The sequence below is a fragment of the Thalassobacillus devorans genome, assembly GCF_900176565.1.
GTDB classification, from domain to species: Bacteria; Bacillota; Bacilli; order Bacillales; family Halobacillaceae; genus Thalassobacillus; species Thalassobacillus devorans_A.
This window is the reverse complement of sequence record NZ_FXEH01000006.1, coordinates 1,206,731-1,437,416: the sequence shown is the minus strand read 5'-3', so window position 1 is coordinate 1,437,416 and position 230,686 is coordinate 1,206,731. Positions and strand designations below refer to the sequence as shown.

General features: G+C 41.8%; 246 protein-coding genes, 1 other RNA gene, 1 pseudogene and 3 riboswitches (2 of these 251 cut by a window edge). Of the genes and pseudogenes, 207 read left to right on the top strand and 41 right to left on the bottom strand.

Annotated features, from left to right (window positions below; translation table 11 throughout):
* Positions 1-324, top strand: the 3' portion of a protein-coding gene (locus tag B9Y67_RS18205) for an alpha-ketoacid dehydrogenase subunit beta (protein WP_085508789.1). 660 nt of this gene lie to the left of the window's left edge; 324 of the gene's 984 nt are visible here — the last part of the coding sequence; its start codon lies off the left edge, out of view; its stop codon occupies positions 322-324.
* An 18-nt stretch (positions 325-342) separates the two neighbouring features.
* Positions 343-1,659 (top strand): dihydrolipoamide acetyltransferase family protein, encoded by a 1,317-nt coding sequence (locus B9Y67_RS18200; RefSeq protein WP_085508788.1) that lies wholly within the window; start codon positions 343-345, stop codon positions 1,657-1,659.
* Between the two features lie 77 nt (positions 1,660-1,736).
* On the opposite strand, the gene B9Y67_RS18195 is transcribed toward B9Y67_RS18200, so the two are convergent.
* The gene (locus tag B9Y67_RS18195) at positions 1,737-2,789 is read right to left on the bottom strand and encodes a homocysteine S-methyltransferase family protein (protein ID WP_085508787.1); all 1,053 of its coding nucleotides are present in this window, start codon (positions 2,787-2,789) and stop codon (positions 1,737-1,739) included.
* An 85-nt stretch (positions 2,790-2,874) separates the two neighbouring features.
* Positions 2,875-2,985, bottom strand: a riboswitch (SAM riboswitch).
* Positions 2,986-3,148: 163 nt separating this feature from the next.
* On the opposite strand from B9Y67_RS18195, the gene B9Y67_RS18190 reads away from it, so the two are divergent.
* From B9Y67_RS18190 to B9Y67_RS18165, 6 genes are all read left to right on the top strand, one after another.
* Positions 3,149-3,586, top strand: a complete 438-nt coding sequence (locus B9Y67_RS18190; protein WP_166761427.1) for a BrxA/BrxB family bacilliredoxin — start codon at positions 3,149-3,151, stop codon at positions 3,584-3,586.
* A gap of 253 nt (positions 3,587-3,839) precedes the next feature.
* Complete coding sequence (locus B9Y67_RS18185) at positions 3,840-4,763, top strand: proline dehydrogenase family protein (RefSeq protein WP_139823870.1); 924 nt, start codon at positions 3,840-3,842, stop codon at positions 4,761-4,763.
* A gap of 34 nt (positions 4,764-4,797) precedes the next feature.
* Positions 4,798-6,345: an L-glutamate gamma-semialdehyde dehydrogenase gene (pruA, locus tag B9Y67_RS18180; protein ID WP_085508785.1), complete on the top strand. Its 1,548-nt coding sequence runs from the start codon at positions 4,798-4,800 to the stop codon at positions 6,343-6,345.
* Between the two features lie 195 nt (positions 6,346-6,540).
* The gene (locus B9Y67_RS18175; RefSeq protein WP_254901838.1) at positions 6,541-7,845 is read left to right on the top strand and encodes a PucR family transcriptional regulator; all 1,305 of its coding nucleotides are present in this window, start codon (positions 6,541-6,543) and stop codon (positions 7,843-7,845) included.
* A gap of 94 nt (positions 7,846-7,939) precedes the next feature.
* Positions 7,940-8,893 carry an aromatic acid exporter family protein gene (locus B9Y67_RS18170; RefSeq protein ID WP_085508783.1) on the top strand — a complete coding sequence of 318 codons (954 nt, stop codon included), beginning with the start codon at positions 7,940-7,942 and terminating at the stop codon, positions 8,891-8,893.
* Between the two features lie 45 nt (positions 8,894-8,938).
* Positions 8,939-9,451, top strand: a complete 513-nt coding sequence (locus B9Y67_RS18165) for a L,D-transpeptidase (protein WP_085508782.1) — start codon at positions 8,939-8,941, stop codon at positions 9,449-9,451.
* Positions 9,452-9,506: 55 nt separating this feature from the next.
* Here the strand turns inward: B9Y67_RS18165 and prli42 are convergent, their stop codons facing one another.
* Positions 9,507-9,617 (bottom strand): stressosome-associated protein Prli42, encoded by a 111-nt coding sequence (prli42, locus tag B9Y67_RS20790; RefSeq protein ID WP_254901837.1) that lies wholly within the window; start codon positions 9,615-9,617, stop codon positions 9,507-9,509.
* Between the two features lie 239 nt (positions 9,618-9,856).
* On the opposite strand from prli42, the gene B9Y67_RS18160 reads away from it, so the two are divergent.
* The 7 genes from B9Y67_RS18160 (at position 9,857) to B9Y67_RS18130 (ending at position 17,580) form a co-directional block, all read left to right on the top strand.
* Entirely contained in the window at positions 9,857-11,521 is a 1,665-nt protein-coding gene (locus B9Y67_RS18160) for an acyl-CoA mutase large subunit family protein (protein ID WP_085508781.1), read from the top strand.
* Positions 11,522-11,536: 15 nt separating this feature from the next.
* Positions 11,537-12,358, top strand: a complete 822-nt coding sequence (gene mce, locus B9Y67_RS18155) for a methylmalonyl-CoA epimerase (RefSeq protein WP_085508780.1) — start codon at positions 11,537-11,539, stop codon at positions 12,356-12,358.
* A gap of 6 nt (positions 12,359-12,364) precedes the next feature.
* Positions 12,365-13,912, top strand: coding sequence for an acyl-CoA carboxylase subunit beta (locus B9Y67_RS18150; protein ID WP_085508779.1), 1,548 nt, complete (start codon positions 12,365-12,367; stop codon positions 13,910-13,912).
* Positions 13,913-14,009: 97 nt separating this feature from the next.
* The gene (locus B9Y67_RS18145) at positions 14,010-15,137 is read left to right on the top strand and encodes a M20/M25/M40 family metallo-hydrolase (RefSeq protein ID WP_085508778.1); all 1,128 of its coding nucleotides are present in this window, start codon (positions 14,010-14,012) and stop codon (positions 15,135-15,137) included.
* 160 nt (positions 15,138-15,297) lie between these two features.
* On the top strand, positions 15,298-16,551 hold the full coding sequence (locus tag B9Y67_RS18140; RefSeq protein WP_085508777.1) for a DNA polymerase IV: 1,254 nt from the start codon (positions 15,298-15,300) through the stop codon (positions 16,549-16,551).
* 159 nt (positions 16,552-16,710) lie between these two features.
* Positions 16,711-17,037: a CHY zinc finger protein gene (locus tag B9Y67_RS18135; protein ID WP_085508776.1), complete on the top strand. Its 327-nt coding sequence runs from the start codon at positions 16,711-16,713 to the stop codon at positions 17,035-17,037.
* 195 nt (positions 17,038-17,232) lie between these two features.
* Positions 17,233-17,580, top strand: coding sequence for a DUF4260 domain-containing protein (locus tag B9Y67_RS18130; RefSeq protein ID WP_085508775.1), 348 nt, complete (start codon positions 17,233-17,235; stop codon positions 17,578-17,580).
* A 101-nt stretch (positions 17,581-17,681) separates the two neighbouring features.
* On the opposite strand, the gene ppc is transcribed toward B9Y67_RS18130, so the two are convergent.
* Positions 17,682-20,441, bottom strand: coding sequence for a phosphoenolpyruvate carboxylase (gene ppc, locus B9Y67_RS18125; protein ID WP_085508774.1), 2,760 nt, complete (start codon positions 20,439-20,441; stop codon positions 17,682-17,684).
* A gap of 307 nt (positions 20,442-20,748) precedes the next feature.
* Here ppc and B9Y67_RS18120 point away from each other — a divergent pair, with 307 nt between their 5' ends.
* The 3 genes from B9Y67_RS18120 to B9Y67_RS18110 are packed head-to-tail and all read left to right on the top strand — an operon-like array spanning position 20,749 to position 23,942.
* A complete protein-coding gene (locus B9Y67_RS18120; protein ID WP_085508773.1) occupies positions 20,749-21,138 on the top strand; it encodes a GntR family transcriptional regulator in 390 nt (129 codons plus the stop codon).
* A complete protein-coding gene (locus B9Y67_RS18115; RefSeq protein ID WP_085508772.1) occupies positions 21,131-22,030 on the top strand; it encodes an ABC transporter ATP-binding protein in 900 nt (299 codons plus the stop codon). Before B9Y67_RS18120 ends, B9Y67_RS18115 begins: the two co-directional genes overlap by 8 nt.
* Entirely contained in the window at positions 22,008-23,942 is a 1,935-nt protein-coding gene (locus B9Y67_RS18110) for a DUF6449 domain-containing protein (protein ID WP_085508771.1), read from the top strand. Before B9Y67_RS18115 ends, B9Y67_RS18110 begins: the two co-directional genes overlap by 23 nt.
* Before the next feature lie 243 nt (positions 23,943-24,185).
* Here the strand turns inward: B9Y67_RS18110 and B9Y67_RS18105 are convergent, their stop codons facing one another.
* From B9Y67_RS18105 to B9Y67_RS18090, 4 genes are all read right to left on the bottom strand, one after another.
* Complete coding sequence (locus tag B9Y67_RS18105) at positions 24,186-25,556, bottom strand: aldehyde dehydrogenase (RefSeq protein WP_085508770.1); 1,371 nt, start codon at positions 25,554-25,556, stop codon at positions 24,186-24,188.
* A gap of 13 nt (positions 25,557-25,569) precedes the next feature.
* On the bottom strand, positions 25,570-26,499 hold the full coding sequence (gene rnz / locus B9Y67_RS18100) for a ribonuclease Z (protein WP_085508769.1): 930 nt from the start codon (positions 26,497-26,499) through the stop codon (positions 25,570-25,572).
* Positions 26,500-26,600: 101 nt separating this feature from the next.
* Positions 26,601-27,620, bottom strand: a complete 1,020-nt coding sequence (gene namA / locus B9Y67_RS18095; RefSeq protein WP_085508768.1) for an NADPH dehydrogenase NamA — start codon at positions 27,618-27,620, stop codon at positions 26,601-26,603.
* A 25-nt stretch (positions 27,621-27,645) separates the two neighbouring features.
* A complete protein-coding gene (locus tag B9Y67_RS18090; protein ID WP_085508767.1) occupies positions 27,646-28,377 on the bottom strand; it encodes a glycerophosphodiester phosphodiesterase in 732 nt (243 codons plus the stop codon).
* A 79-nt stretch (positions 28,378-28,456) separates the two neighbouring features.
* Between B9Y67_RS18090 and B9Y67_RS18085 the strand changes: the two genes are divergently transcribed.
* From B9Y67_RS18085 to B9Y67_RS18060, 6 genes are all read left to right on the top strand, one after another.
* Positions 28,457-30,076, top strand: a complete 1,620-nt coding sequence (locus tag B9Y67_RS18085; protein WP_085508766.1) for a M20/M25/M40 family metallo-hydrolase — start codon at positions 28,457-28,459, stop codon at positions 30,074-30,076.
* Between the two features lie 175 nt (positions 30,077-30,251).
* Entirely contained in the window at positions 30,252-31,229 is a 978-nt protein-coding gene (locus B9Y67_RS18080) for an MBL fold metallo-hydrolase (RefSeq protein ID WP_176224046.1), read from the top strand.
* Positions 31,226-32,020 carry an SDR family NAD(P)-dependent oxidoreductase gene (locus B9Y67_RS18075; protein WP_085508765.1) on the top strand — a complete coding sequence of 265 codons (795 nt, stop codon included), beginning with the start codon at positions 31,226-31,228 and terminating at the stop codon, positions 32,018-32,020. The genes B9Y67_RS18080 and B9Y67_RS18075 overlap by 4 nt, the downstream gene beginning before the upstream one ends.
* A gap of 135 nt (positions 32,021-32,155) precedes the next feature.
* On the top strand, positions 32,156-33,430 hold the full coding sequence (locus tag B9Y67_RS18070; protein ID WP_085508764.1) for a Y-family DNA polymerase: 1,275 nt from the start codon (positions 32,156-32,158) through the stop codon (positions 33,428-33,430).
* Positions 33,431-33,496: 66 nt separating this feature from the next.
* The gene (locus tag B9Y67_RS18065) at positions 33,497-33,829 is read left to right on the top strand and encodes an iron-sulfur cluster biosynthesis family protein (protein WP_085508763.1); all 333 of its coding nucleotides are present in this window, start codon (positions 33,497-33,499) and stop codon (positions 33,827-33,829) included.
* Positions 33,826-34,050: a YqkE family protein gene (locus B9Y67_RS18060; protein ID WP_085508762.1), complete on the top strand. Its 225-nt coding sequence runs from the start codon at positions 33,826-33,828 to the stop codon at positions 34,048-34,050. Before B9Y67_RS18065 ends, B9Y67_RS18060 begins: the two co-directional genes overlap by 4 nt.
* Before the next feature lie 80 nt (positions 34,051-34,130).
* On the opposite strand, the gene B9Y67_RS18055 is transcribed toward B9Y67_RS18060, so the two are convergent.
* A complete protein-coding gene (locus B9Y67_RS18055; protein WP_085509237.1) occupies positions 34,131-35,051 on the bottom strand; it encodes an aldo/keto reductase in 921 nt (306 codons plus the stop codon).
* Positions 35,052-35,144: 93 nt separating this feature from the next.
* Between B9Y67_RS18055 and B9Y67_RS18050 the strand changes: the two genes are divergently transcribed.
* The 23 genes from B9Y67_RS18050 (at position 35,145) to B9Y67_RS17940 (ending at position 53,741) form a co-directional block, all read left to right on the top strand.
* Positions 35,145-35,687 (top strand): NUDIX hydrolase, encoded by a 543-nt coding sequence (locus B9Y67_RS18050; protein ID WP_085508761.1) that lies wholly within the window; start codon positions 35,145-35,147, stop codon positions 35,685-35,687.
* A gap of 2 nt (positions 35,688-35,689) precedes the next feature.
* Positions 35,690-36,865, top strand: coding sequence for an endonuclease Q family protein (locus B9Y67_RS18045; RefSeq protein WP_139823845.1), 1,176 nt, complete (start codon positions 35,690-35,692; stop codon positions 36,863-36,865).
* 71 nt (positions 36,866-36,936) lie between these two features.
* Positions 36,937-37,575, top strand: coding sequence for a stage II sporulation protein M (gene spoIIM / locus B9Y67_RS18040; RefSeq protein ID WP_139823844.1), 639 nt, complete (start codon positions 36,937-36,939; stop codon positions 37,573-37,575).
* 117 nt (positions 37,576-37,692) lie between these two features.
* The gene (gene fur / locus B9Y67_RS18035; protein ID WP_062446520.1) at positions 37,693-38,145 is read left to right on the top strand and encodes a ferric iron uptake transcriptional regulator; all 453 of its coding nucleotides are present in this window, start codon (positions 37,693-37,695) and stop codon (positions 38,143-38,145) included.
* A gap of 282 nt (positions 38,146-38,427) precedes the next feature.
* Positions 38,428-38,646 carry a YqzK family protein gene (locus B9Y67_RS18030; protein WP_085508759.1) on the top strand — a complete coding sequence of 73 codons (219 nt, stop codon included), beginning with the start codon at positions 38,428-38,430 and terminating at the stop codon, positions 38,644-38,646.
* 6 nt (positions 38,647-38,652) lie between these two features.
* Positions 38,653-39,543: a site-specific tyrosine recombinase XerD gene (gene xerD / locus B9Y67_RS18025; RefSeq protein ID WP_085508758.1), complete on the top strand. Its 891-nt coding sequence runs from the start codon at positions 38,653-38,655 to the stop codon at positions 39,541-39,543.
* A 97-nt stretch (positions 39,544-39,640) separates the two neighbouring features.
* Positions 39,641-40,819 (top strand): phosphopentomutase, encoded by a 1,179-nt coding sequence (gene deoB / locus B9Y67_RS18020; RefSeq protein WP_085508757.1) that lies wholly within the window; start codon positions 39,641-39,643, stop codon positions 40,817-40,819.
* 13 nt (positions 40,820-40,832) lie between these two features.
* The gene (locus tag B9Y67_RS18015; RefSeq protein WP_085508756.1) at positions 40,833-41,657 is read left to right on the top strand and encodes a purine-nucleoside phosphorylase; all 825 of its coding nucleotides are present in this window, start codon (positions 40,833-40,835) and stop codon (positions 41,655-41,657) included.
* A gap of 18 nt (positions 41,658-41,675) precedes the next feature.
* Complete coding sequence (locus B9Y67_RS18010) at positions 41,676-42,977, top strand: pyrimidine-nucleoside phosphorylase (RefSeq protein WP_085508755.1); 1,302 nt, start codon at positions 41,676-41,678, stop codon at positions 42,975-42,977.
* A 223-nt stretch (positions 42,978-43,200) separates the two neighbouring features.
* Positions 43,201-44,364 (top strand): D-alanyl-D-alanine carboxypeptidase family protein, encoded by a 1,164-nt coding sequence (locus B9Y67_RS18005; RefSeq protein ID WP_085508754.1) that lies wholly within the window; start codon positions 43,201-43,203, stop codon positions 44,362-44,364.
* Between the two features lie 119 nt (positions 44,365-44,483).
* Positions 44,484-44,837, top strand: coding sequence for an anti-sigma F factor antagonist (gene spoIIAA / locus B9Y67_RS18000; protein ID WP_062446508.1), 354 nt, complete (start codon positions 44,484-44,486; stop codon positions 44,835-44,837).
* Positions 44,834-45,274 carry an anti-sigma F factor gene (spoIIAB, locus tag B9Y67_RS17995; RefSeq protein WP_062446506.1) on the top strand — a complete coding sequence of 147 codons (441 nt, stop codon included), beginning with the start codon at positions 44,834-44,836 and terminating at the stop codon, positions 45,272-45,274. Before spoIIAA ends, spoIIAB begins: the two co-directional genes overlap by 4 nt.
* A gap of 9 nt (positions 45,275-45,283) precedes the next feature.
* A complete protein-coding gene (gene sigF / locus B9Y67_RS17990) occupies positions 45,284-46,036 on the top strand; it encodes an RNA polymerase sporulation sigma factor SigF (RefSeq protein ID WP_085508753.1) in 753 nt (250 codons plus the stop codon).
* 119 nt (positions 46,037-46,155) lie between these two features.
* Positions 46,156-46,779, top strand: coding sequence for a stage V sporulation protein AA (locus B9Y67_RS17985; protein WP_085508752.1), 624 nt, complete (start codon positions 46,156-46,158; stop codon positions 46,777-46,779).
* Positions 46,760-47,176, top strand: coding sequence for a stage V sporulation protein AB (locus tag B9Y67_RS17980; RefSeq protein WP_062446499.1), 417 nt, complete (start codon positions 46,760-46,762; stop codon positions 47,174-47,176). Before B9Y67_RS17985 ends, B9Y67_RS17980 begins: the two co-directional genes overlap by 20 nt.
* Before the next feature lie 17 nt (positions 47,177-47,193).
* Positions 47,194-47,649 (top strand): stage V sporulation protein AC, encoded by a 456-nt coding sequence (spoVAC, locus tag B9Y67_RS17975; RefSeq protein WP_062446497.1) that lies wholly within the window; start codon positions 47,194-47,196, stop codon positions 47,647-47,649.
* An 11-nt stretch (positions 47,650-47,660) separates the two neighbouring features.
* Positions 47,661-48,674: a stage V sporulation protein AD gene (gene spoVAD / locus B9Y67_RS17970; protein WP_085508751.1), complete on the top strand. Its 1,014-nt coding sequence runs from the start codon at positions 47,661-47,663 to the stop codon at positions 48,672-48,674.
* Complete coding sequence (gene spoVAE, locus B9Y67_RS17965; protein WP_085508750.1) at positions 48,674-49,024, top strand: stage V sporulation protein AE; 351 nt, start codon at positions 48,674-48,676, stop codon at positions 49,022-49,024. The genes spoVAD and spoVAE overlap by 1 nt, the downstream gene beginning before the upstream one ends.
* A gap of 47 nt (positions 49,025-49,071) precedes the next feature.
* Entirely contained in the window at positions 49,072-50,538 is a 1,467-nt protein-coding gene (locus tag B9Y67_RS17960; protein ID WP_085508749.1) for a spore germination protein, read from the top strand.
* Between the two features lie 231 nt (positions 50,539-50,769).
* On the top strand, positions 50,770-52,083 hold the full coding sequence (gene lysA / locus B9Y67_RS17955) for a diaminopimelate decarboxylase (RefSeq protein WP_085508748.1): 1,314 nt from the start codon (positions 50,770-50,772) through the stop codon (positions 52,081-52,083).
* Complete coding sequence (locus B9Y67_RS17950; protein ID WP_085508747.1) at positions 52,080-52,517, top strand: peptidylprolyl isomerase; 438 nt, start codon at positions 52,080-52,082, stop codon at positions 52,515-52,517. The genes lysA and B9Y67_RS17950 overlap by 4 nt, the downstream gene beginning before the upstream one ends.
* Before the next feature lie 77 nt (positions 52,518-52,594).
* Positions 52,595-53,041, top strand: a complete 447-nt coding sequence (locus B9Y67_RS17945; protein WP_176224045.1) for a site-2 protease family protein — start codon at positions 52,595-52,597, stop codon at positions 53,039-53,041.
* A gap of 322 nt (positions 53,042-53,363) precedes the next feature.
* A complete protein-coding gene (locus tag B9Y67_RS17940; RefSeq protein ID WP_085508745.1) occupies positions 53,364-53,741 on the top strand; it encodes a GNAT family N-acetyltransferase in 378 nt (125 codons plus the stop codon).
* Between the two features lie 52 nt (positions 53,742-53,793).
* On the opposite strand, the gene B9Y67_RS17935 is transcribed toward B9Y67_RS17940, so the two are convergent.
* Complete coding sequence (locus tag B9Y67_RS17935) at positions 53,794-54,306, bottom strand: DUF309 domain-containing protein (protein ID WP_176224044.1); 513 nt, start codon at positions 54,304-54,306, stop codon at positions 53,794-53,796.
* 308 nt (positions 54,307-54,614) lie between these two features.
* Between B9Y67_RS17935 and B9Y67_RS17930 the strand changes: the two genes are divergently transcribed.
* The 17 genes from B9Y67_RS17930 (at position 54,615) to B9Y67_RS17850 (ending at position 69,811) form a co-directional block, all read left to right on the top strand.
* The gene (locus B9Y67_RS17930; protein WP_085508743.1) at positions 54,615-55,361 is read left to right on the top strand and encodes a segregation/condensation protein A; all 747 of its coding nucleotides are present in this window, start codon (positions 54,615-54,617) and stop codon (positions 55,359-55,361) included.
* A 3-nt stretch (positions 55,362-55,364) separates the two neighbouring features.
* Positions 55,365-55,964, top strand: a complete 600-nt coding sequence (scpB, locus tag B9Y67_RS17925; RefSeq protein ID WP_085508742.1) for an SMC-Scp complex subunit ScpB — start codon at positions 55,365-55,367, stop codon at positions 55,962-55,964.
* 66 nt (positions 55,965-56,030) lie between these two features.
* Complete coding sequence (locus tag B9Y67_RS17920; RefSeq protein ID WP_085508741.1) at positions 56,031-56,444, top strand: hypothetical protein; 414 nt, start codon at positions 56,031-56,033, stop codon at positions 56,442-56,444.
* Between the two features lie 41 nt (positions 56,445-56,485).
* Positions 56,486-57,001 (top strand): DUF3907 family protein, encoded by a 516-nt coding sequence (locus B9Y67_RS17915; RefSeq protein WP_085508740.1) that lies wholly within the window; start codon positions 56,486-56,488, stop codon positions 56,999-57,001.
* Positions 57,002-57,279: 278 nt separating this feature from the next.
* Positions 57,280-58,368: a D-alanyl-D-alanine carboxypeptidase family protein gene (locus tag B9Y67_RS17910; protein WP_085508739.1), complete on the top strand. Its 1,089-nt coding sequence runs from the start codon at positions 57,280-57,282 to the stop codon at positions 58,366-58,368.
* Positions 58,362-58,952, top strand: coding sequence for a nucleoside recognition domain-containing protein (locus B9Y67_RS17905; protein WP_085508738.1), 591 nt, complete (start codon positions 58,362-58,364; stop codon positions 58,950-58,952). Before B9Y67_RS17910 ends, B9Y67_RS17905 begins: the two co-directional genes overlap by 7 nt.
* Positions 58,949-59,467: a spore maturation protein gene (locus B9Y67_RS17900; protein WP_062446466.1), complete on the top strand. Its 519-nt coding sequence runs from the start codon at positions 58,949-58,951 to the stop codon at positions 59,465-59,467. Before B9Y67_RS17905 ends, B9Y67_RS17900 begins: the two co-directional genes overlap by 4 nt.
* A 264-nt stretch (positions 59,468-59,731) precedes the next feature.
* Positions 59,732-60,475: a pseudouridine synthase gene (locus tag B9Y67_RS17895; RefSeq protein ID WP_085508737.1), complete on the top strand. Its 744-nt coding sequence runs from the start codon at positions 59,732-59,734 to the stop codon at positions 60,473-60,475.
* A gap of 54 nt (positions 60,476-60,529) precedes the next feature.
* Positions 60,530-61,078 (top strand): thiol-disulfide oxidoreductase ResA, encoded by a 549-nt coding sequence (gene resA, locus B9Y67_RS17890; protein WP_085508736.1) that lies wholly within the window; start codon positions 60,530-60,532, stop codon positions 61,076-61,078.
* A gap of 25 nt (positions 61,079-61,103) precedes the next feature.
* Positions 61,104-62,729, top strand: a complete 1,626-nt coding sequence (gene resB / locus B9Y67_RS17885) for a cytochrome c biogenesis protein ResB (protein ID WP_085508735.1) — start codon at positions 61,104-61,106, stop codon at positions 62,727-62,729.
* Between the two features lie 36 nt (positions 62,730-62,765).
* Positions 62,766-63,953, top strand: a complete 1,188-nt coding sequence (gene ccsB / locus B9Y67_RS17880; protein ID WP_085508734.1) for a c-type cytochrome biogenesis protein CcsB — start codon at positions 62,766-62,768, stop codon at positions 63,951-63,953.
* A gap of 180 nt (positions 63,954-64,133) precedes the next feature.
* Positions 64,134-64,850 (top strand): response regulator transcription factor, encoded by a 717-nt coding sequence (locus tag B9Y67_RS17875; protein WP_085508733.1) that lies wholly within the window; start codon positions 64,134-64,136, stop codon positions 64,848-64,850.
* Positions 64,850-66,637, top strand: coding sequence for an ATP-binding protein (locus tag B9Y67_RS17870; protein ID WP_085508732.1), 1,788 nt, complete (start codon positions 64,850-64,852; stop codon positions 66,635-66,637). Before B9Y67_RS17875 ends, B9Y67_RS17870 begins: the two co-directional genes overlap by 1 nt.
* A 65-nt stretch (positions 66,638-66,702) precedes the next feature.
* A riboswitch (cobalamin riboswitch) is annotated at positions 66,703-66,882 on the top strand.
* Positions 66,883-67,083: 201 nt separating this feature from the next.
* The gene (locus B9Y67_RS17865) at positions 67,084-67,476 is read left to right on the top strand and encodes a DUF4430 domain-containing protein (protein WP_176224043.1); all 393 of its coding nucleotides are present in this window, start codon (positions 67,084-67,086) and stop codon (positions 67,474-67,476) included.
* A gap of 5 nt (positions 67,477-67,481) precedes the next feature.
* On the top strand, positions 67,482-67,985 hold the full coding sequence (locus B9Y67_RS17860; protein WP_085508730.1) for an ECF transporter S component: 504 nt from the start codon (positions 67,482-67,484) through the stop codon (positions 67,983-67,985).
* 112 nt (positions 67,986-68,097) lie between these two features.
* Positions 68,098-68,640 (top strand): RNA polymerase sigma factor SigX, encoded by a 543-nt coding sequence (sigX, locus tag B9Y67_RS17855; protein ID WP_085508729.1) that lies wholly within the window; start codon positions 68,098-68,100, stop codon positions 68,638-68,640.
* Positions 68,627-69,811: a hypothetical protein gene (locus tag B9Y67_RS17850; RefSeq protein WP_085508728.1), complete on the top strand. Its 1,185-nt coding sequence runs from the start codon at positions 68,627-68,629 to the stop codon at positions 69,809-69,811. Before sigX ends, B9Y67_RS17850 begins: the two co-directional genes overlap by 14 nt.
* Before the next feature lie 181 nt (positions 69,812-69,992).
* Here B9Y67_RS17850 and B9Y67_RS17845 read toward each other — a convergent pair whose 3' ends face one another.
* Positions 69,993-70,241, bottom strand: coding sequence for a ferredoxin (locus tag B9Y67_RS17845; protein WP_028783072.1), 249 nt, complete (start codon positions 70,239-70,241; stop codon positions 69,993-69,995).
* 234 nt (positions 70,242-70,475) lie between these two features.
* Between B9Y67_RS17845 and B9Y67_RS17840 the strand changes: the two genes are divergently transcribed.
* The 3 genes from B9Y67_RS17840 to B9Y67_RS17830 are packed head-to-tail and all read left to right on the top strand — an operon-like array spanning position 70,476 to position 73,644.
* Positions 70,476-71,537 carry a YpbB family protein gene (locus B9Y67_RS17840; RefSeq protein ID WP_085508727.1) on the top strand — a complete coding sequence of 354 codons (1,062 nt, stop codon included), beginning with the start codon at positions 70,476-70,478 and terminating at the stop codon, positions 71,535-71,537.
* Positions 71,534-73,066 carry a RecQ family ATP-dependent DNA helicase gene (locus tag B9Y67_RS17835; RefSeq protein ID WP_085508726.1) on the top strand — a complete coding sequence of 511 codons (1,533 nt, stop codon included), beginning with the start codon at positions 71,534-71,536 and terminating at the stop codon, positions 73,064-73,066. Before B9Y67_RS17840 ends, B9Y67_RS17835 begins: the two co-directional genes overlap by 4 nt.
* Positions 73,063-73,644, top strand: coding sequence for a CPBP family intramembrane glutamic endopeptidase (locus B9Y67_RS17830; RefSeq protein ID WP_085508725.1), 582 nt, complete (start codon positions 73,063-73,065; stop codon positions 73,642-73,644). Before B9Y67_RS17835 ends, B9Y67_RS17830 begins: the two co-directional genes overlap by 4 nt.
* A 53-nt stretch (positions 73,645-73,697) precedes the next feature.
* Here the strand turns inward: B9Y67_RS17830 and B9Y67_RS17825 are convergent, their stop codons facing one another.
* From B9Y67_RS17825 to B9Y67_RS17815, 3 genes are read right to left on the bottom strand one after another with little or no spacing between them, the layout of a single operon-like run.
* On the bottom strand, positions 73,698-74,267 hold the full coding sequence (locus tag B9Y67_RS17825) for a manganese catalase family protein (protein ID WP_062446438.1): 570 nt from the start codon (positions 74,265-74,267) through the stop codon (positions 73,698-73,700).
* A gap of 32 nt (positions 74,268-74,299) precedes the next feature.
* Positions 74,300-74,560: a spore coat protein CotJB gene (locus B9Y67_RS17820; protein ID WP_062446436.1), complete on the bottom strand. Its 261-nt coding sequence runs from the start codon at positions 74,558-74,560 to the stop codon at positions 74,300-74,302.
* A complete protein-coding gene (locus tag B9Y67_RS17815) occupies positions 74,560-74,784 on the bottom strand; it encodes a spore coat associated protein CotJA (RefSeq protein WP_085509235.1) in 225 nt (74 codons plus the stop codon). The genes B9Y67_RS17820 and B9Y67_RS17815 overlap by 1 nt, the downstream gene beginning before the upstream one ends.
* Before the next feature lie 141 nt (positions 74,785-74,925).
* Between B9Y67_RS17815 and B9Y67_RS17810 the strand changes: the two genes are divergently transcribed.
* From B9Y67_RS17810 to B9Y67_RS17780, 7 genes are all read left to right on the top strand, one after another.
* Positions 74,926-75,558, top strand: coding sequence for a CBS domain-containing protein (locus tag B9Y67_RS17810; protein WP_085508724.1), 633 nt, complete (start codon positions 74,926-74,928; stop codon positions 75,556-75,558).
* 159 nt (positions 75,559-75,717) lie between these two features.
* The gene (locus B9Y67_RS17805) at positions 75,718-76,491 is read left to right on the top strand and encodes a metallophosphoesterase (RefSeq protein WP_085508723.1); all 774 of its coding nucleotides are present in this window, start codon (positions 75,718-75,720) and stop codon (positions 76,489-76,491) included.
* A 94-nt stretch (positions 76,492-76,585) separates the two neighbouring features.
* On the top strand, positions 76,586-77,488 hold the full coding sequence (locus B9Y67_RS17800; protein ID WP_085508722.1) for a MerR family transcriptional regulator: 903 nt from the start codon (positions 76,586-76,588) through the stop codon (positions 77,486-77,488).
* Positions 77,489-77,570: 82 nt separating this feature from the next.
* On the top strand, positions 77,571-78,173 hold the full coding sequence (locus tag B9Y67_RS17795; protein ID WP_085508721.1) for a genetic competence negative regulator: 603 nt from the start codon (positions 77,571-77,573) through the stop codon (positions 78,171-78,173).
* Between the two features lie 809 nt (positions 78,174-78,982).
* Positions 78,983-79,909 carry a D-alanine--D-alanine ligase gene (locus B9Y67_RS17790; RefSeq protein ID WP_085508720.1) on the top strand — a complete coding sequence of 309 codons (927 nt, stop codon included), beginning with the start codon at positions 78,983-78,985 and terminating at the stop codon, positions 79,907-79,909.
* A gap of 147 nt (positions 79,910-80,056) precedes the next feature.
* Complete coding sequence (locus B9Y67_RS17785; RefSeq protein WP_085508719.1) at positions 80,057-81,328, top strand: Glu/Leu/Phe/Val family dehydrogenase; 1,272 nt, start codon at positions 80,057-80,059, stop codon at positions 81,326-81,328.
* A 165-nt stretch (positions 81,329-81,493) separates the two neighbouring features.
* The gene (locus B9Y67_RS17780; RefSeq protein WP_085508718.1) at positions 81,494-82,471 is read left to right on the top strand and encodes a YpdA family putative bacillithiol disulfide reductase; all 978 of its coding nucleotides are present in this window, start codon (positions 81,494-81,496) and stop codon (positions 82,469-82,471) included.
* Between the two features lie 75 nt (positions 82,472-82,546).
* Here B9Y67_RS17780 and B9Y67_RS17775 read toward each other — a convergent pair whose 3' ends face one another.
* Positions 82,547-83,518 (bottom strand): asparaginase, encoded by a 972-nt coding sequence (locus tag B9Y67_RS17775; protein WP_085508717.1) that lies wholly within the window; start codon positions 83,516-83,518, stop codon positions 82,547-82,549.
* A gap of 87 nt (positions 83,519-83,605) precedes the next feature.
* Here B9Y67_RS17775 and prsW point away from each other — a divergent pair, with 87 nt between their 5' ends.
* On the top strand, positions 83,606-84,274 hold the full coding sequence (gene prsW, locus B9Y67_RS17770; RefSeq protein WP_085508716.1) for a glutamic-type intramembrane protease PrsW: 669 nt from the start codon (positions 83,606-83,608) through the stop codon (positions 84,272-84,274).
* Positions 84,275-84,292: 18 nt separating this feature from the next.
* Here prsW and B9Y67_RS17765 read toward each other — a convergent pair whose 3' ends face one another.
* Positions 84,293-84,610: a hypothetical protein gene (locus B9Y67_RS17765; protein ID WP_139823841.1), complete on the bottom strand. Its 318-nt coding sequence runs from the start codon at positions 84,608-84,610 to the stop codon at positions 84,293-84,295.
* A gap of 86 nt (positions 84,611-84,696) precedes the next feature.
* Here B9Y67_RS17765 and sleB point away from each other — a divergent pair, with 86 nt between their 5' ends.
* The 7 genes from sleB to fni all read left to right on the top strand — a co-directional run bounded on the left by sleB (position 84,697) and on the right by fni (position 91,468).
* Positions 84,697-85,497 (top strand): spore cortex-lytic enzyme, encoded by an 801-nt coding sequence (sleB, locus tag B9Y67_RS17760; protein WP_254901866.1) that lies wholly within the window; start codon positions 84,697-84,699, stop codon positions 85,495-85,497.
* Positions 85,498-85,509: 12 nt separating this feature from the next.
* Positions 85,510-86,853 (top strand): germination protein YpeB, encoded by a 1,344-nt coding sequence (gene ypeB, locus B9Y67_RS17755; protein WP_085508713.1) that lies wholly within the window; start codon positions 85,510-85,512, stop codon positions 86,851-86,853.
* 93 nt (positions 86,854-86,946) lie between these two features.
* A complete protein-coding gene (locus tag B9Y67_RS17750; protein WP_085508712.1) occupies positions 86,947-87,603 on the top strand; it encodes a flagellar brake protein in 657 nt (218 codons plus the stop codon).
* A 318-nt stretch (positions 87,604-87,921) separates the two neighbouring features.
* Complete coding sequence (gene cmk / locus B9Y67_RS17745) at positions 87,922-88,593, top strand: (d)CMP kinase (RefSeq protein ID WP_085508711.1); 672 nt, start codon at positions 87,922-87,924, stop codon at positions 88,591-88,593.
* A gap of 12 nt (positions 88,594-88,605) precedes the next feature.
* Positions 88,606-89,196, top strand: coding sequence for a lysophospholipid acyltransferase family protein (locus B9Y67_RS17740; RefSeq protein ID WP_085508710.1), 591 nt, complete (start codon positions 88,606-88,608; stop codon positions 89,194-89,196).
* 90 nt (positions 89,197-89,286) lie between these two features.
* Positions 89,287-90,429: a 30S ribosomal protein S1 gene (rpsA, locus tag B9Y67_RS17735; protein WP_085508709.1), complete on the top strand. Its 1,143-nt coding sequence runs from the start codon at positions 89,287-89,289 to the stop codon at positions 90,427-90,429.
* A gap of 13 nt (positions 90,430-90,442) precedes the next feature.
* The gene (gene fni, locus B9Y67_RS17730; protein WP_085508708.1) at positions 90,443-91,468 is read left to right on the top strand and encodes a type 2 isopentenyl-diphosphate Delta-isomerase; all 1,026 of its coding nucleotides are present in this window, start codon (positions 90,443-90,445) and stop codon (positions 91,466-91,468) included.
* Positions 91,469-91,507: 39 nt separating this feature from the next.
* Here the strand turns inward: fni and B9Y67_RS17725 are convergent, their stop codons facing one another.
* Entirely contained in the window at positions 91,508-91,615 is a 108-nt protein-coding gene (locus B9Y67_RS17725) for a YpzI family protein (RefSeq protein ID WP_085508707.1), read from the bottom strand.
* A gap of 104 nt (positions 91,616-91,719) precedes the next feature.
* Between B9Y67_RS17725 and B9Y67_RS17720 the strand changes: the two genes are divergently transcribed.
* From B9Y67_RS17720 to B9Y67_RS17570, 31 genes are all read left to right on the top strand, one after another.
* Entirely contained in the window at positions 91,720-92,322 is a 603-nt protein-coding gene (locus B9Y67_RS17720) for a YphA family membrane protein (RefSeq protein ID WP_139823840.1), read from the top strand.
* Entirely contained in the window at positions 92,319-93,209 is an 891-nt protein-coding gene (locus tag B9Y67_RS17715; protein ID WP_085508705.1) for a YIEGIA family protein, read from the top strand. The genes B9Y67_RS17720 and B9Y67_RS17715 overlap by 4 nt, the downstream gene beginning before the upstream one ends.
* The gene (locus B9Y67_RS17710) at positions 93,209-93,400 is read left to right on the top strand and encodes a capping complex subunit for YIEGIA (RefSeq protein ID WP_085508704.1); all 192 of its coding nucleotides are present in this window, start codon (positions 93,209-93,211) and stop codon (positions 93,398-93,400) included. The genes B9Y67_RS17715 and B9Y67_RS17710 overlap by 1 nt, the downstream gene beginning before the upstream one ends.
* Before the next feature lie 271 nt (positions 93,401-93,671).
* Positions 93,672-94,982, top strand: a complete 1,311-nt coding sequence (der, locus tag B9Y67_RS17705) for a ribosome biogenesis GTPase Der (RefSeq protein ID WP_085508703.1) — start codon at positions 93,672-93,674, stop codon at positions 94,980-94,982.
* A gap of 19 nt (positions 94,983-95,001) precedes the next feature.
* The gene (locus B9Y67_RS17700) at positions 95,002-96,036 is read left to right on the top strand and encodes an NAD(P)H-dependent glycerol-3-phosphate dehydrogenase (RefSeq protein ID WP_085508702.1); all 1,035 of its coding nucleotides are present in this window, start codon (positions 95,002-95,004) and stop codon (positions 96,034-96,036) included.
* Between the two features lie 77 nt (positions 96,037-96,113).
* Positions 96,114-96,374, top strand: coding sequence for a stage VI sporulation protein F (locus B9Y67_RS17695; protein ID WP_062446391.1), 261 nt, complete (start codon positions 96,114-96,116; stop codon positions 96,372-96,374).
* 283 nt (positions 96,375-96,657) lie between these two features.
* Positions 96,658-96,855: a DUF2768 domain-containing protein gene (locus B9Y67_RS17690; RefSeq protein WP_085508701.1), complete on the top strand. Its 198-nt coding sequence runs from the start codon at positions 96,658-96,660 to the stop codon at positions 96,853-96,855.
* A 23-nt stretch (positions 96,856-96,878) separates the two neighbouring features.
* A complete protein-coding gene (locus B9Y67_RS17685) occupies positions 96,879-97,598 on the top strand; it encodes a hypothetical protein (protein WP_085508700.1) in 720 nt (239 codons plus the stop codon).
* A 181-nt stretch (positions 97,599-97,779) separates the two neighbouring features.
* Positions 97,780-99,258: a stage IV sporulation protein A gene (spoIVA, locus tag B9Y67_RS17680; RefSeq protein ID WP_085508699.1), complete on the top strand. Its 1,479-nt coding sequence runs from the start codon at positions 97,780-97,782 to the stop codon at positions 99,256-99,258.
* 737 nt (positions 99,259-99,995) lie between these two features.
* Complete coding sequence (locus tag B9Y67_RS17675; protein WP_037985717.1) at positions 99,996-100,268, top strand: HU family DNA-binding protein; 273 nt, start codon at positions 99,996-99,998, stop codon at positions 100,266-100,268.
* A 167-nt stretch (positions 100,269-100,435) separates the two neighbouring features.
* A complete protein-coding gene (gene mtrB / locus B9Y67_RS17670; RefSeq protein ID WP_371872035.1) occupies positions 100,436-100,660 on the top strand; it encodes a trp RNA-binding attenuation protein MtrB in 225 nt (74 codons plus the stop codon).
* A gap of 108 nt (positions 100,661-100,768) precedes the next feature.
* Positions 100,769-101,563, top strand: a complete 795-nt coding sequence (locus B9Y67_RS17665; RefSeq protein WP_254901834.1) for a heptaprenyl diphosphate synthase component 1 — start codon at positions 100,769-100,771, stop codon at positions 101,561-101,563.
* Positions 101,564-101,566: 3 nt separating this feature from the next.
* Positions 101,567-102,274, top strand: a complete 708-nt coding sequence (locus B9Y67_RS17660) for a demethylmenaquinone methyltransferase (RefSeq protein ID WP_085508697.1) — start codon at positions 101,567-101,569, stop codon at positions 102,272-102,274.
* A gap of 16 nt (positions 102,275-102,290) precedes the next feature.
* Positions 102,291-103,265, top strand: coding sequence for a heptaprenyl diphosphate synthase component II (gene hepT, locus B9Y67_RS17655; RefSeq protein ID WP_085508696.1), 975 nt, complete (start codon positions 102,291-102,293; stop codon positions 103,263-103,265).
* A gap of 90 nt (positions 103,266-103,355) precedes the next feature.
* Positions 103,356-103,802, top strand: coding sequence for a nucleoside-diphosphate kinase (gene ndk, locus B9Y67_RS17650; RefSeq protein WP_085508695.1), 447 nt, complete (start codon positions 103,356-103,358; stop codon positions 103,800-103,802).
* 277 nt (positions 103,803-104,079) lie between these two features.
* Positions 104,080-105,246: a chorismate synthase gene (gene aroC, locus B9Y67_RS17645; RefSeq protein ID WP_085508694.1), complete on the top strand. Its 1,167-nt coding sequence runs from the start codon at positions 104,080-104,082 to the stop codon at positions 105,244-105,246.
* Position 105,247: 1 nt separating this feature from the next.
* Positions 105,248-106,327: a 3-dehydroquinate synthase gene (aroB, locus tag B9Y67_RS17640; RefSeq protein WP_085508693.1), complete on the top strand. Its 1,080-nt coding sequence runs from the start codon at positions 105,248-105,250 to the stop codon at positions 106,325-106,327.
* Entirely contained in the window at positions 106,324-106,704 is a 381-nt protein-coding gene (aroH, locus tag B9Y67_RS17635) for a chorismate mutase (protein WP_085508692.1), read from the top strand. The genes aroB and aroH overlap by 4 nt, the downstream gene beginning before the upstream one ends.
* Positions 106,701-107,807 (top strand): histidinol-phosphate transaminase, encoded by a 1,107-nt coding sequence (hisC, locus tag B9Y67_RS17630; protein WP_085508691.1) that lies wholly within the window; start codon positions 106,701-106,703, stop codon positions 107,805-107,807. Before aroH ends, hisC begins: the two co-directional genes overlap by 4 nt.
* Positions 107,804-108,904: a prephenate dehydrogenase gene (locus B9Y67_RS17625; RefSeq protein WP_176224042.1), complete on the top strand. Its 1,101-nt coding sequence runs from the start codon at positions 107,804-107,806 to the stop codon at positions 108,902-108,904. The genes hisC and B9Y67_RS17625 overlap by 4 nt, the downstream gene beginning before the upstream one ends.
* A gap of 11 nt (positions 108,905-108,915) precedes the next feature.
* The gene (gene aroA / locus B9Y67_RS17620; protein ID WP_085508690.1) at positions 108,916-110,205 is read left to right on the top strand and encodes a 3-phosphoshikimate 1-carboxyvinyltransferase; all 1,290 of its coding nucleotides are present in this window, start codon (positions 108,916-108,918) and stop codon (positions 110,203-110,205) included.
* A 66-nt stretch (positions 110,206-110,271) separates the two neighbouring features.
* On the top strand, positions 110,272-111,147 hold the full coding sequence (locus B9Y67_RS17615; RefSeq protein WP_085508689.1) for a hypothetical protein: 876 nt from the start codon (positions 110,272-110,274) through the stop codon (positions 111,145-111,147).
* Complete coding sequence (locus B9Y67_RS17610) at positions 111,148-112,434, top strand: tetratricopeptide repeat protein (RefSeq protein WP_369668772.1); 1,287 nt, start codon at positions 111,148-111,150, stop codon at positions 112,432-112,434.
* A gap of 21 nt (positions 112,435-112,455) precedes the next feature.
* Entirely contained in the window at positions 112,456-113,022 is a 567-nt protein-coding gene (locus tag B9Y67_RS17605) for a ReoY family proteolytic degradation factor (RefSeq protein ID WP_085508688.1), read from the top strand.
* Between the two features lie 85 nt (positions 113,023-113,107).
* The gene (locus tag B9Y67_RS17600) at positions 113,108-113,563 is read left to right on the top strand and encodes a YpiF family protein (protein ID WP_085508687.1); all 456 of its coding nucleotides are present in this window, start codon (positions 113,108-113,110) and stop codon (positions 113,561-113,563) included.
* 131 nt (positions 113,564-113,694) lie between these two features.
* Complete coding sequence (locus B9Y67_RS17595) at positions 113,695-114,204, top strand: QcrA and Rieske domain-containing protein (protein ID WP_085508686.1); 510 nt, start codon at positions 113,695-113,697, stop codon at positions 114,202-114,204.
* A 2-nt stretch (positions 114,205-114,206) separates the two neighbouring features.
* Entirely contained in the window at positions 114,207-114,881 is a 675-nt protein-coding gene (gene qcrB, locus B9Y67_RS17590; protein ID WP_085508685.1) for a menaquinol-cytochrome c reductase cytochrome b subunit, read from the top strand.
* 32 nt (positions 114,882-114,913) lie between these two features.
* Positions 114,914-115,720: a menaquinol-cytochrome c reductase cytochrome b/c subunit gene (locus B9Y67_RS17585; RefSeq protein WP_085508684.1), complete on the top strand. Its 807-nt coding sequence runs from the start codon at positions 114,914-114,916 to the stop codon at positions 115,718-115,720.
* Positions 115,721-115,805: 85 nt separating this feature from the next.
* Entirely contained in the window at positions 115,806-116,390 is a 585-nt protein-coding gene (locus B9Y67_RS17580) for a lipoprotein heptaprenylglyceryl N-acetyltransferase LhaT (RefSeq protein WP_085508683.1), read from the top strand.
* 67 nt (positions 116,391-116,457) lie between these two features.
* Positions 116,458-117,201 (top strand): sporulation protein YpjB, encoded by a 744-nt coding sequence (locus tag B9Y67_RS17575; RefSeq protein WP_085508682.1) that lies wholly within the window; start codon positions 116,458-116,460, stop codon positions 117,199-117,201.
* Positions 117,202-117,265: 64 nt separating this feature from the next.
* The gene (locus B9Y67_RS17570) at positions 117,266-117,949 is read left to right on the top strand and encodes a zinc metallopeptidase (RefSeq protein ID WP_085508681.1); all 684 of its coding nucleotides are present in this window, start codon (positions 117,266-117,268) and stop codon (positions 117,947-117,949) included.
* Positions 117,950-118,578: 629 nt separating this feature from the next.
* Here the strand turns inward: B9Y67_RS17570 and B9Y67_RS17560 are convergent.
* The gene (locus tag B9Y67_RS17560) at positions 118,579-119,448 is read right to left on the bottom strand and encodes a YitT family protein (RefSeq protein WP_394460402.1); all 870 of its coding nucleotides are present in this window, start codon (positions 119,446-119,448) and stop codon (positions 118,579-118,581) included.
* A 160-nt stretch (positions 119,449-119,608) separates the two neighbouring features.
* Between B9Y67_RS17560 and B9Y67_RS17555 the strand changes: the two genes are divergently transcribed.
* The 17 genes from B9Y67_RS17555 to nth all read left to right on the top strand — a co-directional run bounded on the left by B9Y67_RS17555 (position 119,609) and on the right by nth (position 135,296).
* Entirely contained in the window at positions 119,609-119,959 is a 351-nt protein-coding gene (locus B9Y67_RS17555; RefSeq protein WP_085508678.1) for a nucleotide pyrophosphohydrolase, read from the top strand.
* Positions 119,952-120,752 (top strand): 4-hydroxy-tetrahydrodipicolinate reductase, encoded by an 801-nt coding sequence (dapB, locus tag B9Y67_RS17550; RefSeq protein ID WP_085508677.1) that lies wholly within the window; start codon positions 119,952-119,954, stop codon positions 120,750-120,752. Before B9Y67_RS17555 ends, dapB begins: the two co-directional genes overlap by 8 nt.
* A gap of 11 nt (positions 120,753-120,763) precedes the next feature.
* On the top strand, positions 120,764-121,177 hold the full coding sequence (gene mgsA / locus B9Y67_RS17545; RefSeq protein ID WP_085508676.1) for a methylglyoxal synthase: 414 nt from the start codon (positions 120,764-120,766) through the stop codon (positions 121,175-121,177).
* 4 nt (positions 121,178-121,181) lie between these two features.
* Positions 121,182-122,312 (top strand): N-acetyl-alpha-D-glucosaminyl L-malate synthase BshA, encoded by a 1,131-nt coding sequence (gene bshA / locus B9Y67_RS17540; RefSeq protein WP_085508675.1) that lies wholly within the window; start codon positions 121,182-121,184, stop codon positions 122,310-122,312.
* A complete protein-coding gene (locus tag B9Y67_RS17535; protein WP_085508674.1) occupies positions 122,302-123,525 on the top strand; it encodes a CCA tRNA nucleotidyltransferase in 1,224 nt (407 codons plus the stop codon). Before bshA ends, B9Y67_RS17535 begins: the two co-directional genes overlap by 11 nt.
* A complete protein-coding gene (locus B9Y67_RS17530) occupies positions 123,501-124,502 on the top strand; it encodes a biotin--[acetyl-CoA-carboxylase] ligase (RefSeq protein ID WP_085508673.1) in 1,002 nt (333 codons plus the stop codon). The genes B9Y67_RS17535 and B9Y67_RS17530 overlap by 25 nt, the downstream gene beginning before the upstream one ends.
* A complete protein-coding gene (panB, locus tag B9Y67_RS17525) occupies positions 124,489-125,325 on the top strand; it encodes a 3-methyl-2-oxobutanoate hydroxymethyltransferase (RefSeq protein ID WP_085508672.1) in 837 nt (278 codons plus the stop codon). Before B9Y67_RS17530 ends, panB begins: the two co-directional genes overlap by 14 nt.
* The gene (gene panC, locus B9Y67_RS17520) at positions 125,322-126,188 is read left to right on the top strand and encodes a pantoate--beta-alanine ligase (RefSeq protein ID WP_085508671.1); all 867 of its coding nucleotides are present in this window, start codon (positions 125,322-125,324) and stop codon (positions 126,186-126,188) included. The genes panB and panC overlap by 4 nt, the downstream gene beginning before the upstream one ends.
* A gap of 20 nt (positions 126,189-126,208) precedes the next feature.
* A complete protein-coding gene (gene panD / locus B9Y67_RS17515) occupies positions 126,209-126,598 on the top strand; it encodes an aspartate 1-decarboxylase (RefSeq protein WP_085508670.1) in 390 nt (129 codons plus the stop codon).
* A 103-nt stretch (positions 126,599-126,701) separates the two neighbouring features.
* Positions 126,702-129,488, top strand: a complete 2,787-nt coding sequence (dinG, locus tag B9Y67_RS17510) for an ATP-dependent DNA helicase DinG (RefSeq protein ID WP_085508669.1) — start codon at positions 126,702-126,704, stop codon at positions 129,486-129,488.
* Positions 129,489-129,545: 57 nt separating this feature from the next.
* Entirely contained in the window at positions 129,546-130,334 is a 789-nt protein-coding gene (locus B9Y67_RS17505; protein ID WP_085508668.1) for a ComEC/Rec2 family competence protein, read from the top strand.
* Positions 130,335-130,620: 286 nt separating this feature from the next.
* The gene (locus B9Y67_RS17500) at positions 130,621-130,791 is read left to right on the top strand and encodes a YpmA family protein (protein WP_085508667.1); all 171 of its coding nucleotides are present in this window, start codon (positions 130,621-130,623) and stop codon (positions 130,789-130,791) included.
* Positions 130,745-131,278: a cell wall elongation regulator TseB-like domain-containing protein gene (locus B9Y67_RS17495; RefSeq protein WP_139823839.1), complete on the top strand. Its 534-nt coding sequence runs from the start codon at positions 130,745-130,747 to the stop codon at positions 131,276-131,278. The genes B9Y67_RS17500 and B9Y67_RS17495 overlap by 47 nt, the downstream gene beginning before the upstream one ends.
* Before the next feature lie 14 nt (positions 131,279-131,292).
* On the top strand, positions 131,293-132,471 hold the full coding sequence (locus B9Y67_RS17490; RefSeq protein ID WP_085508665.1) for a pyridoxal phosphate-dependent aminotransferase: 1,179 nt from the start codon (positions 131,293-131,295) through the stop codon (positions 132,469-132,471).
* A 23-nt stretch (positions 132,472-132,494) separates the two neighbouring features.
* Complete coding sequence (gene asnS, locus B9Y67_RS17485) at positions 132,495-133,787, top strand: asparagine--tRNA ligase (protein WP_085508664.1); 1,293 nt, start codon at positions 132,495-132,497, stop codon at positions 133,785-133,787.
* Positions 133,788-133,939: 152 nt separating this feature from the next.
* Entirely contained in the window at positions 133,940-134,632 is a 693-nt protein-coding gene (locus tag B9Y67_RS17480) for a DnaD domain-containing protein (protein ID WP_085508663.1), read from the top strand.
* A gap of 16 nt (positions 134,633-134,648) precedes the next feature.
* Complete coding sequence (nth, locus tag B9Y67_RS17475; RefSeq protein WP_085508662.1) at positions 134,649-135,296, top strand: endonuclease III; 648 nt, start codon at positions 134,649-134,651, stop codon at positions 135,294-135,296.
* Positions 135,297-135,364: 68 nt separating this feature from the next.
* On the opposite strand, the gene B9Y67_RS17470 is transcribed toward nth, so the two are convergent.
* Together B9Y67_RS17470 and recU are read right to left on the bottom strand one after the other, a co-directional pair.
* Entirely contained in the window at positions 135,365-138,073 is a 2,709-nt protein-coding gene (locus B9Y67_RS17470; protein WP_085508661.1) for a transglycosylase domain-containing protein, read from the bottom strand.
* Between the two features lie 18 nt (positions 138,074-138,091).
* A complete protein-coding gene (gene recU, locus B9Y67_RS17465) occupies positions 138,092-138,682 on the bottom strand; it encodes a Holliday junction resolvase RecU (RefSeq protein WP_085508660.1) in 591 nt (196 codons plus the stop codon).
* Between the two features lie 124 nt (positions 138,683-138,806).
* Between recU and B9Y67_RS17460 the strand changes: the two genes are divergently transcribed.
* The 3 genes from B9Y67_RS17460 to B9Y67_RS17450 all read left to right on the top strand — a co-directional run bounded on the left by B9Y67_RS17460 (position 138,807) and on the right by B9Y67_RS17450 (position 140,778).
* Entirely contained in the window at positions 138,807-139,763 is a 957-nt protein-coding gene (locus B9Y67_RS17460; RefSeq protein WP_085508659.1) for a DUF2515 family protein, read from the top strand.
* A 297-nt stretch (positions 139,764-140,060) separates the two neighbouring features.
* A complete protein-coding gene (locus tag B9Y67_RS17455; protein WP_085508658.1) occupies positions 140,061-140,345 on the top strand; it encodes a hypothetical protein in 285 nt (94 codons plus the stop codon).
* A gap of 61 nt (positions 140,346-140,406) precedes the next feature.
* Positions 140,407-140,778: a DUF1798 family protein gene (locus tag B9Y67_RS17450; RefSeq protein ID WP_085508657.1), complete on the top strand. Its 372-nt coding sequence runs from the start codon at positions 140,407-140,409 to the stop codon at positions 140,776-140,778.
* 13 nt (positions 140,779-140,791) lie between these two features.
* On the opposite strand, the gene B9Y67_RS21070 is transcribed toward B9Y67_RS17450, so the two are convergent.
* Positions 140,792-140,923, bottom strand: coding sequence for a hypothetical protein (locus B9Y67_RS21070; protein WP_254901832.1), 132 nt, complete (start codon positions 140,921-140,923; stop codon positions 140,792-140,794).
* A 99-nt stretch (positions 140,924-141,022) separates the two neighbouring features.
* Positions 141,023-144,097, bottom strand: a complete 3,075-nt coding sequence (locus B9Y67_RS17445) for an efflux RND transporter permease subunit (RefSeq protein WP_085508656.1) — start codon at positions 144,095-144,097, stop codon at positions 141,023-141,025.
* 178 nt (positions 144,098-144,275) lie between these two features.
* On the opposite strand from B9Y67_RS17445, the gene cdd reads away from it, so the two are divergent.
* The 7 genes from cdd to B9Y67_RS17410 all read left to right on the top strand — a co-directional run bounded on the left by cdd (position 144,276) and on the right by B9Y67_RS17410 (position 149,755).
* Positions 144,276-144,680: a cytidine deaminase gene (gene cdd / locus B9Y67_RS17440; RefSeq protein WP_085508655.1), complete on the top strand. Its 405-nt coding sequence runs from the start codon at positions 144,276-144,278 to the stop codon at positions 144,678-144,680.
* 133 nt (positions 144,681-144,813) lie between these two features.
* On the top strand, positions 144,814-145,269 hold the full coding sequence (locus tag B9Y67_RS17435; protein WP_085508654.1) for a CotD family spore coat protein: 456 nt from the start codon (positions 144,814-144,816) through the stop codon (positions 145,267-145,269).
* Positions 145,270-145,547: 278 nt separating this feature from the next.
* Positions 145,548-146,108, top strand: coding sequence for an SLOG family protein (locus tag B9Y67_RS17430; protein WP_085508653.1), 561 nt, complete (start codon positions 145,548-145,550; stop codon positions 146,106-146,108).
* Positions 146,109-146,182: 74 nt separating this feature from the next.
* Entirely contained in the window at positions 146,183-146,503 is a 321-nt protein-coding gene (gene gpsB / locus B9Y67_RS17425; protein WP_085508652.1) for a cell division regulator GpsB, read from the top strand.
* Between the two features lie 102 nt (positions 146,504-146,605).
* Positions 146,606-146,985, top strand: an RNA gene (gene rnpB / locus B9Y67_RS17420) — RNase P RNA component class B.
* 127 nt (positions 146,986-147,112) lie between these two features.
* Positions 147,113-148,249 carry a THUMP domain-containing class I SAM-dependent RNA methyltransferase gene (locus B9Y67_RS17415; RefSeq protein WP_085508651.1) on the top strand — a complete coding sequence of 379 codons (1,137 nt, stop codon included), beginning with the start codon at positions 147,113-147,115 and terminating at the stop codon, positions 148,247-148,249.
* Between the two features lie 12 nt (positions 148,250-148,261).
* On the top strand, positions 148,262-149,755 hold the full coding sequence (locus B9Y67_RS17410) for a carboxypeptidase M32 (RefSeq protein ID WP_085508650.1): 1,494 nt from the start codon (positions 148,262-148,264) through the stop codon (positions 149,753-149,755).
* Between the two features lie 83 nt (positions 149,756-149,838).
* Here the strand turns inward: B9Y67_RS17410 and B9Y67_RS17405 are convergent, their stop codons facing one another.
* Genes B9Y67_RS17405 through B9Y67_RS20495 form a run of 3 tightly spaced genes read right to left on the bottom strand, consistent with a single transcriptional unit; the run spans position 149,839 to position 152,179 of the window.
* Positions 149,839-151,497, bottom strand: coding sequence for a b(o/a)3-type cytochrome-c oxidase subunit 1 (locus tag B9Y67_RS17405; RefSeq protein ID WP_139823838.1), 1,659 nt, complete (start codon positions 151,495-151,497; stop codon positions 149,839-149,841).
* Positions 151,494-152,000 carry a cytochrome c oxidase subunit II gene (locus B9Y67_RS17400; RefSeq protein WP_085508649.1) on the bottom strand — a complete coding sequence of 169 codons (507 nt, stop codon included), beginning with the start codon at positions 151,998-152,000 and terminating at the stop codon, positions 151,494-151,496. The genes B9Y67_RS17405 and B9Y67_RS17400 overlap by 4 nt, the downstream gene beginning before the upstream one ends.
* Positions 152,001-152,029: 29 nt before the next feature.
* Positions 152,030-152,179: a cytochrome c oxidase subunit 2A gene (locus B9Y67_RS20495; protein ID WP_139823837.1), complete on the bottom strand. Its 150-nt coding sequence runs from the start codon at positions 152,177-152,179 to the stop codon at positions 152,030-152,032.
* Positions 152,180-152,536: 357 nt separating this feature from the next.
* On the opposite strand from B9Y67_RS20495, the gene B9Y67_RS17395 reads away from it, so the two are divergent.
* From B9Y67_RS17395 to B9Y67_RS17375, 5 genes are all read left to right on the top strand, one after another.
* The gene (locus B9Y67_RS17395; RefSeq protein WP_085508648.1) at positions 152,537-153,304 is read left to right on the top strand and encodes an SDR family NAD(P)-dependent oxidoreductase; all 768 of its coding nucleotides are present in this window, start codon (positions 152,537-152,539) and stop codon (positions 153,302-153,304) included.
* 147 nt (positions 153,305-153,451) lie between these two features.
* Complete coding sequence (locus tag B9Y67_RS17390) at positions 153,452-154,537, top strand: type III polyketide synthase (RefSeq protein WP_085508647.1); 1,086 nt, start codon at positions 153,452-153,454, stop codon at positions 154,535-154,537.
* The gene (locus B9Y67_RS17385; protein WP_085508646.1) at positions 154,537-155,064 is read left to right on the top strand and encodes an isoprenylcysteine carboxyl methyltransferase family protein; all 528 of its coding nucleotides are present in this window, start codon (positions 154,537-154,539) and stop codon (positions 155,062-155,064) included. The genes B9Y67_RS17390 and B9Y67_RS17385 overlap by 1 nt, the downstream gene beginning before the upstream one ends.
* A gap of 330 nt (positions 155,065-155,394) precedes the next feature.
* Positions 155,395-156,234, top strand: coding sequence for a sulfurtransferase (locus tag B9Y67_RS17380; protein WP_085508645.1), 840 nt, complete (start codon positions 155,395-155,397; stop codon positions 156,232-156,234).
* Between the two features lie 40 nt (positions 156,235-156,274).
* On the top strand, positions 156,275-156,592 hold the full coding sequence (locus B9Y67_RS17375) for a DUF6123 family protein (RefSeq protein ID WP_085508644.1): 318 nt from the start codon (positions 156,275-156,277) through the stop codon (positions 156,590-156,592).
* 9 nt (positions 156,593-156,601) lie between these two features.
* Here the strand turns inward: B9Y67_RS17375 and B9Y67_RS17370 are convergent, their stop codons facing one another.
* Together B9Y67_RS17370 and B9Y67_RS17365 are read right to left on the bottom strand one after the other, a co-directional pair.
* The gene (locus B9Y67_RS17370) at positions 156,602-156,988 is read right to left on the bottom strand and encodes a ribonuclease HI family protein (RefSeq protein WP_085508643.1); all 387 of its coding nucleotides are present in this window, start codon (positions 156,986-156,988) and stop codon (positions 156,602-156,604) included.
* A 207-nt stretch (positions 156,989-157,195) separates the two neighbouring features.
* A complete protein-coding gene (locus B9Y67_RS17365; protein WP_062446268.1) occupies positions 157,196-157,396 on the bottom strand; it encodes a cold-shock protein in 201 nt (66 codons plus the stop codon).
* Between the two features lie 273 nt (positions 157,397-157,669).
* On the opposite strand from B9Y67_RS17365, the gene B9Y67_RS17360 reads away from it, so the two are divergent.
* The 18 genes from B9Y67_RS17360 (at position 157,670) to B9Y67_RS17275 (ending at position 175,220) form a co-directional block, all read left to right on the top strand.
* Positions 157,670-159,340 carry a formate--tetrahydrofolate ligase gene (locus B9Y67_RS17360; RefSeq protein ID WP_085508642.1) on the top strand — a complete coding sequence of 557 codons (1,671 nt, stop codon included), beginning with the start codon at positions 157,670-157,672 and terminating at the stop codon, positions 159,338-159,340.
* A 685-nt stretch (positions 159,341-160,025) separates the two neighbouring features.
* Entirely contained in the window at positions 160,026-160,886 is an 861-nt protein-coding gene (locus B9Y67_RS17355) for a DUF72 domain-containing protein (protein WP_085508641.1), read from the top strand.
* Between the two features lie 12 nt (positions 160,887-160,898).
* Positions 160,899-161,495, top strand: a complete 597-nt coding sequence (locus tag B9Y67_RS17350) for an HD domain-containing protein (protein ID WP_085508640.1) — start codon at positions 160,899-160,901, stop codon at positions 161,493-161,495.
* Between the two features lie 35 nt (positions 161,496-161,530).
* A complete protein-coding gene (locus B9Y67_RS17345; RefSeq protein WP_085508639.1) occupies positions 161,531-162,490 on the top strand; it encodes a thymidylate synthase in 960 nt (319 codons plus the stop codon).
* A 14-nt stretch (positions 162,491-162,504) separates the two neighbouring features.
* The gene (locus B9Y67_RS17340; protein ID WP_085508638.1) at positions 162,505-162,999 is read left to right on the top strand and encodes a dihydrofolate reductase; all 495 of its coding nucleotides are present in this window, start codon (positions 162,505-162,507) and stop codon (positions 162,997-162,999) included.
* Positions 162,996-163,595 (top strand): molybdenum cofactor guanylyltransferase, encoded by a 600-nt coding sequence (gene mobA, locus B9Y67_RS17335; RefSeq protein WP_085508637.1) that lies wholly within the window; start codon positions 162,996-162,998, stop codon positions 163,593-163,595. Before B9Y67_RS17340 ends, mobA begins: the two co-directional genes overlap by 4 nt.
* Before the next feature lie 180 nt (positions 163,596-163,775).
* Positions 163,776-163,991 carry a twin-arginine translocase TatA/TatE family subunit gene (locus B9Y67_RS17330; protein ID WP_085508636.1) on the top strand — a complete coding sequence of 72 codons (216 nt, stop codon included), beginning with the start codon at positions 163,776-163,778 and terminating at the stop codon, positions 163,989-163,991.
* Between the two features lie 21 nt (positions 163,992-164,012).
* Positions 164,013-164,201, top strand: coding sequence for a twin-arginine translocase TatA/TatE family subunit (locus tag B9Y67_RS17325; protein ID WP_085508635.1), 189 nt, complete (start codon positions 164,013-164,015; stop codon positions 164,199-164,201).
* Between the two features lie 160 nt (positions 164,202-164,361).
* The gene (gene tatC / locus B9Y67_RS17320) at positions 164,362-165,162 is read left to right on the top strand and encodes a twin-arginine translocase subunit TatC (RefSeq protein WP_085508634.1); all 801 of its coding nucleotides are present in this window, start codon (positions 164,362-164,364) and stop codon (positions 165,160-165,162) included.
* A gap of 275 nt (positions 165,163-165,437) precedes the next feature.
* On the top strand, positions 165,438-165,659 hold the full coding sequence (locus tag B9Y67_RS17315) for a YozE family protein (protein ID WP_085508633.1): 222 nt from the start codon (positions 165,438-165,440) through the stop codon (positions 165,657-165,659).
* Positions 165,660-165,809: 150 nt separating this feature from the next.
* Positions 165,810-166,961 carry an exonuclease SbcCD subunit D gene (locus tag B9Y67_RS17310; protein WP_085508632.1) on the top strand — a complete coding sequence of 384 codons (1,152 nt, stop codon included), beginning with the start codon at positions 165,810-165,812 and terminating at the stop codon, positions 166,959-166,961.
* A 1-nt stretch (position 166,962) separates the two neighbouring features.
* On the top strand, positions 166,963-170,079 hold the full coding sequence (locus tag B9Y67_RS17305) for an AAA family ATPase (protein WP_085508631.1): 3,117 nt from the start codon (positions 166,963-166,965) through the stop codon (positions 170,077-170,079).
* A 74-nt stretch (positions 170,080-170,153) separates the two neighbouring features.
* Positions 170,154-170,510, top strand: a complete 357-nt coding sequence (locus B9Y67_RS17300) for a DUF5365 family protein (protein WP_085508630.1) — start codon at positions 170,154-170,156, stop codon at positions 170,508-170,510.
* A gap of 62 nt (positions 170,511-170,572) precedes the next feature.
* The gene (locus B9Y67_RS17295; protein ID WP_085508629.1) at positions 170,573-170,821 is read left to right on the top strand and encodes a DUF2584 family protein; all 249 of its coding nucleotides are present in this window, start codon (positions 170,573-170,575) and stop codon (positions 170,819-170,821) included.
* A gap of 382 nt (positions 170,822-171,203) precedes the next feature.
* Positions 171,204-171,890 (top strand): uracil-DNA glycosylase, encoded by a 687-nt coding sequence (locus B9Y67_RS17290; protein WP_085508628.1) that lies wholly within the window; start codon positions 171,204-171,206, stop codon positions 171,888-171,890.
* Positions 171,891-171,958: 68 nt separating this feature from the next.
* A complete protein-coding gene (gene vrrA / locus B9Y67_RS17285; protein ID WP_085508627.1) occupies positions 171,959-172,489 on the top strand; it encodes a VrrA/YqfQ family protein in 531 nt (176 codons plus the stop codon).
* Positions 172,490-172,580: 91 nt separating this feature from the next.
* Entirely contained in the window at positions 172,581-173,543 is a 963-nt protein-coding gene (msrB, locus tag B9Y67_RS17280) for a peptide-methionine (R)-S-oxide reductase MsrB (protein ID WP_085508626.1), read from the top strand.
* A 636-nt stretch (positions 173,544-174,179) separates the two neighbouring features.
* Positions 174,180-175,220 carry an oxidoreductase gene (locus B9Y67_RS17275; protein ID WP_085508625.1) on the top strand — a complete coding sequence of 347 codons (1,041 nt, stop codon included), beginning with the start codon at positions 174,180-174,182 and terminating at the stop codon, positions 175,218-175,220.
* 96 nt (positions 175,221-175,316) lie between these two features.
* Here the strand turns inward: B9Y67_RS17275 and B9Y67_RS17270 are convergent, their stop codons facing one another.
* Complete coding sequence (locus B9Y67_RS17270; RefSeq protein WP_085509231.1) at positions 175,317-176,006, bottom strand: general stress protein; 690 nt, start codon at positions 176,004-176,006, stop codon at positions 175,317-175,319.
* A 237-nt stretch (positions 176,007-176,243) separates the two neighbouring features.
* On the opposite strand from B9Y67_RS17270, the gene B9Y67_RS17265 reads away from it, so the two are divergent.
* The 5 genes from B9Y67_RS17265 to B9Y67_RS17245 all read left to right on the top strand — a co-directional run bounded on the left by B9Y67_RS17265 (position 176,244) and on the right by B9Y67_RS17245 (position 180,328).
* Positions 176,244-177,311, top strand: a complete 1,068-nt coding sequence (locus B9Y67_RS17265) for an AI-2E family transporter (protein ID WP_085508624.1) — start codon at positions 176,244-176,246, stop codon at positions 177,309-177,311.
* A 169-nt stretch (positions 177,312-177,480) separates the two neighbouring features.
* The gene (locus tag B9Y67_RS17260; protein ID WP_085508623.1) at positions 177,481-178,551 is read left to right on the top strand and encodes an AbrB family transcriptional regulator; all 1,071 of its coding nucleotides are present in this window, start codon (positions 177,481-177,483) and stop codon (positions 178,549-178,551) included.
* A 102-nt stretch (positions 178,552-178,653) separates the two neighbouring features.
* Positions 178,654-179,262 (top strand): alpha/beta hydrolase, encoded by a 609-nt coding sequence (locus B9Y67_RS17255; RefSeq protein WP_085509230.1) that lies wholly within the window; start codon positions 178,654-178,656, stop codon positions 179,260-179,262.
* Between the two features lie 64 nt (positions 179,263-179,326).
* Entirely contained in the window at positions 179,327-180,064 is a 738-nt protein-coding gene (gene sfsA, locus B9Y67_RS17250) for a DNA/RNA nuclease SfsA (protein ID WP_176224041.1), read from the top strand.
* A 57-nt stretch (positions 180,065-180,121) separates the two neighbouring features.
* A complete protein-coding gene (locus B9Y67_RS17245; RefSeq protein WP_085508621.1) occupies positions 180,122-180,328 on the top strand; it encodes a DUF6501 family protein in 207 nt (68 codons plus the stop codon).
* A 60-nt stretch (positions 180,329-180,388) separates the two neighbouring features.
* Here the strand turns inward: B9Y67_RS17245 and B9Y67_RS17240 are convergent, their stop codons facing one another.
* On the bottom strand, positions 180,389-180,763 hold the full coding sequence (locus tag B9Y67_RS17240; protein ID WP_085508620.1) for a cbb3-type cytochrome c oxidase subunit I: 375 nt from the start codon (positions 180,761-180,763) through the stop codon (positions 180,389-180,391).
* A 189-nt stretch (positions 180,764-180,952) separates the two neighbouring features.
* On the opposite strand from B9Y67_RS17240, the gene B9Y67_RS17235 reads away from it, so the two are divergent.
* From B9Y67_RS17235 to B9Y67_RS17225, 3 genes are all read left to right on the top strand, one after another.
* The gene (locus tag B9Y67_RS17235; protein WP_085508619.1) at positions 180,953-181,531 is read left to right on the top strand and encodes a histidine phosphatase family protein; all 579 of its coding nucleotides are present in this window, start codon (positions 180,953-180,955) and stop codon (positions 181,529-181,531) included.
* A gap of 128 nt (positions 181,532-181,659) precedes the next feature.
* Entirely contained in the window at positions 181,660-181,896 is a 237-nt protein-coding gene (locus B9Y67_RS17230) for an indolepyruvate ferredoxin oxidoreductase subunit alpha (RefSeq protein ID WP_085508618.1), read from the top strand.
* A gap of 192 nt (positions 181,897-182,088) precedes the next feature.
* The gene (locus B9Y67_RS17225) at positions 182,089-182,832 is read left to right on the top strand and encodes an SDR family oxidoreductase (RefSeq protein ID WP_085508617.1); all 744 of its coding nucleotides are present in this window, start codon (positions 182,089-182,091) and stop codon (positions 182,830-182,832) included.
* A gap of 76 nt (positions 182,833-182,908) precedes the next feature.
* Here the strand turns inward: B9Y67_RS17225 and B9Y67_RS17220 are convergent, their stop codons facing one another.
* The gene (locus B9Y67_RS17220) at positions 182,909-183,184 is read right to left on the bottom strand and encodes an acylphosphatase (RefSeq protein ID WP_085508616.1); all 276 of its coding nucleotides are present in this window, start codon (positions 183,182-183,184) and stop codon (positions 182,909-182,911) included.
* A 72-nt stretch (positions 183,185-183,256) separates the two neighbouring features.
* The gene (locus B9Y67_RS17215; protein ID WP_085508615.1) at positions 183,257-183,496 is read right to left on the bottom strand and encodes a transcriptional regulator SplA domain-containing protein; all 240 of its coding nucleotides are present in this window, start codon (positions 183,494-183,496) and stop codon (positions 183,257-183,259) included.
* 94 nt (positions 183,497-183,590) lie between these two features.
* On the opposite strand from B9Y67_RS17215, the gene B9Y67_RS17210 reads away from it, so the two are divergent.
* From B9Y67_RS17210 to B9Y67_RS17200, 3 genes are all read left to right on the top strand, one after another.
* On the top strand, positions 183,591-184,583 hold the full coding sequence (locus B9Y67_RS17210; protein ID WP_085508614.1) for a P1 family peptidase: 993 nt from the start codon (positions 183,591-183,593) through the stop codon (positions 184,581-184,583).
* The gene (locus B9Y67_RS17205; RefSeq protein ID WP_085508613.1) at positions 184,576-185,463 is read left to right on the top strand and encodes a gamma-glutamylcyclotransferase; all 888 of its coding nucleotides are present in this window, start codon (positions 184,576-184,578) and stop codon (positions 185,461-185,463) included. Before B9Y67_RS17210 ends, B9Y67_RS17205 begins: the two co-directional genes overlap by 8 nt.
* Positions 185,464-185,576: 113 nt before the next feature.
* Positions 185,577-189,215 carry a dynamin family protein gene (locus B9Y67_RS17200; protein ID WP_085508612.1) on the top strand — a complete coding sequence of 1,213 codons (3,639 nt, stop codon included), beginning with the start codon at positions 185,577-185,579 and terminating at the stop codon, positions 189,213-189,215.
* Positions 189,216-189,250: 35 nt separating this feature from the next.
* Here B9Y67_RS17200 and B9Y67_RS17195 read toward each other — a convergent pair whose 3' ends face one another.
* Positions 189,251-190,006 (bottom strand): SurA N-terminal domain-containing protein, encoded by a 756-nt coding sequence (locus B9Y67_RS17195; RefSeq protein WP_085508611.1) that lies wholly within the window; start codon positions 190,004-190,006, stop codon positions 189,251-189,253.
* 150 nt (positions 190,007-190,156) lie between these two features.
* On the opposite strand from B9Y67_RS17195, the gene B9Y67_RS17190 reads away from it, so the two are divergent.
* The 19 genes and pseudogenes from B9Y67_RS17190 to B9Y67_RS17100 all read left to right on the top strand — a co-directional run bounded on the left by B9Y67_RS17190 (position 190,157) and on the right by B9Y67_RS17100 (position 209,807).
* A complete protein-coding gene (locus tag B9Y67_RS17190; protein WP_085509229.1) occupies positions 190,157-190,678 on the top strand; it encodes a superoxide dismutase family protein in 522 nt (173 codons plus the stop codon).
* Positions 190,679-190,928: 250 nt separating this feature from the next.
* Positions 190,929-191,129 carry a cold-shock protein gene (locus B9Y67_RS17185; protein ID WP_062446130.1) on the top strand — a complete coding sequence of 67 codons (201 nt, stop codon included), beginning with the start codon at positions 190,929-190,931 and terminating at the stop codon, positions 191,127-191,129.
* Between the two features lie 95 nt (positions 191,130-191,224).
* A complete protein-coding gene (locus B9Y67_RS17180; protein ID WP_062446128.1) occupies positions 191,225-191,428 on the top strand; it encodes a cold-shock protein in 204 nt (67 codons plus the stop codon).
* 140 nt (positions 191,429-191,568) lie between these two features.
* Entirely contained in the window at positions 191,569-193,185 is a 1,617-nt protein-coding gene (locus B9Y67_RS17175) for an ABC-F family ATP-binding cassette domain-containing protein (RefSeq protein WP_085508610.1), read from the top strand.
* Positions 193,186-193,411: 226 nt separating this feature from the next.
* On the top strand, positions 193,412-194,209 hold the full coding sequence (locus B9Y67_RS17170; protein ID WP_085508609.1) for a LysM peptidoglycan-binding and 3D domain-containing protein: 798 nt from the start codon (positions 193,412-193,414) through the stop codon (positions 194,207-194,209).
* 202 nt (positions 194,210-194,411) lie between these two features.
* Positions 194,412-196,150 (top strand): annotated as a pseudogene (locus B9Y67_RS17165) (carbon starvation CstA family protein).
* 145 nt (positions 196,151-196,295) lie between these two features.
* Positions 196,296-196,589 carry a hypothetical protein gene (locus tag B9Y67_RS17160; RefSeq protein ID WP_139823836.1) on the top strand — a complete coding sequence of 98 codons (294 nt, stop codon included), beginning with the start codon at positions 196,296-196,298 and terminating at the stop codon, positions 196,587-196,589.
* Positions 196,590-196,602: 13 nt separating this feature from the next.
* Entirely contained in the window at positions 196,603-196,869 is a 267-nt protein-coding gene (locus B9Y67_RS17155) for a cory-CC-star protein (protein ID WP_085508607.1), read from the top strand.
* A gap of 24 nt (positions 196,870-196,893) precedes the next feature.
* Positions 196,894-197,847 carry an ArsA family ATPase gene (locus tag B9Y67_RS17150; RefSeq protein ID WP_085508606.1) on the top strand — a complete coding sequence of 318 codons (954 nt, stop codon included), beginning with the start codon at positions 196,894-196,896 and terminating at the stop codon, positions 197,845-197,847.
* Positions 197,847-198,842 (top strand): zinc-binding dehydrogenase, encoded by a 996-nt coding sequence (locus B9Y67_RS17145; RefSeq protein WP_085508605.1) that lies wholly within the window; start codon positions 197,847-197,849, stop codon positions 198,840-198,842. Before B9Y67_RS17150 ends, B9Y67_RS17145 begins: the two co-directional genes overlap by 1 nt.
* Before the next feature lie 167 nt (positions 198,843-199,009).
* A complete protein-coding gene (locus tag B9Y67_RS17140; RefSeq protein WP_085508604.1) occupies positions 199,010-200,992 on the top strand; it encodes a S9 family peptidase in 1,983 nt (660 codons plus the stop codon).
* Between the two features lie 334 nt (positions 200,993-201,326).
* Positions 201,327-201,707, top strand: coding sequence for a PadR family transcriptional regulator (locus tag B9Y67_RS17135; RefSeq protein ID WP_085508603.1), 381 nt, complete (start codon positions 201,327-201,329; stop codon positions 201,705-201,707).
* 32 nt (positions 201,708-201,739) lie between these two features.
* Entirely contained in the window at positions 201,740-202,735 is a 996-nt protein-coding gene (locus B9Y67_RS17130; protein ID WP_085508602.1) for an LLM class flavin-dependent oxidoreductase, read from the top strand.
* A 62-nt stretch (positions 202,736-202,797) separates the two neighbouring features.
* On the top strand, positions 202,798-204,336 hold the full coding sequence (locus B9Y67_RS17125; protein WP_085508601.1) for an FAD-dependent oxidoreductase: 1,539 nt from the start codon (positions 202,798-202,800) through the stop codon (positions 204,334-204,336).
* Positions 204,337-204,350: 14 nt separating this feature from the next.
* The gene (locus B9Y67_RS17120) at positions 204,351-205,130 is read left to right on the top strand and encodes an SDR family oxidoreductase (protein ID WP_085508600.1); all 780 of its coding nucleotides are present in this window, start codon (positions 204,351-204,353) and stop codon (positions 205,128-205,130) included.
* A 111-nt stretch (positions 205,131-205,241) separates the two neighbouring features.
* Entirely contained in the window at positions 205,242-207,275 is a 2,034-nt protein-coding gene (locus tag B9Y67_RS17115; protein ID WP_085508599.1) for a catalase, read from the top strand.
* A gap of 112 nt (positions 207,276-207,387) precedes the next feature.
* The gene (gene uvsE, locus B9Y67_RS17110) at positions 207,388-208,359 is read left to right on the top strand and encodes a UV DNA damage repair endonuclease UvsE (protein ID WP_085508597.1); all 972 of its coding nucleotides are present in this window, start codon (positions 207,388-207,390) and stop codon (positions 208,357-208,359) included.
* Positions 208,360-208,434: 75 nt separating this feature from the next.
* Complete coding sequence (locus B9Y67_RS17105; RefSeq protein WP_085508595.1) at positions 208,435-209,304, top strand: CvfB family protein; 870 nt, start codon at positions 208,435-208,437, stop codon at positions 209,302-209,304.
* 143 nt (positions 209,305-209,447) lie between these two features.
* Positions 209,448-209,807, top strand: coding sequence for a hypothetical protein (locus tag B9Y67_RS17100; protein WP_085508593.1), 360 nt, complete (start codon positions 209,448-209,450; stop codon positions 209,805-209,807).
* 37 nt (positions 209,808-209,844) lie between these two features.
* On the opposite strand, the gene B9Y67_RS17095 is transcribed toward B9Y67_RS17100, so the two are convergent.
* Both B9Y67_RS17095 and B9Y67_RS17090 read right to left on the bottom strand, forming a co-directional pair.
* Entirely contained in the window at positions 209,845-210,102 is a 258-nt protein-coding gene (locus B9Y67_RS17095) for a DNA alkylation repair protein (protein WP_085508591.1), read from the bottom strand.
* Positions 210,103-210,143: 41 nt separating this feature from the next.
* Positions 210,144-210,449 carry a hypothetical protein gene (locus B9Y67_RS17090; protein ID WP_085508589.1) on the bottom strand — a complete coding sequence of 102 codons (306 nt, stop codon included), beginning with the start codon at positions 210,447-210,449 and terminating at the stop codon, positions 210,144-210,146.
* A 146-nt stretch (positions 210,450-210,595) separates the two neighbouring features.
* On the opposite strand from B9Y67_RS17090, the gene B9Y67_RS17085 reads away from it, so the two are divergent.
* From B9Y67_RS17085 to rlmN, 3 genes are all read left to right on the top strand, one after another.
* Complete coding sequence (locus tag B9Y67_RS17085) at positions 210,596-211,351, top strand: SGNH/GDSL hydrolase family protein (RefSeq protein ID WP_085508587.1); 756 nt, start codon at positions 210,596-210,598, stop codon at positions 211,349-211,351.
* A 127-nt stretch (positions 211,352-211,478) separates the two neighbouring features.
* Positions 211,479-212,135: a DUF3889 domain-containing protein gene (locus B9Y67_RS17080; RefSeq protein ID WP_085508584.1), complete on the top strand. Its 657-nt coding sequence runs from the start codon at positions 211,479-211,481 to the stop codon at positions 212,133-212,135.
* 180 nt (positions 212,136-212,315) lie between these two features.
* Positions 212,316-213,395: a dual-specificity RNA methyltransferase RlmN gene (gene rlmN / locus B9Y67_RS17075; RefSeq protein ID WP_085508582.1), complete on the top strand. Its 1,080-nt coding sequence runs from the start codon at positions 212,316-212,318 to the stop codon at positions 213,393-213,395.
* A gap of 37 nt (positions 213,396-213,432) precedes the next feature.
* On the opposite strand, the gene B9Y67_RS17070 is transcribed toward rlmN, so the two are convergent.
* Positions 213,433-213,915: a DUF421 domain-containing protein gene (locus tag B9Y67_RS17070; protein ID WP_369668781.1), complete on the bottom strand. Its 483-nt coding sequence runs from the start codon at positions 213,913-213,915 to the stop codon at positions 213,433-213,435.
* Positions 213,916-214,100: 185 nt separating this feature from the next.
* Between B9Y67_RS17070 and B9Y67_RS17065 the strand changes: the two genes are divergently transcribed.
* Positions 214,101-214,373, top strand: coding sequence for a CBS domain-containing protein (locus tag B9Y67_RS17065; RefSeq protein ID WP_176224040.1), 273 nt, complete (start codon positions 214,101-214,103; stop codon positions 214,371-214,373).
* 12 nt (positions 214,374-214,385) lie between these two features.
* The gene (locus B9Y67_RS17060) at positions 214,386-214,784 is read left to right on the top strand and encodes an ACT domain-containing protein (RefSeq protein WP_085508575.1); all 399 of its coding nucleotides are present in this window, start codon (positions 214,386-214,388) and stop codon (positions 214,782-214,784) included.
* A gap of 77 nt (positions 214,785-214,861) precedes the next feature.
* Here the strand turns inward: B9Y67_RS17060 and B9Y67_RS17055 are convergent, their stop codons facing one another.
* Together B9Y67_RS17055 and B9Y67_RS17050 are read right to left on the bottom strand one after the other, a co-directional pair.
* Positions 214,862-215,866 carry an NAD-dependent epimerase gene (locus B9Y67_RS17055; RefSeq protein WP_085508573.1) on the bottom strand — a complete coding sequence of 335 codons (1,005 nt, stop codon included), beginning with the start codon at positions 215,864-215,866 and terminating at the stop codon, positions 214,862-214,864.
* 71 nt (positions 215,867-215,937) lie between these two features.
* Complete coding sequence (locus B9Y67_RS17050; RefSeq protein ID WP_254901865.1) at positions 215,938-216,963, bottom strand: sugar phosphate nucleotidyltransferase; 1,026 nt, start codon at positions 216,961-216,963, stop codon at positions 215,938-215,940.
* 13 nt (positions 216,964-216,976) lie between these two features.
* Here B9Y67_RS17050 and B9Y67_RS17045 point away from each other — a divergent pair, with 13 nt between their 5' ends.
* Together B9Y67_RS17045 and B9Y67_RS17040 are read left to right on the top strand one after the other, a co-directional pair.
* A complete protein-coding gene (locus B9Y67_RS17045; RefSeq protein ID WP_085508570.1) occupies positions 216,977-217,336 on the top strand; it encodes a protein kinase family protein in 360 nt (119 codons plus the stop codon).
* On the top strand, positions 217,333-219,066 hold the full coding sequence (locus B9Y67_RS17040) for a glycosyltransferase family 4 protein (protein ID WP_085508568.1): 1,734 nt from the start codon (positions 217,333-217,335) through the stop codon (positions 219,064-219,066). The genes B9Y67_RS17045 and B9Y67_RS17040 overlap by 4 nt, the downstream gene beginning before the upstream one ends.
* A gap of 888 nt (positions 219,067-219,954) precedes the next feature.
* Here B9Y67_RS17040 and B9Y67_RS17035 read toward each other — a convergent pair.
* Entirely contained in the window at positions 219,955-221,118 is a 1,164-nt protein-coding gene (locus B9Y67_RS17035) for a glycosyltransferase family 4 protein (protein WP_085508566.1), read from the bottom strand.
* 12 nt (positions 221,119-221,130) lie between these two features.
* Positions 221,131-222,279, bottom strand: a complete 1,149-nt coding sequence (locus tag B9Y67_RS17030; RefSeq protein WP_085508564.1) for an NAD-dependent epimerase/dehydratase family protein — start codon at positions 222,277-222,279, stop codon at positions 221,131-221,133.
* 283 nt (positions 222,280-222,562) lie between these two features.
* Here B9Y67_RS17030 and B9Y67_RS17025 point away from each other — a divergent pair, with 283 nt between their 5' ends.
* A complete protein-coding gene (locus B9Y67_RS17025; protein WP_254901829.1) occupies positions 222,563-224,521 on the top strand; it encodes an AMP-binding protein in 1,959 nt (652 codons plus the stop codon).
* A 47-nt stretch (positions 224,522-224,568) separates the two neighbouring features.
* Here the strand turns inward: B9Y67_RS17025 and B9Y67_RS17020 are convergent, their stop codons facing one another.
* Entirely contained in the window at positions 224,569-225,132 is a 564-nt protein-coding gene (locus tag B9Y67_RS17020; protein WP_085508561.1) for a hypothetical protein, read from the bottom strand.
* 174 nt (positions 225,133-225,306) lie between these two features.
* A riboswitch (PreQ1 riboswitch) is annotated at positions 225,307-225,351 on the top strand.
* Between the two features lie 95 nt (positions 225,352-225,446).
* On the opposite strand from B9Y67_RS17020, the gene queC reads away from it, so the two are divergent.
* The 3 genes from queC to queE are packed head-to-tail and all read left to right on the top strand — an operon-like array spanning position 225,447 to position 227,312.
* Positions 225,447-226,112, top strand: coding sequence for a 7-cyano-7-deazaguanine synthase QueC (queC, locus tag B9Y67_RS17015; protein ID WP_085508559.1), 666 nt, complete (start codon positions 225,447-225,449; stop codon positions 226,110-226,112).
* Positions 226,112-226,591, top strand: coding sequence for a 6-carboxytetrahydropterin synthase QueD (gene queD / locus B9Y67_RS17010; protein ID WP_085508557.1), 480 nt, complete (start codon positions 226,112-226,114; stop codon positions 226,589-226,591). The genes queC and queD overlap by 1 nt, the downstream gene beginning before the upstream one ends.
* The gene (queE, locus tag B9Y67_RS17005; protein ID WP_085508555.1) at positions 226,584-227,312 is read left to right on the top strand and encodes a 7-carboxy-7-deazaguanine synthase QueE; all 729 of its coding nucleotides are present in this window, start codon (positions 226,584-226,586) and stop codon (positions 227,310-227,312) included. The genes queD and queE overlap by 8 nt, the downstream gene beginning before the upstream one ends.
* A 48-nt stretch (positions 227,313-227,360) precedes the next feature.
* Here queE and B9Y67_RS17000 read toward each other — a convergent pair whose 3' ends face one another.
* Positions 227,361-228,203, bottom strand: a complete 843-nt coding sequence (locus tag B9Y67_RS17000; RefSeq protein WP_085508553.1) for a YihY/virulence factor BrkB family protein — start codon at positions 228,201-228,203, stop codon at positions 227,361-227,363.
* 163 nt (positions 228,204-228,366) lie between these two features.
* On the opposite strand from B9Y67_RS17000, the gene B9Y67_RS16995 reads away from it, so the two are divergent.
* The 3 genes from B9Y67_RS16995 to B9Y67_RS16985 are packed head-to-tail and all read left to right on the top strand — an operon-like array spanning position 228,367 to position 229,570.
* Positions 228,367-228,801 (top strand): DUF948 domain-containing protein, encoded by a 435-nt coding sequence (locus B9Y67_RS16995; protein WP_085508551.1) that lies wholly within the window; start codon positions 228,367-228,369, stop codon positions 228,799-228,801.
* A 17-nt stretch (positions 228,802-228,818) separates the two neighbouring features.
* A complete protein-coding gene (locus tag B9Y67_RS16990) occupies positions 228,819-229,268 on the top strand; it encodes a DUF948 domain-containing protein (RefSeq protein ID WP_085508549.1) in 450 nt (149 codons plus the stop codon).
* On the top strand, positions 229,265-229,570 hold the full coding sequence (locus B9Y67_RS16985; RefSeq protein WP_085508547.1) for a hypothetical protein: 306 nt from the start codon (positions 229,265-229,267) through the stop codon (positions 229,568-229,570). The genes B9Y67_RS16990 and B9Y67_RS16985 overlap by 4 nt, the downstream gene beginning before the upstream one ends.
* 55 nt (positions 229,571-229,625) lie before the next feature.
* Here the strand turns inward: B9Y67_RS16985 and B9Y67_RS16980 are convergent, their stop codons facing one another.
* On the bottom strand, positions 229,626-230,686 hold the 3' portion of the coding sequence (locus B9Y67_RS16980; RefSeq protein WP_085508546.1) for an acyl-CoA carboxylase subunit beta. Its footprint extends 469 nt past the window's final position; only the last 1,061 of its 1,530 coding nucleotides appear in the window; its start codon lies beyond the right edge, outside the window — the gene reads right to left on this strand; it ends in the stop codon at positions 229,626-229,628.

Here is a 230,686-nt window from a genome sequence, read left to right as displayed (position 1 = left end):
GCTGAGAAGCTGGCGGAAGATGGGATCGATGCCCATATCCTCGACCTGCGTACCGTTTATCCATTAGATAAAGATGCGATTATTGAAGCGGCATCGAAAACAGGGAAGGTCCTGCTCGTTTCAGAAGATAACAAAGAAGGCGGCATCATCAGCGAGGTGTCAGCTGTCATTAGTGAAAATTGTTTATTCGACCTGGATGCACCTGTTCAGCGACTGGCTGGACCGGATGTCCCAGCCATGCCTTATTCACCGACAATGGAGAAATATTTCATGATCAATCCAGATAAAGTTGAAAAAGCCATGAGAGAGCTTGCTGAATTTTAAATTAAAGGAGGAGTCTCTGTGGGCGTTGAAAAAATAAAAATGCCACAATTGGGCGAAAGTGTCACCGAAGGCACAATCAGCACATGGCTGGTCCAAGTGGGAGATAATGTTAATAAGTACGATCCGATTGCAGAAGTAATGACAGATAAAGTAAACGCGGAAGTACCATCATCCTATACAGGTGTAATCAAAGAATTAGTCGCACAGGAAGGTGATACCATTGCTGTTGGTGAATTGATGTGCTATATGGAAGTAGAAGGCAGCGGTTCTACAGAGGATACAGACGAACCGGTGAAAGAGGAACCGGCCAAGGCAGATCCTGTAGCTGAGGAGAAATCAGCTCCTGTAACGAAGAGTGAGAATCAGAGTGAATCAGCTGACAGCGAGAAGCCGATGAAGAAGCGTTTTTCACCAGCAGTCATGCGTTTGGCTCAGGAGAACGATATAGATCTTGAGCAGGTAGAAGGTACAGGCAAAGGTGGCCGTATCACTCGTAAGGATGTCGAGAAAGTAATTGCTGGAGGCGGCACAAAAGATAAACAGCCGCAGGAATCAGTACAGGAAGCAGCACCACAAACATCTCAGCCATCTCCATCCCACTCTGCGCCAGCTCCAATAAATGTGAAAACAGAAGTTGGGGATAAAGAGATTCCAGTTACTGGTGTAAGAAAAGCAATTGCTCAGAATATGGTCAAATCGAAGACGGAAATACCTCATGCCTGGATGATGGTCGAAGTGGACGTTACCGGTTTAGTAGAGTACCGGAATTCGATGAAAGATAAGTTCAAAGCAGAAGAAGGGTACAGTCTGACGTTCTTTGCTTTTTTTGTCAAAGCAGTAGCCCAGGCATTAAAAGAATACCCGCAATTGAACAGCACGTGGGCTGGTGATAAAATTATCCAGCGTAAAGCCATTAATTTAAATATTGCAGTTGCAAAAGAAGATCAATTGTTCGTACCAGTCATTAAGGATGCTGATGACAAGAGCATCAAGGGGATTGCGAAAGACATTACTGACCTTGCTATGAAAGCAAGAAATGGTAAGTTGACTTCTGCAGATATGGAAGGAGGCACCTTTACGGTCAATAATACCGGATCTTTTGGCTCTGTGCAGTCCATGGGTGTCATCAACCACCCACAGGCAGCAATCTTACAGGTGGAATCCATTGTGAAAAAGCCTGTTATCAAAGATGGGATGTTCGCTGCAAGAGATATGGTGAATCTATGTTTATCATTAGATCATCGTGTGCTTGATGGCTTGGTTGCCGGTAATTTCCTTGCGCGTGTTAAAGATATACTGGAAAAGGTAACGAAAGATAATACACCAATTTATTAATAAGAAAAACTCCCGTGTACCTAAGATGGTTACGGGAGTTTTTTATTATATCTAACCAATTTTGAAAAGGTCTCTCTCTATGCTTTTGTCTTATAGGAAGTGATATGAGATTGCAGGGTTTTATCTGTTCCAAACATAAAATGCTTTTCCATATTTGGGGAATAAGTGGAATTGACGGCCACTCTCCCTACAGTTTCTGCGACTTCACGCAGCATACTTGGAGATGCCCCGCAGCATAACCCTAAGTAATTGACTCCAATATCATGGGCTTCCTTTGCCCAGGCAGCAAGTTCATACCGGTTGCAATAAAGCGGGTCCAGCGATGTTGGAAAGGTAGTCTCGGTCGGCAGGGTACAAGAGCATCCCCCATCGGGTAAATTGAAAAAGGTAGGGTGTTCTTCCGTTGTTCTATATGGTATGGGTAGTGCACCTACATAACCCTCAACATTTGCACGAATTTTTTCCATAAAAGGCTGCATCGTAGCTGGTCCACGGAAACAATTCATTCCTACTACCAAAGCTCCATGTTTCTTCAATAACTGACAGCCTTCCTCTACGGTATATCCATCCCGTAATACATTCTCCCCCATTAATCCAAACGTAATGACAGCAGGGAGGCCTTGTCTTTTTATTTCTTCTAAAGCAATCTTTGCTTCCTCGTAATAATAGAAGGTTTCACCATTGACAAAGTCTACCCCTTCTTCTTTGCACCAGCGAACCATTTCAGCAAAAATAGCACGCACGTCTTCTTTTGAAGAAGGGTCGTCGGGATTGAAAAGATTAGTATTTGAAATGTTACCAGCCACTAATGCTTCTTCTTCCGGATGTTCTTTTGCTACTTCTTTGGCCAGCCTAATAGCCTGGCGGTTCAATGGCTCTAATAAATCTTCCTTGCCGATAATCCGCATTTTTTCCCGGTGGGCATTGTAAGTGAATGCTAAAACGACGTCCGAACCTGCCAGCATATAATCGCGATAAGTCTGTTTAAGGGCTTGTGGATTATCCAAGGCGACTTCCGGAACGAATGAACCAGCTTGAAGGTATCCGCGACGCTCTAATTCAAATAGGTATCCTTCCCCGCAAATAACCGGCCCTTCCTGCAATCGTTGTTCTAAACTTCTTTTTGTCATCCAATCATCCTCTCAGGTGTATTTTCTTCTTTTACAAAAAACTTCCCTCTTTTGATAAGAAGAGGGAAGTTATGTATCCAGTCCTCTCTTATCTTTCAGAAAATGGTTTCTGTAGGAATTAGCACCTTTTCAAGCAGCTGCCTGAATGGTTGCCGGGCATCATCGGGCCTAGTCCCTCCGCCACTCTTGATAAGAGTTGCTATGCAATTGTCCTGTATTATAAGTGGGTGTAATCAGAAATGTCAACTGTATTTTCAGAGAATTTTGTATAGAAAGCAATTAGCAATTACTGATTGATTGAAAGCAACTGGAAATATTGATACTATTATCTAAGAAGATAATCTTGTTATAAAGGGGATATACGCATGGATTTCAATATTTATATGAACGATGTCGTCAACCAGGCTCGTAACGAAATCACCCAGGCTGGCTATAAAGAACTTACTACACCAGACGAAGTGGATGAAGCATTGAATCAAAAAGGAACTACATTGGTGATGATTAACTCTGTATGCGGGTGTGCAGGTGGTGTAGCACGTCCTGCAGCAGCACATTCTATCCATTATGATAAACGGCCAGACCACCTGGTCACCGTATTTGCAGGGCAGGACAAAGAAGCGACGGAACGTGCTCGCCAGCACTTCGTCGGCTACCCGCCTTCTTCACCTTCTTTTGCTTTTTTGAAGGACGGAGAAATCGTTACAATGGTCGAGCGTCATGATATCGAAGGATTTGAACCAATGGAAGTCATTGGAAAGCTCCAAAACATATTTGAAGAGCATTGTGAAGAAATATAAGATTTAAAGTGAAAAAATCCGGTTCAAGGTTAGTGCCTTGTAACCGGATTTTTTTGCGTTGAGAAGGACATTTCCATATATCTCAGTTGTGATTGTGTTTAAACCACAAAACCGAAGGGAGATGTTTGTGAGTGGCACACCTTGTCTAAAAGCCGTCATAATCGTTACAATTTTCTTAACAGATAAATAATTAGGTTAGGGTTACAAGGAATAGGGAAACATCTTCTTTACGTAAGTGAAGCGAAGGGATGTGATGGTAGTGGAAGCCATTAGTAAGAACTTTTTCTTGTTTTTATCGAATAACCGGCTGCTGGATAAATTAGCGAAAAAGTGGGGGCCAAAATTCGGAGCTGATAAAATAGTCGGCGGAGAAACCTTTGACCAGGCCGTACCCTTGATTAAGCAATTGAATCAGCAAGGTCTTCAAGTGACCGTTGACCATTTAGGAGAATTTATAAATTCCGAAGCAGAATCGAGAAAGCGTTCACAAGAATGTATAGAAACCATTCGTACGATCGCTGAACATCAGTTAGGTTCTGAAGTTTCGTTAAAACTTACCTCCCTTGGACTCGACATCAATGAAGAACTTGTTATCGAAAACATGGAGCAAATCCTTGATACAGCCGAGAAGCACGGGGTAGTTGTCACCATAGATATGGAAGACTCATCGCGATGCGAACGTACCCTGGATATTTATAAACGATTAAAAACAACCTATCACAACCTTGGTACAGTCATTCAATCTTATTTGTACCGCTCTGATTGTGATATAGATGATCTCGATGAATATGATCCTTATTTGAGATTAGTAAAAGGGGCATATAAAGAATCTGGAAAAGTTGCTTTTCCGGATAAAGAAAAGGTAGATGCCAATTTGAAGCATCTGATTAAGAAAAATTTATTGAATGGCAATTATACAGCTATCGCCAGCCATGATGATCAAATCATCAATTACACGAAAGAGCTGGCAGCAGAACATCAGATACCAACCGATCAATTTGAATTCCAAATGTTATATGGGATGAGGAATCAGACACAACTTGACCTTGCTAAGGAGGGCTATACCGTACGAGTATACTTGCCTTATGGAGATGATTGGTATGGTTATTTTATGAGAAGGATGGCTGAACGACCAGCGAATATCGCCTTTGCTATTAAAGGTGTTTTCAGTAAATAAATGATAAATAAATTTCTTGAAAGGGGTTTTATAAATGGTAACAGCTTATCGTCATGAACCATTCACAGATTTTACGATTGAGGAGAATAAGCAGGCATTTGAAGCTGCATTGAAACAAGTGAAAGAAGAACTAGGGAAAGACTATGACCTTGTGGTGAATGGAGAGCGTATTCACACGGAAGAAAAAATTGTTTCTACGAACCCTGCTGATACAAAGCAGGTGGTAGGAAATGTTTCAAAAGCCAATCAGGAGACTGCTGAGAAAGCAATTCAATCAGCAGCAGAAGCCTTCAAGAGCTGGAAAAAGTGGGATGCTGCATCCAGGGCTGAGATTCTATTCCGTGCTGCTAACATCGTGCGCAAGCGTAAGCATGAATTTTCTGCTTACCTTGTCTATGAAGTAGGTAAACCATGGAAGGAAGCCGATGCGGATACGGCAGAAGCGATTGATTTCCTCGAATATTACGGTCGTCAAATGCTCGAACTAAAAGATGGAAAGCCTGTCAATAGTCGTGATGGGGAGCATAACCGTTATGTTTATACGCCGATTGGTGTAAGTGTAGTTATTCCGCCATGGAACTTAGCTTTTGCAATTATGGCTGGTACTACAATCGCCCCTATTGTTACAGGTAATACGGTGGTAATGAAGCCTGCCAGTAACAGTCCTGTTATTGCTGCGAAATTTGTAGAGGTGCTGGAAGAAGCGGGACTTCCTAAAGGGGTATTGAACTTTGTTCCTGGAAGTGGCGGGGAAGTCGGTGATTACCTTGTCGATCATCCTAAAACAGCATTAATATCCTTCACAGGTTCCCGGGAAGTTGGTACTCGTATTTTTAAACGCGCAGCTGAAATACAGCCTGGCCAGCAGCATTTAAAGCAAGTGATTGCTGAAATGGGCGGTAAAGATACAGTGGTCGTCGATAACGAAGCAAACCTTGATATAGCAGTAGAAGCTATTATCGTTTCAGCATTCGGGTTTTCTGGTCAAAAATGTTCTTCCGGCTCGCGCGCCGTCGTCCATGAGGATGTCTATGATGAAGTATTAGAACGCGTGAAAAAGCGGACAGAAGAACTAACCGTCGGTAATGCTTCAGAAGAAAATGTGTATATGGGACCAGTTGTCGACCAGGGAGCATATGACAAAATCATGGGATATATCGAAGTTGGAAAAGAAGAAGGCCGATTGGTAACTGGCGGTAAAGGAGATGATTCCACCGGTTATTTCATCGAACCAACCGTATTCGCAGACCTTGATCCAAACTCCCGTATGCAACAGGAAGAGATCTTCGGACCAGTCGTCTGCTTCACGAAAGCGAAAGACTTCGATGAAGCGATTGATATTGCTAATAATACAGAATACGGCTTGACCGGTGCTGTGATATCAAATAATCGCGCTCATCTTGATCAGGCTGCAACAGATTTCCATGTCGGTAACCTGTATTTCAATCGTAATTGCACTGGAGCTATCGTCGGGTATCAGCCATTCGGAGGTTTCAATATGTCCGGTACCGACTCCAAAGCAGGAGGGCCAGATTACTTGGCCCTGCATATGAATCCAAAAACTATTTCAGAAAAATATTAAGTATCAAGAAAAGCAGCACTCCCAGGGAGGGGGTGCTGCTTTTTTCTTGGAAAAATCGAATCAGAATTTGAAAAGTCGTCTAAAGATCATGATTTTCAAATGGTTCTTCTTTCGGTTTTCGCTTGAAGTTCGATATAATTAGCAGTAACTAAATTTTACGTACCCCGCAGCCCTCCAAAAAATGGAGGATCCTGGGTGGCATGGAGGAGGGTAGAGCAGGCTATGGATATAACAGATATGATTTATCGTACAGATGATATTCATAGAGTGACCGAACTGATCAGCTCAAAATTGAATAAGCCAGTCATTGTTGAGAATAAAAACTTTGAGCTGGTATCTTATAGTGCGTCCATGGATGAGTTTGATCAGACACAGCAAAAGACAATCCTCTCCAAAAAATGTCCGATTTTTATCATCGACCGGCTGAAAAAGGAAGGGATCGTCCAGCGTCTGGAGAAACAGCCGACGCCCATCAGAGTACAACCAATCGAAGAGCTTGGTTTCTATCAAAGAATTGTCATCGCAGCTAAACACCTGGGGCAAACGATGGGATATATATGGGTACAGGAATCGGAAACACTGCTTAAGGACGAGGAGCTTGATTTTTTACAAGAAATCAATGCTCATTTAGGTAAGCTTGTTTATGACACCTATGCGAAAGTGAATGCCAAAGAAGGAAGACGTGAGGAATTATTGTGGAACTTGCTGCAGCATGAGTATGGCAGTGAAAATCAATTGCGTAATGAAGCGACTTTAGCAAAACTGCAATTGCCGGAACGTTTTTCCGTATTGGTCTTCGCCATTTCCGATCCCGGTGAAAATTATCGGTTAGATTATTTAGAAAAAGTAGTGGAAAGTTTCTACCTCAGGAGAAAAATATATTTGCTGAAATCTGACTATCAAATAGTATTGATTGTCCAAGGAGAAGCAAACAAAGAGTTTTCTTCAAGAAATCTCGCACGTGAATTCATCCATGAAGTAAGAGATATTGCTGGCAGTAAGGTTTTTTATCGTTTTTTGATTGGTCTGGGGAAGGAATATACGTCACTTATTCAGATGAGAAAGAGTTTTCTTGAAGCTTTGGAAGTTATTGAAACGGCTAACTTTATCACTCCACGACCGGAAACGATGCCTCGGGAATTTTCTAAATTAGGGGTCTATCGTTATCTGGCAGCTTTGTATGAAAAGAATAGCTCAGAAGATTATTTTAGTGAGGACTTGCTGCGATTGATGAAAAAGGATAGGGAAAGCCAGACCGACCTGCTGAAGACTCTGGAAGTTTACCTTGCTAACAACGGGAAGGGCAAACAGACGGCAAATGATTTGTATATACATCCCAATACACTTAATTATCGGATTAAACAAATACTGGAATTGACGAATATCGATTTTAATGACTTCAATATGAAAAGTTACCTATATACAGAATTGTTACTTTTGAATAACGTCCCGGCCTACTATCAAAGATATAAGGAAGCAGCAGAAAGAGGAGGCAGCTGAAACTCTTATTAAAGGGACGGCTGCCTTTTCAGAGTATAGGAAGTCATGTTATGATTTTAAAATATTTTAGTACAACTAGGAAGAGGAGCCGTCTATTGTGAAAATCGGTTATCGCACGATAAAAACAGCTATCGGTACACCGGTTGCTATTTGGATTGCCCAATTGATGAGCCTGGAAAACTTTGCATCTGCCGGTATTCTGACCATTTTATGTATACAAGTAACTAGAAAACGTTCGATATTATCGGCATGGCACAGGTTTGCTGCCTGTATGATTGCCATGGTTTACTCTTATGTGTTTTTTGAGACGTTAGGATATAATCCTATTGCCATTGGTCTCATGCTTTTTTTGTTTATTCCTACTACTGTGAAATTAAAGGTTTCTCCTGGGATAGTGACCAGTTCTGTTATTATTTTACACCTTTATGGCTCGAAAAATATTGATTTCTCGGTAATCACAAATGAATTTATGTTGATCGTCGTCGGGATCGGAACCGCTTTGATTTTGAACCTGTATATGCCAAGTTTAGATAATAAGCTTTATGAATATCAGGAAAAGATTGAGCGAAACTTTTCCATTATCCTAAAACAATTAGCCACGTACCTTCGTGAAGGGGACAATGACTGGTCTGGCAAAGAATTGACCGAAACAGCGGAACTCCTGGAAGCGTCTAAATCGATGGCATTCCGGGATGTGGAAAATCATTTGCTTCGTTCTCATAATCAGCATTATCATTATTTTAATATGCGATTGAAACAATTTGAGTTGTTGGAGAGAATGCTGCCGCTCGTAAGCAGTGTGTCAGGGTCTTATAAGCACTCGATTAAAATAGCTGCTTTCTTTGAGGAGCTTTCAGAAGCCGTTCATCCTGGAAATACCGCAGTCATTTACTTGAAACAGATCCAGGAGTTAAGGAAAGAGTTCCGGGAAGATCAATTACCGGAATCCAGGCAGGAATTTGAAGTGAGGGCTAGCCTGTTTAATTTACTTAATGAAATCGAACAATATTTGATTATTAAACGTTCTTTCAAAAAGAGTGACGTATAGAAGCCGGAGCAGAGAGGGGATGCTAAGCAAAAAGGAGAAAAGACCATGCAAATGCTGCTTATTTTTCTTATGCTAGCTTTCTCTCTTCCTTATCATCCGGAAGTTACCGACCCATTCGTTATTGTCAGTAAAGAAACGAACCAGCTTGCTTTTTTTAACAACGGCAAGCTGGAAAAGGTTTATCCGGTCGCTACCGGGGCAACACAAGATCTTACACCTGCGGGATTATTTACGGTTACTGTAAAAGCTAAAGATCCCTATTACCGTAAAAAGGATATACCAGGGGGGGACCCGGAAAACCCGTTAGGCTCAAGGTGGATCGGCTTTGATGCTAAGGGAACCGATGGCCGGATTTACGGTATTCATGGTACGAATCAGCCTTCCTCGATTGGGGAAAATGTCTCCCAGGGCTGTATCCGTTCGAATAATAACCAGGTAGAAGAACTGTATGAGCAGGTTCCAATTGGGACGAAAATTTTGATAGTAGAAAATGATCGGGACTTTTTACGTCTATACGAGGATTATATAAAGCAGGAAATGAAGAAAAGACTGCAATAAAAAAGCGGAGGTTGCTAAGGCAAGCTCCGCTTTTTTCAGTTTAGACTTCGTTTTATTAAAGAAACATTCCTGCTCCTGCTAATAGAGATGACAGTACCATAGATAAAATCATGATATAAATAACGATTTTCATTCGGCGTTCACGTTTTGACTGTTTTTTAGCCAAGGTTGTTACCTCCTTTATACATCCTCGGGATGTCCGAAAATACTTTGGACACACGTTATCTGTATTTTACATGTTATTGCGAGATTGGACAAGACCGGAAAAGTATTTCAAAATAGAATTATGAAATCTTTCAAAAATTTGAAAAATCATGGGATTGTTTCAGGTTTTTTGGTGAAAAGATGTCTGATTTTTTGGTAAGCTAGTAAGGAAGATATTCAGGGAGAGGGAGGGTCAATCGAATGAGTGATCAATCAAAGTATCAACAACAAAAGCAACAGTGGGAAACGGACGTGGATAAAACCACCCAACGATTCCCTGAGCGCAAAGAAGACTTTGTTACAAGCTCTGACATTCCAGTAGAAAGAATTTATACACCGGAGGATGCTTCTTCCGTGTATTCGTATGAGGAAAATTTAGGCTTTCCGGGGCAATACCCTTACACACGTGGTATCCAGCCGACCATGTATCGAAGCAGATACTGGACAATGCGACAATATGCAGGGTTTGGGTCTGCGGAAGAGACAAATAAACGGTTTCGATATTTATTAGAACAAGGGCAGACGGGATTGTCTGTAGCCTTCGACCTGCCAACCCAAATCGGTTATGATTCCGATGACCCGATGGCGGAAGGAGAAGTTGGTAAGGTAGGTGTAGCCATTGATTCTTTAAAGGACATGGAGCAGCTTTTTGATCAAATTCCTCTTGATAAAGTCAGCACATCCATGACGATCAATGCTCCGGCCTCCATTTTACTCTGCATGTACATAGCGGTAGGAGAAAAGCAGGGAGTACCGATGGAGAAGCTGACCGGCACCATCCAGAACGATATTCTTAAGGAATATATTGCGCGTGGGACATATATTTTTCCGCCAAAACCTTCCATGCGTCTGATTACAAATATATTCGGCTATTGCCAGACTAACGTGCCAAAGTTCAACACCATCAGTATTTCCGGTTATCATATCCGTGAAGCGGGGTCTACGGCTGTGCAGGAAGTCGCTTTTACAATTGCGAATGGCATGGCTTATGTAGATGCTGCTATTGAATCTGGCCTGGAAGTAGACCAGTTTGCACCAAGACTTGCGTTTTTCTTCAATGCTCACAATCAATTCTTTGAGGAAGTAGCGAAATATAGAGCGGCACGACGTATTTGGGCGAAAATCATGAAAGAGCATTACAAAGCAGAAAATCCGAAAAGCTGGAAGCTTCGTTTCCATACACAAACTGGTGGATCTACACTGACAGCACAACAGCCGGATAACAATATCGTTCGGGTTACATTGCAAGCGCTTGCAGCTGTCATGGGAGGAACACAAAGCCTCCATACAAATTCCAGGGATGAAGCATTAGCTTTACCTACGGAAGATTCTGCCCGGATCGCGCTCCGTACCCAGCAGATCATCGCCAATGAAAGTGGGGTAGCTGATACGATTGATCCGTTAGGCGGTTCCTATTATGTTGAATCCTTGACGGACAAAATCGAAGAAGAAGTCAACGATTACCTGGAGCGAATCAAGAAACTCGGCGGGGCCGTCCAGGCGGTAGAAGACGGATATATGCAGCGGGAAATCCATCAATCAGCATACGAGGCACAAAAACGAATTGAATCTAAAGAAGATATCATCGTAGGGATGAATGATTTCCGTATTGATGAAGAAATCAACCCTGATTTGCTTCGAGTGGACGAAGCGTTAGAAGCAAGACAAATCGAACAGACAAAAAATATAAGAGAAACAAGAGATCAGCAGCTGGTCGAAGATTGCCTGCTGAATTTGAAGCAGGCAGCACAGAATGCGAATGAAAACTTAATGCCATATATCCTGGAAGCGGTTAAAGCTTATGCTACCGTTGGAGAAATCGCCAATGTGTTACGAGAAGAATTTGGCGAATATACGGGGATGTAAAAGGGGGAAACGGACATGAAAAAACAAATACGCGCATTGATAGCTAAACCAGGATTAGACGGCCATGATCGTGGCGCCTTAATTATTGCCCAGGCATTAAGAGATCATGGGATGGAAGTAATTTACACAGGGTTGAGACAGTCACCAATTCAAATCGCACAAGCTGCCATCCAGGAAGATGTCGACGTGGTAGGTTTGTCATCTTTATCAGGGGCACATAAATCTCTGTTTCCCAAAGTAGTACAGGCTTTGAAAGATAAAGGAGCAGAAGATATCCCGGTCATAGGAGGAGGAGTGATTCCTGCTGAAGACATTGCTTACTTAGAGGAACAGGGAGTGGCAAAAATTTTCACCAGCGGTACGCCGACGGAAGCTATCGCTAATTATATAGAAAAACTGGTCGATCCCGACGCCGGACTGATTACTTCTCCTGAGAAAATCGCCCACATCGGGATAGCAGTCAAGCAATTGGAAGCAACGCTTCCTTTTTATCAGGATGTGCTTGGTCTGAAGCTTGAAAATGTGGAGGAAATAGCTTCGGAGCAGGTACGCGTTGCTTTTCTTAAAATAGGAGAGACCAGGCTGGAATTGCTGGAGCCGATAAGTGAAGAATCACCTATCCAGAAACACATAGATAAGCGTGGGGAAGGCATCCATCACATTGCACTGGAAGTGGATGATATCCACGAACGACTGGCACAATATAGGGAAAGCGGTGTTGCATTGATTCATGAAACGCCAAAAACAGGAGCGCATAACAGTCAAATCGCCTTTCTTCATCCGAAAGCTGGAAACGGCGTCTTATATGAATTGTGTCAGCATAGTGAGAAGGAGTGATACACCATGGATATTTACGATAAAATAAATGAACTTTATGATAAACGCCGTCAGACAGAACTTGGCGGTGGAGACGAGCGAATTGAAAAGCAGCATGCCAAAGGAAAAATGACAGCAAGAGAGCGAATCGATTACATGCTGGATGAGGGAACATTCATTGAACTGAACCCATTTATGGAACATCGCGGAGACAGCTTCGGCATGAATGGGCAGTCGGCACCGGGAGAGGGTGTTGTTACAGGGTTTGGTAAAATTGATGGGAGAGAAGTTTATCTATTCGCACAGGACTTTACTGTATTCGGCGGCGCTTTAGGCGAAATGCATGCGAAAAAGATTGCTGCCGTCATGGACTTAGCAGTTAAAAATGGTACGCCATTTATCGGATTAAACGATTCTGGGGGTGCTCGCATCCAGGAAGGAGTTTCTTCTCTTGATGGCTATGGCCATGTTTTTTATCGAAATTCTATATACTCTGGAGTTATACCTCAAATTTCAGTAATTATGGGCCCGTGTGCCGGGGGAGCGGTATATTCTCCGGCTATCACAGATTTTGTCATCATGGTGGAAGAAACGTCCCAGATGTTCATTACTGGACCAAAGGTCATTGAAACAGTCACAGGTGAGAAAATTTCATCGGAAGACCTTGGTGGTGCTTATGTTCATAATTCGAAGAGCGGAAACGCCCATTTGAAAACAAAGGATGAAGAATCAGCACTTGATGCTGTCCGTCAGCTGGTGAGCTACCTCCCAGCTAACAATGAAGAGAAACCTCCAGTACGAGAGCTGGAGGAGAAAGATGACTACCTTCCTGATTTGACAGACAAGATACCATTCGATCCGATCCGGCCATATGATGTACGGGTTGTCATCGATGAAGTAGTCGACCCTGATTCGTTTTTCGAAATTCATAAAGACTTTGCTAAGAACATCGTCGTGGGGTTCGCGAGACTCAAAGGTGAGACGGTCGGCCTTGTATGTAACCAGCCGAAGTATATGGCCGGTGGTCTCGATATTGACTCCAGTGATAAAGCGGCAAGGTTTATCCGATTCTGCGATTCCTTCAATATACCTATCATCACCTTTGAAGATGTCACCGGTTTCTTCCCGGGAATCAAGCAGGAGCATGGAGGCATCATACGTCACGGAGCAAAAATTTTGTATGCCTATTCCGAAGCGACTGTACCAAAGCTTACGGTTATTACAAGAAAAGCTTATGGTGGGGCATATGTAGCATTGAATAGTAAATCTATCGGTGCAGACCTGGTCTATGCGTGGCCGAATGCTGAAATTGCCGTAATGGGGCCTGAAGGTGCTGCCAATATCATTTTCGCGAAAGAAATAAAAGAAAGTGATAACCCGGAAGAAACACGCCAGAAGAAAATCAGCGAGTACCGAGAACGTTTTGCTAACCCGTATGTTGCAGCTTCCCTGGGTATGGTTGATGATGTCATCGATCCTCGGGAAACCCGGAGCACTTTGATCAAAGCACTGGATATGCTGAAAAACAAAAAGGAAGAGCGACCGAAAAAGAAACACGGCAATATTCCACTTTAACGTTGCCAGCAGCCTGTAAACTGCTATCGTTGACAGTTTCAGGCTGTTCCGCTAACGTACTAGTTGGACTGTATGATACATAAAGGAGGGCATACGAATGGCAGCAGTAAATAAAGAGCGTCTGATTGAGGAGTTCCTGGAGCTGGTTCAGGTTGATTCCGAGACAAAAGACGAAGCTAAAATTGCGGAAGTACTGAAAAAGAAATTTACCGATCTTGGCTTGGAAGTGCTGGAAGATGATGCGCGCAGCCAGACAGATCACGATGCCAACAATTTGATATGTAACCTGAAAGGGACAAAGGAAGGCGTCGATACGATTTATTTCACATCACATATGGATACCGTCGTTCCTGGAAATGGCGTCAAACCTTCGATCGAAGATGGCTACATCGTAACCGACGGAACTACCATTTTGGGTGCGGATGATAAAGCAGGTCTTGCAGCTATGCTGGAAGCCATCCGAGTACTGAAGGAACATGATATCGAACATGGGGACATCCAGTTCGTCATTACTGTTGGGGAGGAAAGCGGCTTAGTCGGTGCCAAGGCACTTGACGCTTCCCTATTAAAAGCTAAATATGGCTATGCCATCGACAGTGACGGAAAGGTCGGCAACATTATCGTTGCTGCTCCGACACAAGCAAAAATTAATGCCATCGTCAAAGGCAAGACAGCCCATGCCGGAGTTGCTCCAGAAAAGGGTGTTTCTGCGATCACGCTTGCTGCTAAAGCAATTGCAAAAATGCCGCTTGGCCGGATTGATGATGAAACCACGGCAAATATCGGCCGTTTTGAAGGCGGGAAACAGACAAATATTGTTTGCGATCATGTGGAAATTTTAGCAGAAGCCCGTTCACTCGTTCCGGAAAAAATGGAAGCTCAAGTGGAAAAAATGAAAGAAGCATTCCATAACACAGCCAAGGAAATGGGCGGTGAAGTAGATGTCGAGGTCACCGTCATGTACCCTGGTTTTAAACATCAGGCTGGTGACAAGGTCGTTGAAGTGGCACGTAGTGCTGCTAAGAACATAGGCCGTGACAGTGAACTGCTGCAAAGTGGCGGCGGAAGTGATGCCAATATCATTGCCGGCCACGGCATTCCGACAGTAAACCTCGCAGTAGGGTATGAAGAAATTCATACAACTAACGAACGCATGCCAGTTGCTGAATTGGAAAAAGTTGCTGAGTTTGTCACCGCTATTATCCAGGAAGCAGCCAATGTATAAATGAACCAATCGATCATGCTCAAAAAAGCATGATCGATTTTTTAGTTTCTGTTCACCCCGGGACATCCAGATTCTGGAGGACTTGGGGTGCTTCTCGAAATAGGTTGTATCTGCGTGCTATAATAGAAGAACAAAAGTTCGTAAAGAAGGAAGGATCATCATGTCTTCTAGATGGTACCCGAAAAATGGCAGGGTCATTTTTCATGTTGATATGAATAGTTTCTATGCTTCAGTTGAGATGGCGTTCGATCCCACCTTAAAGGGTAAACCTCTGGCTATCGCAGGAAACCCGGAAGAGCGAAAGGGGATTGTCGTAACCAGCAGCTACGAGGCAAGGAAGCACGGGGTAAAAACGACGATGCCGTTATGGGAAGCCAAACGGCATTGTCCTGATTTGATCGTGATGCGCCCGAACTTCGACCGGTATCGTACAGCTTCTAAAGAAATGTTTAAAATACTTGCAGATGTCACAGAGATTATCCAGCCGGTATCCATCGATGAAGGGTATATGGATATCACAGCCTGCGAACATCTTGGTTCTCCATTGGAAATAGCTGATCGAATCCAACAGCGGATTTCTGATGAACTCGATCTCCCATGCAGTATCGGTATCGCACCAAATAAGTTCCTGGCTAAGATGGCTTCGGATATGAAAAAGCCAATGGGCATCACTGTTTTGCGAAAGCGTGACCTGTCGAAGAAATTGTGGCCGCTTCCGATTGAAGAAATGTATGGCGTCGGCGATAAAACAGCTGCAAAACTTCGCAATTATAACATGGAAACTATTGGCGACCTTGCCAATTATGATGTATTTAAACTGAAACAATTATTGGGTATTAATGGCGAGCGGTTGAGGAACCGTGCTAATGGACAAGACAACCGTCCTGTGGATCCAGAAGCTGTACATGAATTCAAAAGTATCGGGTCTTCAACCACTCTGTCCCAGGATACTACCGATGACATGGAGATCCGCCAAGTGTTGAGAAGGCTTGCTAATAAAGTGGCTGCCCGTATGAGTGGCAAAAAAGTACTGGCGAGAAATGTTCAGTTGATGATCCGTTATCACGACTGGAAAAACATCACAAGAAGCAGACAATTGAATGATTATATCCATACCTCGGATGACCTGTTTCATATTGCTTCCAGGTTATTTGATGAACATTGGAACCAGGAACCTGTCCGGCTGTTAGGAATAACTGCAGGAGATTTGGCCGAACAGAAAGAAGTGACCCAACAACTGGACATTTTCAGCTTCGAGCAATACGCTGAAAAAGAAAAGCTCTATAAAACCATCGATGATTTGACCGAGCGTTATGGAAAAAACCCTTTTCAGGACCTGACGTCTACAAACGATCGCTCACATAAAGTCAGTACCAGCTTTCAAAAAGACTTCTTAGATGACTATAAAAAATAACGGCATCCAGGACCTTTCAGGTACTGGATGTTATTATTTAGCCGGAAATTTATCTTCGTTGAAGGAAATCATTAGATAGGAAACGAATAATCAGTTGTTAGTGGAATTATAGACCAGATTACAATAAATATAGGAGAGTAAAAAGGAGGGAAAGGCATCATGGTGTCCAGCAATAAGATAGTTAAAGGGGTACAGGTAGATCCTTACACGCGTTGCCGACACTATCATAGTGACATAGATATCATTGCCATCAAATTCTATTGCTGCAAAGAATATTACGCCTGCTATTATTGCCATAAGGAAAAGGCGGATCACCGGGAGGAAAAATGGCCGCAGAAACTTTGGAATGAACGAGCCATTCTATGTGGAAATTGTGATAAGGAATTGACCATTCATGAATATTTGGAACTCTCTCAATGTCCGCAGTGCCTCCATCGTTTTAATGAAAAATGCAGTATCCACTACCCATTATATTTTGATATCTAAGATGATGTAAAAATTAGAAAAGGTAGTTACTATTGAAAGCCACTGGAGTTACACAAGTGAGGATAAACCTATGAAAAAGAGACCCCCGAAGGAATACTACGTTGGTTAGACGAGTATACATAATATCCCGATAGTTTAAACCAGAAGATAGGAGAAGGGTGCAAGTTGTAGACTATATAAGAGAGGAAACTGAAGATGAATAGGGCGCTCCTTCAATTGGAAGGATTCATAATTTTTTTATCCTCCGTTTATTTCTATGGTAGTAATGAATTCAGTTGGGTATTATTTATTTTCGTATTGTTTACCCCTGATATCTCGATGTTAGGTTATCTTATAAACAAAACGGTAGGGGCGTACAGCTATAATGCATTCCATAGTTATCTGTTCCCGATATGTTTATGTCTGTCAGGGCTGACTTTCAATGTTGACACCATGTTAATGGTGGGATTAATCTGGATAGCGCACATCGGGATGGACCGAGGTCTTGGCTTTGGGTTGAAGTATCCGAGCGGATTTAAAGATACCCATATACAAAAAATATAAAAGAGCAGCCGGCTTAAATGCCGACTGCTCTTTTTACTTATCTTCTTAATGTTATACCCATTTAGGTGGGGAAAACATCGGTAACATAATGATTCATTTAATCAACCTGTATTACGAAGTCCGGCAGCTACCCCACTGATAGTAAGGAGGACTTCGGTAAGCAGACTTTCTTCGCGGCTTTCCGTTTCTCTTAATTCTTTGATCAATTCGACTTGAAGGAAATTCAATGGATCCACGTAAGGATTACGTAATCTTACCGAATCCTGGATTGTGACTTGTTTATCCAATAATTCCTGGTCCCCGCTGATCTTTAATAGGATATCTTTCGTTCGATTATATTCATCTACAATGTCACTATAGATCCGTTCACCAAGGTCTTTATCTTTTACAAGCGACTTGTAGTGATTTGCTGTCTGAAGATCCGCTTTCATCAAAGCCATTTGCAGATTATCGATGGTGGAGCGGAAGAATGGCCAGTGTTCATACATTTGCTGCAATGTCTCCAGGTGATTGCTGCTTTGTTCTGCATAAGAAGTCAGGCCGGAACCTGCAGCATACCATGCCGGGAGCAGCTGGCGGTTTTGTGTCCAGGAAAATACCCATGGAATCGCGCGTAAATTCTCAAATTTAGAGCTGTCTTTCCGTTTCATCGGTCTGGATCCGATGTTTAGTTCACTGATTTCTTTCAATGGTGTTGCTTCATTGAAATAAGTGAGGAAGTCTTTGTCGCCAAATACTAGAGATTGATATTTCTTAAGGGAAACCTCTGATATTTCTTCCATGGCTTTTTCCCATGTAGCTTCCCGGTGATGCCCTTGTTCTGATTCTTTCGATACATGTGCAGCTCCTTCAACGAGGGTAGATGCTGCCTGTTCCAGGCTTCGATAAGCGATATCGCGGATAAGGTAGCGGGAAGACAATACTTCACCTTGTTCTGTAATTTTTACGCCGTCTCCCAGGGTTTCCGCTGGCTGGGAGAGGATACTTCTATTCAATGGCCCGCCACCTCGGCCTAGTGATCCGCCACGGCCATGGAAAAACTTAAGTCCAATGTTATATTCTTTGGCCATATCATGAATCTCCTGCTGTGCATTGTAAAGCTTCCAATTGGCAGTCAGGGTACCGCCATCTTTACTTCCATCGGAATAGCCTAACATGACTTCCTGGTGGTTGTTTCGCTCGCCTAGGTGTTTGCGGTAGGCATCCATTTCAAATAAGGTTTTCAAAATTTCAGGTCCTGCTATCAAATCGTCCACTGTTTCCAGAAGAGGTGCGACATTCAGATTGCTTTCCACTCTTCCATCGGGATGCAGACGGTAAATTCCGGCTTCTTTGGCAAGCACTAATACTTCCAGCAGGTCACTGGCTGCTTCTGTCATGCTTACAAGGTATACCTCGATGGCACGATCCCCGAATTCACGATGGGCTTCACGAATTAAATTGAAAACCCGCAACATTTGTTGTGTTTCCTCTGAATAATCTTCATCCAACAAAGTGATCGGACGAGGATCTTCGAGGATACCTTCCAGCATTTTAATTTTTTCTTGTTCGCTTAATGAAGCATAATCTTCGCAGATATTTACTTTCTGGAGAATCTCTGTAATGGCGGCTTCATGTTCACCACTATGGTTCCTAATGTCGAGAGTTGCTAAATGAAAGCCGAACAGCTGCACCTGGCGTACCAGTTTACGAAGCATCTTTAATTCCCGCTGGTTTGGCTGATGACTTTTTACACTTCGTTGAATCATATACAGGTCGTCCAATAGCTGATCAGCAGAATCGTAACCTAATTCTGATTTTCCAACATTGCGAAGTCGTTCTAATATGATGGCGAATTTCCGTCGGTAAATTTCTTTTTCTACACGCCATTTTTTATTTGCACCTATAAGGGCTTCCTCTTTTTCTACCGAGGTAAGCAGCTCATCAGTGACTGTAACAATTTTGGTCGAATGACTGAATCGCTTCATCAGTTCTACCAGGACTTCTTCATATTTATCGAGTACCAGCTCTCGATGTTTTTTTAATGTACTCCAGGTAATATCAGGAGTAACATTCGGGTTCCCATCACGGTCTCCCCCAATCCAGGAGCCGAAACGAAGGAAGTTAGGGATCTGCCATTCCTCGCCTGGATAGCTTTCCTCCAGCCTGTCTTCCAGTTCCTGATGGATGTCAGGAAGCACATCAAAAAGTGTTTCATCAAAGTAATAAAGCCCATTTCTCACTTCATCCATGACTGTCGGTTTCCGTTCCCGGAGCTCATCTGTCTGCCAGAGGACAGTGACCTCATTCATTAAACTGTCCTGCAACTGTTCCCTTTCATGGGAAGTGAGTTGAGGGTTGTCCAATTGTTGCAAAATGGTAGCGATTCGTTTTTGGATTTCCAATACCGTTCGTTTTGTCGCTTCTGTAGGATGGGCCGTGATAATCAGCTCTAAGGATAATTGGTCGAGGACATCCTGGATTACGGAACTGGAAATATCATTCTTGCGAAGTGACTCGACGGCACTCTCCAAGGAGAATGGTTGTATTCCATGATCTTCACGAAGCCGGTATTCGCGGCGCCGGCGAACACGATGGTTCTGCTCAGCTATATTAACAAGATGGAAATAAATTGAGAATGCGCGGATGACTTGGGAGCGCATCGGAGGATGGAGGTTTTCGATTTCTTGTTTCAGCTTTTGATAGGTTGCTTCATCCGGGTTGCTTCTTAGCTCTTTCGACATTTGGCGGATTGTTTCTACTTTATCGAACAATTCCTGACCGCCATGATGAATTAAAATGTCACCGAGCATATTACCCAGTTCACTTACGTCACGTCGTAAGGGGATAGTACTGTCATTGGATTGTCTTGTTGTTGTCATGATTTCACCTTCCTGTTTTTCTTTAAAAATTACTGGCCAAATTATGGCCGATGTATGTTTTCTTATGTTATCAGAATTTTTAGGATAGTCAAATCTATTAACTATAAAAATTTAACCAGACTAGTTTTTGTTGAAGTATTAAACTATCAAAATTTTTTAAGTTTCTCCACTGTTCTGCTTGCTCATGGTAAATAATTTCATAAAAAGTAAAAAACTGCTTCTCAAATTCCATATTATCCTATATACTTAAACTGTACTAAGGATACTAATACAGTTAACACGGTTCATGGATCGGAGGGAGAAGGCCATGTTTGATTTGGATTTACGAAGCAGAAAGCCTATCTACGAACAGCTTGTCGAGAAATTCAAGGAATTAATTATCAAAGAGATTCTGCAGGCAGACGAGAAGCTTCCTTCGGTGAGAACATTGGCGAAACAGATGACGATCAATCCAAATACCATTCAAAAAGCCTACCGCGAGCTGGAAACCCAAGGCTACATCTATTCCGTAAAAGGAAAAGGGAGCTTCGTACAGGTTTCTGATGATGCCGTTAATCAGGAGGAACTTATGAAGATTAAAGAAAAACTGACAGCGGATATTTCTGAAGCGTTGTACCTTGGCGTGACACGGAAGGAAATCGAACAGCTTATTAAAAAAGCAGAGGAATCGATAGGGGGGCAAAAGACAAATGATTGAATTACGGGGTGTAGAGAAATCCTTTCAAAACCAAAGGGTGCTTAATGATATTACATTACAGATTAAGACCGGTTCCATCTATGGTCTTCTCGGATCTAATGGGGCAGGAAAAACCACACTGCTGAAAATCATGGCTGGAATATTAAAGCAGGAGGAAGGCAGTGTGCAGATGAAGGAGGCTCCTGTTTATGAAAATAATGAGGTGAAAAATAAAATGGTCTTCATCCCTGATCGGCTTTACTTTTTCTCTCATTACACGATTGAACAAATGGCAAAGTTCTATCAAAATATTTATTCTGGCTGGGACCAGTCAAGGTTCGAGGAATTAAAAGATATATTCGGTCTTGATATCAAAAAGAAAGTCAGTCAATTTTCAAAAGGCATGCAAAGGCAGGTAGCATTCTGGCTTGCTTTATCAGCAATGCCGGATATTATGATTCTCGATGAACCGTTTGACGGCTTGGATCCAGTAGTACGGAAAAAGGTGAAAAATCTATTGATCCGGGATGTTGCAGAACGGCAAATGACCATTGTTATATCCTCGCATAACTTAAGAGAAGTAGAAGACATCTGCGATTATGTTGGGATTTTACATAATGGAGACATTCTTTTAGAAAAAGACCTCGATGATTTGAAAGCGGACATCCATAAAGTCCAGGCGGCTTTCAGAAATCACGTACCAGCCAAATTGAAACAGGAATTAACACTCCTGCACGAAGAAAAGCGGGGAAGTGTCCGGTTATGGATCGTACGGGGGAGTGAAGAAGTCATCACGGAGAAGGTTGAAGCTTATAGTCCGGTAGTTTTTGATTTGCTGCCGCTTACATTAGAAGAAATCTTCATTTATGAAATGGGAGGTGTCGGCTACAATGTTGAAAACATCCTCGTTTAAAAAAGAAGTTACAAAACAGAACTTCCGCAGTGTCGGCTGGATCGGTATCGTATATTTGGCAGGTCTGCTATTCGCCCTTCCTCTCAAGTTAATGATGGAAGTATCCAGTGACAGACCTTTAGGTGAGTATTTCTATCAGAGAGGCCTATTCCAGGTTAACTTTGAGATTCAGCAGCTGCTGATGATTGTTCTGCCCGTATTATTAGCAGTGTTTTTATTTCGTTATCTTCATATGAAAGAGTCCTCCGACTTTATACATAGCCTGCCATTAAAGCGGAAGGAGCTTTACCATATTAATATTTGGAATGGCCTTGTTATCTTAGTTTCACCCATTCTCATCACAACCTTAATTATTGCCATCATTACTGTTAGTTATGATTTAAGTGGTATTTATGAGTGGAGTGACCTTTGGTATTGGGCAGGAGGAACGCTGTCCTATACATTGCTGCTGTTTTTTTCCACCGTGTTTGTCGGTATGTTGACCGGCATGTCGGCAGTCCAGGGAGTCCTGACCTATATCATGCTGCTTTTCCCGGCTGGGATCACAGTGCTTTTCTATTTTGTTCTAGACCAGTTTTTATATGGTTTTTCTACAAATTATTATATGGACAGCAGTATAGAAATGCTTTCACCACTCAGCGATTCATTAAACCTGTTTAATGGGTCCTTACCAGCAATCCGGTTTATCATTTATACAAGCATCGCCGTATTTTTCTATGGCTTAGCATGGGTTATTTACAAACATAGAAAATTAGAAATGGCCGGGCAGGCAATCGTTTATAACGGCTTGAGACCATTGTTCAAATACGGATTGACATTCTGTATGATGCTTGTGGGAGGATTGTACTTCCAAAGCCAGCCTGCGGGGTGGGTGATTTTCGGATATGTCGTCGGTTCATTGGTTGGGTATACGGTTGCTGAGATGGTATTGCAAAAAACATGGCGGGTCTTCGGAAAATGGAAAGGCTATCTTGGCTTTTCCGTTGTCACATTCCTTGTTTTCTTCATGCTGGAAATAGATGTCACCGGTTATGAAAAAGCAATACCGGAAGCTGGGAATGTGGAACGTGTATTTATAGGGGAAGGTTCCTATACGTATAAAAACAAAAACGAGATGATGATGTCAGAAGCAGGATACCTGACCAGCGCGGAAAATATCGAGGCGATTCGGAACCTTCATCAGCAGATTGTGGAAACCGGCCCGCCTGATGATCATGCCAACAGAAAGCGAAATATATTCCTTGCCTATGAGGAAAAAGATCAGGGAAGTGTCATTAGAGAATATATAATTTCTGAAGACCAGCTTCAGTCTGCACTGAAACCAATCTATGAATCAGAAGAATATAAACAGTTAAAATACCCTGTCTTACATGTGGACAGTGAAGATATCGAGAATATCCGGTTTTATGTACCCGGAAAAGAGGACGAGAACATTGTAATAACAAATGCTGAAAAGATTGCCTCATTGGTGAAACAATTGAAGCAGGATTTGGATGAAGAAACCTTTGATAAGAGGTATCCCTTGATTGGAGACCAGGGTGAAATCAGTTTTTCATTAAGTGATGGAACAGAATTTCACGTACCAATAAAGCGCTCGTATGACCGATTTAATGACTGGCTTCAGGAACAGCAAATGTACGAAGACATCATCCTTACAGCCGATGACATTTCAAAAGCCGTGATCATGTATGGGGAAGGGGATGAGGGTACGATTTATAATCGATTCGAAAAAGCGGCTGCATCGAGCGACCACGTATGGACGATAACGGACCCGGAAAAAGTCGAGATGCTGCTGAATAGAAGCGGGAATGACAATCAAGGAAGTTATTTTGTTGCCCTTTACTACAAGGGAGGCTATCCGGAAATGATCTATAGTGTCCCGGAAGACTTTGTTTCCCGAATCATCAAATAAAGAAAAAATGAGTGCTTAGCAGAACAAATGCGCAAGCGCCTTGCTCACCCCCGACAAGCTTAAGACAAGCCTCGGCGTGACGTTCTTTGTCACAGAGAGGATTGACTTAAGACCTCGAGGGGGTAGGCGCTGGAGCTGGATGCAGCCAGTTCCAAAGGGGTTAACCACCAACACTGAATTTTATAATTTCCTAGACCAAGAGAAAACCGCCTGATCATATCGTAATCAGGCGGTTTATTTACACTATTTCAATAATTTCTTAATGATTTTCAATCCCATTTTTGAGCCTGGGTAGCGAAAGCTATAGTCGAATTTGGTTGTTTGCTTTGTCATGCTCTTTTGATGGGAGAATGTCTCAAAACTTGCTTTTCCATGGTAGGCCCCCATGCCGCTGCTCCCTACCCCGCCGAAGGGAAGGTGAGGGTTGGCAATATGATAAAGGGTGTCATTGATACAACCGCCGCCAAAGGATAGCGTTTCCGTCACAAATTTCTGCTGTTTTTCTTTTTGGCCGAAGTAGTAGAGAGCTAAGGGTTTCTCTTTATCTTGGAGGTTATCCACTGCTTCAGATAGATTTTCAAAAGTCAGTACAGGCAGAATCGGACCGAATATTTCTTCTTCCATGACTGGGTCCTTCCAATCGATATTATCTAAGATGGTCGGTTGGATCATTAATCGTTCCCGGTCCACGCGGCCACCAGTGAAAACTTGACCATTATCCAAAAAGCCAGTTAATCGGTCAAAGTGTCCACTGGATACAATACTGGTGAAATCCGGGTTCTTCAATGGATCTTTCCCATACATGGTTTCTATATGCTTGTTAATCTTAGCTAATAGTTTATCTTTCACATCCTGGTGAACATAAAGGAAATCAGGTGCGATACAGGTCTGTCCTGCGTTAGTAAATTTTCCCCAGACAATCCGTTTGGCAGCCAGGTCAAGTTTGGCATCTTTATGGACGATTGCGGGGCTTTTTCCGCCAAGTTCCAGTGTGACAGGTGTCAGATGCTTGCTCGCTTTTTCCATTACAATTTTTCCGACTGGAATGCTTCCGGTGAAAAAGATGTAATCAAAGCGTTGGTCGAGTAAAGCCTGACTGGTTTCTTTCCCACCTTCGATTACGGTGAAGAAACCGGGTTCAAAGGTTTCAGCAACCATCTCCTCCAGCAGCGAAGAAACCGTCGGTGTAAGCTCGGATGGCTTAAGAATCACAGTGTTGCCAGCAGCTATGGCTCCAATGACCGGAGCGAAAGCCAGGTTGATCGGATAGTTCCATGGAGCAATAACGAGCACATTTCCATAGGGCTCTTTTAGGATATAGTTTTTCGAGCCTTTATGAGTAAGAGGAGTTTTTACATCAATTGGTTCCATCCATTCTTCCAAGTGTTTCATATGGTCATCAATTTCACTATAGAGGAAGCCGACTTCGGTAGTGTAAGCCTCGTACTCTGATTTATTCAAGTCGGCATTTACTGCTTCAAGAATAGCAGACTCCCATTTTTTCAGCATCTTTTTCAACTTTTTTAACTGAGCGAGACGAAACTCGTATGGCTTCGTGTGACCCTGGCGAAAAAAATCTTTTTGGTCTGCTGTCGCTTTCGAGATGACGGACATCGAACATTCCTCCTTACTTATTAGCCGGAACAGGGTGGTGGTAAAAGTCATAGGCGATTGCTGTATCAGGGAAGATTTCCTGTGCTTCCCGCAATAAATCCTTAACTTTATCTCCTTGATACCTGGAAGATATGTGGCTGATTATCAATTGCTTCACCTCAGCAAGTTTGGCAAGGTGAGCCGCCTGACGGGTGGTGGAATGAAAGTACGCATGGGCCAATTCCTCATCTGCTCCTGCAAAAGTGGCTTCGTGGACAAGAATATCGGCATGTTTTAAAATATCCGCCAATCCTTCCAGGTACCGGGTGTCCCCAAGAATGGCGATTTTTCTTCCTGCCTTAACAGGACCGAGATAATCTTCCCTGCGAATTACAGTGCCATCAGCCAGCTCCGTCGTTTCGTTCTGTTTTATTTTTTGGTAAATAGGTCCAGGCGAAATCCCTGCATCCTTCAGTTTTTCAGGCAGAAGCTCCCCGGGCTGATCTTTTTCCTGGATAATATAACCGAAGCTTTCAAGCCCGTGTTCAAGCGGCACACTCTTTACTGTAATGCCTTCATCCTCAAAAATCGTCTCTTCCTCAATCACTTCGACAATTTCAAGGGGATACGTAAGCCTTGTGCCACTGACACGGAGACTTATCGTGATGTATTCCTTCAACCCTTTTGGTCCATATATCGTACAGGGGGTTTCTCCACCCTGAAAAGAACGGCTGCTTAAAAAACCTGGCAGGCCGTAAATATGATCGCCATGGAGGTGGGTAATAAATATTTTTTCAACCCGGCGCGGCCGGATATTGGTACGCAGAATTTGGTGCTGGGTGGATTCCCCGCAGTCGAACAGCCAGGTGCTCTGCCGTTCTTGAAGCATCTGCAAGGCTAATGCGGAAACGTTCCGTTCTTTTGAAGGGACTCCGGAACCAGTCCCGAGAAAAAATAATTCCATATTCTTTCCTCCTATACCGCTATCTTATCACTGGCTAAGCCACGTGACACGTAAAAAGAAAGGTCCGAGCCAATGAAATGGACGGACCTTTTGAGAATTTTTTATTTCCACGCCCTTGCATATTGGCGGGGTCCTTCAAGGGCGAATCCTAACTCTTCAGCTGCCTGCATCGGCCAGTATGGATTACGCAATAAAGAGCGGCCGATGAATACCAAATCAGCGCGTTCGTTTTGAACAATTTCTTCTGCTTGAATTCCATGTGTTATTAGCCCCACAGCTCCTGTGGGAATCCCGGTCCTGCGTTTGATTTCCTCCGCGTAGGATATTTGGTAGCCGGGAAATGGATTAATGGAAGCCGGGACGACACCGCCTGAACTGACATCGATCAAGTCGATACCCTGCTTTTTCATTTCCCTTGCAAAGTAGAGAAAATCATTCATCGTATTGCCTTCTTCATGATATTCATTCCCTGAAATTCTAACAAACAAAGGGCCATTCCATACTTCCTTGACAGCTGTAATCACTTCTTTCAGAAAACGGTAGCGGTTTTCTGTAGAACCTCCATAATCATCGCTTCGTTTATTAGTAAGAGGAGATAGGAATTCATTGATCAAGTAACCATGGGCACCATGGAGTTCGATGATATCAAACCCACTTTCTTCAGCTCTTTTGGCAGCATCTTTAAAAGCGGTGATTACATGTTGGATATCTTTCATGGACATCTCATTCGGAGTTTGTAACTGCTCATTAAAAGGGAGCGGACTGGGTCCATAAATAGGATCTTTCAGGTCAGCTTTTCTTCCGGCGTGGGCAAGCTGGATGGCAGAAGCAGCACCATGGCGGTGTATCCCTTCATTGATCTGCTTCAATCCCAATATATGTTCATCGCTCCAAATACCAAGATCTTCATAGGAAATTCTCCCTTCCGGTACCACAGCAGTAGCTTCCGTCATGACAAGACCGACTTGTCCGGCAGCACGGCTTTCATAGTGCGTAAAGTGGAAGGGAGCAGCTTTCCCGTCCTGAGTATCAGAAGAATACATACACATCGGGGACATAACGATTCTATTCTTTAGTGTGACATCTTTTATCCTATAAGGGGAAAATAATTTTGATTCCATGCTATTTCTCCTTTATGGTTTTATATTATTGATATAACTCACGGTATTCTTTAGCCAAGTGGGGCACATCTGTGAAAATTCCTTCACATTTTAGCTTAAAACACTTTTTCATTTGGGCAGGTCGGTTTACCGTGTAGCTGCGCAAGGCCAGGTTTTGCTGCATACAATTCTCTGCCAGTTTTTTGTTCAGCAGCCGATACTTTGCATGTAAACCATCCACCTGTAACCTTCTCAAATATCCCAAAAGGTCAGGGAGCTTCTGAGAAGTTAAAAAGGCCGTCGCCACCTTTGGATCGATTTCCTTCATCCGTTTCATACTGTCGGGGTTGAATGAGGAAACCACCGTTTGATCAAGCAACTGGTGGGCCTGTAGAAGGTCATAAACGATTCGTTCCATATTTTTATAATCAATTACATTGTTTTTGAGCTCGATATTTAACACCATAGATTTGTCCTGTACCCAACCTAAAAATTCTTCTAATGTTACAATAGGTGTATCTGAAAATTTCGAGGAAAACCAGCTGCCTGCATCCAGCTTTTTTATTTCTCCATATGTATAATCCTGAACGAAACCGGTACCATTTGTGGTGCGACGCACATTCTCATCATGAATCAAAACCGGAACGCTGTCTTTAGTCAGCTGGACATCCGTTTCAATACCATCTGCACCTGCCTGGTAGGCTAGATCAAACGCCGGCATGGTATTTTCGGGGGCAAGTTTACTGGCGCCTCTATGGGCATAAATCAAAGTTACCAATTATGTCACCTCTCGCTATCTACTCTTTTTGATTGTGTGACATTTACTAGTAAAAGTCAATTTAAAGGAGTGGATCAAGATGGAACCACAATGGAAGACAAAAGAGCAGTTGACGGACCTATTATGTTCCCTTGTCAACTATCCGAGTATTACAAGTAGTAATGATGAAATTGCAATCATCGAATATCTGCAGCACCTATTAGCGACAAAACCCTATTTCAAGGAAAATCCTGATTTTTTGCAAACCTATCCGTTAAAGGATGGGCGTCAGCTCCTGACTGCTCTAGTAAAAAAACCGGAAGCAAAAGATACAATCGTACTGCTTTCCCATGTAGATGTGGTGGGGATTGAAGATTATGGTTCCTTTCAAAATCTGGCCTTCCATCCAAAAGAACTGACCAGAGAGTTACAACATCGTGTAAAAGAGCTGCCGGAAGAAGCTGCAGACGATTTGAAAACAGGTGACTGGTTGTTTGGGCGTGGAACTATGGACATGAAAGCAGGCCTGACTGTCCATTTGTCTATGCTGGAAAAGGCGATGAATGGAGAGTTTGATGGGAATCTTTTGTTACTCGCGGTCCCTGATGAGGAAGTGAATTCGCTTGGAATGCTTACGGCTTTGCCGGCATTAGACGAATTACAGAAACGGCATGACCTGAATTTTAAAGCAACGATGAACGGGGAACCAATGTTTCGGAAATTCCCGGGTGATACTGCTTACTACTTATATACGGGTTCTATCGGAAAGGTGCTTCCTGGTTTTCTTTGCTATGGAAAAGAAACACATGTAGGAGAGCCCTTTGCCGGGTTGAATGCTAATCTGATGATCAGTTATCTTGCGCAAGAATTGGAATTAAGTGAGGATTTTATCGAGACGGTGGGTGAGGAAACGACACCACCGCCAATCAGCCTGATGCAGCGTGATCTTAAAGAGGAATATTCCGTACAGACTCCTCAATCTGCTGTAGCTATGTATAACGTCCTTTATATGGAGCAGACGATTGCAGATATAAATGAAAAGCTGCTTACGGCAGCAGAAAGAGCAAGGGGAAAAATTCTCCAGCACTATGATAACAAGGCAGCGCATTATATTTCAGAAAATGAACGTGATCACCTTGACATGACGGTAACGGTCCTTACTTATGAACAATTATACCGCGAGGCTGAAAAAAGGTATGGAAAAGGAGAGGTAGAAAGGCGTCAGAACCTGCTGACTTCCCAAAGAGATCAAGGGGATCGTGATTTTTCTACCCTGCTCGTTCAGGATCTTGCTTCGTTATGTAAAGATATCGGGCCAATGATCGTTCTGTTTTACAGCCCGCCGTTCTATCCATCCGTTTCATCAAAAAAAGATCCGCTCATTGAAGCGACGGTGAAGGATTGTCAAGCATATGCCAGCCAAACTTATGGAGTTGCTCTTAAAAATGTCGAATATTTTGCCGGGCTGTCTGACTTGAGTTTCCTAGGTCCGGTATCTTCGGATTCCCCACTTGAAGATCTTTTGAAGTTGATGCCGATCCAGGGGCGGGGGTTTGAACTGCCCGAGAATGTGATGAAAACCTTAAATATGCCGGTCATTAATGTTGGCCCGTTAGGGAAGGATCCGCATCAATGGACAGAACGGCTTGAGCTTACTTATTCGTTTGAGTATCTGCCCGAACTGCTGCAATATACATTAAAGCAGCTGTTCAATAACTGACCCCACTGCTGGTCCGAAAATCCATCGGATCAGCTTTTATCGTTGTAAGTGAAGGAGGAAAGCGAGGTATTTCCCTGCCAAACCTACGACGATGAAATAAAGTGAGGGAATGGAAATTTTATGCTACAATGGTATAATTAAATGAATGACTATTCAGTAAGAGAGAGGAAATCAGATGACTATCGTGAAACAAAAAATCAGCCAAATAACCGTACCTACTCCCTATGCAGTAGGAGATGTCCATATTTATGTACTGAACGGAGAACGTCTCTCGATCATCGACGCAGGTGTGAAGAGCGATGAGGCCTGGGAGGCATTTGTTTATCAATTGAAGCAGATTGGTTATGAACCAAAAGATATTGAACAGGTGATTTTGACTCACCATCACCCTGACCATATCGGTCTTATGGAATACTTTCCGCGTCTTGAAGAAGTGATTGCTCATCCTCAGGTAGATCAATGGCTTAAGAGAGATCCGGAATTCCTGCAAAATTATCAAAGCTTTTTTCAAACTTTGTATCACCAGGCGGGGGTCTCTGCGCACTACCTCAGCTTTTTGAAACAACTGCGCAACCCTCTTGGTGACGTAGCAAAAGGGAATCTTACCAGCACGATACTTGAAGGCGACGCACTGCCAGGACATGGAGATTGGAAAGTAATTGCTACACCCGGCCACGCACAGAGCCACTTGTCTTTTTATCGTGAAAAGGACGGAGCTCTCCTGGGAGGCGATCATTTGCTTGAACATATCTCTCCTAATCCATTGCTCGAACCACCTTTTCAACCTGATAAAGAGAGACCCAGGCCGATGCTCCAGTATCGCAGTTCCTTAAAAAAATTGCTTTCGTACGATATTGAACATGTTTACCCTGGTCATGGAAAGACATTCACTAATGCGGCTGAATTGATTCACCGACGTCTAGAGAGTCAGGAAAAACGGGCGGCTAAAGTGCGGGAAATCATTGGTGAGGCTGAAATGAACATGTTCCAGATCTGCACTCGTTTATTTCCGAACCAATACGAGAAACAATTTGGACTTACCATGTCTGAAACCATCGGACAACTTGATTACCTGGAGGACATAAAGGCTGTAAAAACCAAAGTGGACAATGGCGTGCTTATTTATGAAAATGTGGAGGGTTCTTTATTATGAACCCTTTTGTAAAAGATAAAAAAGTGTTGATTACCGGAGCATCAGGGGGTATTGGCCAATACATTGCGATTCATGTGGCCAGGAACGGCGGCAGCCCTATCCTGGTAGCACGATCTGCAAATAAGCTGGAGACAATAGCAAATATACTGGAAGAAAAATTCAATGTCTCCTGCCACTGGTATCAGGCTGACCTTAACAGAGACACAGAATCGAAAGAGATTAGTGAACAAATTTTAGCAGAACATGAATCGATTGATGCTCTAATCAACAACGCCGGGATGGGCATCTTTGACTATTTTGCTGAGTCTGAATGGCAGGATATCAACCGGATGATCCAGTTGAACATTACATCTTTGCTAAGAGTGACACACCAGGTGCTCCCCCGGATGATCGAGCAGGGCTCCGGGCACATCGTCAACATAGCTTCCCAGTCAGGAAAGATGGCAACGCCTAAGTCTGCCGTTTATGCCGCAACGAAGCATGCCGTACTGGGTTTCACCAATGCTTTGCGCCTGGAAACGGAGCATCAGGGCATATTGGTCACAGGAGTAAATCTTGGCCCTGTCCGCACTGGTTTCTTCGACCAGGCTGATCCTACAGGTGCTTACCGCAAGGCTGTCGATCCATGGATGCTTGACGCCAACAGAGTTGCCAACCGGATCGTTAAGCAATTATTCAGACCGGGCAGGGAAATCAATCTTCCAGTCTGGATGGAAGCGGGTAGTAAGCTGCACTACCAATTCCCTGGCTTGACTGAAAAACTCCTCAACAAACAATTCAATAAAAAATAGCCTGGCAACGTAATTTGCCGGGCTTTTTCTATTGAGTTCAGCCTGCAGTCTCTTTTTTTACAATGATTCCCTCTTGCATATACGAACGTATATTCGCATAATATAAGGTGAGATCAAAAGAGAGGTATGACGGAAATGAGTAATCCGGTAATTGATTACAATTTATTTCCGGAACGTCGAGTCCTGTGTGTCGATATGAAGAGTTTTTATGCCAGCTGTGCCGCCATTTTACGCGGCCTTGACCCGATGACCTGCCATTTGGCAGTGGTGGCGGATACGAACCGCAGGGGGAGTGTAGTATTAGCCGCATCCCCGGCGATGAAGAAGGACTACGGCATCCGCACAGGGAGCCGGCTGTTTGAAATACCGGATGACCCGGATATTGTTATTGTATCCGCGCAGATGAGTACCTATTTAGAGATTTCCACTGAGGTTACGAGGCTGTTTCATAAATACGTTCCGAAAGAAGCCATCCACACCTATAGCGTTGATGAAAGTTTCCTGGAGGTCGATGGAAGCGAGCGGATGTTCGGAGAAGCAGAGGAAATAGCAACGATGATTTTGAAGGAACTGGAAGACACCTTCCATCTCAAAGCGGCAATTGGAATTGGTCCGAATATGCTGATGGCCAAGCTATGTCTTGATTTGGAAGCGAAGAAAAAAGGCGTCGCCGAGTGGACCTATAAGGACGTCCCGGAAAAACTGTGGCCGGTTGCCCCGCTCAGAGAAATGTGGGGAATCGGTCCGCGCCTGGAAAGAAGACTGAATCGGATGGGGATTACGACTGTCGGCCAACTTGCGCATTACCCGCTGGAGCGGCTCGAAAAAGTATTCGGCGTCATGGGCAACCAATTGTTCTACCATGCGCACGGGGTCGATTTATCGGAGCTTGGTGCTCCTATCATCCAGGGGCAGATCAGTTATGGGAAAAGCCAGATTCTGCTGCGTGACTACCATGACCCGTCCCAAGTGAAACACGTCATGCTGGAAATGTGTGAAGAGGTGGCGAGGCGTGCGCGGAGCAACGATAAAGCGGGACGGACAATCAGTCTGGGGATCGGCTATAGTAAAACGGAAGGAGGCGGCGGCTTTCATCGTTCGCGCAGCCTCGACCAGCCGACCAATATTACCATGGATATTTATTATACGTGCCTGCAGCTGTTTAAGGAATTCTATGAAGAAAAGACGGTTCGGAGCATATCGATATCTTTGTCTAATATCAGTGAAGACACGAGCATCCAATTGGATTTATTCGATACGGGAAGGGATCGTAAACGGGAGCTCGGTTACGTCATGGATGCTATCCGGGACAAATATGGCAGTGATGCACTGCTCCGGGGTGTTTCTTATACGGAAGCAGGTACCGCGCTTCATCGAAGCAAGCTTGTCGGAGGGCACTTTGCAGAATAAGTCAGAACGTCTTTTTTGCCAGGAAATAAAAAATTTCTTATGATTATACTCATAGGGGGGATAGAAATGGAATTGAGGATAACCAATGAAGCGAAAGAACAATTGCGAGCGTTGAACCCTGATAACCGCAGGTATTTACGGTTGTATTATGACACGGAAGGCTGTGGGTGCGGGGTGAATGGCGTTCCCACCCTCCGTTGGACGGACACAAGAACCGATTGGGATCAAGGTGTAGATAATGAGGATTTTGAAGTGATCCTTCACAAACAGCAGGCCGTCTTTTTTGAGAAGCGTCTCCGGCTGGAAAATGTGAATGGGAAGCTCCGCTTAAGCAGCCCGAACGGGGTTCTCAATCCTGTAATCCCAGGTTCAGAAGTGATGAAAGGAGACAGCGCATGAGCAAGAAACGTACCAATGAGCAAGGTTCGTTAAGTGACCGGTTGAATGCCGATATCGTAACCCAATTGAAGTCAAAAAAAACCCAGCTGAAACAAAAGGAAGAGCAGGACAAGGAACGAGAGAGACAGCGTAAAATAGAGGAACGAAAGAAGAAAGAAGCAAATAAGAGCTTTGAAGAACTGCTGGAAGAAAGTGAAATGGACTGGAAAAAGTTCAAGTGAAAGGCTGCCTGTGGAGCATACTCCATCAGGCAGCCTGATTTTATTTAAGGCTCTATTAAACCTCAGTGTTGATGTTAAAGTTATCGGTGCTTTTGGTAGGTGATCGGGCGGGTTAACGCCTGGATTTCACCAAAAATCTGCTCGGTCAATGGAGCGGCTTCTAAGAAGCTCACGTTGTCATCTACCTGTTCCACAGAGCTTGCTCCAAATACGGCTGTCGCTACAGCTGGGTGGTGCAGGACATATTGTAGAGCCAGAGCGTTGAGTGTACGTTCTTCATTACCATAATCCTCAAGTTTTTCAGTCAGTGCCAGCATCTCTTCATAACTATAATCCAGAAACCCGTCTTTTGCCTTCGCCTCTGCAACTTTTGCTCCTTTATTGCTGAGCATCCCTTTGGCAAGCGGTCCGCGAGCGAGAACGCTGATGTTATTGTTGTGAAGCAGGTCGAGAATTTCTTCTTCCGGCCGGCGATCTAACATATTATACTGCATCATCACACTTACCATGTTAGAACGCTCGACATGTTCACGGATGACATTTGGCCGGATGGATGAAATTCCATACTCTCTGATGAGACCTTCCTGCTTCAAATCTTCAAAAGCTTCTATTGTTTCCCCGATGTTATCATCTATCGTACCCCCGTGGAGCTGATAGAGGTCGATGTAATCGGTCTGAAGCCGCTGGAGGCTGTCTTTTACGCCGTTTTTGATATGTTCCTTCGATGGGTCCCAATGCCAATCTTCTTTCTCTTTATCAAAATGGTTTCCAACTTTGGTGCCGAGAATGATATCTTCACGGCGGTGTTTGATCGCTTTTCCTACTATTTTTTCATTCTCGCCGAAATCATATAAATCAGCGGTGTCTAAATAGTTGATTCCGGCATCCAGCGCTCGGTCGATGATATCTTTTGCTTTATTCTCCTCTGTTCCGAGGTTCATGCAGCCCAGGCTGATTTCCGATAGATAAAGGTCTGATTTTCCCAGTTGTCGTTTATTCATCATACCATCCCTTTCCTAGAAAATAGTTATAACCGCCATTCTCAATATGTTAGAATGGCGGTAGTGTGCGCGATAGCAGAGAGGGGTTTTTTTGTGAAAAAATTTGAAGAAAAAACAATAGATACAAAGAAGATATTTGACGGGAAAGTAATAAAACTTCAGGTAGACAGTGTTACTTTACCCGATGGCAACACATCTAAACGAGAATTAATCAAACACCCTGGTGCTGTAGCGATTATAGCATTGACGGAGGAAAATAACATCGTTTTCGTTGAACAATACCGCAAAGCTTTGGAGAAAACCATCCTGGAAATACCAGCTGGAAAGCTGGAAGATGGAGAAGCACCTGAGGTTACTGCTAAACGCGAACTGGAAGAAGAGACAGGATATACGACGGACCACCTGGAACTTGTCACTTCGTTTTATACTTCGCCGGGGTTCGCAGATGAGCTTGTGTATGTATATTTTACAAACCGGCTGAAACGCCTGCAGGAGGACATTGCAGGAGACGATGATGAATTTGTTGAAAAGTATGAACTTCCTCTTGAGGAAGCGGAACGTCTAATGGAAGAAAAGCGTATTCATGATGCCAAAACTGCCTATGCGCTGCTTTATTTGAAATCCAGGGGAGAATGAAGATGTCTTTTTCAATCTATAACGTCGACCTTCATATTCATGTTGGAAGAGACTGGAATGGACGCCCGGTCAAAATCAGTGGGGGCAAATCGCTCACGCTGACAAATATTTTGAGGGAAGCCAGCAGACGTAAAGGAATGGATATCATTGGAGTGATTGACAGCCACGCACCCAGCGTACAGGCGGAGCTTGAAGATTTTCTTTCGAGCGGACGGGCTCAGGAAATGGCGGGAGGGGGGATCCGCTATGAGAATACCACATTGATTTTAGGTTCAGAAATAGAAGTCTATGATGATTCCTGCCAGGGACCGATTCACGTGTTGTGCTATTTCCCTTATTTTTCATTGATGAGAAAGTTCACCATCTGGCTGTCTGAACGAATGAAAAATATTAACTTGAGCTCCCAGCGTTATTACGGAACAGCACATGAACTGCAGGATTATGTGAAAAGCCTTGGTGGCTGGTTTATTCCCGCCCATGTGTTCACTCCGTTCAAAAGCCTTTACGGCAAAGGTGTTCATAAATCATTAGCTGAAGTACTGAACCCGGAAAAGATTGATGCGATAGAATTAGGGTTAAGCTCTGACACAGACATGGCGGATAGTATTGAGGAATTATCCCGTTATCCATTCGTTTCTAACTCAGATGCTCATTCTTTAGGGAAAATCGGACGGGAATATCAGAGGGTAGAACTTCTTGAACCTACGTTTCAGGAATTAGAATTAGCCCTCAAAGGCCGGAAAGACAGGAAAGTATTGGCCAATTATGGTATGAATCCTTTATTAGGTAAGTATCATCAAACCGTCTGCAACGACTGTGGTGCTACGTTAGCCGAGTACGAAGTTCCTTGCCCGGTCTGTCATTCCAAAAAGGTAATTAAAGGTGTGGCGGAAAGGATAGAAGAACTTGCTTCTCCGAACGCCACTATTATGAATCGCCCCCCATACATCTACCAGGTCCCACTTGAATATTTGCCTTCTCTTGGCCCGAAGACTTATGAAAAGCTTCTTGATGTGTTCGGTACGGAAATGGCTGTGATTCATCATGCGAAGAGTACGGAATTAAGAGAGGTCGTTCCGGATAAACTTGCGACAGGGATTATCGCATTGAGGAATGGGGAACTAGCCATTGATGCCGGCGGAGGAGGCAAGTATGGGAAGGTCAGGAGAAATTCATAGAAACATTGGTCTACTTTCTTCCATCACTTCATAGAGTTGTAATAGATAGCTTGGAAGGGGTGGAGGAACGGATGTACGCACAGCAGCGGGTTTTGAAGAATCATTTTACCAGTTATATGAATATTTATATTTTCATTTCCGTGCTATTTTTAATTGGAATCATTTTTGGAGCCATTATCGTTAATAGTATGAATTTTATTCAAAAACAGGACTTGTACTTTTATTTGAATCAATTTTTTCAGCAGATGATGAATACAGATATCGTTTCAAAGCCGACTCTGTTTTGGGATAGCCTTGCTTATCACTTGAAATATATGTTGCTGATATTTATATTAGGAATTTCTGTCATCGGTATGCCGATCATCACCGTATTGCTATTCATTAAAGGGCTGGTCGTGGGGTTCTCTGTAGGGTTTCTCGTCAATCAGATGGGATGGTATGGGCTTTTGATTTCTTCCGTTTCGATTGCACCACAGAATCTATTGATTATTCCGATTTATTTAATAGCTGGAGCATTAGCTATGATTTTTTCCATCACTTTATTCCGGCAGCTTTTTTCGAAGCGGGTACATCAACCGATCATGACAATTTTTCTTCAATATGGGATTCTTTTTTCTATCTTAATCGCATGTCTTGTCATTGCTGCTTTTATAGAAGCTTTTCTATCTAACCAAACGCTGGAGTGGGTTGTGAAATGGCTTTACAACTAATTATAATAAATATCATTTAATAACAATTATAAATAATAAATTATAATGATTGTAATTTGACACTGGTTCCTTCTGTGCTTATAATTAAAATGGAATTGCGCGGGAGGGGGACGCTACATGGAACATCGGATCGAACGGATAAAAAAGCAGCTGCATTCTCAAAGCTACAAACTGACACCTCAACGAGAAGCGACGGTACGAGTATTGCTGGAAAATGAAGAGGATCATTTAAGTGCTGAAGATGTTTACCTCCTTGTAAAAGAGAAGGCGCCCGAAATTGGACTGGCTACAGTCTACCGGACATTGGAGCTATTATCTGAATTGAAAATTGTTGATAAAATAAATTTCGGGGACGGTGTTTCCCGGTATGATTTACGAAAAGAAGGTGCGGAACATTTCCATCATCACCTCGTTTGCATCGAGTGTGGATCAGTGGAAGAAATTGAAGAAGACCTTCTTGGGGATGTAGAAAAAATAGTGGAAAACCAGTGGGGATTCCAGGTGAAGGATCATCGTTTGACTTTTCACGGGATATGCAGAGTCTGTCAAAAAGAAACAGTTAAATCCTGATGGACTGGTCAATAGTATAAAACGTACAATGGTGAATGCGGTAATCGTGTTCACTTTTTTGTTGTTTTTTGCTGCTGGGCAAGGGTACATAGTATGATAAAATATATAGGTGTAAAGGCTGGCAGGACACTGATATCAAGGTGTTTTCCAGGGTGAACCGGAATTTCTTTACATTCTATTAGAATTATTGTACGTTTAAAGTAGATTGGAATCTTCTTTTTATGTATATTTTCCGATAGGAATGGCATACCTTGTTAAGGAGATAGACAAGGGGGCGTGCTGATGAAACACGTTTGGTTGTTCCTCAAGGATACATTAAAGGTTCTTATTATATTTGTCCTTTGTACTTCCTTTTTTTATATGGCTTTACGAATGGTACATCAGGAATATGAGCGCTATCATCGTTATGATGAACCGAAAGGGGCTGCTGTGAAAGTATTCAATCAGGAAGATATCAGCTGGCCGGAACGGTTATCGATTTTTTTTCAATTGGGAGAGTAGAGACGTATGCTGAAGCATGCATTGGAGGATTTTTTCCACTATTTAACGGTGGAAAGAGGGTTATCGGAGAATACAATTAAATCCTATCAACGTGACTTAAGACAATATGGTGAGTTTTTGGATGATAGTTTTTCGATTAATGATTGGGATGAAGTGTCAAGGTCGCATATCATGCAGTACATGTATCATTTGACGGATGAAGGCCGCTCTTCTGCTACGATAGCTCGGCTTTTATCATCCCTTCGGCTTTTCCATCAATTTTTAGTCAGGGAAAAGCTGAGCAGCCATGATCCGAGCCTGCATATCGAGACTCCCAAAAAAGAGCGCAAGCTGCCAAAAGTACTTTCCATGGCAGAGGTGGACAAGTTGTTGAACTTGCAAGGGAATGATCCACTTACCATTCGTAACCGGGCGATGCTGGAGATGTTATATGCTACTGGTTTGCGTGTGTCTGAGCTGGTTTCTTTGAAAGTGACAGACCTTCATCTTACCATGGGATTTGTCAGATGTTTCGGAAAAGGGGCGAAGGAGCGTATTATTCCGCTGGGAGATATGGCTAAGGAAGCTGTCGAAGCCTATTTAAACCTTTCCCGTCCAAGCCTGCTTAAGAAAAAGCAGACGGAAGAACTTTTTGTCAACCACCATGGTAATTCATTATCAAGGCAGGGTTTTTGGAAGATATTGAAAGCGGTTGCCCGTAACGTCGGGATTGAAAAGCCAATAACCCCTCATACATTAAGGCACTCATTTGCTACACATCTGTTAGAAAATGGGGCTGACTTGCGAGCTGTCCAGGAAATGCTTGGGCATGCTGATATTTCAACTACACAGGTATACACACATGTCAGCAAAACACGATTAAAAGACGTTTATCGCTCGTACCATCCACGGGCATAAACTCTTTTTTACAAAAGTAGTTGTCTGACATCCTACATCTCGATGTTTTGTGTGAAAATGGTAAGGATAAGGAATGTAATCAATAGGAGGTTTTATCATGAATGAATTCAAGCGAGTATTTTTAATTGTAATGGATTCAGTAGGAATCGGTGAGGCACCTGATGCTGCCAAATTCAATGATGAAGGAGCGAATACGCTTGGTCATATCGCTGAACATATGGACGGATTGAATATGCCGAATATGGGTGAGTTAGGCCTGAGCAACATTCGCAATATTAAAGGTATTGAAGAGGCTGATAAGCCAAAAGCTCATTATACTACAATGCAGGAAGCTTCTAATGGGAAAGATACCATGACTGGCCATTGGGAGATCATGGGGTTGTACATTGATAAGCCTTTCCGTACCTTCCCTGACGGTTTTCCAGATGAGCTGCTCCAGGAGCTGGTTCAACGTACTGGACGGAAAATCATCGGTAATAAGCCTGCTTCCGGTACAGAGATTTTAAAGGAGTTAGGCGAAGAACACATGAAGACTGGGGCGTTGATCGTCTATACATCTGCTGATTCGGTATTGCAGGTCGCAGCTCATGAAGATGTTGTGCCCCTTGAAGAATTATATGAAATCTGTGAAACAGCCAGAGAATTAACTCGCGACGAAAAATATATGGTCGGTCGTGTCATCGCACGTCCGTTTGTAGGGGAGCCAGGTGCATTTGAACGGACACCTAATCGACATGACTATGCATTAAAGCCTTTTGGCCGTACTGTTATGAATGAAATGAAAGACGAAGGATTAGATGTCATCGCTCTAGGGAAAATTTCGGATATTTATGATGGAGAAGGTGTCACGGAATCCATTCGTACGAGTGATAATATGGACGGGATGGATCAATTAGTGACCTCTATGGATAAAGACTTCCGTGGTTTGAATTTCCTTAACCTTGTCGATTTTGATGCGAAATTCGGTCATCGCCGTGATCCTCAAGGGTATGGGGAAGCATTGGAAGCTTTTGATGCAAGACTTCCACAAGTGTTCGAGAAACTAAAGGAAGATGATTTGTTGTTGATAACAGCAGACCATGGCAACGATCCAATCCATCATGGTACAGATCATACCCGTGAATTGGTGCCATTGCTTGCGTATCATAAAGGAATCAAGGAAGGGAAACGTTTGGAACAGCGTAAAACATTTGCTGATATCGGAGCTACGGTATCCGATAATTTCAATATTAAAATGCCAGAGTACGGTCAAAGCTTTTTGAATGATATTAAGTAATGGAGGGTTAACCATGAATATGGAAGAAATTAAACAATCGGCTTCATTTATAATGGACAAGGTGTCAGAAACACCAAGCGTAGGTTTGATACTCGGGTCAGGTCTTGGGGTGTTGGCAGAGGAGATCAAAAACCCGGTCGTCATACCATACGGCGACATCCCTCATTTTCCTGAATCCACAGTATCTGGCCATAAAGGTCAATTAGTTATCGGGGAACTGGAAGGGCATCAAGTTATCGCAATGCAAGGTCGTTTTCACTATTATGAAGGCTACACCATGCAACAAGTGACTTTCCCGGTTCGTGTCATGAAACAATTGGGCATTGAAACCATGTTTGTAACCAATGCTGCAGGTGGTGTGAACAAGGACTTCAATCCAGGTGATCTTATGATCATCAACGATCATATTAACAATATGGGAGATAGTCCACTGATTGGTAAAAACGACGAGGAAATGGGTCCCCGTTTTCCTGACATGTCACAAGCCTATAATAAGGAATTAATCGAAACTGCTCAGAAGTGTGCGGATAATTTAGGCCTTAAGGTGAGAAATGGAGTGTATGTAGGGAATACTGGCCCAGCGTATGAAACAGCAGCCGAAGTCAAAATGCTGCGGACTGTGGGGGGAGATGCGGTAGGAATGTCTACGGTACCAGAGGTTATTGTAGCAAGCCATTCTGGCATTAAAGTTCTGGGCATATCCTGTATTTCAAATATGGCAGCTGGTATTTTGGATCAGCCGCTTACTCATGACGAGGTTATTGAGACGACAGCACAGGTCCGGGAAGATTTTCTTGGTTTTGTAAAAGAAATCTTAAAGTCAATACCCGCATCTTAATTGGGAAGGATGAGCACAATGAGAATGGTAGATGTAATTCAGAAGAAACGGAACGGGCTTGAGCTTAATGAGGAAGAAATCAAGTTTTTTGTAGAAGGATATACGAAAGGTGATATCCCTGATTATCAAGCTTCCGCATTAACTATGGCTATTTATTTCAAAGGAATGACTGAAAAAGAGACGGCAACATTGACACAGGCGATGGTAGATTCTGGGGAAACAATCGACCTCTCTGGTATCGAAGGCCATATTGTTGATAAACATTCTACCGGCGGGGTAGGTGATAAAGTAACTTTCATCGTAGGTCCATTGGTTGCATCTGTTGGCGTCCCGGTTGCGAAGATGTCGGGAAGAGGCCTTGGACATACCGGCGGAACGCTGGATAAATTAGAAGCAATTAAAAATTTCCATATTGAAATGACGAAAGAAGAGTTCATCAACAACGTCAACACCCACAAGCTGGCAGTAGCGGGACAGACGGGTAACCTGGCTCCTGCAGATAAAAAGCTTTATGCGTTACGTGATGTTACTGCAACAGTGGATTCCATTCCTTTGATTGCCGGTTCCATTATGAGTAAGAAGCTTGCTTCTGGAGCAGACAGTATCGTCCTGGATGTTAAAACGGGTACTGGAGCATTTATGAAAACATTGGAAGATTCTGAAGCGTTAGCGCGTGAAATGGTGAATATCGGTAAAAACCTCGGCAGAAACACGGTTGCTGTCATAAGTGATATGAACCAGCCGCTTGGTTACGAAGTCGGTAATGCCAATGAAATTAAAGAAGCGGCAGAGATTTTGCAAGGTAAGAATGTGGCAGACCTCCGAAACTTATCTCTCGAAATCGCATCTCATATGACCGTCTTAGCAGAAGTATTTTCTGATTACGAAGAGGCCTATGCAGCGCTCGAGAAGAACCTGGAAAACGGGAAAGCATTCGAAGCATTCCGTAACTTTATTGGTGCTCAGGGCGGTGATACTGCGATGATTGATGATTTGGACAAACTTCCACAATCCAAGTATGAGGTCGAAGTTCCTGCTGAAGCGGATGGCTATGTCTCAGCTATCGACGCCGAATCTATCGGTGTAGCAGCCATGTATCTGGGAGCCGGAAGAGCGACAAAAGATGATACCATCAACCATGCAGTAGGCATTACACTTAAAAAGAAAATCGGCGATCAAGTTAAAGCGGGCGAACCTCTCGTGGTTTTAAACAGTGATGAAGAAAATCCAACAGACTCTATCACTAAAGTGAAAGAGGCATATACCATCACAAAAGAAACAGTTCCAGCACCTACTTTGATTCATAAAGTAATTAATTAAACCGTCTCTCCAACAGGCGCCTCTATCCATTTGAAGGATAGAGGCGCTTTTATTCTGAATTAGAGGGATTAAAAATGCTCCCCGCTGTTTTTTTCGAATTGATTACCCCAATACTGTTTACATAATGAATATATCGTTAATTAAATAATTTTCTCCATGTTTCGTAATAAAACGATAGATGGTTGGAAAATATAACTATAACTATGAATGGAGGGAAAAGTGAATGAAGAAGATAGCCATTTATTTTACAGTATTCTTGCTGGTAAATACGTTACTCATCCCCGTAACCTATGGACAGGAGTCCAATCAAATAGAACTTACGGAAGGAACTAAGTCGGCAGTACTGATGGAGAACAGTAGCGGGACCATCCTTTATGATAAGAATGCCCATGAAAAACTGCCCCCGGCAAGCATGACAAAAATAATGACATTGCTTTTGATTATGGAAGCCTTAGAGGATAAAACCATAGCGCTTGAAGAAAGTGTCAGAATCAGTGAGCGTGCTGCATCAATGGGAGGGTCTCAAATATTTCTTGAAGCCGGAGAAGAAATGACTGTAGCAGATCTTCTCAAAGGAGTAGCTGTGGCCTCTGGTAACGATGCCAGTGTTGCGTTAGCGGAGAGAATAGCGGGAAGTGAAGAAGCCTTTGTCCAAAAAATGAATGATAAGGCTAAGGAACTAGGCCTGAAAAATACCAAATTTCAAAATACGACAGGGCTTCCAGAAGAAAACCATTACAGTACAGCTTATGACATGGCAGTAATGGCTCAAAATTTATTAAAGTATGAAGATATAACAAACTACACGAGCATCTATGAAGATTACTTGAGAAAAGGGCAGGAAAATGAGTTTTGGCTGGTAAATACAAATAAGCTGGTCAAGCACTATAAAGGTGTCGATGGGCTGAAGACCGGCTATACGAATGAAGCTAAATATTGTCTGACTGCGACTGCTGAGAAGAATGGCATGCGTATGATAGCGGTAGTCATGGGGGCGAAGACACCAAAAGAGAGAAATGCGAATATTGCCAGGATGCTTGATTACTCATATAACCAGTTTGAAACAGAGCAACTCTATGATAAAGGATATGCGATGACCACTTTACAGTTAGATCGAGCAGATACCCCTCAATTGGATCTTGTCACCAAAACACCTGTCACTTTATTGAAGCGTAAGGGTGAAAATTTGGAAAATATCACGACCTCTTTAGAGTACGAAAGTGAGGTTAAGCTTCCGATTGAAAAGGGAAGTCAATTAGCTACCTTGAAGGTGATGCAGGGGGAAATAGTACTTACTGAAGTTCCTTTGGTAGCGGAAACGAATATTAAACAAGGTAACGTGTGGCAGCTCTTCAAAAGGACGCTGGGTAAGATGGCCCACCGGTGACAAAATGTCAATTAAGCTAAACATTTAGCGTATCTTCACTAGTTTTGTCACCATGCAGGAAATCAGGAAGTCAGTAAAGAAAAAGACTCACTAACGCAAAGAAAGAGGAGGTAAGCATAGTGAGTCTTAGTGTCGATTTTGCCCGCAAAGAAGACGTCCTTCTTGTTCGGTTGGTTGGTGAATTGGATCACCATGAAGCGGAGGGTCTTAAGAAAGAATGGAAAGCGATTCTTAATCAGCACCAGGTACGAAATGTTATCTTGAATTTGGAGGGACTGGATTTCATGGATAGCTCTGGTCTTGGTGTGATTTTAGGAAGATACAAGGAAATCAATGCAATGGGAGGAGAAATGGTTATTTGCTCTATATCTCCTGAAGTCAAACGACTCTTTGATTTATCGGGCATGTTCAAAATCATGAAGCTTGTTGATAATGAAGAGTTCGCATTAGAAATGCTGGGGGTGGCTTCATGAAAAATAGTATGAACCTGGAGTTTTCCAGTATCAGTCAAAATGAGTCATTCGCTCGTGTGACAGTTGCCGCATTCGTAAGCCAGCTTGACCCTACGATGGAAGAACTCACAGAAATTAAGACGGTTGTATCCGAAGCAGTTACTAATGCGATTATCCACGGCTATCATGAACGTCCGGATGGGAAAATATATATTTCCTGCTCGCTCGATGATGGCGAGATGGAGCTGATGATTCAAGACCACGGAGAAGGGATCGCGGATATTGAAGAGGCGAGAGAGCCATTATACACATCGAAACCGGAATTAGAACGCTCAGGAATGGGATTCACGATCATGGAGAACTTCATGGACAAAGTCGATGTCATTTCTAGCCCTGAAGAAGGCACGACGGTCCGCTTGATCAAGCATTTAAGTACAAATAAAGCGTATTGTAATTAGGGGTCTGCGATGAATGTGGATGTGAGTCAAAAAAATAAGCGGTTGACTGATGAAGATGTCAGGGCATTGATCGCCCGGAGTCAAGAGGGTGATCAGGAAGCAAGAGATTTGTTAGTCGAAAGAAATGTCCGATTGGTATGGTCGGTAGTGCAGCGATACATCCACCGTGGTTACGATCAGGAAGACCTGTTCCAAATCGGCTGTATCGGGTTGTTGAAGTCCGTAGATAAATTCGACTTGAACTATGAAGTGAAGTTCTCTACTTATGCAGTGCCGATGATTATTGGTGAGATACAACGCTTCATCCGTGATGACGGCAGTGTAAAAGTTAGCAGGTCATTGAAAGAGACAAACAATAAGATTCGGCGGAAAAAAGAAGAATTGACCAAAGAGTTTGGCAGATCGCCGACCATCGAGGAGATGGCTAAGGCGCTGGAAATGACTACAGAAGAAGTGGTACTTGCTGAAGAAGCAGGCAGGGCGCCTCAATCTATACATGAAACCGTATATGAAAATGATGGTGATCCTATTACCTTACTGGATCAGATGGCTGAAGATGATACCAAGTGGTTTGATAAAATGATGCTCCAGGATGTCATCCGCAAACTGGATAAAAGAGAACGACTGATTATTTATCTTCGCTATTTCAAGGATCAGACACAGACGGAAGTGGCAGAACGGCTTGGCATATCCCAAGTACAGGTATCCAGGTTAGAAAAGAAAATATTGAAAGAGATTAAAGAGCAAATGGAGCCTGATTAATCTCTACGATGGACGCATTGCCTACGATGCGTCTTTTTGTATGTCTTCCTACAAGTGCATGTTTTTCCGGTTACTATCCATACTAAGAAATAAAGGCTCAGGTCGAAAGGGTAGTTTTTATGGGAAATATTGTATATGTTCGGCTGCGGAAAAAGGTGGATATGACAAGTTATCGCCCTGTTCTCCTTAAAGACATCGCCTATCTCGCTTGTTCAATAACTTTAAAAGAAAAGATGGAAACACTGCCACTTCACTATATAACGAAAAAAGACAAAAACCTCATTGTTATTGATGGTTTTGTAGTAATAGAAAAAATTGCTGAGTCATTTCCAGAAGTTGAAGTTCAGCTCATAGGGCCTCCGCAGACGATCATTACTATTGCTACCAAGAAGCGAAAACCTCCTTTATGGATGGTGGCGGGCATATGGGTGTTGTTATTTGTAGGTGCAGCTATGGCAATCATGAACTTTCACTATGATGTGAGTATGGAAGCGGTGCATCAAAAACTTCATTTTATGCTTACAGGAGAACAGAAAAAACATCCTGTTTGGATTCAAATCCCTTATTCGATAGGGCTTGGACTTGGTATGATCCTATTTTTTAATCATGTTTTTAATAAAAAAATCAATGAAGAACCGTCCCCGTTAGAAGTAGAAGTTTTTAAGTATCAACAGAGTATGGATTCCTATGTAGCCGTTAATGAAAATAAGGTGGAAAACGACGATGATAACCATTCTTCTTGAAATCCTGATAGGACTGGCTGCAGGAATAGCAGTAGGGACTGGTTTTGTTGCTTTCCTGACTGTCTTGGGAATCATCCCGCGATTGATGCAATTAAGCGGTGCCACTAATAAAGTACGAAGCTACGAATCAGCTGTAATCATAGGAACCTTTGCTGGAATATATCTCTCTTTCGGTGATCAGGCTATATTTCTGCCTGATGTTGTCATTGGCATTTGGGGCTTACTGCACGGGATATTTATCGGTATGCTGGCCGCAGCGCTTACAGAAGTATTGAATGTATTCCCCCTCCTTACGAAACGAATCGGGATGGAGGGGCAATTGTTGTTATTAATGATGGCTCTAGTGCTGGGTAAAATAACCGGCTCATTATTCCATTGGCTTCTATTCGTGAAATGAAACTTGGAGGTAATAACATGAGCGATAAATTTGTGCAGGCTCAATATAATAAAACCATTAAAAATTACCAGCCAAAACCAAATTACTTTTGGAACTGTCTGAAGGCTTTTATCGTTGGAGGGTTGATATGTGTCATCGGCCAGGCGGTGACAGACTTTTACGTGAATGTACTAAACTTTTCTGAAAAAGAAGCGGTCAATCCTACAGTAACGACATTAATCTTTACAGCTGCTTTGTTAACCGGCTTCGGTGTATACGATAAACTCGGCCAGTTTGCTGGTGCGGGATCGGCAGTGCCGGTCACTGGATTTGCTAACTCGATAACATCTGCCGCTCTTGAACATAAGAGTGAGGGTTTAGTTCTTGGCGTAGCAACCAACTTGTTCAAGCTTGCCGGGTCAGTCATCGTATTTGGAGTAGTAGCAGCATATGTTCTTGGCATGCTGAGATATACTTGGCAACATTTCTTCTAGGAGGAACAATCATGGGTAAAATGGGACAGCAGTCTTGGTTATATAACAGTGCCATCTATATTAACGCTGCAGGCACAGCTGTAGGTCCGCTGGAAGCAGCTGGTCCTTTAGGAGAGAGTTTTGATCGAACGTACCAGGAATTACATTGCAATCAAGACAATTGGGAGCTGGCTGAACGCCAATTGATGAAGGATGCAGTCCATGCCTGTTTACAAAAATCTGGCAAAGATCGCTCAGAGATGGATTTGTTCCTTGCCGGTGACTTACTTAATCAAAATGTTACTGCGAATTATGTTGCTAAGGAGTTGGGTATACCTTTTCTATGTATGTTTGGTGCCTGCTCGACATCCATGGAAACGTTGGCTACCGGTGCTTCATTAATAGATGGAGGTTTTGCAGATCAAGTAATTGCGGCTGTAAGTTCACATAACGCCACAGCAGAGAGGCAGTTCCGTTATCCAACGGAATATGGTGGGCAAAAACCAAAGACAGCCACATTTACTGTCACAGGAAGTGGTGCCGTAATGATCTCTAAACAGAAATCAAACATACGAGTGGAGGCTGCCACAATCGGCCGGGTCATGGATTATGGCACAAAGGATCCATTCGATATGGGTTCGGCGATGGCACCAGCTGCTTACGATACGATCAAGAATCATTTTCAGGACATGGGCCGCTCCCCGAAAGATTATGATTTGATTGCCACTGGGGATCTATCTTCTGTCGGAACTCCTATCGTACGGGATATGCTGAAGGAAGATGGATTTGATGTAGAAGAGGTGCATAATGATTGTGGCTTGATGATCTATCATAGTGACCAGCCTGTCTTCAGTGGAGGTAGTGGATGTGCCTGCTCAGCTGTTGTGACCTATGGGAAGTTGCTGGATGACCTGGCATCAGGAAAATACAACAAAATTCTTGTAGTAGCTACTGGGGCGTTGATGAGTCCGACCATGGTTCAGCAGAAGGAGTCCATTCCTGCGATTGCTCATGGTGTGGTACTCATGCGAGAGGAGGGAGCATGATGGTTTATCTTTGGGCATTCCTGGTTGGAGGAGGCATTTGTGTCATCGGGCAGCTGCTGCTGGATATTGCAAAGCTGACGCCGGCTCATGTCATGTCATCCTTTGTCGTAGCGGGAGCCGTCCTGGATGCTTTTGATTTATACGATAACTTGATTGAATTTGCTGGAGCGGGAGCGACCGTCCCTATTACAAGCTTCGGCCATTCCTTGCTTCATGGTGCCATGGAGCAAACGAAAGAGCACGGTTTTATCGGAATAGCAACTGGAATATTCCAGCTTACATCAGCCGGTATCGCCTCAGCAATATTGTTCGGATTTCTGGTCGCTGTCATTTTCAAACCAAAAGGGTAAAGAATCCGGACCTTAACTTAGACGGGCGGTAGAGAAAGGAGAACGTCATGGAGAAGCAAAAAGAAACCAGTGTGATGTCACGTTTACATGATATTGAAAAATTCATGGATGAACAAGTAGGCATCGAAGAATCCTTTGATGTAGGTTTCCGGCAGTTTCCGATTTTGGGACGAAAGCTGAATATGTATTATGTCACAGGTCTTGTTGATACTGCCTATGTCATTGAGTTGATGAAAGAATTGATGGAGTGGGAAGCGGAACAACCAAGAACACGTAAAGTGTTTGAAGGAATATATGAACACCTTGTCCATCAACAAGTCGAAATTGCTGAATCGATGGAAGAATGTATTACTCAATTATTATCAGGGTTGGCTGTCATCTTTGTTGAGGGTGAGAAAAAAGCGTTCATCATTGACGTGAGATCCTATCCGGGCAGGTCACCTGAGGAGCCCGATACCGAAAAAGTCGTCCGTGGATCACGGGATGGTTATACAGAGAATATTATTGAAAACACAGCTTTGACACGAAGAAGAATCAGGGACGGAAGGCTGCGTCATGAAATTGTCAAATCAGGTACAAGGTCAAAAACAGATATATGTATATCTTACCTGAAAGACGTGGCTGATCCAGGATTAGTGAAACTTGTAAAAGAAGAGGTAAAGAATATTGAAATTGATGGTCTTTCAATGGCTGATAAAACGGTAGAGGAATATATTGTGAAACAAGGGTTTAATCCTTTTCCACTGGTCCGCTATACAGAGCGACCTGATGTTGCTGCCAGCCACCTCTTTGAAGGGCATGTTTTAATTATGGTAGACACAACCCCAAGTATGATCATTACTCCTACTACTTTTTTTCATCATGTCCAGCATGCGGAGGAATATCGGCAATCGCCGGTGGTTGGGACGTTCATCAGGTGGATTCGGTTCATCGGTATGTTTGCTTCCGTGTTTTTACTGCCATTCTGGCTGCTGATGGTTATGGAGCCTTCTCTGCTTCCTGAACCACTTGCTTTCATTGGTCCAAATGAAGAAAGCAGTATACCTGTCGTCATTCAGATATTAATAGCAGATATCGGAATTGAATTTTTAAGGATAGCAGCCATCCACACCCCCACCCCCCTATCAACTGCGATGGGTTTGATAGCTGCTGTACTAATCGGACAAATTGCCATTGATGTTGGCATGTTTGTGCCTGAAGTAATATTGTATGTGGCGGTAGCGGCTATCGGTACTTTTGCTACGCCTAGTTATGAGTTGAGTGTAGCAAATAAAATCAGCAGAATCCTTCTATTGTTGTTTACTGCATTCTTTGGAGTGAAAGGATTTACTATTGGTTTTACGATATATATCCTTGCCTTGGCACGAACAAAATCATTAAACACGCCTTATTTTTGGCCGTTTTTGCCATTCAATATGAAGGCAATGATGCAAATATTATTCCGTCTTTCTGTTCCATTAGCCAAAGTCCGGCCAAGTATCGTCCATCCACAAAATAATAACCGGCAGCCGTAATTTGGTATTTGCCGGTTTTAGCACCATATGATAAATTTAATATAATTTACAAATAAGAATGTCTTTCCCTCACTGGGGGCATTCTTTTTTGATTGTGGCTCTCCTGAAACAATTATTGTACGTTTCGAAAAAAGGAAATGAAGCCGTTTCCCTGAACTGGTCCAATCCGTATGATAAAGGAGAAAGTAATCAAAATATTTTGGATGGTTGATAGAGGAAGGAAGGAACTACATGAGTTTACCATATAATGAGCAAGGCCATTTACTTATTGGAGGAATTGATGCAGTGTCATTAGCAGAAACGTATGGCACTCCATTATTTGTATATGATGTCGAGCGTATCCGTAAAAATGCCCGTGCATTCGTAAAAACATTTGAAGATAGAGGAATGAAGGCTCAGGTTGCCTATGCCAGCAAAGCCTTTTCTTCTGTGGCGATGCTGCAAGTAGCTAAACAGGAAAACCTGAGTCTTGATGTCGTCTCTCAAGGTGAATTATATACGGCGCTTAAGGCAGACTTTCCGGTAGAAAAGATCCATCTCCACGGCAATAATAAAAGTGTAGATGAATTAGAGATGGCTGTAGAACAAGGAATCGGCTGTATCGTGGTCGATAACTTCTATGAAATTGATTTGCTAACCGCTATCCTTGAAGAGAAGCAGAAAGAAATGGATGTGCTGTTAAGAGTGACACCGGGTATTGAAGCACACACCCATGACTATATTCTGACCGGCCAGGAGGATTCTAAGTTCGGTTTTGACTTATCCAGTGGTCAGGCTGACGCAGCGTTTGAACGTATCCATGCAACTGAACGCATACATCTAATCGGTCTCCATTGCCATATCGGTTCACAGATCTTTGAAACAAGCGGGTTTTTAATGGCGACTAAAAAGCTGTTCACTTCCATGGGAGAATGGCGGGAGAAATACGGGTTTATAGCTGATGTACTTAACCTGGGAGGAGGTTTCGGCATCCGTTATACGAAAGATGATGATCCCCTGGAATTAGATGCCTATGCCCACGCGCTTATCAATGAAGTTAATGAACAGGCTGCTGTGCGTAATTATCCAATACCGGAAATCTGGATAGAACCGGGCCGTGCGATTGTCGGTGATGCCGCGGTTACTTTATATTCTATCGGCTCTATAAAAGAAATTCCCGGGGTCCGAAAGTATATTTCTGTGGATGGCGGTATGACTGATAACTTAAGGCCGGCATTGTATCATGCGAAATATGAAGCTGTTGTTGCCAATCAAATGGACGCTCCATTGCATGAAAAAGTTTCCGTAGCAGGGAAGTGCTGTGAATCCGGAGATATGCTAATATGGGATGTGGAGCTACCGGAAGTATCTCATCATGACATTCTTGCTGTAATGAGTACTGGCGCTTATGGCTATTCGATGTCTAATAATTACAACCGTTTTCCAAGAGCTGCTGTAGTTTTCGTGGAAAATGGCGAACATCAACTGGTCATTGAGCGGGAAAGCTATGAAGATTTGCTAAGGTTAGATTGCTCTTATAAAAAAGGAGAGGAGAGTCTTACATGAAAAAAGGCAGCATTACGTTTGAAACAGGAGAAAAAATTTTATTGGAATTTTACCCGGAAGATGCACCGGGAACAGTAGCCAACTTTGAAGAATTAGCCAACAGTGGTTTCTATGATGGAGTCATTTTCCACCGTGTAATCCCTGGTTTTGTAGCACAAGGAGGAGACCCGACCGGAACTGGCCGTGGTGGCTCCGGTAAAACAATTAAATGTGAAACGGAAGGGAATCCGCACAAACACGTTGCCGGGTCACTCTCAATGGCCCATGCCGGGAAAGATACAGGAAGCAGTCAGTTCTTTCTGGTCCATGAACCTCAGCCGCATTTAGACGGCGTCCATACTGTATTCGGACAAGTTACTGAAGGAATGGATACAGTCTTGAATATCAAACCGGGAGATACAATGAAAGAAGTCCGCGTGTGGGATGAAGAGTAAGTAGGAGAATAGTGGGCCTGTTTCGGCTCACTATTTTTCTATCTATGATATCCTTACGGGAGGGGAGAGATTACCGTTTGTTGGAATTTTTGACAGCTATGATCTGGGTAGTTCCTTTGGGTATCTTAATCCATGAATTAGGGCATGCCATTCCGACAGTGCTAATCAACCAGGGGGAAGCCAAGGTGCGGATCGGCTTTGGACCGAAATTGATTCAAATCAAAATGGGGAAGCTTCATTTATATATACACGCTATATTCTTCCTTGGCGGTCATACAGAGAGCAGGCATAACTGTGGAATTTCTCTTTGGAGAGAGGCGATGATTACCTTAAGCGGACCGCTGATGAACCTGTTCTTTTTTTTCTTGCTCTATCTATGGTTAGAAGAAGGTAATACCTTTCTATGGTTCAATTTATATTTATCAGTTGTCAATCTGATCCCCTTTTATTGGAAGGGAAAATATTCGGATGGCTATCGTTTTTTCCATATATTATTAAATAAACAATTACATAAGACAACTTGAATAATTTTTTAGTTTAGCTTATGCTATTCGTTGAAGCTTAAAAAGGTTATTAACACGGGGGAAGCTGAATGAGAAAGAAAAATGTGATTTTGTTTATCGTTTTATTAACCTTTAGCATACTATGGGGATTATACTACTGGTTTTTCATAGCACTATAAAAATATGCATATATTTCAGCCATAAATGATTGATTGCTTCACCTGTCCATGATCGGTTGAAGCGGTAAATAGTAATAAGATGATCTTGGCTGGTTATTAAGGAAACAGCCTTTATCCTGCCCATCATGGGAGTAGGAAAGTTATTTTCATAATGAGGGGTTACTATGTTAATTCGTTATAAGAAAACATTTGAAAAAATTGCAATGGGGCTGTTGTCATTCATGCCAGAAGAGAAGGATGTCAAGAAGCTCCAGCAAACCATAAAAGAATATGAAACCAATGAGGATTGGCAGTTATTCCTTTGGAAGGACGAAGATATCCTCGGGGCAGTCGGTGTCCGATTAGAAGAAGGCGAACGAGCGGTGATTCAACATGTCACTGTCAACCCTTCTCATCGAAATATGGGCATTGGTAAAAAGATGGTGCAAGGCGTGAAGGGCTTTTATAAGGACCAATATCACGTATGTGCTGACGAAGCCACAAGTGGTTTTTTAGAAAAGTGCTGCACAACTGGTTCAGATGCTAAATCTGCTGAAGCCTGATAAAAATAAGCGCATGTCGTTGACATGCGCTTATTTCATTTAGGTAAGGGATTTACTTTTGGCTTAGCTGGTCTACTTGTACTGTCTCGCTTGAATGACGGTCTCTTAACTTATGTTTATGAGTAAGGAAGTAGTCGCCAGGGTCTGTTTCCCTGTTATAAGGAACATTCCAGTACAGACATTTTCTATGAACGATAGCCTGCAGGTCAGAATCCAGTATTGATATATTAACATTATAATAAGGTTTTTTTTGTCGCAGTGATTCGTGAACTTCGGTTAATGTAATCTTTATATCATGCGCATGTAATCCCAGGCTTTCTAAATTGTCTGCCTGGACATTCCAGGTGCGTTCCAGACGTTTTAACAGCTTGATGGCGCCATTTTCGTTACCCCGTCTGTAATGGTATAGGCTTACAGCGAACTGAATTAACCATACCCAGACAGACTCACGGTGGCATGGGGTAGTTTCTTTCCAATATTCTTCTAATACTTCATGACATTCAAAAAAGTCCTTCGTTCCATTGAAATGGGCTAGAAAATCTGTATAGGCTTGGGGATAAATCATTACATTGCTCCTTCTTAGAAGATACCATGAGTGTAACATATATGAGGGCGAAGAAAGAATCACCAAATTTTTATGACAAGTGTTTGTTATCTGTCTATTTCTGGACTAAATGGCTTTATAAGTATAAACGAAATGAACAATACGAGGTTTAATGTAAAAACGCCACTTTATTCACCGCTCCTTGTATCTTGCAGTTAACGAAGCTTTGATTTTTTGGTAAGATACATCTTACGATACTAAAGGAGTATACCGCTCTTTGTTTAGGCGGTATTGATATCATTCCAATGGAATGTGGAGGAAATACATATATGAAACAAAGTTATCAAGTAAAGATAGACGCATTTGAGGGACCGTTGGATCTTCTTTTACATTTGATCAACCAGTATGAAATCGATATTTACGATATTCCTGTCGCTGATATAACAGAACAGTATATGACTTTCATCCATACGATGCAAGAACTGGAGCTGGATATAGCAAGTGAATATTTAGTCATGGCAGCAAGCCTGTTAGCAATGAAAAGCCAGATGCTCTTACCCAATCAATCTTTTGATTTGGATGATGAAGAAGATCTGGAAGAAGACCCCAGGGAAGAGTTAATGAGGCGTTTGATTGAATACCGCAGATATAAGGATGCCGCGTTGCACCTTAAACACAAGGAAGAAAATGCTGACCGAACGTATACAAAACCCCCTTCGAACCTCGAAGATTTTCAAGACGGTAAGCCTGTGGTGCGTGAAGGCGAGGGGTCGATCTATGACATCCTGGGAGCTATGGCTAAAATACTGAAAGGCCGTAAAAAACAGGAGAGGAGTCGTACCGACACCAAAATTCAACGTGATGAAATCCCGATACAAACGAGAATGACTGAAATTAAGGAGTATATTAATAGCTCAGGAAACGCTGTTAGTTTTTTTGAACTTTTTCCGGAGCCATCCCGCCAACATATTGTCGTAACTTTTATGGCCCTGTTGGAATTGATGAAAGGAAAAGAAATCTATTGTGTGCAAGAAAAGCACTTTGACGAATTGCTGGTATATAAAATGGAGGATTAATTAATGGACATTCATGAGTATAAAGGGATAGTAGAAGGGCTTCTTTTTGCTGCCGGGGAAGAGGGAATAAACACAAATAAACTCAGAAATGTACTCGAAGTAGAACAAGAAGCGCTAGGTGAAATACTTGATAGCCTGAAAATTGACTACAGAGATAATAAACGCGGTCTTGCCCTTATGGCCGTGGACAATATGGTCTATATGACTACTAAAGCTGAACATGCTCCCTATTTGAAGCGATTATTAGATACGCCGTATGCATCCCGGTTGTCACAAGCCGCCCTGGAAACGCTTGCTATCATTGCCTACCAACAACCAATTACCAGGTCGGAAATTGAAGAACTGCGAGGAGTGAAGAGTGAACGCGCAATTCAGACCCTCACTACCCGCTCCCTGATTAAAGAAGTCGGGAGGAAAGAGGGGATAGGGCGTCCCATTTTGTATGGTACTACGAAAGATTTTTTAACTTACTTTGGAATAAGCTCCTTAGAAGACTTGCCCCCTTTACCAGAAGGGAATGAAGAAGATGTGGAGACAGAAGCCGACCTTTTCTTTGAAGAATTCAAAGCACCAGCTTCAGAGAAGCAACCCGATGAAGAATAATATACAACTTTTTCAATAGGGTTATGGTAAAATATACTTATATCATATGTTGATAAGGGGGAGCCTATGGAAATCATATCTGCGAAAGGCGTAGAGTTGGTAAAAGAAAAGTCCAATTCACCTGAAGAATTTTTCAATCGCTCCGAAGTAATTTATGAAGATAAGGGCAAAGAACACAGTTTTTCTTTACTATATTTACGGTATTTTGATGAAAAGCCTGAAGAGTTTACACCTTTTTCGGAAAACCCGGTAATGGTGTTCGGTGAGGAAGAAATCATGCTTAAGGACATGGCAGCTTTTATTGCACTTGTGAAAAATCCTGGCTATAAACATCGCAAAAAAGTGTATCTTAATGATTATGACAAATATAAGGAACTGTATACGAATGTGAATTGGGAAGCTGCCAAACAGGCCTTCTTAAAGCTTAGCGATGGCAAGCGATTCGATCTCGAATCCACCCTGGAATTTCTTCATGCTTGAGATTGACCTTCATGAGATATTCACCACTTAGGAGGCTGGCTATGCGCAAACAGATGATACGGGCACAACTGAATGTGGCAGGAAGTTATTTAACATTAATAGTTGAGCAGTTAGATGCCTATCTTGATTATCATCAACTGGATAGTTTAATGGAAGAACAAGGAAGTAAAGAAAAAAGATACTACCGTTCTTTATTGAAGTCGCTTCGCAGGTTAGAAGTGTTTTGTGATGAAGCTAAAGACGCCATTGCTGTCCTGCTTCAATCGGAAGGGTTTAAAACGGCAGCAGCAGAGCGGACGTTGTACGGTATATACCATCAATGTATCGCAGAGTTTTTTGCTCCTAAAAGTGATACTTGGTATGAGGACAGCCGTGCCGCGTATACTGGGGAAAGTGCAATCCTTTATCATTACGAGCCACCGCTTTCCTTTAAAAAATTGATGTTGAAACTGGAGTCATCTTTTCAAAAAGTCCGGCAAGAATTGGAATGTTATGAGACAACTAACCAATCGAGAACTGCCCTGGATGGAAATAAGAAAGAGGGCCCGGCATCCTGAGAGATAGGCAACCAATCACAAGCCAATAAGGAACTGCCCCAGAAGTCTGTCATAGGCTTCTGGGGCAGTTTTTTTGGTGTGATTCATACTTTTTATATTTTAGAGGTTAGATTAAAAAATTATCCAGGAGATATGGCTTGCTCGCAAATGTTGCTGCTCGTTTCGTTCAAAACGATTTATTTTCGGCTGTTCCTATTTAAAAGAGGCCCATCTATATCATACGCTCGTCTCCTTCGCATAGATTAAATAGTAAGTTATGAATTGAAGGAGGAGCGGCTTTGAAGAAGCGCACAATTATATGGTTGATTTATAGTTTCCTCATCGTTAGTCTTATTCATCCATTTCAAGCGGAAGCAGCGATCTCTGTCTCTGCCAGGAATGCTGTGCTTATGGACATGCAGTCAGGGAGAGTTTTATATGAGAAGGCCGCTGACGAAGAAGAGTTGATTGCAAGTACGACAAAAATAATGACAGCACTAATAGCCGTTGAATCTGGAAAATTAGAAGAAAAAGTGAAAGCGAGTCATAATGCTGTTTATACCGAAGGGTCATCCATCTATTTAAAAGAAGGAGAAAAGATGGCCCTCAAGGATCTCGTTTACGGCTTGATGCTCCGGTCCGGTAACGATGCGGCTATGGCAATTGCAGAGCATGTGGGCGGGTCTCAGGAAGGGTTCGCATTTTTGATGAACGAAAAGGCGGCCTGGCTTGGAATGAACCATTCCAACTTTGATAACCCGCATGGTCTCGATTCGGACAATCATTATTCTACTGCGTATGATTTGGCAGTATTAATGCGAAGTGCCATGCAGAATGATACATTCCGTGAAATAACAGGAGCGGACCGGTACTTATCTGAAAACAGAGATTATTACTGGTTCAATAAAAATAAACTCCTCACAAAATATTATGATTATTGTACCGGAGGGAAAACAGGATATACCAAAGCAGCAGGCAGGACATTAGTATCGACAGCAAAAAAAGGGGATATGGAACTGGTCGCTGTGACATTGAATGCAGGAGATGACTGGAATGATCATCAACGGATGTACGAGTGGGGCTTTGAAAATTTTGATCACGTCCTCCTTCAGGAAAAAGGTAAAGTTCCAGTAAACGTCCCCGATAAGAAATCTTTATATTATACAAGAGATGTTATTTGGCCGGTAACCGCTTCTGAGAAGCAGTCACTTCATTCAAAGTTGAATTTGCTGTCGAATACTGACAGCTCACTTGTCGCAAGGCATGTAATCTATCTCGAGGACAGTCCAATCATGGCCACAGCTGTTGTGGATAGTCCTTCTGAGCGAACATTACTTTCTTACTGGCGGGAAAGAGCCAATCGGTTTATGGGGTTGGCGTCATGGTAAATATTATCTGGTCGTTGCTCGCAGTAGTAGGAATTGTATTTGCTGCTTTTAATGGCACGATGGAAGAAGTTAATAAAGCCATTTTCAGTACCATTGATGATGCGATTATGATAACGCTGACCATGATGGGGGTGCTGATATTCTGGTTAGGGTTAACACGTATTGCCGAGGAGGCTGGATTGCTGAGAGGTCTTGCCGCTTTGTTCCGTCCCGTCGTTCAGCGGATATTCCCTGACATCCCCAAAGACCACCCGGCCATGGGTTATATTTTATCGAATATGACCGCCAATTTGTTCGGGTTAGGCAATGCTGCTACGCCAATGGGTTTGAAGGCGATGAAAGAATTAAAGCAGCTCCATGGTAAGGATACAGCAAGCCGATCGATGATTACATTTCTGGCAATCAATACTTCCTCCGTTACATTGATACCGACGACGGTAATAGCAATTCGGATGAAATATGGCTCTGTTGATCCGACGGCGGTTGTCGGAGCGGCTATTATAGCTACCACTATTTCCACAACAGGAGCTCTATTGATTGATCGTTATTTTTACTGGCGAAGATACAGGAGGGGAGCAGAATGAGTATCAGCATTTGGATAATCCCCGCTATTATATTGCTGATTCTCTTAACAGCGACCTACAAAAGGGTCCCAACGTATGAAAAGTTTGTGGAAGGAGGCAAGGAAGGGATAGATATAGCTATCTCCCTGCTGCCTTTTTTGATTGGGATGATGGTCTCCATTGCTATCTTCCGTGCTTCCGGAGCAATGGAAGCATTCATCACTTTAGTAAAACCACTTACAGTGTTGCTGGGCATGCCTGAAGAAATATTGCCATTAGCACTTGTACGTCCGTTATCCGGAACCGCTGCATTAGGGATGACAAGTGAATTAATAAAAACTTATGGACCTGATTCGTTTATCGGGTATTTGGCATCTGTTATGCAAGGGAGTACCGATACGACCTTTTATATACTGACCGTTTATTTTGGTGCAGTCGGAATAAAAAAGATGGGGGACGCGCTTAAAGTTGGACTAGCCGCTGACATGATTGGTATAATAGCTTCAATAATAGTTGTCACCATCCTTTTCAGTTGAGCAGGATAGGGAGACCAGATAGTAAGCCACGCTGAAAATCTCAGCGTGGCTTACTGTCGGGTATTGGATGCTTCTTGCCTGGTCAGTTAATTTCCTCTCATGTGTTCATAAGGCGTTAACATTTTTCCCGTACTATAAATTGTATATGGCTTTCATTAAGTTTGTATAGAAATAGTTAATGGAGTTAATCACTTAATGAAGGGGGAAATGACGTCTATTATTTATCCATTATATTATATAACAATAACTAAGTAGGTGATTAGTATGACAGGTTCATTAGAACGTTTACAGAAAGTAATTGCTAAAAGTGGTGTTACATCAAGAAGAAAAGCGGAAAAGCTGATTGTGGAAGGAAAGGTATCCGTCAACGGAAAGGTCGTTACGGAACTGGGGACGAAAGTGACAGCCGATGATAAAGTAGAAGTGGAAGGTGTGCCATTGACCAAAGAAGAACCGGTTTATTTTCTTCTATATAAGCCACGCGGTGTAATTTCCAGTGTCAAAGACGATAAAAACCGTAAAGTAGTAACAGATTTTCTTCCTGAAGAAATAGAGGAACGTGTATTTCCAGTCGGCCGTCTGGATTATGACACCTCCGGGATTTTATTATTAACAAATGATGGGGAATTCGCCAATCAATTGATGCATCCTAAACATGAAATTGAAAAAGTATATATCGCGAAGACAAAAGGAATCCCTTTAAGAGAAGATTTAGCTAAGCTGACAAAAGGAATACGGTCTGATGGTGAAGTATTAAAAGCTGCACATGTCAAAACAAAGTCGGTGGATAAAAAGAAGAACACAGCTATTATTCAATTGATCCTGCACGAAGGGAAAAACAGACAAGTGCGTCGAATGTTTGATTCCATCGGGTTTCCTGTCGATAAATTGAAACGGGAACGTTATGGTTTCCTTGATCTTCATGGTTTAAATGCAGGGGAGCTTCGTGAGTTGACCCCCCATGAAGTGAAACAGCTAAGGCATTTAGCGGAGAAAAATGTTAAATAACTTTCACATTTACCAATAGTGTTAAATGTTATAATCGCAAAAGGAGTGGTGAAAATGGATAAAAAGAAGAAAAAACAACGTCGGATGATATTTCGCACCCTGACATTAGCTGTGTTGGTCGGTCTTGTCATTTTTGCGATTATTGGAAATTTGTCTCAAGATGATGCGGTTGTTGCGGAAGGTGAACAGGCTCCGAACTTTGAACTGGAACAATTCGGTACAGAGGGTGAAAGAAAATCTCTGGATGATTTCAAAGGAAAAGGAGTAATGCTCAACTTCTGGGCTACATATTGCAAGCCTTGTGAAGAAGAAATGCCTTACATGCAAGAGCTGTACCCAAAGTATAAGGAAAAAGGTGTAGAGATAGTGGGCGTCAACCTTGATTCCACGAAACTGGTAGTCAATCGTTTTATTGATAAATATGAGCTCACTTTTACTAATCTTCATGATAAAAACGGGCAGGTAATGGATCAATATGGAATCAGCCCGATTCCTTCCACTTTTTTCATTGATGAAAATGGCGAAATTGTAGATAAAGTCATCGGACCTCTGACACTTGAAAAACTGGAAGAACATTTGAAAGAGATTCAACCGGAAGCATAAGTCTTAGGTATAGAGAGGTTTTACTATGAAAAAGATCAAATGCGAATGCGGGCACGTCAACCCGGAAGGTACAGTATTATGCGAAGCCTGCGGGAAGCCGATTGAAGGCAACCAGCATATTGATGGAAATAAGAAAGACTCGTTATTGAATATGCGTTATGAAGGAAGTGCTCGTCGTTCCCAGACTTATAATCGTAATATAGTAGATAAAGTATGGAACTTTTTCTCTTCTGTTAAAGTCGGGGTCTGGCTGATCATTATTACCCTGGTTGCGTCATCCCTTGGTACGATTTTTCCCCAGGAGATGTATATCCCTCCGGGCTCTGACCCGGCGACATTTTATGAAGACCAATATGGACTGGCAGGCAAAATCTATTATCAATTAGGATTCCACAATTTATACAGCACGGTATGGTTTATGTTGATGATTGCACTCATTGGTGTTTCCTTGGTCATTTGCAGCATTGACCGGGTGGTTCCATTACATAGGGCACTAAAAAAACAAAAACCTAAACGCCATCATACTTTTTTGAAACGCCAGCGTGTTTTTGGGGAAACTAACGGACAAGCTGATGTTGAAGCTTTTAAAACAAAACTGAGAAAGCAGCGGTATAAAGTTTGGGATGAAGATGGACATATCCTCGCAGAGAAAGGTAGATTTTCCAGGTGGGGTCCTTATGTCAATCATATCGGGCTTATTATCTTTCTTTTAGGGGCATTGTTACGCTTTTTACCTTCTATGTATATCGATGACTTCGTATGGGTTCGGGAAGGTGAGACTGCTGTAGTGCCGTCCACAGACGGTCAATATTATGTTAAAAATGAAGACTTCATTCTTGAAAACTATGATCCTGATAAAGACGAACGATTCCAGGAAGCGTTGATGAACCAAAATGCTCCCGTTGCCAGCAACTATCAAACCAATGCTGTGATATACGAGCGTACCAACAATGACGTGGTAGGAGCTGAGCCGGAACTCGAAGAAATTCAAAAAAAAGAAATTGTTGTCAATAAACCGGCTAAGTTTGATGGTTTTGCCCTATATCAATCCAGCTATCAGTTAGATGAATTTTCTGCTATGTCTTTTACCCTCCATGAAACGGACGATGAATCAGCAGTACTGGGTGAATTTACTGTCGATTTGACGGATCCGGAGATGGAATACGAGCTGGATAGCGGTGCCAGGGTAGTAATCGATGAATATTTTCCAGAATATTACATGGACGAGAATCAGCCACGCTCTAAATCTAAATTCCCTAAAAATCCGGCATTTGTATTTTACGTTTATCCTCCAGATGGAGGCGATCCAGAGGTCAGTTTTGCCGGTATCGGAATGAATATCGATCCGACTAATGAAAATCAATATAAGCTGAGCCTGGCAGGTTACGATACAAGGGATGTTACTGGACTGGCTGTGAAAAAAGATTATACGCTGCCGTTTATGGCTGTAGGGGGATTAATCTTTATGATTGGGGTCGTCCAGGGAATGTACTGGAACCACCGAAGGATATGGCTGCAGCCTAGGGAGGACGGCGTCTGGATTGCCGGCCATACGAATAAGAATTGGTATGGACTGAAGAAAGACATCGAAAAGTCTATTGATCAGACAGGAATCGACATACCGGAGGATCAGCAGCAATTAAAAGGTTGACCCTTTTCAAGAAAAAGGGGATAGGAGGATAATTAAATGGGAAATCTGGTATCAATCAGCAGTAATCTATTATATGCTTCATTTTTCTTTTACATGATCGCTACCTTCTTTTTTGGCGGGACGATTCGTGATAAAAAAAATAGTGGCAGAGGAAAAGCAAGTACTATTGGGATTTCCTTGACTATTGCCGGGTTTATCACCCAGCTCGGTTATTTCTTCACTCGTTGGGCAGCCAGCAAACATGCCCCGGTGAGTAACTTGTTTGAATTTACGACATTTTTCGGCATGATGCTTGTCATGGCGTTTATCATCATTTACTTTATCTATCGGTTGGATGTTATTGGTTTATTTGCACTGCCAGTTGCATTACTTATCATTGCCTATGCAAGCATGTTTCCGAGGGAGATATCGCCCTTGGTTCCTTCCTTGAAATCCCACTGGCTGTATATTCATGTAACCACAGCCGCAATTGGAGAGGCTATCTTAGCTATCAGTTTTGTGGCAGGCTTGATATTTTTAATCCGGCAAATCGATCAGACAAAAAAGTCTAAGCATACATTCTGGCTTGAATTTGTAATTTACTCCATTTTCTCTACTTTGGGTTTTATCATTGTCACTACTACTTTCGGTGCCATGGATTACCAGGCCCAGTTTCAGGCACCTATAGAAGGTCAGATTACAGCGGTAGAATATCACTTACCTGCAATTGCTGGCCCAAATGCCGGAGAGTTACAAACGGCGGGAGCCATGCAGCCACTATTTGATGCCCCGGAATGGATGAGGGGAGAAAGCGCAGCAAGAAAATTTAACACATTGATTTGGTCTCTTTTGAGCGGACTAGTTCTTTATGGGGCTGCACGTTTGATTTTGAGGAAGCGAGTAGCTGCAGTCATCCAGCCGAAGCTGAAAAAATTCAACCCGGATTTAATTGATGAAGTCTCTTATCGTGCAGTTTCGATCGGATTTCCAATATTCACATTAGGTGCTTTAATATTTGCCATGATTTGGGCACAAGAAGCCTGGAATCGATTCTGGGGATGGGATCCGAAAGAGGTATGGGCACTGATTACCTGGTTGTTCTATGCATTTTTCCTTCATCTGCGCTTATCAAGAGGCTGGCACGGTACTAAATCAGCCTGGCTTGCCGTAGGAGGATTTGCTATCATCATGTTCAACTTGATTGCTGTCAACCTTATTATCGCTGGATTACACTCCTACGCTTAAATATTTAGGGATTGATTTGTAAGATACTTGCAGAAGAAAAGACCAATGATAGACCATTAGAGGCCAGCAGTTCTCTGATGGTCTATCGTTTACATAATCATTTTTTGTTATGCTAAGAGGAAAAGAAACAAAGGTAATAGAATTGAATGATATATAGGGACTTTTAGAGGGGGCATCGCTATGGAAAAAGAAGCAAGGGTATTAGTAGTAGATGATGAAGAAAGAATCAGACGGCTGATTCGTATGTATCTAGAAAGAGAAAACTTTGAGGTTGAAGAAGCAGAAGATGGAGATGAAGCACTTACTAAGTCACTGAATAACGATTACGACGTGATATTATTGGATATTATGATGCCTGGAAAAGATGGAATTGAAGTTTGTAAGGATTTACGTGAGAAAAAAGCTACGCCCGTGCTGATGCTTACAGCAAAAGGAGAAGAAAGCAATCGTGTTCAAGGGTTTGAAGTAGGAGCAGACGACTATATTGTAAAACCATTCAGCCCGAGAGAAGTAGTGCTTCGGGTTAAAGCGATCCTGCGTCGGTCTTCGTCTACGAAGTTTCTTCAAACGGAGACTTCGGCAAATAATGTATTGGTGTTTCCTCATCTGACAATTGATAATGACGCACACCGGGTGACCGCTGATGGAAAAGAGGTAACATTGACCCCGAAAGAATATGAATTATTACATTTCCTTGCCAAAGCTCCTGATAAGGTCTTTGAACGGGAGCATTTATTGAAGGAAGTCTGGCAGTATGAATTTTTCGGTGATCTAAGAACAGTGGATACACATGTAAAACGACTGAGGGAAAAGTTAAGCAAGGTTTCCAAAGATGCCGCAAAAATGATTGTAACTGTCTGGGGTGTGGGATATAAATTCGAGGTAAGTGGTGACTGATGTTTTGGCGCAGTGTCGTAGGTAAACTATGGTTCACTATATTATTATTAGTTTCTTTTGTATTATTTCTTTTGACCGTATTACTCCTGGAGTTTTTTGAGAACTTTCACATTTTAGAAGCTGAAAGAGAGTTATTACAGACGGCAGAAAAGGTTTCCGAAATTGTTGATGAATATGGCGAAAGGGATTTAATTTTAGACACCTCTACCAGAGTGAAAGACCCTTCAAGCCGTGTCGTGATCTTTTTTAATGAGGACGACATGTGGAGTTCCTCGGCAGAAGGGACTCTGCCTCAAATCGACCGCCAATGGATTGAATCGGATGAGGAGCTTTCTTCCGTATTGACAGGGTCAGATCAAGTGAAAAAAATAGCGGATATTGATAACTTTCAAAATGGGGTCATGGTAGTAGGTACATCGTTAAATGCAGAAGGTTCAGGTGTCTTTGTCTACCAGTCTCTCGACTCAGTAGAAGAGACGACAATGCAGACGACTAAAATCATTTTTCTGGGTGCCGGAATAGCAATCATTTTGACTACGATATTCGCTTTCTTCTTATCGACACGGATCACAGCACCGCTAATCAAGATGCGAGAAGGTGCATTAGAACTTGCTAAAGGGGAATTCAACACGAAAGTACCCATTCTTACCCATGATGAAATTGGGGAGCTCGCAATGGCATTTAATCGGATGGGGCGCCAGTTAAAATTTCATATTAATGCATTGAATCAGGAAAAAGAGCAGTTGTCAGGGATTCTAAGCTCTATGGCTGATGGGGTTATCACTATAAATCGCCAAGGGGAGATCCTGATTACCAATCCTCCCGCTGAACAATACCTGCAAGCCTGGGCTTATGAAGAAGGTGGGACTGATATTGCTTATAAAGATGAGCCTATGCATTTGCCGGAAAGGTTGAAAGAGATATTCAACCAAGTGATTGAGACGGAGACGGAAGTAATGACAGAAACAGATGCCCAAGGGAGAAACTGGGTTATTATCATGACGCCATTATATGATAAATCTTCTGTCCGCGGAGCTGTTGCGGTATTAAGGGATATGACTGAAGAACGACGCCTGGATAAACTGAGACAGGATTTCATTGCAAATGTTTCCCATGAGTTACGCACCCCAATCTCGATGATGCAAGGGTATAGCGAAGCAATTGTAGATGATATAGCTGAAAGCAAGGAGGAGAAAAACGAACTTGCCCAAATCATCTATGAAGAATCCCAGCGGATGAGCAGACTGGTTAACGAACTGCTGGATCTGGCAAGAATGGAAGCCGGCCATATCACTTTGAATAAGGAAGAGGTAGAAATACGTCCGTTCGCAGAAAAGATTGTACGTAAATTCCAAGGGCTTGCCCAGGAGAAAGATGTCAACTTAAGACTCCATGCTCCAGAAGCGATGGGCACCAAATATTTTGACCCGGATCGTATCGAGCAAGTGTATACGAATTTAATCGATAATGCGATTCGCCATACCAATACAGGTGGAAATGTTGATATTCATCTGGAAATGACGAATGAAGGAATCCATTCGGCTGTACAGGATTCTGGCACTGGGATTCCTGAAGAAGATTTGCCATTTGTATTCGAGCGTTTCTATAAGGCAGACAAATCGAGGAAAAGGAAAAAGGGAAAGACAGGTACAGGCCTTGGGCTCTCTATCGCTAAACATATTATTGAAGCACACCAGGGAACTATTGCTGTGCACAGTAAAGAAGGTTCGGGTACGACATTTTCTTTTCACTTGCCTGATCTTAGCGAAGATCTACAAGATTTGTAATAAAATCTTGTTACCTGTGAAACAACTATTTACTTTCCCCTAGCTTATGGTAATATAAAAATAGAATTGAATAAGTGAATCAAGGTACTTTTGAGTAGTTGAAAAGGGAATTTGGTGAAAGTCCAAAGCTGTCCTCGCAACTGTAAGTGCCACGAACCGGACAGACCACTGTACCGTAATGTATGGGAAGGGTCCGTAGTAGGGAAAGCACAAGCCAGTAGACCTGCCTTGATTCGTCGTTTCAAAGCTTCGGGGATTGAGCTGTTTGAGACAACCGGTGGAATAAACCCATTAAGTCGGGACCTATTTGAATACTGGTAGTCCAAGCCCATTCTGTTGAAGAATGGGCTTTTAATGTGGGGAAAAGGCGGTTGTCTATCTGAATTTCACACCCAAAAGCAATGAAACAAACAAACTGCGTGAAAGGATGATAGATCATGCTAAACATGAAGCAATTTATTGTTGCTGTATTAATGGCAGCGGCAGTATTGACAGGATGTCAATCCGGATCAGAGGAGTCAAGTCAGGCTCAACAAGAACAGCAGGAACAGGTACCTGTGAAGGTCACTATTTCCCAAGGGGAAGGTGAAGAAATGGTGGCAGAAAAAGAGTTGGAAGTTGAGGAAGGTACAAGTTTAATGGAAGTTTTAAAAGATAATTTCGAAGAAGTAGAGGAAAAAGATGGCTTCGTAACCAAGATTGAAGGGATAGAGGCAAAAGAAGGGGAACAGAAAGCCTGGTTCTTTACGATCAATGGAGAGGATGCGTCTGTGGGAGCAAAAGAATACAAAGTAGAAGAAAATGACTCTTTCACTTTTGATTTCCATGCATGGGACTGATAAGGATGAACACCTATAAAATAACATTAATAGCATTGCTGGCGTCCCTCGCGGTAGTTGGCAGGTATGTATTCGCTTTTTTACCAAACGTTCAGCCGGTTACTGCTATCATCATTATTGCGGGATTTTGGCTGGGGCCACTAGCAGCAGTTGTGCTGGCAGTTTTGGTCACCTTCCTGTCCAATGTCATGTTAGGGATGGGGATCTGGACGATATGGCAAGTAGCTGCCTGGGCTGTCATTGGTTTGGTTAGCGGATTGATCGGCAGATATTGGTCAGCTATTCCGCTGCTATTATTGGCTGCTTTCGGAGCGTTGAGTGGCATATTTTATGGTCTGGTATTGTCTGTAACCATGTATAGCTTTGCAGGATCATTTTGGGGATATTATCTGGCCGGCCTGCCATTTGATCTTTACCATGCTGCAGGCAATGCAGTGTTCATCACCACGCTTTATCCTGTATTCAGTCGTCTGTTTCAACGTTATTATAACCAATGGATACCAGCTTGAAATACCAGCCAATAAAGGTTGGTATTTTTTCTATATTATGACTATTATTAAGGGGGATGTAACTTTTTAATACATAATGCGACTAATTTAGTGAACAGGAGGTCTCTCCACTGTGAGATCGATATTTGAATCTCTTTATGAAAAATATCATCAGGATATATTTCAGTTTATTTTTTATATGGTGAAGAATCGGGAGCAAACGGAAGACCTCGTTCAAGAGGTTTATATAAAAGTCTTAAAATCTTACGATAAGTTTAAAGGGGACAGCAGTGAAAAAACTTGGTTGTTTTCTATTGCCAGACATGTCACGATCGATTTCTTTCGTAAGCAGGAAAGAAAGAGAAAACGCCTGCTGGAATTTTTCGACTGGGAGAAAAAAGGCGAACAAATAAAAGATCAACAGCCTTTACCAGAGGAGATAGCTGAAAAAAATGAGCAAATACAAATTCTTTATGAACACTTGGATAAGCTGACAGTGGATCAGAGAAGTGTCATTATTTTGAGATTCATACAATTAATGTCAATCCAGGAAACCGCTGATATTTTAGGGTGGTCCATCAGTAAAGTGAAAACAACCCAGCATCGGGGCATGAAAGTATTGCAGGATTTGATGGCAGATCAACGAAAGGAGGGAGATAATTATGAAGCAAAATAAAAACGACAGGCGTAAGGAACTGGAAAAGGATTTAGAAAAATTCCCTTTTATCCAGGACCACCAGGATAAAGATGAGCTTTATAACAAAATTTCCCTTCAAATGATGGAAGAAGAGCCCAAAAAAAGAAAACTGGTTATCATGCCAATCTTTGCTCTGGTTGCGGTGCTCTTTCTAACAGCCCTCATCCTCCCGCCCATTTTAATAGACCAGTCTGGCGAAGACTCGATGGATATAGCGACAGAATCCAATGAGGGCGGTGAAGATAACTCAGAAACCCTGCATGATGAGCAGTCAGCGGAGCTCTCCCAGATCCCATCTGAAATGGAAGTAACAGAGCGAGACATGGATGGCAGCGAACTGCAAAGTTATTTGGTGTTTGAAAAATTTAAGGAAAACCCATTTATAATTGCGGTTGCCGCAGGAATGAATGGGGAGCAGATCATCCCATTTGCCATTACAACAAAGGATGGACAATTGAATTATACCACTACTACCACTTTAGTGGCTGAACAAGCAGAAGAACTTGGCGTGGCCGGTTTTCCATTACAAGGAACAGAAATAAACAGGAAGGGAACGGAAGCAGATATAATTTTTCCGGAGGATTTTCAAATGGCTGGAGGTTCAAGCTCTGATGTTATGCTTCATAATAGTATCGAGCAGACCTTTCAAAATAGCCAAGTATCGCAAGTGAACCTTAAATATAAGGATGGACGTCCTTTTGAAATGGGTAACTTTGGAACGGTTGAGTCCTTGACAATCGCCTCCTCTGTGAAAGTGAGTTATAAACTTTATAACTATCCGGCAACGGAATCAAAGTTTTTAGTTCCTATAAAGATAGATGAAAACGCCACAATCGAAGAGGCATTTCAAACGATGATCGATAATGAGGGAGGAGAGTACATCGATTCCGCAATACCGGCAGGTGTTTCGTTAAAAGGGGAAGAAGCCAGTGAGGAACTGCTTTCCGTTACTATAACCACCTCAAATAAATTGGAACCGGACCAACAATCCATAACGATGATTGAAGCTGTGTTGGCTACGGCTGCCTCATTTGGTTATGAACATGTACAATTGCAAGGTCTCCCATTCAGGAGTATTGATAGGTATGATCTCTCCAACCCTTTGGAAACCCCTGTAGCAGTGAACCCTCTTCTTATGGATACAAACTAAAAAGCAGACAAAATATACAGTTTAAGCTGCCTGCTGGATTAGGGGAGCCAGCGAGGCAGGGGAATACATTATGGTGAAGTGCTGCAATGCGAGAGTTCCGTGTTAAAATAAAATGGGGGATAGGAGTAAAGACAGGGGAGTAAATAAAAAAAGCCCCCTCGGCCAGGGGCTTTGGTGCTAATTATTCAAATTTAACAGGGTCGCCTTCAAATGGTTCATCCGCTACTTTAATGGAGTCGGTTGGGCAGCCTTCAAAAGCATCTTCCATGTCTTCTTCCAGCACTTCTGGAATTTCAACGATACCTTCGTTATCATCCAGTACTACATACGCGATTCCTTCATCATCATAATCGTAAATATCTGGAGCTGCAGCACCACAAGCACCGCACGCAATACAGGTTTCTTTGTCAACAATTGTGTATTTAGCCATAACACATTCCCTCCTAATAATACAGATCCCTAAAAATAAATTATACAAGTGAAGATTATTTTCTCTCTGAGAACATTCGCCTTAAATTTATTGTACTGCTATCCCATACTTTTTTCAACCATAAAAAATGCCCGAAACCCTTGCAGCTATGCGGTTTGGTGTGACTTTTATCACTATTCATACTCAAGCATATGTAGTAAGTTGAAAAAGGAGCAAACATAAAGGAGAATCTACGTGTTTGAATACATTTTACTTCGCTGTATTAATAACTTGAAGGGCGAGAGGTCACTGGCGGGGATTTATAACCTGCTTGCGGGCAAGCGGTCCTCTCAGACACTGCAAGATGCTCATGCTTATCAACTGACTGGATTTTTTGCTATCTATAAAACGTTAGATCGAACTGAATTAATTTCCTTCGTTGAAGGTTTGAGACAATCCCATAAAATAACTATCAAAAATGACCGGCCGGAAATTACTAGTTATGGTCATGAAGAACTGAAACGGTTGGAACAAAAGTGGGAACCGCTTTATTTTGCTGGTATACATATACAAGAGCATATTTCTGTTTTTGAAGAGCGTCTATTTTTATATATCCAGACTATCACGAATATGAAAGCTGGACATCAATCCTTCCTGCCAGTTTCTGAGCGTCCAGATATCTTGAATTGGGTGAAGAGTAACTATAAACGTAACAAGACGAATCTTGAAAGCCACACGATTGATATGTATAAGGAACTCCATACTTTGTTGAATGCCGCTCCTCAGGAGGAGGCAGAGGTGTTCAGTTACCGTATCACAGGTGCAGGCCGTATCGGTTTAAGTAAACAACAACTGGCAGATAAATTTGATTTGTCTGTCCATGATGTACATCTTCTCCTGCAGCATAGCTTGCATCGTTTCTACCAAATGGCAGAAGCGAAACCGGAACAATGGCCTACACTGGCTTTATTTGTAAAAACTGTAGATGACACAGGTGGCTTGATTACAAACTCAGCACAAAAAACCTATAAACTTATCAAACAAGGGCTGGATTTGGAATCAATTGTTCGCATCCGTGGCTTGAAAATGAGTACGATACATGATCATGTTGTAGAGATGGCATTGGTAATGCCGGATTTTCCTATGTATTATTTTATCAGCGATAAAGAGGTAACTGAAATTAATAATACTCTACAAACGCTTAATACAAATAAGCTCAGGGAAATTTATGATGCACTTCAAGGGAATTTTGATTATTTCCAAATAAGATTAGTGCAAGCAAATAGACAGCACAGCCAAAGCGGGGAAACATTATGAACGACAGATTATTGGAAAATAAGTTGAAAATGTATTTTGGCTTCGATACTTTCAAGCAAGGACAAAAAGAAATTATAAGAGACGTAATGGCAGGTGAAGATACGCTCGGTATTCTGCCGACTGGTTCAGGGAAATCTGTCTGTTACCAACTTCCTGCGATGATTACAGAAGGGATTACTATTGTAGTCTCGCCATTAGTCTCATTGATGATTGATCAAGTAAAAGAACTAAAGGCCAACGGCTATAAACAAGTGACAGCCATTAACAGTTTTTTATCAGTCAGTCAGAAGCAGCAGGTGTTCGATCAGCTTAGTCGATACAAACTTATCTATTTATCACCTGAAATGCTTCAAAATGAAACGGTAATTCGTCGTTTGAAGATGTTGAAAGTTTCATTTTTCGTCGTAGATGAAGCACACTGCATTTCCCAATGGGGTCACGAGTTTCGAACGGATTATTTAAAATTATCAACAGTGATTGCTGAGTTAAACCATCCCCCCGTTTTGGCTTTAAGCGGTACAGCAACCCCGGAAGTCCAGGGGGATATCATTAAGCAATTAGGGCTAAAAAGAATGAAGCAGCACATTTACCCGATGGACAAAGAAAATATAAGTTTTGTTGTGGAACATGTAGAAAATCCTGATGAAAAATTAAGGAAGATCTCCAAAGCACTACATCATCAAGATGCGCCTGCTATGATTTATTTTTCAAGTAGAAATTGGGCAGAACGGGCATCCATAGAACTTTCTTCAAAAATGCCTGAAAAAAGGATCGCATATTATCACGGAGGTATGGAACAAGCGGATCGTTTGTTAATTCAACAGCAGTTCATGAATGATCAGCTGGATATCATTTGTTGTACAAACGCGTTTGGAATGGGGATTAATAAGAAAAATATTAGATATGTCATCCATTTCCATCTCCCCACCCAAACAGAGTCATTTATCCAGGAGGTAGGGAGAGCAGGACGCGATGGTAATCACAGTATCAGTATCGTGTACTATTCTCCGTCTGATGATTACCTGCCAAAAAAGCTGATACAAAGCGAGCTTCCAGAACCTGCACACTTGAAGGCTGTCCTGGATTATTTGCTCTGCCTCTACCAGGCCAATGCTTTGCTTCCGTCAGATGAAATGGTCCAAGATCAATTGGAGTTGTCCGAGAACCAATGGCGTTTTTTTAAGTATCATTTTTATCGAAATGGACTGCTTGATAATAAGAAAGTAGTATTCAATGAAAAGAAATGGAAAGAATTCTATGAGTTGTTGAAAGAGCGGATTGAAAATAGGTACCACTATAAAATGGCCAGATTCTCTGAATTGTTGACATGGGTTCATCACCGAAATTGCAGAAGAGAAAAGTTATACCAGGCTTTTCAAGATACAGTAAAGCCGCCTGTTGTTCCATGTTGTGATCAATGTGGGTTTCAACTGCATGACTTTTCATTTGGTGAGAGTGAAAGGAATACGGAACAGGAGAGTTGGGAAGAGAGGCTGTACAAGATATTTCTCGCAGGGGGACAAGCATGAAGAGACCAAGCCAGTCAGACCTTATAAAAACGATGTCAAACAGGGAAATCACATTACACCTTGTGTTGACACAAGCAATCATTCTTGCCTTAAGTGTGATAGGCAGCTGGCTCCTTTTTTCCAGCTTCTGGGAGGGATGGAGAAATCAACTTACTTTTTCCCCGTTCGAAGTTTTTGTCTATGGAATAGTACCAGGAGTCATTGTAGTTTCCATTGATTTAATTTTAATGAAATTTGTTCCTGAAAAGTATTATGATGATGGCGGTATTAATGTCAAGGTGTTTAAAGGCCGCTCACTAAGAGGTATTATTGGCATCACATTATTGGTTGCCATCAGTGAAGAGTTGTTGTTCCGCGGGGTGCTTCATGCACAATTCGGCTATATAATTGCGAGTACATTATTTGCTGTGATGCACATCCGTTATTTAAAAAAGTTTGTACTGCTTATTTCCGTATTATTCGTCAGTTTCTTTATCGGCTATATGTATGAAATCACAGGAAACCTATTAACGACAATCACCGCTCATTTCGTTATCGATTTATTATTGGCGCTATATATCCGCTACCGAATGAGTTAACTTTTATAGGAATAAAAACATAAAAGCCTACCTTTTTTGGGTAGGCTTTTTGCTTAGAAGAATTGTTTTTTATCCCGTTCTTCTTTAAGAATCTCTACGGCTTCCCGGAAACGCAGGGAGTGGACAATTTCCCGTTCTCTTAAAAATGCGAGACCATCATTCAAATCAGGATCATCTGACATATTGATGATCCACTGGTAAGTAGCGCGGGCTTTTTCTTCTGCCGCGATGTCTTCATATAGATCTGCTATCGGGTCGCCTTTTGCCTGAATATAAGTTGCTGTCCATGGATCACCAGCAGCATTCTGATAGAATAAAGCATTATCATGATTGGCGTAATGAGCTCCTAATCCAGCTTCTTTCATCTGTTCAGGTGTTGCGTCTTTCGTTAATTTATAGACCATTGTTGCAATCATTTCTAAATGAGCGAACTCTTCTGTCCCTATATCTGTCAATAACCCAATAACCTTGTCAGGGATGGAATAACGCTGGTTCAGGTAACGTAAAGCAGCGGCCAATTCCCCATCGGCACCCCCATACTGCTCGATCAAATACTTGGCTAGACGAGGATTACAGTTGCTGACCTTGACTGGGTATTGTAGCTTTTTCTCGTAATACCACATGACAAAGAATCACCTCCGCTTAAAATTCTTTTTTATACTTGCCATGGCCAGGGGCTATCTTTCCATTGCCATGGTACACCGGAATAGCTTTTTCCATACTGCATCAATGGACCGAACTGCTGTTCAAAATTCTTTTTCAGCCTGCGACTTTCCCGGGCGCAGGCATTGAATTGTTCGATCGCATCCTGATCATTTGGATGGGTATCTAAATATAAGGTTAATTCCACTAATACAAAGTCCACGGCCTGAATTGCCTCCATCTGGTGGTAATATTCAGGAGGGATGGTCGCCATTATTTCCCCTCCTCTCTGTAGGGCTTCTTTTTCGGATAAGGATCAAATAGGGCTGGCCATAATGTCCCTTTTCTTAATGCAACCCGGGGGTCGAACTGTTGTAATCCCGGTGGCTGGTAGGGCATGTATAAATGTGGCGGGGTAGAATAACATTTGATTTCCCTTGGAGGGCAGGGATCCATCGGACTATGGAAAGGTCGGTAGCATTTCTGCTGGGTGTACATCATCATCACCTTCCTTAACGGAGACTATTGCAATTGTATGTACACGAAAGGTCGTCCTATACCCTAATTAAAGAAGGAAATTTGTCCTCCTTAGTCGAATTATAATTAAAGTAGTCATTATTAAATGTTGGAGTGATGAGAATGTTTGTCAAAAGTATCATGAAGCCCCCCCATGAATGTAAGTGTGCACAAAAACATGACAGCTTGAAGTCTGTCATAGCCCTACTGGAAAAACATGATATACAGGCCGTTCCGGTTCTTGATGAAACCACTTTTGTGGGAATGTTATCTAAGGAAACGATTTATAAAGGATTCTTTGAAAGCGATCAAACAAGAGATAGTTACCTGGAGAAAACGTTAGCTGGCGACTTAGTTGAAATGAGAAATTTATATATTAAAGAAGACGAAGTGTTTGAAAGGACATTGCCTGTTTTTGCTGGCTTTCCTGTAATTGCAGTTGTCGATTCAAGTAAGAAGTTCTTAGGACTGGTGACTCGGGCTGATGTACTGGAGCAGTTCGAGAGTGCTTTTGGTGTGAAAAGAAAAGGAATTAGGATTGCATTCACATCTGAAGAATCAGCCGGCAGAATTGAGCGGCTGGGAGATATATTGAAACAATATCATGAAAATGTTATTTCTTTAGCTACATTTGATGAAACGGACAAACTGGCCCGTCGAATTGTTTTAAAAGTGGATCCCAATGACAATATTGACAAATTTACTGAAAAGCTTGAAAAAACAGGGTTTCGGGTGCTTGATATAAAAGAAGTTTAACCCTTCTTTTTCTCCTCTTTCTGACATATGTTGGTCGGGAAGGGGTTTTTTCATGAAAAAAAAGGTGATAATGGAAGAAAAATTCCTTGGCTGGTATGATGGTAACATCCATTTAGCCAATAATTTACTAGTCGATTTAGCAGGAGCGTGGAAGTAAGCATGACATTTGTATATATCCTAATACTGTTAATTACAGTAGCTGCATTACTCGTTTTTCATATGTATCGCAAAGCTAACACAGATTTCATTGACGAACGGGTACTCCCTATACGAAATTTCCCTTCTTCTTTTGATGGAGTTCGTATCTTTTTCATCTCCGATATTCACCGCCGGATCATCGATAACCAAACCATCCACGCTATTTCTTCTATAGATATGGTTATAATTGGAGGAGATTTGATGGAACGCGGTGTCCCACTGGAAAATGTTCGGGAAAACATCACCCGGCTGAAGCAATTGAATGCCCCGCTTTATTTTATTTGGGGTAACAATGACTATGAAGGGGATTATCATGACCTGGATGCGATGCTACTGGATGAAAGCGTTCATATACTCGGTAATAGTGCTGTACAATTTGAATCAGAAGCTGGAGATACCTTCAACATACTTGGTATTGATCCTTACTTGCATCATGAGGGAAAAAGCGGATTTGCATTTGAAGGTGCAACTGGCAGATGCAAAATAATGGTAATTCATGATCCGTCGATGTTTGAAGAATTACCCCAGGAGCAACAAGAGCAAGTCGACCTCGTCCTAAGTGGCCATACTCATGGTGGTCAGATACGTTTTATGGGCTTAGGATTAAGTGAACGCGGCGGCATGAAATCTGTAAATGGTATTCCTGTTTTTATCAGTGAAGGGTACGGAACACGATTGATTCCTTTTCGGTTAGGAACAAGAGCAGAATGTCATATCTTAACGATCTCAGATTGATTTTATGCAAAACTTATATAGTTGATATACATTCTTTGCACAGCCCACTACTGTTGGATATAATTAATACAAACAAAACAGTGGGGGTAGGCACATGGCAACGGAAAAGGGAAAATACAACATTAAAGCTGTTTCAAATATGTTAGGGATCCAGCCTGGTACATTACGAGCATGGGAACGGCGGTATCAAATCATCCGGCCTGTACGAAATAATGCCGGTCATCGACTCTATACAGACCATCATGTACGGATACTGAAATGGTTGATTGCTAAAGTCAATCATGGTTTTACTATATCGCAGGCGGTTTCACTTTATGAAAATAATCAAGGGGAAACTTTAAACGAGCCAGAAACTGGTCAGGATAATGAACCCGAAAAAAAATCTGCAGAATTATTGGAAGCTTTACTGTCTTTTGATGAAAAGGCAGCTCAGCAACACCTTGATTACGCATTTAGTTTATATACTCCTGAAAAGGTAGCTATTGAAATCATATCGCCCCTTTTAATCAAGGTAGGAGCGCTTTGGGAAGAGAACAAAATAACGAGTGCTCATGAACACTTTGCCAGCAGTTTTCTTAGATCAAGAATTGGTATGTTATTATTATCGATACCAGCAGCACCTTATCTGCCAAAGGCCGTATTAGTATGCGGACCGAACGAAAAGCATGAACTTGGACTTTTGATATTCGCTCTGTTTTTGAAACGAAAGGGTTATGAGGTCATTTACCTTGGCCAAAGCATAGCAGAAGGAGATATACATCCAATATTAAAGGAAGTGGATGCTGCATATGTCTTTTTATCAACCACGTTAAAGAAAAATGTACCAGCTACTATTATGTTGGCGGAAACTATCCAAAAAAATTATCCTAAAATGCGGATTGGCCTTGGGGGTTATGCTTTTGATCAATTGGAACCTGATGAAAAAGCCAAAGCAGACCGATTCTTAGTCGGTACCACCAGGGAAGAGTGGCTAAAATGGTTGGATGACCAAAGATGAGTAATACCGGGATAAAAGAGCACCAAAAGTTGAATAATAGCATAAGATAAAGATAAACCGATAGCTTTCAGGGGGCGATGGAATGCGTTTGGAACGAATGTCAAACGACAAGTTTAAAATATTCCTTACCTTCGATGATTTGATTGAGAGAGGGTTGACTAAGGAAGATTTATGGCATGATTTACCCCGCGTGCATCAATTATTCAGTGATATGATGTATGAAGCAAGTGATGAACTTGGTTTTGAACTGGATGGTACTTTGCTTGTACAGGTCTATCTTCTTCAAGCGCAAGGGATGTTCATCGTAGTTACCCAGACAGAACGTGACTACCAGGATGAGGATGAAGACTATATCGAAATGAAAGTAACTTTGGATGAGAGTAAGGAATTAATCTTTTCATTCATAGAATTTGAAGATATCATACAAGTCTCCCGCCGATTATACAATCTTGGTGTTGAAGGGGGAAGTATTATCCATTACGGTGATTATTATTATATGAAATTAGAAGAAGAAGACATAGAAGACTTAAACAGGGAACAGGTTATAGCTTTAATGTCAGAATTCGGAACACCAAGCATTGTGACTTCCCATAGGCTTAAAGAATATGGAAAAATCGTGATGGAAAATGATGCAGCGAAGCAGGTCTTTGATTATTTCATAAAGCCACATTCCTACAATAAATGAACGGATAACAGTACCGTTCATTTTTTGTGTTTATAGAAGGTTAGTTCTCTCATTCCATAAATAAGTCCTTAAGATATAAGTTTTTTTAATTTATTGGCTTTGCTGAATCTCAATGTGGATGTTCCAGATAAGCTCCCTTTAATTGAAGACTCAGTTTCGAGATAAATTGTTTCCGTTACGGTAGTAACGGTGTGGAGGTCCGGGAAATTACTCGCTTTCCGTGGGCATGTGGTGAGCTTCCTCAGGCTTCGCCTTGCGGGATCTCACCACTCATGTCCATCCCACTGGAGTCTCGCAATTTCCCGGACCTCCTTGCGTTTATGAGAGATACGGAAACATCGGTATATCGTTCTTCAAACCAAGAGTGAGCTATGCATGAAATGTGAGCTTAAAACCGCGTCTTTATTCAATTATCCATTAAAAGTAGAAGACATCTGCAATATAACAGGGGTTCTTTTCTCCCATCCTTCGGATGGGGTGGCAGGGAAACTGCGAGACTCCCGCGGGAGAAGGGACTAGGCAAGACCCCACAGGGAGTGAAAACGACCGAGGAGGCTTGCCGGTTCCCCCCACGGGAAAGCGAGTAGTTTCCCAGCCGCCCCTGACACTTTTATGGTAAAGAACCGTAGATATCTCGAAATCAAGTCTTCGACTTTTCGTCCCTTTAATTGAATATGCCCATAAAGAAAAATCAACTACAATCTTTTACAGAGACAATTTATTAAGATTAGATAGAAGGTTTTTAGTGAACATGTTACTATTGTAGGGAATAAGTATGTAAGAAGGTATAAGTTGAGGGAGTGTATGCATTGAAGATAGCTGTTTTATATGGTGGTACTTCCGGAGAAAGAGAAGTATCCTTATCGACTGGAAAAGGAATCATAAATGCATTGAAAAAAAATGGACATGAGGTAGTGGATATCGATTTCCACCCTGATAGATTGAATGAAATCCTTGAATTGGATGTAGACCTTGTCTTCATCGGTCTGCACGGCCGCTTTGGTGAAGATGGAAAGATACAAGGGTTACTTGATATGCTTGGCATCCCGTATGTGGGCTCAGGTGTACTTGCCTCAGCACTTGCCATGGATAAAGCAAAATCGAAGCAAATATTCAGTCAATATGGCATAGCGACTGCAAGAAGCAAAACATATCGGGTAGAAAACGATAATCTACGGGCCATAGAAGAAGCGATTAAGCAAGATTTCAAGCCTCCTTTCGTTATTAAACCGAACCAGGAAGGGTCCACATTAGGGCTGACGATCGTTAAAGATATTACCGAGATTGAAGAAGGTGTCAAAAAAGCGGGCGAATCAGATGATACGATCCTTGTGGAAGACTATATAGCGGGCAGAGAAGTTACAGTACCTGTGGTAGGAAAACAAGGGGAAGAAAAAGCGTTACCTGTCATTGAAATCATTCCTAAAAGCGATTATTATGATTTTGATTCCAAATATAAACCAGGTGGAAGTGAACATATAGTGCCTGCGCAATTGCCAGAAGAGATGACTGAAAAACTACAAAAGCACTCGGTACTGGCTCATCAATTATTGGGATGTGACGTTTACTCCCGGGTAGACTTCATTGTAACGAATGAACATGAAGCTATAATTCTGGAAGTTAATACGCTGCCTGGAATGACACCGACAAGTCTCTTTCCGGATTCTGCCAATAAAATCGGCTGGAGTTATGAAGAGATGGTCGAGCGATTTGTTGAGCTTTCCACATCAAAATGATAGCATGAGTCGAAAACGTTTTCATTACTATAATAAAGCTGTTTTTTAATACGATTTTGTTGCTTGCATATTCGTTTTGAAAGTGTATACTAATCACTGAAAGCATAGTTGATAATGATAGTGAATGGACATATAGGAGGTAAACTGATGGTAGCCGATAAGCCAGCAGATTCTGTAAACGATAAGTTGGATGTTTTAAAGTCGACACAGTCTGTAGTCAAGAAAGCACTGGATAAACTGGGTTATCCAGGGGAAGTGTATGAGCTGATGAAAGAACCTGTGCGAATGATGACCGTTAGAATTCCTGTGAGGATGGACGATGGGTCCATCAAGATTTTTACGGGATACCGAGCGCAGCACAATGATGCCGTAGGACCGACAAAAGGTGGAGTCCGCTTCCACCCGAATGTCAGTGAAAAGGAAGTAAAAGCACTTTCTATCTGGATGAGTCTGAAAGCTGGTATTGTTGATCTCCCATATGGCGGAGGGAAAGGCGGTATCGTCTGTGATCCACGTGAAATGTCGTTCCGTGAGTTGGAAGGGGTAAGTAGAGGATATGTACGTTCCATCAGTCAAATAGTAGGACCGACAAAGGATATTCCGGCTCCTGATGTTTTCACAAACTCACAAATCATGGCATGGATGATGGACGAATATAGCCGAATTGATGAATTCAATAATCCTGGTTTCATAACAGGTAAACCGATTGTGCTGGGAGGTTCCCACGGCAGGGAATCCGCTACGGCTAAAGGTGTAACCATTTGTATTGAAGAAGCTTGTAAGAAGAAAGGCATCCAATTGAAAGGGGCCCGTGTAATTGTTCAAGGGTTCGGTAATGCTGGAAGTTTTCTGGCGAAATTCATGCATGATAAAGGAGCAAAAGTGATCGGTATATCCGATGCTTATGGCGCTCTTCATGATCCGGATGGGCTGGATATTGACTACTTATTGGATCGCCGTGACAGTTTTGGAACGGTAACCAATTTATTTAAAAATACGATTACGAACCAGGAGCTGTTGGAACTGGAAGGTGATATTCTTGTACCGGCAGCAATTGAAAACCAGATTACAGAAGACAATGCTTATAACATCAAAACACCGATTGTTGTAGAAGCTGCTAACGGCCCGACAACTTTGGAAGCAACTAAGATTCTGTCAGACCGGGGTATTCTGTTAGTGCCTGATGTGCTGGCTTCAGCCGGTGGTGTCACGGTTTCTTATTTTGAATGGGTACAGAATAATCAAGGTTATTATTGGACAGAAGAAGAAGTAGAAGAGAAACTCTATAAAGTGATGATCAAAGGTTTTAATAACGTTTATAACACTGCCCAGACTAGAAGGGTGGATATGCGTCTCGCCGCCTATATGGTAGGCGTGCGTAAAATGGCAGAAGCCTCTCGTTTCCGTGGATGGGTTTAAGTTGATTATAAGCTTGATATCTCCTATCATGTAGTATGGTAGGAGATATTTTATTTTGATAAAGCGTGTTTAATATACTATATAACGAGTGAAAGCTTGAAGATGAAAGGACTGGAGAGTTTGGATAGACTCTTCGGGTTTCTTTTTGTTAAGGAGTGAGCATGAGTGCAACAGGAAGATGTAATTATTGTCGGGGCAGGACCATGTGGAATGAGTGCTGCCATAGAGCTGCAGGAACGAGGGATTGAACCACTTTTGATAGAAAAAGGGAATGTTGTCAATTCCATCTATAATTATCCCACCCACCAGACTTTTTTCAGTTCCAGTGAAAAACTGGAGATTGGAGGAGTGCCTTTCATAACTGAACGACAGAAGCCTGTCAGGAATCAGGCTTTAGCTTACTATAGAGCAGTAGCTGAGCGTAAGGAATTACGGGTGAACGCCTATGAGCGGGTGACCCAAGTGGTAAAAGAAGAAACAACTTTCACAGTTCATACGAAGAAAAACAGTGGGGAAACTGATATTTATCAGGCTAAGGATATCATCATAGCCACAGGCTATTATGATCAACCTAATATGATGAATATCGAAGGTGAAGAACTGGATAAGGTGAAGCATTATTTCAAAGAAGCTCATCCTTATTTTAAAAAGAATGTAGTAGTTATTGGCGGGAAAAATTCCGCTGTAGATGCTGCACTGGAATTAGTGAAGGCAGGGGCACACGTGACAGTACTCTATCGTGGGGAAGATTACTCAAAAAGTATTAAGCCTTGGATACTTCCGGAATTTGAAGCATTGGTCAACAAAGGTATCGTTGATATGAGGTTTTGCGCAGAAGTAAAAAAGATTAGCGAAAACTACGTTGTCTTCACATGTAATGATAAGGAAGAGCAAATTCCTAACGATTTTGTCTTTGCGATGACTGGCTATCGTCCGGACCATAGTTTTCTTACCAAAATGGGCGTGGATATGGATGAAAAAACAGGCAGGCCGTCATTCGATGAAGCAACCATGGAAACCAATGTACCGGGGATTTATATCGCAGGTGTGATTGCTGCCGGCTATAATAATAATGAAATCTTTATCGAAAACGGTCGCCATCATGGTGCACACATTGCAAATGCAATAGCTGCAAAAAAATAATTATCTATATGAATTGTTACAAGCTCAGAGTGTAAACTCTGAGCTCGTTTATTAAGGGTTAGACTATTATCTTTTCTAATAATCGAACATCGGTGCCAGCTCTGTCGGATTGTTAGTCATTTCCAACGCCACCATCAGTTTAATTCTTGCTTTAGGTCCCGTCAGTCCATTTGCAAAAATGATTCCAGCTTCTCGTAATTTTCGTCCACCGCCTTCATAACCGTAGGTATCCTGGACTATTCCCTGATAGCAACGGGAAACAAGTACAATCGGAATATTCAATTCCAACAATTTTTTTATAGAAGCTACCGTTGCTGGTGGCAAGTTTCCTTGTCCAAGTGCCTCGATGACAAGTCCGTCAACCTCTGTGTTCCTAAGCGCATCGAAGATAGAACCGTCCATGCCGGCATAGGCCTTTACCAACGCCACGTTTTTATCAATTTTTTGAATTGGATAGGAATCATGCCTGGTTAATTTATGATGAAAAAACACATCTTTTTTTGTAGTAATTCCTATTGGCCCATACTGGGGGCTTTGGAATGTAGCTACATTGCTTGTCGAGGTTTTTGTTACGTTTTTTGCTGTATGAATTTCATCATTCATCACCACCAGTACACCTTTATCCTGGGCCTCGTCACACGTCGCTACACGAATAGCACTCAGCAGGTTATATAACCCATCAGATCCAATTTCGTTACTGGATCGCATAGCGCCAGTCATAACTATAGGTTTTCTCGTTTGTAAGAAAAGGTCTAAAAAATAGGCAGTCTCTTCAAGTGTGTCTGTACCATGAGTGATGACAACCCCATCAAATTTCCCTGACGCAAGTACTTCATGGATTCTTCTCCCTAATTGGAGCATATGAGAAGGTGTCATATGAGGGGATGGTATATAGAAAAGCACCTCATCTTCAATTTCTGCCTCGTCTTTGAGCATGTCATTAATTTCCTGTAAAGGGTGTCTGCCCTCAGTATTAACTTCGCCTGTAACCTTGTTTTCTTTCATAGATATAGTTCCGCCAGTATGGAGGATCATTATACGTTTCATTACTTATCACCTTCTTTTTCTATTGTTCCGTTTCCTTCCTTTCCATGATACGATTAAATTACCTGGATGGAAAGTGAGGAGCAGACAATGGTATCTCTTTTAACGTTAGCGCTCGCCCCGGTTGCAGCTATCATGACGTTCATCTATTTTAATAAACGAATAGAATTAGAGCCGCTCCCTTTGATCATCCGCACTTTCATACTTGGAGCACTGCTTGTATTTCCAACCATGTTTATACAATATGCTATTAATATCGAAGGATTATTACAATCGCCCTACGTCCACTCATTTTTATTAGCGGGGTTGCTTGAAGAGTTTGTTAAATGGTTTATATTTTTATTCGCTGTTTATCAACATAGAGAATTTGATCACCATTATGACGGCATCATTTATGGTGTCGCGATAAGTCTGGGTTTCGCAACAGTTGAGAACATCATTTATCTTCTTGCAAATGGTACCCAGTATGCATGGGGGAGAGCGATCTTTCCAGTATCCTCTCATGCCTTGTTTGGAATTCTGATGGGCTATTATATTGGAAAAGCTAAGTTCAATACGACTCGAACAAAAATGTGTTTAACTTTAGCTTTATTTATTCCCGTTGCTTTACACGGTTTATATGATATGATTCTTACCACCACTTCTAACGCCTGGCTTTATCTTATGATCCCTTTTATGGCTGGTCTATGGGTTATCGGAATACGTAAAATCCGATTGGCCAATCACCACTCTGCTAACCTTCACTCGAAAGCTGAATAAGTTCAATATCCACCATGTCTATAATGACATGGTTTTATTTTTGTCTCCATTAAATCTCAACGTTGTTCTTGCATTTAAGCTCCCAATTGCTGAAGACTCAGTTTCGAGAGTTGTTGTTCCCATTACGGTTGAGAGTGTCTGGAGGTCAGGGAAATTACTCGCTTTCCATGGGCGTTCGGTGAGCTTCCTCGGGCTAAAGCCCTGCGGGATCTCACCATGCACTATTATTCCATTGGACTTTGAATAAGCTTCTTTTTGTTTTATGACAAATTTGTAAGAAGATAGTATCGTCGTCAATTTTATGTATAAAACTTCTGGAGTTTCAAAAGCTATCATTAGCATTAGTGACTATAGTATCCAGGAGGCGAGAACGAGAAATGAGCATAAAGCGTTCGATTTTTTATACAGCTTTATCGGTATTGATGGCAGGCGTCATCGTAGTTTCCTACCCAACTGAACAGGCGGATGCTTTTTCGAATCAAGTGATCCAGCAAGGAGCGGTTGGTGATGATGTTATCGAATTGCAAGCCAGACTGCAATACTTAGGTTTTTACAATGGGAAAATCGATGGTGTCTTTGGCTGGGGGACCTACTGGGCGTTAAGAAACTTTCAATATGAGTTCGGTATGGAAATCGATGGGCTGGCCGGCCAGTCAACCAAGCAGAAATTGGTGAATGCCAGTCAATACGATGAAGGTTTTGTTAAGGAACAAATTAGACAAGGTAAGGATTTCTCTTATTATGGCGGCGTCCCAAAAGAGCAACAAGTAAAAGACTCTAAAAAGCAGAAGCAGGGAGGACAGCAACAAGGTGGTCAACAACAAGCGGAAGAACCGAGTAATACTGCTGTAAACATCCCGAATGGTTATTCTCAAAATGATATCCAGTTAATGGCTAATGCGGTATATGGAGAGGCCAGGGGCGAGCCTTATGTGGGGCAAGTAGCAGTGGCCGCAGTTATTTTAAATCGTGTAAACAGTACTACCTTCCCTAATACAGTCGCGGGTGTAATCTTTGAACCGAGGGCTTTTACTGCAGTGGCAGATGGACAAATTTGGCTGACTCCGAATGAAACAGCAAAAAGAGCCGTTATGGATGCCATTAATGGCTGGGATCCTTCTGGCGAAGCCATTTATTATTTTAACCCTGACACGGCAACTTCAGGCTGGATTTGGAGCAGACCACAAATTAAAAAGATAGGAAAACACATTTTTGCGAAATAGGTGGTGAGACGTATGAAAAGATGGATATTGATTTCTTTACTGGCTATTGTTGTAGTTGGAACAGGGGTGTGGGGTTACAAGGAACATCAGGATAAAAATGCAATCCTGATACAGGCAGAAAATACGTATCAGCGAGCTTTTCATGATTTGACCTATCATACCGATCTATTACATGACAAGATCGGTAATGTACTCGCCATGAATTCCCAAAAAAGACTTTCTCCAGAACTTGCTCAAATATGGCGATTGACTTCAGAAGCCCAGGCGGATGTCGGACAGCTTCCATTGACCTTGCTTCCGTTCAATAAAACAGAAGAGTTTCTTCATGATATCGGTGATTTCAGTTATAAAACTGCTATCCGAAATTTGAGTGATGAACCGTTATCTGATGAAGAAGTAACCATGCTGGAAGACCTTTATAAGCAAAGCGGTACCATTAAGGATGAACTAAGAAAGGTCCAGCATACGGTACTGGAGGAGAACCTGCGCTGGATGGACGTGCAGCTTGCTTTAGCAACCAATGATGCTCAGGGGGATAATACCATCATCGATGGTTTTGAAACCGTAGAAAAAAGTGTTGCTGGTTTTGGGGAAGAGAACAATGGCAGCAATATAATCGGGATAGCCGATGAAAATCATGAGTTCAAAGGTTTAGATGGCAAGGAAATCAGTGAACAAGAAGCAAAGGAAACAGCCAAGAAAATATTTAATATTAAAGACAAACAAAAAATTAATATGACCAAAACAGGCGATGGGGCGGATGTACAGACTTGGATGGCTTCTTATCAAGATGGAGATAAAAACGGTTATATTGATATGTCAGTAAAAGGAGGACATCCTTTGACGGTAATGGTAGAGCGCCCGGTGAAGGATACAAAAATCAGTCTTCATGAAGGGGCATTGAAGGCTAATGATTATCTTCAATCCTTTGATTTCCCGGATAGGGAGCTGGTTCAAAGTAGTCAATATGAAAAAGAAGGAGTATATTCTTTTGTAGCAAGTCAGGATGGTGTAAGAATCTATCCTGATGCTATCCAGGTGAAAGTCGCATTGGATAGTGGAGACATGTTAGGGATGTCTGCAAAGGATTATTTTATGAATCATCGCCAACGCGACATACCTGAAACAGGTATCTCTGAAGAAGAAGCCAGGTCAAGTGTTAATCCCGACGTAAAAATTCAGGAACAGCATATGGCCATTATAGAGAATGATTTGGCAGAAGAAGTATTGACCTACGAATTTCTCGGCACACTGGGTGATAATACCTACCGAATCTTCATTAATGCAGAGGATGGTACCGAAGAAAAAGTGGAACGTCTAAAAGCTACTGAAATTAAGTTCTCCAGGGCTGTATAAAGAGAAAGATGGGCTTACCATCTTTCTCTTTTTTTATTTTTTTGAGATAATAGAACCAGTCAAAATTCCTAGTCGGAAAGAAGTGGTGGTATAGTGGATATAGGGACGCCTGTTACACTTGAATTGTTACATACAGATCATACTTCTCATGAATTATATAAAAGCAAAGTGGTTGATATAAAAGGAAGTTATTTATTTTTATCTTTGCCAAGTGGTGAAAAATCAGGAAAGACAGTTTTTATTCACGAAGGTACACCATTCAATCTTCGTTTTGTAGGAAAAGACCAAAGCGTTTATATGTTTGAGACATCCATGATTGCAAAGAAAAAATTCAAAATACCAGTATTAATTTTTCATCTGCCGGATGAAAACAAATTCAAACGGATACAAAGAAGGAAGTATGTCCGCATCGAAACCGCTGTAGACGTTGCTATTAAAAGCCGGGGTAAAGATTCTTTTACATCTATTACCACCGATATCAGTGGCGGAGGGGCGGCAATAGTATTACCGGAAAGACATGAATGCGCACCAGGAAACTTGGTGGAAATATTGTTTGTTTTCCATATGAAAGCAGGGGATGTACACTATATAGATGCGAAAGCTGAAGTTGTACGGGTTTTCAAAGGTAAAGGCATGGAACGTGAGTCAGCTTCCGTGGAGTTCCATAATATTACTGAAGGCAGCAGGCAGACAATCATACAATACTGTTTTGAACGACAGCTATATATGAAAGGGAAGAGGGTACGTTGACAAATTTATGGACATATACCTGAACTCTTGACCGGGCAAAAAATGTTCCCATAGAAGCGGGTATAGGTAATGGATTTATAAGCAGACGTTATGTTATGATTTTGAAGTACGAATTGAATAATAGGTAAAAGACGCGTAGGGATACAAACCTAATAACACATGTGAAAGAATTTGAAAAAAGCGCGCTTTCTTATTTTGGGAAAGGCGTTTTTTCTTGTATTTCAGGAAAGGTTAGCGTTGCGTCAGAAAGCAAAAAATCAAACAAAACAGATGTACTATTAAACAGAAAGCATTATGGCAGGAAAGTGGTGAAAGGTTTTGGAGAAACAACTGGCAATAGCGATCGATGGACCAGCTGCCGCTGGAAAAAGTACGGTAGCCAAAAGAGTTGCTCATCAACTGGGTTATGTTTATATTGATACCGGAGCGATGTACCGAGCTCTGACATGGTACGCACTAAAAAAAGGTTTGAACCTGGAAGAACAAGAAGACATTCACAAATTGCTTCAGGAGTGTGAGATACTGTTGCAAATGGAGAATGATGGGCAACACGTTTATGTAAATGGAGAAGATGTTACCCAGTCGATTCGTACACAAGAAGTCACGAATCAAGTTTCGATTGTTGCTAAACATAGAAAGGTACGGGAAGAAATGGTCGAGAGGCAGCAGCAGCTGGCAGCAAAGCGCGGTGTGGTAATGGACGGCAGGGACATTGGCACCCATGTAATTCCGGATGCTGAAGTGAAGATTTTTATGATAGCTTCTGTAGAAGAACGGGCAGAGAGAAGACATAAAGAAAATATTGAAAAAGGTTTTTCTTCTGATTTAGAAGAATTAAAAGAAGAAATAAGACGACGCGATGAGATTGACTCGCAACGTGAGGTGGCACCATTAGTAAAAGCGGATGATGCAGTTGAAATCAACACCACTTCATTGAACATAGATGAAGTGGTGGGGCGAATCATCGAAGTTGTCAAAAATAAAGAGTGAGGAGTATAGGTTATGAATCTCTATAAGGTGGGGAAACTTTTATTTACGGTCCTTTTATATCCGCTTTATCGTATTAAGGTAGTGGGCAAAAAAAATATTCCTAAAGAAGGTCCGGTTATCATTTGCTCTAATCATATTTCTAACCTAGATCCACCTGTTGTGGGAATTACCAGTGGACGTAATATTCATTTTATGGCTAAAGAAGAACTTTTCAAAAATAAATTTTTTGGGAAGATTCTTAGAAAAGTACATGCTTTTCCGGTTAAAAGAGGAATGAAAGATCGCAACGCCTTAAGAGGCGGTCTTAAGATTTTGGAGCAGAATGAAACATTAGGTCTTTTTCCAGAAGGGACAAGAAGTAAAAACGGAGAGATCGGTCAAGGGTTGGCAGGCGCAGGCTTTTTTGCACTCCGTTCAGAAGCGTGGATTGTGCCTTGTGCGATTATCGGTCCTTATAAGCCATTCAAACGTCTGTGGGTCGTATATGGAAAGCCGATAGACATGTCAAGCTATCGGGAAAATAAAGCTTCAGCCAGAGAGACGACAGATATGATTATGAAAGAAATCGAAAAATTAGCAAAAAACCCAAAAATACATGGTTAATTACTTGACAAATTCTTATAAATATTAGAAGTTAGACAAAAGGACATTCTGAAGTGAAGTAGTGTCGGATTTTGAAGGAGGTAGCTTGGTATGGATGAAATGAATCAAGAAGTAACAGGAATGCAGGAATTTTCTACTGGTGACATCGTGACAGGAAAAGTAGTTAAAGTTGAAGAAAAACAGGTTCTTGTCGATGTTGGCTATAAAGTGGAAGGGATTGTTCCAATCAGTGAACTATCCAGCCTTCATGTAGAAAAGGCTTCTGATGTCGTCAGTGAAGGCGATGAAATCAAGCTTCAAGTCAAAAAAGTAGAAGACGACGAAATCGTTCTTTCCAAACGTGCAGTAGATGCTGATAAGGCGTGGGAAGAATTGGAAGCGAAATATGAAAGCGGAGAAATCTTTGAAGCAGAGGTCAAAGATATCGTTAAAGGTGGACTTGTAGTAGATGTCGGCCTGCGCGGATTTATTCCCGCTTCCTTAGTTGAAACATACTATGTAGAAAACTTTGATGAATATAAAGGAAAACCTTTGACACTAAAAGTGGTAGAACTTGATCGCGAACAAAACCGCGTGATCCTGTCCCATCGTGCTGTCGTTGAGGAAGAAGAATCCAGCAAGAAGCAGGAAGTGCTGAATTCTTTAGAAGAAGGACAAGTGGTAGACGGTACCGTGCAACGAATCACGGATTTTGGTGCATTCGTGAACCTTGGCGGAATTGATGGGCTGGTTCATATTTCCCAGCTTTCCCATGAACATGTGGAAAAGGCTTCTGATGTCGTAGAAGAAGGCCAGCAAATCAAAGTGAAGGTTCTTTCTGTGGATAGAGACAATGAACGTATCTCCTTATCTTACAAAGAAACACAGCCTGGACCTTGGCACGACTTGGAACAGCGTGTAGAACGTGGAGCAGTGCTTGAAGGAACAGTTAAGCGCCTGGTGAACTTCGGTGCCTTTGTTGAAGTATTCCCAGGGGTGGAAGGCCTTGTTCATATTTCTCAAATCGCAACCCGTCATATTGGTACACCTGATGAAGAACTGGAAGTCGGTCAGCAGGTGAAGGTCAAGGTCCTTGATGTTGATGAGAATGCCAAGCGCCTGTCGTTGAGTATCAAGGAATTGGAACGTGAGGAAGATCGTCAGGAACTGAAGCAGTACGAAAAAGAAGACGACCACTCTGGTTTTCAATTGGGTGACATGATTGGAGATAAACTAGACAAATATAAAAACTGATTGGTGAAAAGATATGTCGAGAGAAAAACGTAAAATCGACCATATACGTCATGCACTAAGTCATTCCAGAGAACCACAGAACCACTTTGATGATATTGAAATCGTTCATCAGAGCATTTCCGGTTTATCGTGGGATGACCTGAGATTAGATATAGAAGTAGGCGAACTTTCATTAAGTTCGCCTCTTTTTGTCAATGCTATGACGGGTGGCGGTGGAAAGAAAACCGAAGATATCAATCGGCAGTTAGCTGAGGTTGCTGCCGAAACAGGAATTGCGATGGCTGTTGGTTCCCAAATGTCCGCCTTGAAAAACCCGGAAGAAAAAAGAAGTTACGAAGTTGTTCGTAAATCTAATCCAAAGGGCAATATCTTCGCTAATTTAGGCAGTGAAGCTAGCCTTGAGCACGCAAATCAGGCGGTCGATATGTTAGAAGCAAATGCCTTACAGATCCATCTAAACACACTGCAGGAGCTGATTATGCCGGAAGGGGACAGAAATTTTTCGGCACGGTTGAATAACATAGAGAAGATTGCTGCTCGACTGCCAGTACCCGTTATTGTCAAAGAGGTTGGCTATGGTATGTCTATGGAATCTGCTGCTTTATTGAAAGAAGCAGGTGTCCGGTATATTGATGTGGCAGGGCGAGGCGGCACTAACTTTTCTAAAGTGGAAAACCAGAGAAGAGAGAACCCCTTACATGTCTTTGAAAACTGGGGGATACCTACCCCGGTCTCTCTCCTGGAAGTTCAGTGTACTTATCCTGGGTCTCACATTTTTGCTTCCGGAGGAATCAGGCATGGGCTTGATGGGGCAAAGGCACTTATCTTAGGAGCTGAAATGTTCGGAATGGCCGGAGGGTTGTTGAAGGTATTAGTCACTTCGGGGCAGGAAGCACTGATAGAACGCATTGAATCTATCCATCATGAACTGAAAGTGACGATGATGCTGCTTAATGCGGATAAACCGCATGGGCTAGCTGGAAAAGCTTATATTCTGACAGGTAAAACAAAAGAATGGATGGCCCAACGCAGCCATTAAAAAGCTGCCTCTAAAGTAGTAACTTTAGAGGCAGCTTTTTCATTTCGATTCAACAGAAGTAGTACCTTTTTTTGCTTTTTTGACATCACGGTCTGATTCTACTCTTCTTTCTTTTTTTAGCTTTGATTCTTGACGATCTTTTCCCATAGCTATCCCTCCTCGCTTCTTATTATTCCCGGGCAAATTTAATCTATGAGGTTTAAATATTTATGCTTCCATCCATAATGTTAAAAAGAAAGGGAGTAGGACAAGTGGAAACAGCATTATTTTATTGGTTCAGCTGGATGGTATGGATAGCTGTGGTCTTTTTTTATGAAGATGATTATTGGCGTACAAAGTTTTCCACTGGACTGCTGATTTTTCTCCTGCTTTCTGAACGTTATCTGTCCCTGGCAGAAACAAACCTCTCCTTGGCTTTAATGTTTATATGGGCGAGCGCACTATTGTTTCTCTTTAAAATTAAGGTCACGTTATGGCAGATGAGTTATCTGGTGACATTCGGTATCATGCTTGCTGGTATCCATTTATTTCTTTTTATAAATCCTGTATGGTTGATATTCCCTGCCCAGACAATTGTAATGATTCTTTTCCTGCTGCTGCTAACGGTAATGACCAAACATCCGTGGCAGCGTATGATGATGTACGTTTTTGTTGCATCCACCGGCAATTTATTGAGTGGCTATATCCTGACTTCTTATGGGCTGATGCATTCCATAGGCCATATTAGTGATCTGCTGTTTCTGATAAAAGGGGTATTTCTCTCGCTTGTGCTGCTTGCCTTGCAACATCTTAAACACAAGGTTATGAAAGCGGCATATAAAATAAAATGGAGAACGGAGCGTTTTGGGCAATGAATGAATATACTTATCCTATTTTATTCGGAATCATTGTTGGTACAAGTATGAGACTACTCATGTTACGGACGGATTATCGCCAATATCCCACCTACCTGCATGGTAAGGTGATTCATATTTCCTTAGGGTTCATTGCGGCTTCCCTGGGCACATTTGCTGTGCCTTCGATTATGGAAAAGGAATTTACGGCGGTTACTTTTCTCACACTGGCTGCCTCTCAATTTCGTGAAGTGCGTAACATGGAAAGAAATACGATGAATGGATTGGATGAATTTGAACTGGTACCTCGAGGCAAGACGTATATCGAAGGCATAGCCGTAGCTTTTGAAGGTCGAAATTATCTGGTTATTATTACTTCATTACTGACCACTTTGGTTTATTTAGCTGTGAATATTTGGGCTGCAGCCGCTACAGCGGTGGTATTATACTTAATTTCGAAAAAATTAATGACTGGTTCTACTTTAAAGGACATTGTAAATATCAAATATGTAAAGCCGCATTTTGATGGAGCAGGCTTATATGTAGATAATATTTATATCATGAATATCGGACTTCCGGACAGACAGGAAGAGGTTTTAAAATATGGCATGGGCTTTGTATTGGAACCAAAGAATTTCAATGTTCGTTCAACCATCGCCAATCTTGGCCAGAGACAAGCTATTCTTCATGATGTATCAGTTACCTTAGGAGTGTTCAGGGACTCCGGTACGCCTGCACTTGTCCCATTGATCAAAAGGGATTTAGACGATGGAAGAATCGGTGTCTTCATATTACCGCAGGATCAGGATATTGACCGTGCCATCAAAGCGATTGGAGCTGTGCCAGTCTTAGAGAATGCCATCCGTATGCCATCAGAAACCCGACCGGAAATGGAGGGTAAAAACTAATGAATATCGAAAAGTCTATTTTAGCTGCTGTCACGACGGACCATTCAAGAGATAGGGTTGGGGGCGGCATGCCGATATTTTACTGTGAGACCCAGGAAGAATTAGAAATGGTAGCTGCTAATCTGGAAGCCATTATCGATGGCATTGCCCATGCATTAAGTAAAGATTTGTATGTCATCGTAAAACATTGAAAAAGATTGTCTCTTGACAACTTGTTTGCTAGAATAGTTACGTACAAAGTATGGAAAAGGAGACTTTTCCTGCAAAATAAAGTGGATAGTCAGTCAGGGGGGTTGACTCTAAGAGAAGGGTGACACCGGCAGGATGATCATGCGCCGGCAATCATCTCTTGAAGTTCCCTCCTTTTTTTAATGTCGTATATTGCATATCACGCATGCTGATAAACTGCTTTGAGTTCAAAAAATAAAGATATAATGTCAGGCAGAAAGGATGTTACCTTTCATGAGAAAATCAGTCGTAGCCATCGTAGGCAGACCGAATGTAGGTAAATCAACGATATTCAACCGCCTTGTTGGTGAAAGAATATCCATCGTAGAAGATATTCCAGGAGTTACAAGAGATCGTATTTACGCTCAAGGAGAATGGCTGAACACTACTTTCAACATCATTGATACCGGTGGGATAGAAATTGGTGATGAGCCATTGCTGGTACAAATGAGGGAGCAGGCTCAGGTGGCCATTGATGAGGCAGATGTCATCATTTTTATGGTCAATGGCCGGGATGGTATTACGGGAGCGGACGAGGAAGTCGCAAAAATACTTTACAAGTCCAACAAACCGGTAGTACTTGCGGTAAACAAAATTGACAACCCGGAGATGAGAGAAAATATTTATGAGTTCTATTCTCTTGGTTTTGGTGAACCTTATCCAATATCAGGTACTCACGGACTTGGTTTGGGAGATATGCTGGATGCAGTTGTAGACCATTTCCCTGAAAAAGTTGTAGAGTCAGAAGATGATGATACGATTCGTTTCAGCTTGATAGGAAGGCCGAATGTAGGTAAGTCTTCCTTAGTCAATGCTTTGCTTGGTCAGGAACGAGTGATTGTCAGCGATATAGCTGGAACTACCAGGGATGCTATTGATACTCCTTTTGAAAAAGAAGGAAGAGACTTTGTAATCATTGATACAGCAGGAATGCGGAAAAAAGGAAAAATTTACGAAACCACAGAAAAGTACAGCATCCTCCGCGCACTGAAAGCAATAGAACGTTCTGATGTTGTTTTGACATTGATCGATGCTGAAGAGGGGATTATCGAACAGGATAAAAAGATTGCCGGCTATGCGCATGAAGCAGGGAAAGCAGTCGTCATTGTCGTGAACAAGTGGGATACTGTCGAAACAAACGAAAAAGCCATGAAAGAGTTTGAACAAAAAGTGCGGGCACACTTTCAGTACCTTGATTATGCCCCTATCGTGTTTTTATCTGCAAAAACGAAAAAACGCATGCATACACTGCTGCCTCAAGTGCTGAAGGCTAGTGAAAATCATGCCAAACGAGTTCAGACCAATATTTTAAATGAAGTGATTATGGATGCATTGGCTATGAACCCTGCCCCAACCGTAAAGGGCCAAAGATTGAAAGTGTTTTATGCGGCCCAGGTTTCTGTAAAGCCGCCAAGCTTTGTCGTTTTTGTCAATGATCCGGAATTGATGCATTTTTCCTATGAACGTTTTTTAGAAAACCGCATCAGGGAAGCCTTTGGATTCGAAGGTACGCCTATTAAAATATTTGCCAGAAGACGTAATTAAAGAAAGGGGCGGAAGGACGATGGAAAAAGTAGCAGTAATTGGTGCCGGAAGCTGGGGCACAGCTTTAGCTCTTGTACTTGCAGATAATAAGCATGATGTCAGTTTGTGGACACATCGAAAAGAGCAGGCAGAAGAGATGAACCGCACACATTCTAACCCGAAATATCTAGAAGGGGTTACCATCCCTTCGTCTATTAAAGCTCATCATGACTTGGCTGAAGCGGTCTATGGTGCATCTCATATCGTACTGGTAGTACCCACCAAAGCAATGCGGGAAGTGTGCCAGCAATTAGCAGAGGTAATCGATCACCCAGTGACGATTACGCATGCATCAAAAGGCATTGAGCCTTCTACTTATAAGCGGGTTTCGGAAGTGATAGCAGAGGAAATGCCTGATAAGCTGTACGAGGCAATTGTTGTCCTTTCCGGGCCGAGTCATGCGGAAGAGGTTAGCCGGCGTCAGCCGACAACGGTGACCGTCTCTTCAGAAAATCTGGAAAAAGCCGAAGCCGTCCAGGATCTATTCATCAACGAAAGGTTCCGTGTCTATACCTCTCCTGATTTGGTAGGCGTGGAGCTGGGCGGGGCTCTGAAAAACATCATAGCCCTTGGTGCCGGGATATCGGATGGTCTAGGGTATGGCGATAATGCCAAGGCAGCTCTGATTACCAGGGGTCTTGCGGAAATCACGAGGCTCGGAGTGGCAATGGGCGCCAATCCATTGACGTTTGCTGGTTTATCAGGAGTTGGTGATTTGATTGTCACCTGTACCAGCCCTCACAGCAGGAACTGGCGAGCGGGCAACTTATTGGGCAAGGGGAATGATTTAGAAGAGGTGCTTGATAAGATGGGAATGGTCGTTGAAGGAGTACGAACGACCAAAGCCGCCTACCAATTTGCTGAAGAGCAGCAGGTAGAGATGCCGATTACGAATGGCCTTTATCGTATACTTTTTGAAGACGCAAAACCAAAAGATGTCGTCGACCAACTGATGACCAGGGGCAGACGACATGAAATGGAAGACTTGAGTAATTTATTAGGCGAACAGCCATAAACATCTTGTTAATCCCTCACAATACACCCTCTGATGCATATGATATGTTGAATGTTATGCACGAGGAGGGACATTGAGTGAGTGATTTTCAAAGGAATCTTTTTGATCAAATTCAAAAGAAATCAAATGTATCGCCTGATGAAATATTCAAAGTAGCCGATTCAGTAAAAAACGCTGATTTTTCAGATGAAAAGACAATCCGTCAATTAGTGAGACAATTATCAAGGATGGCTAATAAACCAGTTTCTAAAGAAAAGGAAGACAAAATCGTTAAGGCGATCATTAACCAAAATATGCCGCTTGATATGAACAGTTTGAACCAACTGTTTAAAAAATAAACGGTGGTTGGGCATGTGATTATACGGGCATCCCATCAACTGCATAAGATAACTCGCAGCAACCATTCTATTTGAGCTGCCGTGGGGATTATTTAGTCAAGGGGCTGCAACAGGCTCATTGTTGGAAAATAGGCGGGTGGAAAAATACCTGTCTAAACAGATAGAAATTTTCCAATAAGATCTTGCTGCAGTCTCATTTCTTATGCATTCATTGGGGAATCGGACAACCACTATGGTATAATACCTGAGGTGAATACAGAGTTAGACGATTGGGGGAATATAAATGTCTACTTCCATGTTGAATATGTATATATCTCTTGCTGGCATCATTTTTATGTTTCTGGCCATTGGGCTCATTATGCTGAGCCGGTACAAATTAAAAGGGATTCTGGCGGGGGTTGTGGCGGTTCTAGCCTACATATTTATGATTTTATCCGGGTTTATTATCTTTTACATCGTTTTCAGCGGACCAACCGGTTAGTAGCTGGCAAGGGAGGCTAATTTATGAAAATCAAAGGTATCGTTGTAGCTTTATTGACATTATTCCTTTTGACAGGTTGTTTATATCCCAATGACCGTCTTTCCAAAAATAACGTTCCTAATGAGGTACAGCTTGAGAATGTTCAAAGAGCGATCGATTCCTATAAAGAACAAGAACAAGGGCTATTACCGATTAAAACGAAAGAACAAGACACACCGATCTTCCAGAAGTATGTTATCGATTTTAATAAATTAAAAGAAAAGAGTCTTATTTCTGAGACACCAGGTAATGCCTTTGAAAATGGGGGTGTCTACCAGTATGTTTTAGTGGACCCGGAGAACAATCCTACCGTCAAATTGATAGATTTGCGTATTACCGAGGAGCTTCGTTCGATCAGGTCACAGCTCAATCGTTATGAGCAAAACAACCAATATCCTCCTTATAAATCTCAAGTTTCCAAGGGGATATTTGATTTGGATTATGAAAAGCTCGGTCTGGATGCGCCGTTGACGGTCACCAGTCCCTACTCTCAGGAGCCATTACCCGTCTATATTACAGGAGGCGGAGAGTTAGTGGTGGACTACCGAAAAGATTTATATAATTATATTCAAAATAAAGATCATGATTATCAGCCAGGAGATGATATCAGATTTTTATTGGTGGATCATTCACCATTTGTGCCGGTATATTCTCACCCGTATACGATAGAAGATGGTGAGCCGGTTTTTATGTCGGAGGCATAGAGGAAATAAATATATCATAAGCATAAGAGACTGGACAGATCAACTGGCCGGTTCCTTATGCTTTTTTTGTTGTAGAAAAAGGTGAAAAAAACAGTCATATTCTATTAGGACAACAACATAGAATCATAATGTCATAGCTCGTATAAGTTTTATGAGTCGAGGCAGATCAGGAGGGGATCTTTTGGAAAAAGTCGATATTTTCAAAGATATTTCCAAACGGACGAATGGAGATATTTATCTGGGTGTTGTCGGGGCGGTCCGTACAGGTAAATCCACATTCATCAAGAAATTCATGGAACTGGTGGTTCTGCCGCAAATGGCAGATGAATCTGATCGTGAACGGGCAATGGATGAGCTGCCACAAAGTGCTGCCGGGAAAACGATCATGACTACCGAACCTAAGTTTGTCCCGAACCAGGCTGTTTCTGTTGCTGTGGATGAAGGTCTGGACGTCAATATCAGGCTGGTAGATTGTGTAGGTTATGCAGTTAAAGGGGCGGTAGGATATGAAGATGAAAACGGGCCCCGAATGATTAACACCCCTTGGTATGAAGAGGCTATTCCGTTCCACGAGGCTGCAGAAATTGGTACAAGAAAAGTCATTCAGGATCATTCGACGATCGGAGTAGTAGTAACGACCGATGGCACCATCGGGGAAATTGAACGCAGTGAATATGTCGAAGCGGAAGAAAGAATTGTGGAGGAAATGAAAGAGGTTGGTAAGCCTTTCATCATGGTAGTCAACTCTGTGCAGCCTTATCACAAGGATACAGAATTACTACGGGAGGAACTGAGTGAGAAATATGATATCCCTGTCATTGCTTTATCCGTGGAAGCCATGCGGGAAGACGATGTAAACAATGTGTTGAGAGAGGCGTTATATGAATTCCCTGTCCTGGAAGTAAACGTCAACCTGCCGAGCTGGGTAATGGTATTGGAAGAGGGGCATTGGCTAAGGAACAACTTCCAATCTGCCATTGAAGAAACAGTACAGGATATCAAACGTCTGCGGGATGTCAGTCGGGTAGTTGGTCATTTCGATGATTATGAATATATTTCAAGAGCAAACCTTTCTGGTATGGAATTAGGGGAAGGTGTAGCTGAAATCGACCTCCAGGCCCCGGATCATTTATACGATGTAGTACTTAAAGAGATTGTCGGGGAAGAAATCCGGGGGAAAGATCATCTGTTACAAATTATGCAGGACTTCTCACATGCAAAGAGAGAGTATGATCAAGTGGCAGAAGCACTTAACATGGTAAAGCAAACTGGGTATGGAATTGCTGCTCCAACGCTCCATGACATGGCATTGGAAGAACCAGAAATAATCAGACAGGGTTCCAGGTTCGGCGTACGTTTGAAGGCGGTCGCTCCTTCCATCCATATGGTTAAAGTTGATGTCCATTCGGAATTTTCACCGATAATCGGAACAGAGAAGCAAAGTGAGGAACTTGTCCGCTATTTAATGCAGGACTTTGAAGAGGATCCATTATCAATATGGAATTCTGACATCTTCGGTCGTTCACTCAGTTCAATCGTACGAGAAGGAATTCAGGCTAAATTATCACTCATGCCGGAGAATGCCCGCTATAAATTAAAAGAAACGCTTGAAAGAATCATTAACGAAGGTCAAGGCGGAATGATTGCAATTATACTATAATGGCTCTTGAGAGGGCCGTTTTTTTATTGGATGCTCTTAATTAATATCAGTGGAGGTTTACATCTAAGCTGATTTTTGTTGAAGAATAAATTTCAAGATATGTTGTTTCCGTTACGGATGAGTGCCTCTGGAGGGCCGGGAAATCACTCGCTTTCCATGGGCGTACGGTGAGCTTCCTCGGAAAGCGAGTAGTTTCCCAGCCAGCCCTGACTCTATTATGATAAAGAACCTTTGATTTCTCGAAATTAAGTCTTCGTCTTTTTGGCCCTGTTTTTGAATGAATCTCTTATGAAAAATCAATAACCACGTTTAAAAGACTATATGTTTGACGATAATATCCTAAGGTTTTCGCCGTATGTACTCGGCGGCAAGCCTTAGTTTTTCAGTGTTTTTGAAAAATATTTTTCGAATTAGCAGGAGATTGAAAGCAGGGTGTCGTAATATCGTAGAGAGCCTTTATTGAAAATCGCACAAACGCTGTCATACCAAGGCCTGCACGTTTCTTGCATCCTGAAAATGAATATGGTACGCTTCATGTACCGCAAGGGTGCTTAACCGGTATAAATTGCGGTATTAAGCGGTTTTGGTGCAACTCTCTATTGAATTTCACTGAAATCTCGTTTAATATAAGGCATGTCATCAAATCAATGATGACAGCTTGTTCAAATTAAATGTTCCAGTGCATCCATTATGGAGAGCCCTGAGAATGGATTATCGCCCGAGAGGAGGTGAATATCATGAACAAGACAGATCTAATCAACACTGTTTCTGAAAAAGCTGATCTTTCTAAAAAGGATGCTACAAAAGCAGTTGATTCCGTATTTGAATCAATCATGGATTCACTTAAAGATGGTGACAAAGTACAATTGATTGGTTTCGGGAACTTTGAAGTACGTGAGCGTGCTGCCCGTAAAGGCCGCAATCCTCAAACTGGTGAAGAAATTGAAATTTCTGCCAGCAAAGTCCCTGCGTTTAAACCAGGTAAAGCCCTTAAGGATGCTGTTAAGTAATTTCCTACATAGGGCAAGTGGAAAAAAGGGTGCCATTTGCGCACCCTTTTTTTCATGGTATCAATTGTGATTTCCTAGCCAGAATAAAGACTGTAGGAAACGGAAAAATTGACATTCTATCCAATGTAAGCGATATTAAATTTACAGAATAAGGGGAGTGGTTTGAAGTGGATTTGAAAGGAAACGATTTCTTTGTAATCAAAGCTTTAGAGGACGGGGTCAATGTAATAGGTTTGACCAGGGGCACCGACACCAGATTTCATCACTCGGAGAAACTCGATAAAAATGAAGTGATGATTGCTCAATTCACCGAGCATACTTCAGCTGTTAAAATTAGAGGAAAAGCATTAATCCAGACCAGTCATGGAGAAGTGACGAACGAAGCGGATTAATGGTTATGTTTACTTAGTTGTTTCATACATAACGGAGGCATTCTACAACGAATTATGCTATAATACTTGTGTTGTAAACGCCTTTCAGAAAGGACTCAGGTGATCCAGGTGAGCAATGTTGAACATGAAATCCAAACGCTAAAACAAAAAATAATTGCTAAAGTTCGCCATCCTTTTTTATCGAAATTCATTCCTGAACCGGTAATTGATGAGGACAAGCTTATGCTTTTATCTTCCATTATGGATGATACGACATTACCTGAAGTTAAAAAAGAGCAATACATCATAACAACCATGCTCGTTCAAGTAGCGTTGGATACCCATGACCTTGTCACTTTAACGGATGAAGACGAAGAACAGGAGACGGTCCGCAGCCGTCAGCTGACAGTGTTGGCCGGAGATTATTATAGTGGGATGTATTATTATTTACTATCTCAGTTAGACGATATTCCAATGATCCATACGCTGGCTTCTGCCATTAAAGATATCAATGAGCAAAAAATGGAACTGTACTACAAAGATGTAGGATCGTTCCAGGAATTCATGAACGGTTTGAGAGATATTGAATCCTTGTTGATTCAGCGTGTCGCATCCTATGTTCAACGGACCACCATTAATGATGTAGCTGGTGAATGGCTCCTTACTAAAAAGCTGTTGAATGAGAAGAAAAATATTCAAAAGAACGGATTCTCTCCGCTATTTGATCTATTGTTGAAAAGTCCAAGGACAAATACTAGCTATAATCAAATGATGAACACGGTAGAAAATATCATTCAAAAGAATATTTCACGGCTGGAAATGACTATTTCACAGCTTCCTTTACATTTTAACCAGTTAAAATCATACGTTCATTCAACCTTGGACGACCATAATTACACGAAACAATTCGCAGAAGAGGGATAAAGCATGCCACAGACCAAAGAAGAACGCGTGCATCATGTATTTGAAAAAATCTATCAACGCTACGATGTGATGAACTCAGTCATATCCTTTCAGCGGCATAAGGCCTGGCGTAAAGATGTCATGAATAAAATGGACGTCAAGAAAGGGGAAAAAGCCCTGGATGTCTGTTGTGGCACAGGGGATTGGACAGTGGCCCTGGCTGATAAAGTAGGTAAAGATGGGAAAGTGATCGGACTTGATTTCAGTCATAATATGTTATCAGTCGGAATTAAAAAGAAATTGGAGTATGGTATGAGTCAAATCGAATTTGAACACGGTAATGCGATGGATCTACCATTTGAAGATAATAGTTTTGACTATGTGACAATCGGCTTCGGGCTGCGTAATGTGCCGGATTATCTTCAAGTTTTAAAGGAGATGGCAAGGGTCGTCAAACCAGGGGGTAAAGTGATTTGTCTGGAAACATCCCAGCCGACAATGCCTGGTTTCAGGCAAGCTTATTATTTTTATTTCAAGTACATCATGCCTGTATTCGGTAAATTGTTTGCTCGAAGCTATCGGGAATATAGCTGGCTTCACGAATCTGCAAGAGATTTTCCTGGGAAAGAGGAATTGAAACAGATGTTTGAGGAAGCCGGGTTAAGTAATATAAAAGTTAAATCTTTTACCGGTGGAGTTGCAGCAATGCATATGGGAGAAAAATTATCATAACACAAGGGTGGGCACCATGAAGTTAGCTATGATCTATTCTTTTTTAAAACAAGATTTAGCGAAAATCGAAGAGTCTATCAATAACACGATACAAGCCCAGCACCCTGTATTACGTGAAGCTTCTACCCAGTTATTAGCCGCAGGAGGGAAACGGATCCGTCCTGTTTTTGTTTTATTGGGAGGAAAGTTCGGAAATTATCGCTTAGATCGTATGGAGGCAGTGGCCGTATCTTTGGAACTTATTCACATGGCCTCGCTTGTCCATGATGACGTTGTTGACAATGCCCAGTTGAGAAGAGGGGAGCCGACGATCAAAGCGAAATGGGATAACAGAATAGCCATGTATACGGGAGATTACATATTTGCACGTTCATTAGAGTCCTTATCCGCTCTGGAAGACCCACATGCCCATCGAGTACTCGCAAAGACAATGGTAGAGTTGTGTCTTGGGGAGATTGAACAGGTGAAAGATAAATACCGACTGGATCAGAATATAAGAGACTATCTGCTTCGCATCAAACGGAAGACCGCCCTCTTAATCGCGGCCAGTTGCCAGCTTGGAGCCATCGCTTCGGAGGCCTCGCGCCAATATGAGCGGGCTCTCTATCGTTATGGCTACTTTGTGGGTATGTCTTATCAAATCATCGATGATGTATTGGACTTCACTGCTTCGGAAGAAGAATTGGGCAAACCTGCCGGAAGTGACTTATTACAAGGAAATATTACCCTGCCAGTACTCTATGCAATGGAAGATGAAGGGATAGCCTCAGAGCTGCACCTGCTATTCCAGGAAGATACGGAAAAACTGACTCCTGAAGACATCGCTCCTATCATAACTAAGATTAAGGCAGGGGACGCCCTGGATCGTTCGCTGGAGCTCAGTGACCGTTATTTGCAAAAAGCTTATCAAGCACTTGATGTGCTGCCGGCAGGTCGAGCGAAACAAACATTACGCGGGATCGCAAAATATATTGGTAAAAGAAAGTCTTAACAGATTGCCACCACCGTTGGAATCTGTTAAAATTTTCTTCGGTGACGTTTTTAAGCGCTTACACAAATACATAATGATGAGGTGTTGAGGATGGAAAAAACTTTTCTAATGGTTAAACCTGATGGTGTACAACGTAATTTAATTGGAGAAATTGTTTCCCGATTCGAAAACAAAGGTTTCAAGCTTGCTGGAGCAAAGTTGATGAACATTCCTTCCGAACTTGCGGAAGAGCATTACGGGGAGCACAAGGAAAAGCCTTTCTTTGGTGAATTGGTTGGCTTTATTACTTCAGGTCCTGTATTTGCAATGGTATGGGAAGGGGAAAATGTAATCGCTGCAGCTCGTCAGATGATGGGTAAAACAAATCCTCAAGATGCTATACCTGGAACTATTCGCGGAGACTTTGGCGTAACTGTAGGGAAAAACGTCATTCATGGATCTGATTCACCGGAAAGTGCTGAACGTGAAATTTCCCTTTTCTTTGATGAAGAACAAGTCCTGACTTATGATAAAAATGATAATAACTGGGTTTACTAAACCAATTTAAAAACGTTCTTTGGGAAGTACGAGCCGCTTGCAGAGAAATCGATTTCTCTGCAAGCTTTTTTTATTTCTGACGGATGGGAAAAGGATTTTTTAAATACTTGGGATTTTCCTACAGAGAGCCTGGTATAAAACCCGATTAATTATGTCTTGGCCAATACCTGCTCGCTTTATCGCTTTTATGTTTTAACCTATTAAAAAATTTATTGCACACAAGTTTGCTAAGATATGATATAGTAGAACATAAAATTTATACTATGGAGGGACGTCCATGCGCTATTTGACTGCTGGAGAATCACACGGAAAACAACTAACTACCATTATTGAAGGAATACCATCCCATTTACCACTTTTAAATGACCAAATAAATGAATCCTTGTTGCGGCGCCAGGGAGGCTACGGTCGTGGACGTCGTATGCAAATAGAAAAAGATTTAGTAGAAATTACAGCGGGGGTACGCCATGGCTACACCTTGGGTTCCCCGATTTCACTCGTCATCAATAATGATGATTTCAAACATTGGAGAAATATCATGGGTGAAAATCCCATCCCTGATGATGAAGAAGTTCGCCGGACAATTTCACGCCCGCGCCCGGGGCACGCCGACCTTAATGGTGGCATGAAATACGGGCATAGAGACTTACGCAACGTTCTGGAACGTTCTTCAGCCAGGGAAACAGCTGCCCGGGTGGCTGCAGGAGCTGTGGCTAAAGTTTTGCTAAATGAACTTGGCATTAAGGTTGGAGCCTATGTCAGAGAAATAGCAGGAATAGTGAGCAGCTTTGATGAATCTATGACATTGGAAGAGCGGGTTGATATCGCAGAAGCTTCTCCTGTAAGAACCCTGGATAAGAAAGCGGAAAAAGAGATGATGGATGCGATCGATCAGGCGAAAAAAGAAGGAGACTCGATTGGTGGAGTTGTAGAGGTGTATGTGGAAGGTATGCCTCCTGGAGTCGGTTCCTATGTTCAGTATGACCGCAAACTGGATAGCCGTATTGCTGGAAGTGTCGTAAGTATCAATGCCTTCAAAGGTGTAGAGTTCGGAATCGGTTTTGAGGCAGCCAGGAGAAATGGCAGTAAGGTACATGATGAAATTGCGTGGGAAGAGTCACGTGGTTATTACCGTAAGACAAACCGTCTAGGCGGTTTCGAAGGTGGAATGACAACGGGCATGCCACTGGTAATAAAGGGTGTGATGAAGCCAATTCCTACTCTATATAAACCCCTGCAAAGTGTCGATATCGATACGAAAGAGCCTTTTGCTGCCAGCATTGAAAGGTCCGACTCCTGTGCCGTACCAGCAGCAGGGGTGGTTATGGAACATGTAGTGGCCTTTGAATTGGCTCGCGCGATGATGGAACAGTTCCCTGGGGATTATTTTCCTAGAATGAAACAGGCGGTTGACGCATACCGGGAAGAGGTAAGGAGATTTTAGCATGAAGGAATTATCCATACACGCGAGTAACCACTCCTATAAGGTACAGATTGGTAAAGGGCTTCGCCATACAGTCGGCAGTCTTATCGAAGAAAACTATTCTCACGTTATGATTATTACTGACAGTCAGGTAGCGCCACTATACTTGGAAGATGTGAAGCATTCTTTGTCGGGAATGCCTGTAGATACAGTCATTTTTCCTGCAGGTGAACAAGCCAAGTCGATGAGCCACTATGAAGAATTATTGACTGCATGTATAGAAAACGGTCTTGATCGAAAATCATTAATCATAGCTCTGGGAGGTGGAGTTGTTGGCGACTTAGCTGGGTTTGTTGCTGCTACTTATATGCGAGGTATTGACTATATTCAAATGCCCACCACAGTACTTGCCCATGACAGCAGTGTCGGCGGCAAGGTTGCTATCAATCACCCACTTGGAAAGAACTTGATTGGATGTTTCCATAGCCCGGTTCAGGTTTTATATGATGTCGAGACATTGCAGACCTTACCTTATCATGAATTACGTTCAGGCTATGCAGAAATTATTAAACACGGGTGTCTGGATGATCCGGATTTATTTCAAGATGTAACTTCTAGATCACTAGGCAGTGAGGCAATAGCAGAGGTACTTGAAGAGCACCTATTAAAAGGAATAGCGATCAAAGCTTCCGTTGTCGAACAAGATGAAAAAGAGACTGGAATCCGAAAATATCTGAACCTGGGTCATACACTCGGGCATGCAATAGAATCGGAAGCGGGTTATGGACATGTGACACATGGGGAAGCAGTAGCGATCGGTTTATTGTTTGCCATGTATGTCAGCCAGGAAAAGTTGGAGGCAGCCATGCCTATAGCAAACTTATATGGATGGCTTGGTAAACAAGGATATCCGTTAGATGTTTTAACTCACTTAGATACCAGTTCATTAGTAGACCGTATGAAAAAAGATAAAAAATCAACATCGGGTAAGGTGAATATGGTGTTATTAGAGGAACTGGGAAAGCCAGTCATGAGGGAAATAAAAGAAACAGAACTGACTGAATTATTAAATCGTTTTAAAGAAGAGGTGATGAGCTGTTGATCAGGGGGATCAGAGGAGCAACCACAGTACAGACTAATGATCGAGAAGAAATCGTTGAACGAGCGTATGAAATGATGATGGACCTGATAGATAAAAATAAAGTGGAAGCTAAAAATGTCGTTTCGGTTTTATTTTCAGCGACAGCTGATTTGAACGCGGCATTTCCGGCAAAATCACTTCGGAAGATAGAGGGATGGACTTATGTGCCTGTTATGTGTATGCAGGAAATAAAAGTCCCTGATGCACTTCCCAAATGTGTTCGAGTGATGGTCACGGCAGAAACCGAGCTGCAGCAGGATCAGGTAGAACATATTTATCATTATAATGCCCGTAAGTTACGACCTGATTTGCAAAAGCCGAAAGGAGAATTGTCATGAAAGCAAAAGAAATTTTAAAAACCATGAAACCTTATAAACCTGGGAAACAAATTGAAGAAGTGAAAAAAGAATATGGTCTAAAGGAAATTGTCAAATTAGCATCGAATGAAAATCCCTTTGGCTTTTCTCCACAGGTTAAAAAAGAGCTTCCTGATCTGGTTGCCGGTTTAGAAAAATATCCAGATGGTTATGCTGCTGAATTGCGGAAAAAGCTGGGTGAGAAGTTGAATGTAGATCCTGCTCAACTGATATTTGGAAATGGATCGGATGAAATTGTCCAAATTATTTGCAGAACTTATCTGGAGCAAGGGACTAATACAGTTATGGCCACCCCAACCTTTCCGCAATATAAGCATAACGCATTAATTGAAGGTGCTGAAATACGGGAAGTGCCAGTTGTCGATGGCTATCATGATTTAGATCGGATGATTAACGAAATAGATGAGCATACGCGAGTGGTATGGCTGTGCACGCCGAACAATCCAACAGGTTCTCATATTTCACAACCGGATATGGAAAGCTTTTTAGAACGGTGTCCTGACGATGTATTGGTGGTAGTGGATGAAGCTTATTACGAATACATGGACGCTTCTGACTATTACGATGCTATCTCCGGTGTAGCGAATCACCCTAATCTAATTGTATTGCGGACTTTTTCAAAAGCATACGGGTTGGCAGGGTTAAGGATCGGGTATGGTGTCGCCCAAACAGCTGTCATTCATCAGCTGGATCCAGCTCGCGAACCTTTCAATACTTCCACTATTGCACAAGCTGCTGCCATGATAGCCTTGGATGATCATAAATTCTTAAACGAATCGGTTGCACGCAATAAGAGCAATCGTGAAATGATGATGAAGTTTTGTGATGAGCATGAACTAGGTTATTTTGATTCCCAGGCCAATTTCCTTCTTATCAATCTGCCTGTAAGTGGGGATGCCATATTTGAGCATTTATTAAGTAAAGGATTTATTGTCCGTTCTGGTGAAGCACTTGGCATACCTAATAGCATCCGTCTGACTATTGGAAGCAAGGAAATCATGGAACAAATCCAGGATGAAATCGGTCATTTTCTTTCTTCTAAGAAGACAGGTGCGCAAAAGTGAAAGAAACGGTAATGATTGCGGGACTTGGGTTAATTGGCGGTTCACTTGCCATGAGTATCCGGTCCCGCCGGCATTTTCATGTGCTTGGCATGGATGCCCATGATGAAACGTGCCGATTAGCACTTGAAAAAGGTGCCGTTGATGAAATATGTGATGATTTCATCTCAGGCGTTCAAAAGGCGGATATACTAATTATTGCTACCCCCATTCCCATGACACTAGGATATATGGCTCAATTAAATGAAATACAATTGGAAAAGAATTTATTGGTCACCGATGTTTCATCGGTAAAAGGCAAAATAATGAATCAGGCTGAAAAAATAACAAATTCTGCTGTGACCTTTATCGGTGGACACCCGATGGCGGGGTCACATAAACAAGGGCTGCAGGCAGCAAAAGGGCACCTGTTTGAAAATGCTATCTATGTACTTACTCCTTCATCGAAGGCAGATGAACAAGATGTCGCCAGGATTAAGGAAGTGCTGTCGCCTGCTAAAGCAAGGTTCTTAGTTTTTACAACGGAAGAACACGACGAGATGACGGCGGTCATTTCTCACTTTCCTCATTTGATCGCTTCTTCTCTCGTCCATCAGGCACGTAACTGGCAAAAGACTCATCCTTTTTTAGAAGATTTGGCAGCCGGCGGGTTTCGTGATATTACAAGAATCGCCTCCAGTAACCCCGTGTTATGGAGAGATATTTTCCTTCAGAACAAAGCGGTCTTGATTTCCATGCTTGATGACTGGATCACAGAAATGGAGCAAGTGAGAACTCTTTTATCAACCAGTGATGGGACAGCTACAGAAAATTATCTCCTGGAAGCTAAACATTATCGTGATGGTTTGCCTGCAAAGAAAAAGGGAGCAATTCCATCTTTTTATGATATCTATGTTGATATCCATGATCAGCCAGGGGCGTTGCTTCATGTCATTGAACACTTGGCAGATAATGATATTTCCATCAAAAACATAGAAATTTTAGAAGTCAGAGAAGGAATAACAGGTGTGCTTCGGATTAGTTTCCAAAGCAGTGAAGAACAGAAAGAAAGCAAAAGGTTACTTGAATCTCATGATTACGAGGTTACTATAGAGCAGTAGGAGGGCAAGCCATGAGTGAAATTACATTAAAACCAATGGAACATGCTATTGACGGTAAACTATCAGTGCCCGGTGATAAATCCATTTCCCACCGTGCTGTCATATTTTCTTCATTGGCAGAAGGAACCTCCCACATTTCGAATTTTTTATCAGGTGAGGACTGTATGCGAACTATTCAGGTCTTTAGAGAATTAGGAGTGGATATTGACCAGTCTGGGTCAAACCTGACAATCAGGAGTAATGGACTGGAATCGTTGAAAGAAGCGGAACGACCAGTATACTTTGGGAACTCCGGTACCACTGCAAGGTTAGTTACAGGTTTGCTGGCGGGCCTTCCTTTATTCACTACCTGTTATGGTGATCCTTCCTTATCAAAAAGGCCAATGGATCGAGTGGTAGGTCCATTGAAGGAAATGGGGGCTAACATTGAGGGAAGAAGTAAGGGTCGCTTACTGCCCCTCGCGATTACAGGTAATAACCTGCAAGGTATTACCTATGAAATGCCGGTGAAAAGTGCTCAGGTTAAATCTGCGTTACTGTTAGCTGGGATGGTTGCTGAAGGAGAGACAACCATTATAGAACAAGTAAAAACCAGGGACCATACAGAGCAAATGCTCCCACAATTCGGGGGAGAGATTTCCATCCAGGACAAAGAAATCACCATTCAGGGTGGCCAGCAATTACAACCTGCGGACTTGGCTGTTCCAGGGGATATATCCTCTGCAGCTTTTTTCCTGGTGGCAGCTGCCATCATACCAGGAAGTTCTATTCTGGTAGAAGATGTAGGAATCAATCCTACAAGAACTGGACTAATAAAAGCTCTGGAGATGATGGGAGCCGATATCACTGTAAAAGAAACACGTCAAATAGGAGGAGAAGCGGTCGGTAATGTGGAAATTAAATACCAGGAGCTGACAGGAGCAGTGATTGAAGGGGAGATGATTCCTTCTTTAATAGACGAACTTCCAATCCTGGCGCTGGCGGCTACTCAGGCAAGTGGGGTTACAAAAATTAAAGATGCTGGTGAACTGCGTGTGAAAGAAACTGATAGAATTGCGGCAGTAGCACAGGTTCTTAGCAGTTTTGGTGCAGAGGTAGAAGAAGAAGAGGATGGTTTAACTATTTACGGTAAAGCTTCTTTGACAGGGGCTGAGGTTGATTCCTTTATGGATCATCGCATCGGCATGATGATTGCAGTAGCGTCACTGATAGCGAAAGGAGAAACTGTGTTGTCAAATGGCCAATGCATCGACATTTCTTATCCTGGATTTTTCAAAGATTTAGATTCTTTGAAAAAATAACGAAGCTAATCATACAATAGCCCAAGCTCTCATACCTTATAGAAAGCCTGTCGGAGGTGGACAAGTATGGGAGCTTACTATTTTTATCAGCGGACCTGGCACAAAGAAAATTGGGTTAATAAAGAAGTGCTTGTTGAGGATGATTGCTTCGTCAGGAAGTTCCTTTCTTCATCCCATCCGATTGAGTTAAATGTGGATGCCTACCACGTTACCCCAGGGTATGTCATGGTCGATCACTCTGCACCATTATATTCATCTGTTGACAAGAAGAAACTCAGTTTGGACTATCTTATCCGTGGATGTACCTTATTACTTGTGCAGCTGCCAATCACGACTACTCATCTATTCAAACAAAAATATCATTCGTTTCTTCACATGCTTGCAGGATTACCCATGGATTATATGATATCCCCTGTCGTTGCCCCTAGACTACTGACTCCAGCTATGGTTCGATTCTTCGGAATGCAAAAAGCGCCCTTTATCTTAGTTGAGTTACACACAGAAAAAGACATGGAAAATGTCGCTTGGGAATGGTTGGCACAAGCGCAGAGTTATACAAGAATCCCTATTGCTCCTTTTATTAAGGTGAAGGGGGAAGATTCACAAAAATTATATGATGCATGGAAAAAAACAGTTGAACATTGTGATATGATTACGTTGAAAGATCCTATAACGGAACATCCCTTGACAAGCAATAACCTTAGAAGGGCAGGAATATATCCATATAAGGGTGATTTAATGCCAGGTGGACAGGCTGATTACAATTTGCATTTACATGACGGATGCACTGTAATTGATGATCCAACCGAAATCAGGTACCATGGGTCTGTTCCTGACGTTACCATTATGAATGGAGAAGTAGTTCAAGTGAATCAGGAGATCATGAATGATAACATGATTGGGAAACACAGGAAGGTTTCGATACCGATGCATTTTGCATAGATGAGAAAGGATGTCCATATGGAGGAAATACAACAAGCCGTCCGGCTTATGGAAGCAAACCGGACAGATGAAGCATTAAAGACATTACAATCCTATTTGCCTGAAGCGGATGAAGAGGAACGTTTTACAATCGCAGAGTTGTATATCCAGTGGGGGATGTTAGAAGAAGCGAAAATGATTCTTAAAGAGTTGAGTCAGCGATACCCCAAAGAAAATGAATTGAAGATTATGTTGTCAGAAATTCATATCGACTTGGAAGAAGATGAGGAAGCGATAGAACTTTTGAATCAGTTTGGCCCGGAAGACGAAGATTATTTGCCGTCTTTGATGCAGCTTGCCGATCTCTATCAATCCCAAGGGCTTTTTGAAGTAGCGGAACAAAAATTGCTGGCGGCCAAGCAGGCGGCACCTAATGAAGCTGTCATTGATTTCGCATTAGGAGAACTCTCCTTTTCTAATGGGGAATACAATAAGAGCATACCGTTTTATGAGAATGCATACAGCCGTGAGCCGATCATTGGAGACATTGAGGTGGCGGCAAGACTTGCCGAGGCTTATGCAGCCACAGGGGACTTTGAACAATCCCTGGCCCACTTCCAAAAAGTAGAAGAAGAAAATGCTGATATTAAATTCCGTTATGGCTTTGTAGCATTCCAGGCCAACCGTACCGATATTGCCATAAAGGTGTGGGAAGATCTTGTGGAAAGAGACCCTTATTACCAATCCGTATACCCTTTACTGGCACAGGCGTACGAGAGCGAGGGTATGATGGAAGAAGCTTATCAAATGGCACACAGCGGCCATGCGAAAGACGAATTCAATAAAGAGCTCTATCACCTTGCAGGTACGCTTGCCCACCGACAAGGTAAGAAAGAAGAAGCCTATCAATCCATGAAAGAAGCAGTCAGCTTAGATCCGGGATATAAAGAAGCCATCCTGTTTTTAATAGAAAATTACAAAAAAGATGAAGACTATGAAGCGATCATTGATTTATTGGAGCATCTGCTTGATCTTGGTGAAGCTGACCCGAACTACCACTGGGAGCTGGCCAAAGCTTATGAGATAGAAGAACAATATTCCGAGGCTATAAATCATTATGAAGTTGCATATAATTCCTTTAAAGAAGATAGTGTCTTTTTGAAAGAATATGGCTATTTCTTAGTCGAAGAAGGGAGGATGGGAGAAGCCGTCCGTATTTTCCGAGAGTATATGAAAATTGAACCTACTGACAGTGACATAGAGGATTTCGTTCATCGTTTGGAGAATCGTGAAGAGGATATCACGTAATACGATGTGGGAGGGGTGTAAATGGAAACACCTATATCCGTTCAAGATAAAAAAGATTTTGTCCGGTGGTTTTTAAATCATTATCAATTGAAGAAAAGAGAAAGCGTATGGATCTTGAATTACTTGATCAATCATGAAGCGATTCTGCAGCATGCCCACTTTGTCGATGAAGTCGAGTTTTGTCCCAGAGGAATTCTTATTAGTGCCCAGGGAGTAAAAGCACCACCGTTCCGATTCTACAAAGATAAAGTCATGACGACTGATGCCGAAAAGTCTTTCCATGATATCCGCTTGAACCAGGAGGAACCTCTGTATATACAATTGAATTTCGATCAAGCAAACCAATCAGCACGGTATGCAGCGGTATTAGAAGAAAATCCATACGTACCACTCAATCATTATTTAACTGCAAAAGATAAGAAGCTGGCAGGCAGGCTGTTGGACATCAGTCTTTTGGAGCACCAAAAGCAGCAGCTGGAGCGTGAAATAGATGAAGCCCTTGATAATGGGGATAGAGATGCATTCCACAGCGTCTCGGCCCTTTTGAAAAAGGTCAAGCAGGAATTAGCGGAAATTGCTGAGAAATAAAAAACTGGATCGTACCCGATTCAGTTTTTTATTTTTGCAGATTTTTAGTAAAATGTAGGAAGATTGGAAAGGATAGTGATGATTGATGAAATGGACCCATCATGATATTTCGCAATATGTAGAGGCGAAAGAATACATCGACACCCTGATTATACCCTTAATACCATTCGGGGCTCAAAAAGACGAGCAGATGAAAAAACAGGCTTTTCAAAAGGAACTATTGAATATGTTTGTCAACGAGATTGAAAAAGAATATAAAGGCAGGATAGTATTACTTCCGGAGTATTATTACTTATCTGGCGAAGTTAATAGGGAGACAGCCAGGCTTAACCGTTGGGTTGAGGCATTTACAGAACTTCCATTCGAGCATGTATTTCTTTTTACATTTGATGTCAACTGGCGTAAAGCGAGCAAGGATATCGATGGAGAGGTCATCTGGCTGCCCGGGTTACAATCTGGTAACCTGCAAAGCTCAGAAGCACAGTCTTTCATTAAAGAGCAAGTAAGTCAAATTGCCGAAATGATAAGATCTTATTGGTGATGACAAATTTTTCTCGTTTCACCGATAATTTATTGACCGGCACATAAGTTTGCGCTATCATGGTAATGTCCTAGTAAACTGTGTGTAAAATATCCATGAATAATGGATTACAGCATAGAGGGGGGAAAAATATGAGCGATAAAAAACAAGTATCCAGACGTCAGTTCCTGAACTACACGTTAACCGGTGTAGGCGGTTTCATGGCGGCAGGAATGCTTGCTCCAATGGTTCGTTTTGCTATTGATCCAGTATTGAAGCCGTCAGCTGCAGGTGACTTTGCTGCTGTTGTGGAGGAGAGCGAAATAACCAATGAACCACAGCGATTTAACTGGAAAGTAGACCAGAAAGATGGCTGGTATGAATCAGAGGTTGAAAAAAATGCCTGGGTATACAAAGATGAGAACGGCGAAATCGTAGCCCTTTCTCCCATTTGTACGCACTTGGGCTGCACCGTGGACTGGAACTCGCAAGAGCAGTTTCCAAATGAATTCTATTGTCCATGCCATGGCGGCCGTTACACCAAAGATGGGGTAAACGTACCGAATACTCCACCAACTGCTCCGCTACCAGTATATGAGCATAAAGTGGAAGAAGGCATGCTTTACCTTGGACAAGCCATATCAAGAGGGAGTGGGATTTAATCATGTTGCAGAAGATTTATGACTGGGTCGACGAGCGAATGGACATCACCCCGTTGTGGCGTGATATTGCCGACCATGAAGTTCCTGAACATGTCAATCCTGCCCATCATTTTTCAGCATTTGTATATTGCTTTGGCGGTTTGACATTTTTTGTGACAGTCATCCAGGTTTTATCCGGAATGTTTTTGACGATGTACTATGTCCCAGACATTGAAAATGCATGGGAGTCTGTTTATTACTTGCAAAAAGAAGTCGCACATGGACAAATCGTCCGTGGGATGCACCACTGGGGTGCGAGTTTGGTTATCGTAATGTTGTTCCTACATACTTTACGGGTGTTTTTCCAGGGTGCCTATAAGAAGCCTCGTGAATTGAACTGGATTGTCGGAGTATTGTTATTCTTCGTAATGCTTGGTCTTGGTTTCACAGGTTACCTGCTGCCGTGGGACAACAAAGCTTATTTTGCGACTCAGGTTGGTTTGGAAATCGCTGCGGCAACACCTTTCATTGGTGATGATTTGCGTACATTACTTGCGGGTGACCCACAAATCGTAGGCGCCCAGACATTGACACGTTTCTTCGCTATTCACGTGTTCTTCCTGCCTGCAGCACTATTTGGTTTAATGGCAGCGCACTTCATTATGATACGTAAACAAGGTATTTCCGGACCACTATAAGATGACAGTTTTTGTGAAAAGGAGGGAACGCTGTGCATAGGGGTAAAGGCATGAAGTTCGTCGGTGACTCACGTATTCCGGCGGAACGCAAACCGAACATACCTAAAGATTATTCTGAATATCCGGGTCGTACGGAAGCTTTCTGGCCCAATTTCTTATTAAAAGAGTGGCTGGTTGGAGCGGTTTTCTTAATCGGATTTTTAATTGTAACTGCTGCACATCCATCACCTTTGGAACAGCAGGCTGATCCGACTAATGCATCATATATTCCGTTACCAGACTGGTATTTCTTATTCTTATATCAATTCCTGAAATATGAATTCGCCGGTGGTAATTACATCGTACTAGGTGCGATTGTTATGCCTGGCTTGGCGTTCGGTGCATTGTTGCTGGCTCCGTTTTTGGATAACGGCCCGGATCGCCATCCGACAAAGCGACCGATTGCTACAGGGCTGATGCTGCTGGGTTTCATTGCAACATTCTGGCTTACTTACGAATCTGTATCAGAAGTTGACTATGAACAACGCTCTGAACAGTACGGTGTTCAAGAAGAGGGAGAAGGTCCTGAAATTGATACCGAAGACCCTGGCTACGCAATATATGAGCAAAACTGCTTGAGCTGTCACGGGGACCAGTTACAAGGACAAGGCAGTAACCCATCTTTAATTGAAACTGAGAAATCAGTAGATGAAATCAAAGATATTGCTGTCAATGGTATCGGCAATATGCCTGCAGATATGTTCAATGGTTCTGATGAGGAATTACAGCAGCTTGCTGAATTCATTGCTAACGCTGGTGAAGGCGAAGGCGGAGAAGACAGCGGGGGAGAAGGTCATTAATTAAAAAAGATGAAAGCCGCGCTATTCATTAGCGCGGCTTCTCTTATATTTGTTAATTTGATTACATAAGGCGGAGGTGGCTTGCTTGTTTTATAACATATTAGCCAATCGGACATTTATCTTTATCCTGTTTTTAATTAATTTAGCTGGCTCCGTATATGGCTACATTTGGTATGGTTATCAACTGGAGCAGACAGAACCGATATTTTTATTATTTGTTCCTGACAGCCCAACAGCCAGTCTGTTCTTCACGATTTTCCTGCTGATAATGTATTTTGGAAAACAAGCACCTTATATCGGTGCACTTGCGATGGTGACCTTGTTTAAATATGGAATTTGGGCAGTGGTCATGAACTTTTTAACCTTAATGGTAGAAGGATCATTACACTGGACGGGATATATGTTGATTATTTCACATGGGGCAATGGCTATCCAAGGTCTGTTATATGCTCCGTATTACCAAATGAAAATCAGACATTTAGCTGTCGCTGCTGTGTGGACCGTTCATAATGACATTATTGATTATGTTTTTGAACAAATGCCAATCTATGGGCCGTTGATGGAATTTATCAATCCTATTGGTTATTTTACATTTTGGTTAAGTATGGCAAGTATCGGTATAGCCTATGTATTAGCTGTGCGGCCAAGGCTGAAGAAAACCTATTTGTAAAGCAGGTCTAATCTTGTCCCTCTTCTCATAAAATGGTTAGAGAACCCTAGAAGAAGAGGTGGGCACAATGCTGCGTAAATCATCGACTGTTGGGCTGTTACTACTATTGATAGGGATTTTGTCTATACACGTTCAAGCTGCTGCCCCTAATACGATTCCACACTTTTTGGACGAGTATTATGAAGCTGTCAAAGAAGGCGATTTATCGCTTTCCCATAATTTACTGCGCTACAATGAAGAAAGATTGGAAAACTATATGCAAGAAAATCACCCCGATCATCTTATTGAGTTTAAGGAGATAAAGAAACATGCTTTGGGAGCTCAAAGAGATATCGATTCCCTGCTTTATGAACACTTAGGCCTGGTATTATGGCTGGATGCATTAGTTAATAAGGAACCACGTTTAATTGTGAAAGAAAAAGAAAAGCTACTCGAAAACATCGAACAATATCATAATCAAATAGGTATAGATAATACCACTTCATTAGAAGATATTAAATCGTTTTGGGGAAGTGTTCTCCCTGCAGCTGCTCTCACATTTGATGAAGCTTTCTTTCAACAATTCAATCATCATTACAACCTATTATCCCAGGCTGATGAAGCTGAAGAAATTGACCGCATACTCAGCTTATCTATAGAAATGATGCAGAAAGAACCAGGAGGAGGAATGAGTCTTGATGCCCTGGTATGGACAATTATTATTGTCGGCGGATGTATCATACTGACACTATTGTACGTGGGTTATCGGAAGTATCAGGCCGAGAAAAAAGCGGTTAAAGAAAGGCTTTATAAACGCAATTCAAATAGTTGACCTTTTTCTGTCAATTGACTAATATTAACCTATAGAGATATACAACTTTGATGGAGGAATGAACATGGGCTTAGGATCATATTTGATTTATGTGGCCATTTTGATGATTATACCGTTGTGGGCACAGTCACGAGTGAAGAGTACGTATAAAAAATATTCAAAGGTTGCGACGTCATCTTCCATGACAGGAGCACAGGTGGCAAGGAAGATTTTAGATGATAATGGATTATATAATGTTTCAATAGAGGAAACAAGAGGGATGCTCTCTGACCATTATGACCCTAGAAAAAAAGTAGTCCGTTTGTCTACTGATAATTTTCACGGTCATTCGATGGCTGCTTCTGCCGTAGCAGCACACGAAGTCGGTCACGCTATACAGGATTCACAGGATTATGCTTTTCTCCGCTTAAGATCTGCTTTAGTCCCTGTTGCAAGTTTTGGTTCTAACATTTCTATTTTCCTCATCATTGGGGGAGCATTATTGGGGATGAGTGGTCTGTTGCTATTGGGTATCATTTTCTTCGCTGCAGCTGTTTTGTTTCAGCTGATTACGTTGCCGGTCGAATTCGATGCTTCCAACAGAGCAATGGAGCAAATGGTTTCAACTGGAGTCATCACCAACAACGAAGAGCGTCCAACGAAGAAGGTTTTGAATGCTGCTGCATTGACATATGTCGCGGCTGCACTGGTAGCTCTAGCAGAATTGATCCGTTTCCTTTTAATGTTTTTCGCGATGAACGAAGATTAAGTAAAAAATCAGGGTGCCAAGAAATCCCGGCATCCTGATTTTTTTATCTTGATTATTCTTATGTTGGATTTCACACTAACTTTTACAGAAAAGCTCCCTTTTCTTGAAGACTCAGTTTCGAGATAGTTTGTTTCCGTTACGCCAGTAACGGTTAGGAGGTCCGGGAAATTACTCGCTTTCCATGGGCGTACGGTGAGCTTCCTCGGGCTAAAGCCCTGCGGGATCTCACCATGTACTATCTTCCCATTGGAGTCTCGCAATTTCTCGGCCCTCCTTTCGTTTATGGGAAAAACGGAAACATCGTTATGCAGTCCTTCTACCTAAGATAAGAGAGAACTACTTGTAAAACATGCTTGTAACAGTGATTGTAGAAACAGTCTCCTCTATAACAAGGGTTCTTTTCTCTCACCTTTCAGATTGGGTGGATGGGAAACTGCGAGACTCCCGTGGGAGAAGGACCTAGGCGAGATCCCACAGGGCGACAGCCCGAGGAAGCTCGCCAGTTCCCCCACAGGAAAGCGAGTAGTTTCCCAGCCGCCCCAGATACTTTTATGGTAAAGAACCCTAGATATCTCGAAATCAAGTCTTCGACTTTTCGGCCCTTTAATTGAATAAGCTTTATATTGCGCTTAATATTCAATTGGCTTCTTATTTTCATCCAATGTAAACCCTTCGCCTAACACATCATGTACGGATGTAACTGCTACAAAAGCATGAGGATCAATAGCGTCAATGACATTCTTCAGGCGAACAATTTCATTTTTACCGACAACGCAATATAACACGTCTCGACGTTCTCCGGTAAATGATCCACGACCTTCCAGTACAGTGACTCCCCGGTCCATTTCTTTCAATATTTTTGCAGCTATCGCTTCACTCTTCGAGGAAATGATGGTAGCGCCTCTTGCTGCATAGGCTCCTTCCTGAATCAAATCAATAACCCTGGCTGCTATATAGACAGCCACTAACGTATACATCCCCTGGATCATATTCAAATAGGTGATAATAGATGTGAAAATGACGGCGGTATCAAAAACAAACATCGCACGCCCCATCGACCAGCCCCAATATTTATGTATCAGCCTGGCGATGATATCGACTCCCCCTGTTGTTCCTCCGAATTTGAAAATGATTCCCAGACCGACCCCGACGAATGCACCTGCAAAAAGTGCGGCCAGTGTCATATCTGATTGAAGATTAATATCAATGGTATATATTTGAAAGAGCCAGATAAAGACGGAAACAGCAAAGATTCCAATCAAGGAATAAAAGAAAGTATTCCTTCCAAGAATTCTCCAACCAACAATTAATACCGGGACATTCAGTACGATATTCATTATTCCAGGGTCCCAATTAAATAAGAATAACAAGAGGAGGGTGATACCTGTAAAGCCGCCCTCTCCTAAGTTGTTCTGAATATTGAAGTGTACAAGTCCGAATGAGAAGATAGCAGATCCAAGTAAAATGAAGAAAATGTTTTTATACTTTAACCCTAAAATCAATTTTATATCCTCCTTTCCACAGTCGCGTGCATGTCTACCATTATAATCAAATATCGTCAAAGCGACAATAAAGGAGGTAATTCGATTAAATAATTTGTCAAAGCCTTCAGTTTTGGCTAACATTTAAAGATAGACATTAATGTGGGGAGGTATCATCATGAATGATTCGTTTACAACCGGGCAAATGCAGGAAAGGGTAGATTGCTACATATCCCAATTTAAAGAAGGTTATTTTTCTCCATTAAGTATGATGGCTAGAATGTCAGAAGAGGTGGGAGAACTGGCCAGAGAGGTCAATCATCATTATGGGGAAAAACCTAAGAAGAGTTCCGAAGATGAAAAGTCCTTAGAAGAGGAATTAGGAGATGTCCTTTTCGTATTAAGCAGCTTTGCTAATTCGTTGGATATTGACCTTTCCGAAGCGTTTGATCGTTCGATGACGAAAATAGAAACACGTGATAAAAATAGATGGACAAGGAAATCTGAAAGGGGTAAGGAAAATGAATAATATTAAAGTGATTGTGGCCGGACCAAGAGGAAAAATGGGCTCTGCAGCTTTAAGAATGATAGATCGCTCGGATAATCTTCAACTGGCTGCTTGTGTGGATCGTAAGTATGGTGGCTCACAGATCAAAGATATTGAAGGGCTCCCTGCCTTTGAAGCTAAAATTTATGAGGATCCGGAAGTATGCTTGAATGAAGTGGAGGCGGATGTCTTTATTGATTTGACCACACCTGAGTACGGTTATAAACATACTAAGTTATCTTTAGAACACGGGGTACGTCCAGTAGTAGGTACGACAGGTTTTACAAAAGATCAGCTGGAAGAACTTACAGAAATGGCTGAGCGAAAACAGCTTGGTGCTGTTATTGCGCCTAATTTTGCGATTGGTGCTGTATTAATGATGCAATTTTCCAAATGGGCGGCCAAACATTTCCCGGATGTCGAAATCATTGAACGCCATCATGATCAGAAACTTGATGCTCCTTCCGGTACAGCAGTCAAGACGGCCGAATTGATCCAGGAAGAGCGAGAAGCCAAACAGCAGGGACACCCGGATGAAAAAGAAACGATGGAAGGTGCCCGTGGCGCTGATAGTGAAGGACTGAAAATCCATAGTGTGCGACTCCCGGGCCTAGTAGCCCATCAGGAGGTTATGTTTGGCGGTTTGGGAGAAACTTTGACAATTAAGCATGACTCTATCAATCGTGATTCATTCATGACAGGAGTAAAGCTTTCTGTTGAACGTGTCATGGAAATGGATGTGTTAGCTTACGGTCTGGAAAATTTATTAGATTAGGGGAGAGACTAATGAATATAGCCTTAATAGCGCACGATGAGAAAAAACCAGAAATCCTTCAATTTGTATTCGCTTATAAACATATTTTAAAGGATCATAACCTATTTGCTACCGGAACCACAGGAAAACGGATAGCTGAAGCTACATCGCTGAATGTTTTTCGTTTTCAGTCAGGACCACTGGGAGGCGATCAGCAAATCGGTGCTAAAATTGCTGAAAATGACATGGATATGGTTATTTTCTTTCGGGATCCATTAACCGCCCAGCCTCATGAACCTGATGTAAGTGCGCTGTTGCGTTTATGTGATGTACACAGAATTCCCCTTGCGACAAATTTGGCCGGTGCCGAAATTTTAATTAGAGCGCTGGAACGGGGAGATTTGAATTGGCGGGAAATCATTAAAGACAGAGAAAAGCAAGGGTGATAGTGTGAAAAAGATAGGAATTACCTGTTACCCCACAGTGGGGGGCTCTGGGGTAATAGCGACAGAATTAGGAAAATTACTAGCAGAGGAAGGACACGAGATCCATTTCATCACCTCTCAAGTCCCGTTTCGGTTAAACCGGATTTACTCCAATATTTTTTACCATGAAGTAGAAGTGACCAATTACCCGGTATTCAGTCATCCTCCATATGACCTGGCACTTGCAAACAAAATGGCTGAAGTCATCAACCGGGAAAAGCTTGATATCCTCCATGTTCATTATGCGATGCCTCATGCTATTTGTGCAATTCTTGCTAAACAAATGGCAAATCATGAGGTTAAAATAATAACAACCTTGCACGGTACGGATATTACCGTTCTCGGAATAGATTCTAGTATGAAAAATATTATTAAATTTGGGATTGAGCAGTCAGACCGGGTGACTACTGTTTCAAAAAGTCTGGCGGAACAGACCAAAGAGATGTTGTCGATAACGAGGGAAATGGACGTCCTATATAACTTTGTGGATGAACGGGAATATTTTCGCCACTCCGATCGAAACCTCAAAGAACAGTATCATATTGACCAGGAAGAAAAGGTTATCATTCATATTTCAAATTTCAGGAAAGTAAAAAGGGTGGCAGATGTCGTTCATGCCTTTCATCAAATAGCAGCGGAAATACCTTCAAAGCTGTTGCTTGTCGGAGATGGTCCCGAGTTCTCTAATACGTATCAATTAGTTCAGGATCTCGGTCTGCAGGACCATGTACTATTTTTAGGAAAACAAGAGAACGTGTCGGAGCTCCTTTCCATTTCCGACCTTAAACTGCTGCTTTCAGAAAAAGAAAGCTTTGGCCTTGTCCTGCTGGAAGCAATGGCTTGCGGAGTACCTTGTATTGGAACGAATACAGGTGGAATACCAGAAGTTATTTTACATGGAGAAACTGGTTATATTACTGATATCGGAGACATCGAAGATATCAGTAAAAAAAGTATAGAAATCCTGGCAAATAAAGACATCTGGGAGAAATTCTCTAAACAAAGCGAACAGCGTGTTAAAGAAGAGTTCCATTCACAAGAGATATTGAAACAATACGAGGCTCTTTATGATAAGGTGTTGAATAATGAACGTTAAAATCAATCAAATTCCAGCATTCCAACAAGCACTTCCCGTCCTGGAGCGAATCGAGAAACATGGCTTTCAAGCTTTCTTTGTTGGCGGTTCTGTACGTGACGCCTTAATCGGCAAGGGTATTGGTGATGTTGATATAGCTAGTTCTGCTACTCCCCAGGAAATTCAGGCACTATTTAAAAAAGTGATCCCTGTGGGGATTGAGCATGGAACTGTAATTATCAGATACGAAGGGGAATCCTATGAAGTAACTACTTTTCGTTCTGAATCAGGATATGAAGACCATCGCCACCCGGATAAGGTTGAATTTGTTACCGATATCGAGCAAGACCTGGCCCGCAGAGACTTTACGATCAATGCCTTGGCATTGGACAGAGATGGGAAGGTTATCGATCCTTTTGAGGGTGTGAAAGCAATCGAAGACAAACAGATAAAGGCGGTTGGCGACCCTTTGGAACGATTCCAAGAGGATCCGCTTCGTATTATGCGTGCTATCCGGTTTAGCAGCCAACTAGGCTTTCGTATAGAGAAAGGCACTTCTGCAGCTATCCATAAGCAGGGAATTTGGTTAAAGGAGATAGCTGTTGAGCGAATTGCTGTGGAATTTGAAAAGTTATTTCGAGGCGAACATCTGATTCAGGCTGTAGAAGCATGTATACAATCGGGCATCCATCGTTTTTTCCCTGTGTTCCAGCAACACCCGTTTCTATTTGAATACGCAAAAGAAATCACCTATCCTCTCGATGATTTTGCGGAACTTATCAGCTTCTTTGTTTTCCATCACCCGGAACTCACCGTGGATGAATGGGTGAAACAATGGAAGCTTTCCAGGCGGGTTAAATATGAGGCAAAAGCTTATGTAGAGGCTCTGGAGCAATATAAACTTCATGGTCTGGATGAATGGCTGGTCTATAACATGCCTCCTCATTTGGATAAGGGCTTTATCCGGCTTGTCGGCCTCCTTTTCCCGGCTATATCCAGCGGAGTTGCAAATAAATTAACATACATCAGAAAGAATTTAGTGATTACGGATCGTAGTGATATTGAATTTAAGGCCGTTCACCTAATGGAACTGTTTCCGCACGTTCCAAAGGGGCCTTGGATAGGTGAACTGCTTGCTTCCCTGGAGAAGAAGGTAGTTTCCAGGGAACTTGCGAACGATTATAATGAAATAAAGGAGTGGGTACAGGCATGGAATCCACCCGGCAAAGATTGATTAAAATTCTGGAAAGCAATAAAAACGCTTACCTTTCAGGGCAGGAGCTTTCCAAGCGATTGAATGTTTCCAGAACTGCTGTCTGGAAACATATGAAGGAACTGGAGAAGGATGGTTACAAGATTGAAGCTGCCCCGCGTAAAGGGTATCGAATTGTCGCTTTTCCCGATAAAGTGACCAAGAATACGTTAAGATGGGGATTAAATACAATACGGATAGGCAAGGAAATCTTTCATTATGAGCAAGTAGGTTCAACACAGGAAATCATTCACCAGTTAGTCAAGGAAGGATACGGCCATGGAACAGTAGTAGTCGCGGACGAGCAAGTAAAAGGGAAAGGGCGAATGTCAAGACCATGGCATTCCGGCAAAAACCAGGGAATCTGGATGAGTTTATTATTGAAACCGGAATTGCCGCCAGTTCAGGCTCCCCAAATAACCTTGCTCACGGCCGTGGTGCTGGCAGAGGTGTTCGCTTCTGTAACCAAGCTCACCCCTCAAATTAAATGGCCGAATGATATATTGATTAATCATAAAAAAATAGCCGGAATATTAACAGAAATGCAAGCGGAACAGGATCAGATTCAATATATCGTGCTCGGCATCGGGATAAATGTTAATCATGATCAGCAGAGTATCCCGGAAGATATCAGACACAAAGCCACCTCATTGAAGATAGAGTCCCAAAAATCGTGGGAAATCAATTGGCTGATCCAGCTCATCCTCGAGACCTTTGAAAATACATACGAGCAGTTTCTCGATAAAGGTTTCCAAGCCGTTAAGGAAAAATGGGGAAAATATGGATATAAAATCGGAGAGGAAGTTACTATATCCACGATGCGAAAAACATGGCCGGCTACATTGGTCGGCATTGAAAGTGATGGTGCATTATTGACTCGGACAAACGATGGCAAGCAGGAGAAACTTTACTCTGCCGAAATACATTGGGGAGATGATGGCTACAATGCTAACCCGTAAACAAATGCTTGATATGAAGAATAGTAACGAAAAAATTGCGATGGTAACTGCTTATGATTATCCCTCTGCCAAACTTGCAGAAAATGCAGGCGTGGACATGATTTTAGTAGGGGATTCTTTAGGGATGGTCGTACTCGGTTATGATTCAACCATTCCTGTGACGGTGGATGATATGATTCATCATGGCAAAGCCGTAAGGCGTGGGGCTGGCAACACGTATGTCGTAGTTGATATGCCGTTTATGTCTTATCATATTTCCTTAGAAGATTCGTTAAAGAATGCGATGAAGATCTACCAGGATACCCAGGCCCAGGCATTGAAGGTGGAAGGTGCCGGAAACGTGTTACCTACAATCGAACGACTTACAGAAGGCGGGATCCCTGTAGTTGGTCACCTGGGGTTGACCCCTCAATCCGTCAATGTGCTGGGTGGTTATAAAGTACAAGGAAAACAAAAAGAAGCAGCAGCACAATTGGTGGAGGATTCCCTCGCTGTAGAAAGAAGCGGTGCCATTGCACTTGTACTGGAATGTGTACCAAAGGAACTGGCGGCATTGATAAGTGAACAGCTCTCCATTCCTACCATCGGTATAGGAGCTGGCGCTGGCTGTGACGGTCAAGTGCTGGTTTATCATGACATCCTGAACTACGGAGTGGACAGGCTGCCTAAATTTGTCCAAACGTATGGTGATGCAAACCAACACTTTGCAGAGGCGCTTGGAAATTATGTTAAAGAGGTTAAGGCTCATGATTTCCCGGCCGAAGCGCATACGTTCACCATGGATCCATCCTATTTGCCGTCTGTTAATGGTGAGGAAAAATGAAAATTATCGACTCACCAGATATAATACAGAAGAAAGCTAGTGAATTTAAAGCCCAAGGGAAGAAAATAGGCTTTGTGCCAACGATGGGTTATTTGCATGAAGGGCATGAACAGCTAATAAAAAAGGCGAAGGAAGAAAATGATATAGTAATTCTGAGCATTTTTATCAACCCGCTTCAATTCGGTGAAGGAGAGGATTTGGATCGCTATCCAAGGGATGAAGTCCATGACCAGACGGTTGCACAAAAACTCGGAGTGGATTTGCTTTTTTTTCCTACAGAACAAAGTATGTACCCTACTGAATCCGCAATGCAATTAAGCGTCAATAAAAGAACGGATGTATTATGTGGAAAAAGCCGTCCAGGTCATTTTGACGGTGTTGTTACGGTAGTGGCCAAGCTTTTTCATTTATGCCAGCCCACGAAGGCTTATTTCGGTATGAAAGATGCCCAGCAGGTGGCAGTCGTAAAAGCACTGGTCGATGATTTGAATTTCCCGGTAGAAATTGTACCTGTAGCCACAGTGAGAGAGCAGGATGGATTGGCGAAAAGCAGCCGGAATGTTAATTTAAATGCCCAGGAACGCAAGGAAGCGCCGATAATTTTTACGGCCTTGCAAAAAGGGCGCGAAATGATTCGGAGTGGCGAGCAGGATTTGGAAAATGTTAAGACTGCTGTAAATACATTTATTGAAACACATACTCATGGTAAAATAGACTATGTTGAATTACTATCCTACCCGGAGCTGGAAAATATCGATCGTCCCAAAGGACAAATGATAATAGCCGCAGCTGTACAATTTGAAAAAGCAAGGCTAATCGACAACCTGGTATTCGACAGCAGCGGGGCGGTAATTACAGGATGACTCTTTAGGAGGAGAACATAATGTTTCAGACCATGATGAAAGCTAAAATACACCGGGCCCGTGTCACGGAAGCAAATTTGAATTATGTCGGCAGTATTACAATAGATCAGGATATTATGGACCAAGTAGGTATCCTTCCACACGAAAAGGTGCAAATTGTAAATAACAATAATGGCGCCCGACTGGAAACCTATGTGATTGCAGGTGCTAGAGGGAGTGGGGTCGTCTGTCTGAATGGGGCCGCTGCCCGACTGGTCCAGCCGGATGATATCATCATCATTGTTGCTTATGCTATGTTATCGGAAGAAGAGTTAGTTGATTTTAAGCCGAAGATAGCTTTAATGGATGAGGATAATCAAGTATTGCGAGTCATTGAGGAAGAGCCTCCTTTAACAGCAGTTACCAACTGACGAAGGCCAGGCTGTTCATATATGCTTAACATGGGGATTCTCGCTTCATCACAAAGCGGAATCCTTTATTATTGTTTGAAACAAGCGAAAGGAGGGGTGGCTTATGGCTAAATTCGTGGTGGTCGATTTAGAGACAACCGGAAATACACCAGCCAAAAACGACCGGATCATCGAAGTAGGTGTGGTTATATGGGAAGATGGAGAGCTAATGGAGGAATTTTCTTCCCTGGTATACCCTGAACAGGACATACCGCCTTTCATAACGAACCTGACTGGTATAACGAATGAACAGGTGGCACATGCCCCTCTTTTTTCTGAAATAGCAGAGGAGATGTATGAAAAGTTCTCAGATGCCTATATTGTGGCTCATAATATCCAGTTCGATCTTGGTTTTTTGAATAAAGAATTTGCTGATTGTGGGCTGAAAGCATTAGATAACCCAGTGATAGATACTGTAGAGCTAGCCCGGATATTACTGCCTCAGTCTCCAGGGTTCAAGCTTGGGCAGCTGGCAGAACAACTGAACATACAACATGAAGATCCTCACCGTGCTTTATCTGACACAAAGGTTACAGTGGACTTATTAGCTCAGTTATTTCAAAAGTTTTCAGAGCTTCCACTACTCACTTTAGAGCAGCTTTTAAAAATGGAAAGTGGATTTAAAAGTGATTTACGCCAATTATTGAACGATGAAATTTCCAGAAAGCTGTACTCCGAGGAAGAAAGCGATGAAATAGATATTATTCATGGATTGGCTGTGAAAAGGGTCGACAATAAAACAGCCGATGAATTTGAAGCAGCTTCTTCTTTTGGTGACTATTTGGATCATCTTTTTCATTCGAAAGATGGCCTGTCATCCATTGTCTCTGGTTATGAGTATCGAGAAGGTCAGAAAACGATGGCTGAAACCGTTTATGATGCATTTACATCGGAAGAACATGCCTTGATTGAAGCGGAAACGGGAACGGGGAAATCTTTGGCCTATTTGATTCCTGCCATATATTATGCCTTATCTCAAAAAAAGAAAGTAGTGATCAGCACCTACACAACTCAATTACAGCGCCAATTATTGGAAAAAGAAATACCTCAGGTTCAATTGTTATTTGGAAAGACCTTCGAGATAGCCCTTTTAAAAGGGAAAGAACATTATATCAGTACTCTCAGGTTCAGTAAGGAGTTGAGGGAAGGAAGCCGGGACAATTACGATATTGTATTATCCAAAGCAATGCTGCTTGTCTGGCTTACAGAGACGACCACAGGAGATATCGATGAAATCCAACTGCCTTCTAGTGGAAGATACTTATGGAATCGTATTTCGACCGACCAGGAGGAAGCGGAGGAGACTTGGTCAAAGACCAATAAATACTCCTTTTATCGTAAAGCAAGAAGGCGGGCGGAAGAAGCAGACATTATCATTTCGAACCATTCCTTGTTATGTACGGATTTAACTCTGGAACACGCTTTTATGCCTGAATTCGATCACCTGATAATCGACGAGGCCCATCACTTGGAAACAACGGCAAGTAAATATTTTGGACTTCATATGGATTATGGATTATGGCAAAGTTACTTTAATCAATTAGAAGCCTTGTATACGACTAAGAATTCTACCTGGTCCGAAAAAATGCAAGAAATAATAACAGAAGAGATTCCTTTTTATAAAAACTTAAAGGAAGAAGTAGATGCTCTGTTTCGTTTTTTATTCCATCTGGTCAGGTCAAATAATAAAAAAAACAAAGACCATAGTGACGTTGGCAGAATGCAATTCACCTATCAACAAAAGAAAGTGAAGGCAAAGCAATTATCAGCCATCAAAGAGATGATGGCAAGGCTGGCGGCTGATGTTAATCATTTGGGGCGAGGAATGGACACATTGACGGATCATCTGGCAGCTGAAAATGTATTGACTGATTCCAGTAATTCAGACTTTGTAGAAATGGCTGCTTTTATTCAGAAACTGATACAGATGAAGGATGAGCTGAACCATTATTTATTAAACGAGGATGAAGAGGAAGTAAAATGGCTCGAAATTGACGCCATGGGGGCTCACAATGCTGTTTATTTATACAGCGAACCTGTAAATATCGCTTCCCGACTAAAACAATCCTTGTTCGACGTAAAAGCGAGTGTCATCCTGACTAGCGCCACCCTTACGATGAAGCATTCTTTCCGGTATATTACCGACAGGCTTGGCATAACGGAACTTAATCCTGTACAAAAGAAAATACCTTCACCTTATCCTTTCCATGAGCAGGTACGGTTGATGGTGCCGAATGATTTTCCAGATATTAAAAGCGATCAGGATGACTTTATTACGGCTACATGTGAAGCCATTTACTCCATGGCTCAAATAACGGAAGGCCGGATGCTGGTGTTATTCACTTCCTATGATATGTTAAAAAAAACGTACGAATTATTACGAGAAATCATTATGCCGGAAGAATTCATGTTATTCGCCCAAGGTGTAACAAGTGGGAGCAGGGAACGTTTAAAAAAGAACTTCCAGGCATTTGATCAATCCATTCTGTTAGGAACCAGTTCTTTCTGGGAGGGTGTCGATATCCCTGGAGATGATTTATCCTGCCTTATGATTGTTCGGCTTCCATTCCAGCCACCGAATCATCCGGTGTATCAAGCAAGGGCTGAACGAATGAAAAAAGACGGTAAAAATGCTTTTATGGAACAGTCTTTACCACATGCGGTCATTCGATTCAAGCAAGGTTTTGGCAGGTTGATCCGCTCCAGTACAGACAGAGGTATCGTTTTTGTTTGTGATCAGCGTTTGATCAATGCCAGATATGGCAAATATTTTATCGAATCGATACCAGAAGTACCACTGGAAGTTGACAGTACTTCCAGACTGATGCAAAAAGCGACAGAATGGTTATGATTTTTTCCTCTGCATATGCTAAAGGTGTTAAACTTTTGAAAGATAGCAGGGATGCAGATGAAGAGATTTTTGTTTCTTTTACTGATGGTATGGTTCATTCTTGCTGGTGCAAGTGGGCCGGAACAGTCACAGTATAAACCGAAAGAGCAAAGCCAGGCGGAGATTACATTTTTCAATATCCCTGATGGGGAAGCTACACTGCTCCAATCCGACCGCAGACGAAATTACCTTTTTAATACCGGTGAAACTGCCAGTTTTAAATTACTTAAAGAAGAATTGGAAAAACTGGAAGTGAAAAAAATCAAAGGGATTGTTCTCACAGGGCAGACCAGTGATTATTGTGGTAATTTGAAGGAAGTAGTCACTGATTATGATGTGGAGGAAATTTTTTATACAGGTTCACTAACAGATAATTGCAATGTACCGGATGGTGTATCGACGGTCAGTTGGAAAGAAGGCGATCGAACCCGATTAGACGGTGTGTCCTTACAGGTCATATATACAGAGAATGAACAGATGGCCTTACACCTTTCCTTTCATGAAACTGGAATCATCTTTTTTACGAAAGGAGATCTGGAAGAAGAAGTTCACATTTCCAATAAAGGTTTACCACCTTTTCAAATATTGAAAATTGGAAACTACGGTACAGGAACCTCTCCTACAGAACAATTTCTGGAAAAGACAGATCCTCACCTTGCTGTTTTATTTACAAGAAAAGGGACATCAGTAAATGATGGGCTGATTGAACGGATGCACGGTTTTTGGATGGACGTTTACCGATTGCAGCAGACTGGAACGACCACCATTGAAATAGGTAAAGATCAATACCATGTACCCTCTGACTAGAAAAACCTGGCTTCATCGCCAATCTGTTGGCGAGAGCCTTTGTTTTTCTGTTACTCTTCTCCTTAAAGACATAAAGGTTACATTAAAAAAACTGTGCCCGAAGTCGGGCACAGGATGGTTGTGGGTTAGGTTTTTTATTTTATCTTGAATTCACCATCAATTTCTGATCGGCAAACTGTTATAATGATTAGGTGATGACTTGACGTTACAATATTATTATCTGTTAGAAACATGGTATTATGAGTAGTAAATATTGAGATGAACTGATTTTTTTGGAGGAATTAAAATGGGGAACAAAATTGAAACGTTGTCAACTGTAAAAATAAAACATAGTGATGATCTATACAAAATAGTGGATACATTGAACCGTACGTTGAAAGAAGAAAATTTAATGTTTGGATTGGCGTTAGATGAAGATGATCAAGACACAGCAGTCTTCACGATCTACCGTACCTGATTGGCTGAAATGGACGCTGCTGGCCACCTTTATCCTTGGAATAGTATTGGCCATTTCGGCTTATACATTTTATTCCTCTATTTTGGACCAAAAGCGAGAGGGGTTCGAAAGTTCCAGACAAATAGCTCTGAATGAAACAGAGTTAATTGACATCACTGGTGTTGAAAGGTATAACGGTAACGAGGTCTTTCACATCGTATCCGGTAAAGAGGAAACTGGTGAAAAAGGCTACGCTTTTATTAGTACAGACAAAAAGCAATTGGAAACTTATTTGCAATCAGAAGTGCTTGTTGATTCAGCGAAGCTGAAACAAAGTTGGCAGGAGTCTTGCCGTTCATGTGAATGGCTGGATATCAAATTAGGTCTGGAAGAAAAAAGACCAATATGGGAAATGACCTACATAGATGAGCAGGGCCGTTATGTGCTTGCTCATTATGACGCGAAGTCAGGGGAACGTTATCAGCAATTTGCATTCAAACGATCTTAAGAGGAGTGGAGAAAATGAAATTAGCAAACCGAGTACAAGCATTGACACCATCCAGCACGTTAGCAATTACCGCAAAAGCGAAGGCATTGAAAGCAGATGGGCATGATGTCATCGGCTTAGGAGCAGGAGAGCCTGATTTCAACACCCCGGAGTATATATTGGATGCAGCATCCTATGCCATGAAACAAGGGTTGACTAAATATACGCCTTCTGGCGGGATACCAGATCTTAAACAGGCGATTATTGAGAAATTCTCAAAAGACCAGAACTTAAGCTATAAAGATACACAAATAGTTGTCACCACCGGTGCAAAGCATGCGTTGTTTACGTTGTTCCAGGTCGTCCTTAACCCGGGTGATGAAGTGATTGTGCCTACTCCTTATTGGGTGAGCTATCCTGAACAAGTGAAATTAGCAGAGGGTAAGCCTGTATTTGCCGAAGCAAAGGAAGAGAATGGCTTTAAAATTACTCCAGACCAGCTGGAAGCTGCTATTACTCCTAAGACAAAGGCTGTCATCATCAATTCACCAAGTAATCCAACTGGCATGATGTACTCTAAAGAGGAATTGCAGGAACTAGGAGACATTTGCTTAAAACACGATCTTTTGATTGTATCGGATGAGATTTATGAAAAGCTGATCTATTCAGATGAAGAGCACGTCTCTATCGCTTCCTTATCAGATGACTTGTACAAACAAACGATTGTCATTAACGGTGTTTCAAAATCACATTCCATGACAGGCTGGAGAATCGGTTATGCAGCAGGTGATCCGGAAATCATAAAAGCGATGACCAGCATGGCCTCACATTCCACTTCCAACCCTACTTCAATTGCACAGTACGCTGCTTTAGCTGCTTATACGACAGACGAACATGAAGTAAACAAAATGAAAGAAGCGTTCCGTGAGCGTTTGGAGAAGTTGTATGAATGGCTGGTGGAAATTCCAGGAATAGAATGTGTGAAACCGAAAGGGGCATTCTACCTATTTCCGAATGTGAAAAAAGCAAGCGAGAAGAACGGGTTTGAATCGGTGGATGCATGGGTGGAAGCACTCTTAGAAGAAGAGAAGGTAGCAGTAGTACCTGGCTCAGGCTTTGGTTCTCCGGATAATATTCGCCTTTCTTATGCTACTTCATTAGATCAGTTGGAAGAAGCGGCTAAACGAATCAAACGATTCGTAGAAAATCATTAATCACGTTAGTTGGAGGGAACATTGTGAAAACGACGATAGCTGAAGTGTACAAACATGTAGGGGAAGAAGTGACGATTGGAGCGTGGCTTGCAAATAAGCGCTCCAGTGGCAAAATTGCATTCCTGCAGTTGAGAGATGGAACAGGATTTATGCAGGGAGTGGTTGTGAAAGCAGAAATAGGGGAGGAAAAGTTTCAGGAAGCAAAAAGTCTTACCCAGGAATCTTCTCTCTATGTGACCGGAAAAATTGTAGAAGATACTCGTTCGCCACTTGGGTTCGAAATGCAGGTGACGGACTTTGAACTGATTCATGAAGCGGTGGATTATCCAATTACCCCCAAAGAGCATGGAACAGAATTCTTAATGGATCACCGTCATTTGTGGCTGCGTTCGAAAAAACAACATGCAGTTATGAAGGTTCGTAATGAAATCATTCGGGCGACTTATGAATTTTTTAATGAACAGGGATATGTCAAAGTGGATCCTCCGATTCTTACAGGTGCTTCTGCAGAAGGTACTACGGAACTATTCCATACGAAATACTTTGATGAAGATGCCTATCTGTCTCAATCAGGACAATTGTATATGGAAGCGGCAGCAATGGCACTCGGTAAAGTATTCAGTTTCGGTCCCACCTTTCGTGCAGAAAAATCTAAAACAAGGCGCCATCTGATTGAATTTTGGATGATTGAACCGGAAATGGCGTTCATGGATCATGAGGATAGTCTACAAGTACAAGAGCAGTATGTTTCTCATGTCGTTCAATCTGTTTTGAAAAACTGTAAGATTGAGTTGTCGATACTTGATAGAGACACATCAAAACTTGAAAACATCCAAGCACCATTCCCGCGTATTACCTATGATGAGGCAATTCAGTTAGTGAAAGAAAAAGGGTTTGATGATGTGGAATGGGGAGATGATTTTGGTGCCCCTCATGAAACTGCAATTGCTGAGAGCTTCGACAAGCCTGTCTTCATTACAAACTGGCCGGCCGAAATCAAAGCCTTTTATATGAAACCAGATCCAAAACGTCCAGATGTCGTGTTATGCGCGGACTTGATTGCTCCAGAAGGATATGGAGAGATTATAGGAGGATCTCAGCGCATCGATGATATGGAGCTGATGAAACAACGTTATGAAGAACACGGGCTGACCGGACCAGCATATGAATGGTATCTTCAGCTGCGTCAGTATGGCAGTGTACCGCATTCTGGATTCGGGTTAGGATTAGAGCGTACCGTCGCCTGGATTGCAGGTGTCGAGCATGTACGTGAAACCATACCATTCCCGCGTCTGCTCAATCGTCTATACCCATAATGTAAGTCGCAAATATCTTATTCATAGACCATGCTAACGGACTCCGTGCATGGTCTATATTGTGACCAGCTTAGTTATTGTTTCATGGAGCTCAAGTTAGCTCTATTACTAGAAAAGACATCCAGTATCTATACATTTAAGGTGTGAAAAATATGAGTAATTATCAGCAATATCAGGATATATTGAATGATCAAATGACGCTCTCCAAAAAATTATTGATGAATTATCAATCGATAGGTCTTACGGATGCAGAATTGATAACCGTACTCCAAATCCAGAGGTTTTATTATGATGGCAATCCTTTTCCGACTCCTGCGGAAATTTCAAAATATCTCACTGGCACAGACCAGGATTGCTCTCGTCTGCTTCGCAGTTTGATCAAAAAAAATATTCTGGTAATTGAACAAAAAAGGAACGAAGATGGTATCCTGAATGAATATTACTCTTTTGAACCATTATGGGAAAAACTATATACTGCAGGTGAAGAAGTCCCATCCACGACAGATGCTGCTTCACAGGAGAATTTATTTGTATTGTTCGAACAGGAATTTGGCCGTTTATTATCTCCTTTTGAAATAGAAACGATTAATATATGGCTCGATCAGGATGAACAGCCGCCTTCCTTAATAAAGGCAGCATTGCGTGAAGCTGTTTTGATGGGGAAACTAAACTTCAAATATATAGATCGTATCCTTAGGGAATGGAAGAAGAAGGGGATCCGCAGTGTGGATCAAGCCCGACAGGCCGGTAAACAATTCAGGGGTCAACAGAAGTCGGGAGAAACCGTAAGCCAAAGTTCAAACAAAGATATTTCTTTATATTATAATTGGCTGGAGGAAGAATAGAGGGAGAGATGGACAGTTGCTCAATAAAAAACAAATCGAGTATTGCCTGGATGTTTTCGAAGAAATGTTCCCACATGCTGAATGCGAGTTGAATCATTCTAATCCATTTGATTTATTGATTGCCGTCGTACTTTCTGCCCAATGTACGGATGCGCTAGTAAATAAAGTAACAAAAGACTTATTCAAAAAATATCGCACCCCTGAGGACTACCTGGCAGTACCTTTGGAAGAATTGGAACAAGATATTCGTTCCATCGGTCTATATAGGAATAAAGCGAAAAACATCCGGAAGCTTTCACAGACGCTGCTTGATAAATTTGATGGAGAGGTACCACGGACCAAGGAACAATTAGAAAGTCTTGCGGGTGTGGGAAGAAAAACAGCCAATGTGGTAGCTTCTGTTGCCTTTGAAGAACCAGCTATTGCTGTAGATACCCACGTAGAAAGAGTATCAAAACGGTTGGGTATTTGCAGGTGGAAAGACTCTGTATTAGAGGTAGAGAAGACGTTGATGCGAAAAATACCTAAGGAAAGATGGAGTGAAACACACCATCGTATGATTTTCTTTGGCAGGTATCACTGTAAAGCACAACGGCCTAATTGCGAGGAATGTAAATTACTTGAGATATGTCGAGAAGGAAAAAAACGTATGCGAAAAAGATAAATTCAAAAAGCCAGTAGCTTAACAAACAAGCTACTGGCTTTTCTATAGGGTAAATTATTTAAGAAATTCTATGGCAACAGACTACTGTTACTATCTTCATTAGAGTCGCCGTCACCGGAGTCGCCGTCACCGGAGTCCCCGTTACCGGAGTCCCCGTCACCGGAGTCACCGCCACCGGAGTCACCGTCACCGGAGTCACCGTCACCGGAGTCACCGTCACCGGAGTCACCGTCACCGGAGTCGCCGTCACCAGTGTCACTGTCACCAGAGTCACTGTCACCAGAATCTCCGTCACCAGTGTCACCATCCTCATTACCATTTCCTCTTCCATTGCCATTATTATTACCGTTACCTTGACCGTTGCCATTATTACCGTTGTTTCCTTGGCCTTGATCTTGATCTTCATTTTCGTTTTCTTCTTCATCCTGGTTTTCTGCGTCTGTATCTTCTTCTTGTTCTGCATCACCGCCAGGGACAGTGACTTCCACAGATTTTCCTTCACTCTTACTGTCATCACCGACAGCTCTTATTGTGAATTTATAAGTTGAACCTTCATTGATTTGAGTTACTTCCAATGACTTCTTATCGGTAGTCGTGATAGTACGTTCATCGGACCCATCTACGGATACGGAAACTTCAAATGAGACATCATCGTCGTGGTCCCAAGCCATATCTATCACATGCTTATCTTCGTTATACTTGGCTTTGAGATCTTTAACCGGATCGAGGCGGTCATACTCCTCAGATGTTTCAGACGGCATGTTGTCGACATGGAATAACTCCGTTACGATTTCTGAATCCGGAGTATAATCACTTGGGAGTTTTGCTGGATTAGAACCTTTCTCCACTTCCACTCTCTTAACTGTATCAGGCATTGTGAAATCTTTCGTGTCTTTTCCTTCAGAAAGAGTTGTCATTAGTGACTTAAATAACTGTTTCGGAATATCTTTACCGGTTCCAATATCACGGGCATTACCTTCTCCATAACCGGTCCAGGTAGAAATTGAGTAGTTAGTAGTATAACCATTGAACCAGGCATCTGGAGTGACATCGCCCCCGTCTTCTGCATAGGAATTTGTCGTTCCAGTTTTACCTGCTACTGGCAGGCCAGAGATATTTGCAGTTCGCCCTGTACCACTATCATTGGTCATGACGCTTTTCAGCATATCTGTGATCATATAGGCTGTGTATTTACTCATTGCAGCTTTAGGTTCCGGCTTCAAGTCTAGTTCCTCATCGTCAGGCAGGACAACTTTTTCTACTGCATAAGGTTCATTGAAGACACCTTCATTTCCAAATGCTGCATAAGCGCCAGCGAGTTCTTTTGGAGTAGCAGTAGTCTTAGCGCCCCCAATAGCGTCCGCATGGTAAATATCATCATCCTTGAACTCGATTCCCAGCCCTTCTGCAAAGGACTTAGCATTATCTAACCCAACTTCTTCAATAGTTTGTATTGCAGGGTTATTTAACGAGCGATAGAGTGCTTCACGCATGGAAACCCAGCCGTAATATTTATCGTTGTAGTTATTTATCACATCACCATTCGGGAATTCGACCGGACCATCGTCATCATATTGGTGATACGTTGACCATTTTTTATTTTCTATCACAGGACCATAAGCCATGATAGGTTTGAATGTAGAACCAGCTTGACGGCCCCCCTGGATGGCGTAATTATACCCGCCGGCTTCTTCCGATCTGCTGCCACCAATAGCTCGTATTGCGCCTGTCTGGGTATCAACGACAGTAGTCGCTGTTTGCAGCTCATCATCCGGGAATGGAAGCGGGCTGTCTTTACTTAACAATTCTTCGACTTTCTCCTGCGCCTTCGGCTCCACAGTGGTATAAATACGAAGGCCATCTTCGTAAATATCAGCCCCGTCGAGTTTTGCTTCTACTTCTCTTTGGACCTGATCTAAGAATGCTTGATACTTGTTCGTGCGTTTTTCCGCAGGGTTAAGCATTTCTTCAATTTCTACACTCTTTGCTTCTTCGGCCTCTTGTTCTGTAATTTTTTCATGATGAACCATGAGGTCTAATACTCTGTCACGGCGTTCTTTTGCATATTCTGGGTTCTTAATAGGGTTATAAGCAGCCGGTCGTTGAGGAAGACCGGCAAGCAATGCAGCCTGTGGCAGGGTCAACTCTTGAAGGTCGGTGATTCCGTAGTAAGTCTCTGCCGCTTCGGCTACCCCATAGGCACCGCTGTCATAATAAATTTTATTCATATACATTTCGAAGATTTCTTCTTTGGAATATTGCTGTTCCAATTTAATTGCCAGCCATTGTTCCTGGACTTTACGCTCTAACGTTTTATCAGGGCTAAGGAAAGAGCGTTTCACTACCTGCTGCGTTATCGTACTCGCACCCTGGGATCCAAAGCCGGATGTAATGTTGCTAAACACGGCTCCACCGATTCTGCGGATATCGATCCCGGAGTGTTCAAAAAAGCGGGCATCTTCTGTAGCCAGAACCGCATCTCTCATAACGTCCGGCAGTTCACTATAACTGATCTTAGTTCTGTTTTCACTTCCTAATTCTGCAAATAGCTCACCATTCATATCATATACGCGAGAAGGAATAGGATCAGATAATTGCGCTTTATTCAATTCTGGTGCACTGGAAACATAGTAAGCGAATAGACTTCCGGTTACTATCATGAGAACAATACCGGTGATAAGAAGGGCAAGAAGCACTTTTTTAAATACCGGTTTTTTGTTACCTTTTTTACTTTGCTGATTTCGTCTTGCTGTACGAGATTGGCTGTCATTTGCCATAACTCATTTCCTCCATTTCTAGAAAAAAAGCTTGTCAAGAACTTTGATGTAATCTACTCGTGCCTGGTAGTGAAAAGGAATCAGCTTTCCATTCCTTTGTATATAAGAATAAGGGATGGACTTTCTTCCTCCTTGCTTCTGTTCGTCCCACCAGTAAAAAAGCTTCACAGCAGATAAGAAGTAGGTTTCATCATGTGGTGTGAATCGGATGATCATAAAGCAAATGCCCCCGTGCTCATGCACTGATTTCATATGATCGATTTGATGTTGATGTATATTGCTCAAGGGAAAAGAAGTCTTATTTCTAGTTTCCTTGGCTTCAAAATCTATATAGCTGCCTCGATAAATGCCATTATAGTCTGTAGTAGATGCTTGCTTGAAATAGCCCTCTTTAATGACTGCCGCGCTTCTCTTTGGGTAATCGACGCGAACAATCTGGACGGGGGTCGGCTTTTTATGGATCACCGCAGTATTAGACGATAAATAATACTCATTGGTTACATTGATGTCCTCCTCAAGTGTCATACCCCTGTTACTGAAATCGGGTTTCTTTTTTAGGGGATTGGCTGCTTTTGCACCAGAGCCCCGTTTCCCATTCGGATAATTCATCATGATACCTCCCACCATGAGAGTATCATACCAAATTTTACGTAAAAATGAGAACAAAAATTATCTTTTTACTCTAAATATCCCGGAGATAGAGACACATAATATACAAAAAAGGATGTTGTTTATGTGTTCGGATATAAAGGGCGATATCATACAGCAAGTTACAAACAAAACAGCACGTTATAACTCGGATAATATTACCCGAACCAAAGCTTATCAAAACTTTTATTTAAAAAATAGAGAGATCCGATGGGCATTCCTTGCTAGTATGGTATCGAGAAATGCCGGATGGAATATGACGGATCTTGCTATATCCCCATTAAAAACCCTATTGACTGATAAACAACGGGGGATGTTATTTTCTACTTATGAGCGGGCGAACTGGCTGATCTTTTCAGATGCTTATCCTCAGCTTCTTCTTTACCAACTATCAAAGGAGAGGAAGACACCTTTATTCCATCACCTTGATAAGTTTCACGTATCCCAATTCATGATTAACGAATGGATTCGTTTTTGGGAAACAAAAGATAAATCAAGGCTTGTAAAAGCACTCATTATAAATGAACAAAATGTGATTGAAAATCCAGTCATCCAGCAACCTTGGTATCAACATAAAGTGTTCCACCAATGGCCGTACATGCTCGAATCTATATTTCGTTTGAATGTCGTATTACTGCCGGTAAGAAGTGGACGATTATACGGCCTTCCTGTTTATCGTTTCACTCACCTGGATCAAAGGATCGCTATAGGCAACACGTTGACAGAGATGCTGTTTCATCCTGATTATTATCCGGATTTCCATGATTTTGCGTTAAATGTTGAACCGACAGGAAGCAGAAAAGATTATGAACAATTCTTTTATGATTCGATGGCGTCAGCCCCACCCTTACAGCAGATTTACTCTATCGTCCAGCATCAAGACAATATTCGTGAAGATTGGTTCCGCTTAAGGGGGTTGAAGCAAAAGTGGTGGCAGATCCGTTTACCTTTACCTGATGACGCCCCCAGACGATATTATGTAAAAAAGCAGGCATTGATGCAGCTGAGCAAATGGATGAGTTCAACAGGGGGGAGGGGCTGAATAATCTCAGCCTCTCATCTTTATGTTGCTGGGTGGTTTTCTCCATCTAATTTCGGATTGCCTGTGTGTTTTCTGGCTTCATTACTGTTCTTTTTATTTTGTTGCTCGGTACGTTTCTGTTCTTTTTTACTCATGGAAACATCCCTCCTTAGTCATATTCTTTGTCGAATCACGAATTTTATAATTTTATCTTTTGCTATTTTTGTAAGATAGCTTCTAGTTTTGTCATCTGTAGAGGAAGGGGGAGAATTAGCTAGAATGTTTATAGTACAAGAAAGCATAAAGGAGGTTTTATGCATGAGAGTTTCATCAAAGTTAGAACAAAAAGGGGTATCCAGAAGACAATTCGAACATTCATTGCTAGACATGATGGATGATATGCAGCGACTGGAGCAGAAGATATCTTTAAAAGCTGATGAAGTTGTATTTACAATGGCAGTAGCTCACAGGAAGGAAATTGATCGCTTACAGGAAGAGATATTGACGATGAGAGAAGAAATAAAAGAGCTGAAAAAGAATCAAAAAGAATTACACATGGATCAGTCATTTTCACTTGCGGGCAGAAAGACCAGACTGATTTAATCGTCTCCATGTACCGTTTCTCCTGAGCATGGTAGGCTAGAGGGGAAGGGGTGAATCATTTATGAAAGATTTAGTTGAACTTACGGAGCAAGTGAAAGACATGATAGAAGAATTGCGGATAAAGTATGAGAAAGAAACCGAACCCGTAGATAAGAATGATCATGATTTTTTTCAAAAAGTCAAAACAGAAACGAAGTCAATGTTTCAGTTAAATGATAAATGGCTGGCAGCCGCTGAAGATTTTGTTAAGGATAAACATGTCAATGTACATCCCAACCAGGTGAAATCGACCCATGAAAATGTAGAGCTATTAATTTTACATAGCTACTACATTGATGTGAAAAAGAAACGGTATAAGGAGCTTAATCGCTCTGTCCATTATGTTATGGACATGCTGCTTGAAGATTGGAATGAAGGGAAAGGGGACCAATGACTGGTCCCTGTTTCTATTCTTTATAAGAGGTGCCTTCGGGTATTTTTCTTACTTGATCTCCAGACTCAGCAAAGCGTTTAGCTGTTTTAGGCTTTTCATGTTCATGGTTCTGACGTTTTGTTTTGAATCCTTTTCCGCGTCCCATACAATCAACCTCCTTTTTAATTATTATCACCTCTGATCTGATAATTAATTAAGGAAGAAAATGAAAAATGTCCTTGCACCAAAGTACAAGGACATTTTTTTATCGCTTTCTGACCCGATAAAGCATAAGGTAAAAAGCCGGTAACAGCAAGAGTGTAAGCAGGGTAGAAAAAAGCAATCCAGAAACAATTGAAATTGCTAACGGACGGAACAAGACGTCACCTGAAAAAATGATTGGCGTCAAAGCGGCGATAGAAGTCAAAGATGTCAAAATGATCGGTCGTAATCTTGCTTTGCCTGCCTGTGTGACTGCCTCGACAGTTGACTCGTATTTCTTCTTATTCTGCTCAATAAATTCCACCAGTATGACGGAGTTTCTCACAACGATCCCTGATAAAGAGACAATACCTAACACGGCTAAGAAGCTTAACGGCTGCCCGGTGACAAATAAACCGATTATTGCTCCAGTCCCAGCTAAAAATACGGAGCTGGTTATCAGGAAAGGCATACTTAATGAATTGAATTGAATGGCAAGCGTCAGGTAAATCAGGAAAAGTACAATAACAAATAATTTTGCCACTTCCACGAAGAATTCACTTCGCGCATTCGATTCGCCCGTTTGGAATACCTGATAATCTCCAGATGTCTCTTGCTGATATTCCTCAATAAGTTCGTTTGCTTCCTGTTCAAAGTTCGACTCTTCTCCTTTTTTCGGATAGGCTTCCAAAGTAAAAGTCCTTTTTCCATCCAGATGTGGTATCGCACCTACCTGCGTGTATTCTTCCTGGCTGATAATTTCATCTAATGAAAATGTAGCAGGCTGTTGAGGAGCATCACGATTATCCATAGAGCCGGTACGAGACTGGCTGGCAATTTGCAGTTCTTCCAAATTGACCCCATTTTCTTCTCCGTCATCCACATTTACCTGGATAGGTAAACGATCATTTCCATTATCGAATACACCAAGCGGTATCCCGGTATTGGCAATCTGCAAAAGGGAGGTTACCTGATCGGTTCCAATACCATTTTCAGCCAGTAAATCATGGTCCAGCTGATAACGGAGGAACGGTTGCTCACTGGCAGCATCCAGTGTTGTCAACTCAGTGCTTTCCAATTGGTCAAAGCGGTTTTGTATATCCTTGGATAACTCCAGGAGCTGATCTAATTCCGGTCCCTGTACTTTCAACTCAATCGGCGGTGAGGCAGGAGGACCTGATTCTATTGTATCCATGAATATTTCTGCTTCGTTAAATTGATTGCGCAGGTCATTTTCCCATTTATTAATAAAGGCCGTGGCACTGGTTTTATCACGATCAACACGGACAAGTATTTGTCCGGTATTTTCTCCCGACCTGTTTAAAGCTGAACTAAACAGGTTAGGCAGGCCGCTTCCTGCATAAACTGCTGTCTCTGTAATGACAGTATCATCACTGGAAAGGTAAGATTCCATTTCTTCAAGTGAAGCCTGTGTTTCTTCTAAGGGGGTCCCTTGTGGGTAGGTGACGGATACCGTCACTTCCGGGCGGTCTGCGCTAGGGAAAAATTCAAACGGAATTTTTATAACCAGCATAGCTAATAGCACACATGCTAAGAGTCCAATCGCTCCTGTCAACCAAGGCCGTTTTGTGACCTTTGGCAGTACTCTGTCCCCGTATAAGGCCTCTAAACGATTGAATAAACCGCCAAGCAGGCCAATCTTCTTATTTGATTTAATTTTTTTGCTTTTATGACGAGCGTATTGGACAGTCGGAATTAATGTGAATGCCATCACCGTAGAGGACAGGATGGTTAATATTAACACCATTGGCAGGGCACGGATAAAATCTCCATTGCTTCCAGACAAAAATGTTAATGGAAGAAAGCTGAATATGATCATTAAAGTAGACGTCAATATCGATATGCCTACTTCTTTGACGCCGTTGATTGTACCTTCTAAAGGCCCATCGCCCAGCTGATACCTCCGTTGGATATTATCATTCACTACAATCGCATCATCTACAAGTATTCCTATGGCTATAATCATCCCGATAATTGAAATTTGATTTAAATCAACCCCAGTATAAGGGAGTGGGATTAATCCGATAATGATCGATAAAGGTACGGCTAAACCTACCAGTATAGCGGAGGAGATTGGCAAACCGATAATCATTATGAAAAAAACAGAGAATAGCGAAATTCCAAATGACACAAGCAGGTTAGTAAAAACTTCTTCGATAATCGTATTTTGCGTGTAGAACTGTTCTGTCTCCACTCCTTCAGGTAGACTCGAAGATAATTGTTCAACTTTTTCATTGATTTGTTCTTGAAGTGCCGACATGTTCACTCCTTCCTCTGCAAGAAGGGTGACTGAAAGAGCCGGCTTTTCATTGAAGGTGATAAGATCTTGTGGATTAATGGTCGTCATCCCAACTTCTCCTACATCCCGTAAATATAAGGGTCCTTCACTATTTTGACCAATTGATATCTCTTCGAGCATTTCAATCTCAGAGATATTATCCACTACTAACTGATAAATTTTCCCATCGTTCATGGTGGTGCCAATTGCATTCGGTGCTAACTCTGAATTTACAGCTTCTATTACCTGAAAAGGGGATAGCTGATTTTCTTGGAGCGCTCCATTATCAAGAGAAAGTTCAATCTCTCTGTCTGGGAGTCCTTTGATTTCTACTGCTTCAATACCAGGGATATCTTTAAGTTCTTCTTGCCAGATGCTTAATTCTTCGTGCAACGAGTAGAAATCCTCATGATTTTCAGCTAATAAATGATAGGAGGCGGCTGCAGACATCATGAGATCAGTTTCTATTTCAGGAGAATCTGCTTCCTCAGGAAAATTCCTTGAAACATTTGTTACAGCCTGTTGAATTTTGGAATTGACTATATCTGCATTAGCATTATCTGACAAAGAAGCGGTCACAGATGAGAAGCCGGTTGTTGATGCGGAGGTGATTTCGTCAATTCCTGTAATGGTTGATATTTCTTCCTCCAGAGGAGTTGTAATCGTACGTTCCACTTCCTCCGGTGTCGCCCCTGGATAAACTGTAGACAGGGAAGTAAGGTTGACATTAATTTCAGGAATCTCTCTTTTGGGGAGTTGGAAATATGTAAAAATCCCGGTAAAGAGGAGAAGCAAGATAAAAATCCAGACAATTTTGCGGTAATGTAAAATTTTCCCCATAGTCATCCACCCTTTTAAATTATTTTAACAAAACTTATACAAATAGTTATACCACATTTTATTGCTTCTGTAACTTTTTAGAAGTAATTTATTTTAGGCTGGATGATTGTAAACGCTTTACAATTATATTCATATATTTTATAATTATCTTCCCACTATAAGGGGGAGGGATAAACAGATGATAAACCAACAGCTACTTGAAAAAGCAAAAGAAATTCGTGAGCGTGCTTACACCCCGTATTCGAAGTTCAAGGTCGGAGCAGCGCTGGTAACTAAGTCAGGAAAAACATACGAAGGATGCAACATAGAAAATGCAGCTTATCCTGTAACCTGTTGTGCAGAAAGAGTTGCCATCTTCAAGGCGATCGCTGACGGGGAGACTGAATTCCAGGAAATGGCTGTAGTTGCTGACACGGCCCGCCCGGTCCCGCCATGCGGTTCGTGCCGTCAGGTAATGAGTGAATTCTTTCCGAGCGACATGAGAATCCATACCAGTAATCTTTCAGGGAATGTGAAAACCATGACGATGGAAGAATTATTGCCGTTTTCCTTTGCGCAAAGTGATTTAGCTGCAGAAGAATAATCGATACATAAAAGCACCCAGTCCAGCTGGGTGTTTTTTATTGCCTAAAATAGTCGTTTGCCTCAGTACATGTTATGAGCCCGGCACATACCCTAATAATGAAAGATGAATCTTACAGAAAGGGGAATAAAAGATGCATCACAAAAAATGCATGGGTCCTGGCCAAACAGGACCGAGGCAGCAAGTAGTCTGCCCCACTAGACATTGTGTACAGAACAATCATTTCCTGAATGAAGTCGACGTTATCCATCCGACTCACACCACTGTCATGAATCATCATTTGACGAAAAACTACCACCACTTCCCACAAACACAATCTGTAATGAATACCTTCGATTCAGAAGATATATTCATGCCGCAACAACGCCCGGAGATGATAGGACCGATGGGAATGGGGCCGCAGGTGATGGGAGCACAAACGGGACCAATGCCGCCAATGGGCATGCCGCAACAAGGAATGGGACCTCAAGTAGCAGGAGCAGAAGATGACGGAATGATGCCACAGGGAATGCCATATGGGCCAATGGGACCTGGACCTGGCAGTTGTCACATGGGCAAAGGATGCCATCATCCATGGTGGCGTGATTAATAGTTAAAACGAGTATCTTCTCTAGGATACTCGTTTTTTTGTGCTGAAAGGATGCTATATTTAACGTTGATATTTTCTAATGAAAGTTCAATACTTGATTTTTAGAGCTTTTTGAAACAGAACATGATGGAGCTTATATGTTACTGATTGATTATAAAGCAAAAATGGATAAATCTTGGAGTTTTCTTGTCAGGAACTTGGGGAAGCGACATATGGAAGAGGAGGCAGGTTTGAGATATACTGAGTGAAGAAAGAAATCGCTCAAGGAGCCGTATGTGATGAAAACAATAGTTGTTACAGGATACAAGCCGATGGAATTGGGAATATATAAGAATGACGATCAAAGAATTTTCTATATTAAAGAAAGCCTGAAAAATAAGCTGGCAGGACTCGTGGAAGAAGGACTCGAATGGGTGTTGATTTCAGGCCAGATGGGAGTAGAGTTATGGGCCGGAGAAGTAGTGATGGACTTAAAAGAAACCTATGACATTCAGCTTGGCTTACTTCCACCATTTATTAATCAAGAATCACGATGGCCGGACGATATGAAGCACCAATATGAAGAACTAACGATGGTTGCTGATTTTTATCAGCCTATCTACGAAAAAGAATACCAGGGGCCATATCAATTTAAAGCGAAGGACCAGTTTCTGATCGATCATTCGGATGGTGTCCTGATGCTTTACGACGAGGATACACCAGGAAGTCCTGACTTTTTACGGAAAAGGGCTATAGCTGCAGAGGAAAAGGGGTATAAAATATTATATATCACTCCTTTTGATCTCCAGGAAACGGTCGAGCAGATACAAATGGCAGACCCTGATTATTGGAATCAATAAGTCATAATAAAAATTGACATTCCTTCGAAGTTTTGGAAAAATAAGAGTAAGGTGCGTAAACAGAGGTGATACTGATGTTCAATGACAAATTGAATTTAGATGGTAAACAGATTTTAGAAAAAGACTTTAAGACATCCATGAGGGGTTATAATCAGGAAGAAGTAGACGAGTTTTTAGATCTGATCATTCAGGATTATGATGTATTTAACCAGGAGATAGAACGGCTAAGACAGGAAAATGAACGTCTGAAACGGACACCTTCCAGAGAGACTACCAGAAGTCGTCCAGTCCAAAGTGAAAATCAGACGCCCAATCATCAGGTTAATTATGATGTACTAAAGCGCCTCTCCAATTTAGAAAAAGCTGTTTTTGGGAAGAAATACGCTGACTCCTAATTTGCCAAAAAATGGAGTGTGCAGGCTGTCTTCTTGTATGCTATAATAGTTATTCCATTGACAGTAATCAGTCAACTAGTTACAATTATAAAGCAGTTTTGAATACTTGGGTAATCGCTGTATGTTTAACATGCAGAGGAAAGTCCATGCTCGCACAGGCTGAGATGCCTGTAGTGTTCATGCCTGACGAAACCATAAGTCAGGGTAGCCTTTTGGCTAACGGCAGGGAAAATGCCTAAGTCCTGATGGATATGGCATTCCAACCTTGAAAGTGCCACAGTGACGTAGTCAAAGCAGAAATGCTTTGAGTGGAACGCGGTAAACCCCATGAGCGAGCAACCCAAATGAAGGTAGGGGCACTCTTGGAAGGGAAATGAACCTGATAAGAGGCAAGCATTTATGCTTGCAGATAGATGATTACCACCGGAGTACGAGGTTGACCACCGCTGGCAGTACGATGGTACAGAACATGGCTTACAAAGTATTCAAAGGTCTGACTTTGAAATGATCCCTTTCTAAATGCAGTTATTGCGTTAGAAAGGGTTTTTTATACTTTTAGAAGAAAAGTTTGTTTAGATATCATTATCCATGAAAAGGAATGAATGTTTTATGCCGCAAAAAGTAACCTTGATCGCTACCGCAGCAATGGGATTGGAATCCATCGTTGCGCAGGAAGTAAAAAATCTTGGATATGAAGATGTAGAAGTGGAGAATGGCAGAGTTACCTTTGAAGCGGATATATCAGCAATCCCCAGGGCCAACCTTTGGCTTAGGACAGCTGATCGCGTCAAGCTTCAGGTTGGAAAGTTCAAAGCTTTCACCTTTGATGAATTGTTTGAAAAGACCAAAGCCCTTCCATGGGAATCTTACATACCAGAAGATGGCGAGTTCCCCGTTATTGGTAAGTCAGTGAAATCAAAATTATATAGCGTTCCTGATTGCCAATCGATTGTAAAGAAGGCGATCGTTGAACGGATGAAGCAGCGTCATGGGATCGCTTCATGGCTGAAAGAAGACGGGGCATTCTACCGTGTGGAAATTGCCTTGCATAAAGATACTGCATTACTCACAATTGATACCTCTGGTACCGGGTTGCACAAAAGAGGTTATCGAACCGGACAGGGAGAAGCGCCCTTAAAAGAGACTTTAGCTGCCGCTCTCGTGCAATTAACCAACTGGACGCCTGATAAGCCATTCGTCGATCCTTTCTGCGGCTCGGGTACCATTGCGATTGAAGCCGCGTTGATCGGTCAAAATATTGCTCCTGGCTTTAATAGAGAATTTGCATCAGAAGATTGGAATTGGATTCCTCAAAAAGTATGGGATGATGCTTTTCAGGAAGCAGAGGATCATGCAAACTACGACCAGCCTTTGGATATAACTGGTTACGATATTGACCATCGCATGATTGAAGTCTCAAAAGCAAACGCCATGGAAGCCGGGCTGGGTGATCTGATCCAGTGGAAACAGATGCAGGTAAAAGATTTGCGCCCCAAGCAGGAAAATGGGTACCTGGTGTCTAATCCTCCTTATGGAGAGCGAATCGGGGAGCGGGAAGAAGTGGAGACCATGTACAGAGATCTTGGCTCGATTATGAGAGACCATCCGACCTGGAGTGTCTACATCCTTACTTCCCATTCAGGATTTGAACAAATTTATGGGCGGCAGGCTTCTAAAAAGCGGAAATTATTCAATGGATACATCAAAACCGATTATTATCAGTTTTTTGGAAAGCGGCCGAAATAGGGGGAGACATTTGTGAGTAAAGAGTTGGAGCAGGACTTTTTGAACTTATTGAAAGAAAAAGCTTCCTATGAAGAAGCACTTGGGCTGATGTTTTGGGACTTAAGGACAAATGCACCAAAAAAAGCAGTCGGTAATCGATCAGAAGTAATTGGCATGGTGTCCCAGAAAGTTCACCAGATCACTACCTCCGATCAAATGAAGGGCTACATTGATGAGTTAAAGAACAACACCGAGAATGAGATTATCAAAAAAGCAGTGGAAAAATCAGAAGAGAGTTACAATCGGAGTGCAAAAATTCCAGCAGAAGAATATAAAGAGTATGTCATGCTGCAATCCAAAGCAGAATCCGTGTGGGAGGAAGCGAAAGAAAAAGATGACTTCGAAAGTTTCGAACCTTATCTCGAAAAACTTGTTGATTACAATCAGAAGTTTGCTGGTTATTGGGGTTATGACAATCATATCTATGATGCTCTGTTGGATAACTATGAACCTGGTGTAACAGTAGCTGTTTTAGATGATGTATTTCCTAAGGTAAGGAAGTCGTTGTCAGGTTTACTGGACACAATACAGCAGTCTCCAATTCAACCGGATCCTTCTGTGCTTCATGGGCATTTTCCAAAAGCTGATCAGGAGAAATTCAGTCTCGAGATACTTGCGCGCATGGGGTATGATTTTGAAGCGGGCAGGCTGGACGAAACAGTTCATCCATTTGCAATCGGCTTGAATATCAATGATGTCCGTGTCACCACAAAATACGATGAGAAAGATTTCCGTACCGCCGTATTTGGAACGATTCACGAAGGTGGTCACGCACTATATGAACAGAATATCAACCCTGAACTGGCATTTACCCCCCTAGCTGATGGGACCTCAATGGGAATTCATGAGTCCCAATCGCTTTTCTGGGAAAATTTCATAGCCAGAAGTGAAGCGTTCTGGGAAAATCATTATAAGCTATTCAAAACTTATGCACCGGACAGTTTCAGTGACCTTCCGTTGGATCCTTTTTATAAAGCTATCAATGAAGTGAAACCTTCCTATATACGGATTGAAGCAGATGAACTTACGTATCCTTTACACATTATGGTCCGTTATGAACTGGAAAAAGCATTGATTGCGGGGGACATAAAGGTAAAGGACCTTCCAGAACTTTGGAATGATAAAATGGAGGAATACGTAGGAATAAGGCCACGCAATGATGCGGAAGGTGTGCTGCAGGACGTACATTGGGCAGGTGGAAGTTTCGGCTACTTCCCCTCTTATGCATTAGGTTATATGTATGCCGCCCAATTCTACAATCGTATGGAACAGGAGATTGATTTTGATAAGGTAATTCGAGCAGGAGACTTTACTGGGATTAAAGAGTGGCTTACGAAAAATATACATCAATATGGGAGTATGAAAAAGCCCCTTGAAATTTTGAATGAAGTAACAGGAGAGAAGCTTAATCCTGATTATTTAGTACAATACTTGACTAAGAAATACAGTAAGATATATCAGTTTTAATATTTCTGCTAATATTGGAAAGTTGGAAAGGAAAATAGTAAAAGAGCATGGAATCCTCAATTCCATGCTCTTTTTTTCGATCATCACCCGTTTCCAATCGGCCATTCAAAAGGTGGCGATCCTGGAGGTGAATTCTGAATGATATCCACGAAAGGAATAGTATAAGCAAATGCAATCAATACGACAGTAATCCCTATCCATAACTTCCAATTCTCCAATACCAAAGGGGTCGGCTCTGAACCATCAGGCGCTTCTGCAATTGGGAATTCTTCGACGCCTTTTGGGGCCTTGAATGTCATATAGAAGAAGTTATAAAGCATGATCAGAATGCCAATGAATAGGATAGAACCACCAATCGCCTGACCGTATTGATATCCGATCCATTCTGCAGCCTGTGCGCTGCCCTGGTAGTCGGAAAATGCAGAACGTCTCGGAGCTCCAAGCAGACCTGCCAAATGCATTGAGCCTGACATGAAGAACATGCCGACAAGCCAAACAATCGTTTGCGTCATACCAAGGGTGTTGATTTTTTTGTCAATTTTCCTGCCCGTAAGTACAGGTACAAGCCAGTACGTAATTCCGAAGAAAGTAAGAATGACGGTGGTCGCAAGTGTGAGGTGGAAATGTCCAGTCACCCAGATGGTATTATGAACTACCTGGTTCATCTGATTGGAAGCGTTGATAATGCCCCCTGCACCTGCTGGAATAAATGCAACCATCCCCATGAATGGTGCGAAGAATCGAACATCTTTCCAAGGAAGATGCCGGAACCAGCCGAATAATCCTGTATACCCTTTTTGTCTGCCCGTGATTTCAAATGTAGCGAACATTGAAAATGCAGTCAACAAGGACGGTATGATAACAGCGAATGTAAGTACAACTTGAATGTATTTCCACATAGGATCAATTCCCGGCTCCAAAAGCTGATGGTGAAAACCTACTGGAATCGAGAAAATCAAAAATAGAATAAACGCAAGGCGGGCCAGCGAATCGCTGAATATCTTGCCGCCGATAATTTTTGGCAGGATGGCATACCATGCCATATAGGCAGGAAGCAGCCAGAAATAAACTAGTGGATGACCGAAATACCAGAATAAGGTTCGACTAACCAGGATATTTATTTCCCCAACTAACCCTAAGGACCAAGGAATAAATTGGATTAATACAGTAGCTGCCACACCGAGTGTGCATATAAACCACATTAGCATATTGATGACAACCATGAATGCTAACAAAGGGGAATGTTCACCCTGATGTTTCTTTTTCCATTGATACAATTGGTGGAAATTTACAAAACAGGCAATCCACGATCCTACTACGACAAACGTAAGGCCGAAGTAAAAAATCGGGTGTGCTTTCAAAGGAGCGTAGAAAGTGTATAGTACACTTGCTTTACCTAATAGAATCATGATAGCACTTGCTATTGTGCCTATGAGCATAACCCAGAAGGATGCCCATGCCCACTTTCGTTGTTTATTGGTCATCCCAACAGTCTTAGCCATTAAAGCGAACTGAAATCCAATGATGAAAAATGTAGTAAGGACCAGTCCTAATATGACACCGTGGACAGTCAAAATTTGATAATAACCGATACCGAACGGCAAATTGAAGTTACCAGTTCTCACCAATGTTTGCAGCAGTCCCATCAGACCGCCGATCAGCAAAGAAATGAAAGTGACCCACATAAATGACATAACTAATCTAGAATCAGCTTTGCTCAGCCCTGTTTTTTCTGCAATCATTCTTCATACACCTCCACGGTCGCAGTCATAAGATGGTGGCCGGTACCACAATATTCATTACAAATAAGAGTATAAGTTCCCGGGTTATCTAATGTGGTTTCCAGAGTAGAAATATATCCTGGTTCCAGCATCATATTGACGTTGGTTCCGGCAAGCTGAAAACCGTGAATGACATCTTCAGTAGTAGCCTGGAACATTACTTTAGATCCTGCTGGTATTCGAATGGTCTTGACATTATTTCCATCTTCATCTTTACCTAAATTATAGTTGAAAGCAGAAGCAAGGACATTCAATGTATATTCTTTTTCTCCCAGTTGTTGAAGTCCTAGATTTTCTTCTTTGAACGCTTCATGTGCCTGGACATTCTGCGGATCTAATGTAACCATACAGCTTGGCGGCTGTGTTCCCTGATAGAAAGCCCCGATACCGAGAACAATTAAAAAGACAAGCAATGTTCCCACTCCGGATGCCATCCATATTTTTTCGTATTTATGCAGGTGCATCATAATCCCCCTTTTCCTAAGTTAAAGTACTATCGTGCTAAAAATAGACCGAAAACGGCAAGCCAGGATAAAACTAGAAATCCTCCTACTACTGAAACGGAAATCAGTGTTCCTTTTAAATTAGGTTCGCTCGAGCTGTGCTCTTGCTCAACTTGATGTTTCAGATTTGTGCTAGGCATTTATACCCACCCCTTTCGTTTTTTTTTGCTTTTGTTATTAACTATCTTACAGCAAATTAATGTAAATTCGACTTGAAATTCACATGTTTCACAAATTGTTCAATAACAAATGAAAACACTGTAGTAAAAGGGTTTACCTGTGATTTTTATCATTGTAAGTAATGAAAATGTGTATAGTTTGTGAAAAGTGTTAAGTGTGCTATCACAAAACGAAAAGGCAAGCAATCACATAATATTGGAATAATGTGAAGAAAATTAGAACTTTTTACTTATAAGATCACTAGAGAATTAGCGGATGAGGGGGTTCTTTACCAAATAATGATATAATAATGAAAAATAACCATCAGGAGGAAAAAGATGTTTCTACCAAGTTTTAAATTAACGAATAAGTTAGCGGTTATAACAGGGGCAACCAAAGGAATTGGTAAAGCAATCGCAGTTTCTTATGCTGAAGCTGGAGCGGATGTTGTCCTCATAGCGCGATCAAAAGAACAATTGGAAGAAGTAAAGGCCGTCATTGAAGAGCTTGGAAGAAAGGCTTTTACTATACAAGCTGATGTAAACGAATATGAATTAATCAAAAAACAGATGGATGGTATTATTGCCGAACGGCCATTAGATATTTGGGTGAATAATGCAGGAATGAATATTCGCAGCGAAGCTATGGAAGTGACTGAGGCAGAGTGGGATCAGATTGTTTCAACTAATATGAAGAGTGCATTTTTCTTATCTCAATATGCTGCTGAAAATATGAAAGATAATCAGCAAGGGAAAATTATCAATATATCTTCCGTCGGAGGTCATACCGCACTTAGAACGGGTGTTGTCTATGCGATGACCAAGAGCGCTCTGATACAAATGACTAAGAACCTGGCGATGGAATGGGGAAAATATAACATTAATGTTAATGCAATTGGTCCCTGGTATTTCCCTACTGCATTGACTGAAAAGCTATTACAGGATGAAAACTATGTCCAGGATATATTGTCACGTACCCCGCTTAAACGAATAGGTAAACTGTCGGAACTGGCAGGGACTGCCGTATTCCTGGCTGCCGAAGCCAGTGATTACATGACCGGACAAACTTTGTTTGTAGATGGCGGCATGACGATCTATGGGTTTTAATAGCTGAAAAATTCGCTACATTAATAAGAAGACTGCCAAAATTAACGGCAGTCTTCTTTATTTTTCTTCTAAACTCTTTAATGAAAGCAGCTCCCTAATACATAGAACAAGCGGAACTGTACAATATAAGCCTAAAAAGGAGAACTTATGGCATACATTCTCTCTGTTGGAAAAAGTAAACCACAATATGAGATGGAACAAGAGAAAGTCAAAGCCTTAGTTGAAAATCTGTTTCCGTTGTCTGAGCGTGAAAAGCAAAGACTACTGCCTGTATTTGACCACTCTTTAATAGAGAAAAGGCAATTTGTGGTAGAAGAAGAATGGTTTAAGCAAACACATGGTTTACGGGCAAGAAATGAAATATATATCAAAGAGGCCTATCGCCATGCACTCTCGGCAATAGACGATTGTCTATCCAATCCTTTGTTTCTTAATGATAAGGTTAATGCCGATTTAATTGATATGATTATATTTGTCTCTACTACAGGGCTGGCTACTCCTTCGATGGAAGCAAGGTTGATGAATGCCAGGAATTTCCGGGAAGACGTTAAGCGGGTGCCTTTGTTCGGGCTGGGTTGTGCAGGTGGGGTAAGTGGTCTTGCAAGGGCCTATGAGTTTCTGAAAGCGTATCCCGCCAAGAATGTCCTTGTCATTAACTTGGAATTTTGTAGTTTAACTTTCCAAAAGACCGACTCCAGAAAAAGTAACTTTGTGGGCACAGCACTATTTGGTGATGGCGTTAGTGCCACGTTGGTGACTGGTTCTGATTCTGTTCTTATGGAAAAACAGAAGGGTACTGTCCCATTAATCAAGGGTACAAGCTCTAGAACGAAAAAAGATTCAATTGATGTGATGGGATGGGAAATCACTGACACAGGGTTTGAAGTGATTTTTAATAAGAGTATTCCTCATCTAGTAAAAGACTTCTGGAAAAGTCATGTTAATAATTTCATGCAGTCATACAATATGGAGACTGATGAGCTTCCATTTATAGTTGCCCACCCTGGAGGTAAAAAAGTGTTGGAATCCTATCAAGAAGTCTTGCAGATGAATAAAGAGGTTTTTCAGGCATCTTATCAAGTGTTGAGAGACCATGGGAATATGTCATCTGTTACTGTCTGTTATGTGTTGTATGAATACATGAAAGATTTTCCTTCTACAGGAACGAAGTCACTAATGGCAGCACTTGGGCCGGGGTTCAGTTCCGAGTTGATGAGTTTGGAGTGGGTATGATGCCAATTGTTTTTATGGTCTTGTTAGGAGCGGTAATTTTACAACGACTCGTAGAGCTGCTGGTTGCAAATGCTAACCGAAAGTGGGCGCTCGAACGGGGTGGAAAAGAATATGGTGAAACTCATTATAAGTGGTTTATCCTAGTCCATGCGTGCTTTTTCATAAGCTTGGCTGTTGAATCATCTTTATACTTTAATGGATGGAAACCTATTCCCTTCATTTTATTATTTTCTATCTTTACTGCTTTGCAGTTATTCCGGGTATGGTGCATTTTATCCTTAGGGAAATACTGGAATACCAGGGTGATCGTCATCCCGGGCCATGACATTATCGCAAAAGGACCTTACAGATTTTTTAAGCACCCGAATTACTGGGTGGTATTCATGGAGTTCATCATTATCCCGTTACTTTTTCAGGCTTATGCGACGGCGATCATTTTTCCGGTCCTGCATTTGTTACTGTTACGAATTCGAATTCCAATAGAAGAAAAAGCCCTGCATCAATATAGCGCAGCTGATCAATTGTGACAATAATTCATATAATTATGAATCTCGATTGCCAAGAGCAGAATCGTTTGCTATAATCCTAATTAGAAATGAAAATCATTATCAATTGTAGAAAGAAGGTTCTGCATATGATAGTTATGATCGGACTAACTGTTTCTGTTTACAGTGGATTAGCCGTATATATTCTGAATAAGATTAACTCCTCTCCTGCTCGTAAATTAAAGGGGAGAAACAAGACAACGGCAAGTATGGAACAGAGACAAAAACAATATGAACACATACTATCAGCCAGGTGACCGACACCTGGTTTTATTTTTGTTATAATAGAAAAAAGTCGAAAGGTGAGGGACTATGTCGAATATTATGTCTGTGGAAAAAGCGAAGGAATGGTCAGAGGAGAAAAATGTAGTGTTTGCGGACTGCCGGTTTGAGTTAAGTGATCCAGAACAGGGGTATAAAAAATATAAGCGGGAACACATACCGGGAGCTGCTTATTTTGATTTAGAAAAAGATTTGAGTGGAGAGATAAAAAAACATGGTGGCAGACATCCACTTCCCGACATAAATTCACTCCAAAAGAATCTTGCGGCTACAGGAATTGATAAAGACACAATCGTAATAGCTTATGACCAAAATAAAAGTGTCATGTCTGCCAGGATGTTATGGTTATTGAAATTTTGTGGATATGAACGGGTATTTATATTGAATGGTGGGCTTGATGCGTGGAAAAAGGCCGGTTTTCCAGTAGATGACAAACCAGATAACTTAAAACAGGCCGTGGAACATACAATCGAATCGCGACATGAAATGGCATGCGGAGAATCGTATGTCAGAATGAAAAAGGACCAAGAGAACACTGCCCTTATCGATTCCCGCAGCTATGAACGTTATGCTGGCTTTGAAGAACCTATCGACAAAAAGAAAGGCCATATCCCAGGAGCTTTACAATACGATTGGGTCGATGTCTACAAAGAAGATGGATTATGGAAAACGGCAGAAGAATTAAGAAAACATTTCAAGGATTTGGAAAGTAAGCAGGAAATTATTGTTTATTGTGGTTCAGGAGTTACCGCTTCCTCTAACGTTATCGGCTTATGGGAAGCAGGGTTTAGTAACGTCAAACTGTATGTTGGAAGTTTTAGTGATTGGATTACTTATGAAGAAAATGAAGTGGCAACTATCAGCAAGTAAGTCAGGAACGGAATAAATTCAGACCAGAGGGTGGCGGTGCATGAAACAGCAATATACTTTAGCCTATTTTCTAGAGGATTTATGGGCAAAAGGGTTTAAACTATCAGATGAAGATGTTCGCTTCATTTATTTTGGCATGAATTCCACGAATGCTCCTGTATGGAAAGTGATTATCGCTCTCAAGGCTACGTTGCAATTCCAGCAAGCATTTGATGGAAGTTTTTATATGGGAGTTCTCGAACATATCTCCAGAGATGGTGTTACCTCTAAAAAGAAAGCATGGAGAGTTTTAGAAGCAAAAGGCCTGTCAAAACAGAAAGCAATCCGCCATAATAAACCCGCAGACTTATCATCGTAAGTCTGCGGGTCATTTTTTTAGAACCATCCGGGCAAGAGAGTCCGCTTTTCCATTTTGTTTTTCAGGAATCCATTTGAAAAAGACATAAGGGAACCCTGATTGCAGTTGATTAATTTTTTCCAGCAAAGATATGAAATTAGAGTTTTTTGTATGATTTTTTTCGATGGTGTCTACCACAATTTTAGAGTCACTGCGAAACGATAAGATTTCTTCAGGAAAATGCTTCTGGCAGACTTCCAAAGCTTTGATCACTGCCCAGAATTCTGCTTCGTGATTAGACATTTCTCCTAAAGTAAAGGAAAATTCCTGATGGTCTTTGCCGTTTTTAATAAAAACCCCGGCTGCACTTGGACCAGGATCTCCTGCTGCTGCTCCATCTGTATAAACTTCAATCATTATCCTCATCCTTTAATTTCTTTCGGATTAATTATTGCTGCTTCATGTGCCATGTTGTCTCTGAAAAGTTTACGCTTAACAAAAGGGAAAATCCATAAGGATATATATTAATATAGAATGATGTTTTTTATTATACGGAGGAAGATATAATTACACAAATGAAAAAGCGGCAATCCATGAGATTGCCGCTTGGTATATTGGTTTAAATTAGTTTTTTTCTACGTTGGCAGCTTGAGGGCCACGGTCGCCTTCGACGATTTCGAAAGTAACAGATTGACCTTCTTCTAGAGATTTAAAGCCTTCTTCGTTGATTGCAGAGAAGTGTACGAATACATCGTCGCCACCTTCTACTGAGATAAAGCCATAACCTTTTTCTGCGTTAAACCATTTTACTGTACCGTTTTGCATGATAAAAATCCTCCTAAAATCTTGCACGTAACACGTGTTAATTACAAAACAAATAAACCTGATATTAAGTTAATACCTATTCATCGTTTTGCTTGTTTCTAATATAGCTTATGAGTGTCTTTATTGTCAAGGAAGAATAGAAAATGATTGATAAATATTCATATCCAGCGGTCAGTCACCTTGTCAGAAAATTTAATCTTCTCCTTGGAGTATCAACAGATTGTCATCTCTGGGGTAAAATAAATACTGTACATAATAAAAGGGGGTTATTACATGAAGACGGATATAGAGATCGCGCAGCAAGCCGAAATGAAACCGATTGAAGAAATAACAAAAATGTTAGCGCTTACGAAAGATGATTGGGAACCATATGGACATTATAAAGCCAAACTTTCAGACAAACTCCTGGATAAACTGGCCGATCGCCCGGATGGAAAAGTCATTTTGACCACTTCCATCAATCCTACACCGGCAGGAGAAGGGAAGTCGACTGTAACTGTAGGACTGGGACAGGCACTGAATAAAATTAATAAAAAGGCTATCATTGCTCTAAGGGAGCCTTCTTTAGGTCCGACAATGGGGTTGAAAGGTGGAGCTGCGGGTGGAGGTTATTCTCAGGTCGTCCCCATGCAGGACATCAACCTTCATTTCACTGGCGATATCCATGCGATAACAACTGCCAATAATGCACTTTCTGCTTTTATCGATAATCACATTCACCGTGGGAATGAGCTTAACATTGACCCGAGAAGAGTTGAATGGAAACGTGTGATGGACTTGAATGACAGGGCTTTAAGAAATGTAGTCGTCGGTCTTGGGGGTCCTGTCCAGGGGATGCCGCGGGAAGATGGTTTTAATATTACCGTCGCATCTGAAATCATGGCCGTTCTGTGCCTGGCCAAAAATATGGCTGACCTGAAGCAGCGTCTTGCAAAAATACTGATCGGCTATACGTATGATAAAGAACCTGTAACGGTAGGACAATTAGGGTATGAAGGTGCTCTGACATTACTTTTAAAAGATGCTATTAAACCAAATCTGGTGCAAACATTGGAAAATACACCTGCCATCATCCATGGTGGTCCTTTCGCTAATATTGCTCATGGGTGCAATAGTGTTGTGGCGACGAAAATCGCTGCAAAGCTGGGTGACTATGTTGTAACAGAAGCTGGCTTCGGTGCTGATTTAGGAGCGGAGAAATTCATTGATATTAAAACACGTGCAGGCGAATTTGAGCCGGATGCTGTTGTCATTGTAGCTACAATCCGTGCCCTGAAAATGCATGGAGGTAAAGGTAAAAATGAGTTGGCGGAAGAAGACTTGGATGCTTTGAAAAAAGGGATGGAAAATCTGAAAAAACATATGGAAACGGTCGAAGGCTTCGGGCTGCCATATGTCATTGCCATCAACAAGTTCCCGACAGATACTGAGGAAGAAGTAAATTTTGTCCACCATTGGTGTGAGTCCAGGAATGCACTTGTATCAATCGCTGATGTTTTCGCTCAAGGTGGAGAAGGCGGTGTGGATCTGGCTGACAAAGTCGTTCAAGTATGTGAAACAGAACAAACGAACCTCCAGTATGTTTATGAACTTGATGACAACTTAGAGCTTAAAATTCGCAAGATTGCTCAAAAGGTGTATGGAGCAGCAGATATAGAATTATCTCCAAAGGCCAAGAAACAGCTGATCCAATACGAAAAGCTCGGATTCGGTAACTTGCCTGTTTGTATGGCTAAAACCCAATATTCGTTATCAGATGACCCGAGTCTGCTTGGCAGGCCAAAGGATTTTACAGTCAACATCAGAGAGTTGCGTGCATCAGCAGGTGCAGGCTTTATCGTTGTTCTCACCGGCGATATTATGACAATGCCAGGACTACCGAAAAAACCGGCTGCTCTTAATATGGATGTGAAAGAGGACGGGACCATCACAGGTTTGTTCTAAAATGGATTACATTTAAGCTCCCTTAAATGGAAGGCTCAGTTTCAAGATATATTGTTTCCGTTACGGTAGTAACGGTGTGGAGGTCCGGGAAATCACTCGCTTTCCATGGGCGTACGGTGAGCTTCCTCGGGCTAAAGCCCTGCGGGATCTCACCATGTACTGTTCTCCCATTGGAGTCTCGCAATTTCCCGGACCTCCTTGCATTTATAAGAGAACGGAAACATCCGTACTCAAACCTTCGAATATAGAGTGAGTTAAGCATGAAATGCAATCTAAAAGCCCTCGCCTTTCTTCAAATATAATTCAGCAACTTAGAAGGGCACTACAATTTGACAGGGGTTCGTTTTCTCACCTTTCGGATGGGGTGGTTGGGAAACTGCGAGACTCCCGCGGGAGAAGGGGCTAGGCAAGACCCCACAGGGAGAGGAACGACCGAGGAGGCTTGCCAGTTCCCCCGCAGGAAAGCGAGTAGTTTCCCAGCCACCCCTGACTCGATTATGATAAAGAACCCTTGATATCTTGAAATCAAGTCTTCGACTTTTCGGCCCTTTTGTTGAATAAGCCTCTTTTGGTAAATTAACAACAACGTTCAATATAACTATGTAACAAAAGAATCTCCCAGCTGATAAGCGGGGAGATTTTTGCTACAATCAAAGGAATCATGGATAGTGCGAGGTGAAAGATAATGACTATAAAAATTGGAGTCACTGGCTGGGGGGACCACGATCTGTTATATGATGATCGTATAGCTGCAGGAGACAAGCTTTCCGCTTACGCCTCCCATTTCCCAGTAGTCGAAGTAGATACAGCTTTCTATGCCATTCAACCGGAAAAAAATTATCGCAAATGGCTAAGTCAGACTCCTGAAAACTTTTCGTTTGTCATAAAAGCCTATCAAAAGCTTACAGGACATGACCGCTCGAAGTTGACGCTACAGGAAGCGAAGGCGTTGATGGAGGAATACAGAGAATCCATTCAGCCTGTCATAGATGCAGGGAAATTGAATGCTATTCTGTTTCAGTTTCCTCCTTGGTTTGATGTTCGAAAAGCACATATCCAAAAACTGAAAACGATACGAGACTGGCTGCCGGACCTGCCCTTGGCTTTAGAATTTCGAAACCGTTCCTGGTTCGACCCCCAATATAAACAACAGACGCTTGACTTCATGAAAGAGGAAAAGTGGATTCATACAATCGTCGATGAGCCTCAGGCTGGCGAGAATTCCGTGCCTACCATACTGGAGCCGACACATCCTGATAAGACCTTAATCCGTTTTCATGGAAGGAATGTGCATGGATGGAACCGCAATGGCCGGGAAGGGAAAGACTGGCGTGCTGTTCGCTTTCTTTATCGCTATAACGAGAAAGAATTAGAAGAATGGGTAGAAAACCTTAAGAAACTGGAGCAGCAAACAAAGGATATTACTATCTTTTTTAATAATAATTCCGGCGGCGATGCAGCTGCTAATGCTAAGCAGCTGATTGATATGCTTGGGATCACATATGAAGACCTTAATCCAAGACAAATGGATTTATTCAACTTTTGAGGAGCAGCAATTATGGATGAGAATTTATTATTAAAGAAAATCGAAAGCTATGTAAAAGAACGGTTTGAAAATGATGTAACAGGCCATGATTACTTTCATATGAAACGTGTGGCTAAAACAGCGAGGCAAATAGCTGAAAAGGAAGGGGCACGCCTATTTCTGACTGAAGCTGCAGGCTGGCTGCATGATATAGGAGATGCCAAGTTATTCGCTGACTCTAATCAGGCAAGAAAGAGGATGATCGATTTTCTTAAGGAACTAAAGGTGCCTGTTGAAATGATTACAGAAATCGAAATTGCTATAGAGGATGTATCTTTTTCTAAAGGAAAAGTTCCTGAGACATTGGAGGGCAGAATTGTGCAGGATGCGGATCGTCTTGATGCGATTGGTGCCTTAGGAATTGCGAGGACTTTCGCATTTGGTGGTGCAAAAGGTCAATTAATTTATGATGAAGAACAAGGAAGAACCTCTATTCAGCATTTTTATGATAAGTTATTGACACTTAAGGATAAAATGAATACCGAGTCTGCAAAGCTGGAGGCTTTAGAACGGCATGCATTAATGGAGTCTTATTTAAATCAATTTTATCAGGAGTGGCACACATGCTAGAATAGAGAAAAGAAAACGACGAGGAGTGACGGGATATGACAACGGGAGAACAGGCTTATCTGGAAATGTGTCAGGAAGTGTTAGAGAATGGGACGAAAAAAGGGGATCGGACTGGCACAGGTACATATTCCACTTTTGGAAAGCAGCTTCGATTTGATTTGGCAGAGGGATTTCCGTTACTGACGACGAAGCGTGTGCCTTTCCGCTTGATTGCGAGTGAATTGCTCTGGTTCATCAAAGGGTACACCAACATTCGTTACCTTTTACAGCACAATAATAATATTTGGAACGAATGGGCGTTCAAAAAATGGGTGGAAAGCGATGAGTATGATGGACCGGATATGACGGATTTTGGCATCCGCAGTCAGCAGGATGAAGCCTTTCATGCTATTTATCAAGAGCAGATGGACCGCTTCAAACAATTAATTCTTGAGGATGATCATTTTGCAGAAGCATATGGAGATCTAGGCTCCGTATACGGAAAGCAATGGCGGGCATGGAAGACTTCCCAGGGAGAAACGATTGACCAGCTCAAAGAAGTAATAGACAACATTAGAACTAATCCCGATTCAAGAAGGCATATCGTAACCGCATGGAATCCGGAAGACGTTCCTTCAAACATGGCTCTGCCGCCGTGTCATACCATGTTTCAATTTTACGTAGCTGAGGGCAGACTTTCCTGCCAGTTGTATCAGCGCAGCGGTGATATCTTCCTCGGTGTTCCGTTCAATATTGCCAGTTATGCACTTCTTACCCATCTTATTGCTCATGAATGCGGTCTTGAACCTGGAGAATTCATCCATACCCTGGGAGACGCTCATATTTACACCAACCATACCGAACAAGTAAAGACCCAATTGGCTCGTGAGCCGAGAGCTTTCCCGGCACTGAAACTGAATCAAGAAAAGTCCTCCATATTTGATATTGAAATGGAAGACATGAAAATAGAGGGCTATGACCCACATCCAGGCATTAAAGCACCTGTTGCTGTTTAGAAGGGAGCACTGAAATGATATCACTACTATTTGCAATGGATAGGAATCGGGTTATGGGGAAGGACAATGACCTCCCGTGGCATTTACCTAATGATTTGAAATTCTTTAAAGAAAAAACAATCGGCCATACCATTATAATGGGAAGAAAAACCTATGAATCCTTCAATCGCCCATTACCGAAAAGAGAGAATGTCATACTGACAAAAGATGAGTCCTATCAGCAGCCAGGGTGTAAAATCATTCATGATATGAGCGAAATACTGAGGTGGAATGAAGAAAACCCTGAAACTGAGTGGTTCGTTATTGGCGGTAGTGTATTGTTTGAACAGATTCTTGATCAAGCGGATCGTATGTATATGACCTATATTGATGAAACTTTTCAAGGAGATACCTACTTCCCAGAGTATAAAGAAGATGAGTGGGAATTGACGCATGAAGAAAAAGGTGTCAAGGATGAGAAAAATCCGTATAATTATTATTTCCGTACGTATGATCGGGTGAACAAATGACAGACTATTGTGGGGTCTTATTAGCCGGCGGGCAGTCAAGCAGGATGGGAACCGATAAAGCGCTGCTTGAGCTAGGAGGCTTCAAGACAATCCAATGGGTGGACGAGAAACTTAGCATGGTAACAGATCAGAGGGCAATCATCACTAATCAGAAGGAACGCTTTGCTTTTGTGGATATTCCTTCTTATCCTGATGTATTTAAGGGAGAAGGGCCGATGGCGGGACTGCATGCTGCGATCCACTATCTTCCTTCTGATTATTATCTGTTATCCGCCTGCGATACTCCTTTCCTTTCTCCGGCTGTCTATGAAGTTTTAAAACAACAGGTGGTGGGCCATGATATTGCCATCCCCGTTTTCAATGGAAAGTTCCACCCGATGTCAGGCGTTTACTCAGTCGAAGTTTATAAGAAAGCCGGGGAGCTTTTAAATCAAGGCAAGAGAAGCATGAAGGCGTTATTCAACGAAACGGATACGGTGTTCGTCGACCAGTTTCCATCCATCGATACGGTTGAACTGGAGAGGCACTTTTTTAATATGAACGATCCAAAGGACTATGAGAAAGCTCAAGAAATTGTAAAAATAATTAAGAGTTAAAGGACATGGACCGTAATCCGTGGTAGAATGTAGTTGCTTGAGACAAGATTCGCTTAAACAATCGAACATTTTATGACAACAGTGAAAAAACTACAGTATTTCAAGTGCGGAACCGTTATAATGGGACCATGATAAATCGTTTCTATCTTGTAATCTATTTTGGGAAGGATGGTGAAAGGAATGTTAACAAGTATCGGTGTACCTGGGTTGATTTTGATTTTAGTCATTGCATTGGTTATTTTCGGCCCATCAAAACTTCCTGAAATAGGTAAAGCTGCTGGCCAGACTTTAAGTGAATTTAAAAAGTCAGCGAAAGACATGACAGGCGATGTAGCCGGTGATGTCAAAGAAGTAAAACAAGCGTTCACGGATGATCAGCAATCATCGAATAAATAATCTCTCTTAGAGGTGATAGTTATGTTCAGTAACATCGGCGTTCCTGGTTTGATTTTGATACTAGTCATTGCTTTAGTCATCTTCGGCCCGTCCAAGCTTCCTGAAATAGGTAAAGCTGTAGGCAGTTCCTTAAAAGAGTTCAAGAAAGCCACCAATGATATGATGTCGGATGATGATAAAAAGTCGGACGATAAAAATGATAACAAATAACAATGAATACCAGGAAGGTGTAAGGGGCGACCTTGCATCTTCTTTACTTGTGGGATAGGAAGTTTTACATTTGCATATGCTTGACGGCCCCCTGCAAGATGCAGGTTATGCCGGCACGTCAAACGAGCATGAGTACATAACGCTTGAGCTTTAAACTGGAATGGTGCAGCGGGAGGTGTTGAGGTTGAAAAAACAGAAACAAATAGAAGACGTCGAAATGAATTTGACAGACCATTTAACAGAACTGAGAAAGCGGATCATTTGGACCCTTGTCTCCTTTGTGGCCTTTTTTATTACTGGATTCATTTTTATTAAAGATATTTATGAGTTCTTTGTCAGTGATCTCGCATTCGACTTACATGTAACGAGCCCTGGGGAGATCATCTGGATTTATTTCTCCATGGCAAGTATCGTTGCTTTGATCGGTACACTGCCAATTCTCAGCCTGCAAATCTGGCTATTTGTAAAACCGGCTTTGACACCGAAAGAGACAAAGGTTTCTCTTTCTTATATCCCGGCTATATTTTTGTTATTTTTAGCTGGATTGACTTTCGGTTATGTCATTTTTATCCAATTGATACTTCCGTTCTTGTTATCCTTGAATGATGGAATGTTCAATGAAATTTTCACGGTCGATCGTTATTTCAAGTTTTTGTTCCGGGTGACCATCCCGTTTGCTATTTTATTTGAAATACCTATCATCACAATGTTCTTGACAAGCCTGGGCGTGATCAACCCTGTTATGTTAGTGAAAATCAGAAAGTATGCGTATTTTGTATTGATCATCATAGGTACCATGATTTCACCACCTGATTTTATTTTACAGCTGGTGACAGCCGTTCCACTGATTATCTTATACGAAGTGAGTATCATTCTCTCTCGTGTCGTGTATCGCAAAAAATTAAAGCATCACCGCGAATTTATGGAGCAGGATTTCGAAGATGATGAGTATGGAAGCTGACAATAAACCCGCTGTCCTCTGTGACAGCGGGTTTTTATGTAGCGATATAGTCTAAGCATGCAGGAGCTAAAGGGCTGTAATTTTTCAAAAAAAAAGACCTCAACTGTTTTTATAGTCAAGGCCAAGTCACAAACAAAGGATCATCACTTGCACATCTATATAATACCAGCATACTTTAGGTCTGGAAGTGAGGTTTATCACTAATTCATTGATTTTAACGAAAAACCATGATAAAACTTATACAATAGTTCGTATGAAGTAAGGGGGAGCTTTGGGTGCGTTCATTTTACCATTATATGATGCGATTCAGAGGGAACAAGCAGCAAGATCACGAAAAAGAATTGGCAGACTGGATGTTTGAGGATCATAGTTTTCCTAAGCAATCTACATCTTATCATGAAGTTAGTGACTATCTGGAATGGAATGCTCCATTCCCAGAAGCACTTAGCGTTTTTGATCGGTTATGGGAGTCTTATCAAGTGGATGAAAAAGAATAGTTAAAATGGAATCGTGCAGCTGGCTGGTTGTGCGGTTTTTCATTTTACCAACAGGTAACATTTCCCTGTTGTTCGTAACGGAACCCACGTTCGTGTATAATAAGCTTATACTATGAACAGTGTATTCAAGTATGAAAGTGAGGGTATTCAATGAAACTATTACATACCGCAGACTGGCATCTTGGTAAAATTGTCAACAGTGTACATATGACGGAGGACCAGCGCTATATTTTACAAGAATTTATGAAGATAGTAGATGACGAGCAGCCGGATGCAATCATTATCGCAGGCGATTTATATGATCGTTCGATCCCTCCAAGAGAAGCGGTTGAATTGTTGAATGATGTTTTGACGGGATTGGTAATCGATAAAAAAATCCCGGTATTAGCGATTTCAGGAAACCATGATAGTCCGGATAGACTGGAGTTCGGCAGTCAGTTATTCCGGTCTCAGCAATTATATTTAGATACAAAATTAAAAGGTGAATTTCAACCTGTCACGTTGCACGACGAACATGGGCCGGTCCATTTTCATCTGGTCCCTTATTTGGAACCGGCGGAAGTAAGACAGTTTTTTGACGATGATCGCGTCCAATCTCATCACCAGGCTGCGGAACGGATGATTGAACATATAAAATCGAATCATGATATGTCAGAGCGCCATGTGTGGGTCGGTCATTCCTTTTTAGCCGGTGGAATGGAAACAGAATCGGAAGAAAGGTTATCGATGATAGGCGGGAGTCCATATATCGATGCAGAACTGTTTGAGGATTTTTCCTACGTGGCATTAGGGCATTTGCATCAGCCACAACGGGTAAGGTCCGAACATATTCGTTACAGTGGGTCCATCTTAAAGTATTCTTTTTCTGAAGCGAACCACCGAAAGGGTGTCACAATTGTAGACCTGACCGGTGAAGATACCACCTTCAGACAAGTGCCCCTAAAACCACGACGGGACCTTGAAGTTGTAGAAGGCTACCTGGATGACTTTTTGAATCAGGATTTGCCTGCTCATCCGGAAAATTATCTTCATGTGAAATTGCTGGATGACGGTCAGTTAGTGGATCCGATGGGGAAGTTACGGAGGAAATACCCAAATATATTACGACTCGAACGGAATATGCTCTCCTCACAAAAAAAGCTACAGGATCTCACAAAAATCAAAGAACGTCAGGAAATGTCTCATACGGATTTATTTGCTTCCTTTTATGAAGAAATGAAAGGGGACGCTATCCCTGAAAAACGGAGCCGGCATATTGAACAAGTCATCAATAAATTAATGACTGAAGAGCGGGTGAAATGACATGAAAGCTATTACATTAACTGTTACCGCATTCGGACCTTATCGTGGGAGACAGCATATCGATTTCAGCAGACTCGGGGAAGAATCGATATTTTTAGTAACTGGTCCGACTGGAGCGGGAAAAACGACGATATTTGATGCTATGTGCTTTGCATTATACGGAAAAGCAAGTGGCAGCGATCGGGATCAGGATACCTTGCGCAGTCACTTTGCTGAACCGGATGAACAGACAAGTGTTGAATTTGTGTTTGAACTGAGAGGGAAAACCTATCGTGTTATCCGAACACCGAAACAGCCGAAGAAAAAAGCGAGAGGTGAGGGGTTTACCGAGGATCCTGCAAAAGCAGAATTGTATCTGCTTGATGGAGAAAAAGAAATATTAGCAGCTTCTCGTATTAAAGAAGTGAATGAAACGCTGGAAGAGATGATCAGCCTCGATTATGAGCAATTTCGTAAAATGATCATGATTCCACAGGGAGAATTTCGAAAACTTATTTCAGAGAACAGTAAAGAACGGGAAGAAATACTCCAACGCATTTTCCATACCCATTTTTATGAAAGAGTCACGGAGGAGCTTAAACAGCACTCCAGGCAATTAAAAGAAGAGATAAGCCAGTATCAATGGAAGATCAAACAAGAGACAACTAAAGTTACCTGGGACGAAGATGAAGATGTTGATACGTTAGAAGATCCGAAAGAGATCTTGACAATGCTGGAACAAAAAGAAAAACAGGGGCAGAGTTCCCTACAGCACGTGGAGGAGCAGCTGACAAAACAAAACGTCAAGTTAAAAAAGACGCAGGAGTCCTTTTACCAGGCCAAGCAGTTGCAGGAAGGTTTTTCGAGGTTGAAAAAATACCAGGAAGAAAAACAAGCATTGATGCAGCAACAGCCGGAAATGGAAAAAGTGAAAGAAAAACTGTCGCAAGCTGAAAATGCGATGGAAGTGATACCGGTCGAGGAGCAATGGAAGAGCCGGCAGCAGGATTATGAACGCTTGAAAGCACAGTTAGAACAAAAACAGACTTATCTTGCTGAAAACCGCGAACAGTTCGTCAAACTTCAGAAAACATATGAACAAGAATCAGAAAAAGAACCAGAGCGGGAGCGGTTAAAGGAAGATATCAAACGAAACAAAGAGGAGCTGGAGAAACTTAACAAACTGAAAGTCCTTCACGAAGAGAAAGAAAAGGCCAGAAAGCAGCTGGAAGGAAAATCTCAAGCTATTCAAAAGCTGAAGCATGCAGTTGAAGCGAACAAACGGGAAAGGACAGAGCTCCAGGGGATGCTTAAGCGGGAAAGTGAATGGAATAAAGCTTATTATCAGTGGAAGCAGGATTTTCAGGAACAAAAAACCATTCAAAATAGAATCGAAAAATTAGTCAAAGTTAATGAAGACATCTTGAAGATGCGAAACAGGTACCGGGATTTCAGACGGCAATACGATAAAAAGGTTTCGGAAGCCGAGCATATGAAGAACCAGCTGGATGAAAAGCAAAAAGAATTGAATCAGCAGCACGCTTTCCTGTTAGCGAGTTCCCTTGAAGCAGGAGAACCCTGCCCGGTGTGCGGTTCTGAACACCATCCTTCTCCGGCTGGGGCATCCAGCCAGGGAACTTCATCCCTGGAGGTTGTCGAGCAGTTACAGGAAAAGTACCGGCAGGCTGAAGAAGCTGTCAAGAAAGAGGAAGAGCAAAATATACAACTGAAGGCGGAAGGACAATCACAAAAACAGTTACTCGTAGCGGTTCATGAAGAAGTCGCTGAACATGTTCCTGACCTTCAGGAGGAAACGATTAAGAAAGTACAGCAAAAACAGGCAGAAGCGATGGCTATGTATCAACAGAAAATAACGGAAATAGAGGCCAAACTGAAAGAAATAGCTGATGCAAATGAAAAAGCGAAGCGGTTGGATAATCAGCTGGAAGCCTATCAAAGCGAACTGGAAGCTGAGCGGGAACAATACAATCAGCTTGAGAACAGTTTCGTGAAAACAGAAACATGGATCGAACAGTTGAGTGAAGGAATGAACACCACCCTGGACGGTTTAGGGCAAATGAAAGAAACGATTGCCCGTATGGAACGGGATTATCACCAGGCTGTAGCAGAATGGGAAGAAGTAAAAGAACGGTTTGAAAAGAAGAAAGAACAACTGCAAAAGCTGGAAGTGGAAGTTTCTGAGCTTACCAATTATACAGAAGAAAGCAGACAGATGGTCGCAAAATGGCAGGAGAAGTTAGAGGAACAGCTAACCAAGTACGATTTTGCCAGTTTAGAAGCCTACCAGGCGGTTAAGCTTCCTAAGGAAGACTGGGAAAAATTAAAATATAAACTGGAACAGTACAAGCAGAAGCTGGTCACGAATGGAGAGCAGACCGCGGAACTGGAAGCACACTTGAAAGACAAGGAAGAACCTGAAATAGAATCATTACAAGCAAAGCTCGAGCAGGAAGAGAAAGTGAAAGAAGTACTCGCTTCGCGTAAAAACGAAGCCGAACTGCATCTTAAAATGATTCAGGACGTTCAAACAGCGGTGGAGTCGTTATATAAGGAACAGGAGCAATTGCTGAACGATTATTATGATATTGGTGAACTTGCCGATTTAGCCAGAGGAGAAAATCACTTGCGTCTATCCTTTGAACGGTACGTTCTTTCTGCATTCTTAGATGAGATTCTTATGCAGGCAAACATCCGCTTCGATCAAATGACTGATCATCGCTACCAGCTGATCAGAAGTGACCAGGTCGCAAAACGTGGAGCCCAGAGTGGTCTTGATTTGGAAGTTATGGATCATCACACAGGGCTGCAGCGTTCGGTCCGAACACTTTCAGGTGGTGAGGGATTCAAGGCAGCATTGAGCCTTGCCTTAGGAATGGCTGATGTCGTCCAGGCTCATGCAGGAGGCGTGCAGCTGGATACTCTGTTCATCGATGAAGGCTTCGGCACCCTTGATGATTTATCGTTAGAGCAAGCGATCGGCTGTCTGAAAGATTTGCAGGACGGCAACCGTATGCTTGGGATCATTTCCCATGTTCCCCAATTGAAAGAGGAAATTAAAGCGAAGCTCCATATTTCACCAAGTCCGGAAGGCTCAACGGTACAGTTTGTATTCCATTAATTACTTTTTAAAACTATGTTTCTCTCATGTTATATTATTAAATGCACATGTTAGAAGCAGAGAGGGCGTTTCACATGAAAGTTATTAATGCACCAACGACAGCTCAGGTGGAAGAGTTACATGGGCTATGGGGACAATTTCAAGACGAAATATTACCATGTTATCTTTCTACATCTTATTTAAGACAATTAGGAAACACTGATATTTTTCACTTGCCAGATTTGGATGTCAAGGATCAGGCTGACATCATTGAAATGACGATTGCGCTTCAGACGATTATCCATCTGCTGGATGCTTCCTCAAATAAGCAGGAAAAATATGGCTATCTGTTTGAATCTAATAAAAAGATACTCACCAAACACGGAGTTTCCTTTCCTTTTGAAGCACGGTTATTCGAACTTCCTGAAAAAAATTATCGCCGCTACCACTAAGATGCTTGTAATTCTCTTTGTAATTAAATAGGATAAAAGTAAAGAAGAGCGGAGGTTTAGCCATGTCTACACCATTTTCAATGGAATGGAAAATGATTACGGAAGGCCAGGAAAAACGGATCAATGCAGAGGATAATATATTTGAGATCACTTTCGAGGGTTATAAAATATTTCCCATGGAGGAAATAATCGAAATCAAGCGCCATCCGGATGCGGATTTGATCGGAAGCGGGAAAGTTGTCGAATTGATTTTCAAAAATCAACAGACTACTTGCAAATATCAACTAATTTCGCTATATAGTGTCAATTAACGGATCTCCGTATAGCGAAAGACGTCTGTTTTTGCGCTTGCCCGGGAAATACTTTGCTGAATTAGTTCCCTTTGTCCCAACAAGATTCAAAGAATTGCCACATTCCCTACGTTTGTTATGAAGATATTCACCTTATACTTTAAGTAGCTACATGAATATTTTCAATAGGGGGAAGATAACATGCTCAGCAGTGTTTTGTTTGGTTTAATTCTAAGTGGTTTTATAGCCTTGATCATTACAGCAGATTTGGTATCAGAATAAAAGTGAATGAAGCGGGAAATCCTATCCATTCTCCAGGTTGCATTTACCTGGAGAATTTTTTTGTTAAATTGATAGGTTTTGTTATTATTTTTATAGAGTTGTGAAAGGAAGGGTGAGGGATATGAAGATATTACATAACGATTGGGCGCCACTGCTGGAGCAGGAGTTTGAAAAAAAATACTACCAGAAGCTACGGGAGTTTCTGAAAAAGGAATACCACCATCATACCGTTTACCCGGACATGCATGAGATTTATCAGGCTCTGCATACAACATCCTATCAAAATACAAAAGTAGTCATTTTAGGACAAGATCCATATCATGGGCCAGATCAAGCACATGGTTTCAGTTTTTCAGTTAAGCCGGGGATTGATATACCGCCGTCTTTAAAAAATATATATAAAGAACTGGAAGCTGATGTAGGGTTTGAAATTCCTAATCATGGCTATTTAAAGCCGTGGGCCGAGCAAGGGGTATTATTATTGAATAATGTGCTGACTGTCAGGGCACATCAGGCACACTCCCATCAGGGAGCAGGCTGGGAAACATTCACCGATGAAGTCATTGAGGTGTTGAATGAAAGAGAAAAGCCAGTAGTATTCATGCTGTGGGGAAAACATGCGCAGAAGAAGGCTTCGTTTGTCGATCGCGGCCGTCACTATGTGATTCAATCCCCACATCCCAGTCCATTATCGGCGTATCGAGGATTTTTCGGCAGTCGCCCATTTTCAAAAGCTAATCGTTTCCTGGAGGAAATAGGCGAGTCGCCGATCGATTGGGAGCTGCCACATCACGTAACAAGGGCTTAAGCCCATGCAAACTCAGCAAGTGCACATATACTATCCTATGACGAGACAATGAGTACGGAGGGATAGATATGTTTCCACCTGCAAGACCTCCGATGGGAGGAAGACCACCAGGGTTTGGCGGGCAATCGCCTTTCCAAATCGGTTCGTATGGGAATCAATTCGGAATGGGTAATCAGTTCAGGGGAATGCCGCAAAAGCAAGGATTCCTATCCAAACTTTTAGCTAAAAGAGGAGCAGGTGCTGCAGCGCATGGAGGCTTTGGAGCCGTCCAGGGGGGCGGTACTGATTTTGCTTCTATGCTTGGGAACGCACAGCAAGTACTGAAAGTCGCCCAGAGTGCTGCACCGATGATCCAGCAATATGGACCGATGGTAAAAAACATACCAACATTGATCAATCTATGGAAAATCATGCGGGAGCCTGATGAAGAAACAGAAACACAGGCAGAAAGCTCTCTGAGTTCTCCGGACAGGATGGAATCAAGAGTGAGCAGCAATCGGGAAAGCAATAGGAGGCGCGAGGAATCTTCCAGTGCGTTACGTTCTAATAAAGTTTCTCGTTCTAATCAAGGCACATCACAGCCCAAATTATATATTTGAGCTGTGCATGTGACTTGATTTTTTTTCCTAAAACCGAAAGAATAAGGGAAATACGTGTTATATTCACACTTTCTTCTTGGAGGTTTTAAATATGTCTGAACAGAATTTGAAAAAAGCTACCTTTGCTGGCGGCTGTTTCTGGTGCATGGTCGAGCCATTTGATGAACGACCGGGTATAGAGAAGGTGGTTTCCGGATATACGGGCGGCCATACAGAGAACCCTTCCTATGAAGATGTTTTTACGAAAGATACAGGGCACGTGGAAGCGGTAGAGATCACATACAATCCTGAAATTTTTTCTTACGAGCGGTTGGTCGAAATATTTTGGCAGCAGATCGACCCTACCGATCCAGGAGGACAGTTCAACGACCGGGGGGAACATTACACAACTGCCATATTTTACCATGACGAAGAACAGAAGCAAATAGCTGAAAGCAGTAAGCGAACTCTTGAGGAAAGTGGCAAATTTAAAGATCCGATTGTAACCAAAATACTGCCAGCTAAACCTTTCTACCCTGCTGAAGAAGCCCATCAGGACTACTATAAAAAACAGTCGTTTCATTATAACCTGTATAAAAAAGGTTCCGGCCGAGCTGATTTCATCAAAGAGAACTGGGGTTATAAAAAGGACAAGGATGAACTGAAGCATCAGCTGACGGATATGCAGTATTTTGTCACCCAGGAAAATGGTACAGAACCGCCGTTCCGTAATGAATACAACGATAACGAGGAAGAGGGCATTTATGTAGATATCGTATCCGGGGAACCATTATTTAGTTCTACGGATAAATACGATGCCGGCTGCGGATGGCCAAGCTTTACCAAACCGATCGAAAAACAGCAAGTGGCCGAAAATACCGATACTTCCCACGGGATGATCAGGACCGAGGTCCGGAGTCAGGAAGGGGACTCCCATCTGGGACATGTTTTTGAAGACGGTCCGAGAGATAAAGGCGGCCTGCGCTACTGCATCAATTCAGCAGCACTTAAATTCGTACCTAAGGAGAAGATGGAAGAAGAAGGGTATGGATATCTCCGTTATTTGTTTGATTAATGTCACCTTAGATAACCTGAGATATTAAATGGATTTAATGTGACTATGTAGCACTTAGACGACACATGTGGAGTGTGTGAGCTGGTTGGAGAAAAAAGAGCGATGTATTTCTTCAACTATAAGTAAGTCGAAATACTTTATGTTGATTAAGCAGGAAGCTCACCTAAGAGCTCCTGCTTTTTAACATGGGAAGGGATTCAACTTTGATTGGAGAATTGAATAAGGATAGTGATTGATATTACTTACACGAAAAAAATGTACTCATGAAAAAAGTAATGGAGATCATCTCACTTTTAGCAGACAGGACAATAACTTTTGGATACTGGAAAATTACGGAAGGAACAAGAAGAAAACGTATTGATGCTTTATAAAAAAATCAATCAATTATGAGTTATCCATGTTACATAAGCGGATAAAAGATTCAATAAGAGATAGATTAATATAGTTAGGAAAAAATATGAAAATACTGAATGGTGCTTAAAATGTTTTTAGAATTCTGAAAATATAAAGTTACGTATTAAAGTGATTTCTTTTATATGTTCATCCTTGGTTAATGATTTATGAAGAAGCACCAGAACCGTCCGGGGCGTCTCGGTGTGTCTGAATTGTGACAGAAGAAAGTGGAGGGGTAATCAAATGAGAAAAATCAAAGTTGGCTTAGTTGGATATGGCTTTTCAGGTGCTACATTCCATGCGCCATTTCTTAGTGTATTAAAGGAATATGAGTTGACGAAAGTTGTTAGTTCTAAAAAGAAAGAGGTTCAAAAGGATTTAGGAAATGTAGTTGTAGTAGGTAGCTTAGAAGAGGTTCTTGAAGATCAAACGACTGATTTAGTCATTATTACAACACCAAGCGGTATGCACTTTGAAATGGCAAAACAAAGCTTAATGGCCGGAAAGCATGTAATATTGGAGAAACCGATGGTTGTTAAAACTTGGGAGGCAGAGGAACTAATTAAAATTGCCTCAGAAAAAAATCTGCTTTTAAGCGTCTATCATAATAGAAGATGGGATAATGACTTCTTAACAGTCAAAAAGCTAGTAAATGATGGTGTGTTGGGAGAAATTAATACTTATCAGGTTCATTATGATCGATACAGACCGAAAGTAAGAGATCGTTGGAGAGAAAAACAAGGCCCTGGCTCGGGCATACTATATGATTTAGGCTCTCATCTTATAGATCAAGCCTTACATCTTTTTGGCTGGCCACAATTCGTATCAGCCGATGTATTTGCCCAAAGAGAAAAAGCGGAAACGGATGATTATTTCCATATTACTTTAGGATACGATAAGCTACGAGTTATTTTACATTCTGGCTCAATTGTTCCAGAGAGTGGACCGCGTTTTCAGGTGCATGGAACAAAAGGAAGCTTTATTAAATATGGCCTTGATGGACAGGAATCTGCACTTATAGCTGGCAAAAAGCCGACCGATTATACGTGGGGAGCAGATGATCCACAATTTTATGGAGAACTTCATACAGTAGATGGGGAAGAAGTAAAGCAAGAGTTGATTGAAACATTAAATGGCTCCTATACAACTTATTATGAAAAATTTGCTGAAAGTGTTTTGGAGGGGAAATGTCTTCCTGTTACAGCATATGAAGGGTTATCCGTTATTAAAATTATTGAGGCTGCCTTTCAAAGTAGTAAAGAAAAGAAAGTAATTCTAGTATAAAGATAGCCCAGAGTTTACCTCTGGGCTTTTTGTGTTCTACTATTGTGTGATCATCCATATGGTTGGACTATTTGCTTTTAATGCAACTTAAATTGTCTATCGTCTGCTTCGGCTCCTGGTTCCAGTCGTCTGATTCGAGTTCTCATTAATCCAGCTGGTTTTTCTTTCTGGACCTGAGTCTTCACTTTGTGTCAAATCCACATTTTCAAGTGGGTCTCTGTTATGGTTTGTTTCATTATTTACTATGTTGTTAGGATACATTGACTTATTTTCTGTTTTGTTGGTCAGGAAGGTACGGTAGACTTTTTCTTCATTCTTTTCGTCCGCTTCAACCAGTACAATCGTCTTTCCATCTTTTAAATATTGTTCATACTGTTTTGCTTCTGCTTCCGGCATACCAGCTCCTACCATGGCTCCGACGATCCCTCCACCGCCGGCACCGATGCCTGCGCCAGATAGTGCTGCTGCGATCGGACCAGCCGCTGCAATTTGACCGATTCCTGGGATAGCCAACAGACCAAGACCTGTTATTAAACCGGCAATGCCGCCGAGGACACCGCCCGAAGCTGCTCCGATTCCGGCACCCTTACCAGCGTTTTTACCCCTGCCGCCTTTATTGGATGTAACGGTGGTATCTGTTTCATCTTCCAGCACATTAACCTTGTTTTTATCCTGGGCAAAGACAGAAATGTCATTACCGCTATAACCATGATTCTGTAAATCTCTGATTGCTCGTTCTGCGTCTCCCACGTGAGTGAATACGCCTCCAATGAGCTTTTTATCCATAATCAGCATCATCCTCCTTTGAATTTGTACACATTACCCCATACCCCGTTAACAAAAATTGTATGCATCACGGCTCGTTTTCCTTTTCGTAAAAACTTTAATTAATAAGGGTAATATTGAAGAATAATAAACGGTAATTCCTGTTTCTACAAAGTTAACTGAGGTTAGAAACCAACCGATCAGTGGTATGAGTGATGGTAAATGAAAAATTGTGCCAGCAGTAAGGAGAGAAAATGAATGTGGACGAAACACCCCTTTTTCAAATATATAACCGGTTTAATATTAATTCTAATCAGTATTTTCTTTTTGAAGGTTCTTGGATTCTTTGAACCAGTCAAAGTAGTAATAGAGAGCGTGTTTTATCCGATATTGATCGCTGGATTTCTCTATTTCATTTTGCGGCCGTTCGTAAGATTCTTTTCCAAGTATAAATATGTGCCGAATAGCTTAGCGGTGGTAATTGTTTTTGCAGGGATAGCTGGTCTTATTTATACTGCCTATTTAATTATGGCTGAGACACTGCAACAACAAATTTCCAATATCACGAATAAATTACCGGAAGATCTGAAGAAATCTGCAGAAAAAACAGAACAGGCGATTGAAGAAAACGATATGGGGATGATTTCTATAAGCAGCCTCAGACAAAAAGCTACCAGCTTTTCGGGAGACATGGTTCAGACTGTAGGTGAAAATTTGCCGGAAGTCTTAAGCGCTATTACCAGTGCAGCCACTGTGCTTATCGTAGTTCCCTTCGTATTGTTTTATTTTTTGAAAGATGATCATCGTTTTATTCCATTTATGTTAAGACTCATCCCTGAAAAGCATGATCAGGAAGGTCAAAAGATATTAAAAAATATCAGCCAGACATTGTCCGCCTATATTATTGGTCAAATCACAGTGGCAGTAGTCGATGGAGTATTGATGTATATCGGTTATTTAATCATCGGTCTTGATTATGCTCTGGTACTGTCCATATTTGTAACACTTACCGCTGTCGTTCCATTTTTTGGTCCAATCATCGGTATACTGCCATCTCTTATCGTTGCACTGACACAAGAACCTTCCATGGTCGTATATGTACTGATTACCATGGCAATTGTCCAGCAAATGGAAAGCAGTCTGGTTGCCCCGGTGGTGCTCGGAAATCGTTTGGATGTTCATCCTTTGACCATTATTTTCCTTTTGATAACTGCGGCGTCATTATATGGATTTATAGGGATGCTAATCGCTATTCCTCTATATGCTGTTGTTAAAGTTACCATTAAAAATTTGTACTCCTTTTTCAGACTTAGAAAAGTCGTTTAGTTATTTTTGGTGTTTATATTCTGTTAAATTTCAGTGTTAAATTTTCATCCTTAAGCTTCCTTAGGCTCACTTTTGGAGAAGTAGGAACTAAAAGTAGTTAACTTTTGCTGTAGTGGTACGAAGAGTTATGGAAAGGATATGATAGAATTGGGCTGAAGGAGTTAATGCTATGTTTAAATCTCGTTCATGGAAATTATTATTATCTTTTTTGATCTCCATAGCAGGTGGAGGCGTTTTTCTTTATCTTCATTTTCCTTTGCCCTGGATTCTGGGACCGGTGGCTTTTCTACTGATATACAAGGTAACGACAAAGAAAGCAACCGCAGCTTCTTTAAAACTGAGGAATTTGAGTTTCGGGTTTTTAGGCATACAAATAGGAAATACATTTACTGCCGATACTTTTACGAGTGTCACGCCTTATTTGATCCCTTATAGTATTTTTACTTTATTATTGATTGCTATCAGTTTATTAAATGCTTATATTATTTCCAGATACATTGAAATTGACGCGAAGACAAGTATGCTGGGCAGTGTGCCGGGTGGATTATCAGCCATGCTGGCATTGAGCGATTCATTAAGAGGAAATACGGTCCTTGTGACGATTTTGCATACGATTAGATTAGTTACTGTCTTATTCGCGATACCTTTTATGGCTACTCATTTTTTTGCCAGTGATAAATCACAAGAAGCAGCTTACGCCTCGTCTCATATACAAGGGGAGTGGTACACCCTCTTATTCTACGTGGCGGCATTCCTTTTAGGGTTCTTGCTTCAAAAACGAATTCCAGCCTCATTAGTCATCGTACCAATGCTGATCACCGGGGGGATTCAGTCTTTGGGGATGCCATTATTTGAGCTTCCCGGGGTTATTTTCATATTTGCCCAGCTGAGTCTCGGCGTCTACCTTGGTAATTCTGTTTCCATTACAGATGTTATCCGGGCAGGGCGGTACTGTTTTTATTATTTTGCCCTGGCTTTATTTGTAATCCTGGTATCTTTCGGTTTAGGCTACTTATTAACTCTATGGACAGGGATGGAGCTCTCGACTGCAATCTTAAGTATTGCCCCAGGAGGTTTGATCGAGATGGCTTTGACAGCGGATGAAGCAGGAGGAGATCCTTCCATTGTAAGTTCGCTCCAAATGATTCGGTTATTGATGATCGTTTTACTATTGCCGTTCATCTTACAATGGCTTCTTCCTAAGGTGGAAAGAAAAGAGGCTTCTGCCAGCAGCTCTTAGTTGACGTTATCTTGAATGTGAGATACCATTATCTTGATACTGAGATAAATGAAGATCAATCAACAATGATAGATACTTAAGAAGGAGGCAATCCAAATGAAGATGAAGCATATTTTCCGGGAAGGAAAAACGGATAATAAAAATGTATTATTGCTCTTACATGGTACAGGAGGAACCGAGCAGGATCTTTTGCCGATCGCTAATATGATCGACCCTGATGCATCCATCCTCTCTGTTCGTGGTAATGTATCAGAAAATGGTATGCCGCGCTTTTTCAAACGATTGCGTGAAGGTGTATTTGACGAAGAAGATTTGATTAACCGGACGAAAGAATTGGATGAGTTTTTAGATGAAGCTGCTGAAGCTTATGGGTTTGACCGTGAGCATGTGATAGCAGCTGGCTATTCCAATGGAGCGAATATCGCCGGCAGCTTATTATTCCACATCGAAAACAGTTTGAAAGGAGCGATGCTCTTTCATGCGATGGTTCCAAGGAGAAATGTGGAGCTTCCAGATTTGACAGGCAAGCAGCTGTTCATAGGAGCGGGAGAGAACGATCCGATTTGTCCACCTGAAGAAACGAAGGAACTGAAAGAGATGTTGGAAAACGCCGGTGCTGCTGTAGAGGTCTTTTGGGAGAGATATGGGCACCAACTTACCGAAGCAGAAGTACAGGAAGCAAAAAAATGGTATGATAAAACTCAGAAATGAAGTTAGGAGACTGTCTCAATTTGATGAGACAGTCTCTTTTTACGGCAGAAAGGTGGTTTTTGTCATGCAAACAGCATTTGTTCCATTTGAACAGGATAAATTGTTTGAAGCGGTTTTCCTTGAACGGCCTAATCGTTTCATTTTACATTGTAGGTTAAAAGAAAATGGGCAAACCATTCGGGTACACCTCCCTGACCCGGGCAGGTTAACTGGTTTATTACGAGAAGGAGCCGCCATTATTGTCAGACACCATAATGATCCGACCAGGAAAACAGCCTGGTCGGCGGTAATGATTGAAGATAAGAACACGAATACCATGGTTTCTTTAAACACACAGCTTGCCAATCAATTAGTTGAAAAAGCGTTACAAAATGGAGTAATTCCCTCATTAAAAAACTATAAGATACTAAAAAGAGAATATACAATAAGCCCTTCACGGTTCGATTTCTTCCTTGATAATGGAAGCAGGAAATTGATATTGGAGGTTAAAAGCGTCACGATGAGAGAGGATACGTATGGTAAATTTCCGGATGCTGTTACCAAGCGGGGCAAAAAGCATGTCGAGGAACTGGCGCAGATACGGCAGGAGGGAGAAATGGACACAGCCATATTATTTGTCGCTCAGCGGAATGACGTAACAGCCATTACAACTGCAGATGAAATTGACCCGGCATTCAGTGCCGCTGTGAAACAAGCGGTGGTTCATGGAGTGACAGTCCTTGGCAGCAAATGTACAGTCGACAGGACAGGAATCAAATATGACCAGGAAATTCCTTTTCATAATGTAACGAATAACAGTTGAGTGTGGCAACCTAAAACGATATCATAGAAAAATAAACTGGAAAAAGGATGGGGTAACATGATCCATAAAAACTGGGAAACAAGCAAAACGATCAAGCAAATTGAGTGTGTGCATAATGATGCTGAAAAGTTCGTTGTAGATAAAGTTCTTACACCTGGTAAAGTCTACGATGTGAAAAATGAAACAGAGGAATTTTATTTCATTCTTGATAATACCGGAAGAATCGGTGGCTTCTATAAAGATTATTTCAAAGAAATCAGCTAAGTATGGACTCAACGAACGAAGCTGAATTCAACCTATAAAAAGCTGGACAGCATTTGCTGTCTAGCTTTTTGGTTTGACATTTTTCCAGACATTAATAGTAAATAATATAACACTGATCATCACCAGGCTTGCTCCTACAGCAGTACCTGCTCCTAATGCTTCATTCTTTGTGACAATCATGACTGCGAGTGAGCCCATCATGATCGGCAGTCCAAGATTATGAAGCCAAAAGTGCCATTTGCCAAGTCTTGATTTCTCTGCGTTTGGAAATAAATAATAAACGATACCAGCCAAAGTCAATGCCGTCCAGCCTAGCAAGTTGATGTGGACATGAACAGGAGAAAGCGCATAAATATGAGAAATAGACATACCATAACCAAGCGCTACCCCTATCAAAAAATAAATGGTTGAAATCTTTATCAATTTTATTCCCATTCAATCCCTCCTTTTCTCCTATTTATATGAGCCTATCGAACTGTTTAGAAATATTCTTTCTGTCACAGATGATGTTTCATAGTTACAACAGGTGGGCAATAAAAGGAAGAGGCGTAGCAAGTCATCTTGCCATAGGGGCTATATTCGTCCATAATGGAGGTAACCCTTAATACGAGGAGATGGTCGTAGGTGAAGAAATTATATCTAATCCGCCATAGTGCGACAGAAGGCCAGCACCATGATTCCCCCCTGACTAAAAAAGGTATCAGGCAATCACAGGCACTTGCTCATTTTCTGAATCAGTCTGCCCCTGAGATTGACAGGGTAATATCCAGTCCTTTTTTTCGTGCTGTTGAAACCATCAAACCTTTCGCAGCCCCAAAAGGGTTGACGATAGAAATAGACGACCGTCTCCAGGAACGGATTTTAAGTAAGGAACCTTTAGATGATTTTCTCGATTACTTAGAAAAAACTTTTGAAGATTTGGATTTTAAAATGCCGGGGGGAGAGTCCTCCAACGAAGCTAAATCCCGCGTCCTTCACTTGCTGGAGGAAATAGAGCGGGACGAAAATCACCAGGGCATCGCTCTCATTACACATGGAAACTTGATGGCTTTGTTATTGCAGTCGTTTGATGTAGAAATTGGCTTCGAACAGTGGAAGGAAATTAGTAATCCGGATGTCTTCCTTGTCCAAAAACAAGGAGGAGATTATACCGTAGAACGGATTTGGAAAGACCATCTTGCTCATCCGCAAAACACAGAATGATTATTTTTCTGTCAAATTAGCAGGAATTAATTAAGAGGGTATCTAATAGATATTATAGGGAGTGACATTCATCACATCCTAGTAAATAACAAATAGAAACTTTACTAACATAAAAGGAGGAGATTCACTTGGCTTTTGTTATTACTTCGCCATGTAAAGACGAAAAAGCGGCTGAATGCGTGGATGTTTGTCCAGTCGATTGCATAGAAGAAGGAGAAGATATGTTTTATATCGATCCAAACATTTGCATCGATTGCGGCGCCTGCGAGGCTGTCTGCCCGGTAGAAGCCATCTATATGGAAGATGAAGTACCGGAAGAAGAGAAGGACTATATCGAAATCAATCGAAAGTTCTTTGATAAATAAACAAATATAAGTAATGATAGACTGCTTATAACCGCAATTGATACATTGGTAAAGGAAGCGCATAAAAGAGCGAAATCCATTTGGGTTTCGTTCTTTTCTTTTTGTTAAAAATATTCCGGTGAAATGAATACCTGTGGTTGGAACAGGGTATCAGATTAGACAGAGGCTATATTACCGAAGGAGGATGTAAGGATGAATGAAGTGAAAAATAAGACAGCAATCGTAACTGGTGCAAGCAGTGGCATCGGCCAGGCAATTGCCATGCATTTAGCGGATGCAGGAGCTAACATTGTGCTTGCTGCGAGAAGAAAAGAACGGATGGATGCAATCGCCTTGAAAATCCAGCAAAAGCATTCGGTTCATATAAAAGTTGTGGAGACAGATGTTACTAAACAGGAAGATGTAGAAAAACTGGTGGCGGAAGCTAAAGAGGCCTTCGGCAGTGTAGATATATTTGTAAACAACGCTGGTGTCATGCTGTTATCATTTCTTAAGAATGATCATGTGGATGAATGGGAGCAAATGGTGGATGTCAACATTAAGGGTGTACTATTCGGTGTCCATGCTTCCCTGCCAACCATGCTTGAGCAAGGCAGCGGACACATAATAAACGTTTCATCGGTAGCTGGACATGAAGTGTTTCCTGCAAGTTCCGTTTACAGTGCAACCAAGTTCGCTGTACGTGCGCTTTCTATGGGAATGGAAAAAGAGTTATCGAAATCGGGAGTACGCGTGACGAATATATCACCAGGGGCTGTTTCCACTGAATTGACTGATCACATTACGGACGAAGAAGTAAAAGAAAACTTCAAGAACAGAAAGACAGAGCCGTTAGAACCGGAGGATATTGCCCGGGCAGTCACTTACGCTGTATCACAGCCTGATTATGTCAATGTCAACGAAGTAGTCGTCCGGCCATCACAAGGTAACAAGTAAGCCATTCATTTTCTATTCCTTGCGTCTGGTTTCTGATAGAGTAATAAAAGGATAGCTGCTGTCATGTAAACAGCGGCTATCCTTTTATTTGAAAATTTTTATAGCCTTTTTCTTTATTTTCTGTAGTAATATCCATATGGTCGACTTTTGCATAGGGACTAGGCCCGTTTTGAATGTCTTCAATAAAACGATCCAGGTTCTGCTTGTCTCCTTCTGCTTCTATCTCAACTGTACCATCGGTATTATTTTTGACCCAGCCATTGATATTATGTTCAGCTGCTACTTGTTGTGCAGAAAATCTGAATCCGACCCCTTGTACTCGTCCGTGTACGATAATGTGTGCTGACGCCACTGTTTACCCCCTCCTTGCTTTTCTATTTCTCATTCTTTCTATCATAACTTTAGCAAATTTTCAAAAACCTGCCTACTGAAACAATTCTTTATAATAGTTTCTCGCCTCTTGTTCGGTTCTAAATAATACATGATTGTCATCCAACTTACAATAACTATTCTGTAACCATATCGTTTTTGTGTCGGGCAAAGAAGGAGATTGAATAATTTTCCCTGATGTGACTTCCCAATTTCCCGGGTTATGTATATCCTTCATAATGACAAAGACGTCAGTACCATCTTTAGTTTCGTGGGGGTCGAGCATATAATCCATAGGTATACCTCCTGTATGACAAAAATAGTTTATTTTCCTAGTGTGTTTCGTTACCCTGTAAATATGTAATGGGTAAAAGGAGGGGAATAGGCCAATGAAAGAAATTGATATCTCTTCTCTGAAGGGTTTCCGGATAGGCCATGCGGATAATAAGACAGCAGCAACTGGGTGCTCAGTCGTTTTGTGTGAACACGGAGCTGTGGGCGGAGTGGATGTCCGTGGTGGCGCACCAGGCACCCGTGAAACGGATCTCTTACGTCCGGAAAACCTCGTGGAAAATGTCCATGCTGTGTTTTTAGCAGGGGGGAGTGCGTACGGACTTGCTGCCGGGTCAGGGGTGATGGAGTTTTTGGAAGAAAAGGATATAGGGTTCGAGACAGGGGCAGGCAAAGTCCCAATCGTTCCTGGCGCTATTCTCTTCGATCTTCATGTTGGAGATAACAGCAGACGACCTGATCTCCAAATGGGTTATGAAGCATGCAAGAATGCCTATCAAACGCAAGGAATAATGGAAGGGAACGCCGGGGCCGGTACAGGTGCCTCGATTGGAAAAATATTGGGTCCTGACCATGCGATGAAAAGCGGCCTGGGGAGTTATGCCATTCAAGCTGCTGATGTACAAATAGGTGCTATGGTGGCAGTTAACAGTTTCGGTGATATTGTTTCGCCCCACGATGGAAAGCGGATGGCAGGGGTTTATGATAAAGAACGTTTAACACTACTTTCTACCGAAAATATATTATTAGAACAGATCATGGCTGGAAAGGCTGACAGGTTTTCCGGCAATACTTCGATCGGTGTCATTATGACTAACGCAAAACTGTCAAAGTCACAGGCAAATAAGATCGCAGCAATTGCACATGACGGATTCGCAAGGACAATGAGGCCGTCTCATACGCTTGTTGACGGAGATACTATATTTGTCCTGTCTACAGGCGAGGTGGAAGCGGATGTTAATACGATTGGAATGCTTGCTGCGAAAGTCATCGAGCATGCTGTGATACGGGGAGTCACTACAGCTGAAACAGCTTATGGAATGATGAGTCATCAGGAATTTTGGCTAAGGAGGAAGAATCAACATGATTAACTATCTGTTTGTCTATGGAACATTGCGAAAAAACCAGCCGAACGCTTTTCATCTGGAAAAGGCTGAGCTGATTTCAGAGCAGGCTAGTACGACTGGCAAACTATATGAAGGTCCAAGTTATTATCCAGTATTAGTGGATGAGGAAGCAATTGTCTACGGTGAGCTATATAAAGTGACGGACAACATAATGGAGGCCATTGACGAACTGGAGGGTTTTCAAGGAGACGGCAAAGAAAATTTATACGATCGGAAAATCAGGGAAATAAAGACAGACCAGGGGGATTTCCAGTCCTACGTTTATTATCTATCACCGGACAGAAAAGAAATGGCAGTAGCTGAAATTGAATACGGAGACTGGAAAGTACATGAATTGCTGAAACAGGATGAAGTAGTTTATTTTGCCTTTGGTTCTTGCATGGATGCAGAACGGTTCAAACTGGCAGGGATTGATCATTATTTCCATCAAAAACTTGGACGTGGCGTCCTTAATGGGTACCGTCTTTTATTCTCTCTCCATCTTCATGACGGCGGCAGGGCGGATATTATCGAAGCAGATGACAATGTCGAAGGAGTGTTATACCAGGTCCCTCTTGATGCAGTCGACTATTTGTTCAAAAGGGAAGGGGTCAATGCTGGTCATTATCGCCCCACGATCGTAGATGTGCAGTTGGGTGATAAGCTTTTAAAGAATGTGCTCACCTTTTATGTTCTGGAGAAAAAGCAAGAGCTCACTCCGCCTTTTCATTACGCCGAGGAAATTCATAGAGGGGCATCATCTTATCTATCAAACGACTATATGCAGCGCCTTGAAGGGCTATTTGGCGAGAAATTCGAAGTAGAAGGGTTCAAAGAATATATCGCCAGTCAAAAAAAGAAATAAGCAACAACGCTTAAGTGCAGGGAACACTACCCATAAAGCTTAGCTCCTGCTACAATATATAACAAGAATAAGGAATAGAGAAATTATTTGCCGGATATAAAGGAGTCCCGTACATGAATGTAACTACAAAAAGCAGTCAGCTTACGAAAGAAGCACAATCGTTAAGTGGGTTATATCATGAATTGAATAGACAAGGTAATGACTGGCAAGCGGAAAAAGTGCTTGATTTGATCGATAAATGGGAGCGGCAGCAGGTGATGATCGGTTTTGCCGGGCATTTTTCTGCTGGTAAATCGACCATGATCAATACCCTGCTGGAAGAAGAGATACTTCCCTCCAGCCCAATACCGACGAGTGCTAATGTCGTAAAACTTCAGTCGGGGGATGATTATACACGTGTGTTTTACCGGGATGATCGTCCAGCCCAATATGAAGGAAAACCCGATATGGAAACAATCCAGTCACTTTGTAAGGATGGGGACGAAATCGTTTCTTTAGAAATAAGTCAGAAGGATGCCAAACTTTCTTCCCATGTCACGATGATTGATACCCCGGGCGTGGATTCTACCAATGACGCGGACAGGGTAATAACGGAATCTTCCCTTCATTTAATGGATTACATGTATTATGTCATGGATTATAATCATGTCCAATCAGAAGTGAATCTGACCTTTTTACAGGAAATGCAGAAAAAAGGTCTTCCTTTTTCCATTATCGTTAACCAGGTTGATAAGCATCAGGAAAGTGAATTATCCTTCCCTGAATTTCAAACCAGTGTCAGTGAGGCGCTTGAAAACTGGCAGTTGACCCCTGATAAGATCTTTTATACCACATTGATGGCACCTGAGTTGGCGATTAATGAGCTGTCCATGTTAAAAAGCCATTTAACAACAGTGACGGAAATATCTGCAGAAGAACGGGAAGCAAGTATAACCAGGAGCGCATCCCTGATCTTAGAGGATAGTGTCGACGAAGTTGCTTCAGACTTTGAGGATAAAAAAGTAGAGCTATTAGAGAAAATGGAAGGTTTGCAATCCACGACGCCTGATGAAAAGAGGGAACAGGTTCAAAGTGAAATCCAGCGCTTAGAGAATCGTGAAGAAGAAGCGGAAGCACTTTATGAGGAACGGGTATTATCTCTGTTCAAAAATGCTTATTTGATGCCGACAACATTAAGAGAAGATGCTGAACGTTACCTCGAGTCTATGCAGCCTGGCTTCAAAGTCGGATTGATGTTCACGAAGAAGAAAACAGAAGAAGAACGGGAACAAAGGAAAGAGACGTTCTATAACCACCTGATGAAAATAGTGGAAAAAAATCTTCGCTGGCCATTACGCGATCGCCTATTAGAAGTAGTGGAAGCTTATCCTGTCACAGGTTCACAGGTTACCGAACGTATTCAAAACTTAGACGCCGATTATCCAAAACAGGCACTAGAAGATTTGATCGACTCAGGGGCGAAGGTGACCAATACCTATGTGCTGGTATACACGGATAAGGTGGCAGATGATGTGAAGCGGACCTATAAATCCTATGTTAAGGGAATATGGGAGGAGATCAAGCAGGCAATCCGGGATGATGCCAGCCAGAAAATCCAAGGCTATGATGATGTGAAACAATCCTTCGGCCAACTGGAACAGTACCAAAAGGAATTGGAAGGTATAGAACATACGATTGAAAGCTATCGAGCTGGATTGTGGCACGCCTTTACCGAAAAGACGCCTGAATCCGGACTACACCAACAAATCCAGGTACTATTAAAAGAAAGAGAGGAAAACATCCGCTTTCTTGATGCCTGGGATCCTGATGAACAAAAGAATCATCAGGAGGAGGCTGTACACCAGCCGGATGATGTCGAATTACCCGAACAAGATCACATAGACAAGAATGCGACATTACGAGTTATTGACCAGGTGATTGAAACAGTCGAAGGAACACCTGGATTTAAAGAGTTGACACTTCAGCTTGATGAAAAGGGGAGTCGCTTGAAGCAGCAAGAGTTCACAGTGGCGTTATTTGGGGCCTTCAGCGCTGGAAAGTCCTCGTTCGCTAATGCTTTGATCAAGGAAAAATTATTGCCGGTTTCACCAAATCCAACGACCGCTACAATCAATAAGATCGCGCCCCCAAATGAGAAATATGAGCATGGAAGTATTATCGTAAAGATGAAAACAGAAGCTCAAATGATAGAGGATCTGACTTCCATCACAAGTTTCCTCGGTATGGAAGAACGGGAGTTGCCAGCAGTATTGGATCAGCTGGCAGAAGTAAAAAGTAACGAGTTTATACAACTTGCCCACAAGCAGCGTTCGTTTGTGGAAGCGGTACTGGATGGGTATAAGGAAGCTTCTGATAACCTGGGAGCACAATTGAAGATTGGGTTAGATGAGTTTCCCGCTTATGTTGCCGATGAGAAGAAGTCCTGTTTTGTGGAATGGATGCAGGTGCATTATGACTGTCCATTGACCCGGAAAGGAATTACACTCGTAGATACGCCGGGTGCTGATTCTGTCAATGCCAGACATACAGATGTTGCTTTTGAATATATTCGCAGTGCAGATGCTGTGCTATTTATCACCTATTATAATCATCCATTCTCAAAAGCGGATGAAAGCTTTCTGACCCAGCTGGGGCGCGTCAAAGACGCATTCAGTATGGATAAAATGTTCTTTCTTATTAATGCGGCCGATCTGGCACGTTCAGAGAAAGAACTGGCTGGTGTTCTTGAATATATGAAAGAACAATTGCTGCGTTTTCAGATCAGAAATCCGCAAATCTTTCCAGTATCCAGTCTCTATGCCTTGCGCGAGGATTTGGATGAAGAAGAAATAATTGCTGAAGCAAGGGATGGCTTCCCGGAATTTGAAAAGCGTTTCTATACCTTCATTGAAAAAGAGCTGCCGCAAGTACTGATCCGTTCTATCCACCATGATTTTGCCCGTACGAAAAGCCGGATGGAAGCAATCATTGCCGATGCGAGCCTCAATCAGGAAGCACGGCAGAAGAAAGTAGAAAGAAATAAAGCAGAAAAATCTTCGATGCTGGACACGCTGGCCGTTTTCAACTACCGTCAGTATGAAACGATGATTACTCAAAAAATAGAAAAACAAGTATATTACATCCATCAGCGACTCTTACTAAATTTCAATGATTACTTTAAACATCATTTTAATCCAGCAACCATAAAAGGGAGCGGAAAAGAAGCTAAAACCCAGCTGGAAATGGCGTCAGAAGCATTGGAGCAGGAAGTGACCTATGAATTCAATCAGGAATTGCGGGCTGTATCCCTGAGAATAGAGGCATTCCTCAATGACTCCTTGCTGCAAATGAATCAGGATTTGGAGCGTCACTTGCAGGAAATACGTGATAAATTTGAATTAGGTGATATGGATTCAAAAAACCTTGAACATCCAGCATTTGACTTCCAGATTGCCTTTGATGCGGAACAGACAAAAGCTATTTTGCAGAAATTTAAAGGGACCAAAAAGTTTTTCGAGCAGAACGAAAAAGAGCTGGTGAAGGAAGATTTGAAAGAAGCTGTCGACCCAATCATTAAAGCCCAGCTACAACAGGCTGAACAGGATATTCAGGATAAATATAGGAAGCAATGGAAAGAAATCGTTGAGAGATTTGAGACAATAAAAACAGAAGAAATATCCGAATACTACGATGGTTTGAATTATAACCTCGAACATCCAATTGACATCGAAGCCCTTAAAACAAAAAACCAAACACTGGCTCAGTTTGTATAAGAAAAGACGCCTGGAGAATCAGGCGTCTTTTCTATTTACATATTGACTTTTATCTCGCTGTCATCACGCAGTTTCTTTACCAGTTCTTGAATTTGCTCTTGTTCTTTTGTCTGTTTTAATTGTTCCTCCAACTGAGGCTTGGCTTCTTCGAAGGAAGGAATGTCCTGTTCTTGATCTGATTGTTCTGCCTGTTCTTCCATCTGCCCGACCATTTTATCATACTCTTCCTGAAGCTCCTGATCACTGACTTCCGCTTGATCGGTTTGTTCTTCTACATACTTTTCGACCTGCAACTGTTCTTTTATACGAGGTTTAAGTTCATCTTCAGAAGACATGTTATTCACTTTCAGGAATTCCTGCATTTGTTCTTCTGACTCTAATTGGCCTTTAATTTCTTCGTATTGTTTTTCTACTTCCTGATCATCTACGTTAATGCCGGCCTGTTTTGCATATTGAACTAACAGCTCTGAATCTACTAAAGAGTTGACGATGTTTTCCTGTAGTTGTGCTTTATTTTCTTCCACATTCACTCCCATACCTTCATATTGTTGTTTCATGGCATTATACTGGTTGGTGAATTGCTCTTTAGATATTTCCTCTCCGTTGACTACGGCAACCGGATCGGGAACATCATTATTCTCTTCATTGGTAGTATCTTTATTTTCTTCTGTTTGCTCTTCATTTTCTCCTTGGTTGTCATTCTGTGCGTCTTTATCTTCGTCTCCACTGCAGGCAGCAAGAGCAAGGACTAATAGCAGTCCGAGAGCTATCGCCCATACCTTCCTATTCATCTAATCTCTCCTTTGTTTAACATGATGAAAAATATAACAGGAGTTTAGCATAGCAGCATCGGGTTGTAAACAAAGGTGCTGTATGGGGGATGCATAATATATCCAAGATGTGAATAAGTTGATTAAGAAATAGGAGGAGAGGTGAAAGACGTGTACTATTATGGATATCCTGCTCAGGTTTATTACCACCCAGCCCCTTTCAGACAACAGCCAAAGCAGGCGAGAGCCAGAATTCAGGGAGGTCCCTTGGCGGAAGGGATAACAGGGGATGTCTATTTTTACGAACTCCCTTATGGAGTTGAGGTATTTATACAGGTGCAGGGGCTGCCTGAATACCAGCCGGGAGAAGATGGAAAAAAGCAAGTAGGCCCTCACGGCTTTCATATCCATGAGAATGGCAGCTGTCAGATAGGGGATGAAAGTGATCCTTTTCAAGCGGCAGGAGGTCATTGGAATCCGGATAACCAGCCCCATGGCAATCATGCAGGTGATTTTCCTGTTCTTTTTTCTAATGATGGGTTTGCCAGAATGATGTTTTTCACCAATCGTTTTAAAGTGGATGATGTCATCGGCAAGGCAGTCATTATCCATGAAAGTCCGGATGATTACCAGTCCCAGCCAGCAGGAGATGCCGGTAAACGGCTGGCGTGTGGTGTTATTCAGAAAGTGTGAATAAAAAAGGTGGGAATTGCATAAAATGGAAGAAGCGGGGGTGGTAAGGAGTTCAACTTGACTAAAATTTCTTACTATAGTAATATAGGTACATACTTTCATTCTTTAAAAGCTGAAAGTTGTAAATGAATGGAAGCTCTAAAAGTCACCTGTTACAAAGAGTGATCAACGAGTTGTTGGTACTTTTTATAATATGTGATTTTTTATGAAGTCCATATTAATTTTTAAGAAACATTGGAGGACCAAAAGAATGAAAAATGGTACAGTAAAATGGTTTAACGCAGAAAAAGGTTTCGGTTTCATCGAAGTACAAGGTGAAGACGACGTATTCGTACATTTCAGTGCAATCCAGGGTGAAGGCTTCAAGACACTTGAAGAAGGCCAGGCAGTTGAGTTTGAAATTACTGAAGGCAACCGTGGACCACAAGCTGCAAATGTAGTTAAACTATAATAGCAGTACAAACATATGAAGAAAAAGGGACTGGCTTTATGGAAAGTCAGTCTCTTTTACATAGGTTCCCATTTTTCAAAGGAGGTAGGTTAACAATGGCATTCGGAAAGAAAAATCAAGAAGAAGTGATTAAAGAGGAAACAAAGATTTGGGTATGCAACTCAGAGGATTGCAACTGCTGGATGAGAGATAACTTCAAAATAGAAGAAACTCCTACCTGTCCGATTTGCAAAAGTGAAATGAGCAAATCTTCGAAAGTGCTGCAAGTGGTAGATAATAATAGTATTTATTATAAATAAGCTGCAAAAAGCCACGCTGTGCACCAGCGTGGCTTTTTCATACTCCTTTCCTTAGGAGTTTTGCTTACAGTTATATCTTCTTAAGCATAAGAATGATATAATTCTTCTGATATAAATTTTGAAATATGGAGGATTCCTGAATGATTAATGTACAAAACGTCAGTCTTCGGTTCGGTGACCAGAAATTATTCGAAGACGTAAATATAAAATTCACACCTGGCAACTGCTATGGACTGATTGGGGCAAACGGAGCCGGAAAGTCGACCTTTTTAAAAATCTTAAGCGGAGAAATCGAAGCGCAGACAGGGGACGTGTCAATGAAACCTGGTCAGCGGATGGCTGTATTGAAACAGAACCATTTTGAATACGATGACTATGAAGTGCTGCAGGTAGTCATTATGGGGCACACGCGTCTTTATGAGGTAATGGAAGAGAAAAACGCCATCTATATGAAAGCTGATTTCACAGAGGAGGATGGCATCAAGGCGGCTGAACTTGAAGGTGAGTTCGCAGAAATGAATGGTTGGGAAGCAGAATCCGATGCAGCCCGTTTATTGAAAGGGTTGGGCATTGGAGAAGAACTTCATGGTAAATTGCTGAAGGATCTCAGTGGTTCTGAAAAAGTGAAAGTGCTGCTTGCGCAGGCATTATTCGGAAACCCAGATGTTCTCCTGTTGGATGAGCCGACAAACCATCTGGATATCAAAGCAATCCAGTGGCTTGAGGATTTCCTGATCAATTTTGAAAATACGGTTATCGTCGTTTCCCATGATCGACATTTCCTTAATAATGTCTGTACCCATATTGCTGATTTGGACTTCGGTAAAATCCAGATATATGTAGGGAACTATGATTTCTGGTATGAATCCAGTCAACTGGCTCAAAAGATGGCTGCAGAACAGAATAAAAAGAAAGAAGAGAAAATCAATGAATTGAAGGAATTCATTGCAAGGTTCAGTGCGAATGCCTCCAAATCAAAACAGGCGACATCCAGAAAGAAGCTGTTGGAAAAAATCACCTTGGACGATATTCAGCCTTCTTCCAGAAGATATCCTTACATTGCTTTCAACGCTGAGAGGGAAATCGGTAATGATCTTTTAGTGGTAGAAGGACTATCTAAAACGATAGATGGGGAAAAGGTGTTGAATAACGTCAGTTTCACACTTAATAGAAATGATAAAGTAGCATTTGTAGGCAGTAACGAAATTGCGAAAACGACGCTGTTTCAAATTCTCGCCGGAGAAATGGAACCTGACGAAGGCTCTTATAAATGGGGAATTACCACAAGCCAAAGCTACTTCCCAAAAGACAACTCGAAATATTTTGATGGCTGTGATCTATCCCTTGTAGAATGGCTTCGTCAATATTCACCAGAAGATGAAACAGAAACTTTCCTCCGTGGCTTCCTTGGTCGTATGTTGTTTTCAGGAGAAGAAGCTCTGAAAAAGGCAAGTGTCCTTTCCGGGGGCGAAAAAGTAAGGTGTATGCTGTCTAAAATGATGTTGAGTGGTGCCAATGTGCTGATCCTTGATGAACCGACGAACCACCTGGACTTGGAGTCCATTACAGCCTTGAATAATGGTCTCATCAAATTCAAAGGTTCGATATTGTTCTCTTCCCATGACCACCAATTTATCCAAACGATTGCAAACCGTATTATTGAATTGACACCAAATGGTATCGTGGATGAAGAAATGAGTTATGACGAATATATTCAAGATGCAAAAGTAGAACAAAAATTAAAAGCATTACAATAAAGTGAATATTAAAATACAAAATAGTGTTATTGCGATATGGCAATAACACTATTTTTTTGCATAATTCGACATTGTAATCGCTTTATTTGCTGTTGTAATCTTATTGAGATATTAATGTTATTACTGAAATATAAATGTTACTGTTTTGTTCTTAACATTTATTCCTCATATGTTAAATTAGGGTTTGTAAGCAAAATTAATCCAAATTTTTTAAGGAGGTTTTCCTGTGAAGAAAACAGTAGTATCATTAGCAGCCGTAACCACAATCTCTGGTGGGCTAGCAGTACAAGCACAGGCACACGATGGAGAATATGTGGTGAATAAAGGCGACACGCTTTGGGGAATCTCCCAAGAGTATAATCTGACGGTCGAAACATTGAAAGATTTAAATAACCTAAAATCTAATATCATTTATCCTGACGATAAATTGACTGTATCTAACGAACAAGGTACTCCGGCCGTATCAAGTGCCGATTATTATACTGTTAAATCCGGTGACACACTTTGGGGAATTTCTCAAGAGCATGGCGTATCTGTAGACGAGCTTAAGAATTGGAACCAAATCTCTACTACGACAATTTACCCTGGAGATCAACTTAGCTTGAAAGGTGCAGTTGAACAGACGAGCACAAGCAATACAGAAGAACAATCTTCAACAGAAGCAGAACAAACATCTACTAATGAAGATGCAACAGAACAAAGCAGTTCCGAACAAGCTTCCCAATCTATGGAAGGACAAACTATTAACGTGAGTGCCACTGCTTATACAGCAAATTGCACTGGCTGCTCTGGTGTCACTTATACAGGAATCGACTTGAATGCCAACCCCGATAAAAAAGTCATCGCTGTCGATCCGAACGTCATTCCTCTAGGTTCTGAAGTTTATGTAGAAGGTTATGGACGTGCAGTAGCTGGAGACATCGGTGGAGCGATTAAAGGAAATAAGATCGATATCTTCATGCCGGATCGTTCTGATGCACTTGAGTTTGGAGTGCAAAACGTAGAAGTTACGATCCTAGATTAATAGCAATTGCAAGTTTTATAGAAAAAGCCGCCGATCATGGCGGCTTTTTTAATATCATTTTATACCCTCACCTTTTCCTAAAATAAGCAATTTTTAGACAAGTCAGTCAACTGTATTGATAGATAGAAACCTAACATAGTATAATTAGGTTGCGTGTAAGCGGATACAGATATTGCTTACATGACAACAGAGGAGGGGTAATATGAGTGGTATATGGTTAGCGCTTATCGGCGGTATCATATTTTTTCTTGGATATAAATATTATTCCAAGTTCATCGCCGAGAAAATCTACCGGTTGGACCCGAACTATACAACACCAGCCCATCAATATAAAGATGGCGTGGATTTTGTACCAACCAACAAATTTGTTTTATGGGGACACCATTTTACGTCCGTAGCAGGAGCAGCACCGATTGTCGGACCGGCAATCGCCGTGTACTGGGGCTGGCTGCCGGCATTGGTATGGGTTTTACTAGGTACTGTCTTCGCTGCAGGTGTCCATGACTTTGGTACATTAGTTCTATCTGTAAGAAATAAAGGGCAATCGATCGGTACATTGGCAAATAAACTTATCGGCCAACGTGCGAAAATCTTGTTCTTATTCATCATTTTATTGTTAGTATTGATGGTCAACGCTGTATTTGCCTGGGTTATTGCAAACTTGTTCATCTCATTCCCGGCTAGCGTACTATCTGTTTTCATCCAAATTCCATTAGCAATATGGATTGGCTACAGTGTCTACAAGCGAAAAGGAAGTATGCTATTGCCTTCAATAGTCGCACTGGCGGTTATGTATTTGGCAGCGATCGTGGCAAGCTATGTTCCAGCACTGCAAATCGACCTCGTCCGTTATTTCGGAGGAGAAGGGGCAACTGCTCTATTTGGAATGAGCGCTACATCGATGGCGTTTTTAGTCTGGATCGTTGTATTGATGGTCTATGTATACATTGCTTCCACGCTTCCTGTTTGGAAGCTCTTGCAGCCACGGGATTACATCAACTCCCATCAGTTGATCGTCGGCTTGGGCTTGCTTTACCTGGGCTTGTTGTTCACTAACCCGGAGATCACGGCTCCTGTGACTAACAGCCAGGCGAATGATGTCTCCTGGTTCCCGCTGTTATTTATAACGATTGCCTGTGGTGCCATTTCAGGCTTCCACGGTCTGGTTTCATCCGGGACATCTTCTAAGCAATTGGACAAAGAGACAGATGCTCGTTTCGTAGGTTACCTGGGTCCGTCGGAGAAGGTGCTCTTGCACTAGTCGCGATTATTGCGGTCGTCACTTTCTTCCCTACATCTGGCGAATTCCTTGATACCTATAGTGGATTTGCTGCTGCCAGTGGAGCAGGTTTAGGAGTATTCATCCAGGGTGCAGGTCAATTGGCAGCGGGGCTCGGTATTCCAGCAAGTGTTGCTGCTACAATTGTTTCTGTTATCGTTGTAAGTTTTGCTGCGACCACCCTTGACTCTTCCGTCCGGTTAATGCGTTATATCATTGCTGAACTAGGCACAGAATATAACATTAAGCCGATTACTAAGACACACGTGGCGACTACAATCGCAGTTGCATCCAGTGCAGCCCTTACCTTGATTCCGGAAGGACCAAATGGTTTCGGTTCCGGGGGTTACCTGTTATGGCCGTTGTTCGGAACATCGAATCAGCTGCTGGCAGGGATCAGTCTTTTATTGATTTCTATCTGGCTGAAGCGTCTTGGCAGGAACTATCTGCCGACAATTATTCCTATGGTCTTCCTGATGTTTATGACTTTATGGGCCATGATTACCCAGGTGTTCACGCAGTGGGCACCTTGGACAGAAGGCAGTGATTGGCTGTTATTCACATTTGGAGCAATCATCCTGGTGTTCACTTTCTGGATTTTATTAACGGCATTTGCAGCTATCGCGAAAGATAAGAAAGATCGTATTGAACGAAGTGCCTAATCATTTTAAAAAAAGCCGCGCTCACTAGTGCGGCTTTTTCCCCTTTCAAGGAGGTGTACAGATGATCGACATCATTATCATTCGAGCGGAAAAGCAAATTGGCGGAGGCTGATGCGGTGGAATCAGTGATGACGGGCTCATCACCATGAGTGACGATTTCAAGCATCATGAACAGGATAGAATAGAGATGGGGCGCATATACCGGCAGATATTGATCGACTATGGCGATCAAGTGAATATCAATTTCCTTGACCCGCGAAACCTGTTATCCATTGCCGGTTATTTTATTTCACAAGCGAAGAAAGAGAATATATCATGGCTGGAAGGGTTGTCTCACTTTTTCCTCCATATCAAATTTAATGCGATCTTTATCGATGGTAAATACCTAAGAGATTCAAACAATTATGATACACTGATTAAAGAAAGGCTATTTAGCTAGGGAGGCGGCATGTATGACTGACAAGAAGTTTTCGTTAAAGCGTCTCTTCGAGTTGTATGACGAGGTCCTCAGTCTTCCTCACAAAAACGAGGTTGCCAGAGAACTCAGGGATGAGGATGACCTATTCCTTTTGCTTGTCTATTCCGACATGCTCGGCATACCGAATCCTGCTTTCTATTATACACTCGAACTTTACCCGTATATCATCGAAAAATTCCACGATTGGCATTTGCGGATGGGGATGGAGAAGTCTCCCCTTGAGGGCATCCGCTGTTGTTAATTCTTTAGGAAAGGATCGTTCTGGATGAGTAATCTAATCAATAAAAAAATAGTATTCATAGGGGGAAAGGGAGGCGTCGGTAAATCGACGACCTCCGCTGCTTTTGCGCTGGCATTGGCTGATTCCGGTCACCGGACATTGATTGTGTCAACGGATCCTGCCCACAACCTCGGGGATATTTTTCATAAAAAAATCAAACACGAAAAAACAAAACTGACTGAATATCTCTGGGGCATTGAAGTGGATCCGGAAAGAGAATCGAAACGGTATATTGAAGGAGTAAAAGATAATCTGCAGGGGCTGGTTATATCCCGGATGGTGGAAGAGGTCCATAGGCAGATAGATATGGCCAGTGCTTCACCTGGAGCGGATGAAGCTGCATTATTCGACCGGCTGATTTCGATTATTCTCGAAAAAGCAAATCAGTTTGATAAAATAGTCTTTGATACAGCACCGACAGGACACACGATTCGTCTCCTGACACTTCCGGAATTGATGAGTGTCTGGATTGATGGGATGCTGGAACGAAGGAAAAAGATCAATGATAATTATACGCAGTTGCTGAATGACGGCGAACCGGTGGAAGACCCGATTTATGAAATATTGCAGAAAAGGAAGAATAAGTTTGCCAGCGTCCGGGAAATTATCCTGGATGGAAGCAAGACAGGGTTTGTTTTTGTTTTGAATCCTGAAAGGCTGCCAATCCTTGAAACAGAGCAGGCTATCAGGCAGCTGGATAAATACCATCTTCACGTCCGTACACTTGTTGTTAATAAGGTATTGCCGGACCACGCTGACGGAGAATTTCTAGCCAAACGAAGAAAACAGGAACTCAACTACTTAAAACAAATTGAAGATACTTTTACTAAACAGGAATTAATCAAAGTCCCTTTATTCGAAGAGGATGTATCGGATATGGAAAAGTTGAAAGTATTCGCTGATCATATCCAGCAAAGTATCAAGGAGGAATCGAAATAATGAAAGCAATTATTCATAAGGGAAAAGAAGGACTAGAAGGGCTTTCCTATCAGGACATAGAGGAAGTGGAAATAAGCCAGGGCAAAGTTAAAGTGAAATTGAAAACAGCGGGAATGAATCGCAGGGACATAGCTGTTACCTCAAGACATAAAGCGGATCAGCCGGCAGTGGTGCTGGGTTCTGACGGAGCTGGTGTTATTGCGGAAGTGGGACAGGGAGTAACCGATGTTCAAGTTGGTGATGAGGTGGTCATCAACCCTGGCCTCGGGTGGAAAGAAAATAGCGATGCGCCACCGGAAGGGTTTGAGATTATGGGCTTTCCTGATCATGGAACCTTCGGAGAGTATGTGGTAGTCCCGAGTGACCATGTCGAGCCGAAGCCTGCCCATCTTTCCTGGGAAGAAGCCGGGGTCCTTCCTCTTGCTGCCTTGACGGCCTATCGTGTCATTTTCACGCGCGGGAAAGTGAAGGAGGGAGATACTGTCCTACTTCCTGGTATAGGAAGTGGAGTCCTGACATTTGCATTGAAATTCGCTAAAGCGCTTGGAGCGCGTGTCATCGTCACCTCAAGAAGCGAGGAAAAGCTGGAAGCTGCTAAAAATTTAGGAGCGGACCGCGCTATTCCTACGCAGTCAGACTGGAATGAAGAGTTAAAGGATGAACAAGTGGATCTTGTAGTGGAAAGCATCGGGCGGGCTACGTTTGATAAGTCACTCGGGGCTGTTCGTAAAGGTGGTACGATTGTAACCTTTGGTGCCACCACAGAAGATGAAGTGGAAATCGACATTCGTAAGTTCTTTTATGGGCAATATAATCTACTTGGTTCGACGATGGGCAGTGGAGAAGAATTCCAGGCCATGCTTTCTTTTATTGCCAAGCACAATATTAAACCAGAGGTCGACAGAACGTTCCAGCTGGCGGAATACCAGGAAGCTTTTGAATATCTGCGTGATACTAAAAATTTCGGAAAAATCGGCTTCATCATCGAAAAATAATAAATCCCCCATGGCTATTACATAGCTATGGGGGTTATTTGTGTCGATTTTTGTAACAATATAAGAGAGTAACTCGAAAATGACAATAATATGAGAAAATTTGTAATAATAAGAAGGAAGCATCCATACTACAGGGGAAGCAGTAACAGGTCAAAAGGAGGAGAACGATGTCAGACGCTAATCGGGCAGTCACAAAGGAAGATATTTTCAACATCCAATCGATCACAGATCCGAAGTGGTCACCGGATGGGAAAGGTATTATTTTCGTTAAAACGCATATGGAGAAAGATAAAGATAAATACATATCTAATTTGTTCTATTATGATAATACGAGTGAACAGGTGAATCAATGGACCTATGGGGAACAAAAAGACATTCAGCCCCAATGGTCCCCAAAAGGGGATTATCTTGCATTTCTTTCTACCAGAAACAAAGCCAGTCAACTTTTTGTCCTCCCTTTAGCGGGAGGGGAAGCGAAACAAATAACAACCTGTCCTAACGGAGTGAGTGACTTTGAGTGGTCACCTGACGGTAACCGCATCGCATTCCAAGGCGCTTTAAAGCCGGATGAATCCTTTGATAAGAAAACGGATGAAGAAGAGAACACCAATGAAACCAAGCCAGAAGTTAAAGTGATTAACAGGATGAAATATAAGGGTGACGGCGCAGGTATTCTTTCTGAGGAATACGAGCAAATAGGCATCATTGATCTTAAAAGAGAAGAAATCGAAACCATTACTAAACCGGGGCATGATTATGGTCTGCTGGCTTGGTCTCCGGAGGGTAAGTGTTTAATGTATACAGCAGATGAAGCGGAGAATAAGGATTTTTCGTTTGACAGTGATCTGGTTTTATACGATTTAGAGTCAAAAACCAGCACGATTATAGAAACCGATAAAGGGTTTGTATCCGACGGGGCATGGTCTCCGGATGGAAGGAAGTTTGCCTTCGTTTTTCATGGGCAAGTTTATAAGAATGCTTCCCACCCTGATATTCTCGTCTTTGATAAAGAAAGCGAAGAAACATTAAATGCGACGAAGGATCTCGATTTTCCCGTAGGAGATTATATGTCAGGTGACATAATACAGGGAGCCAGGATGCCGGGTGTCCAATGGGTAAATGAAGAAACCTTTTATTTCCCTGTCAGTGAATATGGTAATGTTGTCCTTTATGAAGGAAATGACTCGGGTAATATCAAGCAAATCTTGGATGGCCAGCAGCATATCTATGGCTTTGATGTGAGCTCGGGCAAGGTGGCAGCTACAGTCGCAACCTCTACTGAGCCAGGAGAGCTTTACGTTTTTGATGTTAGTCAAAAGGAAAAACAGAAACTGACAGATTATCATGATGCGTGGCTGAGCCATGTGGAGATTTCAGAGCCAGAAGAATTCGTCTACCGGAGTGTTGATAGTTGGGATGTGCATGGCTGGATAATGAAACCGATTGAGTTTGATGAAACGGAACGTTATCCGTTGATTTATCAAGTTCACGGTGGACCACATGCGATGTACGGCAATACTTTTTTCCATGAAATGCAATGGCTGGCATCCCAGGGCTATATGGTAGCTTACATTAATCCGCGGGGATCCCATAGTTATCATCAGGAATTTGTCGATGCTGTGAGAGGCGACTATGGTGGTAATGATTATGTGGATGTCATGAATGGACTCGATCATCTGCTGGAGAAGTATGAGTTTATTGATGAACAGCGGCTGGGCTTGACCGGAGGAAGTTATGGCGGGTTTATGACCAACTGGATTGTCGGACATACCGACCGATTCAAAGCAGCGGTCACCCAGCGGAGTATTTCCAACTGGATCAGTTTTTACGGCGTGAGTGATATCGGATATTACTTCAGTGAATGGCAAATCAAAGCAGATCTCCGCAATATTAAGAAATTGTGGGAGCATTCACCTCTTGCCTATGTGGATGAGATAGAAACACCTCTCTTGATTATCCATAGCGAACAGGATTTAAGGTGTCCCATTGAACAGGCAGAACAATTATTTATCGCTTTGAAACGACAGGAAAAAGACACGGAATTTGTGCGGATTCCAGAAGCGGACCATAATTTATCGAGAACGGGGAAGCCATCGCTACGTCTGGAGCGGTTGCAGCATTTGCTTCGTTGGTTCGAAGAGAAGTTATAATAAACAAAAAAGCCGGAGCTCCCGGCTTTTTTTACGTTCTGATTGTTCGATCCGTTAACCTTATCTTTAAAGTCAATCTCCATTAATTCCCACTTGAAACTTAGTAGCAACTCCGAACTGATATAAAAAACATCATTAGCAACAAGCTTACAAAACCCTCTTCTATAAAGCCAGTATTATGGACACTTTTTAAATTAGAAATTTATTTCTTATCATCAAGGAAGTTTTTTCTACAGGCGCTGAAATAGACACACAAGGCCTATTGTATTGTAAAATAGAAGATAAATCTAGTAATAGAGGAAAGAATTATCAATAGATGGGGAGAGGTGTAGAAATGTCACATAAAAATAATCCGAAGAAGTTTGCATTAAACATGACTGCCGCGCAGTTTACAAAGTTTTATATTATGCACCTGCTGCAAGTCCATCCTCCAATGATCAGTGAACAATTCAAGAAAGAATTTAAAAAGCTTACTACAAATTGGATACCGGCTCCATCTACTTTATTGGATACGTTACATGATATGACGGAAGAGGGTTTGTTATCGAGAAAGGAAGATTATAAATCCCATGATCGTAAACGGCAGAAAGTTTATTGGTATTCGCTTACCGATAAAGGGAAAGAAGAATTTGATGTGTTAAAGAAACGATATAAATTGTTATTTGAAGAGCAGCTAGACATACTGAATAAGATCATGAAAGAAATATATAAATAAACTTACAACGATGATAAGGGAGCGTCAGCTTTATGCTGTTAAGTGTTTTGGACCAGGCACCGATTTCTAAAGGTTTTACTGCCGAAGATACATTGAAAAATAGTCTCAGATTAGCGAAAAAAGCGGAAGAATTAGGCTATTTCCGATATTGGCTGGCCGAGCATCATAATACGAACGGTCTGGCGAGTTCCTCACCGGAAATCATGATTGCCAGAATTGCTTCGGCTACCGATCATATCCGCGTAGGTTCTGGTGGCGTGCTCTTACCTCAGTACAGTCCATTGAAGGTGGCGGAAAACTTCAAGGTGCTGGAAGCACTTTTTCCCGAACGCATTGATCTTGGTTTGGGAAGGTCTCCCGGAGGCTCCCAAAAGACTCGCATGGCATTGACAGACGGCGTTAATAAGACATTGAGTGCTTTTCCCAGGCAAGTAGAAGAGCTGCAACAATTTCTCCGTGGTGATATACCAAAGGATCATCCATCGTTTGGCGTAAGAGCAACTCCTTATACTGGTGGAAATCCCGAAATGTGGGTTCTCGGCCTGTCATCAAGGGGTGCACGGCATGCTGCCAATAATGGCACAGGCTTCACATTTGGTCACTTCATCGATCCAAGTAATGGGGAAGAGGCTATAGAAACCTACTCTACCCATTTTAAGTCTAACTACCTGTTAGAATCTCCACGTACCAATGTTTGTGTGTTTGTTGTCTGTGCCAGATCTGATGAAGAGGCAGAACAATTGGCCTTAAGTCTGGATATGTGGCTGCTCCAAGTGGAAAAAGGACTGGATACGAGGGTGCCACCTGTAGAAGAAGTGAAAAGACACACGTTCCCGCTTAAAGAAGTCGAAAAAATTAAAAAGAATCGTAACCGTATGATTGTCGGTTCTCCAGATACAGTAAGACAGGAACTATTGCGGTTGCAGGAGCTATATCAAACAGAAGAATTTCTAGTTATAACAAATATCTATGATTTTGAAGCTAAACAAAGGTCCTATGAACTATTAGCTGAGATCAACTTTGATTGATGCATGAAATTCCTCCATGTGGGTATGTACCTATAACGATATTATAGGAGGGCCTATCATTTATGGGAGATCAACAGATACCACATACAGCATCATCTCTTTGGAGAGATTTGTCCATAGAAAGTTTCCCACCATTGGAAGAGGATATTTCAACTGATGTTACTGTCGTCGGTTCCGGAATTGCCGGAATCACTACTGCTTACCGGCTTGTTCAATCAGGCTTCAAGGTTACACTCGTAGAAGCCGGCCGAGTTTTAGAAGGAACTACTGGCTATACGACCGCCAAAATCTCAGCCCAGCATGAATTGATATACCAACAGTTGCAGAAAACAATAGGCGATGATAAAGCAAAGCTATATTACCAGGCGAATATGGCCGCTCTGCAGGCAATTGAGAAGAATATGGAGGATCTGCAAATAGACTGCGATTTTTCTTACCAGGATGCTATTGTATATGGGGAAACAGAAAAAGCTAAGAAACTAATAGAAAAAGAAGCAGAAATCTATGAAAAGCTGGAAATTGATGGCGAGATGACAAATGATACTGATTTGCCATTTCCTGTATCTGGAGCTATCAGAATGCATCACCAGGCACAATTCCATCCAGTGAAATACCTGCTTCCCCTTATAGATTATCTGAAGAAGAAACAAGTTAACATTTTTGAAAATACTCGTGCTGTCGATATTGAAAAAGGAGATAAACCAAAGGTCATCACTACAGATGGTAATACAATCACTTCCGACCATGTTGTCATTGCTTCTCATTTTCCTTTTAAAGATTTTGATGGTCTTTATTTCTCCAGACTTCATGTGGAAAGGTCTTATTCTGTTGCTTTTAAAACAGAACAACCTGTACCAGAAGGCATGTATTTGAATGTGGAGGAACCGAAACGCTCCATAAGAAATGCCCGGGATACTAATGGAGAACCGCTGCTTTTAGTGGGAGGAGAAGGTCATACAAGTGGTCAGAGTGAAGATACATGGCAGCATTACAACAATCTAGTCAATTTTACAAAAGACCACTATGCCATTCAGGACATTCCTTATCGCTGGTCTTCCCAGGATATGAGTACTCTGGACCTTGTTCCTTACATCGGAAACATCACTTCAACTAATCCGAACATTTATGTAGCCACCGGCTTTGCCAAATGGGGAATGACGCAGGGTACTATAGCAGCTGATGTGATCCATGACTTGATTACGGAACGTAAAAATCCATTCGAGGAATTATATTCCCCCTCGAGGTTCCATAATAGTACCGGGTTGAAGAGTTTTACCAAAGAAAATGCGGATGTGGCTAAAGAGTTCGTTAAAGGCAAGCTGCCTACAAAAGATAAAAAGGAATTACGTGACCTTAGGTTCGATGAAGGAGCCATCGTAAAGGTGGATGGCAAACGGGCAGGCGCATATAAAGATAAGTCTGGAAAAGTCAGCCTGGTAGATACCACTTGTACGCATATGGGGTGCGATTTAGCTTGGAATAACAGTGAAAGGTCCTGGGATTGTCCCTGCCATGGTTCCCGCTTTACGGTAGAAGGTAATGTGATTGAAGGGCCTGCAACTAAGCCGCTTGAGAAAATATCAAATGACAATGAAAAATAGATGGGATGGTGTCTATGAAATCTGAATCAAGAACAGCAGTCGTAACTGGAGCAGGATCCGGTATCGGAAAAGCAGCCGCTATTAAACTGGCAGGAGAAGGATATGCGGTCGCTCTAATGGATGTAAAGGAGAACAGGGCTAAAGAAGTACAAGATAAAATTCTTTCAGCTGGAGGGCAGGCATTAGTCTACGATATCGACGTCTCGGATGAGTCGCGTGTAAAAGAAGGACTTGCTGATGTGCATACTCGCTGGGGAAGTATAGATGTCGTATTTGACAATGCAGGTATCAATGGAACGTTTGCCCCCATTGAAGATATGAAAACAGAGGATTGGGAACAAACCATTCATACCAACTTAAAGAGCAGTTTCTTATTTGTGAAGCACTCCATCCCTTATATGAAAGATTCGGGAGGAAGTATCATTATTACCAGTTCAATAAATGGCAATCGAACATTCTCGGGAATTGGCATGTCCGCTTATGCAACTTCAAAAGCAGGTCAGGTAGCTTTTATGAAAATGGCAGCACTTGAGCTTGCTCGCTACCAAATTCGCGTGAATGCTATCTGCCCAGGTGCCATTGATACAAATATCGATCAGAATACGGAAAAGGAAAAGAGTTTGGAAAAAGTAGATATTCCAGTTGAATATCCAGAAGGGGGCCAGCCCCTGGAACATAAATCAGGTTCTCCAGAGCAAGTAGCAGATCTTGTATATTTTTTAGCATCAGAGCATTCGAGCCACATCACAGGTACAGAGGTTTATATAGATGGTGCAGAATCACTATTACGTTAGAGTACTCAACAAGGAGTACTCTTTTTTTCGACAAATGTTTTACATAGTGGTGCCAAGGGAAGAAGATTACAGGAAAGCTTTGACATATCATAAAGAAGGAGGAAATTATACATGAGTAATGAAAATCGCAAGAATGAACAATTAGAACAGTTTCGCACCGATGATAGAGATAAAAAAATGACCACCAACCAAGGTACAAAAGTTTCTGAAGACGAATTTTCTTTAAAGGCCGGCGAACGCGGACCCACGTTGATGGAAGACTTTCATTTCCGTGAAAAGATGACACATTTTGACCATGAACGTATTCCGGAACGTATTGTCCACGCCCGTGGCTTCGCAGCCCATGGGGAGTTCCAGCCGTATGAATCAATGAAAGATTATACAAAAGCAGATTTCTTACAGGACCCATCCAAAACAACACCAGTATTTGTCCGTTTTTCTACGGTGCAAGGTTCTAAAGGTTCTGCGGAAACAGTCCGAGATGCCCGCGGCTTTGCTACGAAATTCTATACGGAAGAAGGTAACTTTGACCTCGTAGGAAATAACATTCCTGTCTTCTTCATTCAAGATGCCATCAAATTCCCTGATTTAGTCCATGCGTTAAAGCCGGAGCCTCATAATGAAATGCCACAGGGGGCGACTGCTCACGATACGTTCTGGGACTTCATAGCAAATAACCAGGAGTCCGCACATATGGTGATGTGGGCGATGTCCGATCGTGCGATCCCTAGAAGTTTCCGTATGATGGAAGGATTCGGTGTGCATACATTCCGCTTCGTGAATGACAAAGGGGAGGCGCACTTTATCAAGTGGCATTGGAAGCCGGTATTGGGTACCCATTCGCTTGTCTGGGATGAAGCGCAAAAAATTTCCGGTAAAGATCCTGATTTCCATCGCGGAGACCTGTATGACGCCATTGAAAAAGGTGATTTTCCAGAGTTTGAACTAGGAGTCCAAATTATCAAAGAGGAAGATGAATTCAATTTTGATTTTGATATATTGGATCCTACTAAAATTTGGCCGGAAGAAGACGTACCTGTTAAAAAAATCGGAAAAATGACGTTGAACCGAAATGTTGATAACGTATTTGCTGAAACCGAACAGGTTGCTTTTCACCCAGGCCATGTAGTACCTGGTATCGACTTTACTAACGATCCATTGCTGCAAGGTCGACTGTTCTCTTACACGGATACACAGTTAATCCGCCTCGGCGGCCCGAACTTCCATGAGCTTCCGATCAACCGTCCTGTCTGTCCGTTCCATAATAATCAACGGGATGGCTATAATCGTATGACGATTAATAAAGGCCCGGTAGCTTATCACAAAAACTCGATGGCTGATAATACTCCGGCAACATCATCTCCAGAAGAGGGAGGTTTCGAGCATTATCAGGAAAAAGTGGAAGGTAGGAAAGTCCGTAAGCGAAGCGACAGTTTCAAGGATCATTTCTCACAAGCCACTTTATTCTGGAACAGTATGAGCGACCCGGAAAAAGAACATATCAAGGAAGCTTTCAGTTTCGAACTAGGTAAGCTTTCCAGTGAAGACATCCAGCAGCAAGTGGTTAATATGTTCGCTAATGTAAGCCTGGAATTGGCCCAGGAAGTTGCTGAGAACGTAGGTGTCGAAGTGCCGAATGAGGGAGGATCCAATGTCACTAAAGCTTCTCCTGCTTTAAGCCAGGAAAACACAAACAAGCTACCACACACACGGAAAGTAGGTGTTATTGTAGCGGAAGGTTTCAATGGCCAAGAAGTCACTTCAGTGATTGAGGCTTTGAAAAAAGCAGAAGTAGAGCCGGAAATCATCAGTAATAAGCTAGGAACTGTCAAAGGTACCGATGGAGAAGAACTGAAAGCTGACCATACGTTCCTGACTGGTGAGTCTGTATTATTTGATGCACTCTACGCTGCAGGCAGTAAGTCTATGGATAAAAAGTTCCAACAGGATGCATTATACTTCCTGAAAGAAGCATTTGCTCACTATAAGCCAATTGGTGCGACTCATGAAGGTGTCGATTTACTGAAGAAAGCAGAAATTGAAGATGGTCTTGGTGTTGTCATCAATGATGACCTGAAATCCTATGTGAAAGAATTTGTTGCAGCTATCGCTGAGCACCGTCATTGGGACCGTGAAATCGTTTAAAAATAGTGCAGAAGAGAGGGAGGAGAATCCTCCCCCTTGTTTATTTTTCATTTACATATAAGCGAAGCGTGTGGAACAAACTAACCGTACTTATATGGAGAAGGTGAATAGAATGACATTATTTCAGCTCGGCTATGTAGCTATGAGTAAGATCCTTGAAAATGCCTCACCATCTCAAACGATGACGTATAGCCGGTTTCGCACCCTGTCAGACGAGGAGGCAGCTATCCATAGGTTAGAAGTAATCGCCCGCTCCAACTTACATAATACATTACGATTATTGAAGCACAATGAAGCGCATGACATTAAATTTTTTCGTATGAGTTCCCGGCTTATACCGTTAGCCACCCACGAGGGTTTAAGAGGGTGGCGGTATATTACAGCCCTTAAAAATGATTTAAAGGCTATTGGCGATTATGCAAAAGCCCATGATATGCGTGTCGATTTTCATCCGGATCACTTCGTGGTAATCAATACCCGGGAGAAGGAAGTTTTCCAGCGTGCGATGGGGGTATTGAAATATCATTTTTTACTACTTCATGCCATGGGAATCGATCCAACTCACAGGTGTGTGTTACATTTAGGAGGTCGTTACCAGGACAGAGAGCAAGCACTGGAAAACTTTATTGAAAATTGGGCGCTGGTTCCGTCCAGCCTTCAGAAAATGATCATTCTGGAGAATGACGATAAGTCTTTTACACTTGAAGATTGCCTTTATGTATGTGAAAAACTCAATATTCCGCTTGTATTTGATCTGCATCACCATTTAGCCAACCATAAAGATGAAAAGTGGACAAATCATTGGAGTCGTGTTCTGGGTACATGGAAAGCCTCACCGCTTCCAGCTAAAATGCACATTTCCAGCCCGAAAAGTGATAAAATGTTCAAAAGTCATGCGGATTTTGTAGATCCTCTCATGTTCATGAAGTTTATTGAATTTGTGAATGGAACAGTTCCGCAACTTGATTGTATGATTGAAGCAAAGGAGAAAGATCAGGCTTTATTCCGTTTGGCAGAAGATTTAAGCATGCGTGCAGACATTGAAATGAAGAGTATAGCTTCTTTTATATGGGTAGATAAATAGAAAAAGTTTTTTCACATAGCCGATTAAGCTATAATGAATATCAGCATAGCTGAGGAAAGGGAAGAAATACAAACTATGAGTAATCTTAAAATCGGTACTATTCAAAACTTGATGGTGAAAAAGAAAAAAACAGAAGGTTTCATCGTGACAGATGGCAGCCAGGAAGTCATGCTGCCAAACGATCAGGCAAGTGAAGATATTGAACTCGATAAAGAAGTTGAAGTGTTCCTTTATAACGATAAAAAAGGAAATATCCTAGCGACGATGACCATGCCCGAAGCAGATACGGAAACATATGGATGGGTGGAAGTGGTGGAAGTAGTCAAAAATTTAGGTGTGTTTGTGGATATTGGTATACAAAAGGAGATACTTGTATCGATCGACGACCTTCCGCTTTTAGAGAACGTGTGGCCGAAAGTCGGTGATTGGTTATTCGTCAGTCTGGAAGTAGATAAAAAAGGACGTCTTCTCGCTAAACCAATAACAGAAGGTGAGGTTCAGGAAGATTTGGAACCTGCGCCAGTTTCTTTATTAAAGAAAGACATCACAGGAAGGATTTACCGTTCCACCAAGGCAGGATCTTTCCTGTTAACAGAAGAAGGATACCGCGGTTTCATTCATCCGACAGAACGTAAAGAAGAGCCACGTGTCGGTGAAACAGTGACCGGCAGGGTGATAGATGTCAAAGAGGATGGATCAATCAATGTTTCCTTGCGACCATTAAAGCAGGAAGGTATGAAAGAAGATGCGGACTTAATTCTTGAGTATTTAATTGAAAGAGGAGGAAGCATTCCTTTTCATGATAAAAGTGATGCAGAAGAAATCCGTAAAACCTTTCGTATCAGTAAGTCAGCATTCAAACGCGCCGTAGGGAAACTGATGAAAGAAGGAAAAGTGATTCAACAAAATGGAAAAACAATTCTGACTGATACAATGAATCAATGATTGTTTTCATGGCGATGCCCGTTTTATAAGGTATCGTCATTTTTTTTGCTTTAAAATGATGACTGGCGAGTTCTTCTGAGTTAAATCATGTTCACAAATAACCGGTAAACTGCATATCCTGCCTGTGGGAGGAGGTTGGATAAATGTATAATTATCATGGATATCCAATGTTGGAAGAGGAAGAATGGGATAGAAACAACGCGGCAGAGGTAAAAGATCTTTGCCAGACCCATAATTATTATTTTGTTCAAATTCAAATGTCAGATGGTTCGCTTGTAGAAGGGATCATCGACGGTACGGACGAAGATAATGTTTATATGCTGGTACCTGCAGGTGACGACATGGATGACCAGAGACAATTCGGTTATAGTGGTTTTGGCGGGGGATATGGAGGCTACCCATATGGCGGGTTTTATGGTTATCCGCGAAGATTACGAAGATTCCGTAGAGTTCGCTACCCGTTTTTCTATATTAGACGCTTATTATTTCCATTTTTTTATTAAAAAGAAGCATGCGCAATTTCTTGCGCATGCTTCTTTTTTACTGGGGTTTTCTAGGATTATGTTCGGCAAATTTAATAAACGTTTTTTCGTCTTCAATTAATCCGCACGATCCGCATTGCACCTTCTTTTCTGGTCCTTTGTAGCTTAAGTGAAAGGCATCCAGGTTTTCATCTGTATATTCTTCCATGATGATGCCTGTGCCTGGATCCAGTTTGACGTGGGAAGGTACCTGCTGAATCAGATTGAATCTTGAACGATTGGTTTTACAATTCGGGCACAAATATGGGTTAGACATGCTGACCACCTCCACCCTTATTGTTTCCAAGGGGAAGTGTATTATGAATTGTTTTTTCGTTTTTCCATTTCCTCACTGACAACAAAAGCAAGATCATCGTTACCGAATAAAGAAAGGACTCCAAGTAACGTTTCATCCAGGATGTCTTCTGATTCCTTTTTAGGGACCGTCAATTCCACTGCGTGATTTAAAGCATCATTCTTCGGCTGCTTTGGATAAGCTCTCTCATAAACCTTTACTGGATCTAAATCATTATTGATGCACCATTGGGCAAATACTAGAATCATCATTTCTTCATCCTGCTGATAATTACGGATGATTTGTTCTTCGATTTCTTTCTGGTTCATGTAATCATGCTCCCTTAATCATGGTAGTTTCATTATATCTACTCCTGCAAATACATCACAACTATTTCAACGTCGATAAAAAAAAGGAATTTTTGTTTTTAATAGGGAATTAATAAAGATAAGACTTTTAGCAGGAGGGGAAGTTTGTGAAACAAGTAAAATCAATATTTATAGCAATTTTAATCTTATTTATTGCTGTTCTCGGGATGCCCTTAGACAGCGATGCGAAGGTGCCTGACAGAAAGGTAATAAATTACGTAGCTTTAGGAGACTCATTGGCAGCTGGTTATACACCTGTAGAGTTCGGAGATAGTGGATTTAAATTGGAGAAAATAAAAGGATATCCTGAATATTTAAAAGACCGTTTCCAGAAATCCAACTATAAAGTAACACTAAATAATCATAGTGTTCCAGGAGCTACAACAATTGATTTAGTGGATAAGTTAAAGGAAGAAGAGGTTATTAATAATATTGCAAAAGCAGATGTCATTACAATCGATATCGGAGCCAATGATTTGCTTGAACATTTATACACTAATGATAGAAGTCGATTATATGAAGCATCGGGTGAGGCTCTAGAAAATATAGAGGATATTCTAGGTATTATTAAAGAGAGTACAGATGCGAAGATTTACGTGATGGGCTATTATAATGCTCTTTGGTCACTTCCTATTGAGGAGGGGACCAAGGAGGAGTTAGTTTCTTTTTTGCATCAGTTCAATCATGGTATCAAACAGATAACAGAAACGAATCAAGCAATATTTGTTCCTACTTTTCAAGCAATTGCAGAGGATTATGAAACCTATCTTCCTTACCCTGATATACATTTGAGCCAGGAAGGCTACCAGGCTGTGGCCAAGGAATTTTGGAAGAAAATGACCCCTCGCAAGTTTGGAAACTGATCGATTGTATAGCAGATGGCTTTTGCCGTCTGTTTTTTTATTTTTGCCTAATCAGTCACTGTAACAGGTCAACCTGTCTGATGCATAGGCTATCGGAGACATTCAGAATATTACAGGGGGAATAAAGATGTATCCGAATCATTTTCATATGCCGTACGCTTATCCATATGTGACGAATCCTTATCAGGCGCCCTATGCCCGTTATCCTTACAGCAACTATTATAGAGGGTATCAGACATACCATGATGTGAGACAGCCGGTTCGAGGCCAGGCGACATGGACGGAAGGTGGAACAGTGACTCAGTGCGGGATTCCCTGGTCAGCTAATCTCTATATGACAGTAGCAGTCGGGCAGAATTCGCCTTACAAATGTGGAGATACATTAAAGGTGAAAAATCTGGCCAATGGCAGAGAAGTGTTAGTGACCGTTGTCGATCAGGTTGCAGGCTATGGAAAAAATAAAGTGAATTTACACAGAAAAGCTTTTGAAACTCTAGGCGCTAACGTAGACTTGGGCGTTATTAATGTAGAAATTACCACTGGAGTAGAATTAGAAGAAGAAAAGTGGGGGAAATACCTGCTTGAGGTCGTACAATCTTCCTATCCGAACTATGATGTAACAGATTATAGCAGGGTTAGTAAAACAAAACAGAATGCCAACCGAATGAAAGAAACGTATAAGTACGTCCTGCGCTCGCCGCAGGAAACCATCACGATTGAAGGAACGGTGGTTTATAATCCAAATACAGATCGCATCGTTTCGATGGATTTCAAGGAAGTATAACTATCATAAGCAAAGAGATAGGGAAGGTATCCCTATCTCTTTTAATTTAAAAAGATAATATGTCGCCAAACAGATTAATAATTCTTCTGATAAAAGGGATAAGCTGATTAAACTGTTGCTAAATGGTAACACTTCTAGTATTGTAGGAATGAATGGTTAAAATTGAAATGAGGGTTATAAATGAAACAGTCTATATATGGTATGACATTTGATCAGTTGACTGACTGGCTGATGGAACACGGACATAAAAAGTTTCGTGCATCACAGGTTTGGGACTGGCTATATAACAAACGAGTAAAAAGCTTTTCTGAAATGCACAATGTCAACAAGGATTGCATTCAGCTATTGGAAGAAAATTTTGTGATTCAGACTTTGCGCGAAGAAGTGAAGCAGGAATCGTCTGACGGAACAATCAAGTTCCTATTCAAGCTGCAGGATGGTAATGTGATCGAAACTGTCCTGATGCGTTTTCATTATGGCTTATCTGTGTGTGTAACGACTCAGGTTGGCTGTAATATCGGCTGTTCCTTCTGTGCAAGTGGTCTTTTGAAGAAAAGCCGCGATCTTACCAGTGGTGAAATCGTCGAACAAATCATGAATGTACAGCATGCCCTGGATGATAAGGGGCAAGGGGACCGAGTCAGTCATATTGTTGTTATGGGTATCGGTGAACCGTTCGATAACTACGATCACACGATGGATTTCATCCGTACCGTCAACTCCCAAAAGGGGCTTGCAATCGGTGCTAGAAAAATCACCGTTTCTACCAGCGGTTTAGCAGATAAAATTTATCAATTCGCTGATGAAGATACACAAGTAAACCTTGCTCTTTCTCTGCACGCACCCAATGACGAGCTGCGTACACGTATCATGAAGGTAAACAAAGCTTATCCACTGGATAAATTAATGCCTGCCATTGATTACTACTTGGAGAAGACCAATCGCAGAATCACTTTTGAATATATCATGCTTCGAGATGTCAATGATCATCAGAAAGAAGCGAAAGAGCTGGCTGAACTGTTGAAAGATAAACGGCATTTATCTTATGTCAACTTGATACCGTACAATCCAGTTGATGACCATTCCTATCAGCGCAGTGAAAAAGAAGCGATTTTAGGTTTTTATGATACGTTGAAGAAAAACGGCATCAACTGTGTGATTCGTCATGAAAATGGAACGGACATTGATGCAGCATGTGGCCAATTACGCAGCAAACAAGTGAAAAAAGAACGTAAGAAAAAAGCAGCAGAAGCAAAATAACAAAAAGTACACCTAATCGGGTGTACTTTTTTTGTGGTTAATTTTCATGATGTATTCCTTCCACATCCGATAAAGAATGAAATTCATGAGTTTGATTGTTTTTCTTTACTACGGAAAGTGAGCCATCTGTTTCTAACACGATGGCTTCAACATGACTAAAGGAAGCAATGCCTTGTGCTCTAAGTGCCTGTTTTATTTCATCACGGTTGATACGTTCTTTCTTTAACGCAGATTCTATATAGTTGCCATTGTAATAGAGTAATTGAGGTTCCCCTTTAATTAATGAATGGAATGCTCTTGAACGGACACCTAGCCAAGTTACGATGAACTGAAGCAATATCAACATGGCTAGTGCGGTAATTCCATCAACGAAGGTTACAGTAGATGATAGCAGTATCGTAGCTACCGTTGAACCTAAAGCAACTGTAATGACAAGATCAAACATGTTCATTTTTGACAGTGTTCGCTTACCAGAGATACGCAACAACAAAATCAGTGAGGGATATAAAATAACAGCCATTATGATTATGTCAAAAACGCTGGACCAACTTTTAAAAAATAACATGTTGAACCTCCACCTTACACGATTATCTACTATAGTGTTCCCGAACTATTTTTAATGAAAACTTTATCCGTTCCAGTATTAAAGCATGAGAGGTTATGAAAAATAAACTTCGGAATAAAATGGAGGGGAGGAGGGATGAGATGTTAGTTAAAAATAATATTATACCGAAACATCATGTCGTAACCATCCATGCAGAAGCAACAATCAAGGAAGCTAAACAGAAGCTCGATGAAAGTGGCTATCGATGCATCCCTGTAATCGATGATAGGGGAAAATATCAGGGCATGCTATTTCGTTCAAGAATTGAAAGTCATGAGAATGAGTGTTTCAGAAGTCGAAAAACACCAAATGACAACAGGAAAATCACAAAATTTCTAGATAATATGGATACTTTTGTATTTGAAGAAACCTAATTTCCGCAGGCAATGCTACAGGTTAAGGCTCTTCCTTTTATCGCTGTACTGGATGAGTGGAAGAACTTTGTCGGAATTCTTACGCACAACAAAGTGTTTGATGTGTTAGAACAATCGTTCGGGCTTCAATCAGGTGAGTATATCATTACCATTGTATCACCGGAAAAACAAGGTGCAGTAGCAGAGTTAACGAAATCGTTGAATAAACGTGGTATTAATATCGAGGGATTAATGACTATGGATGATGACGGAAGTAAAGTTGTCAGGCGTCTATGTATAGCTGTTTCTAATGTCAATGAAGGTCTGTTAAATGAACTGTTCGATAAACTAGAGAGGAAAGGATATCGGATATTACAAACAGAACGTATCGAAAAGAGCGATGTTATTCCACGCGCTATAGTGGAAGATTAATTGGGTGCTGTCGACTACTAAAATACTGTTATAGAAACGAAGAGAAAGCTGAAAAAGCTTTCTCTTGGTTCAATATTCTAAGCGTTCCCGTAATAAGATTTATACCAATCGATGAACTTGCCGACACCCTCTGCAATGGACGTGTTTGGTTTATATCCAACGTCTCTCATTAAATCCTCTACATCGGCGTATGTGGCGGGTACATCTCCGGGCTGCATGGGAAGAAAATTTTTGTGGGCTTTTATGCCAAGTTTGTTTTCTATCGCTGTGATAAAATCCAGGAGCCTGACGGGTTGATTGTTACCAATATTGTAAATCTTATAGGGAGCGTGGCTCCTTCCTGGAGCGGGAGTTTTATCCTCCCATTCCGGGTCAGGACTAGGTGTTTTATCGAGCAGCCGGATGATTCCTTCGACAATATCATCAATGTAAGTGAAGTCTCGCTGCATATTCCCGTTATTATATACTTCTATTGGTTTTCCTTCTAGAATAGCTTTAGTAAAGCGGAAGAGTGCCATATCCGGTCGTCCCCATGGCCCGTATACCGTGAAGAAACGAAGACCAGTTGTTGGCAAACCATAGAGATGACTGTAGGTATGCGCCATTAATTCGTTTGCTTTTTTTGTGGCAGCATATAAACTGACGGGATGATCAACATTATCTTCTACAGAAAAGGGCATTTTTTTGTTTGCCCCGTACACAGAGCTCGAGGAAGCGTAAATCAGGTGCTCGACCTGATGATGGCGGCATGCTTCTAGTATGTTGATGAATCCGACGATATTAGAATTGATATAAGCATATGGGTTCTCCAGGCTGTAACGTACCCCGGCTTGGGCAGCCAGGTCAATGACGATGGAAGGTTTGTATTTTTCAAAAAGCTGCGTGATAGCGTTTCTATCTTCGCGGTCGATTTGTTCAAACTTAAAGTTACTATGGTTTAATAATCTCAGGCGATCTTTTTTCAATTCCACACTGTAGTAATCGTTCATATTATCAATACCAATGACTGTTTGGCCATTGCTCAGCAGCTGTTTAGATAGATGAAAACCAATAAATCCAGCCGCTCCAGTAATCAGTATCATAGTTTCACCTCACTTCTCAAGGTAGTGACGTCCCTGGAATGTCCGGGAGTGGGAGTTACACGAAATCAATCTCACTCAGACCCCTTATCTTTTGATTCCTTATCGCTGGAAAGGAAGAATTTAGATTCATCTCCAAAGACCACTTGGATGGTATTATCATTCATATACTTGCCGAACAGTTTGGTTCTTTCGCCTAATATACTGTCTGTGATTTCATAGGGCATGTTTTCGATATGACAACCTTTTAAAATGATACTGTTTCTAACTATGCTTTTTTTAATGATCGTATTGGCTTCAATCGATACATAGGGACCGATTACTGAATCTTCGATGGTGCAGTTATCTCCGATTACTACCGGCGGTATAATTACATTATTATTAGGTTTTTCATCAAGAAACTCAGCGTCTGTTGAACTCCCATGCTGTTTGAGCATCCACTGGTTTGCTTTGAGCCAGCGATCAATTGTTCCGACGTCAAACGTTGGTTTAGTAGTTTTTACATAATTGATATCGTATTGATGGTCGATCATCCATTGAATGGCATCCGTGATTTCATACTCTCCTCTTGCAGAAGGGGTTATCGAGTGGATTGCATTGAAAATAGAAGACTTGAAAATATAGGCTCCTATGACAGCGAGGTTTGATTTTGGCTTTACCGGTTTTTCTTCTACCCGGACAATCATATTGTCTTTGATATCTGCTATACCGTAGTCTTGTGGTTTACTGACTTTTGTCACTAATACTGTGCCGTGTGCAGATGTTTGTTGGAAGGAGTCTTTTAATTTTTGTAATGAATCATCAATCAAGTTATCGCCCAATAATAGTACAAACGAGTCAGACCCCAGGAAATCTTCTGCTTGTGCCACTGCATGGGCGATTCCTTTTTGTTCATGTTGAGGAATATAGTGAAGTCTCAGGTTCTTTTTTTCTGCATAAGCATATAAATGTTCATGGAAGATTTCTTCTTGCTGTGGCTGGATAACGAGACCGATATCTTTAATGCCCATTTTAGCCAGTTGTTCCAGGCCATAGCTGATGACTGGACGATTAGAAACGGGAAGTAATGGTTTTGGTTTGGTATAAGATAAGGGGCGCAGTCTGGTTCCATTAATGTGGGTAATTGACCTTGATGGTGTATCTTTTGATATTGCTATACGCGACTTAAGGAAGCTGATTATCGACCGAATGGATGCTATAGGAAAGTGGGATGCTGATTATATTCGGGAGATGATACAATCCTACAACACAGCAAATCCAATTTCTGATGAAGAATATGAAATGCTGCTCATCGACTTATCGCTGCCGAACTCTTTTTATAAAGAGCTCAAGCCAATCGTATACTCTCCGACTACTTTTATGACAGAAGAATTCAATCAGCAACTACAGTTTATTAATGAATTGGAAAAAACAAAATGGCCAGTATTGGATGAATTAGCGAAAGACAGGAAAGGAGGCTTATCACTTAAATGAAAGTTTTAATTATTTGTACCGAAAAATTGCCAGTTCCCCCGATCAAAGGAGGAGCGATTCAGACGTATATTGCTGGGGCATTACCTGACTTGAAGAAGAACCATCAAATTACCGTACTGGGAAGAAGTGATGATTCACTTCCAGACGATGAAATACAGGATGACATCCGCTATTGCAGGATAGAAGGGGGTCAGTTAGATATTTATCGTGATAATGTAGTCGAATTCCTGAAGGCATCCGCTGAACAATACGATTTGATCCACATTTTTAATCGCCCCCGACTCGTAAATGCTGTCCGTGCATTAGCTCCGGATTCCAAAATCATTTTAAGTATGCATAATGATATGTTCAAACCAGAAAAACTCGATCCGGAAGAAGGGACCATTGTTGTCAAGAATGTAGATAAAATAATTACGATAAGTAATTACATCGGCCGAACAATTGCCCATTTCTTTCCTGAAGCTGAATCAAAACTTCAAACCATATATTCCGGAGTGGACCTGGATCGCTTTGTTCCATCCTACTCATCCGAGGCGCAAGAATTAAGAACTAGAATTCGTAATGAGCATAATCTCACTTCCAAAAAAGTTATTTTGTACGCCGGACGGCTCTCACCTAATAAGGGAATCGACGTACTGATCCGCGCAATTCCTGATTTAGCCGAAAACCATGAGGATATAGCTTTAGTTGTTATGGGGAGTAAATGGTTCAGTGATAACTCGGTGACGGATTATATTGCTTACGTTCGCGCCCTTGCAGAAAGACTGCCGATTCCGGTGATCCAAACAGGTTTCGTCTCTCCAGACAAAATTCAGGAATGGTTTGTTGCCTCGGATATCTTTGTTTGTACTTCGCAATGGCAGGAGCCACTTGCCCGTGTGCATTATGAGGCGATGGCTGCAGCTTTGCCGATTGTCACAACTGACCGGGGAGGGAATACAGAAGTAATCGAACCTTATCAGAATGGTATTGTAGTCGAAAATCCGGAAGATTCAGGGGAGTTTGTTGAACACCTGTCTTACCTGCTGAACAATCCAGATAAGGGGAAAGAAATGGGAAGGTATGGCCGTTCCCTCGCTGAAAAACATTACACCTGGGATCGGGTAGTCAGTAATATTTCAACTGTTTGGGATGAAGTAAAGAACATGCCATTTGGAGAATATGAGATGATCGATTATAACCTTCCAAGTAAAGAACCTGATAAAACCATCACTGCCAAAAAGGATTTAGAAAATACGGAAACTGAAAAGGTATACCGGCCGTTTCCTAAAATTAATGTGGATGCTAATTTTGAAGTTGAAGAACACAGTTCGGAGACGCCAGATAGCAGTTCCAGTACTTCGGAAAGAAATACAACAAATGAAGTAACTCCTGATCAAAAGAATGAACAGGTAAATTCTCAAGCAGGAAGAAAAGCTTTTCCATCAAATTTTGCAAAAAAGAAACAAAATACTCGGCAATCCAATAGCCTCTTAGACAGGGTTGTCAAAGAAATCAATTCCAGTCCAATGATTAATGCTAACAAGAAAAAAGCCACTCAGAGACCTCACCATGAGTCGAGGGGAAGCCGTGTGAATAGGAATAAATCTTGCACATGCAGCACAATGACAGGGTCTCACACAAATAATTATCAAACGGATATAGAAAGGTTTAAAGAACGTTTCAATCCTATAAGCAAGAGACGGGAAGCAGAAAGAATACGGATTAAGAGAAAGAGAAAATCTCTATAAGTAAATACGCGAGTAAAATAATCATATAAGGACGAAATTGCATAGGCATTCGTCCTTATTATTTATACAGAGAATTTATTAAGGGAATGATGACCTTATCAGAAATAACCTAGATCATAAATATAGTTCCGGTGGTATTTTATACGAAGTTATTATCCATAAAATGATTGGGATTATAGAGGAGGATATTTTTACTGAAAGTTATATAGAAACCAGGGGATAGTAACTATGGATACTTTTTCATTTTCTTAGTTTACATAATACTTATTATCGGAAGTTATATCAAAATAACATTTTATGTCTCAATCACTAAGTATACTTAAGATATTGAGATAGAAAATGAAATTAAATACTTAATTCCATATTATTTTACGGCATTTTTTTCTTCTTTTATCAATACTATTTATTTTCTGAATCAATTTATTTAATTCACTTGCGATTAAATTTTTAGCATCTCTCATTACACTCTCACCGTTTTTCCTTTGGCTGGATCTAAGGTATGTTTGCACAACCAGATCCTTTTTAGTATGCTAGTTTTTGCTGTGAGTTTTTTCTTTTTTTCCAGCTTCTTTTTTAAGTTTCCTGTCAAGGATTTTTACTTGCGTTAAAGATAATGTTTTGAATTTATGTTTCGGAGTTGCTACTAAGTTGGAAGTGGTAATGTTCTATGGTTTTATCCCTGGTTATTGCTCGTCGGTTTATGTTTTTTGTTTTTTTTTCGCTGCTAAAACTACATTTATGTACAGAATAGCCTTATAGCTTTCTATGGATGATCGGCTCCTCCCTCCTATTTCTACTTTGCGTAACTACAGACATATTTCGACAAAACTTCACCAAATAAAAGCTGACCGGAATTGGTATATCCGGCCAGCGGAATAAACATTTGTTTTATTCAGATACGTTAAGTTTGCTCTTTTTTGGAGCATTTACCTGGCTTTTCTGATGCTCTCTAACTGTTTGATAATAGAATTCTAAAATCTGCTCCGAAGGCTTCTGCCAGCTGAATTTTTCAGCTTCTTTTCTTGCATTTTCACTCAATCGCTTATGCAATTCGGGATCTTCGATTTTCTCGATGGCTGTTATCAGGCTTTCCGTGTTCTCATTCTCAAAAAGCAGACCAGTACGTCCATCCTCTACCTGCTCCATCGTCGGCCCGCTCTTAGCCGCAATAACCGGTAGTCCTGATGCCATCGCTTCTAAAATGACTAATCCTAATGTTTCTGTAACCGATGGAAATATAAAAGCATCTCCTGATGCAAATGACTGGGATAATTCTTCCCCATGAAGGAAACCGGTGAACGTCGTATTGGTACCTTTGAAAGTTTTCTCCAGCTGATCCCGTACTGGACCATCACCAACAATTGCTAAAGATATGTCATTTCGTTTATCCAACAACGGCTTAAGCTTGTGGATTTCCTTTTCAGGAGCTAATCTACCGACAAATACTAATAGTTTATTTTCCGGTTTGCCTCCTGAAAGACGTTCGCGCATATCAGTATCCTGATAGTCGGGATGGTATTTGTCAATTGCAACTCCTCTGTCCCATACATGGACATTTGGAATCTTTTTCTCCATCAGTTCTTGCTGGATTGCTTTAGAGGTGCATAAATTCAAATCAGCATAACTATGGAGTTTTTTGAAATACCACCATACTAATGGTTTGAACGGATATAGTCGATAGTAATCAAGATATTTCGGCACATGAGTATGATAGGAAGCTAACAATGGATAACCTAATTTACTGGCATAATACACACCAGATACACCAACCAGAGCAGGGTTCACCACATGAACCAGGTCCGGCTCGTGTTTCATTAAAAGATCCTTCACCTTTCTTTGTGGCATCGAAAACTCCCGTGACCTGTAAAAAGGCATCCTGGTCGTTTTGACTCCTTCCACAATCGCACCTTCATATTCCGTGACGCCAAGGTCAGGGGCGATAACTATGACTTCATTATTTTCTTTTTGTAAGTGTTTGATTGCTTCTTTCAGTCTAGTCACCACTCCATCTGTGGAGGGCAGGAATGTTTCAGTTATGATTGCGATTTTCAAAACGGCTGCTCCTTACTTCCAGGTAATGGATGGTAGTACGTTCTCTTTGATTACTCGATCTTTATGCTCAATTACTGTCTGTAAAATATCATGCAGTACCTCGTCCGTCAATAAATGCGGCTCCAGCCCCAGTTCGCGAAGTCTCGTGTTTACAGCGTGATAGTAATGGTCTTCCGGTTCAATGCGTGGGTTTTCCAGATAAGCAATTTCTGTCTTCAAGCCTTTTTCTTTCGCTATTTTTTGAACTTTATCAGCCAGTTCTTTAACCGAGAAGTATTCGGTAAATTGGTTGAATACCCGGAACTCCCCTTTATCAGCAGGATTTTCTGCTGCAATTTGTACACAACGCACTGTATCCTCGATGTTAAGGAATGACCTTGTCTGCTTTCCTGAACCATACACCGTCAAGTCATGACCGGTAGCTGCCTGGATCAGAAAACGGTTCAAGGCAGTACCAAACACACCATCATAATCCACGCGGTTAACCAGCATTGGATCCATTTTGGTTTCGTTTGTATGTAGACCATAAACGATCCCCTGGTTTAAGTCAGTCGCACGGATTCCCCATATTTTACAGGCAAACATAATATTGTGGCTGTCATGTACCTTTGATAGATGATAGAAAGAACCAGGCTGTTTTGGATATGGCAGGACATCTTTACGTCCGTTATGTTCTATTTCTATATATCCTTCTTCAATGTCAATGTTAGGTGCTCCATATTCCCCCATTGTCCCTAGTTTAATTAAATGACACTCAGGGGCTAATTCTTTAATCGCGTACAGTACATTCAAATTACCGATTACATTATTCTGTTGTGTGAATACAGCATGGTCACGGTCAATCATGGAATAAGGAGCAGAACGCTGCTCGGCAAAATGAACAAATGCCTCTGGTTCTGTCTGCCTGAAAACTTCACGGAGGAAATCATAATGATTAAGATCCCCAATGAAGGTTTTAATTTCTTTGCCGGTAAGTTCCTTCCATTTTTCTACTCTGTCTTCTAAGGAAGCAATTGGTGTTACTGAATTAGAATGAAGTTCATCGTCCCATTTTCTGCGTGATAGGTTATCAACGATTGATACTTCATGGCCTTGATTTGATAGGTGCAATGCGGTCGGCCAACCACAAAAACCGTCTCCCCCTGCTACTACAATTCGCATAATTTCCCTCCTACTACCTTGTCCTAATCATTACTCCATAATAGAATAACATTGTTTTCTGAAAAATTGGTAATGATATCTTAGTTAAACTTTTGTAAAAGAAACATTACTTGCTTCTTTCACGCTTATCCCTATACCCCGGCATTTAATATCATTAAACCTCACAACTATTAATATTACCTGTTTAACAGGAATTACCACACGAAAGTTTCTTATTATTACACAATCCGTTATAATTAAAAGTAGAACTTTCTGAATTTTCTTGGTTTAAGGAGGAATCACTGTGAAAACACAACAACCTGCCTGGACACCTGCAGAAGACTTTAAAAAATCGACACGGCTTTATCAGTGGATGCAAAAACATGGATACAACTCTTATGATGACTTTTACCAAAAATCAATCGAAGACATCGCCTGGTTTTGGGATGAGGCGGTAAACGAATTGAATATGGAGTGGTATGAGCCCTATAAAGAGACGCTTAACCTTGCCAATGGAATTAAATATCCTGATTGGTTTGTTGGTGGAAAAATGAATGTCGTTCATAACGCGCTTGATAAATGGGCGTTAAATCCAGCAACTGAAAATAAAGTTGCTTTATATTGGGAAGGTGACAATGGAGATACCGAAACATACACCTTTGCTGACTTATATGCTAAAGTAAATGCCTGTGCCCATGGTCTGGAACGATTGGGGATACAGGAAAAAGATGTTGTTACCATCTATATGCCGATGCTTCCGGAAACATTGATTGCCATGCTTGCTGTCTCTAAAGTTGGTGCCATCTTCTCCCCCGCTTTCTCCGGTTATAAAGCAGAAGCAATTGCAACCAGGGTTAATGCCTCCGAAGCAAAAGCGATCATAACAGCTGATGGATTTTACCGCCGTGGTAAAGTGGTTGCTATGAAAGAGGAAGCTGATCGTGCAGCCGCTGAATCTCCAAGCCTGCAGCATGTGGTGGTGGTCAATCGGGCAGACCGTGCTGTCGACTGGGATGACAATCTTCATGTGGACTGGAATCGTCTGCTCAGAAATGAAAACGATTACAAAACAAAAGTGACGTATGCCCATGATCCTTATATGATCATTTATACTTCCGGGACAACCGGAAAACCAAAAGGTGCCCTTCATACACACGGTGGATTTCCTATTAAGGCTGCCTTCGATGCAGGAATATGTATGGATGTGACCGACAAGGATACGCTTTTCTGGTATACCGATATGGGCTGGATGATGGGGCCCTTCTTAGTGTACGGAGGATTAGTTAATGGTGCGTCGATCGTCATGTTTGAAGGAACGCCTGACTACCCTGAACCAGACAGGCTTTGGGAGCTCGTCGACCGGTATACGGTGACCCATCTGGGAATCTCCCCTACGCTTGTACGTTCCCTGATGAAACATGGGGAGCAGTGGATCAATAAACATAATCTCTCGTCATTAAAAATGATTGGCTCTACAGGGGAACCATGGAATCCGGAGCCTTGGCGCTGGTTGTTTGAACATGCAGGAAAATCGAAGGTTCCAATTTTTAATTATTCCGGTGGTACGGAAATCTCCGGAGGTATTTTCGGGAATGTGCTGGTTAAACCGATCAATCCTGTGTCATTCAACGCCGCTTTGCCTGGCATGGACGTTGGTGTTTTTGATGAAAAAGGGAAATCAGTGAAAAATGATGTCGGCGAGCTCGTTCTCCGCCAGCCCTGGGTGGGGATGACAAACGGCTTTTATAAAGAAAATGACCGCTACGAAAAAGCCTATTGGAGCCGCTTCAAAGATACCTGGGTGCATGGGGACTGGGTTATTCATGACGAGGATGGCTTCTATACGATTACAGGCCGCTCGGATGATGTATTGAACGTGGCCGGGAAACGACTTGGTCCTTCTGAGGTGGAATCAGTCCTGGTAGAACATGAGGCAGTGGTGGAAGCTGGTGTAATCGGCGTTCCCCATGAGGTGAAAGGGCAGGAAGCCGTCGGTTTTGTCGTCCTGCGACCTGATTATGAGCAAAGCGATGCATTGCTTAAGGATATTTCAGATCACCTGAATGATAAATTGGGGAAAGCATTGGCGCCAAAGGTAGTCCATGTTGTCTCTGACCTCCCTAAAACGAGGAATGCTAAAGTGATGCGAAGAGCGATCAAATCTGCATACCTCAACGAAGCATCCGGTGATTTAAGTGCCCTGGAGAATCCGCAGGCAGTAGACGAAATCCGTGCACTTGGCAAGTCTGCATCCCTCTCCTGAACATGAACAATCCCCCTGAACCTTATGAATGGTTCAGGGGGATTTTATTAGACAGCCAGGTGTTTGCCAGAGTCTTCTTTTAATAAACTTTGATAAATCAATAAGTCACGGTTATAGACAGCTGTATAGCTTAATAAACTTTCGAATTTAACGTTCTCAAAGCTTTCTTCATCGACAATACCATATTTTTCGTTCAATTTTGCAGCATTGCGCCAGGCGGTTTCTTCAAATGTGTAGTCCATCTCATGTTCTTCGATATCCAATTGAAATAACTCCAGGTCTTTGGCCCGTTCAAAATATGGGACTTCCCTTTTCTTTTTATGTATTTCAATTGTTCTTTGAACGGACTCCCATAATGCCTCCTGATCTAAATAATGTCCAGTCTCATGCAGTACTAATGCCTGCACGTATGCTTCAAGTGTAACCGGCTTTCTCATTTCTTTACGGGCTTTTCTTAGCCGTTCCACATCAATTATCAGCTTGTTTTGAATGAAATCATATATCATGTTTACATTTGTCTTTTCAAGATGAAAATCGAGTGGAATGTGAATATTCCGCAATGTCTCTGCAACTAAAGCTTTAATCTTTTTCTTTTCTAGCCGTTTGCTCATCTCTCTCTTTTAAGCCTCTTTCTCTATTGTATTCCCCTGGCGGCTAACCCCCTATAGTATATAAGAAATCGAGCTGAATTCCAATAGTGGCCTGGCATTTTTTATCATGACAGGAACCATTTCTTCTGTTATACTGTTTACGTTAAAAATCTAATAAAAGTCTGCGTTTTTATCGCAGGAGAGGTTCTAGCTACACCCTCTATAAAAAACTAAGGATGGAACTATACCTATCCCTTAGGTATGGTTTTTTAGTTTATTTTATGCTTGTAACGGGTGAGTAGAATTCTCTTTTTCACGGAAAGGAGAATTTTTTTATGAAAAAAGAAAAAGCGGTGGTCGTATTCAGCGGTGGCCAGGACAGCACTACATGCTTGTTCTGGGCATTGGAGAAATTCGATGAAGTAGAAGCTGTCACCTTTCATTATAATCAACGCCACGAAGAAGAAGTGGAAGTTGCAAAAGCAATTACAGAAAAACTTAATGTAAAGCATAGAATCCTGGATATGTCTTTATTAAGCCAGCTTTCTCCTAATGCACTGACCCACAAAGAAATCGATGTGGAAGATGGCAAAGGTGACTCCCTCCCTTCTACTTTCGTTCCTGGCCGTAACCTGCTGTTCTTATCATTCGCAGGAATTGTTGCGCGGCAAATTGGGGCCAAACATATTATCACTGGGGTATGTGAAACAGATTTCAGCGGCTATCCGGACTGTCGGGATGTGTTCATCAAATCCTTGAATGTGACGCTGAACTTGTCCATGGATGATTCTTTTGTAATCCATACACCGCTAATGTGGCTGGATAAAGCTGAAACATGGCAGCTCGCAGATGAACTCGAAGCTTTTGACTTCGTTCGCCATCACACGTTGACTTGTTATAATGGCGTAATTGGCAGCGGATGCGGAGAATGCCCGGCCTGCAAGCTACGCAATCAGGGACTTGAAAAGTATCTACAACAGCGTGAAGGAGCGGATGTTTGATGACACTCTCCAATTATGGTTTTACGATCGTAGAAAAACTTCAGAAAATCGATGAGGATATCAAACGCCACGAGCTGAAGTATCATAACAAACGGGTCATGGTCAGCAAGGAATTCACCTTTGATGCTGCCCATCACCTTCATTGTTATGAAGGAAAGTGTAAAAACCTTCACGGGCACACGTATAAAGTTGTCTTCGGTATCAGCGGTTATGTGGATGATATCGGTATAGTGATAGACTTTGGCGATATAAAGAAAATATGGAAAGAACAAATTGAAATCCATTTGGATCATCGATACCTGAATGACACGCTCCCTCCTATGAACACAACAGCTGAAAACATGGTTGTCTGGATATATGAGCAAATGGACCATGCACTCACAAAAGAAAATGATGGCTCTCGTGTTGAGTTCATCAAGCTATATGAAACGCCGACTAGTTTTGCTGAAGTAAGACGGGAGTGGATGGAAAATGACTAAACTCCCTGTCTTGGAGATTTTTGGACCAACGATCCAGGGAGAAGGGATGGTCATAGGCAGGAAAACGATGTTCGTCCGGACAGCCGGATGTGATTACAGTTGTTCCTGGTGTGATTCAGCCTTTACCTGGGATGGAAGCGCCAAAGAGGAAATCAAGCGCATGGATGCGGAAGAAATAATAAAGGAATTGGATCAAGCCGGTGGCAATAAATTCGACCATGTAACTATATCCGGAGGTAACCCTGCCCTCTTCCCTTATCTGGATCAATTGATTGGTCTATTAAAAGAACGAGGTATAGAAGTCGCCCTGGAAACACAAGGAAGCCGCTGGCAGGATTGGTTTCTTGCTATTGATGACCTTACTATATCCCCAAAACCACCAAGTTCCCATATGAAAACGGATTGGGAGAAGTTGGACTACATTATCAGCCAACTGAAAGATAATGACAGGCTCCTCCACACGAGTTTGAAAGTAGTTATTTTTAATGAGGAGGATTTATCATATGCAGAATACGTTCATAGACGTTATCCTGGGATATCTTTCTATGTTCAGGTAGGAAACGATGATCTGGAAGAAACAAATGATCAAGCTATTGCTATGAAACTATTAAACAAGTATGAATGGCTGGTAGATCAAGTCATGGAGTCTCCGGGTCTGAATAAAGTACGCGTCCTTCCCCAGCTTCATGCCTTACTATGGGGAAACAAACGAGGGGTCTAACGTAAAAACAGCGACAGCGGTAAAATCTGCTGTCGCTGTTTTTAATTTTTACCATGAATCTTGTCTTCTTTTTAATCCGTGCTTCTTCCGATGATAGACTACATTTATTTCTGCACCGACAACCAATATTAGACCAGTCAGGAAGAACCAGATCATTAAAATGATCAGCCCTCCTAAACTTCCATATGTGGCAGAATAACTTCCGAAATTACTTACATAGAAAGAAAATCCTAAAGAAATTAACATCCACAATACCGACGTGATGATAGCTCCAGGAATGATCTCTTTGAATGGTATATACCTGTTAGGAGCAAATCGATATAACAGCATTAATATCAGACTCATCACCAGAATACTGACGACCCAGCGGGCAATTTCCAGGATAATCATCAGCTGATCTGGTATGAACAAAACTCTTTGGATAAAATCGAAAATTACTCTTCCAAAGACCGGAAGAACTAGTGCTACCACAATGGCAACGATCATCCCAAGCGTCAATCCGATCGAGAGTAAACGCACTTTAATGAATGAGCGCGTCTCTTCCACGTTATACGCTATATTGGAAGATTTTATAAAAGCGTTGAGTCCATTTGATGCTGACCAGATTGTACCGATAATACCAACGGACAACAATCCACCATTAGGTTCGGAAACAATCGAGATAATATTTTCTTCCAAAGCTGAAGCTGTTTCCGCTGGCAATACATTTTTCATGAAGTTAACTGCCTCGTTTGGTTGAATGCCTAAGTAAGGAATGATAGAGAAAAGCAGGATCAGCATAGGTACGATGGATAGTAAGTAATAGTATGCCTGGGCGGCTGCTAATACAGGTACATCGTCATTTTGAAATTCTTTGATTACTGATTTCATATAATTCATCATTTTTTTCACAGTTTTCCACCTCCATTAGTTGCACCTTCTATTTCTCTACCCCATTTTCACTTATCTTTAATCATTTTCTACTAACTCTGCAAAATATTTGATTTTTACTGTCGAAAAGCGTTTTACGGTGGCAGGTACAGGGAAGTGGTAATTTAGGAGGTGAAGAGAGCCGATGGATTTAGTATATATAGGAGTATTTATCATGGCCTTGTCTTTTGCCCTTGTCGTAGCATTCATTGTTAAAACATTGATTAGTGTCAATAAGACAATGAAGAATCTTGACGGTACGGTAGGAAGTCTGGAGACACAAATGAGGGGTATTACTAAAGAATCAGAACACCTGATCAACAAATCTAATTACTTAGCAGAGGATATTCACCATAAAGTGGATTCTACTAATGCATTATTTGATTCGCTTCAGAATGTCGGTGATTCGGTTGACAATCTGAACCATGGCTTGAACAAGGCTTCAGCAAACTTCACCTATCATACCAAAAATCAGAATGACTCCATTGTCAAAGCGGTAAGATGGGGAGAAGCACTGACAAACCTTTTTGCAAAATGGAAACGTACCAGCAATAGGACTCAACAACATTATAATAATTAAGAAATGAGGGATGAACTTTGAGTTTAACAGGAATCGGAGTATTACTAATGGGAATTGCCTTTTTAGTAGGATCAATCTTTCTCGCACGCACCCTGAATAATCTATCGAAAGTATTATCCGGTGTGGATAAGACGGTAGAGCGGCTTCCGGACCAATTGGATGATGTGATGAAAGAAACAGGACAGTTGCTAAATCATAGTAATGACACCTTAGCAGACGTCAATAAAAAAATCGCAGCGTTAAGCCCGCTTTTCTATATCTTAGGAGATATCGGTGAGTCTTCCAGAAAGCTGTCCTCTTCCCTTGTCGATGTCACAATGGCAATGAAAAAGGATACAAATGAAGGAAAAGATATGACAAGAAGACAAGATTTAGGCGGCTTGTATGGAGCCCTGGCATTAGGATATTATTTCAAAGAAAAACGAAAAGCATTAAAAGAAATTGACAAGGAAGAAATATCAGCATGACGGAAAAAGACAAGCAATCAAATACAGCTGGCATCATCGGCTCTGCTATTGCAGGATTCTTCGTCGGTAACTTATTTGCCGGTAAAAAAAGAGAGGCTGGTTCCCACTCCAAAGATACCAGCCGTTATCCAAAAATCTTTTCGAAAACAAAACAAAAATATCAAATGAAAAGAGATGAGTTGTATCTCGCCGGCTTAAAACGTGACGAAAAAATCAGCCGAGATAAAAACAGATTACAAAGTGAAGCACGCCAAAAAGCGATTAAAGAATCTACGCTTTATAAAAATGAACATACCGGCTAAAAAAACCGATGTCCATGCAGGACATCGGTTTTATACTGCTTAATAACTGTTTTGTTTAAACAGGATATACACCATGCTTTCGTTCGGTAAATTGGACATCTTTTGTAACGTAGGTATCATAACGGTTGATTAATTCTTTTCTCAACTCGTCGGGCTGGACGATTGCATCAACTACCATTTCTGATGCCAACCGGTATATATCAATATTCTCTTTGTATTCCTCGTGTTTAGCTTTGATGAAAGCCGGGCGCTCCTCTTCAGGCAGCTCTGCAATTTTATTTGCATAAACAGCATTGACCGCCGCTTCAGGCCCCATGACAGCTATTTGTGCACTCGGCAGTGCAAGACAACAGTCTGGTTCAAAGGCAGGACCAGCCATAGCGTAAAGACCTGCGCCATAGGCTTTCCTTACGATGACAGAGATTTTTGGTACAGTCGCTTCACTCATGGCAGACAACATTTTAGCCCCATGTCTGATTATTCCTGCCCGCTCGACTCGTGTTCCAATCATGAAGCCAGGAATGTCAGCCAGGAAAAGTAATGGAATGTTAAAAGCATCACACAGCTGAATGAACTTTGCCGCTTTGTCGGCAGAGTCAGGAAACAGCACCCCGCCCTTTGCTCTCGGCTGGTTAGCGATGATCCCTACTGGTCTCCCGTCGATTCTTGCCAGACCAGTAACTAATTCAGGAGCAAACATTTTCTTGATTTCACAAAAAGAACCTTCATCAATCAGCCGGTCGATAAACTGATACATATCAAACGGAGCATTCTGGTTCTCTGGAATTAAATCATGAATGGACTTATCGTTTTCTGCGGGTTCCTTAGATTCTGCGGATGGCGGGTTGGATGTATAATTAGCTGGGAAATAGCTCATATAATCCCTGGCATAAGCAATCGCTTCTTCTTCCGATTTTGCCAGCACATCCCCGCAGCCGGAAACAGAACAATGCATACGTGCGCCACCCATTTTCTCCAGCGTGACCTTCTCTCCAATTACTTTTTCTGCCATTCGTGGAGAGCCAAGGTACATCGACGCATTACCATCGACCATGACGACGATATCACAAAATGCAGGTATGTAAGCTCCTCCGGCAGCAGATGGGCCAAACAACA

What these genes read in the sequence shown, in the direction of transcription:
- ndk (WP_085508695.1), top strand. Translation starts at nt 103,356, where the DNA reads ATGGAAAAAACTTTTCTAATGGTTAAACCTGATGGTGTACAACGTAAT.
- B9Y67_RS17915 (WP_085508740.1), top strand. Translation starts at nt 56,486, where the DNA reads ATGCGCAAACAGATGATACGGGCACAACTGAATGTGGCAGGAAGTTAT.
- B9Y67_RS17340 (WP_085508638.1), top strand. Translation starts at nt 162,505, where the DNA reads ATGATATCACTACTATTTGCAATGGATAGGAATCGGGTTATGGGGAAG.
- B9Y67_RS17180 (WP_062446128.1), top strand. Translation starts at nt 191,225, where the DNA reads ATGGCATTCGGAAAGAAAAATCAAGAAGAAGTGATTAAAGAGGAAACA.
- B9Y67_RS18120 (WP_085508773.1), top strand. Translation starts at nt 20,749, where the DNA reads ATGTTTGATTTGGATTTACGAAGCAGAAAGCCTATCTACGAACAGCTT.
- B9Y67_RS17575 (WP_085508682.1), top strand. Translation starts at nt 116,458, where the DNA reads ATGCTGCGTAAATCATCGACTGTTGGGCTGTTACTACTATTGATAGGG.
- scpB (WP_085508742.1), top strand. Translation starts at nt 55,365, where the DNA reads ATGGACATTCATGAGTATAAAGGGATAGTAGAAGGGCTTCTTTTTGCT.
- B9Y67_RS17040 (WP_085508568.1), top strand. Translation starts at nt 217,333, where the DNA reads ATGAAAGTTTTAATTATTTGTACCGAAAAATTGCCAGTTCCCCCGATC.
- B9Y67_RS18135 (WP_085508776.1), top strand. Translation starts at nt 16,711, where the DNA reads ATGGTGTCCAGCAATAAGATAGTTAAAGGGGTACAGGTAGATCCTTAC.
- B9Y67_RS21070 (WP_254901832.1), bottom strand. Translation starts at nt 140,923, where the DNA reads ATGGGACGCGGAAAAGGATTCAAAACAAAACGTCAGAACCATGAACAT.
- B9Y67_RS17445 (WP_085508656.1), bottom strand. Translation starts at nt 144,097, where the DNA reads ATGGGGAAAATTTTACATTACCGCAAAATTGTCTGGATTTTTATCTTG.
- B9Y67_RS18130 (WP_085508775.1), top strand. Translation starts at nt 17,233, where the DNA reads ATGAATAGGGCGCTCCTTCAATTGGAAGGATTCATAATTTTTTTATCC.
- dapB (WP_085508677.1), top strand. Translation starts at nt 119,952, where the DNA reads ATGAATAATATTAAAGTGATTGTGGCCGGACCAAGAGGAAAAATGGGC.
- B9Y67_RS17690 (WP_085508701.1), top strand. Translation starts at nt 96,658, where the DNA reads ATGTCTACTTCCATGTTGAATATGTATATATCTCTTGCTGGCATCATT.
- B9Y67_RS17805 (WP_085508723.1), top strand. Translation starts at nt 75,718, where the DNA reads ATGACATTTGTATATATCCTAATACTGTTAATTACAGTAGCTGCATTA.
- B9Y67_RS17470 (WP_085508661.1), bottom strand. Translation starts at nt 138,073, where the DNA reads ATGGCAAATGACAGCCAATCTCGTACAGCAAGACGAAATCAGCAAAGT.
- der (WP_085508703.1), top strand. Translation starts at nt 93,672, where the DNA reads ATGAGAAAATCAGTCGTAGCCATCGTAGGCAGACCGAATGTAGGTAAA.
- fur (WP_062446520.1), top strand. Translation starts at nt 37,693, where the DNA reads ATGGAACATCGGATCGAACGGATAAAAAAGCAGCTGCATTCTCAAAGC.
- B9Y67_RS17405 (WP_139823838.1), bottom strand. Translation starts at nt 151,497, where the DNA reads ATGATTGCAGAAAAAACAGGGCTGAGCAAAGCTGATTCTAGATTAGTT.
- B9Y67_RS17055 (WP_085508573.1), bottom strand. Translation starts at nt 215,866, where the DNA reads ATGATACTGATTACTGGAGCGGCTGGATTTATTGGTTTTCATCTATCT.
- B9Y67_RS17895 (WP_085508737.1), top strand. Translation starts at nt 59,732, where the DNA reads ATGACAGGTTCATTAGAACGTTTACAGAAAGTAATTGCTAAAAGTGGT.
- B9Y67_RS17535 (WP_085508674.1), top strand. Translation starts at nt 122,302, where the DNA reads ATGAACGTTAAAATCAATCAAATTCCAGCATTCCAACAAGCACTTCCC.
- B9Y67_RS17675 (WP_037985717.1), top strand. Translation starts at nt 99,996, where the DNA reads ATGAACAAGACAGATCTAATCAACACTGTTTCTGAAAAAGCTGATCTT.
- B9Y67_RS18010 (WP_085508755.1), top strand. Translation starts at nt 41,676, where the DNA reads ATGAGAATGGTAGATGTAATTCAGAAGAAACGGAACGGGCTTGAGCTT.
- B9Y67_RS17435 (WP_085508654.1), top strand. Translation starts at nt 144,814, where the DNA reads ATGCATCACAAAAAATGCATGGGTCCTGGCCAAACAGGACCGAGGCAG.
- hisC (WP_085508691.1), top strand. Translation starts at nt 106,701, where the DNA reads ATGAAAGCAAAAGAAATTTTAAAAACCATGAAACCTTATAAACCTGGG.
- B9Y67_RS18115 (WP_085508772.1), top strand. Translation starts at nt 21,131, where the DNA reads ATGATTGAATTACGGGGTGTAGAGAAATCCTTTCAAAACCAAAGGGTG.
- B9Y67_RS17390 (WP_085508647.1), top strand. Translation starts at nt 153,452, where the DNA reads ATGGCATACATTCTCTCTGTTGGAAAAAGTAAACCACAATATGAGATG.
- resA (WP_085508736.1), top strand. Translation starts at nt 60,530, where the DNA reads ATGGATAAAAAGAAGAAAAAACAACGTCGGATGATATTTCGCACCCTG.
- spoVAD (WP_085508751.1), top strand. Translation starts at nt 47,661, where the DNA reads ATGGGTAAAATGGGACAGCAGTCTTGGTTATATAACAGTGCCATCTAT.
- B9Y67_RS17495 (WP_139823839.1), top strand. Translation starts at nt 130,745, where the DNA reads ATGAAGATGATCAAGACACAGCAGTCTTCACGATCTACCGTACCTGAT.
- B9Y67_RS17100 (WP_085508593.1), top strand. Translation starts at nt 209,448, where the DNA reads ATGTATAATTATCATGGATATCCAATGTTGGAAGAGGAAGAATGGGAT.
- B9Y67_RS17775 (WP_085508717.1), bottom strand. Translation starts at nt 83,518, where the DNA reads ATGAAACGTATAATGATCCTCCATACTGGCGGAACTATATCTATGAAA.
- B9Y67_RS18065 (WP_085508763.1), top strand. Translation starts at nt 33,497, where the DNA reads ATGGAATTGAGGATAACCAATGAAGCGAAAGAACAATTGCGAGCGTTG.
- B9Y67_RS17480 (WP_085508663.1), top strand. Translation starts at nt 133,940, where the DNA reads ATGAGTAATTATCAGCAATATCAGGATATATTGAATGATCAAATGACG.
- B9Y67_RS17455 (WP_085508658.1), top strand. Translation starts at nt 140,061, where the DNA reads ATGAGAGTTTCATCAAAGTTAGAACAAAAAGGGGTATCCAGAAGACAA.
- B9Y67_RS17105 (WP_085508595.1), top strand. Translation starts at nt 208,435, where the DNA reads ATGAGTAATCTTAAAATCGGTACTATTCAAAACTTGATGGTGAAAAAG.
- B9Y67_RS17115 (WP_085508599.1), top strand. Translation starts at nt 205,242, where the DNA reads ATGAGTAATGAAAATCGCAAGAATGAACAATTAGAACAGTTTCGCACC.
- B9Y67_RS17430 (WP_085508653.1), top strand. Translation starts at nt 145,548, where the DNA reads ATGAAAACAATAGTTGTTACAGGATACAAGCCGATGGAATTGGGAATA.
- B9Y67_RS18060 (WP_085508762.1), top strand. Translation starts at nt 33,826, where the DNA reads ATGAGCAAGAAACGTACCAATGAGCAAGGTTCGTTAAGTGACCGGTTG.
- B9Y67_RS17095 (WP_085508591.1), bottom strand. Translation starts at nt 210,102, where the DNA reads ATGTCTAACCCATATTTGTGCCCGAATTGTAAAACCAATCGTTCAAGA.
- B9Y67_RS17155 (WP_085508607.1), top strand. Translation starts at nt 196,603, where the DNA reads ATGACTGACAAGAAGTTTTCGTTAAAGCGTCTCTTCGAGTTGTATGAC.
- B9Y67_RS17120 (WP_085508600.1), top strand. Translation starts at nt 204,351, where the DNA reads ATGAAATCTGAATCAAGAACAGCAGTCGTAACTGGAGCAGGATCCGGT.
- B9Y67_RS17300 (WP_085508630.1), top strand. Translation starts at nt 170,154, where the DNA reads ATGAAAGTTATTAATGCACCAACGACAGCTCAGGTGGAAGAGTTACAT.
- tatC (WP_085508634.1), top strand. Translation starts at nt 164,362, where the DNA reads ATGGTGCAGCGGGAGGTGTTGAGGTTGAAAAAACAGAAACAAATAGAA.
- aroB (WP_085508693.1), top strand. Translation starts at nt 105,248, where the DNA reads ATGAAGGAATTATCCATACACGCGAGTAACCACTCCTATAAGGTACAG.
- panB (WP_085508672.1), top strand. Translation starts at nt 124,489, where the DNA reads ATGCTAACCCGTAAACAAATGCTTGATATGAAGAATAGTAACGAAAAA.
- B9Y67_RS18145 (WP_085508778.1), top strand. Translation starts at nt 14,010, where the DNA reads ATGGCAGCAGTAAATAAAGAGCGTCTGATTGAGGAGTTCCTGGAGCTG.
- B9Y67_RS17830 (WP_085508725.1), top strand. Translation starts at nt 73,063, where the DNA reads ATGAAGAGACCAAGCCAGTCAGACCTTATAAAAACGATGTCAAACAGG.
- namA (WP_085508768.1), bottom strand. Translation starts at nt 27,620, where the DNA reads ATGGAATCAAAATTATTTTCCCCTTATAGGATAAAAGATGTCACACTA.
- B9Y67_RS17270 (WP_085509231.1), bottom strand. Translation starts at nt 176,006, where the DNA reads ATGGATAAAAAGCTCATTGGAGGCGTATTCACTCACGTGGGAGACGCA.
- B9Y67_RS18105 (WP_085508770.1), bottom strand. Translation starts at nt 25,556, where the DNA reads ATGTCCGTCATCTCGAAAGCGACAGCAGACCAAAAAGATTTTTTTCGC.
- B9Y67_RS17045 (WP_085508570.1), top strand. Translation starts at nt 216,977, where the DNA reads ATGTGGGTAATTGACCTTGATGGTGTATCTTTTGATATTGCTATACGC.
- deoB (WP_085508757.1), top strand. Translation starts at nt 39,641, where the DNA reads ATGAATGAATTCAAGCGAGTATTTTTAATTGTAATGGATTCAGTAGGA.
- B9Y67_RS17615 (WP_085508689.1), top strand. Translation starts at nt 110,272, where the DNA reads ATGGGAGCTTACTATTTTTATCAGCGGACCTGGCACAAAGAAAATTGG.
- B9Y67_RS17595 (WP_085508686.1), top strand. Translation starts at nt 113,695, where the DNA reads ATGAGCGATAAAAAACAAGTATCCAGACGTCAGTTCCTGAACTACACG.
- B9Y67_RS17160 (WP_139823836.1), top strand. Translation starts at nt 196,296, where the DNA reads ATGAGTGACGATTTCAAGCATCATGAACAGGATAGAATAGAGATGGGG.
- B9Y67_RS17135 (WP_085508603.1), top strand. Translation starts at nt 201,327, where the DNA reads ATGTCACATAAAAATAATCCGAAGAAGTTTGCATTAAACATGACTGCC.
- B9Y67_RS17070 (WP_369668781.1), bottom strand. Translation starts at nt 213,915, where the DNA reads ATGGCTGTTATTTTATATCCCTCACTGATTTTGTTGTTGCGTATCTCT.
- B9Y67_RS17345 (WP_085508639.1), top strand. Translation starts at nt 161,531, where the DNA reads ATGACAACGGGAGAACAGGCTTATCTGGAAATGTGTCAGGAAGTGTTA.
- B9Y67_RS18045 (WP_139823845.1), top strand. Translation starts at nt 35,690, where the DNA reads ATGTCTTTTTCAATCTATAACGTCGACCTTCATATTCATGTTGGAAGA.
- B9Y67_RS17375 (WP_085508644.1), top strand. Translation starts at nt 156,275, where the DNA reads ATGAAACAGCAATATACTTTAGCCTATTTTCTAGAGGATTTATGGGCA.
- vrrA (WP_085508627.1), top strand. Translation starts at nt 171,959, where the DNA reads ATGTTTCCACCTGCAAGACCTCCGATGGGAGGAAGACCACCAGGGTTT.
- B9Y67_RS17200 (WP_085508612.1), top strand. Translation starts at nt 185,577, where the DNA reads ATGAATGTAACTACAAAAAGCAGTCAGCTTACGAAAGAAGCACAATCG.
- B9Y67_RS17290 (WP_085508628.1), top strand. Translation starts at nt 171,204, where the DNA reads ATGAAGATATTACATAACGATTGGGCGCCACTGCTGGAGCAGGAGTTT.
- B9Y67_RS16995 (WP_085508551.1), top strand. Translation starts at nt 228,367, where the DNA reads ATGGATTTAGTATATATAGGAGTATTTATCATGGCCTTGTCTTTTGCC.
- B9Y67_RS17295 (WP_085508629.1), top strand. Translation starts at nt 170,573, where the DNA reads ATGTCTACACCATTTTCAATGGAATGGAAAATGATTACGGAAGGCCAG.
- B9Y67_RS17415 (WP_085508651.1), top strand. Translation starts at nt 147,113, where the DNA reads ATGCCGCAAAAAGTAACCTTGATCGCTACCGCAGCAATGGGATTGGAA.
- B9Y67_RS17330 (WP_085508636.1), top strand. Translation starts at nt 163,776, where the DNA reads ATGTTAACAAGTATCGGTGTACCTGGGTTGATTTTGATTTTAGTCATT.
- B9Y67_RS17385 (WP_085508646.1), top strand. Translation starts at nt 154,537, where the DNA reads ATGCCAATTGTTTTTATGGTCTTGTTAGGAGCGGTAATTTTACAACGA.
- sigF (WP_085508753.1), top strand. Translation starts at nt 45,284, where the DNA reads ATGAATGTGGATGTGAGTCAAAAAAATAAGCGGTTGACTGATGAAGAT.
- B9Y67_RS17850 (WP_085508728.1), top strand. Translation starts at nt 68,627, where the DNA reads ATGAAGCAAAATAAAAACGACAGGCGTAAGGAACTGGAAAAGGATTTA.
- B9Y67_RS17365 (WP_062446268.1), bottom strand. Translation starts at nt 157,396, where the DNA reads ATGCAAAACGGTACAGTAAAATGGTTTAACGCAGAAAAAGGTTATGGC.
- panC (WP_085508671.1), top strand. Translation starts at nt 125,322, where the DNA reads ATGAAAATTATCGACTCACCAGATATAATACAGAAGAAAGCTAGTGAA.
- B9Y67_RS17210 (WP_085508614.1), top strand. Translation starts at nt 183,591, where the DNA reads ATGAAAGAAATTGATATCTCTTCTCTGAAGGGTTTCCGGATAGGCCAT.
- resB (WP_085508735.1), top strand. Translation starts at nt 61,104, where the DNA reads ATGAAAAAGATCAAATGCGAATGCGGGCACGTCAACCCGGAAGGTACA.
- B9Y67_RS17795 (WP_085508721.1), top strand. Translation starts at nt 77,571, where the DNA reads ATGCGTTTGGAACGAATGTCAAACGACAAGTTTAAAATATTCCTTACC.
- recU (WP_085508660.1), bottom strand. Translation starts at nt 138,682, where the DNA reads ATGAATTATCCGAATGGGAAACGGGGCTCTGGTGCAAAAGCAGCCAAT.
- B9Y67_RS17255 (WP_085509230.1), top strand. Translation starts at nt 178,654, where the DNA reads ATGAAGCATATTTTCCGGGAAGGAAAAACGGATAATAAAAATGTATTA.
- queE (WP_085508555.1), top strand. Translation starts at nt 226,584, where the DNA reads ATGACTAAACTCCCTGTCTTGGAGATTTTTGGACCAACGATCCAGGGA.
- B9Y67_RS17175 (WP_085508610.1), top strand. Translation starts at nt 191,569, where the DNA reads ATGATTAATGTACAAAACGTCAGTCTTCGGTTCGGTGACCAGAAATTA.
- B9Y67_RS18185 (WP_139823870.1), top strand. Translation starts at nt 3,840, where the DNA reads ATGGTAGTGGAAGCCATTAGTAAGAACTTTTTCTTGTTTTTATCGAAT.
- B9Y67_RS17150 (WP_085508606.1), top strand. Translation starts at nt 196,894, where the DNA reads ATGAGTAATCTAATCAATAAAAAAATAGTATTCATAGGGGGAAAGGGA.
- gpsB (WP_085508652.1), top strand. Translation starts at nt 146,183, where the DNA reads ATGTTCAATGACAAATTGAATTTAGATGGTAAACAGATTTTAGAAAAA.
- qcrB (WP_085508685.1), top strand. Translation starts at nt 114,207, where the DNA reads ATGTTGCAGAAGATTTATGACTGGGTCGACGAGCGAATGGACATCACC.
- rpsA (WP_085508709.1), top strand. Translation starts at nt 89,287, where the DNA reads ATGGATGAAATGAATCAAGAAGTAACAGGAATGCAGGAATTTTCTACT.
- B9Y67_RS17940 (WP_085508745.1), top strand. Translation starts at nt 53,364, where the DNA reads ATGTTAATTCGTTATAAGAAAACATTTGAAAAAATTGCAATGGGGCTG.
- B9Y67_RS16985 (WP_085508547.1), top strand. Translation starts at nt 229,265, where the DNA reads ATGACGGAAAAAGACAAGCAATCAAATACAGCTGGCATCATCGGCTCT.
- B9Y67_RS17725 (WP_085508707.1), bottom strand. Translation starts at nt 91,615, where the DNA reads ATGGGAAAAGATCGTCAAGAATCAAAGCTAAAAAAAGAAAGAAGAGTA.
- B9Y67_RS17900 (WP_062446466.1), top strand. Translation starts at nt 58,949, where the DNA reads ATGAGTATCAGCATTTGGATAATCCCCGCTATTATATTGCTGATTCTC.
- ypeB (WP_085508713.1), top strand. Translation starts at nt 85,510, where the DNA reads ATGAAAAGATGGATATTGATTTCTTTACTGGCTATTGTTGTAGTTGGA.
- B9Y67_RS17865 (WP_176224043.1), top strand. Translation starts at nt 67,084, where the DNA reads ATGAAGCAATTTATTGTTGCTGTATTAATGGCAGCGGCAGTATTGACA.
- B9Y67_RS17985 (WP_085508752.1), top strand. Translation starts at nt 46,156, where the DNA reads ATGGGAAATATTGTATATGTTCGGCTGCGGAAAAAGGTGGATATGACA.
- B9Y67_RS17020 (WP_085508561.1), bottom strand. Translation starts at nt 225,132, where the DNA reads ATGAGCAAACGGCTAGAAAAGAAAAAGATTAAAGCTTTAGTTGCAGAG.
- B9Y67_RS17145 (WP_085508605.1), top strand. Translation starts at nt 197,847, where the DNA reads ATGAAAGCAATTATTCATAAGGGAAAAGAAGGACTAGAAGGGCTTTCC.
- B9Y67_RS18075 (WP_085508765.1), top strand. Translation starts at nt 31,226, where the DNA reads ATGAACCCTTTTGTAAAAGATAAAAAAGTGTTGATTACCGGAGCATCA.
- B9Y67_RS17360 (WP_085508642.1), top strand. Translation starts at nt 157,670, where the DNA reads ATGAAGACGGATATAGAGATCGCGCAGCAAGCCGAAATGAAACCGATT.
- spoVAC (WP_062446497.1), top strand. Translation starts at nt 47,194, where the DNA reads ATGAGCGATAAATTTGTGCAGGCTCAATATAATAAAACCATTAAAAAT.
- B9Y67_RS17460 (WP_085508659.1), top strand. Translation starts at nt 138,807, where the DNA reads ATGTGTTCGGATATAAAGGGCGATATCATACAGCAAGTTACAAACAAA.
- B9Y67_RS17355 (WP_085508641.1), top strand. Translation starts at nt 160,026, where the DNA reads ATGACTATAAAAATTGGAGTCACTGGCTGGGGGGACCACGATCTGTTA.
- B9Y67_RS17835 (WP_085508726.1), top strand. Translation starts at nt 71,534, where the DNA reads ATGAACGACAGATTATTGGAAAATAAGTTGAAAATGTATTTTGGCTTC.
- B9Y67_RS17930 (WP_085508743.1), top strand. Translation starts at nt 54,615, where the DNA reads ATGAAACAAAGTTATCAAGTAAAGATAGACGCATTTGAGGGACCGTTG.
- B9Y67_RS17785 (WP_085508719.1), top strand. Translation starts at nt 80,057, where the DNA reads ATGGTAGCCGATAAGCCAGCAGATTCTGTAAACGATAAGTTGGATGTT.
- B9Y67_RS17700 (WP_085508702.1), top strand. Translation starts at nt 95,002, where the DNA reads ATGGAAAAAGTAGCAGTAATTGGTGCCGGAAGCTGGGGCACAGCTTTA.
- sleB (WP_254901866.1), top strand. Translation starts at nt 84,697, where the DNA reads ATGGCAGGCGTCATCGTAGTTTCCTACCCAACTGAACAGGCGGATGCT.
- cdd (WP_085508655.1), top strand. Translation starts at nt 144,276, where the DNA reads ATGATAAACCAACAGCTACTTGAAAAAGCAAAAGAAATTCGTGAGCGT.
- B9Y67_RS17350 (WP_085508640.1), top strand. Translation starts at nt 160,899, where the DNA reads ATGGATGAGAATTTATTATTAAAGAAAATCGAAAGCTATGTAAAAGAA.
- B9Y67_RS18080 (WP_176224046.1), top strand. Translation starts at nt 30,252, where the DNA reads ATGACTATCGTGAAACAAAAAATCAGCCAAATAACCGTACCTACTCCC.
- B9Y67_RS17600 (WP_085508687.1), top strand. Translation starts at nt 113,108, where the DNA reads ATGAAATGGACCCATCATGATATTTCGCAATATGTAGAGGCGAAAGAA.
- B9Y67_RS18030 (WP_085508759.1), top strand. Translation starts at nt 38,428, where the DNA reads ATGAAACACGTTTGGTTGTTCCTCAAGGATACATTAAAGGTTCTTATT.
- fni (WP_085508708.1), top strand. Translation starts at nt 90,443, where the DNA reads ATGTCGAGAGAAAAACGTAAAATCGACCATATACGTCATGCACTAAGT.
- mobA (WP_085508637.1), top strand. Translation starts at nt 162,996, where the DNA reads ATGACAGACTATTGTGGGGTCTTATTAGCCGGCGGGCAGTCAAGCAGG.
- B9Y67_RS17275 (WP_085508625.1), top strand. Translation starts at nt 174,180, where the DNA reads ATGAGAAAAATCAAAGTTGGCTTAGTTGGATATGGCTTTTCAGGTGCT.
- mgsA (WP_085508676.1), top strand. Translation starts at nt 120,764, where the DNA reads ATGAATATAGCCTTAATAGCGCACGATGAGAAAAAACCAGAAATCCTT.
- aroA (WP_085508690.1), top strand. Translation starts at nt 108,916, where the DNA reads ATGAGTGAAATTACATTAAAACCAATGGAACATGCTATTGACGGTAAA.
- B9Y67_RS17825 (WP_062446438.1), bottom strand. Translation starts at nt 74,267, where the DNA reads ATGTGGTATTACGAGAAAAAGCTACAATACCCAGTCAAGGTCAGCAAC.
- pruA (WP_085508785.1), top strand. Translation starts at nt 4,798, where the DNA reads ATGGTAACAGCTTATCGTCATGAACCATTCACAGATTTTACGATTGAG.
- queD (WP_085508557.1), top strand. Translation starts at nt 226,112, where the DNA reads ATGACACTCTCCAATTATGGTTTTACGATCGTAGAAAAACTTCAGAAA.
- B9Y67_RS17810 (WP_085508724.1), top strand. Translation starts at nt 74,926, where the DNA reads ATGTTTGTCAAAAGTATCATGAAGCCCCCCCATGAATGTAAGTGTGCA.
- B9Y67_RS17205 (WP_085508613.1), top strand. Translation starts at nt 184,576, where the DNA reads ATGATTAACTATCTGTTTGTCTATGGAACATTGCGAAAAAACCAGCCG.
- lysA (WP_085508748.1), top strand. Translation starts at nt 50,770, where the DNA reads ATGAGTTTACCATATAATGAGCAAGGCCATTTACTTATTGGAGGAATT.
- B9Y67_RS20495 (WP_139823837.1), bottom strand. Translation starts at nt 152,179, where the DNA reads ATGCCTAGCACAAATCTGAAACATCAAGTTGAGCAAGAGCACAGCTCG.
- spoVAE (WP_085508750.1), top strand. Translation starts at nt 48,674, where the DNA reads ATGGTTTATCTTTGGGCATTCCTGGTTGGAGGAGGCATTTGTGTCATC.
- B9Y67_RS17660 (WP_085508697.1), top strand. Translation starts at nt 101,567, where the DNA reads ATGCCACAGACCAAAGAAGAACGCGTGCATCATGTATTTGAAAAAATC.
- B9Y67_RS17450 (WP_085508657.1), top strand. Translation starts at nt 140,407, where the DNA reads ATGAAAGATTTAGTTGAACTTACGGAGCAAGTGAAAGACATGATAGAA.
- B9Y67_RS17710 (WP_085508704.1), top strand. Translation starts at nt 93,209, where the DNA reads ATGAATATCGAAAAGTCTATTTTAGCTGCTGTCACGACGGACCATTCA.
- B9Y67_RS17380 (WP_085508645.1), top strand. Translation starts at nt 155,395, where the DNA reads ATGTCGAATATTATGTCTGTGGAAAAAGCGAAGGAATGGTCAGAGGAG.
- spoIIM (WP_139823844.1), top strand. Translation starts at nt 36,937, where the DNA reads ATGTACGCACAGCAGCGGGTTTTGAAGAATCATTTTACCAGTTATATG.
- spoIIAB (WP_062446506.1), top strand. Translation starts at nt 44,834, where the DNA reads ATGAAAAATAGTATGAACCTGGAGTTTTCCAGTATCAGTCAAAATGAG.
- B9Y67_RS18110 (WP_085508771.1), top strand. Translation starts at nt 22,008, where the DNA reads ATGTTGAAAACATCCTCGTTTAAAAAAGAAGTTACAAAACAGAACTTC.
- ppc (WP_085508774.1), bottom strand. Translation starts at nt 20,441, where the DNA reads ATGACAACAACAAGACAATCCAATGACAGTACTATCCCCTTACGACGT.
- B9Y67_RS17905 (WP_085508738.1), top strand. Translation starts at nt 58,362, where the DNA reads ATGGTAAATATTATCTGGTCGTTGCTCGCAGTAGTAGGAATTGTATTT.
- B9Y67_RS18070 (WP_085508764.1), top strand. Translation starts at nt 32,156, where the DNA reads ATGAGTAATCCGGTAATTGATTACAATTTATTTCCGGAACGTCGAGTC.
- B9Y67_RS17570 (WP_085508681.1), top strand. Translation starts at nt 117,266, where the DNA reads ATGGGCTTAGGATCATATTTGATTTATGTGGCCATTTTGATGATTATA.
- B9Y67_RS17555 (WP_085508678.1), top strand. Translation starts at nt 119,609, where the DNA reads ATGAATGATTCGTTTACAACCGGGCAAATGCAGGAAAGGGTAGATTGC.
- B9Y67_RS17240 (WP_085508620.1), bottom strand. Translation starts at nt 180,763, where the DNA reads ATGGGAATAAAATTGATAAAGATTTCAACCATTTATTTTTTGATAGGG.
- B9Y67_RS18140 (WP_085508777.1), top strand. Translation starts at nt 15,298, where the DNA reads ATGTCTTCTAGATGGTACCCGAAAAATGGCAGGGTCATTTTTCATGTT.
- B9Y67_RS17090 (WP_085508589.1), bottom strand. Translation starts at nt 210,449, where the DNA reads ATGAACCAGAAAGAAATCGAAGAACAAATCATCCGTAATTATCAGCAG.
- B9Y67_RS17980 (WP_062446499.1), top strand. Translation starts at nt 46,760, where the DNA reads ATGATAACCATTCTTCTTGAAATCCTGATAGGACTGGCTGCAGGAATA.
- B9Y67_RS17740 (WP_085508710.1), top strand. Translation starts at nt 88,606, where the DNA reads ATGAATCTCTATAAGGTGGGGAAACTTTTATTTACGGTCCTTTTATAT.
- B9Y67_RS17800 (WP_085508722.1), top strand. Translation starts at nt 76,586, where the DNA reads ATGGCAACGGAAAAGGGAAAATACAACATTAAAGCTGTTTCAAATATG.
- B9Y67_RS17245 (WP_085508621.1), top strand. Translation starts at nt 180,122, where the DNA reads ATGATCCATAAAAACTGGGAAACAAGCAAAACGATCAAGCAAATTGAG.
- B9Y67_RS18055 (WP_085509237.1), bottom strand. Translation starts at nt 35,051, where the DNA reads ATGAATAAACGACAACTGGGAAAATCAGACCTTTATCTATCGGAAATC.
- B9Y67_RS17195 (WP_085508611.1), bottom strand. Translation starts at nt 190,006, where the DNA reads ATGAATAGGAAGGTATGGGCGATAGCTCTCGGACTGCTATTAGTCCTT.
- B9Y67_RS18015 (WP_085508756.1), top strand. Translation starts at nt 40,833, where the DNA reads ATGAATATGGAAGAAATTAAACAATCGGCTTCATTTATAATGGACAAG.
- B9Y67_RS17140 (WP_085508604.1), top strand. Translation starts at nt 199,010, where the DNA reads ATGTCAGACGCTAATCGGGCAGTCACAAAGGAAGATATTTTCAACATC.
- mce (WP_085508780.1), top strand. Translation starts at nt 11,537, where the DNA reads ATGAAAAAACAAATACGCGCATTGATAGCTAAACCAGGATTAGACGGC.
- B9Y67_RS17820 (WP_062446436.1), bottom strand. Translation starts at nt 74,560, where the DNA reads ATGGCGACCATCCCTCCTGAATATTACCACCAGATGGAGGCAATTCAG.
- rnz (WP_085508769.1), bottom strand. Translation starts at nt 26,499, where the DNA reads ATGGAATTATTTTTTCTCGGGACTGGTTCCGGAGTCCCTTCAAAAGAA.
- B9Y67_RS17960 (WP_085508749.1), top strand. Translation starts at nt 49,072, where the DNA reads ATGGAGAAGCAAAAAGAAACCAGTGTGATGTCACGTTTACATGATATT.
- B9Y67_RS17765 (WP_139823841.1), bottom strand. Translation starts at nt 84,610, where the DNA reads ATGATAGCTTTTGAAACTCCAGAAGTTTTATACATAAAATTGACGACG.
- B9Y67_RS17875 (WP_085508733.1), top strand. Translation starts at nt 64,134, where the DNA reads ATGGAAAAAGAAGCAAGGGTATTAGTAGTAGATGATGAAGAAAGAATC.
- B9Y67_RS17950 (WP_085508747.1), top strand. Translation starts at nt 52,080, where the DNA reads ATGAAAAAAGGCAGCATTACGTTTGAAACAGGAGAAAAAATTTTATTG.
- B9Y67_RS17870 (WP_085508732.1), top strand. Translation starts at nt 64,850, where the DNA reads ATGTTTTGGCGCAGTGTCGTAGGTAAACTATGGTTCACTATATTATTA.
- B9Y67_RS17685 (WP_085508700.1), top strand. Translation starts at nt 96,879, where the DNA reads ATGAAAATCAAAGGTATCGTTGTAGCTTTATTGACATTATTCCTTTTG.
- B9Y67_RS17860 (WP_085508730.1), top strand. Translation starts at nt 67,482, where the DNA reads ATGAACACCTATAAAATAACATTAATAGCATTGCTGGCGTCCCTCGCG.
- msrB (WP_085508626.1), top strand. Translation starts at nt 172,581, where the DNA reads ATGTCTGAACAGAATTTGAAAAAAGCTACCTTTGCTGGCGGCTGTTTC.
- B9Y67_RS17500 (WP_085508667.1), top strand. Translation starts at nt 130,621, where the DNA reads ATGGGGAACAAAATTGAAACGTTGTCAACTGTAAAAATAAAACATAGT.
- B9Y67_RS17310 (WP_085508632.1), top strand. Translation starts at nt 165,810, where the DNA reads ATGAAACTATTACATACCGCAGACTGGCATCTTGGTAAAATTGTCAAC.
- B9Y67_RS17400 (WP_085508649.1), bottom strand. Translation starts at nt 152,000, where the DNA reads ATGCACCTGCATAAATACGAAAAAATATGGATGGCATCCGGAGTGGGA.
- dinG (WP_085508669.1), top strand. Translation starts at nt 126,702, where the DNA reads ATGGCTAAATTCGTGGTGGTCGATTTAGAGACAACCGGAAATACACCA.
- B9Y67_RS17225 (WP_085508617.1), top strand. Translation starts at nt 182,089, where the DNA reads ATGAATGAAGTGAAAAATAAGACAGCAATCGTAACTGGTGCAAGCAGT.
- B9Y67_RS18195 (WP_085508787.1), bottom strand. Translation starts at nt 2,789, where the DNA reads ATGACAAAAAGAAGTTTAGAACAACGATTGCAGGAAGGGCCGGTTATT.
- hepT (WP_085508696.1), top strand. Translation starts at nt 102,291, where the DNA reads ATGAAGTTAGCTATGATCTATTCTTTTTTAAAACAAGATTTAGCGAAA.
- ccsB (WP_085508734.1), top strand. Translation starts at nt 62,766, where the DNA reads ATGGGAAATCTGGTATCAATCAGCAGTAATCTATTATATGCTTCATTT.
- B9Y67_RS17610 (WP_369668772.1), top strand. Translation starts at nt 111,148, where the DNA reads ATGAGAAAGGATGTCCATATGGAGGAAATACAACAAGCCGTCCGGCTT.
- B9Y67_RS17935 (WP_176224044.1), bottom strand. Translation starts at nt 54,306, where the DNA reads ATGATTTATCCCCAAGCCTATACAGATTTTCTAGCCCATTTCAATGGA.
- B9Y67_RS17080 (WP_085508584.1), top strand. Translation starts at nt 211,479, where the DNA reads ATGTATCCGAATCATTTTCATATGCCGTACGCTTATCCATATGTGACG.
- B9Y67_RS17920 (WP_085508741.1), top strand. Translation starts at nt 56,031, where the DNA reads ATGGAAATCATATCTGCGAAAGGCGTAGAGTTGGTAAAAGAAAAGTCC.
- queC (WP_085508559.1), top strand. Translation starts at nt 225,447, where the DNA reads ATGAAAAAAGAAAAAGCGGTGGTCGTATTCAGCGGTGGCCAGGACAGC.
- B9Y67_RS17370 (WP_085508643.1), bottom strand. Translation starts at nt 156,988, where the DNA reads ATGATTGAAGTTTATACAGATGGAGCAGCAGCAGGAGATCCTGGTCCA.
- B9Y67_RS17395 (WP_085508648.1), top strand. Translation starts at nt 152,537, where the DNA reads ATGTTTCTACCAAGTTTTAAATTAACGAATAAGTTAGCGGTTATAACA.
- B9Y67_RS17845 (WP_028783072.1), bottom strand. Translation starts at nt 70,241, where the DNA reads ATGGCTAAATACACAATTGTTGACAAAGAAACCTGTATTGCGTGCGGT.
- B9Y67_RS17065 (WP_176224040.1), top strand. Translation starts at nt 214,101, where the DNA reads ATGTTAGTTAAAAATAATATTATACCGAAACATCATGTCGTAACCATC.
- B9Y67_RS17215 (WP_085508615.1), bottom strand. Translation starts at nt 183,496, where the DNA reads ATGGATTATATGCTCGACCCCCACGAAACTAAAGATGGTACTGACGTC.
- B9Y67_RS17260 (WP_085508623.1), top strand. Translation starts at nt 177,481, where the DNA reads ATGTTTAAATCTCGTTCATGGAAATTATTATTATCTTTTTTGATCTCC.
- B9Y67_RS17530 (WP_085508673.1), top strand. Translation starts at nt 123,501, where the DNA reads ATGGAATCCACCCGGCAAAGATTGATTAAAATTCTGGAAAGCAATAAA.
- B9Y67_RS18005 (WP_085508754.1), top strand. Translation starts at nt 43,201, where the DNA reads ATGAAGAAGATAGCCATTTATTTTACAGTATTCTTGCTGGTAAATACG.
- panD (WP_085508670.1), top strand. Translation starts at nt 126,209, where the DNA reads ATGTTTCAGACCATGATGAAAGCTAAAATACACCGGGCCCGTGTCACG.
- B9Y67_RS17815 (WP_085509235.1), bottom strand. Translation starts at nt 74,784, where the DNA reads ATGTACACCCAGCAGAAATGCTACCGACCTTTCCATAGTCCGATGGAT.
- B9Y67_RS18150 (WP_085508779.1), top strand. Translation starts at nt 12,365, where the DNA reads ATGGATATTTACGATAAAATAAATGAACTTTATGATAAACGCCGTCAG.
- B9Y67_RS17185 (WP_062446130.1), top strand. Translation starts at nt 190,929, where the DNA reads ATGAAAAATGGTACAGTAAAATGGTTTAACGCAGAAAAAGGTTTCGGT.
- xerD (WP_085508758.1), top strand. Translation starts at nt 38,653, where the DNA reads ATGCTGAAGCATGCATTGGAGGATTTTTTCCACTATTTAACGGTGGAA.
- B9Y67_RS17325 (WP_085508635.1), top strand. Translation starts at nt 164,013, where the DNA reads ATGTTCAGTAACATCGGCGTTCCTGGTTTGATTTTGATACTAGTCATT.
- rlmN (WP_085508582.1), top strand. Translation starts at nt 212,316, where the DNA reads ATGAAACAGTCTATATATGGTATGACATTTGATCAGTTGACTGACTGG.
- B9Y67_RS17030 (WP_085508564.1), bottom strand. Translation starts at nt 222,279, where the DNA reads ATGCGAATTGTAGTAGCAGGGGGAGACGGTTTTTGTGGTTGGCCGACC.
- uvsE (WP_085508597.1), top strand. Translation starts at nt 207,388, where the DNA reads ATGACATTATTTCAGCTCGGCTATGTAGCTATGAGTAAGATCCTTGAA.
- B9Y67_RS17265 (WP_085508624.1), top strand. Translation starts at nt 176,244, where the DNA reads ATGTGGACGAAACACCCCTTTTTCAAATATATAACCGGTTTAATATTA.
- B9Y67_RS17490 (WP_085508665.1), top strand. Translation starts at nt 131,293, where the DNA reads ATGAAATTAGCAAACCGAGTACAAGCATTGACACCATCCAGCACGTTA.
- sfsA (WP_176224041.1), top strand. Translation starts at nt 179,327, where the DNA reads ATGCAAACAGCATTTGTTCCATTTGAACAGGATAAATTGTTTGAAGCG.
- B9Y67_RS17305 (WP_085508631.1), top strand. Translation starts at nt 166,963, where the DNA reads ATGAAAGCTATTACATTAACTGTTACCGCATTCGGACCTTATCGTGGG.
- B9Y67_RS18165 (WP_085508782.1), top strand. Translation starts at nt 8,939, where the DNA reads ATGCAAATGCTGCTTATTTTTCTTATGCTAGCTTTCTCTCTTCCTTAT.
- B9Y67_RS18160 (WP_085508781.1), top strand. Translation starts at nt 9,857, where the DNA reads ATGAGTGATCAATCAAAGTATCAACAACAAAAGCAACAGTGGGAAACG.
- B9Y67_RS17060 (WP_085508575.1), top strand. Translation starts at nt 214,386, where the DNA reads ATGCTACAGGTTAAGGCTCTTCCTTTTATCGCTGTACTGGATGAGTGG.
- B9Y67_RS17125 (WP_085508601.1), top strand. Translation starts at nt 202,798, where the DNA reads ATGGGAGATCAACAGATACCACATACAGCATCATCTCTTTGGAGAGAT.
- B9Y67_RS17715 (WP_085508705.1), top strand. Translation starts at nt 92,319, where the DNA reads ATGAATGAATATACTTATCCTATTTTATTCGGAATCATTGTTGGTACA.
- aroC (WP_085508694.1), top strand. Translation starts at nt 104,080, where the DNA reads ATGCGCTATTTGACTGCTGGAGAATCACACGGAAAACAACTAACTACC.
- prsW (WP_085508716.1), top strand. Translation starts at nt 83,606, where the DNA reads ATGGTATCTCTTTTAACGTTAGCGCTCGCCCCGGTTGCAGCTATCATG.
- B9Y67_RS18085 (WP_085508766.1), top strand. Translation starts at nt 28,457, where the DNA reads ATGGAACCACAATGGAAGACAAAAGAGCAGTTGACGGACCTATTATGT.
- B9Y67_RS17605 (WP_085508688.1), top strand. Translation starts at nt 112,456, where the DNA reads ATGGAAACACCTATATCCGTTCAAGATAAAAAAGATTTTGTCCGGTGG.
- B9Y67_RS17130 (WP_085508602.1), top strand. Translation starts at nt 201,740, where the DNA reads ATGCTGTTAAGTGTTTTGGACCAGGCACCGATTTCTAAAGGTTTTACT.
- B9Y67_RS17505 (WP_085508668.1), top strand. Translation starts at nt 129,546, where the DNA reads ATGAAGAGATTTTTGTTTCTTTTACTGATGGTATGGTTCATTCTTGCT.